This window comes from Dactylosporangium cerinum, from assembly GCF_042653625.1.
Lineage (GTDB): Bacteria > Actinomycetota > Actinomycetes > Mycobacteriales > Micromonosporaceae > Dactylosporangium > Dactylosporangium cerinum.
In genome coordinates, this window is the sequence record NZ_JBHSIU010000028.1 from 229,476 (window position 1) to 424,724 (window position 195,249).

The window sequence follows — 195,249 nt, forward strand, 5'->3', positions numbered from 1 at the left end:
CACCCGTTGAACCCGACGCGGATCGTCGACACCCGCGACGGGCTGGGCGCGAGCACGTTCACCGGCGCCGGCACCAGGACGGTCACCGCGCCGTCATCGGTCGCCGGTGACAACACGTACGCGCTGGTGACCAACGTGACCGGGGTCGACCCGGCGAACTCGACCTATCTGAGCCTGTGGGCGACGGGCAAGACCCAGCCGACGGTGAGCAACCTGAACCTGACCCCGCACGAGGTCCGGCCCAACGCTGCTTTCGTCAACGTCGGCCCAGGCAACAAGTTCAACGTGTTCAACGCGGCGTGGAAGGTCGACGTCGTCATCGACGTGGCAGGCACGTTCGAGTTCCTGCCCGGATCGGTCCCCTCAACCCAGGCGGCAACCCTCGACGGGCAAATGCCGCTGCACTCCAGTCCGACCGGCACGCCGCTGCGGCAGACACTGCGATAGCTGCGGCGCGCCGCTCAATGCACCGATGGACCAACAGGAGTCTCATGCGCTTCTTACGGACGGTTACGGCCGTGCTCGCAGCGCTCGCGCTGGGCGCGACCGCCCTACCGGCGCAGGCGATCGCGGACCCGGTCGCCCCGTACAACGCGTTCACCATCAACGGCTACCACAGCCTCGCCGTCGACCCCGGCTCTCCTGGCGCCTTCTTCTGGCTCGGCCCGCCCCAGGTGTACCAGGGTGCCGAGGTAGTCGTGTTCCACGCGGATTCGACCAGGTTCACCTCGTACGCCGCCATCATCAGCCTGCCGGGCCAGAAGATCGCACCCGGCACGTATCCGACCTCCCCGTACGGTGACACGCCCGGCACGTACGGCCTGCGTATCAACTTCTGGGGTGAGGAGTGCGGCGGGGATCAGGGGACGATCACAGTTCGGTCGGTAACCCACGACGACGAAGGCACCATCACCTCGCTTGCTGCGTCGTACCACACGTCGGGCTGCAATAGCCGGGGGATGGGTTCGTGGGGCGAGATCCGCTACAAATCGACAATTGGCTATGTAGATGCGGCGCAGGACTTGGTCCAAATGCCGGGCACCGGGACGGGTGTGGGGTTCGGCCAGCGGGGCATGACGCAGACGGTGACGTTCACCGGCATCGGCAGTGACCCACTGACGTTCGGCGCGGTCTCGTTCGAAGGCGTGGGGGCCGGCTCGTTCGGCACCGAAGCCAACACCTGCACCGGCCGGACGCTGACCTACAAGCAGACCTGCTCGGTCACCATCTACTCCAAGCCCACGCTGCTCGGGGACCAGCCGGCGCTGTTCAAGATCGCCGACAACGGCTTCATGGGGTTCCACGGGGTCGCGGTGAACGAGTACGGCCGCAAAACGTCGTTCGGCAACTACTACCCGAACGATCCGACCCGCATCCTCGACACGCGGCTCGGTATGGGGGCTCCGAAAGGCGCCCTCGGGGCGCAGAAGACACTGTCGCTGCAGATCCCAACCATCAACCGCGCCACCGAATCCGGCATCTCGGCGGTGGTGCTCAACATGACCGTCACCAACCCGACGTCCGCGTCGTATCTCACGGTGTACCCGTCAGGGACCACCCGTCCCACGGTGTCGAACCTGAACTTCACGGCCGGCTGGACCGGCGCGAACTCGGTGACGGTGCCGGTGGGCGCAAACGGCAAGATCGACATCTACAACGCCGGCGGCTCGGTGGACGTCATCGCCGACATGCTCGGCGTCTACCAGGGCCGGGACACCCCCGGTATCATCGACCCCGGCGGGCAGTACCAACCGCACCAGACGACCCGGGTGGTCGACACCCGTGACAAGGGCTGGGGCGGTCCGCTGCCCGGCAAGTGGTCCCTCTCGGCGCTCGTCGACTACGGCAAGACCATCAACCCGCACGTGCGGGCGTTGGCGATCAACATCACCGCCGTCACCCCGACCTCGTCCGGGCACCTGACGACGTGGAATGGCGGGGGTCCTCCACCGCTTGCCTCGACGTTGAACTACACGCCGAACTCGGTGGTGCCCAACTTCGCCGTGGTCCCGATCATGTACTGCGAACGGACCCCGAGCTGCGCCGGCATTCCCGAGATCAGCGTCTACAACGGTTCCTCGGGAACGACGCACGTGGTGATCGACGTCCTGGGGTTCTTCGACGACGCCCAGATGGGTCCGGGCTTCCGGTTCCAACCGCTCACCCCGACGCGGATCGCCGACACCCGCAGCAACCTGGGTGGGGCCGGGACATTGGGACCGGCCAGCACCGCCACGCTCATCGCGCCGGCACCGGCCGCGGTCGACGAGACGGGCGCGCTGGTCGCCAACATCACCGGCGTCAACAACGGCAACGGCGGGACGTACCTGACGGCATGGGCAGCCGGCACCGCACGGCCGACGGCCAGCAACCTGAACCTGGAGCCCCGCGAGGTCCGGCCGAACGCGGCATTCGTGCTGCTCGGGCCGGGCAACAAGTACAACGTGTACAACGCCGGGTCGAACGTCGATGTGATCGTCGACGTCGCCGGGCGGTTCGACTACTTCCCGTACCCGCTTTCGCCGGGCGTCACGGCCAGCAGCGCGCCGGCCGCGATCAAGCCCCCTGTCGCCCGGCCGTCGTACCAGTACAGCCAGCAGTAACGCGGTACCAGATCTGCGGCGAGGTCTCCGGCAGTTGCCTGCCGGAGACCTCGCCTGGCCATCCCGAGCATCGATACTCAGTCGGGTTGGGTACGCGTACCCATTCATCGGCGCCGCTGGCTCGGCAGGATTGGCGCATGCGGAAGATATTCGTGCTGATGGCGGCCGTTACGGTCGCGCTCGTGGCCAGCTCGTCGCCGGCGGTGGCCGCCTCGCGGCCACGGGGGATCGCCGACCATCTCATGTTGCAGGCCGAAGACCTCGGGGGCAGCGTCCCCGGGGCGGTCGAGGACGGGCTCGCGTGGCCGCTGCTGCCACAGCCGTGTGTCAAATCGCCGGTACCGCTTCCGGTGGTGAGTCGCCAGCAGGCCGCGGACTTCGGCGCAACGTTCCGTGTCTATGAGAACGTTGCGCGGTACCGCAACAGCAACGCGGCGCGTGGGTACGTCCGGGAGCTCAAAGCACAGCTCGCGCGGTGCGGTGTCGGGGGCGGCGACAACGGGTTCGACCCCGTCGCCGACGACGTGTACGGGCCCGACTCGACACTGTTCTTCGGCAACTACGACCTGGGCGACCGCTACGTCGTCTACGGGGTGGCGGCCACCGGCCGGTACGTCGTCGTGGTCATGATGTCCGACGCCCGCATCGGGGCCCCCGACCCCACGACGCTCAACGGACTCACCCATCAGGCGATCGCCCGCGTGCGGACCTAGAAAAACGGCCCCCGGCAACAACTGTCGCCGGGGGCCACCATCATGCGCCTCAGAGGATGCCGCGGGCCTGGAAGGCGGCGCGCACCTGGTCCGCTGCCGCCGCGCCGTAGAGGGCCTTCGCCGTGCGGACCGTCTCGCGCGCCGCGGCGGGCATCTTCGTGTTGGGGGCGAAACCGAACTGCGCCTCGAGAATCACCTTGTTGGCTTTGGTACGGCCGAGTGCCGCGTTGATGTCGAACAGGGCCCGCGACCAGATCTCGCCGTCGGCGTGGACCTCGCCCTCGAGGTCGGTCGGGTACAGCTTTGAGCCGTCGACGCGGCGCAGGCAGTGCGGCTCGTCGTCGGTGTACGAGGTCGCGTCCCAGTCGGCGATGCAGGCCAGCGGCGTACGCGCGGTGCCCTGGCTGGTGGCCTGCGACATGGTGAAGGCCCAGTAGTCGCCGAAGCCCTCGCCGATCGAGCCGGCCTCGAGCTTCTCGCCGAAGCCCGGCACCTGGTCGTCCTGGATCGCGTGGCCGTATTCGTGCCAGATGACCTCGTTGTCCTCGGCGTCGTCGACGCCGCCGGTGCCGAAGGTGATGCCGTCGGTGTCGGGATCGTAGAACGAGTTGTCGTCGGTCAGGCCCGTCGTGGCGTACTTCTGCGGCTCGTTGTTGACGTCGTTGAAGCCGAGCTGGTGGATGTACTCCTGGGCCGACGTGATGCCGTGGTAGCCCATCACCTGTTCGAAGCCGCGTTGCGCGCGGTTGTAGATGAAGATCCGCTGTGGCGAGACGACCGGGTTGGTGCTGATGTTGAAGGCGTAGGCGCCCTGCAGCGTGGTGGTCTGCTTGTTGAGGTGCGTCAACGTCACCGTCTTGTACGTCGCTTGCAGGGCCGGGTAGTCGGCGTCCTGGCGGTCCTTCAGCGTCTCGTTCTGCAGCGCGGCCACCGGGTTGGGATCGAAGACCCGGCCGGTGCCGTCGGCCTCCTTGACCAGCTTCTGCTCCTGCAGCGTGGCGCCGCTGCCGGCGTCGAGCACGGTGAGGACGCTGCCGCTGCCGGTGCGGGTCACGACCGCCCACGCGAGGGTCGCGGTCGCGCCGGGCACCACGACGAGTTCGGTGCGGGCCGCCGGCCCGGCGAGCCGTCCGGACACCGACGCCCGCGCGTGGTCGGCGGCGACCGCGGGCACCTCGGTCTTCAGCCCGGTCACCGCGAGCCGCCCGTCCTGCACGACGACCTCGCCGGTCCGGGCGTCGCTGTGCGTGGCGTAGAAGCCCCCGAGCACCGGTAGGCCGTGGTACAGCTGCTGGTACCACGTGTGCGTGCCCAGCAGTGACTGCCGGACCTGGATCTGCTTGAGCCCGTCCGGCACCGCCACCGGCGCCGGGTGTGCCGCGGTTCCCGCCGCCGCGGCCAGCAGTACCCCGCCGACCAGCGAAGCCATCCATCCGTGCGCCCGTCGATACATCACGACAGCGTATGACCGGGCCACGAAAGATCTACATGCCTCGATGTGTTGCGAGGGGCTCGGCAAGGGCCCGGCCCGGCGGTCGGTGACCGCTGGACCGGGCTCGTGCCGCTAGGTCAGCCCCGGACGATCTGGAACTTCCCCGGCTTTTGATCGTGGCCCGGGTAGCTGGCGCCCTTGTCGTCCTGCGCCGACGCGTAGACGCTGCTCTCGGTCAGCTCCGGCGCGGCCGGCGAGGTCACCTTGAAGGTGAAGACCTTGGTGCCGCCCGCCGGGATGCTGCCGCTGAGGCACGCCCCAGGCTGGTCCTCCGGCGCGATCGTGCAACCCGAGACCACCTGGACGGTCCACGCGAGGGGCAGCCCGAGCCCGACCCGCAGCTTGCCGGGCGTGGCGAACTGCGAGTTGTTGTGGACGGTCACCTTGACGGTGCCCTGCCAGGTGCCGGAGCCGGTCGCGGTCATTGTCAGCTTGTCCGCGGTGGAGGTCAGTTCGGTGACGTACGGGCTGGGTCCGAACGTGGTCGGGCCGCCGGTCTGGGTGAACGCGGTGCCGTTCCAGCCGTAGGTGCGCCACTGGTGCTGGGACGCCTGCGCGTTGTCGCAGCAGGGCCGGTACTCGCCCACGTCGACCCTGACCTGCCCGTTGTCGCCGGCCTGCACCTCCCAGATCGTCTCGATGTCGACGCCCTGCCTACCCTCGTTGCCGGCGCTGCCGACGACCTGGCCCAGGGTGACGATCTTGCCGCTGGCGTCGCGGTCGAAGGCGAGCACCTTGAAGTCGTCGCCCTGCGGGCTGCACGACAGGAGCATGACCGTCTCCTGCGCTCCGTCGTGGTCGACGTCGATGTACACCGGGTCGCCCTGCAGCTTGAGGCTGCCGGTGTCGCCCGCCTTGCCGCCGTTGAACTTCACCGAGCCGTGCGGGCAGCCCGCGGCGAAGCCCTTGGGCCACGAGGGGATGGAGAGGGTCGCCTTGCCGAGGTCGGTCTTGCTGATCCGCCCGTCCGGCGCCGAGGGGGTCGCGCTCGCCTCGGTCGTGGGCGAGGCCGGCGGCGTGGTGGTCTGGACCACGCTGGGGGAGTCGCCGGGCGTCGCCGGCGGCCCGTTGGACTCGCCGCCGCCGGCTGCGTAGGCCGCCACGGGCGTGGCGATGGCGAGTGCGGCGAGGGTGCTCGCGGCGATGGTCCGCACCTTCCGCCGGTGCTGCACCGTGGCGCGTGCGGCGGTGGTGCCGGCGGGCTTGACGTAGGTGGACGCCTCGTTGCTGAAGTCGGCGAAGGCGCTGGTGAGCAGGTCGTCGTCGGTGAAGTCAGGCACGGTGGGACTCCTTGTCGGTGAGCTGGGCGGCGAGCGCGGTGCGCCCGCGGTGGAGCCAGGACTTGACGGTGCCTTCGGCGACACCCTCCTGGCGGGCGATGTCGGTGATCGGCAGGTCCGCGAGGTAGTGCAGGATCACCGCGCGGCGCTGCTGCGCCGGCAGGGTCGACAGCGCCTGGGCGAGCGCGACCCGGTCGGGGCTGGGCGCCGCCACGTGCTCCTCGCGGTGCCGGCGGGCGAAGGCCATCGCGGTGCGGGTCCGCCGCCACCGGCTGGTGGCGAGGTTCCAGGCGACGTGGCGGACCCAGCTCGCGGGATCGTCCATGTCACCGATGCGCTTCCACCGCGCCAGCGCGCGGCAGAACGCCTCCTGGACCACGTCCTGGGCCGCGGCCATGTCGCCGGTGTACGCGAACAGCTGGACCGTCAGCGGCCGGAAACAGGCCGCGTAGAACTCGTCGAAACCGGTGGCGCCGGTGGGCGGTCCGGCGTCGGATTGGCTTTTCACTCTGCCCCCGTCAAGCAAGGTGCTCACATTGCCTTCCTCCCCGTCGGCGACCGGCTTTCCGGTCGTACGGCGGCAACACGCCGCAGCGAAGAAGAAGGTTGCAGTGGATCTTCTGTCGCCTGGGCGACAGTTTCCCGGCTCATCCGGCCGCCAGCGAGGTGGCCCGGGAGGGACCAGCCATGCCAAGACGAACACGCAGCCATCTGCTCGTGCTGTTGCTGACCCTCGCAGCCGCCGGTGTCATGCTCAGCGGACCGGCCGCCGCCTACCGGCCACCTTTGTGTCAACCCGGTCCGTGAAGGTGCGGCCGACCCGCACATCATGTACGCCAATGGCAGCTACTACCTAGTCTTCATCCAGGGTGACCACATCGGCATCGTCGCCGCGCCCACCTCGCTGGGGCTGCGTACCGCGCCCGAGCACCGGGTCTGGGCGGACGGGGATCCGTACCGCTGCTGCAACATCTGGGCGCCGGAGGCGGCGCGAACCCGCTCGATCCGTACACCTTCCGTGGTGAGCTTCGGGCTACCGACCATCGGCCCGGCATTGACGCCTCGACCTGGGCGACCACGACCACGAGGGACACCTGGGGTGGCGCATTGACGAGATCTCCGCGAATGTCGCTGGCTGGGTCGCCGGTACGGCGCCGCGCGCGGTGCTGTTGCATATCGGTACCAATGACGTCATTCAGAATTTCGATCTGGCCGGGGCGCCGGGGCGTCTGTCGGGGTTGATTGATCGGATCACGTCTGCCGCGCCGGGCGCTGATGTGTTTGTTGCCTCGATCACGCCGCTTGCTGATCCGGGCGGGAGGCGAATGTCAACGCGTACAACGCCACCATTCCTGGCATTGTGGCCGGCAAGGGTTCGTGTGTGCACTTTGTCGACATGCCCGCCGCGCTGAGCGTCCGCAGACCTTGCCGATGGGGTGCATCCCAATCGCGGTGGGTACGACCGGCTGGCTGCCGTTTGGGCGGTCGCGTTGGGCGCCGGTCTCGCCTCGCTGCGGGTTGCCACGCCGGGCTTCACCGATCGGTACCTGCGGCGCCAGAACGGGCTCGCGGTTTGGCACTGCATCGGGGGCGCGGCCCAGAGCTGGACCGTCCACAGTGACCACACGTTGCGGGCGATGGGCAAGTGCCTCGACGTGATCGCAACCGCCACCACCGACTGGGGCGTCCGCAACGGCACCGAGGTCCAGCTGTGGGACTGCTGGGGTGGCCCGATGCAGCAATGGGTCCAGCAACCCGACGGCAGCCTGCGCAACCCCAACTCCGGCCGCTGCCTGGGCGCCCCCAACGGCAACACAACCCCGGGCACCCGACTACGAATCTGGGACTGTAACGGCTCACCAGCCCAGCTCTTCCATACTCCGTAGGCCACGGGCGTTTCATCGAGCTGGCCCCGTCTCTCCCGACCGTCATGCTGCTCTCGTGATAGACGGGGTCGATAGTCCGTGCATTGCCCGCCCCACTGCGGCGCCGCACTGGTCCATCCCGTGTTCGGGGCGATCTCAGTAGCGTGCTGGAGCTCGAAGTAGTCACAGAAACGCCCCGGCCTGGGGAGCGGGCCCTCCTTGTAGGCTGAGGGTGCGAATCGCCCACCGACTTCTGTCGGTTCGCACAAGGAGCCCTCAGGTGAGAACTGCTCAAACGTACGTTGATCTTGGGTTAGCGGAGGCGCGCGCGCAGTGGCTTTCGATCGAGGCGCGCACTCTCGTCGCAGGTCGGCGGCAAGCCGTCTTCGAGCCAGTGGAGACGTTGCTCTGTCTTGCCGCCAGCCTGGTCGTCGACCACAGGCGCTACGGTGGTTCGTCGAACCATCGAGCCGAGGAGCCAGTACCAACTCTCGCACGGCTTTTTCGCCGGCCGAATAGCAGCATCCTTGCCAAGATGGCGAATCTTTATGGTACACGGTCGAACGGTGGGCGAGGCGAAATTGAGGCCGCGACTATCCTGCTATCCGACTCAGACCGTCTCGCAAATATCTATCGCATCATATTCGCGGCCGCTCGTGAAACCGGCATCAGTGAACTGCGCCTTCCGGACTTCATCGATGCGGAGGATGAGGCCGACGGCTTCACGCTCCTCGGGCAGGATGAACTGGATCAGACGGTCATGGAGAACGAAATCTCCGCCGCAACGGCAACCGCAGACCGATTCTCGCTAGATAGCCGATTGACTGAGCGTGTCCTCGCTGCCGTGATGCGTGTCGGTCAGCATCGTTTCGCGGCTGCGGTCTTGCGCAATCAGGGGCACAGATGCGCGTTCTGCGGCTTGGCCGTCAAGTCCAAGGAAACGCGTGCTCGCCGCATGCTAATAGCGAGTCATATCAAGCCGTGGAAGGATAGTGCACCAGGCGAGCGCCTGGATGTGAGTAATGGACTAGCAGCCTGTCCGACGCACGACGTTGGATTCGATACGGGGTTGCTCACTGTTGACTTGGACCTGAGAATTCACGTCGCTCCCGAGCTTCGCGATTTTGCTAAAGTTGATCCGGCGACGCGTGCTGCTTTTGGCTCGCCGCCCCTGTTCGATCGCCTACAACTTTCTGACAATGCCGCCCGACCTGGTCAAACGTACCTTACATGGCATCACAACTACGTCTATCAGGCAGACCTAGACGCCTAGGACGGTTGGGATGAGTTTTGTTGATGGCGCTCCGGAGCGCCGCAGCGGAGATTGCGGATGTCGACGGCGGCGAGGACCCTGGTCTCGCCCGTGGAAGGCGAGCAGCCGTCATTGTCGTTCTCGAATGGAGAGGCCAGCGTGGATGGCCCGGCTGCTTTCCCAGTGAGGCGAGTCGTTGAGCATGTCCGCCATGCGTTCGGCGTGCTCGATCGTCCGGCAGAACACGAGCGCGCGAGGCTGGGCGTGCGGTTCCAGACTGCGGCGAGCTCATCACGGTTGGCCTCGTCGCGTTCCGGTAAGAACAGGCACGCGTTGAGTATCCTTGATGCCGTACCCATGTTGCTGGCCGCGCCGACGACATCCCAGTCGATGTTTGTCGACCAAGAGCCGGTAGTCCACCTTGGCCAGGTAGCCGCGGCGCATGCTCTCTTCGATGCCGAGTGTGAAGTGGCTCTCCGAAGTGTCCAGTCAGGTCAGACCGATTGCTGCGCCACGGTGTGGCCGTGACGCCGAACTGCTGAGCATTCGACAGCCGGTCGAGGAGTTCGGCGAACTGACCGTTCTCGCCGATTTGTTGGGCCTCGTCAACCATGATGAGGTCGGGTTTGTGCCCGGCGCGGACCACGGCGAGAGCGATGGCCACCGTCGCTCAGGTCAGGCCGGTGAGATCGTCGGGGCGATCATCGCCGGTGAGGAGCCCGGTGTGGACATGTTTGGGCAGGTGCCGCCAGGGCGCTCGCTCGAACTGGGCCACCAGATGAACAGCTCGCCGTTGCCGAGGCCGGCCTAGCCCGAGGCGTCAACGCTGGCTGGCCAATACTCGCCGACAACGCCGGAGTAGATCAGCTCGATGCGCTCCGTTCCCAGCCGAAACGTTGTATTGGGAACGGGAGCGATTGCAGCGGCAGGACTTTATCCGCCGCGTCCGGGCTGGCCTCGACCATGGCGACATCCCTCGACCATGGCGACATTCGTGGCACGGTGCCGTTGTGGGTCGATCGAGAAATGCGGCCGTGTTTGATCAGATTAATCTGGTTAATTGGCATACTGTGTAGATGGACGCTGATATCTCGGTTCCAGAGGATGTGGACTCGGTACCTGCGGTCCCATCGGCTGCTGGTGTGGCTGCGTTGGCGGTCAATCCGCTGCCTGACGCGGATCCGCAGGCTGTCGCGATAGGCGGGCGATATTGGACCTTCGATGGCGTGGATGACACCGTCGATCCGCCCCGGCCGCGGTGGCGGGAGAAGTCGAGCGCGTTGAGCGTGGCTGCTGGCGTTGGCAACGGCCGGGTGTACTTGGTTGCAGCAGCCGGTGTCCGCGCCGTTGTGCCGACCCTCAACTGCCCCACCTGCGACGGTCCGCTCTCGCTGCGATCCCGGCTGAACTTCGAGAAGCTGCTGGCCGGCAAGCAGGCCGTGCCGTGCATCGACTGCGATGCTGGGGTCTTGGACGCGGTCAATCGGGAGGCGAACCCCGCGGCGATCGAACGCCGGCGGGCCGTGCAGGTCAAAGAGCGCCGCCGCGGTGCACTGGTTGACGCGCGGACGGCCTGGCAGGCGGCGCAGGTGGCGCACCTGTCGCAGGAGCTCGAGATCCGACTCGACCCGGAACCCGATTGGTCGAAGGTCACCGCCTCGGTGCGTACGGAGGTCGCGGCGCTGGCCGTCATCAGGCACGCCCCGAAGGTGACGCCGATTCCTCCGTTGAGCGGGTGGGCCGTACCGCTGGGACCGATGCCTGATCGGGGGAACGAATTGGTGCTCGACTGCTTCGATGAGGACCTGCTGCTGATTCACCCTGGCTCGCCGGTGTCGGCGTTCACCTGGAACACCACGTTCGAGGCCGCGGCTGCGGCTGAGGAACCGCCGACGCCGGTGTGGGAACAGTTCTATCCGGCGTCCGTCAGTTGGTACGTACCGACAGGGCCATCGCTCGGGACGGCCGCTGAGCAGCTCGACGCGCATCTGCTGCGTCGCCTGCGTCTGTCGACGGTCGGCCGCCGCCGGCGCGAGGAGTTCCTAGACCTGGTCGTCGAAGTGATTGCGGAGGAGACGCTTCGCTACTTCAGGTTCCAGTTGAACAGGCACAACTTGCCGGACGTGGCTGCGAATCACGATGCGCGGTTGTCCGACGCCGCGCGGCGGTTGGCGGGTGTGCGGTCGTTGGCGGAGACATACAACACCGCCTGGACGATGGTGCGCGCTGCGGCCGCTACGGCGCAGGCCAAGCCGAGCGTTCCGAAGGCCAACATGACCGCCCATGCGGTCAACCTGTTCGAGGCGAAGGCGCAGGAGTTGGCCGCCGACCCGGATCTGGTCGTCAAGCCGTTCAGCGAGGACTCCGCAGTGCCGCTGTCAGCAATGACGAGGACCGTGTTCCTCACGCTGCTCGACCGCAGCATGATGGGGACCAGCCGCGCCGCCGCCGAAGCGATCCTCGACGCGCAGGCGGCCGAGACTGAGCTCCAAGATGAGCTGGACGTCGGCTTCACCGAGATGATGCGTACGGTCCTCCGCACGGGAACCGAAGGCGATCCGCACGCGGTGTACGCCGTCCTCGGCCGCGAGAGTGCGAACAGTGACCCTGTCATCGCAGCTGCGGCGACGAGGCTGATCGACATGATCGAAGACCTCAGGATTGCCACGCGTGGCCTGCATGCGGCGTTGGCCGGTGCGGTGAGCGCCTGCCGCCTGCTGACCGTCCGGGTGACCGTGCCCGATCTTTGGTGGGGTGGGACCGCGCCGGTGAAGCAGCCCGTCGGGGTCTACCTTGCTGAGCTCATGCGCCAGGAGGCGGAGCGACAGCAGCCGGAGTAGTGCAGTACCCAATCGTCAGACGCCGACAAGATCAGCGAGGGCGCGGCGTACGGCGTCTGCTGTGGTGGTCGGCAGCAGCAACTCTCGGTTGGCTGTGGGCTCGGTCAGGTGCCACGGCTGGCCGTCGGACAGTTGCAGTATCGAGAGCTCGATGTGTTCATCGCTGCCGTCGGGGTCGGCGATCTTGGAGATGAAGAGGTTGATGGCTGGGTCGTCGGTCTTGACGACCAGCGGTTCGGAGCGGTGGTATTCGTCTCCGTCGGGCAGGTAGGCGGTGCATGCGGTACGTGCGCACCAGTCCGGATGGGGCTGAGTGTTCATGCTTTCTCCCTGGCTGTAACGGGTTGCCCCTGAGCCCGACCTCGTCGAGGTTGCCCTTCGGGCCTTGCTGGCCTACGCCTGAGCTGTCGGTTCGCGCAGGTCGTGCAGGAGTCCTGCGTACCGGTCGACGGCGGCGCTCAGCTTCGCGGTGGCGTTGATTGCCGCCAGAAGGGCGTGACCGCCGAGCCCGAACTCCAGGACGACGACGGTGTCTCCGTCGCGGAGTACCAGCACCGGGTCACCGTCCTCGTCGATCGCGAGGTACGGCTCCAGCGACCGCAGGTCCAGGTCGTAGTCCGCTTGCGGCGCGGGTGGCAGCGCACTGATCGTGGTCGGTGCCGTCATGACCATTTGCCTCCGTTCGCGCGCCAAACGCCGCCTCGAGTCAGGAGCGGGAGTTCTCGAAAGCGGTGCGTCGGGGCGTTCCAGCCGGGCGTCGGAACGGCTCGGTTGTGCAATTCGCCGGGCGGGGCGGCGTCGCAGCACGGCCAATCGCCGCCACACCAGCACCGAGCACGCAGCCACCACCAGCGCTTCATCCGGACATGCATGATCGCCTCCCGTACGGATTGGGAGCGCCGGCGTGCAACCTGGCGCTTCATTGCCGCTGATCTGGCAGGGCGCGATCAACGGTTGAGCCCTCAACGTTGCACCTGATGGAGGTCACGTAGGGCCACTGGATAGAGGCCTGGCCCAATCGGTGCCTTCAATGCAATACTTTGCTCCGGGAATCCCGCTGGTGGAGTCCGTCGTCCCGAATTGACACTGCAAGGTGTTTCAAACAGGACTGATGCGGCGTCCTAAATGAGACAAGGAGGTGGGTCGGTGACCGACTCGGCAGGCTCATCCGTGCCCCGCCGTCAGCTTGGCCGGCTCTTGAAGGAAGCCCGCGAGAAGGCCGGCATCACGGCGCCCGCAGCGGCAGCGGAGATCGAGGTGGGTCGGTCGAAGATCTACCGGATCGAGGGTGGCGAGTCGCCGCTGAAGAGGGTGGAAGTCCTCGCCCTCGCCGGGCTCTATGGTGTAGACGCGACGATGACCGATGTCCTGGTCGCTCTCGCCGCCGAGACCAAAGCTCAAGGCTGGTGGGCCTCGTTTGATGGTGCGATGCCCGACTGGTTCGAGCTGTACGTCAGCCTCGAGGCAGCGGCGAGCGAGCTCCGGCAATACGACCCCACGATTGTTCCCGGTCTCCTCCAGACAGAGGAGTACGCCGCCGCGGTCTTCAGAGCGAATCCGGATCACACCGACGAAAAGATTGCTCGCCTGGTCACGCTCCGGTTGGAGCGGCAACGACTACTCGCGCGACGTGCGCCTCGCCCGCCGGCGCTTGACGTCATCCTTGACGAGGCTGTCCTTCGGCGACCTATTGCCGACCGTGCAGGCATGCAGGGTCAGCTTCGGCGCCTCGCCGAGGCTTCTGATGCCAAGAACGTCCACGTGAGGGTGCTCCCGTTTGCGGCAGGTCCGCATCGCGCTTCGCAGAGCGGGCCGTTCGTGATCCTCGACTTTCGAGCGGAAGGACCGCGACCGGCAGAGCCGACCACTGTCTATGGCGAAGGCTTGACCGGTGCCGTCTACCTCGACAAACGGTCCGAGATTGAGACGTACGAGAACGCCTGGAACGCCTTGGACGACCTGGCCCTCAATGTGGAAGATTCGAGAGAACTGATGCGACGGCTCGCCAAGGAGTACGACGATGCATGATCTGACCGGCGCCGTGTGGCGCAAGAGCACTCGCAGCGGCAGTAACGGCGGCAACTGCGTCGAGGTGGCCGGCAACCTGCCTGGTGTCGTGGCCGTGAGGGACAGCAAGGACCCAAACGGGCCGGCGCTCGCCTTCGAGACCGTCGACTTCGTGGCGTTCATTGAGGGCTTGAAGGTCGACCGCATCTGACACGCTGACCGATCGCCAACGCGACCGCGTCGCGCTTGTATGCCCGCCGAAGGTGCAGCAGTGCCTGCTGGAGCAGCGGCACCTCGGCGGCGAGGTCCAGCGGGTTGGCGTCCCGCCGCCTGCAGAATCTGACGAAGACAACTCAAGACTTGGTCAATCCGCTGGCCGAAGCAGCCAGCACGTCGATGCTGATCGCTACCTTCATCGGTACGGGGGCTGAACCACGGCATGGCTGCGATGCCATGCCGTGGTGGTCCCCACATCATTCGGGGGCAAGACGGGGCGCTGCCGGATCTTGTCGAAGGGTGCGACACCGGCGCCCGTTGGCAGCGGTTCCTTCCTCCAACTGCGTCCTGAAACAGCGGAAGGACGGTTCCCGTTCCCGGTTGGACAACACTGTTGGTCAACCGGGAACGGGCGTCAGGTGTGTTGGGCAACTGGTCGCGGGGCGGGCGAGCGGGAACGGGCTCATTGCTGTGGCTGGACAGCGGGTTGGGCAACGCTGTTGGTCAACCGGGAACGGAACGGCAACGGTCGTCAGGTGTGTTGGGCAACTGGTCGCGGGGCGGACGAGCGGGAACGGGCTCGTTGCCGCGGGTTACCCAAACCGTTGGTCAACAGCAGGCGGGGCGCAGCAACCGGCGGCGTGGATGTTGGCCGGGACTGCCGAAGTTGGGCAACCGGAAACCGGAAGGCTGCCCCGTTGGACAACCGAGTTGGTCAACCCGTTCCGGGGTGCGTTCCCGTTCCGGGGTGCGTTCCCGTTCCGGGGTGCGTTCCCGTTCCGGGGTGCGTTCCCGTTCCGGGGTGCGTTCCCGTTCCGGGGTGCGTTCCCGTTCCGGGGTGCGTTCCCGTTTCGGGGTGCGTTCCCGTTCCGGGGTGCGTTCCCGTTCCGGGGTGCGTTCCCGTTCCGGGGTGCGTTCCCGTTCCGGGGTGCGTTCCCGTTCCGGGGTGCGTTTGTTCTGTCGTCGAATGCAGCAGTGTCGCTTGTCTCGTTCCCACAGCTCAGCGACCATCGACGCGCGGTACGGCGCATTCGGCGTACCCGTGGGGGAACGAGGAATCCTGCCAACAGCGTGCAGCGCCGGCCGTACCGACCTGCTCCTGAAGACGAACGCGCCGCCGAGCACAACTCATCCTGCGTACCGGCGCTGCTCGCTGGGGGCTAGGCAACTGATCAGACGGCGTTCGCCGCGGTGGCCGCCGGAGCTGGATCCCCGAGGTCTGCGAGGTCAACCATCCGTCGTGGAGCGTCGTTCCCACCGACGACCAGCCAAACCGCGTCCGCCGCGCACGCACCGGCGTCGAGCCCGTCACGGGCCGCGGTGGCCACCGGTACCGCCACGTCGACGTCGGCCAGCAGATCGTGCAGGTGCCGCTCGCGGGCAACGGACGGCAACCAGAACAGCACCGGCCACGCTGGGCCGCCCTGGGCTACATGCGCGGCGTACCGCTTCACCTTGGACAGCAGGACGGAGTGCTGCTCGAAGCCCGTATCGAACTCGACGAAGAACGCTGTCCGGCGCTCGCCCTCGGCGAAGACGCCGTGCCCGTCTGGGCGTACCGGAGAAATCAACGTCGTGCCGAACACGCCCGGTTCGGCGCACCGCTGTTCCGGCCACCACCGCTCCAGTCGCGCCTGCGGACGGGTCCGTGCCCATCCGGCCAGATCGGTGAAGAACTGGTTGACCCCCAACTGGTGCTCCAGCGTCCGGCTGGCCGCGATACGCCGCTTCCGTTCGGTCGTCTGTCCCGGACGCGGTGGCGCCTGCTCACGACTGGCGGCCACGAACTCCGCGCCGATCTGGTCAAGGACGTAGTGCCACGGGAACGAGCCGCCACCGGCGCGTAGTGGCCGGAACCGATCCACCAGCCCGAGCCGGTACAGGGCGAGCAGCCGCCGCTGGGCAAAATCCAGCGACCCGAACAGGGCGTGACAGATCTGGAACGTGGTCAGCACTTTGTGGTCGGCGAGCCAGTCCAGCAGCACCCGATCCCGACCGGTGAGCCGGGCCTGCAGCCGCAGCACTCGATCGCCGCCGCTACGCATGGTTTCCACCCCCGTAGAAGAGACCCCTGAAGGTCTTTCGCAGCAGCACGGTCAGCCACCGATACTGGCCCTGAGCTGCGACCCGGCGGTCGTCCCGCAGTCGGTCTGGGTGTCGGTCTCTACACCGACGCCGATACCGACCCCAAGCCCGACCACGACCCGCACGCCCAACCCGGCGCGCCGCCAAGCCCGTTGTCGGACAACTGAGACGTCGTGACAGGCCAGGACCCTCGAGCAGGTAAAGATCACGTTCAACGAACAACGCCTGGCTGAAGAGCGCGCCGTCGTGATTGCTGCGTGTCATAAGAACCTCCGGATGCATGCGCCGGCTCGGTGCCGTGCGCCTGCTTCTAAAGGGCCTGCGTTGGGCGACTGATGTGGCGGTCGAACGTCGACTGCAGCCCAACCGTCGCCCAACAGGGATGTTCACGCGCCAACTGGTTCTCGCTGTTGGGTACGGCGGCCACCATCGACCACTGCTGTTGGGTGGTGCCGCACTCAACACCACCCAACGCGAACGCGCCTGTTGGGTATGAAGCGAAGCTGTTGCGCCGGCCATCTCGCTGGCGAGCACATCCGACAAGTTTCGGACCCCGGCTAGGGCCGGAACGGGCGGCGGTCCAGCCGCATGAGCGCGGCGTCATCCGCTGGGTCGCCGAGTCCGCTGAGGTCGATCAGCCGCCGCGGCGGCTCAGGAGCCCCCGAGGCCCCGGTCGGCAGCCAGACCGCGTCCGCCACGCTCGCGTCGGGGCGGAGACGGTCACGGGCCATCGTCACGATCGGGATGGCGCGTGGCTGCCGGCCGAGCACTTTGTGCAGGAGCCGCTCACGGCCGCGGTCCGGCAATGAGAACAGCACCGGCCAGGCGGGGCCGCCCTCGGTGACCAGCTGTTCGTACCGCTGCGCCTTCTCGACCAACACAGGGACGGATTCGGTGCCGCGGTCGTGCTCGAGGAAGAACCCCACCCGGCGGTCGCCTTCCTCGTAGATGCCGTGGCCGTCGGCGCGGACCCGGTACATGCTCACCATGCCGAACCGCAGCGGGGCGGCGCACTGCCGCTCGGACCACCAGCGCACCAGGGTGGCGGCCGGATGGCGGCGGGCGTACGCGATGAGGTCGATGAAGAACTGGTTGACGCCCAGCAGGTGCGGCAGGTTCGGACTGGTCGCGATGCGGCGCCGCTGTGCGGTCATGTCTGCGACGCGTGGCACGGCGTCGCCGCGTAGGGCCGCGATCACCTCGACGCCGGTGCGGTCGAGGATGTGGTACCAGCCGGACCCAGGCAGGTTCGGGGAGCGGAACCGCTCCAGCAGCCGCAGCCGGTACAGCCGCAGCGTCCGCTCCTGCGCGGGCGGGTACCGGTTGAACAGCGCCGCCGCGATCTGCGCCGTGCTCAGGACCTGGTGGTCGTACAACCAGTCCAGCAGGCGGAGGTCGCGGTCGGTCAGGAGGGATTGTGCGTACAGGACCCGGTCGTGTCCGGCCTGCGTCATGAGTGCCTCCAAGGCAGCAAGCGCGCCGCTCCGTGCGGCGTCATCGCCCTTCTAAGGCCCTCAGTTGGGTGCTGATCCGGCGTCCGGCCGGGGGCGGCGAACCAACCGGTGCCCAACTGGTGACCGGGGCCTGCTCAGCTCGTGGGCAACCGGTTGTCCATCTCGCCCAACAGGTTGGGCAACGGTCATAGGCAGTCGGAGATCAGTTGGGTGCTGGTTGGGTCGCGGCGACGGCGCGGGTCACACGAACCAGGCCAACTGCGGGCCATATACAGATGGAGGAATCCATCGTCGGCGTTAAGCAGATCGGGCGAGGTGGCACAGATTTCAGGTCTTCATCGATGCGGCTTTGTACGGGTGGGCAAGCCGCTTCGCAGGTTCACAGCACCCGAGAGACCGTTGGAGCGTGAAGCCCGATGCCAATAGCGTCGCGGGTGGCATCAGCAGCGCAAACAGGCAGGCAAACATTCGTGAGCGTTTCAGACACGCACAGCCCGGAATCCCCAGACCTTGTGCCTCCAGCGCCGCCGCCGCTCCTTGAGCACGTGCCGGGCGCTCAGCCGTCGCGGCGTCGACGGTGGCTGTTCGTGGGCATCAGCGCCGCGGTCGTCGTGATCGTTGCCGCGGTGGCTGGCGCGACGTTGCTCTCCACAGACGGCCCGACCTTGGCCGACGCCCAGCGCGAATGCAAGACCGCTTTCGCACGGGAATTCCAAGCGCGAATCGATCGCGCGGACGCCGGCACCTCTCCCGTCGTTGCCTCGATGACCGGGGTTGACCTTGATGAGAGCCGCGAAGTGGACGGCGGGTTCGAGGTGAACGGCGCCGTCCAGTACACGCTGACCGCCTCGCTCGTCGGTACCGTGCCGAACACGTTGATGTTCACGTGCACCGCGAAGGTCACGAAGGACGGGCTGGCCACGACGGTGCGCAACCGGACCTGAATCCACAGCAGCGGCTACGGCTCGACGGAACCCAGCCAGAGTGAGTCGCGGGCGCGGGTCATTCCGACGAACAGCTGTCGCAGGGCGATGGAGTGCCGGTCCGCGTCGGAGAAACGGCCCTGTGCGGTGTCTCGCACGGCCTGGTCGTGTTGCGGTAGGAAGACGTGCTTGAACTCAAGGCCTTTCGCGCGGCGGAACGTGCCGATCTTCAGGTCGTCGCTGTGCTGGCCGTCGTAGTTCTCCAACCTCAACGTCGGCACGCCGGCCTTCTCGAGCATCGTGCGGTACCGATTCACTTCGTGCCGGCCGGCGCACAGCAACGCTGAATCGGCGAGCGGCGACGGCGACGGGTCGAGCTGGGCGGCGAGCTTCTGGACAGCCTCGACCAGCAGCCGGTCGTGCTCCTCCAGAGAAGGCACGTTCACCCGCGCAACGCCGCCGCCGAAGTACGTGAGTTCGACCGCCGGACGATCTGAGACGACAGTGCCGTCGAGGTCCTCGAACGGCTCACCGTCCATGACGGCAAGCGCGGCGTCCAGGATGTCCGCAGCGTTGCGGTAATTGACGTCGAGCCGCTCGGCGCGGCCGCCGGTGATGGTGATGCCGGCCTCGGCCAGCCGGAATCCGCCTGGGTACACCGACTGCTGGTTGTCGCCGATGAGCAGCAGGCCGTTCGGTTTGTCACCGATCAGTGCGTGCAGCAGTTGGATGCCGATCAGCGGCAGGTCCTGTACCTCGTCGACGATGACCGCCGCATACGGCGGGTTCACGGGCTCGGCCCGTACCTGCTCCAACGCCATCCGCAACACGTCCTGGAAGTCGTGCAGCCCACGCGTGTGCAGTAGGCGCTCGTACTCTTCGTACATCGCCCACACCGCGGGCGATGCGTGTTCGGCAGCGGCGTGCGTCGCCCGACCCGGGCGACCCGGAGGTACTCGCCGAACGTTTTGATCGCCCGGCCCTTGATGACGTAGCCGATCTCGTCTCTCCAGTAATCCGGGCTCGGCTCGATCTGCCTCAACGGCAGGCCGTTCCGGAATGCCCACAGCCATGCCCGGGAGAAACAGTCCTCGACCTGGTCCTTGTCCAACTGGTACGGCACGCCGCGCAACTGCAGCAATTCGAGCGCCCACCGGTGCAGGCTGACGCACTCGATCCGGCCGGCGACACTCGGAGCCATCTGTTCGAGCAGCTGGGTCGTCACGCGCGGCAGGTTCGTGGCGAACGTGGTGAACAGGACCTTGCCGGTGCTGCGCTGCGCCAGATAGACGGCGCGGTGCATGCCGACCACGCTCTTCCCAGTGCCTGCCGCGCCGCTGATGCGTGCCGGGCCGCCCCAGCTCCGCCCGACCAGCGGCACCTGAGCCGGATGGAGGAACGTCATCCAGCTCTCCATCGGTTTGGATCTCGCGGCGTGCAACTCCGCCTCCCGCAGCTGGTCGGCGTCGAACAGACCGTCGTCCAGTAGTTGGGGCGTTGAATGCTCCGCGGTATCAGCGGATGCAGGGTCCAGATTGTGTGCCTGGTACTGCGGGAACGTCTCGGCCAGGTACGTGGCGACCGCGCGGACCACCGCAGGCCGCATTCTGATTGCCGCGGTTGTCAATGCCGACGCGGCGTTACGGCGGCCCAGCAGCCGGACCCGGCCGAGGTGAGTGTCGAGCTCGTGGTCGGCGAAGATCAGCACAGGTGTCACCGCTACCGGTGACATCTGCATTGCCACCAGTGCCTCTTCCACCGGTCGGCTTGCCACTGCCAGCTGATGTACCTCGTTGTGGCGGGACTCGGTGCCTGCATGGAGCTGGTCCTCGAGCACAGTCGGCTGGTCGCGCCAGCTTGGGACGTCGATCACGTAGACCCCAGTCGGGCCGACCAGGACCATGTCGGCGCTTGCTGTCCGGCGTCTCGGCCAGTCCCGGTCCACGAGCAGGCGCCAGCCGGTTGCAGTCAGCGTCAGGAGGAGGACGACGACTCGCCGTTCGGCATCGTCTGCGGAGAACTGCGCCGCGTACCGCTCTGCTGCTTGTTGGTATCGCATCTGCTGCAGCGCATGTTCGCGCAGGCCGCGCGAATGGTCGAACCTGCCAGTCGTCATTGTCTCGACCCCCATCGATGACACTCGGTCATGATCCTAACCCGCAGCGTGGCCAGGTGATAGATGTCGTTCGTTATCTGAAGCGACCATCGCGGACGCCGGCGGTGTTTCGGGCGCAGACGCAGGCATTGATACGGCACACTGTCGGTCGTGAAGGCCTACGTGGGCGTGACCGACGGCAGCTGGTACAGGTTCCTCGCCGAACGCCCGCACCTGCAGGAGGTCAACTTCTGGCGGCCCAACAGCAGCAAGGCGTTCGGGGCCGTCCAGGTCGGTGAGCCGTTCTTCTTCAAGAGTCACCACCCGCACAACCGGCTCGTCGGCGGCGGCTTCTACAGCGGCTTCGCCCGGCTGCCGATCTCAGAGGCGTGGGAGCTTTTCGGCGAAGGCAACGGCGCCGCCAGCCTGCAGGAGATGCGCAGTGCCATTGGTGCGTACCGGCACCAGCCGATCCCAACCCGGGAAGACCCGGTCATCGGCTGCATCTTCGTCCGCGACACCCGCTTCTTCGCAGCCGATGCTGACGCCGGGCCGCCGCCGGACTTCGCCTCGAACATCGTGCAGGGCAAGGGGTACGACCTCGCCGACGGTGCGTACACCGGCTACTTCCAGGACGTCATCCACCGGCTCACCGGCCCGGCCGTCGAACTCGATCTCACTGCACCGTGGCACCGTGCCGGACCGGTCTATGGCGACCCGCGCCTGCAACCGCAGCGGCTCGGGCAGCAGGCGTTCAAGGGCGTGGTGCTCGACGCGTACCGGCACCGCTGCGCGATCACCGGCGCGAAGATCCGGCCGGTGCTCCAGGCGGCGCACATCCTGCCGCTGCCGAACGGCGGTGTGCACCGGCTCGACAATGGGCTGCTGCTGCGCTCCGACGTGCACATCATGTTCGACCGCGGGTACCTCAGCGTCGACCCGAAGCACCGGCTGCTGGTCAGCCCGCGGCTCCGCGAGGACTTCGGCAACGGCGAGGAGTTCTATTCCCACCACGGTCAGCCCATCGCCGTCCCCGAGCGTGCCGCCGATCGTCCGCACCGCGAATTCCTCGAATGGCACGTCGACACGGTCTTCAAAGCCGGGTGACGGTTGAGCCGCAGTTACAACTGGCGGACGGCGAGCGAGTTGAGCCTGGAGCCGATCGTCCGCTCGACCAGCATCGTGATCAGATCTGGCTTCGGGGTCTTGCTTACGCCACCGATGCCCAACTGGGCGGCGACGGCGCGCAGTTCCCCAACCAGCAACGGCTTGAGGTAGCGCTCGCCTTCGTCGCGAGTTTGCATGCGGTTGAGCTCGTCCACCGCCACGGACATGTCCTTCGCCGGCTTCGCGGCGGCGCGCTTGGCGGGAGCCCGCTTGACCGGCGCAGCCGGCGAGGCGGCGCCGAACGGGTGGTACGTCAGCGTGGCCCGGCCCTCGGCGATGTCGAGCAGCTGGTCCTCCGGCAGCGTCGCCAGGAACTCCGAGATCCGCTGCAGGACGGTCATGGAAAGCTTCGCGACGTCGCTCACGCGGCTGCCCCTTCGGCATGGAGGGTGTTGAGGAATTCGGAGGCCAGGGTGCGTAGCTCGATGTTGATCTGGGACGTGACCCGCTCCCGGAGCACCGCCGGCACGCCCCGCGGCACCGAGCTGGCGAACAGGGTGTTGTTCTCCCGCATGTACGTGCTGAACACCGGCACGCCGAGCGCGCGCACCGAGTCGATGTAGTACTGCAGCGCGGAGATCGGGCGGCCGCCGTGGAACTGGATCATCGTGAACACCACGCCGGCCATGTTCGGGTCGATGCGGCTGTGGCGCATCTTGGCGTGCTTCAGTGAGTGCTCGTTGTGCCGCTGCACAAGCTCCTCCACGTTGCCGTAGAGGTATTCGATGCCCAATGTGGACAGGTAGTCGGCTTTCGCCGGGATGACAATGTGGTCGCTGGCGACGATGGCCGCCTGGGTCACCACGTTGAAGTTCGGCGGGCAGTCGATCAGAATCCAGTCATATTCCTCGAACGACTGGTCATGCAGCGCGCTCGCCAGTGCGCAACGCACCCGATAGAGCGCTGGATCGAACTTCTGTTCGATTCCGCCGATGCTTCGGGCAAGCCGGAAATCGGCATCAATGAGCTGCAGGTGCGAGGCGATCAAACTGAGCCGCCCACCGCCGTCGGGCAGTGCTGCGTTGACGGGTCGGGGCTGAACGACCAGGTCAGCCAGGGCGACCTTGGGGATCCCGTCGTCGATGGAGTCGAACCAGCGCTTGATCGTCAGCTCTTCGCGGAGCTCCAAACGCCACTCGTCAGGCTGATAGAAGCAGAACGTCAAGCTGCTCTGCGGATCGAGATCAATCAACAGCACGTTCTGCCCGCGGCGGGCGAGTTCAGCGCCCAGGTTCGCGGTCAGCGTCGTCTTGCCGACCCCACCCTTGTAGTTGATCACTGAAACTACCTGCACCCGGGTAACGGTAGAGATGCATCCGGTAGGTCACCACCAACCGTTAAGACGACCTTTCGTCGACGCGAGACCTATGACTGGTCGATGCGATTTCGGGTTAGCTCGACATCATGCGGCTTGAAGACCTGGTGCCCGGATCGTCGGTTGTTGGCGTGGTGCCAGGTGGCCCGGTCGAAGTGATCGCCGTGGCGCCGATGGGGCCCGATTCCGTCCTGCTCGTCTACCGCACCGAGCAGGGCGCCCTCAGCGAGCAGATCCTCATGCGGGTCAACGAGCCAGCGCTCGAGGTCGTCGAGGTGCACCGAACGACCTTCGACGCCGACGCCACCGACTTCAAGCTCGCCGCCGAAGCCATGCGGATCCGCGCCGCGGCCCAGTCCGACCTCATGCTCGCCGTCACCACCAGCGACCTCGAGCCGCTGCCGCACCAGATCGAGGCTGTATACGGGCACCTGCTCGACAAGGTCCCGCTCCGCTTCCTGCTCGCCGACGACCCTGGTGCCGGCAAAACCATCATGGCTGGGCTGTACCTGAAAGAGCTGATGCTCCGGGGCGACCTGTCGCGCTGCCTGATCGTCGCGCCGGGCGGTCTGGTCAACCAGTGGCAGGAGGAGCTGAGCGAGAAGTTCGGGCTGCGCTTCGCGATCCTCACCGCCGACGTGGCCGCTGCGACACCACCCGGCGAGTCGGTGTTCGACGACAATCCGCGCCTGATCGCCCGGATGGACCACCTGTCGCGCAACGACACCCTGGTCGAGCAGATCAGCCACTCCGCCTTCGACGTCGTCGTGGTCGACGAGGCGCACCGGATGTCGGCGCACTACTTCGGCAAGAAACTGCAGAGCACCCGCCGGTACCGGCTGGGTCAGGCGCTCGGCAAGGCCGCACAGCACCTGCTGCTCATGACCGCGACACCACACGCCGGCAAGGAGGAGGACTTCCAGCTCTTCCTGGCGCTGCTCGACCCCGATCGGTTCGAGGGCAAGTACCGCAAAGAGGAGCACACCCTCGGCGCCGATGGACTCATGCTGCGCCGGGTCAAGGAAGAGCTGCTCACCTTCGCCGGCAAACCACTGTTTCCGCAGCGCATCGCGTACACCGTGCCCTATGAACTGTCAGAACTCGAAGTCGAGCTCTATGAGGCCGTCACCGAATACGTCCGTCAGGAGTGGGACCGCGTCGACCAGCTGCGCCGCGCCGGTGAGGTGGTGCGCGGCAACCGGGTCGGCTTCGCGCTCACCGTCCTGCAGCGCCGGCTCGCGTCCAGCCCCGAGGCGATCCTGCGCTCGCTGCAACGCCGCCAGGCCCGGCTCGAACAGCGCCTCACCGAACTGCTGACCAAACCGGCGGCCAAAGAGCGCCTGCCCGACGTCCAGCTCGACGACATCCTCGACGACGAGCTCACCGACACGATGGAGGACACCGAAGAGCAGCTGGTCGAGGCGGCCACCGCGGCGCAGTCCGCCGAGGAGCTGCGGTTCGAGATCTCGGTGCTGCAAGGACTCGTCGACCTCGCGGCGAAGGTCCGCGCGTCCGGCACCGACCGCAAATGGGCGGAGCTGAAAATCCTGCTGCAGCGGCACGCGCCGCAGAAGCTCATCATCTTCAGCGAGCACCGTGACACGCTGACCTACCTGGTCGAGGGCATCAGCGGCGTCCTGCGCACGAAGCACGCGGTGGTCTCGATCCACGGCGCCATGTCTCGTGAGGCGCGACGGGCCGTCCAGGAGCGCTTCACTGCCGATGCAGAGTGTTTGGTACTGGTAGCGACCGACGCGGCCGGCGAAGGCCTCAACCTGCAACGGGCCCACCTGATGGTCAACTACGACCTGCCGTGGAACCCGAACCGGATCGAACAGCGCTTCGGCCGCATTCACCGCATCGGCCAGCACGAGATGTGCCACCTGTGGAACCTCGTCGCGGTCAACACCCGCGAAGGTGCCGTCTTCGAGCGCCTGCTGGCCAAGATCGAGGAGCAGAACGCGGCGCTCGGCGGCAAGGTCTTCGACGTCCTGGGCGAGGCCTTCGAGGGCCAGCCGCTGCACGAACTCCTGCTCGACGCGATCCGCCGCGGCCGAGACCCCCAGGTAAGGGCGCACCTCGACCGGATCATCGACGAGCGGGTCGGCGACACGGCCGTGAAGCTCGTCCAGGAACGGGCACTCCACCACGAGCTGCGCTCCGTGTCCGACGTGGACTCCGCCCGCCGTGACCTGGAAGAGGCCCGGCTGCTGCGCCTGCAACCGCACTACATCGAGGGCTTCTTCCGCGACGCGTTCGACCGCGCCGGCGGGCGCCTCCGCGGGCGCGAACCCGGCCGCTGGGAGATCCCGAGCGTGCCCCAACCGGTCCGGGAACTGCGGACCGCGACAGCCCCGATCAACGTGCGCTACGAGCGGATCTGCTTCGACCGCTCCCAGATGCGCCTCGACGGCCTGCCTCCCGCGCAACTCCTGGCGCCCGGCCACCCACTGCTGGACGCGCTGGTCCAATGCATGATCGATCGGTACGGCGAAGCCCTCGACCGCGGCACCGTCATGGTCGACCGGCTCGACCCGACCGAAGAGCCGCGGCTCCTGATCGCCCTGCACGAGGAGATCATCGACGGGCACGAACGAACGGTCGCCAAGCGGTTCCAGTACGTCGAACTCTGGAACGACGGGCGGAGCCAGCCGAGCGTCGCGCCGTTCCTCGACTACGACGCGCCCACCGCGTATGAGCGCGAACTGACCACCGATCTTCTGCACGCCCCGTGGCTGACGGGGGCGCGGCGCACCGCGGAGCACTGGGCTGCGAGCACCGACCTGCCGGCCTGGTACGCACACGTCGGCGAGACCAGGCGGGAACAGGTCGGCCGTACCAGAGGGCTGGTCCGGGAACGGCTGTCGCAGGAGATCCAGCACTGGAAGGACGAAGCCGTCCGGCTCACCAACATCGTCATGCAGGGCGGCAAGCCGACCATGCAGCCGACGACCGCCGAGCAGCGGGCCCAAGACCTCCGCCGGCGCCTCAACCGCCGGATGATGGAGCTGGACCAGGATGCGCATACGCAGGTACGACCGCCGGCGGTTGCCGCTGTCGCGCTCGTCGTGCCGCAGGGACTGATCGACCGCCGGGCCGGCCGGCGGGAGGAACCGGTCGCCGAGTACATGGAGGACCTCGCCGCGATCGAGCGCCGCGCGATTCGTGCCGTGGTCGCGGCCGAACAGCGACTCGGCCGCGTGCCGCAGGTGATGGCGCACAACAATCCGGGGTACGACATCCGGTCCGCGGGGGAGGACGACCAGATCGTCCACATCGAGGTGAAAGGCCGAACGGCCGGGCACGACAGCTTCTTCGTCACGAACCGGGAGATCCGCGCCGGGCAGAACGCGGACAACTACCGGCTCGCCCTCGTCGAGGTCGACGAGCACGACCCCGCGGCCGACCGGGTGCACTACGTCCAGGACCCGTTCACGGATGTCCGGGTTTCCGCCCTCGTCAACGGCGTCCAGTTCAAATGGCCCCAGATGTGGTCGCGCGGCACCGATCCCTGCTGACACGACCACGGCTCATCAGGCCAACCGCGGGCCATGAAGTACTGGCGGGAGCGACAGAGTCCAGCCGTGAAAATGCCTGTGGCGCAGATCATCGGCTACTGCAAAGATCTCCCCGCGATGCAGCCGCTGTCGCCCCAGCGGTGCGTCGAATCTGCGCGCCGAGCCCGGCGCGTTGCAACGGGGAGGAACACATGAGGAGAGCCCGGCTGCTCCGGACCGTCGCGGTCGCCACCGCGCTGTTACTGGGGCAGGCCCTGATCACACCCACCGCCGCCGAGGCCACCACAGTCCCGCCGGCAGCGCCGACCGTCACCGCGATCAGCGCCCCCTACACCATCGGCGTCGCAGGGAAGTTCACGTTCGCTGAGCCGGCCGGCAGTCCGGTTCCGGCGGCGTTCGTGTACCAGCTCAATTCCGGCGCGCCCACGCAAGTCACCGCCGGCAAGCGGCAGGTGACCGCGTCGATCGTGCTGACGCGCTTCACCAACACGCTCGCGGTGTGGGCGGTCGAGCCGGACGGGACGTTCACCGACACCACCACGATGTTCGTCAACGCGGCGTACCCGCCACCGTTCGCCGACCAGGACCTCACCGGCGACGGCAAGCCGGACCTGCTGATCAGCGGGCCCGCGACCGGCCTGGCACAGGGGCTGTGGCTCACGGCCGGTAAGGCGCTCCGCGGCGGCCTGCACACGCCCGCGACGAACATCGCGTCGCTGACCAACTGGACCGCCCCGGACTTCGACGGCACGCAGGTCATCTCCGGGCACTTCACCGGCACGAGCTTCAACGATGTGCTCGTGTACTACCCGACCGGCAACAACGCGGGCATGGCCGTCATCGCCCCCAGCCTCGACAACGGCGGACCGGTGGACAGCATCGGCGGCGCTGTGCTGCCCTCCGGCACCATGACGGACATGAACGGGGACAACCCGATCGCGGTCGCCAACGCTTATGACAGCGCGGGCACCGGCAACGCGTACCCGGACCTGTTCGCCATCGTCGGCAACCCGTCGCTGGGGTACACCTTCGATTACTACCCCAACTACAACGGCACGGGCGCCTACTACATGGCCAACCCGACCCCGCTGGCCACGCCGGCCGGTGGCGCGGACTGGGACTCGTGGCGGATCGCCTCGAAGCTCCTGCCCAACGGGACGGCGCTGCTGCTCTGGAACCCGACGACCGGCGCCCTGCACCTGTGGGAATCGGTCACCTACGACGGCACGACGCTGCACTACACCGCGTACCAACTGGCGACGAACTGGCAGCCGGCGGCGGCTTCGGTGCAGCTGACTCAGGACGCGACCGGTAACCCGATCATCTGGACGGTCTCCTCGACCGGCGATGCCACCGCGTACCTGGTGAAGAACCTGTCCCCGACGGGCGTGGCCACCCTCAAGGCCCAGCCCGCCCAGTCCCTGCTGTCCTGATTGTCTGGCTGGGTGCGTCACCCGCACGTGACGCACCCAGCCCTCTCGACCTGCGGGCATGCTTCCGTACCAGGAAGCCGACAACGACGCGGTGCGGCAGCTCAACGCCACAACCTGGCCAGGCGCTTCTCTGACTCGACGGTGACGCTCACGCCGTACGCGCGGCCTGAACGGTGGAGCGGGGTAGCGGTGGGCCATACTTCGATGTCATGGCCCCTGGAGCGCGCGGAGTAACGATCCGCATCTTCTTGGTCGACGGCACGCCACAGGGTCTCCGCGTTGTCGAGCGCGCCGGCTGGACCGGGTCCTGCCTTGCATTCGCACGCGCTGACTACCCGGCCGCGCGTGCACGGCGGGAGGTGCAGGGGACCGGTGTCTACGTCCTTGTCGGACCCGACCCAGATGGCAGGCGCACCCAGCGCGTCTACGTCGGTGAGGCCGACGAGGTGCGAGTGCGTCTCGACAGCCACCAGCGAGAGAAGGATTTCTGGACCCACGGGTTCGTTTTGTCCACGAAGGACGATTCACTCAACAAGGCGCATGTGCGCTACCTCGAGGCTCGCCTCTTGGAGATTGCACGGGAGGCCGACAATGCCACGTTGGACAACGGCACCGCGCCGCCTCGCTCATATTTGAGCGAGTCGGAGACTGCTGACATGGAGTCGTACCTCGACGAGGCGTTGGTGTTGTTCCCGCTCGTCGGAGTGAATGTCTTCGACCGCCTGGACCGTGCCGACAGTGTCGACAGCGGCGTGCAGGCCGACGGGCCGAATGTCGGCAAGGACGAGGTCCCGGACGGTCACAGGCCGAGACTCTCCTTCAAGGCGCAACTGACGGCTGCGGAGGGGAGAGAAGACGCCAGAGGATTCCTCGTTTACGAGGGAGCGACCGGACCTGGAACTAGCAAGGTCATGTCGGAGGGCTACCAGCGGCTCCGAGAGCGTCTTCTTCAGGAAGGCATCCTTGTCGCCGTGGAGGGCGGCAGGATCCGCTTGACGAAGGACTACATCTTCGAGTCGCCGTCCGCGGCAGCCAGCGTTCTCAGCGGCGGCAGTAAGAACGGGCGCATCGAATGGCGGGACGGCACAGGCAGGACGCTGAAAGAGGTTCAGCGTCGATCGGCCCCTGAGACAGCGTGACGCTCGCGCCTTGAGTCCACCAATGCGGTGAACACGTCCCTCGCCTTGCTCGAATCCACCGGGTTCCAGGCCACCTGAGCTGGCCGGGCGGCGGGTGCGGCCCCCCGTTATCAGCCGCACCCGCCGAGCCCGTCAGGCACGCCGATCCCGGCGCGCACCAGATACACGCCGGTGGGTGCGGATGGTTGCATCGGTTCGGGGGAATTTTTTGCTGGGCCGGATGGCATAGGCTGCTGCGGTTCGCTCGACCCGGAGTGGTGCGCCTGATGACCGTCGCGCCGGACTTTGCCGAGTTCTACTCGGCGACGTACCCGCGCCTCCTCACGCAGCTGTACGCGTTCGCCGGTGACCGGGCGGACGCGCAGGACCTGGTGCAGGAGGCGTTCACGCGCGCCTTCGCGCAGTGGGCGACGGTGTCCACGTTCGACGATCCGGTCGGCTGGGTGCGCCGGGTCGCGTGGAACCTCGCGATCAGCCGGTGGCGGCGGGCCAAACGCCTGCTCCACGCGCGCCGCGAGCTCGTCGCCGATGACGTGCCGGGTCCCGACGAGCTCTCGTTGGACCTGGTGCGCGCGCTCCGGCAGCTGACGCCACCACTGCGGCAGGCAGTGGTGCTGCATTATCTCGCGGATCTGTCGGTACAGGAGATCGCAGCCTTCGTCGGCGCACCCGACGGGACCGTCAAGGCGAGGCTGCACCGGGCACGGACGACCCTGAGCCGGCTACTCAGCGTGGATGAGGAGTGGGTGAGCCATGACTGAGCGCGACCCACTGCGGACCCACTTCGACGCGTTCCAGGAGCGGTCCACCAGCACCGCCATTCCGCCGTCCGTCGAGGAGATCCCACGCCGGCTGCGCCGGACCCGCCGCCGGCGTACCGTCGCCGTGGTCCTGGCCGCCCTTGCCCTGATAGCGCTGGTCACGGTGCCGTCGTGGCGCAACTCCGGGCCGCCCCCGATTCCCACGAACTCGCCCACACCCACCCCGTCGGCCAGCCCGTCACCGTCGTCGTCAGCGGTGGTGGCCGCGCCTCCGCCGGTCTCACCGTCATCAACGAGTGCGTCCGGAGCATCGTCGTCGCGCGGTGCCACCTGTACCACATCCGCACGGGGAAACCCGATGGTGAACGGGGTGGAGGCCCAGCTGACGCAGGACTACGGAACCACGATGATTCCGAAACCGGCCAACCTGTTCGAGGTCTGCCCGGCCGCCCGCCTGGCGTTCGTCAAGGTCATCTACGACTGGAGCATCGACCGTCAGCAGTACGTCCTGGTCTCCAACGTTTCGTACGCACTCACCCAGAGCCAGCCGAGCATGACCCGCCCCAAGCCGAGCGTGGTGAGCAGCTGCGGCGGGATCGTTGTGCTCATCGTTCCCGGACGCTCGGTGCCGTCGTCGATTCCCCGCTCGGTCCAGGACAGCGCCCAACCGAACAGCGCCGCCTACACCTATCTCGGGAAAAGCGGCCAGGTCATCATGGACCTGATCGAGATCTACTCGTACAGCAACGTGACGTCCCGCAGCTACTGCGTGCCCGCCTCGCCGCCGGCCTGATCGGCGGATGAACGAAGCCCGCGATGACTGCCAGACTTGCTCTCAGGGCGTTGGCGACGGGCATTGTTGCGGCGTGCTCTGCCCGGCGTTAGAAGTGCACGTCAGGTCGCCGGGCACCAGCGGCGCCAGGAGAAAGCCTGCGCATCCGACGGCGAAGCAGCACAGCAAGAATGCCGCCAGGGCCATGCCGGCGACGACGATGAACGCTCGTTGCTGTGGCGTGCGGTTGGGTGGCGTGCGGGAGACGCCGGCCAGCGAGGGTGGGCGGAAGTCGTGCCATCGGGCTGGTGGGGGAGTGACGCCGGCGCTGGTTCGGTAGTGATCGCCGCGGCGGTGTGGGCGCACCCACCTGCCTTTGCGAAGGTGCCCGCGGACTGAGTGGCCGCGAACTCGAAATCGCATGTCGCTCCAAAGGTCGCTCGGCTAGCGATCTTGGTGGTGGGCGTCGCCGCTGTCAACGAGCGCACCGTAGTTGGTTGGCGACTATGCGGCACTCGGGGGAGCGTCTACGCTTTGCGGCGTGGTGGAGGGACCCGAGGAACTGGAGCGGCTCGAGGCGTACACCTACCTCACCGTCCCGGAGCGGGCCACCTACCTCGCCATGATGCGGCTGTTCAGCGCCTCCCTCATGACCGACCTGTCCGCCCAACAGGTCGTCGAAGCCCTCGACGGCATCTCCCTCGACACCGCCGTCAACCGCCTCAACCAGCTCGTCACCTGGGGAAACCTCCTCCCCAGCTCGCACTCCGTACGAGTGAAAAGCATCGAGGAGTACCAGCGAACCAGATCCCGCTACCAGCTCTCACCCCTCGGCGAGAAGGTCCAGCGACAGGTCGACGACGTGCTCGCCAGCGCCGAGACGGCACGGGAGATCAGCCGCGAGCTGCTCGGCCTGGTAGCCACCGGACTCGGCGCGCTGAGCGAGATCGTCGAAGACCCCGGCGGCATCGACATGATCCGGGCCCGGGACACCGTCGCCGCCGTGTTCGCGCAGTTCTGGCAGTTCCGGGACTCGGTGCGGGACTTCTACGCGTACCTCGGGCAGGTGCTCGCCCGGTACGACCTCGACGGCAGCGAATACAGCGGGTTCAAGAACCTGTTGCTCGACTACGTCGAGTCGATCACCGAGGAGGTGGTGCTGCTGTCGCCGCGGATTCAGCATCACCTGGAGCGGATCTGGCCGCACCTGGACGGGCTGTTGGAGCGGCTCGATGAGGGTGGCCTGGCCGAGGCGGCCAAGGACCTCGGCATAGCAGTGCAGCGGACCCGGGGGCACTCGCGGGACGACTGGCTGGCGTTGCGGGCCTGGTTCGAGGACACCGACGGGCGGCGCAGCGAGGTGAACCAGCTGCGCGACGCGACGCTGCGGGCGCTGCAGTCGTTGCTGGCCAACGCGAAGCGCATGATCCGCTCCTCCGGGCAGGCGACCTCGCGGCGGCGGGACCTGCTGCGGCTCGCGGCCTGGTTCGACGGCGCCGACGCCGGGACCGATGCTGACCTGTTCACCGCGGCGTTCGGGGTGTACGGCAGCCGGCACCTCGGACTGGCGGCCGATCCGGAGGACGTGGTGCCGGCAACCGACAGCTGGTGGATGAAGCCGGCGGTGACGGTGCCGGTGGCGCTCCGCGAACGTGGTGAGCGGGCCGCGCGTGGGCGGCCCGGCGGGATCGTGGACCGCAGCGCCCAGCAGCTGGTCCTGGTCGAGCAGGCCGCGGCGGCGCAGCACCTGCGGGCCCGGGCCGCCGCGGAGCTGCTGTCGGCGGCATCGGACCTCGCCGCGGTGCGGCTGTCCGGGCCGGCGATGCAGCTGCTGCTGGAGCTCATGGCGCAGGCCCTCGGCGCCGGGGAGCCCGCGGCCGGCACCGCGGTGACCGTGTCGATCGACCTCGGGCTGCGGTGCGAGCTCACCGCCAAGCCGGGCAACACGCTGACGCTGCGATCCGCGAACGGCGACTTCACCGCCGACGACCTCGCCATCATGATCGCAGGCGACCTTGGCTGAGCCGCACGAACACGACATCGCCCTGGCCGAGGAGCGGCGCCGGGCCGTCCGGGCGCTGCTCGCCCAGCCGCTGCTGCACCCCACCCACGACGAGTTCCCGCTGGTGAGAAGGCACGCCGACTGGCTCAAGAGCTGGTTCGGGCAGTTCCTCGGCTACCGGCTCGTCGTCGAGGCGGGCTTCGCGCGGCTGTTCAAGGCCGGCCTCCCACCGGGGCAGGGGCGGCCGCTGCTGCAGAAGAGCGGGACGCCGTTCGCGCCGCGGTCCTACGCATACCTGGCGCTGACCGTCGCGGTCCTGCTCACGGGACCGGAGCAGCTGCTGCTGTCGCAGCTCGTCGCCGACATCCGCAGCGCGGCGGTGGAGGCCGGGATCGACCTCGGGGACGTGGACCGGGCAGTGGAGCGGCGAGCGCTCACCACGGCGTTGCGGCAGCTCGTCCAGTGGCGAGTGCTGCTCGAGGAGCAGGGCACCGTCGACGGCGACCAGGCCGAGGCGCTGTTGAGCGTGGACCGGGACCTGGTCACGCACCTGCTCGCCGCCCCGATCGGCCGGGCCGCGAACCCCGAGGAGTTCATGGCCGCCGAGCAACGAACGACCCGGCATGCAGTGCGCCGGCGCCTCGTCGAATGCCCGGTGGTCTACGTCGACGACCTCACCGCCAGGGAACGGGCCTGGCTGCGCAAGGAACAACGCCGCGACGAGCGGGCGTTCGCCGAATACACCGGACTGCACGCCGAGCTGCGCGCCGAAGGGGCCGCCCTGCTGGACCCCGACGACGATCTGTCCGATGTGGACTTCCCCGGTACGGGCACCGTCGCGCAAGCCGCGTTGCTGACCGTCGAGGCGCTGGCCGGTGCCCTCGCGCCGGAGGTGTCGCGGACCGGGCCGCCGGTGGTCGGGGTCCCGGTGCCGGACGGGCTGATCGAGGAGACCCTCGCCGGGCTCGTGGAGCGGCACGCGAAGCGGTGGGCGGGGGCGTACACCGAAAACCCGGCGGCGCTCAAGGACGCCGTCGTCGACCTCTTGACCCAGCTGCAGCTGCTCGGCCGCGCCGGTCCGACGGTCGCCGACGCCGAGCACGACGAGGACATCGCCGCCGAGCGCGCCGTCGACGCCCGCAACGCCAGGGGCACCGCACCACCGGGCGCGCTGGTGCTGCTCGCGGCGGCCGGACGTTATGCCGTGACCGTCGAAGGAGCGCAGCGGGGATGACCCGGTTCCAGTTGCACCGGGCCGGCATCTGCAACGTCTGGCAGTACGGCGAGCAGGTCTTCCAGTTCGAGGACGGCCGGCTGCTGCTGCGCGGCAAGAACGGCGCCGGCAAGTCCAAGGCCCTGGAGTTGCTGCTGCCGTTCCTGCTCGACGGCGACGTGAAACGCCTCGACGCGACCGGCGCCGGCAAGACCACGTTCCGCTGGCTGATGAGCGAAGGCGCCACCGGCGTCAACCGGCAGGGGTTCCTGTGGCTGGAACTGCGGCGCCAGGCGGAGGACGGCACGGCGGAGGACGGCACCTGGCGGCACCTGACGCTCGGCGCGGTCGTGCGCTGGTCCGCGGCGACGACCGAGGCGCGGCTGCAGTACTTCATCACGCCGCTGCGCGTCGGGGTCGACGTCGCGCTCGTCGTCGACGGCCAGCCGCTTCCGTTGGACCGGTTGCGGGAACGGCTCGGGGACGGTGCCGTCATCGCCGGCGCGCGCGAATACCGGGCCCGCGTCGGCCGGGAACTCTTCGGCGTCAACGACGCCGGGCGCTACCAGAACCTGGTGCACCTGCTGTACCGGCTGCGCCGCCCGACGATCGGCGACCGGATCGAGGCCGGCCAGCTCGCCACCGAACTCGGCGAGGCACTGCCACCGCTGGACGACGACGTCCTGGACACGGTCGCGCACAACCTCGACGACCTCGAAACCGTCCGCGAGGACCTCGGCCGGCTCGAACGCACCCACGGCGCGCTCACCGACCTCATGACCGGCTACCGCGGCTACCTGCAGGGCGAGCTCCGCGCCCGGGTCGGCGCCGTCCAGCAGGCACTGCAGGAACTCCGCGACCGGCGGCGGCAGGCCGGACAGCGGGAACGCGCGGTCTCCGCCGCCATCGACGACGAACGCGCCGCCGAGGACACCGCCGCCGAGCTCGAGCACGCCGGGCGGGAGGCACGGGCGGAACTCACCGCCGTGCGGGACAGCGCCGCCTACCGGGCGGTGCGTGATCTGGCGCAGCGCCGCCAAGCAGTGCAGGCCCTCCACGCCGCGGCCCAGGCCACCGCCAGCCGGGCCGCCGCCGAGCAGCGCAACCTCGCCAACCTCGTCGCCCGGTTCAACGACGAGTCCACCCGCATCGCCACCGCGTCCGCGCGGCTGCGCGAGGACCACGGCCGGCTCCGCGACGTCGCCGGCGAGGCGGGACTCGACGTCGGTCACCTCGGCGCGGCGCCGGCACTGCGGTACACCACCGTCACCGGACCGCAGCTCCGCGCCGTCGACGCGGCCGCCGCCGAACAGGACCTGCACGCCCACCGGGACCAGAGCCGGCAGGCCGAGGCGGCCGTCGCGGCCCGCCGGCGCGCGGTCGCTGACCTCCAGGACCTGATCGGTAAGGCGAACCGGGCCGCGGAGCACGCCGCCCGCGCGGCCGGCGACGCCGAACTCCTCGACGGCCAGCTCGGCACCGCGAACGACCGCCTCGCCGACCGGACCGCTGCACTGCAGGCCGCAGCCGACGCGTACGCCGCCGACGTGCACCGGTGGACCGAGGACCCCGCGATCACGGCGGCCGGAATCGACGCCGCACCCGTGCTCCTGGCCGACACTCCGGAGTCGGTCCGCGAGGCCGCCGAAACCGCCGTAGCCCCGATCCGGGCCGACGCCGAACACCGCCGCGACACGCTCCTGCACGACCGTGCCCGCGCCGCGGACCACCTCGCCGCCGTCCGCCGCGAACACCAGGAATGGGCCGCGAAGACCGACCCGGAGCCGCCCAGGACCCGGTTCGCGCCGGCCGGCGGGGACCGCGCCGGTCGGCCGTTCTACCAGCTGGTCGACTTCGCCGACGGCCTCGACGACGCGCGGCGCGCCTCGATCGAAGCGGCGCTGGAGGCCAGCGGCCTCCTCGACGGCCGGGTGACCACCGACGGCGGCATCGTCGCGCCCGGCACCGGCGAGGTCCTGCTACGCCCCGGGCCACCGGTCCCGCACCCGCTGCTCGGCGCCGCGCTCGTGCCCGTCCCCGGCGCCGACGAGGTGACGGCCCTGCTCGCCGCAATCGCCTTTTCCGACGGTCCTTCCGATGGCGTCGGCAGTTGGATCGGTACGGATGGGAGCTGGCGGCTCGGCGTCGCCCACGGCACCTGGCGCAAACCCGCAGCCGAATACGTCGGAGCGACCAACCGAGCCGCGCTGCGCGCTCGCCGGCTCGCCGAACTCCAGACCCAGATCGACGAGGGCGCCGCCACCGTCGCCCGCCTCGACCAGGACCTGGCCGCGGTCGCCGCCCTGCGCCGCGACCTCGACCGGCTCCTCGGCGCGCTGCCCGACGCCGCCGGCCTGGGCACCGCACAGGCCCGGCGGGACGAGGCGGAGTCCGCCGTCACCGCGCTCACCGCCCAGGTCGCCGACGCCCGGCGGCGGGCCCGGGACCTCACCGCCCAAGCCGCCGAGCACCGCCGCAAGGTCACCGCGGCCGCCGACGCGCACCTGCTGCCGGCCGCCCCTGAGGACCTGACCCGCGTCGACGGCCGGCTCCGGCGGCTCGCCGACGACCTTCCCCGGCACCGCCGTGACGCCGACGGACTGGTAGCGCTGCTGCACCGGTACACCTCCCAACTCGACGACATCAACAGCGCCCAGGAGCGCGTCGCCGAGGCCGCCGAGGCCGCCGCCGCCACGGCCACCGAACACGCCGAAGCCGCCGCCGAACTCGCCGTGCTGCAGGAGTCGCTGCACGCCGACGCGGCCGGCGTCATGGCCCGCGAGGCCGCCGCCGAGGCGAGGCTCCGCGACGCCGAACTGCGCCTGCCGACCCTGCGCAGCCGCGCCCAGCAGGCACGGGACCAGCGGATCCGGGCCGAGAACGCCCGCGACGAAGCCCGGGACCGGCTGGCCGGGCAGGAACAGATCGCCCTGCAGGCCGGCACCGCGCTGCCCCGCATCATCACCCTGCCCGGCGTCGCCGCCGCGCTCGACCTCGGCGAGGACATCGCCGTCCCGCCCGACGTCGCGGAGACACCCCGCGAACGCATCACCCGCCTGGACGGCCTCGCCACGACACTCGCCGGCGCGCTCGGTCCCCAGCGCACCGACCTCGGCGAGAACGCGCTGCACCTCAGGTACATCGACGTCCGCGGCCGGCTCGCCGGCGGGTACGACCTCATCTGGGAAGACCGCGACGGCGTCAAGGTCGTCGAGATCGCCGACGACATCGGCCAGCACCCCGTCGCGCACGCCACCGCCCGCCTCGGCGCCGAACTCGACCTCAAACGCACCGCCGTCGCCGACCGGGAACGCCAGGCGTTCGAACGGTTCCTGCTCGGCGAGCTCGGCGACGCGCTGACCCGGCAGATCCTCGCCGCCGAGGCGCTCGTCAACGGCATGAACGCCACCCTCGCCCAGGTCCGCACCTCACACGGGCTCGGCGCCCGGCTCGTGTGGGCGCTGCGCGCCGACGCCGATGCCGACACCCGCGCTGCCGTCGGCCTGCTCAAGACCCCGCTCGCGCTGCGCACCCGGGACCAGAACGACCGGCTCCGCGAGGTTCTGGCCCGCCGCGTCGACGACGCCCGCCGCAGCGACCCGTCCGCCGGCTACGCCGTGCACCTGCGGGCCGCGCTGGACTACCGGCAGTGGTTCACGTTCACCGTCAAGGTCACCGACCAGGCCAACCCCGACCGGGAGCGGACCCTGTCGGCGCGCACCGCCATGTCCCAGGGCGAGCAACGGGTGGTGTCGTACCTGGTGCTGTTCGCCGCGGCGGCGGCCCACTTCTCCTCCGTCGGCGACGCCCACCCAACCGCGCCGCGGCTCATCCTGCTCGACGACGCGTTCGCCAAGGTCGACGAGCCGACCCACGGCCGCCTCCTCGGCCTGCTCGTCGAACTCGACCTCGACGCGATCCTCACCAGCGAACGGCTCTGGGGCTGCTTCCCGGAGGTCCCGTCGCTGGGCATCTACGAATGTCTGCGCGATCCGGCCCAGCCCGGCGTCGCGACCCTGCACTTCCGCTGGGACGGCCGCCGCCGGACGGTCCTGCCCGCATGATCGACCCGACCGCGCTGCAGTGGCTGCGTTCCCCGTCGCTTGCTCCACTGTGGACCGCCATGCACGGGCGGCTCACCCGCAACGGCGGTCAGGCCACCGGCCGGCTCACCGTCCACTGTGCCTCGCACGAGCACCGCGAATCGGTCGGTCAGCTGCTCGGCCGGGCCGTCGGAACCCAGGTGAGCGTCGACCTCGCCGCCCTCGATCGGCTGCTGCTTGCCAGCGCTGCCAGTGCCGGGCTCGTTGACGTCGTCGAGGCGGTCGCGGGCCCGATTCCCGACCGGCGCGGGGCAGCGGCCGCCGAACAGCAGCGCCGGGTGTCGCTGCGGGATCAGGCACTTGCCGCGGCCGCCGCGGTGGGCCTCGACGGCCAGTCCTGGTTTCCCGAGTGGCTCGACCGCGTCTGGCGCAGCGGCATCGTCGGCCGGCTCCCATCGGACGAGGCGCACCGCCTGCTCACCCACGCGATCACCACGCTCGGCCTGGTCCTGCACCCGTCCGCAGGCGTGCGATCCCGCGGTGAGCTCGCCGAACAGGTCACCGGCTCCGCACATGGCCTCGATGACGACACCCTGCTCAACCGCCTGGTTCTGCGCGGCATCGCCCTCGCCACCACCGGCGCCGAAGCGCCCGCGTCCGCCGTGGACCGCCGGGCCTTATGGGCATCCGTCGGGGTCGCCGGGGATACCGTGGCCACCACTGTGCTTACCTACGGACTCCGCCCGCTCGGCGACGGTTGGCAGGCCAGCCAGCTGCGTACCCGCGCCGACCACCACAGCGAAACCCACCTGACCCTGCGCGACCTGCGGCAGCTGCTGCCGATCCGGCTTGCGCCGCAGACCGTATCCGTGTGCGAGAACCCACGCGTCCTGGAAGCCGCGGCACAGGCCCAGGTCAGCGCCGCCGTTGTCTGCACGCTCGGCAACCCGACCGCGGTGACCCTGGCCCTCCTCGACGCGCTCGCCGCTGTTGACGGCGTTCGCCTGCGGTACCACGGCGACTTCGACTGGCCGGGCGTGGCCATCGCCGGCCGGGTCATGCAGCGCACCGGCGCGGCGCCTTGGCGCTTCACCGCCGCCGACTACTCGTCCGCGGTCCGTGCCACCCGCGACCCGAACACGCCGCCGCACCCACTCAGCGGCGCGCCCGTCGCCACTGCGTGGGACCCGGACCTCGCGGCGGCGATGCTCCGGGAGGGCGTCGCCGTCCACGAGGAACGCGTCACGGAAGTCCTGCTGGCAGACCTGCTTTAGTTTTGGAAATCGGCTCGGTGGTCCTCGACCCAGGTGGCGTACGTCCGCGCCGGCCGCCCGGTGATCTGCTCGACGACGTCGTTCACCGGGGCGGGCTTGCCCACGGCCTCGGCCATCAGGCTGAACAGCGCCGCCAGGAAGTCGGCGTCCATGAACCGGCGCATCTGCTGCTGGACCGGCTCAGGATCGAGATCCTCCACGGTCAGCGGGCGGCCCAGTCCCTGGCCGAGGATGTGCACCTGCTGCGCCTGCGTCAGTGACTGCGGCCCGGTCAGGTCGTACACCCGGCCGCCGTGCCCGCCGTCGACGAGCACCCGCGCCGCCACGGCCGCGACGTCGCGCTCGTGCACAGCGCTGAACGATGCCCTGGTGTACGGCGCCCGGATCACGCCACTTTGCAGTTGCATCGCAAAGGTCAGGGAGTTGATGGCCGGGAACAGGATTCGCAGGAAGGTCCACTCGATGCCGGTCGCTTCGACGGCCCGTTCGACGTCGCGGTGGTACTGCGCGATCACGTCGGGCTGCTGCTCGGCGTGGCCGGTGATCGCCCCGGACGACAGGAACACCAGTCGCCGCACGCCAGCGGCGTGGGCCGCGGCCAGCAGGGGCGCCACGTCCATGCCGTACGGCAGCACCAGGAACGCTGCCTCGACCCCGTCGAACGCCGGCGGCAGGGTCTCCGGGCTGGTCAGGTCCGCGGCGACGAGCTCGTCTGCGGCGGGCAGGTCGGCCTTCGACGGGGTACGGGTCAGCGCCCGCACCGGCACGCCCGCGGCCACGAGTTCCTCCACCGCCTGACGCCCGAAGTGAGCGGTGGCGCCGATGACGAGGTACATGAGGGGCTCCTTACGCTGGGGAACTGCCGCCATGGTGAGAACGCTACGAGCAATTCAGGCCAGGTTCTGTCCTGATCTTTCGATCATGGCGTGTCAACCGCGACTGCCCTATGGGCGTCTATGTCCCTGTGAACATCAAGCGAGCCGTCGTGCTCCTGGCCGTGCTCCTGGCCGGCTGCGGCGATCCGATCGAACAGTCGGACGCGACCCGCTGGACCCCGCCGACCGTGGCGCCGTCAGGTCCACTGTGGTCGGAGAAGATCGACGTGAACCGGGAAACCGGGGCCCTGGCCGCTCCTGGGTTCAACGCCCTCATCGACACTTCCGCTCCCGGCTGGGCGCAGTCGCCGGACGGTGCGGTCGCCGAGCTGCTGGACCTGACCCGGGGCTTCGACGGGCCGGTCGACATCTACCTGCTGCAGGAAGGGGTGGACGGCAAGGACCCCGTCCTCACCGTGACCCTCACCAAGCTCGGCGACGATTCGATCATGGCGATCCGGTACCGCATCGCCTTGCGCCGCAGCGACGACGGGCGGTTCCGATTCGTGGAGGGCAAACGCACGCAGCGCTGCCACACCGGCCGCGGCCACCAGGACTTCAGCACCGAGCGCTGCTCCTGAATGGGGGCGTTGGTGGCCTGCAAAACAGGCCACCAACGCCAAGCGAATACCTAGCCGATACGCCGCTGGCGGCGGCGGGCGGCGAACAGGATCACGGCGCCCAGAAGCAGCAGGCTGACGCCGAACACCGCGATCATGCTGATGTTGCTGCCCGTGCGGCCGAGTTGCGTCGGTACGGCGGCCGGAACCGGAGACGCCGAGGGCGACGGTGAGCCACCGGACGGTGCTGGGCTGGCCGTCGGTGTCGCCTCCGCTCGGGGCGGCACGGTGACGCGGACGGTGTCCGATGTGCCGTACGCGTTGCTCGCGGCCACGGCGAACGTCGCCGCCGTGTTCGGCACGTTCGTGACCGTGATGCTGGACTTGTTGCCGGCCGCCTGGCCGATGAGGGCGCCGGCGCCGTCGTAGATCCGCCAGGCCTTGACCGTCCCGGCGCCGGAGCCCGGCGTCCAGGTGAGGGTCGCCGTGCGGTTCGTCGCGTCGACCTCGGTGACCTTCGCGGTGAGGGTCTTCGGGGCCGCCGGGCCCAGCTTGGCCAGGCCGGTCGCGTTGATGTGCATCGTCGCGATCGCGTTCGCCACGCCGCCGTCGGCGGAATGGATCCGCACCTGCGCCAGGCCTTCGAAGGCGCTGGGGTACGTGTGTTTCGCGGTCGGCGTGGTCGTCGTCGTGTCGATGGTGCCGTCGCCGTCGAAGTCCCACTCGTACTTCGTCAGCGTCGAGTCCGGGTCGTAGGACCGGGACGCGTCGAAGGCGACCTCCGTGCCGGGGGCGGCCCAGAACTCGTCCACCGCGAGCAGCGCGGTCGGGCGGGCCTTGATCTGCGTGATCGCGCCGATCAGCGCGGCCTGGGTGTCGCCGGAGTTGACCACGACCTTGCCCGAGGTCTGCTGGGCGAGCAGGGCGTACTGCGCGCTGAGGAAGTCCGGGACGACCGGGTACACGTTGACCGGGTCGATCTCCAGGGCTCTGGTGGCGACCTGCCCCACGGTCCAGCCGTTGGCGACGTCGGGGTCGTGGTAGCCGGCGTCGGTCAGCACCACGACCGCCTTGGTGGCGCCGGGCTTCCAGGAGAGCTCGTTGAAGGTGGTCATCAGCGCGGTCAGCAGGGCCTCGGGGGTGTCGCCGCCGCCCGCGGCGACGAGCGGCGCGAGCGCGGTCTGGAACGCGGCGATGTCGTTGCTCAGCGGGCTGCGGACCGCGGCGACGAAGGAGTCGCCCGCGTCGCGGTACTCGGTGAGCGCGACCCGGCCGCGCAGGGAGGTGATGGTCGTGGCGAGGGTGCGGGCGGACAGCCGCGCGGCCTCGATGTCGTCGGCCATCGAGCCGGTCGTGTCGATGACGATCGCGACGTCGAGCCCGGTGGTGCCGACGCCGATGACGAAGATGGACAGGTCGAAGTCGTCGCGGTGGCCCGGCAGGCGACCCGCCAGGGCCTCGGCCACCTCCTGCGCGGCCTCGTCGATGCCGTTGCCCTCCTTGGCGTAGTTCTCGTGCGTGGAGCCGATCAGGTCGGCGAGGTTGTTGTTGCAGACCAGATCGTCCCGGTCGCACCAGGAGCCGACCCGGTTCTCGATGTCGGCCGGCACGTAGGGCACGCGCGCCTCGAGGGAGCCGTTGTCGGTGAAGCAGCCGACGTTGCCGCGCCGCCACGGCGAGCGGGCGCCGCCGCGGCAGGCGGTGGGGAAGACGCCGATGCCCTCGGGCAGGTACAGCTTCGGGTCGCCGAACAGGCCGACGTAGGCGATCCGGTCGCGCAGGCTCCGGTCGAGTTCGGCGAGGGTGTTGCCGATGACGTGGGCGCCCTGGGAGTACCCGCCGAGGACGAACTGCTCGTCCTTGCAGCGGGCGGCGCGTTCGGTCAGGTAGGTGCGGGTCTCGGTGACGCCGCCGGCCACGCTCGCGTTGTACCTGCCGCCGAGGAATCCGGTCCAGGAGGCGTCGGCCTCCAGCAGGTTCTTGTACGACTGCAGCGAGCCTTTGACGCCGACGGCCTCGTACTGCTTGCCGCCGTGCGCCTCGGTGCCCACCTCGTAGGCGTTGAGCTTCACGTCGTCGTTGGTGCGCTTGTCGATCTGGCCGAAGAAGCGTTGCGCCTCGTCTTTGTTGAGTGCCTGGCCGGAGCCTCGGGCGAAGACGACGGTGACGTCGCCGCACGGTTTCGTGTCGTGTTCCGCGTGCGCGACGCCGCTCGTCGAAATGAGCGTGCCGGCAACTGTCAACGCCGATAATGCGGCGATCAATCTTCGCATCCGCTTGCTCCACAAACGTAGTAGGGAGTCATTCCGAAACGAGGAGAACGACCGTGAATTGCCGGTCCGGTGGTCCGGACGGGCCGACCACGGAAAGTGCGATGTGCAGGCCGTGCGCGCTGGTCCTCGCGGTGCACAGCGGGATCGGGCCGGTGCGGTTGGGCTTCGCCCGGCAGTCGCCGTCGAAGCCGGCGCTGGGCCAGCCCGCCTGCCCCATCAGGCCCTGGAGCTCGCCGGCCGTGGGCGTGGACGGCAGCCCCCATTGCCGGGAGCCGCCCGGGCACGGGTTGTCACCGCAGAACGGGCTGCGGCCCTGAACGCTCGATTCGACCAGGATCCAGGTGGACGGGGCCGGGAAGCTGTCGAGCACAGCGGATACCTGCCGGGCGCCGGGTGCGCGGCCCCAGCCCAACCACCAAAGAATGATCAGGACCAGTGGAATTGCACACCACGTCAGAATCTTTCTCACGTCGTGAGCTCCTCGTGGTCGGCGATGACAATGCATCGTCGAGGCAATGCCAACCGGCCACAATGGCCTGATCATTTGTGCCGGATGCCGTTCACGGGCGCCACGAAATGAACGTTTCTCTGCCGCACTCAGCCGATCATTCGAGGGAATCCGGCGACACGGTAGGCGTAATCGGTACAAACCAGCGCCGGTGGCGGCGGGTGATCACGCCGAGCGTGGTCACTCGAACGTGGTCGGCCTTTCGGGTGGTGTGTCGTGGCAGGAAGGCTGCCACCGGCCCGCAGCGCGACGGCGAGCAGCAGGGCGACGCTCGCCAGCCACGTCAACGGCACCGCCACCGCGTCGGGCCAGTGCGGCAGCGGCAACGCCGGCAGGTCCTCGCCGAAGACCGGCAGGGCCCAGCCCGTCAGCCGCCACACCGCCAACGCCGTCACCAGGCCGGCCACGCCGCTCGACGCTTACGTCGTCGGTCACGATCAGGCCCTGGCGGGCCAGCAGCGTCAGCACATCAGCCGGGGCCGAGGCGTTCAGCCACACCTCCGACCGCTCGGCGGTGCCGGCCTGCGTGGCGACCCGGTTCGCGTACTCCAGGTCGACCAGCGCACCCGCCGTCCCGATCCGGGGCAACGCCTGCGACGCCCCGGCAGCGAGCACCGGCAACGGATACGGCGCGTCCACCGGCTGGATCCAGGCCCCGTCCGGCAGCCCGCCCGGCGCGTCCACCGCCAGCCGCAGCCCATCCCGGACCGCCGCCAATTGCCCACCGCTGACCCGCCACCGCGACCCGGCACCGAGGTCCACCGCACCGAGCCGGCGCACCGTCAGCGTGAAGTGGGTGCTGGTCGGCGAGGTGCTGCGCGCCCGCAGGTGCAGCCCGACCAAGCGGCTCCCCCATCGCCCGCCGTCGATCACGCTCGCCGAGCACATTACCGGCGGGAGTCTTCTGCTGGCGTCCCGTGACCGTGCTGTATTCGGGACCGGGAGAAAGGCGTTACGCGGGCAGGGTGAGGATCTCGGCGCCGTCGGGGGTGATGGCGATCGTGTGCTCGCTGTGGGCAGTCCGGCAGCCCGTGGCGCTGCGCAGCGTCCAGCCGTCGGCGTCGGTGACGAGCTTGTTGGTGTCCGCCATGATCCACGGCTCCAGGGCGAGCAGCAGGCCGGGGCGCAGCTTGTAGCCGCGGCCGGGCCGGCCCGTGTTCGCCACGTGCGGGTCCTGGTGCATGGTCGTGCCGACGCCGTGGCCGCCGAACTCGGTGTTGATCGAGTAGCCCGCGTCGCTGAGGACCGTGCCGATGGCGTGGGAGATGTCGCCGATGCGGGCGCCGGGGCCGGCCGCGGCGATCCCGGCGCTCAGCGCGCGCTCGGTCACGTCGATCATCGCGACGCTCTCCGCCGGCTTGGCGGCGCCCACGATGAAGCTGATGGCGGAGTCGGCGACCACGCCGGCCAGGGAGACCGCGAGGTCCAGCGACAGCAGGTCGCCGTCGACCAGGGTGTAGTCGTGCGGCAGCCCGTGCAGCACGGCGTCGTTGACCGACGTGCAGATGTAGTGGCCGAACGGCCCGCGGCCGAAGGAGGGGGCGTAGTCGACGTAGCAGGACTGCGCCCCGGCCTCGACGATCATCTCGTGGGTCCACCGGTCGATGTCCAGCAGGTTCGTGCCGACCGTGGTGCGCTGCTTCATGGCCTGCAGGATGCCGGCGACCAGGGCGCCGGTGTTCCTCGCCCGGGGCAGGTCGGTGGGGTTCAGGATCTCGATCATGCGGCGCCTCACTCCTCCGGCCAATAAGTATCCCGGCCATATTATCCCGGTACTAGAATAGGGTCATGGTCAGGTTGCCGCTCAGTCCCGACGAGGTCGAACGCGGACAGCGCCTCGGCGCCCTCCTGCGCCGCGCCAGGGGAGACAGGTCCATGCTGCACACCGCGCTGAACGCCGGGGTCTCGCCGGAGACCCTCCGGAAGATCGAGTCCGGGCGCGTGGCCACCCCCGCCTTCCCGACCATCGCCGCGATCGCCGACGTCCTCGGCCTCTCCCTCGACGCCGTGTGGTCGGAGATCAACCAGCCGGACGAGGAGCGACTGGCGTCGTAAACCAAAACGGCAAGAGGGTGTAGGTAGCCCCACCCCGGCCGGGTATTCAGGGTCAATCTGCTCGGCTCGATAGGTTCGTACCGTCGACGCATGCAGACAGCACTGGAGCTTCGGGGACTCACCAAGCGGTTCGGCGACAAGGTCGCCGTCGACGGGATCGACCTCACCGTCCCGCAGGGATCGTTCTACGGGCTCGTCGGGCAGAACGGCGCCGGCAAGACCACCACCCTCTCCATGGCGGTCGGGCTGCTGCGCCCCGACGGCGGCACCGCGCAGATCTTCGGCGCCGACGTCTGGGCCGCACCCAACACGGCGAAGGCCCTCGTCGGGGTCCTGCCCGACGGGCTCGCGATGCCGGAACGGCTCACCGGGCGGGAGGTGCTCACGTACCTCGGCCTCCTGCGCGGCATGCCCAAGGACGTCGTCGCCCAGCGGGCGGCTGAACTCCTCGACGTGCTCGAGCTCGACACCGCCGAGAAGGCGCTGGTCATCGAGTACTCCACCGGCATGCGCAAGAAGATCGGCCTCGCGACCGCGCTGCTGCACGCGCCGCGGCTGCTGGTGCTCGACGAGCCGTTCGAGGCGGTGGACCCCGTCTCCGCGGCCACCATCAAGACGATCCTGCGCGGGTTCGTCGCCGGCGGCGGCTCCATCGTGCTGTCCAGCCACGTGATGGCCCTCGTCGAGCAGCTCTGCGACCACGTCGCCGTCGTCGACGCCGGCACCGTCGTCGCGGCCGGGCCGCTCGATCAGGTGCGCGGCACCAACACGCTGGAAGACACGTTCGTCGGGCTCGTCGGTGGGCAGGACAAGGGGATCAAGGAGCTGTCGTGGCTGTCGAAGTGACCATGGCGCAGATGAAGTTCGCCATTCTGCGGCACGCCTTCCGTGGGCAGCGCGCGCAGACCGCCGGCACCGGCGCCGTCCTCGGCGGCCTGCTCGCCGCGGGCACCGTGTACCTCGCCTTCACCGGGACCTTCGAGGTCCTGGCCGCCACCTACGCGGTCTGGCTGCTGGGCTGGGTGCTCGGGCCGGTCTTCATGGGCGGCGGCGACGAGACCGTGCGGCCCGAGTACTTCGCGCTGCTCGGCCTGCCCGCCCGCCGGCTCGCCACCGGGCTGCTGACGGCCGCGTTCGTCGGCGTCGCCCCGCTGGTCAGCCTCACCGCGCTGCTCGGCCTGCTGATCGTCGGGGTGCGAAACGGCAACGTGCTGCTGGCCGTACCGGCGATGCTGTTGCAGTTGGCAGTTTTTGTGCTGCTGTCCAAAGTCTGTGTCGCGCTGGTCGGGCTGGCGTTGCGGTCGCGGCTCGGCGCGATCGGGTCGGGGCTGGTCAACGGGCTGATCCTGGCCGCGCTCGGGCAGATCTGGGTGTTCTTCGTCGCGTTCGGCCAGACCGGGATTCCCTCGGCGGTGCGCTACCTGCCGTCGTCGTGGGGGCTGCTCGCCGCCCGCGGCTCGTGGTGGGCCCTGGCCGCCCTCTTCGTGCTGGTGCTGGTGCTGCTCGCGGCATGGGCCGCGCTGCTCGGCAAGCGGGCGACCCGTGTGTCCGGGCGATTTGCAAAACGGCGCATCACGGCCGTTTCTGCCAGTGGCGCCGTCGTTGCCAAGGAGCTGCGCACCTGGTCCCGCGACCTGGTCCGCAACCACCAGGCCGCGTTCGCCCTCGCCTACGGCGTCTGCTTCGCCGCCAGCCCGCTGCTCATCGGCTGGAACGGCATGCTGCCCTACGCCGGCCCGATCTTCGTGGTGATGGCCGCCGCGATGGCCTCCAACCTGTACGGCACCGACGGCACCGCCCTGTGGCTCACGGTGATGACGCCCGGCGCGAGCGACGTCCGGGGCCGCCAGCTCGCCTGGCTGTCGGTGCAGGCGCCGATCGCGATCGTGCTGAGCGTCGCGTTCACGTTTCTCGCCGACGGCCCGTGGCCGCTGATCCTGGCCCTGCTTGCTGCACTGCTCGGCGGCGCGGCCGGACTGATCCCGCTGGTGTCGGTGTACGCCCTCGTCCCCGGCACCGACCCGCACCGCCGCGCCGGCAACCCCTTGCGCACCAGCGAGGACGACGGCGGGCTGACCGGGCTCGCCTACCTGATGCTCGCCTCGGTCCTGGTCACCGGTGTACCGGCGGGGCTGACCGCGATCTCCTTCGGCTGGGCCGGGGTGCCGGTGGGCCTGCTCACGGGCGTCCTGTGCTGGTGGGGTTTCGGCCTCCTCGCCGAGCGGCGGCTGCGCTCGCACGGCCCGGAGCTGCTGGACACGATGCGCACCGGCCGCAAGCCGCAGACCCGCACGTCGTTCCGGACCGATCACCTCAGCAAGACCCAGAAGGCGATCACCGGCTGGTGCTTCGGCCTCGGCGCCATCCCGCTCGTCCCCCAGGGCATCCTGGCCACGGTCTTCGTCGCCAACGGCACCCTGCGCCACAGCTGGTTCCTGGCCACGTACCTGCCGGCCGGATGGCGCTACCCGGTGGCGGCCGGCTTCATCGCCCTGGGCCTGGCGATGTACGGCACTGGCCTGTGGCTGGTCCGCCCGAACCGCCCCAAGCTGGCGCCGTCCTGCTGATCAGTGCTTGGCGGTGAGGTGTGCCTCGAACCCGATCCGGTCGCCGCGGTAGAGCGACCGGACGCGTTCGATCGGGGTGCCTGACGGGTCGCGGCTGATCCGCAGCATGAGCAGCATCGGCAGGGCGGGGTTCGTCTGCAGGAGCAGGGCCTCGCGCGGGCTGGCCAGCGCGGTTTCGATCCGTTCGGTGGCCTCGGACCAGACGACGCCGAGCTCGTCCTGCATGTAGCGGTACAGGGAGCCGCTCGGGTCGAGCCCGTCCAGGAGGGTCGGGAACCGCGCTGCCGGCAGGTGCGTGGATTCCAGCCCGAGTGGCTCGCCGTCGGCGCGCAGCACCCGCTCCAGGTGCACGACCGGTGCGCCCGGCTCGATCTCGAGGGCCGCGGCCAGGTCGTCGTCGGCGGGGACCTCCTCCGCCGTGATGACGAGGCGCGACGGCTCGTGGCCCATGGCCCGCAGGGCCTCCGTGTAGCTCGCGAGGGACAGCGGGTGGATGAGCTTGGGCTCGGCGACGAAGGTCCCGCGTCCGCGGTGCGCGGCCAGCCGGCCCTCGATGACGAGCTCCGAGATCGCCTGGCGGACCGTGGAGCGGGCGACGCCGTAGTGCGTGGCGAGGTCCCGCTCCGGCGGCAGCGACGCGCCGACTCCGAGCTGGGCGATCTCGCCGAGGATCAGCGCCTTGACCGCGTAGTACTTCGGGACCCGGCCGTGATCGGGGATGCCGGAGCGATGCGAGGGGACCGACACGGCGCCACCCTACGGCATCCCGGCCTGCTCACGGCGGCCAGGACAGCCATGGATAACGAATTCATAACAGGTCCGAACCTTAGGTGGTCGTTCCCGCCGAACTACTGCGCGTTCCCGGCCCGTTCACCAACCCTCCCTACCTTGGCGACCGCTGACACGGGGTTCGCCAAGAAGGGTTGACCATGAAGATCTCCGCTCGAGTCGTGCTCGGTGCGGTCGCTGCCGTTGCGCTGCTGGCCGGCACGGCGGCGTGCTCCTCCGACGACACCGCCACCCCCACCGCGGCGGGCGCCTCCGCCGCGGCCGGCAAGTTCGCCAAGGACTCCGGCACGCTCGTGTTCGGCGTGGTGCCGGACACCGCCTCCACGCAGCAGAACTATCAACCGTTGCAGGACTACATCGCCAAGGTCTCCGGGCTCAAGGTCGAGTACCGGGAGTCGTCCGACTACGCCGCCCTCGTCGAGGCCGCGGTGTCCGGCAAGGTCGACATCGCCAGCTTCTCCGGCTTCACCTACGTCACGGCGAAGAACAACGGCGCCAAGATCACGCCGTTCGCCTCCATCATCACCAAGCAGGGCCAGGAGCCCGGGTACTACTCCGAGGCGATCGCCCCGGCCAACTCCTCGATCAGCAAGATCGAGGACTTCAAGGGCAAGAAGGTCTGCTTCGTCAGCCAGACCTCGACCTCCGGCTACCTGTACCCCAGCTACAACCTGCTCAAGGCGGGCATCGACCCGACCAAGGACGTCACGCCGGTCTTCGCCGGCAAGCACGACGCGTCGGCCCTCAAGGTGTCGCAGGGCAAGGAGTGCGAGGCCGGGTTCGCCGAGGACGTCGCCGTCGAGGCTCAGTCCGGCCTCAAGGTCATCGCGAAGACCTTCGTCGTCGGCGCGCCGATGACCCTCGCCGACGGACTGCCGGCCGACCTGAAGCAGAAGCTCGTCTCCGGCCTGCAGAACGTCACGATCGACCAGATCAAGGCGGCCGGCATCACCGGCGCGGACTCCGACAACTTCAAGAAGACCTTCTACGCGCTCGCGCCGGTCGACGACGCGAAGTACGACATCATCCGGGATCTGTGCAAGCAGACCAAAGCCGCGGCCTGCGGAAAGTAACGACAATGACGGTCAGCGACGCGCCCGTGATCGAGGCACACGGGCTCAGCAAGACCTTCGGGCAGGTCGCCGCGCTGCGGGACGTGTCGCTGACGGTCAGCCCCGGAGAAATCGTCGTCCTGCTCGGGCTCTCCGGCTCGGGCAAGACGACCCTCCTGCGCCACCTGAACGGACTCGAGACCCCGACGACCGGCCGGCTGCGCGTCCTCGGCGAGGACATGGCCGCCCTCCGCGGCGGCGAACTACGCCGGTTGCGCGGCCGGATCGGGATGGTGTTCCAGCAGTTCCACCTGGTCGGCCGGCTGACCGTGCTGGAGAACGTGCTCACCGGAGCCCTCGCCGGCCTGCGCGGCCCGCGCCTGGGCATCGCGTCATACCCGCGGGAGCACCGGCGGCGCGCCCTCACCCAGCTCGACCGGGTCGGGCTGCTGGACAAGAGCTACCAGCGGGCCGACACCCTCTCCGGCGGCCAGCAGCAACGCGTCGCCATCGCCCGGGCCCTGATGCAGCAGCCGGAGATCCTGCTCGCCGACGAGCCCGTCGCGTCGCTCGACCCGGAGTCCAGCGACCAGGTGATGTCGCTGCTGCAGGAGATCGCCGCCGAGCGGCAGCTGACCGTGATCTGCAGCCTGCACCAGGTGGAGATCGCCCTGGCCTGGGGGCGGCGCATCGTCGGCATGCGCAGCGGCAGCATCGTGCTCGACACGCCCGCGGCCGCTCTCACCCGCGAGGCGGCCATGCGGATCTACGGCCGGATCGCCGCATCACTGGCGGAGGCCAAATGAGCACGGACGTCGACCTGGAGCGGCTCGTCAAGCGCCCCGGGCCGCCGGCCTCGACCGTGGTCGCGGGCGGCCTGCTGGTGGCGCTGCTGACGTTCGCGGTCTGGTCCCTGATCCAGGTCGGCTTCACCGTCGAAACGTTCACCGAGAGCGCCGGCAAGGTCGGCCCGTTCCTCGACCGCATGCTCCCGCTGGAGTTCCCACCGGCCGCCGAGCTCCTCCGCTCGATCGGCGTCACCCTCGGCGTGGTGCTGTGCGGCACCGTGCTCTCCGCCGTGCTGTCGGTGCCGATCGCCTACATCTCGGCCCGCAACACCAGCCCGCACCGCTGGCTGGTCCCGGTCGGCCGCTCGATCGGCGTCGTCGCCCGCGCCGTCCCGGACGTCGTGCTGGCCATGCTCTTCGTGCTGCTGTTCGCCCTGGGCTCACTGCCCGGCATCCTCGCGATCGCCCTGCACTCGATCGGCATGATCTCGAAGCTCTTCGCCGACGCCATCGAGCAGATCGACGAAGGGCCGCGCCACGCGATCCGCTCCACCGGCGCCTCGCCGGCCCAGGAATTCTGGTCCGGCGTCTTCCCGCAGGTGCTGCCCTCCTGGATCGCCACCACCCTGCACCGCGGCGACATCAACCTGCGCGGTTCCGTGCTGCTCGGGTACGCCGGCATCATCGGCCTCGGCTACGACCTGCGCCTGGCGTTGGAGTCGTTGAACTACCACCTTGCCATGGCACTGGCACTGGTCATCTTCGGGTTGTGCGTGCTGTTCGAGATCGCCTCCACCGTGATCCGGGCCCAGCTGCTGGGGGTCGCGCCGTCCGGCGGCAGCCTCGGGTCCCGGCTCGCGCGGCGGCTGCCACCCGGAACCGCATCGCCCATGGGTTCCTTCGAGGGCGGGGTGGACGCGGCCATGCGCCGCCCCTGGACCCCGGACCGGATCAAGTCCACGGCGGCGATCATCGTCGCGGCGATCGTCGTCGTGGCCGCGGTCATCGGCTCCGAGGCGAAGTGGCTCGACCTGTTCAGCTTCTGGTCCCAGATCCCCTTCCTCCTCGACCGGACCTGGCCGCCGTCGATCGAACCCCGCACCTGGACGAACGTCTTCGACGCCCTGCTGGTCACGCTGGAGATCGCGGCGGCGGCCACCCTGCTGAGCCTGGCCGTCTCGCTGCTCATCGGGCCCCTCGCCGCCCGCAACGCCGCCCCCAACCGGCCGGTGCGGCTGGCCGCCCGCCTGCTGCTGCTGGTGATCCGCTCGATCCCGGAACTCATCCTGGCCATCGTCCTGATCATCATCACCGGGCTGGGCCCGCAGGCCGGCACGCTCGCGCTCGCGGTCGTCGGGGTCGGGCTGCTCGGCAAGCTCATCGCCGACTCCCTCGAAGAGGCCCCGCCCGGTCCGCAGCTCGCCGTCCACTCCGTCGGCGGCACCCGGACCCAGGTGTTCTTCTCAGCGACCGCACGGCTCAGCGTGCCCGCCCTGGTCGGCCACACCCTGTACCTCTTCGACTCCAACATCCGCTCCGCGACGGTGCTGGGCATCGTCGCGGCCGGCGGCATCGGCTACTACCTGATCGACGCCACCCGGGTCTCGCGCTACGACCAGGTCACCGCGTTCGTCATCGTCCTGGTCACCGCCGTGGTGGTCGTCGAGGGCATCTCCGCCGTCGTCCGCCGGGCGCTGCGGTGACCGCCGGGTTCGACCTCGCCGTCGTCGGCGCCGGCATCGTCGGCCTCGGTCACGCCGCCGCCGCACGGGAGCGCGGGCTGCGGGTCGTCGTCGTCGACCGGGCCGCCGCGATCACCGGCGCCAGCGTGCGCAACTTCGGGCACATCTGCGTCACGGCCCAGACCGGTCAGGCCCGGCAGTACGCCGAACGGGCCCGCGAACTGTGGCTGCGATACGCCCAGCGGGCCGGCTTCTGGGCCGGCGAGTCCGGCACCGTGATCGTGGCCCGGGCCGCCGACGAGCTGGCCGTCATCGAGGAGTGGAGCCGGACCGAGCCGGGAATGACCCTGATCGGCGCCGACGAGGTGGCCGGCTGGGCGCCGGTGGCCGGTGCCACCGGCGGCGCCCTGCTGCCCCGGGACCTGCAGGTCGACCCGCGCCAGGCCGCCCCGGCGCTGGCCCGGCACCTGGCCGCCGCCGGGGTCGAGTTCCGCTGGCGGACCTCGGCGCTCGGGGTCGACGGCGGGATCCTGCACACCTCCCGCGGCCCGATCCGCGCCGACGCGGTCGTCGTCGCGGTCGGCCACGACGTCGACCAGCTCTACCCGGACGTCGCCGAGCAGGCCGGCGTCCTGCGGTGCGGGCTGGACATGCTCCTGATCGAGCCGGCGGCCCTCCCGGCGCCGCTGCGCGCCCCGGTCCTGACCGGCTGGTCCCTGCTGCGGTACTCAGCCAGCAACGCGACCACGGCCGCCGCGGCCCTGCGGGAACGGCTCGCCACCGACCACCCCGAGCTGTACGCGCTCGACCTCAACCAGATGTACACCCAGCGACCCGACGGCACCGTCATCGCCGGCGACACCCACTACCGCAGCCTCGCCGTGCCCCCGTTCCAGGCGGAGTCGTCCTTCACCGCGCTGGCCGACATCACCCGCGAGCTCTTCGGGCTGGAGCGGCTGCCGATCCGCGAACGGTGGCAGGGCACGTACGCGTCGGCGCCGGAGGAGTTCCTCATCGCGGCACCGGCCGACGGGCTGCGGGTCGTGTCGGTCACCACCGGCATCGGGATGACCACCGGCCTCGGCCTGGGCGAGGCAGTGGTCAACGACCTCTTCGGTTCTTTTGGGGCGCGGCCTGTCGGCCGCGCGCTCCGCACAGTGTGAAAGGGAACGACATGCGATTCGAGACTGTGGTGCTGGACCTCGCCGGGACGCTCGTGGTGGACGACGGCCTGGTCGAGGAGGGCTTCGCGCGGGCGTACGACCGGGTGCTGCCCGGCGACCCGGGCCGGTCGGCCGCCCTCGAGCACGTGCGGGTGACCATGGGCCAGTCCAAGATCGAGGTGTTCCGCGCCCTCGCCGACGAGACGACGGCGCAGCAACTCAACAGCGCCTTCGAGGCCGCGTACGCCGAACTCGTCGACGAGGGCCGGTGCGCGCCCATCCCCGGTGCCGAGAAGACCCTGCAGGAGCTGCGCGAGCGCGGGCTGGCCGTCGTCTTCACCACCGGCTTCGGCCGCGCCACCGCCGACGCGATCGTCGACACCCTCCACTGGCAGGAGCTCGCCGACGCGGTCCTCACCCCGGCCGACGCCGGCCGCGGCCGCCCGGCACCCGACCTGGCACTGACCGCGCTGCTGCGCACCCGGACCAGCTCCGTCGGCGCGCTCGTCGTGGTCGGCGACACCGAGTCCGACGCCGGCTGCGGTGTCGCCGCCGGCGCGGGGCTCGTCGTCGGCGTCCTGACCGGCGGCCGGCCCGAGTCGGCGCTGCGGGCCGCCGGCGCCCACGACGTGATCGCCAGCGTCGTCGAACTGCCCGCACTGCTCGACGCGCGGGGCTGACGTGGGCGGCGACGGAGTGCGGTACGCCCGCTGGGACGGCGCCGGCACGCCGTTCCGGATCGTCACCACGGACCGGCCCGCGGACCTCGCCGCCGGTGCGGTGCTGGTCGAGATCGAGCTGGCCACGATCTGCGGCAGCGACCTGCACACCGTCGCCGGTCACCGGCCCACCTCGACGCCGACCGTCCTCGGCCACGAACAGGTCGGCCGCGTTGTCGCGACCGGCGCCGGCGCTGTTGTGTGCCCGGGCGACCGGGTCGTCTGGTCAGTGACCGTCGCCTGCGGCGACTGCGCCCGCTGCACCCGCGGCCTGGAGCAGAAGTGCCTGCGGCTGCGCAAGTTCGGCCACGAACCGATCACCGCCGGCTGGACCCTCAGCGGCGGCTTCGCCACCCACGCGGTGCTGCCGCCCGGCACCACGATCGTCCCGGTCCCCGAGGACCTGCCCGACGTCGTGGCCGCGCCCGCCTCCTGCGCGACCGCCACCGTCGCCGCCGTGCTGGACGCCGCACCGGCGCTGGCGGGCCGGCGGGTCCTCATCACCGGGGCCGGGCTGCTCGGCGTCACCGCCACGGCGATGGCCGCCGCGGCGGGCGCCGAGGTCACCGTCTGCGACCCGGACCCGGCCCGCCGGCTCCAGGCCCGGAACTTCGGCGCTTCGCATCTGGTCACCCCGGACGAGCTGCCGACCGGCGTCGACGTCGCGGTCGAACTCTCCGGGTCCACCGCCGCCGTCGCGGGGTGCCTGGCCGCGCTCGACATCGGCGGCCATGCCGTCCTGGCCGGCACGGTCTCGCCCGGACCGGCGGTCGCCCTCGATCCGGAGCGACTCGTGCGGGGCCTGCTGACCGTGGCCGGCGTCCACAACTACCGGCCGGACCACCTGACCCGGGCGGTCGCCTTCCTGGCCGGTCACCACCACCGGTTCCCGTTCGCCGACCTCGTCGGGGAACGTTTCGGCCTGACCGACATCGAGCGCGCGATCGCAGCGGCCGGCCGCACCCCCGCCCTGCGCCAGGCAATCGACCCCCGCCGCTGACCACGTCGGTGTTCGAGCGAACTTCCAACCTCGCAGGCCCTTGGGGGCATGTACACCGGTAGGGCCGGTCGGGAAGGAGTCGCGTGGTCGACGAAGAGGGATTCCGGGAGTTCGTGCAGGCGCGGCTGCCGCGGCTGTCCCGGGCCGCGTACCTGCTCGCCGGTGGGCACGCGCAGGCCGAGGACCTCCTCCAGGCCGCGCTGATCAAGGCGGCCCTGCACTGGCCGAAGGTCTCCGCCGCCGGGGACCCCGAAGCGTACATCCGCAAGATCCTCTACCACGAGCACGTGCGGACCTGGCGGCGGCGCAGGCATCTCGAGCACACCACCGACGTCCTGCCTGAAAAGGCGAGCGGGGACGAGACGGACCGGGCGGTGCTGCGGCTCGTCCTCGAGCAGGCACTGGCGAAGCTGACCCCGAAACAGCGGGCGGTGGTCGTGCTGCGGTACTTCGAGGACCTGTCCGAAGCGGTGACGGCGCAGGTGATGGGTACCTCCGTCGGCACGGTCAAGAGCCAGACCAACCATGCGCTGTCCCGGCTGCGGACCCTCGCCCCGGAACTCGCCGAACTCGTGGAGATGGAGGTGCGGTCGTGAGGCGGCTGGCCGAGACGCTGGAAGACATCGCCGGGCAGGCGAAGCTGTACGACGTCACCTCCGCCGCCGTCCGCGGGGCGAACCGGCGCCGGCGGGCCCGCACCCTCGCGGCCTCCGCGTTGAGTGTGCTCGTGGTGAGCTGTGTGCTCGTGAACGTGGTGACGCTGCTGGGCCTCGACGGTGGGATCGGGCGGCCGGACCTCGGGCCCGGGCGGCAGAACGGTGAGCCGCCGGCGCTGGTGCGGCCGCTGCTCGACTCGCCGGCCCGCGGGTCCCTCGCCGGTGACATCAACCTGCAGAAGGACGTGCTGGACCGGATCATCGCGGATCCCGATGCGTACGGGCTGCCCGGCGACCGGGCCAAGCTGCGGGTGCTGTTCGCCGGGGACCTGTTCGGCAACCGGCGGCTCGTGGTCGTCGCCGGTGCCACGGGTGTGCCCCGGCTGGTCAACCTGACGGGCGGCGCCGGGGCGTCGGCGAAGAGCCTGAAGCTGACCGGGTGGTCCGACGTGGAGGGGCCGGTGGTCCGGGACGACTGGCGCAGCAACAACCGGGGTGACGACGGGTATGTGTTGGTGCTCGGGCCGGCCGGGTACGACGTGTCGGTGTCGGACTCGCCGCGGTACCTGGCCGACGGCACGATCAAGCGCGACTGGAAAGCCGAGCCGGCAGGATACGTGGCCCGCGACACCAAGGCGTTGCCGAACGGGCTGCGGGTGCGCATCAGCCGGGACGCGACCGTGCTCTACGAGGGTGCCGTCGCCTCGCCGGGCACGGCGCGGCGTGGGGCCGTCGACGTGAACCCCCTGCACGGGCGCGGCAAGCCCGCCCCACGGGCCGCGGAGGGTGCCGCCGACGCGCTCGCCTACAGCACCGGGCTGACCGGGCCCGACATCCGGTACGTGGTGCTGTGGAGCGACGACTTCTGGGTCGAGGACCCGAACAAGGTCGGCACCGGCATGGGCCAGATCGCGACCGTGATGGCGCTGACCCCGGATGGCGGCGGGCCGTACATCACGCTCGCCACCGACGCGAGCCCGGAGCCGAACTCGCGCACCCACCCGAACGCCGCGGGCGTGATCGGCGACCCGGAGAAGGCGCTCCTCGTCATGCGGTTGCCGCACTTCACCCAGGATCCGCTCGACACGCTGCAGATCGTCGCGCCACCGGCCGCGGTCCGCGTCGAGTTCGTCCGCCAAGGCGACGGCGCCGTCCTGGCGACCACGCCGCTGACCAACGGCGTCGGGCGGCTCGAGCTGCCCGCGCCGGTCGAGGGCACGGTCCGCGCGTTCGACGCGAAGGGCGCCGTCGTGGCCGAGCGCGCCTACACCGACGCTTTCACCTACGGCGACTCCAGCAACGTCGAACCCCAGGTGCGGGGCTGGTGATCGACGGCCTACCGTGCGGGGCATGGTGACGCACGAGGTCGAGCTGGACGCGGCGGGGTTCATCCGCACGCAGGTGGCGTGGGGCAAGCGTGACTGCGCGACGATCGTCGCGGACACCGTCGAGTTCCTGCACGGCTACGGCGATCCCGACGAGCTGCGGGCGCTCGCGTGGCGGCTGGTCGGGCCGCGCTTCGCCGAGCACCTGGAGGCGCAGGCGACCTGGCCGGAGCGCACCGACAGCGACCGGCTCACCGACGCGTTCCGGGCGCTCGACGCGGCGGGGATCGTGGCGCGGGAGGACTTCGCCTGCTGCCAGAACTGCGGCGCGAGCGAGATCGGCGCCGAGGTGATCGAGGCGGCGCCGGCCCGCGGCTACGTGTTCTACCACAACCAGGACGCCGAGCGAGCGGCCGAGGGCGGGAGCCTGTGGCTCGCCTATGGCCTCTTCGACCCGTCCGGTGACCCGGTCGCTGTCGGTGCGGAGGTGGTGGCCGCGGTACGGGCCCAGGGCCTGCACGTGGACTGGGACGGCACCGCCGGCCAGCGCATCCACGTCCGGCTCACCTGGGCGCGGCGCCGCATCGGGCGGCTGGCCGCGTACATGACCGGGCTCGCGGGCACCGACGTCGCCGTCGAGGTGACCAAGGGCCGGCTCCGACTCCCGCCGGCGATGGACGTCGCCGTGGTGACGCAACTCCTCCTGCCGTGGCTGCCCGAGGGAGTGAAGGTAAAAGTCGGCGCGCTGGTCGTACACCGGGAACACCACCGGCTCGTGAGCGACGACGGCAGGGCGGTCGGCCGCTTCGACGGGCTGCGGCTCATCCGGGGTGAGGAAGCAACGGCCGGTGAGGAGCCGGGGCTGCTCGACGTGACCTACGAGTACCTGCCGACCGGAGCCTCGGAGAGCGCGAGCCGCCCGATGGTGCTGCCCGAGCTGCTCGACGTGGTGCGGCGGCTGCCGACGCGCACCAACTCGTGGCTGTCGGCGATCAGCGGCACCGGCGGCATCGTGCAGATGCGGTGGGAGGACGGGCGGCTGTGGCTGGAGACCCCGCACCCGGACGACGGCACCGCGACCGGCAAGCACGCCGGCCTGGACGAGGCGGAGCGCATGCTCACGATCCTGGCCACCGAGGACCGGGTGGCGATCGCCGAGCTCGACGGGGTGACCACCCAACGCTGGCGGTGACGCCCGGTTCACCGCCCGCGTGTCGAGGTCATGACATCGGTGCTGGTGAACGGGGTCCCGGCGGCCGGCGTGCCCATGGGTGTCCGCAAAACACACATGGGAGGTCAGTGTCATGGGAATCGGTAGAGGTCTTGCCCTGCTGACGGTCGGTGCGGTCGCGGGGGCCGCGGCGATCGCCGGGTTCGGTGCCGTCAACGGGGACATCGCGTTCGACAAGGTCGGCGACTACACGTCCACCGGCAAGAAGGCCGAGGTCGTGAAGTTCAAGCTGGCGCCGAGTTCGGAGCAGCTCGCCAAGTGCCTGCCGAAGGTCAAGGTCGACGTCAGCGTGACCCTGGAGACCGACGTGAAGGGCTTCGACGTCGTCGACGTCCGCGTCACCGGCGGGCCGGCGAACACGGCGTTCACCGTGTTCCTGCTGGAGGTCCCGGCGGCGCCGTTCGGTGCGGCCGAGTACATCGGCGACGTCTTCACCGACAAGTACGGCAAGGGCCGCACCGAGCTGCGGGTCATCGCCGAGGAGGCGTTCTCCTCGACCCTCGTTGGCAAGGAACGGGTCCGCAAGGAGCTCGGCCACATGGGCATGTGGTTCGCCGAGCCGACCGGCGACGACTTCTGCCTCGGCGCCGGAAACGGCGCGGTCACCCCGTTCGACGGCGACAACGAGGCCGGCGTGCAGGTCTTCAACTCCGCGCCCAGCCTGCCGAAGGCACCCCTGCCGTAAAAAATCGGGAACTCCGGCGCCGTGGCGGACAGTACAAGGCGTGGAACTGCCAACACGGGGACAGCTGCGCGCCGGTGAGCCGGTGGCCTTCGGGCTGTTGTTCGACGCGTACGCCGGCGCGGTGTATCAGCACGCGGTCCGCCGGACCGGGGACTGGGTCGCGGCCGAGGAGGCCGTGTCGCTGACGTTCCTCGAGGCCTGGCGGTTACGGGAGCGGCTGCTGCCCGAGGGTGGCAGCTGCCTGCCGTGGCTGCTCGGGATCGCCACGAACGTGCTGCGCAACCTGTCGCGGGCGGCGCGCCGGCACCGGGAGGCGTTGCAGCGGCTGCCACCCCGGCCCAGCGTGCCGGACTTCGCGGACGACCTGGTCGCTCGGATGCACGACGCGTCCCGGCTGGCGGCCGCGCGCCGGGCGCTGGCGAAGCTGCGCAGCGCCGAGCGGGACGTGTTCATGCTGTGCGTCTGGAGCGGCCTGGACTACGCGGCGGCGGCCGAGGCGCTCGGGGTGCCGGTCGGCACCGTCCGGTCGCGGCTGTCCCGGTCGCGGGAGAAGCTCCGGAAACTCGTCGACGCCGACGTGGAACTCGGCGTCGGGGACGGACAGGTTCAGGACGACCGCATCACGTCTCTCAAGGAGCCGCGCCGATGAACGACCTCGACCTCTCCCGGTTGCTGCCCGCGCCGGCGACGCCCGACCTGCCGGCCGACCGGCAGCAGCTCCTGAAAGACCACCTGCTGCGGGAGATCCGTGCGGTCAAACCCGTGCGGCGGCGCCGGCTGGTCCTGGTGGCGGCGGCCGTGGCCGTCGTGGCGGTGGCAGCGGCGGTGGTCGCGTTCCGGGCCACGCCCGAGACCCGGCCCGCCCTGGTCGTGGCGGTCCAGGAGGGCGACGCCGGCGCGGTCCAGCAACTGCTGGACCGGATCGCGCTCGCCGCGGCGGCGCAGTCGCCGGTGAGCGTCGCGCCGGGGCAGTTCCTCTACATCAAGAGCACAGTGGCGTTCGCGGAGTTCGGCGGAAAGCACGTCCGGATGGAACCGCTGCACGACCGGCAGATCTGGCTGTCGCAGGACCCGAAGCAGCCCGGCCTGCTGAAGGAGCGCGGCAGGACGATCACGCTCGACGCCGGCGGCCGGACGAACGAGGAGCTCGTCGGCAACCTGCCGGCCGACCCGGCCGCGCTGCTGGCCAAGGCCTACGCGGACACGCAGGGCCAGGGCAACGGCCCGGACCAGGAGGCGTTCGTCTACGTCGGTGACCACCTGTTCGAGTCGCTGCCCAGCCCGGCGGTGAGCGCCGCGCTGTATCGGGCGGCCGCGCTGATCCCCGGCGTGGTGACGATCGACGACGCGGCCGACGCGATCGGCCGGCACGGGATCGCGGTGGCCCGGACCGACGAGGTGGACGGTATCCGGCACGAATGGATCTTCGATCGGGAGACGTTCGCCTATCTCGGGCAGCGGGAGTACGCGGTGCGCGACGGGAACGGCATGACGGCCGGCACGGTCATCGGCATCACCGCAGTGCTGCAGCGTGCCGTCGTCGACCGGGCCGGCCGGACCCCGTAGAGCGTCAGCCGGATGCCGTACCGCATCCGGCTGACCCCCTGAAGCGTCAGTCGGTGCCCGCCTCCATGGCGGCGTTGTCGAGCAGCTCGTCGCCGGTGGCGACCTGGCCGCGGGAGGCGATCGCCTCGGCGCCGCCCTCGGGCATCGTGCCGATCAGCTGGGTGGACTGCTCCGGGGCGGCGACGAGCTGCCGGTGCTGGCTGCTGCCGACGATGCCGATCCGCGCGTACTGCTCCAGCTTGGCGCGCGAGTCGGCGATGTCGAGGTTGCGCATGGTCAGCTGGCCGATCCGGTCGAGCGGGCCGAAGGCGGAGTCCTCGGTGCGCTCCATCGACAGCTTGTCCGGGTGGTAGCTCAGCGCGGGGCCGGACGTGTTGAGCACCGAGTAGTCCTCGCCGCGCCGCAGCCGCAGGGTCACCTCGCCGGTGATGGCCGAACCGACCCACCGCTGCAGCGACTCGCGCAGCATCAGGGCCTGCGGGTCCAGCCAGCGGCCCTCGTACAGCAGCCGACCCAGCCGGCGGCCCTCGTTGTGGTACGCGGCGACGGTGTCCTCGTTGTGGATCGCGTTGACGAGCCGCTCGTACGCGGTGTGCAGCAGCGCCATGCCCGGCGCCTCGTAGATGCCGCGGCTCTTCGCCTCGATGATCCGGTTCTCGATCTGGTCGGACATGCCCAGCCCGTGCCGGCCGCCGATGGCGTTGGCCTCCAGGACCAGGTCGACGGCGGAGCCGAACTCCTTGCCGTTGATCGTGACGGGGCGGCCCTGCTCGAACCCGACCGTGACGTCCTCGGTGGAGATCTCCACGGCGGGGTCCCAGAACCGCACACCCATGATCGGCTCGACGATCTCGATGCCGGTGTCCAGGCGCTCCAGGGTCTTCGCCTCGTGCGTGGCGCCCCAGATGTTGGCGTCGGTGGAATACGCCTTCTCGGTGCTGTCCCGGTAGGGCAGCCCGTGCGCGAGCAGCCACTCGGACATCTCCTTGCGGCCACCGAGCTCGGTGACGAAGGCCGAGTCCAGCCACGGCTTGTAGATGCGCAGCGACGGGTTGGCGAGCAGCCCGTAGCGGTAGAAGCGCTCGATGTCGTTGCCCTTGAAGGTGGAGCCGTCGCCCCAGACCTGCACGCCGTCCTCGAGCATCGCGTGCACCAGCAGGGTGCCGGTGACGGCCCGGCCGAGCGGCGTGGTGTTGAAGTAGCCGCGGCCGCCGGAGCGGATGTGGAACGCGCCGCAGGCCAGGGCCGCGAGCCCTTCCTCGACCAGCGCGGCCCGGCAGTCGACCAGGCGGGCGATCTCGGCGCCGTACGCGCCGGCGCGGCCGGGGACCGAGGCGATGTCGGGCTCGTCGTACTGCCCGATGTCAGCGGTGTAGGTGCAGGGCACCGCGCCCTTCTCGCGCATCCACGCGACAGCTACCGACGTGTCCAGGCCACCGGAGAAGGCGATTCCGACACGTTCACCGACGGGCAGGGAGGTGAGCACCTTGGACATGCCGAAAGTATATGCATCCCACTGCATGATGATGCAAGTTTACGTGATCGGCACCTCAGGGCGGTGACGGCCGTCACACCGTGTCACGTCCGGGGCTTCGGGCTCCGTCTCGCGGTGGTCACCTTCCAAGTCGCAAGGAGCAGGTCATGTCCATCGCCTTCACCATCGTCACCATCGCCGCCGCGCTCTGGGTCGGCTTCTCCGCCGTCTCGGTGTTCACCCGTGCGAAGTGGGTCGTCGAGCCCCTCGCCGCGTACGGCGTCCCCGCCTCCTGGTGGACCTGGCTCGGCGTGGCCAAGGCCGCCGGCGCGGCGGGCCTGCTGGTCGGCCTGTTCATCCCCGCCGTCGGGGTCGCGGCCACCGTTGGCCTGGTCCTCTATTTCACCGGCGCCGTCATCACGGTGCTGCGGGCCCGCTCGTTCTCGCACGTCCCGTTTCCGCTGATGTACCTGGCCCCGGTGGTCGCCGCGTACCTGCTCGGCCTGAGCGGGTAGAACTTGATCGTGACGACCGACGTGTTCGCAGCTCACCGGCGCCTGCTGTTCTCCGTGGCGTACCGCATCCTCGGCACCGCCGCCGACGCCGAGGACGCGGTGCAGGACGCCTGGGTGAAGTGGTCCGCCGCCGACCGGGCCGACGTCGCCGAGCCCAAGGCCTACCTGGTCCGGATCGTGTCGAACGTGGCGATGGACCGGCTGCGGACGGCCCGCTCCCGGCGCGAGGTGTACGTCGGACCGTGGCTGCCCGAGCCGATCCTGACCTCCGTTGAGGGAAAACCCGAGTCCGACACGGTGTCACTCGCGCTGCTGGTGGTGCTGGAGTCGCTGAGCCCCCTCGAACGCGCGGTGTTCGTGCTCAAGGAGGTCTTCGGGTTCACCCACGCCGAGATCGCCGACGCGGTCGAGCGGTCCGAGGACGCGGTGCGCCAGGCCGCGCACCGCGCCCGCGAACACGTCCAGGCCCGCCGGCCGCGCTTCCACGCCACCGCCGTCAAGCAGCGCGAGGTCACCGAGCGGTTCTTCGCCGCGGCGACCGGCGGCGACATCAACACCCTCATGCAACTGCTCGCCCCCGACGTCACCGTCTGGACCGACGGCGGCGGCAAGGTCCGCCAGGCCCTGCAGCCGGTCACCGGCGCGTCGCGGGTGGCGGCCTGGTTCGCGACGTTCGGCTCACAGCCGTACCAAGGGGTCTCCCTGGCCGACATGCGGGTGGAGTTCGTTGAGCTCAACGGCCGGAGCGGGATCGTGTTCACCGGGGCGGGACGCGTCATCGGTACCCTCGTGCTCGACGTCGACCTCGACGGTCGGGTCGTCGCGATCCACAACGTCGCCAACCCCGACAAGCTCCGCGCCGTCGCCACCGGTGAAGTCCACGATCTGCGTCAGTAGCCGTAGCGGTTCTCTCAGTAGCCGTAACGGTTCTTGAGGTGCCGCCACCAGTCGCGCAGCATCCAGGCGTCGAACTCGGTGATCTGCGCCGCCGAACCGGCCTTCATGAGGAAGCCGCCGACGCCGGTCGGGGTCCAGTCGTAGAAGTCGTCGAGGCCGAAACTATGGCCGATCTCGTGCAGCAGGATGTGGATGTTGTCGGCGTTGAGCGCCCCGACGAAGTACTCGCTGCCGACCCGCTGACCCCAGTCGCCGCCGGCGCCGCCGTTCATGCCCGCCGTCAGCCACAGCGACATGTCGTAGTGGTGCGACGCGCCGCCGGGGCAGTTCGGGTAGTTGCCGCTCTGGTTGAAGAACCGGCCGCACGGCTCCGAGCACTGCGGCGCGTTCTCGCGGATGTTGTTGACGTACACGTCGACCGAGCTGTCGCTCCACTGCAGCGTGGCCCGGTCACGGACGGCCCAGCCGACCACCTTCAACGGCACCGACTGATACGGCCAGCCGTTGTGCCCGGCCATCACGTCCATCCACTTCTTGAACTGCCGGGCCAGCGACGCGTGGATCTGGTCGCGCAGCGCCGCGCTCACCGGGGCGCTGGAATCCCACCGGACGCAGTAGTTGATGCTGCCCCGGTTGGCGAAGACCTGGTCCCAGCCGTAGTTGCGGAAGCCGTACGGGTTCGGATACGTCTGCTCCACGTGCTGCCAGACCTGGTTGAGCGGGGTGACGAGGTTCGCCGGTGGGTTCCAACCGGTGCTGGGGGTCCCGGTGCCGATCGCGGTGCTGTACGCCCGCACCTCCAGCACCCCGACCGACGCAGCCCCGCTCTGCAGCACGAGACGCAGCCGGCTGGTGCTGACGGCGGTGAAGTTCACCGCGTTGTACTGGTTGACCACGGCCGGATAGCCGGACGCCCCGGCGACGTCCACATAGGACGAACCGGTCCACGACTGCAGGCGCCACGACGCGGGAACACGGACCCCGCCGTTGTCGTCGAAGAAGTAGACGTCGGCGGAGCGCAGGCTCTGCGCGGCCGACCAGGTGAGCAGGACCCACTGCTCGCCGGTGTTGGGCCAGGTGCCCCACCGCCGGTTCACCGTGTCGTTGGACGTGGCGGGGTCGATGCCGTCGTTGACCGCGGCGACGCTCTCCCAGGGCGAGGTGTACGAGGCGGTCGCGGTGGCCGTGCGGGCGAGGTTGTCGCTCTGCCCGGGCGCGGCCTCGGCGACGGTGCTGCCGCCGGCGACGACGATCAGCACCGCCGCGGCCGCGACGAGTCTTCTGAGCATGGGCTGCTTCCCTTTCCTTCGCTCCGAAATCCTTTTCGAAACGTGGCAAGGGCGTTGTCACATGTCAATGCCTTATTCTGCTTTTGGCTTGGCGCTGCGCGCCGAAACCTTTTCGGCGCGAAACTTACTTCGCCGTGATCAGCTCTTCCAGGGTGTCCAGCGGCAATGGCCCGTGCGCGAGCACCTCGTGGTGGAACGCCCGCAGGTCGAACGCCGGCCCCAGCGCCTGCTGCTGCCGCTCCCGCAGCTGCTGGATCCGCAGCCGCCCGAGCATGTACGCCAGCGCCTGCCCCGGCATCGCGATGTACCGGTCGACCTCGTTGACGATGTTCGTCTCCGTCAGCGCGGTGTTGTCCAGCATGAACTGGACGGCACGCTCCCGCGACCAGCCGAAGTGATGCATGCCGGTGTCGACCACCAGCCGGCACGCCCGCCACGCGTCGAACGACACCATCCCGAGCCGGCCCAGCTCGGAGGTGTAGAGGCCCATCTCGTCGCTGAGGCGTTCCGTGTACAGCCCCCAGCCCTCGCCGTGCGCGTCGAAGTAGGTGAACCGGCGGAACTGCGGCAGGTCACCCCGCGACTGGGCCACGGCGATCTGCAGGTGGTGCCCGGGAACGCTCTCGTGGAAGGCGAGCACCTCGTATTCGAACCGGGCCCGTTGCTCCGGCCGGAACGTGTTGACCACGTGCGCCCCGGGCCGCGACCCGTCCGCCGCCGGGGCGACGTAATAGCCGAGCACTGAGTTCTCCGCCTCCGCCGGGTCCATCTCGCGGACCACGCACGGCGCGATGTCGTACCCCGCGAACCAGTCCGGCACCGCCTCCTCGGCCCGCCGCAGCGCCGTGGTCACGGTGTCGACGATCTCCCCGGCGGCACCGAACCGCAGCTCCCGGTCGTCCCGGAGCCGCCCGATGACCTCAGCCGTGCCGCGTGCGTTGAACGCCCGCCCGCCGCGCTCCGCGAACTCGTCTCGCAGCTGGGCCACCAGGTCCAGCCCGATCCGGTGGATCTCCTCGGGGTCGAGCGTGGTGGTGGTGTACGCCCCGATCAGCGCCCGGTATCCCTCCCCGCCCCCGGGTACGTGACACAGCCCGACCTTCCCGCTGTCGCGGGCCACCGGCAGGAGCTCCTCGGCGAGCGCGGTCCGGAAGCGGATCAGCGCCGGCCGCAGACCCGACGCGACCAGCTCGGCGGCGTCTGCATCACCTGGGAGGCGGCGCAGCAGCGGGTCCCGATCCAGGGGCGTGGCGAGATACGCGTCGACCTGCGCGATCGCCTGCCGCACGCCGAGCTCCGTCGGGAACCGCCCGTCGGCGGCGGCCTGCCGGTAGCGCTCCACGTGGCCGTCGAAGAACCCGCCGAGCTTCCCGAGCCGGGCGCGGTACGCCTCGTCGATGCCGGTCGCCGCCGGCACCGCGGACACCACCTGGGCGAGCGGACCGGAGATGCTCGCGGTCACCGCGACCTCGGCCAGCCCGTCCTGGGCGATCCGCTGCTCGTCGTGCAGCAGCCGGGTCAGGATCGTGTGGCTGATCCGGTCCTCGCCGTCCAGCGCGTCGCGGTCGACGGTGGCGAGCTTGGCCTCGACCCGGGCCAGCGCCGCCTGCTGGTCGGCGGCGGCGGCGCGGCTCGGGTCGGGGACCTCGGCGTCGTACCCCTCCACGCCGAACACACTGGCCGACAACGGATCGCCGGCGAAGTGCAGGCGGAAGTACTCGTCACCCAGCCGTGCCAGCGTGTCCATCGGTGTGCGGCTCCCGTCGTCAGACTGCTCGACGCCACCGTATCCGCTCCGGCGCCCGGCGCCGCGGGTTGGTGCCCGGCGCTGCGGGTTGGCGTTCAGCGCTGTCTCGGCGCCGTGTCCTGCCTCAGTGCTGTGCTTTGGCTCAGCGGTGTGCTTTGGCTCAGCGGTGTGCCTTGGCTACCGCGGTGCGGATCGTCTCGGCGTCGGCGGGCGTGCCGACGGGGTTGCCGTACTCGCCGTACGGCGGGCCGTAGACGGGCGTGTCCGGCTGGAAGCGCCAGCTGTCGGCGAGCGTGCCGACGTCGACGGCGTCATACCCGATCGCGTCCAGGAACTCCACCACGGTCCGCTTCGCCGCGGCGTCGTCACCCGCGATCGGCAGCGCGGTCCGGTCATCGGAACCCGACGGGCGGGGCAACGACTCCAGGTGCTTGGAGTAGATGTTGTTGAACACCTTGACCACCTGCGCGCCAGCCAGATGGCGCTGCAGTAGCTCGCTGCTGGTCGCCGACGCGTCGTCCAGCTCGGCGAACTGCCCGTCGCGCTGCGAGTAGTAGTTGTTGGTGTCGATGACCACCTTGCCGGCGAGGGGCTCGGCCGGCATCGCCTGATACGCCTTGAACGGCACGCTCACCACCACGACGTCCCCGGCCGCCGCAGCCTCGGCGGCGGTGGCCGCCCGGGCCTTCGGGCCGAGTTCGGCGACGAAGTCCTGCAGCGTCTCGGGGCCTCGGGAGTTGCTCACCACGACGTCGTATCCCGCCGCCACGGCGAGCCGCGCCACGGTCCCGCCGATGTTGCCGCTGCCGATAAGTCCGATTGTCGTCATACCCGCGGCAACCCGTGCCATCCGCTACCAATTCCCCGTCAGGCCGTTATCACCTCCTCGGTCATCGCGTCCCTCAGGCCAGGTCGAGGAGGTAGTTGCTCGGTCCCCAGTCGATCTTCCATTGCTCGTAGACGCCGAGGTGCCCGCAGGCCAGGCAGCCGAGCCCGACCACGATCCAGCGGATGTCGTCGCTGCCCTCGCACAGCGAATAGCCGACCGCCGCGGCGAACTCCTCCGCGCCGCACGTGCAGGCACAGGCGCACTGCACCTCGGTGTCGTCGTCCCAATACTCCACGCTGTCGGCGATGAGCTCGTGCCGCCCGCAGTCCAGGCAGGTGCGCCGGGCGGCGCTGGCCGTGTCCATCACCCGCACCGCGAACCGCCGCCCGCCGCACGACCGGCAGACGCACTCCTGCACCTCGTCGACCGGTAAGCCGCTCGGATGACCGCCCGGCCGCCGCAGGAACGCGGCAAGCTCCTCGAAGGACACACCCGTCATGCGGCACCTCCCGGCAGCGTCGATGTCGTTGCAGCCGAGCGTAGCGACGGGGTACGACAGTTTCAGGCTCCGGCGATCCGCCGCCAGAGCGCCGCGTAGCCGCGCAGGATCCAGGGGACGAGCAGCCAGAAAGCCAGCCCGCCGAGCGCGTGGACGGCCCACGCGCCGGCGAGGGACGGGCCACCCCACGCGTCGCGGTATTCGCCGTTCATGCCGAGCAGCGGGCGGATCGGGTACACCACGTTGAGCAGGACACCTGTCCAGCAGTAACCGGCCACGACCAGCGCGACCAGGTCGACCGGCACCGCGGCCAGCCCCCGCACCCGCGACAACACCGGCCGCCGCGACAGCAGCGCCCCCGCCACCCGCTGCTGCGCCGCGCCCCGGTCGACCAGCGACCAGACGGCGAGCGGGACGGACAGCAGCAGGAAGAGCGAGATTCGGTACGGCTCACCGGTGAACGGGAGCTTCCACCAACCCATCCGCTCACCATAACGATGCCCGGCAATGCGTTCAGGTCTGGCGGTAGCGCGTGGTACTTTGGTACCGAAGCGCTCGCTCGGGGAGGTTCGGATGGCTGCTGCGGCGAACCCGATCAAGGTCGATGCCCACACCGACCAGCTCATCTCGCATGCGGCCCACTTCCTCGGCCGGTCGAAGAAGGACATCGTCGACATCGCGGTCCGCGAATACATCGACAATCACCGGGCGGAGATCCAGGAGTCCGTCACCCGCGCACTGCACCAGCTCGACGGCACCGTTGCCGGCTCCGTCTCGCTCCTCACCGGCATGTCACGCGGCGAGCTCGACGACCTTGGCGGCTTCGCGGACAGGTAGAACCGGCGGATTTCCGTCCAAGGTGGTCATCCCGACCGAGTACCAGGCGAAAATCGTCGAGCAATACGGTGGCGACCCAGCGCGTTAGTTCGAGTCGATGACTTGCTGGTACAGACGCAGCTCAGCGGCCAGGGCCGCGGCCGAGTCGGCGGCGGCGTCCGGCAGCGGCAACAGTTCGTGCGGGGCGTCCCGAGCTCGCAGCGCCTCGGCCAAGGTCACCACGTCGGCCGCGGGAACCAGGCTGTCGTGGATGAGCAGGACCGGCGTGTGGATGGCCGCGGCCGTCACGGGGCCAGGAAGGCGAGCCGCGTACGGGCGCAGGAAGCGGGGCACCGTCGACGGGTCGACGACCGGGGACACCACCGTCGCCGCCGCGAACGGTCCAGGCTGCGACACCGCCCGCAGCGCCGTGTATCCGCCCACGCCCGTGCCGCGCACGAACACCTGGCCCGGCACCGCGCGGCCCGTGGCGATGAGCTGCTCCGCCATCGCCACGCACTCCGCGACGTCGAGGGGCTCCCGGCCGGAGGCGACGGCGAACCCGCGACTCGTGAAGTACCGCGCCGTCTCGTACGACGGGTGCACGCACACGATCACCGGTGCGCTCCAGTCGTCCGAGGCGCCCGCCGGCGGGTACACGACCGAACCGTCCAGCGCCACCGGCAGGAGCTCCGAAGCGCCGGCCACGACCTCCACCGACGGCGGCTCCGCGTCGAACCGCACCACCGCGACCTGCGACGACCCGATCAGCGCCACCGAGGATCCGGACGCCGCCAGGCAGGGCCTGATCGAGGGGTACGGCAGCGGCACGGCATCCGAGGTGCCGGCGACCAGCAGGCCGTTCCGCGTGGTCAGGACGATCCGGCCGTCGTCGAGGAAGCAGTACGACGCGTGCCCCAGCTGCCACGGCACCGCCGCGCAGTCCTCCGCCATGGGGGCAAGGGCCGTGCCGTCGTGGCGGTACAGGTTCCAGAAGCCGGTGCGGTCCGACATGAAGTACAGCATCCCGTCGGGGCCCCAGCGCGGCTCGATCGCGGACTCGTCGGGGCCGCCGGCGACGCGCATCGGGTCGCCGATCTGGCCGTCCTCGTAGGCGGCGACCCACACCTCGCACCCGCCCCACGGCATGTCCCGCGCGCTCCACCACGTCCAGGCGAGCATGCCGGCAACGAACCGGGGCGAGCCGAAGAACCCGGCCGCCTCGGCGAGGACCCGCACGTCGCCGCCGTCGAGGGGGATCGCGACCAGGGCGTCGCCGTGCTCGTCCTCCCTGACCGCGAGCAGTTCACCGTCCCCGGGGCAGAGGTCGCCGAACGCACCCGAGGCCACCAGCGTCGCGGTCCTGTCGCCGTTCAGCCGGTACAGGCCGTCGCTGCCCGCGCACCACACCGTGCCGTGGGTGAGGGTGAAGTCGCCGCCGCCGTACGCGTGCACCCCGCCGCCGACCCGGAACCCGGGCGGAGTCAGCTCGACCGGCTCCGCCCCGGGTCGATGGCGCACCAGGGCACGGTCGGAGTTCAGCCAGTACAGCGCGCCGTTGTCGTACCGCAGCCAGTCCACAGACACGCGGCCGATTGTCCAGGACCGCGCGTCACAGGTCGGCGAGGAGGGCGTCCAGGGTGTCCAGGTCCGCCCAGCCGTTCACCGCGACCCGGCCGTCCGGGTCCACCGTGACCTCCACGCGGTCCGGGGTGCCGGCGAGGTCGTCGAGGAGGTGCGGGAAGCGGCCGGTGAGCAGGATGAACTCCTGGTTCGTCGAGCCGACCCAGGGGCGCGCCGGGTCGAGGCGGTCGGCGAGGAACGGGCCCGCCACCAGCAGATCGGTGCCGGCCAGCAGGGCGGCGACGTCGGCGCGGCCGGTGGCGACGGCCCGGTCGAGCTGCGCGGTGGTGTATCCGGTGAACGTCATCACCGAGCGGCCGGCGGCCTGGACGGCGGCGGCGACCTTCGCGAGGGCGGCGGCCTGGTCGAACGGCTCGCCGCCGAGGAGGGTCAGGCCGGTGGTGTCCGTGGCCAGGACCCGGGCGGCCAGCTCGTCCGCGGGGGTGAGGTGACCGCCGCGGAAGGTCCACAGGTGCGGGTTGAAGCAGCCGGCGCAGTGGATGGTGCAGCCCTGGACCCACACGGCGGTGCGGTCGCCGGGGCCCTCGGCCGTGGTGGCGGCGAGGAACCGCGCGACCGCCACCCGGTCGGGATCGGCGGCCGGCCGTGGCAGGAGCGGGAGGTCAGACATCCAGGACCCGGCCCTGCGGGGCGTGTCCCGTCGGCGGGGTCGGCGGGCTGCACGTCATCTGGGTCCGCAGCGGTGCGAACTGGTGCGGGGCCAGGCCGGCGGCGAACGCGAACTCGTCCACGCTCGTGAACCCCGACCTGGCCTGGCGTTCGGCGACGAGCTGGTGCGCGCGGTCGAGGTCGAACCCGGGCAGCAGCCGGGCCAGCTCTTCGGCCGTGGCGGTGTTGACGTCCACGACCGGCGGCGCCGGCGCGTAGTACGTCCCAGGCTGCACCTGCATGGTCGGCGGCAGCGGGACCGACGTGGGTGGGAACGCCGGCGGTGCGAAGGCCGGTGGTGCGAAGGCTGATGGTGCGAACGGCGTCGCGGCCGGCCAGGTCGGCGGGGGCGCGGTCGGCTGGGCGTACCAGGGCACGTGGTGCGCCTGCCACTGCAACCACGACGAGTTGATCAGGCAGGCGTGCACGATGCCGGCGATCCAACCGGCGAAGACCACGCCGAAGGCCCAGTCGCTCGCGGCGCTGGTCGTCGAGACCTGACCGAAGATCGTGAAGCTGCCGCAGCCGAGCAGCAGGTAGCCGATGCCGGGGATCCACCACGACGGTCGCCTGGCGCGCAGGCCGATGTAGATGAACCCGATGCCGCCGAGGCAGCCGGAGCCGAGGATCGGCAGGAGCAGCCACCAGCTGTGCAGGACCCGCCAGCTCAGCTGCGCGCCCGGGTTCGGTGGGCGGTCAGGCGCGGTCAACATCGTGGTGCGTCTCGACGGCCCGCACGTCGGTGCGGACCCTGGTGTAGTCGGCGGTGAATGCGCTGTCCACGGTGCGGGCGTCGAGCAGATCCTCCAGCACGGCGATGTAGTCCAGGCACGCCTCGCCGAGGAGGCCCTCGGTCTCGGCGCTGATCTGCCCGTCACTGGAAACGGTGACGATGATCCTGGGGTTCACGACTTCCCCTCCACCGCGAAGGTGAGCCGGACGCTGCTGTCGGCGGCGACGCTCTCCGACTCGAGACGCAGCCCCGCCGCCGGTGCGCGCTCGCGCAGCCGTTGCAGTACCGCACGCTGCACCTGCAGTCCGTAGCCGGCGTCGATCGCGCGGACGATGTCGACCGCACGGGCCTCGTCGACGTCGCCGGTGAAGTGGGCGGCCCAGATCCCGTCCTCGGTGCGGGTGAAGCGGGCCTGCGCGCCCCGCCACCGCGCGACGATCTCCCCGTCGCCCTCGGTGACCTCGGCGTCCGTGCCGCGCAGCGCGGCGGCGAGCAGCGACGCGTCCCGCATGCGGGTCTGGACCTGGCAGACCACCTGGTTCTGGTGATCCCGGCCCGACCGCATCCCGTGCGCGGCGCTCACGGCCGCCACGGCGAGCGGGACCAGGATCAGTGACACACTCATCCGGCACCTCCTGTCGATGTCGCGGACCCCGTCGGGTCCCAGTCCTCGGCCGCGGTGGCGGCGACCGCGCGGGTCTCGGCCCAGCCGCGGATGGCGGCGACCCGCTCGGCCTGGGTGATGCTCAGCGGCACCATGTTGACCGCGGCGCGGATCAGGTCCTCCTGGCGCAGCGGGCGGCGCTCGGAGAACGCGTCGAACAGCCCGGCGATCACCACCTGCTCGATCTCCGCACCGGAGTACCCGGCGCTGAAGTCGCACAGCTCGCGCAGGACCCGGTCGTCCAGGGTCAGCTCGCCGGCGACCGCCTTGTGCCGCAACCGCCTGGCCAGATGCACCCGCCAGATCGAGGCGCGTTCGGCCCGGGTGGGCAGGTCGACGAAGAAGATCTCGTCGAAGCGGCCCTTGCGCAGCATCTCCGCCGGCAGCCGCTCGATGTCGTTGGCCGTGGCGATCACGAAGACGGCCTTGGTCTTCTCCTGCATCCAGGTGAGGAACGTGCCGAGGACCCTTGGCGTCGTACCGGAGTCGCCGCCGCCGTTCGCGAAGCCCTTCTCGATCTCGTCGACCCACAACACGCAGGGCGCGGTCGCCTCGGCGGTGCGGATCGCCGTGCGCATGTTCTGCTCGCTGGACCCGACGATGCCGGCGAAGACCCGGCCGACGTCCAGGCGCAGCAGCGGCAGCCCCCACGCCGCCGAGACCGCCTTCGCCGTCAGCGACTTGCCGCAGCCCGGCACCCCGGTGATCAGCACGCCGCGGGGCGCCGGCAGCCCGTACTGCGCCGCGGCGGCCAGCCAGGAGCTGTCCCGCTTGGCGAGCCACCGCTTCAGGTTCTCCAGGCCGCCGACGTCGGCGAGGTCGACGCCGACGTCGACGAACTCCAGCACCCCGGACTTGCGGACCGCCTGCCGCTTCTCCTCGTGCACGACGTCGAGGTCGTGGATGTCGAGCACGTCGTCGCTGACCATCGCGCGGGCGAACGCGTTCTCCGCCTCGTGCAGCGTGAGACCGGCCGCGGCCTTGGCGAACCGCTCCCGGTCCTCGCCGCTCAACCCGATCCGGATCCGCCCGCCGCCGGCGTTGTTGGCGATCATCCCGTCGAGCAGTCCCCGGATCTCGTCCTCGCCCGGCAACGGGAAGTCGACGATGGTGATGTCCTTCTCCAGCTCGACCGGGATGCGCAGCACCGGCGCCACGATCACCAGGACCCGCGGCACCTGACCGGCCTTGAACGCCGCCGCCACGTCCCGGACCCGCCGGATCGCCATCGGATCGGCCGGCCGATCGCCGCTGCTCAGCGCCGCGTGGAGGTCCTTGAAGATGAACACGCCCGGTATCTCGGTGCGCAGCACCGCCTCCAGGGCCGCCGCCGGCTCGGTGGTGCCCCGCCGCGGCGTCCCGTCGGGCTGGATCAGCCCCCCGGTCGCCGACCAGGTCCACACCGTCCGCGGGGTCCGCAGCAGCGCCGCGTCCCGGGCCACCGCCGACACCTCAGCGACGACCCGCTGCTCCTCGTACGACTCGATGTAGAGGACCGGGAACCGGGCCTTCAGCAGCTGGGCGAGGTCACCACGAAAGCCGCGCATGCCCCGTGACCTCCTCGAATCCCGGCGAGAGCGCCCGACGGTAGCAACGCCGCGCCACCATCAAAAATTCTTTGGCTCTGATGTCGAAACGGCGCGCTGTCGCGCGAAGGACGGGTGCGGGCCGGAAAAGCCGGCCCACCACCAGGAGGAACCCGATGCGACGCATCATCGCTTCGACCTACACCACTGTCGACGGCTTCATCGACAACCCCCACGAGTGGTCGCTGGCATACAACGACCCGGCGGCCATGCGGTACGCCCTGGACCTGACGCTCGGCGCCGACGCGCTGCTCCTGGGCCGCATCACCTACGAGGGCATGGCGCAGGCGTGGCCCAACATGGGTGGCAACCCGTACGCCGACCACGTCAACGCCATGCACAAGTACGTCGTGGCTTCCCAGCCGGTCGACACCAGCGCCTGGAACCCGACGACCGTCATCGCCGGCGCCGAGCTGCTGACCGCGGTCAAGGCACTCAAGGAGAACGATGGCACCGACATCCTGATCTGGGGCAACGGCCGGTTGACCGATGCACTCGCGACGGCCGGCCTCCTCGACGAGTACAAGATCTGGACCTACCCGGTCCTCAAGGGCAGTGGCGAGCCGCTGTTCCGCGCCGAGAGCCGAACCGGCCTCCAGCACTTCGAGACCACCACCTTCGAGTCCGGGGTCGTCGTGTCGACCTACCGCGTCACCACCGCCTGAACAGGAGCACCGAGATGAGCCAGGACGTCACCGATTACCTCGCCAAGACCAAGCCGTGGCAGCAGGACCTGTGCGCGACGCTGCGCCAGACCGTCCTCGACACCGTCCCCGGCGTCGAGGAGGTCATCCTGTACGGCAAGCCGCACTTCAACCTCGCCGGCCAGAACACCGCAGTGCTGCACGTGGCCGCGGCCAAGGTCTCGTTCATGGTGTTCGGTGCCGGTGGGGTCGACCCGGTGCCGGGCATGCTGCGGTCGATGGGCAACGGCGACCGCAAGGTCGTCGACCTCGCCGAGGGCGACACGGTCGACACCGACTTCATCGCCGGCCTGCTGCGCCGGACCACCGGCCTGGACTGAGACCAGATCAACCGAGAGGATCTTGCTCATGCGTGTGATGGTGATGACCAAGGGCGATGCCGCCGACGAAGGCAACAGTGAGCCGACGACCGAGATGTTCGAGAAGATGCGGGTCTTCAACGAGCAACTCGTCAACGCCGGCATCATGCTCGGCGGCGAGGGACTCCAGCCCAGCGCCGCCGGGGCGAAGGTCGCGTTCTCGACAGCGGGCACGACGGTGGTCGACGGCCCGTTCACCGAGTCCAAAGAGGTGATCGCGGGCTACTGGATCTGGGAGGTCAGCTCGCTCGCCGAGGCGATCGAGTGGGCGAAGAGGTGTCCGTTCGACCCGTCCTACGGCGACTCGCAGATCCTGGAGATCCGGCCGTTGTTCGACATGGCCGACTTCGCCCAGACGGTCGACGCTGACGTGCTCGCCAAGAGCGAGCAGTTGCTCGACCCGACGTCGGACTGAACCGGACCCGGCCATGGACCTGCACAAGTCGGTCGAGGCGCTGTGGCGGATCGAGGCGCCCCAGTTGATCGCGACACTCGCCCGCCGGATCGGGAGCCTCGACATCGCCGAGGATCTTGCGTCCGAGGCGTTCGTGTCGGCACTGGAGCAGTGGCCGGCTGACGGCATCCCGCCGAAGCCGGGTGCCTGGCTGATGAAGACCGCCTGGCACAAGGCGATCGACCGTGCCCGGCGCGAGGAGACGGCGCGCAAGAAGGCGCCGCTCCTCGTTGCCGGGCACGGGGGCGAACTGGCCGACGTCGCGGACGAGGCACTCGATCCGATCCCGGACGACCTGCTCACCATGGTGTTCACCACGTGCCATCCCGTGCTCTCAACCGAATCCCGGGTCGCGCTCACACTGAGGCTCTTCGGCGGACTGACGACCGACGAGGTCGCCCGTGCGTTCCTCGTGCCCACTGCGACGATCGGGCAGCGGATCTCACGCGCCAAGCGGACCCTGGCCGAGGCACGGGTGCCGATCGAGGCCCCGTCAGCCGAGGAACTCCCCGAACGCCTGCGCGCGGTGCTGGATGTGCTCTACGCGATCTTCAACGAGGGCTATTCGGCCTCGTCAGGCACGAACCTCGTCCGCGCCGACCTCGCCGTCGAGGCGATGCGGATGGGACGGGTCCTCGCAGGACTCTCCCCGACCGAGCCCGAAGTGTTCGGACTGGTCGCCCTGATGGAGCTGCAGGCCTCCCGCTTCCGGACCCGTGTCGACGCTGCCGGCATCCCGGTCCGGCTCGAGGACCAGGACCGCCGACGCTGGGACCGCACGCTGATCGAGCACGGCCTCAGCATGCTCGACCGCGCTTTCGACCTGGCCCGGCCCCTCGGCGTGTTTTCGCTGCAAGCCGCCATCTCCGCCTGCCACGCCCGCGCGGCGACGTTCGCAGTCACCGACTGGGTCGCCATCCTCGCGCTCTACGACGCCCTCACCCAGATCACCCGGTCACCCGTCGTGGAGCTCAACCGCGCGGTCGCCGTGCTCCACGTCGACGGACCCGAAGCCGCACTCGCCACGACCCGACCACTGCTCGCCGACCACCGGATGGCCGGCTACCACCTGCTGGGCGCGGTGCGCGGGGAAATCCTCACCCGGCTCGGCCGCCACGCCGAGGCCGCAGCCGAGCTGGAACGCGCGGCCGAACTCGCACCGACCAAACAGGAACGGCAACTCCTTCTCAGCCGCATGGCGCAGGCGCTCGCCACTGACAGATGACTCGTCAATCTGTTCATCGGCGGGTCAGGCTGCGGCGGTGCGCAGTGGGGCGAGCGCGGTGCTCCAGGCGACCACCTGATCGAGCATCGTGGTGAGGGCGGCGTCCTGGTAGGCGGCGGGCGCGAAGTCGGTGAGATCGCGGAAGTCGGTGGCCATGTTCAGGGCGACCTGCGCGGTGACGTCGGCGACCTGCAGCGAGCCCATGACCAGGCGCAGCTGCTCCGCGGCGCGGACGCCGCCGTTCCAGCCGTAGGAGACGAGGGCGGCGGCCTTGTTGTTCCACTCGGCGTAGACCCGGTCGAGGGCGTTCTTCAGCGGGCCGGGCAGGCTGTGGTTGTACTCGGGGGTGACGAAGACGTAGCCGTCGTACCGGGCGACGGTGGCCGCCCACGCCCTGGTGTGGTCGTGGGTGTAGTGGCCACGGGCCGGCGGGACGGGCTCGTCGATGTCGGGGAGCCGGTGCTGGGCGAGGTCGAGCAGTTCGAACCGGGCGTCGGTGCGCGCACGGGCCCGATCGAGGACCCAGTGGGCGACGGCCTCGCCTTTGCGGCCGGGGCGGGTGCTGCCGAGGATGACGGCGATCGTGGTCATTGGGGGCTTCCGGTTTCGTTGAGGGTTTCGTTGAGGAAGGTGTCGAGGGCGGCGAAGGTCTGGTCCGGGGCTTCGCGCATGGGCAGGTGCCCGCCGCCGGGGATGAGTTCGAAGCGGGCGTCGGGGAAGGCGGCCGCGTAGGCACGGCCGAAGTCGGGGCTGATCACCGGGTCGTGCTCGCCCCAGATGAGCAGGGCGGGGATGTCCAGCTTGCGGATCCGGTCCAGCAGGGTGGGGTCCTGCATGTCCGGTCCGGTGTACGCGGTCAGCGCGGCCAGGCCCGCACGCGGCGGCCCGCCTGCTCCGGCGGTTGCCGGCGGTGGTCCGCCCGGTGGTGGTCCGCTCGGCGGCCGGATCGTGTGTCCGGGGATGTGCGGGCCGATGGCGTCGATCAGGACCAGCCGGGTCACGCGCCGCTCGTGGCCGGCGGCGGTGGCGAGCTCGGCCGCGACCCAGCCGCCGAAGGAGACACCGACGACTGTCGCGCTGGTGACGTCGAGCCTGCCGAGCAGGTCAAGGTACAGCCGGGCGAGCTTGGCGACGCTGTCGAGGTCGTCGGGGCGCGTCGTGTCGCCGAAGCCGGGATGCACCGGAGCGATCACCCGGTGGCCGCCGGCCAGGTGCGTGAACAGGGTGTCCACGCTGGCCGGGCCGGCGGCGCCGTGCAGGAGCAGGATCGGGCTGCCGTGCCCGGCCTCGCGCACGTCGGGTGTCGTCACCGGGCGTCCGCGTCCGCGTAGGCGGCGAACTGCTCGAGCAGGCTGTGCGGGGCCCGCGCGTCGAAGCAGAGCTCCAGGTTGCGGGCGGCTTCCCCGGCGGCTTCGGCGCTGCGCGGGAACAGGGCCTGCTCGTACGCGGCGAGCGCGGCCTCGACATCACCGGGATGGGCGGCGATGGCCTGGCCGAGTTCGGCGCCGTCGAGCATGGCGAGGTTGGCGCCCTCGCCGGCGAACGGCGACATGAGATGGGCGGCGTCGCCGAGCAGCGTGACACCGGGGATCCGGTTCCAGCGGTGCTGGACGGGCAGGGCGTTGATGGTGCGCGGGACCAGGGCGCTGTCGGCCTCGGTGATCAGGTCGTGGCACTCGGGCGCCCAGTCGTGGAACTCGTCGAGCAGGACGGCCTTGCCCTTGTCGGTGTCGCTCCAGTCGACGGTGTCGATCCAGTCCGCCGGTTTGGTCAGCGCGACGTAGATGTGCAGGCTGCCGTCCGTCTCGCGGTGGGCGAGGAAGCCCTGGCCGGCGCCGAGCGCGAAGAGCATGCCGGCGCCGACCGTCTTCGCCGGGCCGGGATGCCGCTCGGCCGCGTCGTGGTGGTCGAGCTCGACGAACGACATCCCGGCGTAGGCGGGCACGGCGTCGGACAGCAGCGGCCGGATCCGCGACCAGGCGCCGTCGGCGCCGACGAGCAGGCCGGTGGTGACGGTGGACCCGTCGGCGAACGTGACCTCGTGCCGGCCGTCGCCGAGGCTCCGCACCCCGGTGACCTTGCTGCCCCAGCGGATCGTGCCCTCGGGCAGCGAGTCGAGCAGCATCCTGCGCAGGTCGCCGCGGTCGACCTCGGGCCGGGTGCCGTCACCGGCGTCGGTCTCGTCGGTGTGCACGGTGCCGTGCTGGTCGAGGATCCGGGTGGCCTCGCCGCCGGGGTGGATGATCGTGCGGAACTCGTCGAACAGGCCGGCGGCCTTGATGGCGACCTGCCCGTTGTAGTCGTGGATGTCGAGCATGCCGCCCTGCGTCCGTGCTTCCGGCGAAGCGTCCAGCTCGTAGATGGTCGACGGGATGCCGTGAACGTGCAGCACGCGGGCGAGCGTCAGGCCGCCCAGGCCGGCTCCGATGATCGTGACGGGTGTGGTCATGGTCCCTCCAGGGTCGTAGTGTCGAGATCAACGCTAAGAAACTTGTTCGTGACGAACATGTTCTTCACGGGTATTGCAACCTCCCGCCGGGAGCCGGCGGGAGGGGGTCAGGCCGCGGGCACCGCGACGGCGGAGATGCCGGTGATCAGGACGTCGAACATCCAGGACAGCCGCTGCTCGCCGGTGCCGGAGAACAGCTCGTCGCGGGCGCGGGCGATGTTCGGGCAGTCGTCGTCCCCGGCGTCGTGCAACGCCTCGACGAAGGCGTCCTGCTCGTCCTGCGCGTCCACCGCCTCGCTCCGCACGCCCTGCTCGGCGGCGGTGGCGGTGGCATGCTGCAGGAGCAGGTCCACGCCCCACGCCGCCTGCGCGACCGGCACGCCACCGGCGTGCAGCAGCCCGAGCAGGGTGTCGACCAGGTGCACGTAGTTCGGGCCCGACGGCCGCAATGCGAGGACCGACCGGGCCAGGCTCGGCTGGCCGAGCAGCACCCGCGTGTAGTCGGTGAGCAGCCCGATCAGCGTGCCGCGCCAGCTCTTGCCCGCGGGGTCGGGCCGGTGGACGTCGGCGAGGAGCTCGTCGAGGATCGCGCCGTGCAGCTCCGCCATGTTCTGCACGTAGACGTAGAGCGAGGCCGGGCCGGTGTCCAGCTCGGAGGCCAGGCGGCGCATCGTGACCCGCTCCAGGCCCTCCTCCTGCATGATCCGCACGGCGACGGCGACGGCACCCGCCCGGCTCAGCGGCGGCTTGGCCGGCCGGTCGCGGCGGCTGACGGGGACTCGGCGAGGACTCATAACACGATCGTAGCGAACATGTTCGTCAGCGCCAAGTTGCGACCCCCGGCCGGCCGGGTGCGATTAGGTTGGACGGGTGAGCTGGTGGTTGCTGCACGTCGACCTCGACCAGTTCATCGCGGCCGTCGAGATCCTGCGCCGGCCCGAACTGCGGGGCCGGCCGGTCGTCGTCGGCGGCGACGGCGACCCCACCAGGGCCCGGCAGGTGGTGGCGACCGCGTCCTACGAGGCCCGGGCGTTCGGCGTCCGGTCCGGCATACCGCTGCGGGTCGCGGCGCGCCGGTGCCCCGAGGCCGTCTTCCTGCCGTCCGACCCGCCCGCCTACCGGGCCGCATCCGCCGACGTCATGGCGACACTGGCCCGATTTCCCGTGCAGCTCCAGGTGTACGGGTGGGACGAGGCCTTCCTCGGCACCGAAACCGGGGACCCGATGGCGCTCGCGGTCGACGTACGCCGGGCCGTGCTGGACGGGACCGGCCTGAGCTGCGCCGTCGGCGTCGGCGACAACAAGCTGACGGCCAAGCACGCGGCGCGGTTCGCCAAGCCCGGCGGGATCCACCAGCTGACGGCAGCCACCTGGATGGCGGCGATGGGGGCGAAGCCGGCCGCCGAGCTGTGGGGCGTCGGGCCGAAGACCACGAAGAAGCTCACCGCGCTGGGCCTGCACACCATCGCCGACCTGGCCGGCGCGGACCTTGCCACGCTGACCGAACACTTCGGGGCCAACGCGGGCGGATGGCTGCAGCTCAGCGCGAGGGGTACCGGCGAAACCACCGTCGACACCACACCGTGGATCGCCCGGTCGCGCAGCCGCGAGACCACCTTCGCGGCAGACCTCACCGACCGCGCGTCGGTGGCCCAGCAGGTCGCGGCCCTCGCCAGGGCGTTGGGCGCCGACGTGATCGGCGACGGGCGGCGGGTCACGCACGTCGCGGTGAAGGTGCGGTTCTCGTCCTTCTACACGCCGACCCGGGTGATGAAGCTGCGCGCCGGCCCGACCACCGACCTCGACGAGATCGAGCGGGCCGCGCTGACCGTCCTCGACAAGTTCGACCTTGACGGCGGCCGGCCGGTGCGCCTGGTGGGCGTCCGCACCGACCTTGCCATGGAGGACCCTTAGACCAGGTCCCGGTAGTAGTAGAACATCGGCTCGGCCGCGCCCGGCTCGGTGTTGGTGAAACCGTGCGCCTCGTAGAACCGCCGCGCGTCCACGTCCTCACCGTCCACATTGATCTCGAACGTCTCCGCGCCGCGCTCCCTGGCCAGCTCGCACGCGGCGGTCAGCAGTGCGTGGCCGTAGCGCCGGCCGCGCAACCCCGGCCGCACGTAGAGCTCGTCCAGGTTGACGACGGGTCCGTCGTACCAGGCGCTGACCCGGAACGACAGCACGGCGAGGCCGGTCGCGGGCTCCCCGGTCAGCAGCGCCACCAGGTCGTCGCCGGCGAGCAGTCCCTTCAGGCGTCCCGCGAGCACCTCGGGCCCCGGAGACGGGGTCTCGAACTCCCCGTTGAACGCGTCCAGCATTTCGGCGACGAGCTCGGCGTCGGCGGGGGTCGCCCGCCGCACCGGATGCGTGTGCTCCATCCGGCCATCCTCCCGCCCGCCGAGCCGGCCGCAACCGCATTTCGCCGCCGGGCCGGCAGGCAACGCTGCCGGCCCGGCGGGCGGGGGGTCAGGCGGTGGTGCAGAGCGTGCCGTTGAGGCGGAAGGCGGTCGGCAGGACGTTCGGGCCGTTGTACGCGCCGACGAAGCCGGTGCTGGTCGCACCGCCCGAGGCGGCCAGGGCGCCGTTGGTGTCGGCGTTGGTGACCTTCACGTCGCGGCCGGTCTGGGTCCAGTTGCCGTTCCAGCTGCCGCTGATGCTCTGCCAGCCGGTGGGCCAGGTGAACGTGAGGGTCCAGCCGTTGATCGGCGCCGGGCCGGTGTTGGTGATGTCGATGTTGCCGACGTAGCCGTTGCCCCAGTCGGTGACGTCGGTGAAGCGGACGGTGCAGGTGCTGGTCGCCGGGGTGCCGGTGGTGAACGTCAGCGGCGGCGAGGACCACGAGACCCGGCCGGCGGCGTCGCGGGTGATGACGTTGACTGTGTAGCGGGTGCCAGGGTTCAGGTTGTGGACCTGCAGTGAGGTGCCCGGGGTCTCGCCGAGCTGCTCGCTGACGGTGCCGTTCTGGCGGTGCACCTCGTACTTGGCGATCGGGCTGCCGCCGGCGGACCCGGCCGGCCACGCGATGGTCGCCGTGGTCGCGGTGGCCGCGGTCAGCGTCGGCTGGCCCGGCGCGCCGGGTGCGCCCGTGGTGGTCGAGGACGGGTGCAGCACGAGCAGGGTCAGCGAGTACGGCGGCAGCGTCTGCGCGGCCGCGGTGCCCGCCGGTGCCGTGGACGGTGCGGGGTCGCCGTTGCGGAACGAGGTCACCACTGGCGCGCCGGCGGCGGGGGTGTAGCCGGAGTACTGGATCGCGACCGGCCGGGCGTTGTCCGGGTCCTTGTTGATCAGCAGGACGGCCAGGTCACCGTTGGGGCGCCGGGCGGCGTGCGCGCTGACCAGGGGGTCGGCGGTGCCGGCGCGGACCAGCTGGTCGCCGGTGCGGACGAAGGACTTCATGACGCTCAGGGCGTGGTACGGCGCGAACGGCGTGTTCATGGCCGGCTCGCAGACCGTCCCGCCCGACTGACAGCCACCGCTGGACAGCAGGCCGAAGTCGCCGTAGTCGGTCTGGCCGGCGACGGTGGACACGGTGCCGATGCCGTTGTGCACGTTCCACCACTGGACGGTGAAGACGCCGTTGTCGAGCAGGCTGCTGTACGCGTCGGCAAGGAACAGCGCGCCCGGCTGGGTGTTCTGGCCGACGCCGACGTTGAGCTCGGTGAAGCTCACCTTGATGCGGGCGGTGGCGCCGGCTCCCGCGTACCGCGCGATCTGCTGGCGCGTCAGGAACATGATGTCGTCGATCTGGTTGGTCTTGCTCAGCGACTCCGCGGCGGTGCCACCACCCGGGTACCAGTGCAGGTCGACGAAGTCGATCGACGGGCCGGCGACGGACAGCACGACCTGGTTCCACGTGCCGGCGTCACCGGAGCCGACGATGCCGTCCGGCCAGTTGCCCGGCGTGGTGAGGACCGCACCGATCTTGATGGTCGGGTCGACGGCCTTCATGGCCGCCGCGAACGCCACCACGCCCTCGGCGTAGGCGCGCGGGCTCTTGTCGGCGTGGTTGTCCGCCTCCCACTCGGAGCCGTAGTGGCCGTTGCCGTAGTTCTCGTTGCCGATCGTCCAGTACTTCGCGCCGTAGCCCTTGGTGACGTTCGCGTAGCGGACCCAGTCGGCGGCTTCCTCGGCGGTACCGGTGCCGTAGTTCGCGATGATCATCGGCTGGGCGCTGATCCGGCGTACCGAACCCATGAAGGTGTCGAAGTCGGTGTTCGGGGCGACGTATCCGCCGGGTGCGGTGTGGTCGCGCCAGTGGTAGATGTCGGCATACGAGCCGCCCGGATAGCGGATCATCTGCGCACCGGCCGCGCCGAGCAGGTCCGACACGGCCGTGGTGCCGAGTTCGGCGTCCCAGATCGCGTCGTTGACGCCTAACGCGGTGTCCGGGACGGTCGCCAGGCCCGCTCTGGCGTTCACGGTGACGGTGGTCGGGGCCGGGTCGGCGGCCGCGGCAGGTGCTGCGGCGACCGACATCCCGGCCGCGAGCAGCAGCGCCGCGCCCATCACGGCACGGCGGCGTGGTCCGAGCTGCATGGCGGTCCAATCGGAGAGCGTGGATGGAAGCGCTCCCATGCTGGGGACGTGGCAGACTCAGGTCAAGCGCTTCGACACGCTTTTTGCAGCGACCACGCTCGCGGCTTACCCGGCCCGTGAACGTTCCACGGTCGCCAGGTACTCGGCCACGGCCCACTGCTGGTTGTGCTCCGCCCAGCCACGCGGCGTGGCGTGGTACGACGGATCTGTGCGCAACGGGTCGGCGCCCAGCTCGATGAGCGCCCGGACCGTGTCGAGATGGCCGTGGAACGCCGCCTGGTGCAGCGCCATGCCGTGCACCTCGAACCCCAGCCGCGCCATCAGCCGCACCGCGTCGGTCCGGCCGTCGGCGGCCGCGGCGACGAGGTGGTGCGGCGGCGCGGCCGGAGTTCTGAGCCGTTCGGCCGCTGCCTCGTCGGCCCGCATGCAGGCCCCGAGGAACCGCAGCACCGGATCGTTCGCCTCGCCCAGCAGCTCGGCGTGGCCGTACATCGTGGCCACCTGCCGGGCGGTGTGCCCACCGAAGACGGGGTGCGCGGTGCCCACGCCGTCCGGGTCGGCGCCGTGGTCGAGCAGCAGCCGGACCCGCTCGCCCCGGCCGTGCCGCGCCGCCTTGACCAGCTCGTCGTCCAGCAACTGCCGCGGCGTCGGGTGGGTGTGCCCGAGCCTGCGGTGCCACACCCCACCGTCGCCCCCACCCAACCCATGCCCGAGCAGCAGCCGCAGGTGATCGTCCCCGTCCGGCTGAAGGCCGCAGTTGTACAGCGTCTGACTGTCATTCGGATCCGCACCGGCGCGCAGGAGCAGCTCGGCCAGCTCCAGCCGGAACTGGTGCGGCGGCGGCGCGCCCTCCCCACCGCCGAACGCCCCCGTCAGGACCGTGAACGGCGACGTGAGCCCGTCCCACAGGAACCCCGCGTCCGGGTCGGCCCCCCGCTCCAGCAGCAACCGGGCCACCTCCAACGTGGAGTGCCCCGGCGCCGTGCTGTCGATGCGGGAGTACGCCACGTACAGCAGCGGCTCCCACCGGTGCGGCCCACCCTGCCGGTTCACCAGCCCGGGATCCTCGTCGAGGAACCGGCGCGCCGCCGCGACATCCCCGACCGCCGCGGCCGTGTAGATCGACTGCCCGGCCAGCTCCGGCCGCTCGGCCAGCATCCGCCGCGCGCCCGCCCACCGGCCCGGGTCGTCATTGCTGTACGTCAAGCAGGCCAGCGCGAGGAACCCGGCCGGCTCCCGGTGCGGCGACCTGGTGAACCGCTCGATCACGTCGAGGGTGGCCCGCAACGCCGGCCAGCTCGCGAACCCGTAGGACCGCGCGACCACCAGCAACGCGTCGCTGCGGGCGAACGTCTCCGGCGGGTTCGGGTGGAACTCCCGCACCCACCCCAGCGCCTGCGCATCCTGGTCCCGGACCCGCCGCTGCAGCGTCTTGGCCTGGTTGCGGAGGTGCTCGACGTCGGGACGGTCGGGAAGACGGCGGGTCGGCACGGCATGCCTCCTTGTCCGGATGCCTGGCGTCCGCTTGCTCAGGCCGGAAAGGAGGTGAACACACCGGCAAGGCCACGATCTTCCAGGTGGGCTGAGCCCTTCGCGCGGACCGCCGGCGCCCCGGGCGCCACCCCCAGCCTAAGCGACCCACCGGACGGCGCGTCAAGAACGTGCCGCGAGCTGCGGCTACGGTGCGGCGATGGGAAGCGGGCTGCGGCGCACTGTGGTTCTGGTCGACGACTTGCGGTCGTTCGTGGACGGGCGGGCGGCGGAGGTGGCGCGGACCAGTGCGGCCGGCGTGGCGGTGCTGGAGCGGCACCGGGGGCGGCGGATCGACGAGTTGTGGCTGGATCACGACCTGGGCGGCGACGACACGATCTGGCCGGTGGTCGAGGTGCTCGAGCTGGCCGCGTTCGAGGGGCGGCCGTTCGACATCGGGGTCGTCTTCATCCACTCCGCGAACCCGCCCGGCGGCGCCAAGATGCTGCAGGCGTTGCGCCGCTGGGGCTACGAGGTCCGGCTGGCCGCCGGCTCTCCGCACGTCGGGTACCTGGGCGCGTAGCCGAGGGGGACAGTGTGGAATCCGGATCGATGGTTGACGAGTTGCGGAGAGTGCATTAGCTTCGCGGCTACTGCAAGTCGCTTCCGGAATCGGATCCGCCCGTAGCCGATTCCGGTAGGACGATTCCGGAGGCTCCTGTGACCCCGCATCGGCGTGACGTCCTCAAGCTCCTCGGTGCCGGCGCGGCCGGTGCCCTTCTGCCCATCCCGGCATTGGCGACCGCGGCCCAAGCGGCCGGGACCACCCAGACGCTCGACGGGGTGTGGCGGTTCGCGACCGACCCCGGCAACACCGGCGAGGCGGCCGGCTGGGCGCAGCCCGGGTTCGACGACTCCGGCTGGGCCACGCTGCAGATCCCCGGCAACTGGGACGTGCACGACGCCTGGGCCGGCTACCGCGGCTGGGGCTGGCACCGCCGCACGGTCGCGGCCCCGACGATCACCGCCGGGCAGGTCGTCCGGCTGCGGTTCGAGGCCGTGTATCACCGGGCCAGGGTCTGGTTCAACGGCGTGTACCTCGGCGAGCACGTCGGCGGCTACACGCCGTTTGAGTTCGACGTGACGAGCCGCCTGCAGGGCACCAACACGGTCGTGGTCGCGGCCAGCAACAGCTACTCCATCGGGGCCTGGTGGCCGTGGGGCGGGATCAGCCGGTCGGTCTCGCTCACCGTGGACGCCGCGGTGCGGATCGAGCGCCAGCACGTCATCGCCACGCCCGACCTGAGCACCGGTGCGGGCAGCGTCGTGAACTGGGTGACGCTGTCCAACACGGGCGCCGCCGCAAGGACCGTGACCGTTCGCAGCGCCTTTCCGTGGGGTACGCCCAGCGCGACCGTCACCGTCCCGGCCGGAGGCACCGCCGAGGCGCGGCTGGACAGCGGCGTCGCAGCGGGCGGGTTCGAGCTGTGGGGGTTGGACCGGCCCACCCTGTACACCTGCGACACCACCGTCTCGGAAGGGTCGACGGTGCTGCACGGCAAGGCCGACCGGTTCGGGTTCCGCAAGGTGGAGGTGCGGGGCACGGCCCTGTATCTCAACGGGGAGCAGATCCGGCTCAACGGCTACAACCGGGTCGGTGACGACCGGGTCGTCGGGGCGACCGAGCCGACCTACCTGGTGCGGCGCGACCTGGACCGGATGAAGGCGGCCGGCGCCGGCCTGATGCGCATCCACCACGTGCCGCAGACGCCGGAGCTGCTCGACTACGCCGACGAGATCGGGATGCTGCTCATCGAGGAGATCCCGGTCTGGGGCAGCGGGGCGAACCTCGACCCGGCCGACGAGACGACCCGCGCCGAGCTGCGCGACATGATCCGCCGCGACTACAACCACCCGTCGATCGTCGCGTGGTCGGTGGCGAACGAGATCCAGGGCACCAGCGAGGCGGGGCGCACGTTCGTCCGCGAGATGATCGCGTACATCAAGTCCACATTGGACAGCACCCGGCTGTGCACCTACGTCAGCAACACCTCCGGCAGCGCCGCGACCCCGGGCGCGGAGGCGTTGCAGTACACGGATTTCGCCTGCATCAACATGTACGGCGGCTTCGCCGGTGGCGCCGACCATGTGCACGGCCTGTACCCCGACAAACCCGTCTTCATCTCGGAGTACAGCTCCGACAGCTTCACGTTTCCCACCAGCCGTGAGGACGTCGACTTCCGCACCACCAGCGACGCCGCCGCAACCGTGTTCCCCGGGCGACCGTGGATCGTGGGCAGCTCGCACTGGACGTTCAACGACTACCGCAGCAGCTACGGCGGCACGTCGCCGAACCAGGTCCGCGGCTGGGGCATCCAGAACGTGTGGGGGCAGCGGAAGCGGGCATACGCGCAGCTGCAGGCCACCAACTCGGTCGTGCGGGGCCTCGGCATCACCACGTCCGCCGGGCTGAGCCTGCTGACCGTCGACCCGCGCACCTCCATGAGCGCCGACGCCCCGGCCCGGGTCCTGCGCGGGCACCGGCTCGCCTGGCAGGTCACCGACGCCCAGGGCGCCGTGATCGACGGGCGGATCGTGCCGCTGCCCGACATCGCCCCGGGCGCCGCCACCCTGCAGCGGGCCGTGCGCTGGACCGACCCCGGCACCGCCGTGCGGCAGCGGCTCACGCTGCTCGCGCCGTCCGGCCACGAGGTCGCTTCCGTCACGCTGGATTCACGGGTACCGGCTGCGCCGGTGATCCGGCAGGTGATCGCCGCGAACGGGTCGGCCCGGGTCGTCTTCGACCGGGTCGCCAACGCCGACAACTACCGGGTGCTCGGGGCCACGGGTGCGGACACGGTCAACGGGTTCGCCGACCTGACCGGCCTCACCAACGGCACCGCCGTCCAGCTGCGGGTCGTCGCGCTCAACGGCGCCGGCACCTCGGCCCCCTCCGCCCCGGTGACCGTCACGCCCGCCGGCACCCTCGCGCTGCCGCCGAAGATCCAGGACGTGGTGCCCGTCGCCGGCGGGTTCGTGCTGGGCTTCATCGTCGCCCCGGGCGCCACCGACCATCAGGTGCAGGCCTTCGCCGGCGCGAGCACCGTCCGCGACTTCACCACGGCGCTGAAGGGTTCGGTCCGGGTCGTCGCCGCCGCCGACACCGTGCGGATCAAGGGATCCAACACCGTGTGGAGCGAGGCGGCGCCCGTGCCGGTGCTCGGAATGACGGTGCACGGCGCCCTGGCCGGCGACGACCGGATCGCGGTGCGGATCACCCCGGACCCCACGGCGGAGCGCTACGAGGTGACCGCCACCGGCGGCGGCCGCACCGTGGTCCGGGTCGTGGAGTCCTCCGCCGTCGAACTGCTGACCGTGACCGGGCTCCTCGCCGACACCGCCCAGCAGGTCAGCGTCCGGTGCGGGACCGCCGCCGGCTGGTCCGCCCCGCAGACCCTGGCCACCCGCACCACGCCGACGCTGCCGACCGGCGCGCCGGGCACCCCGACCGGGCTCGGCAGCTCCACCAGCGGCGGCGTCACGACGCTGGTCTGGTCCGCGGCCGCCGGCGCGGCCGGATACCTCGTCGCGGCCGCCGACTGCGGCCCGGAGCGCACCGTCGCCGTCGTCGCCGGCGCGACCACCCTGGTCCTCGGCCCGCAGGGCACGGTCGCGGCGATCGCCTACCGCGTCACCGCCGTGGGTGAGGGCGGCACGAGCGCGCCGTCGGCCGGCTACGTCGTGCCCGGCACCCCGGGGCCACGGGAGGTCACCGTCACGCCCCTGGACACCACGGTGGACTGCGCCGGGTCCATCCGGTACCGCGAAACCGGCACCTGGCTCGCGAGCAGCCTGACCGGCGTCGACGGCACGCCGAGCCGGTACAGCAACACGAGCGGCTCCACCGCCACCTGGGCGCCGACGTTGCGGGCGGCCGCCACGTATCGCGTCGAGGCCTGGGTGCCGGCGAGCACCAGCAGCACGACCGCCGCCGCGTACCAGATCACCCACGCCGGCGGCACGGCCCAGGTCACCGTGGACCAGGTCGCCGCGGGCGGGGCCTGGCGCACCCTCGGCACGTGGGCGTTCGCGCAGGGCACCGCCGGCAAGGTCGTCCTGACCGCCGGCACCACCTTCGCCCGCGCGAACGCAATTCGGTTCACCCCCGTCTAAATGGGTGTCAGGATGGCGCGATGCAGTTCACGATCAGAGCGGTACGCGCCGAGGACTGGCCCCTGGCGAAGGAGCTGCGGCTCGCCGGGCTCCAGGATCCGGTCGCGTCGATCGCGTTCCTCGACACGTATGAGCGGTCGGTCGCGCTGCCCGACGAGCTCTGGCAGGGCCGCACGGCCGACGCCGCCGAGGGCAAAACCGTGCGGCAGTTCATCGGCGAGGACGGGGACGGGCGCTGGCTGGGCACCGTGACCGTCCTCGTCGAGCCGGCCGGCGTGCAGGACTACTTCGGTCAGACCTACGACATCGCGCAGACGCACGTCGTCGGCGTCTACGTCCGGCCCGAGGCGCGCGGCACCGGCCTCGCGCCAGCCCTGTTCGAGGCCGCGCTGGCCTGGTCGTGGGCGCTGCCCGACCCGAGCGTCGAGCGGGTCCGGCTCTACGTCCACGAGGACAACGCCCGGGCCCAGGCCCTGTACGAGAAGGCGGGCTTCACCCGGACCGGCGTAACCGTGGCCGCCCCGGCGGGCCGCGAGTTCGAATACGCCGTCGCGCGGGACTGAGGGGCAGGACAGGACCGGCCGGATTCGAACCGGCGTCCCTCGCCTTGTTAAGGCGGTGCGTCGACCTCTGCGCTACGGCCCTGCCGGTGGCAGCCTACCGCCGCTGGATCAGGTCGCGGAGGAAGGCGAGGTCCTGCCGGCCGGTCCAGATCGGGGCGCGGGCGTAGGGCCGCTGCGACGCGGCGTGCGGGTCGGCGCCGGCGTCGAGCAGCGCCCGCACCAGCTCCGGCGAGCCGTAGTCGACGGCCGGGTGCAGCGGCGTCTCGCCGTTCAGGTCGCGGGCGTGCACGTCGAGGCCGGCGTCGAGCAGCCGCGGCAGCAGGTCCTCCCCGGTCAGCCACGGCAGCAGGTGCAGCAGCGTCCGGCCGCGCTCGTCGCGCACCTGTGGGTCCAGCCCGCCGTCCAGGGCGGCGGCCACCGCCGCGGCGTCGCCGTGCAGGACCAGCGTCATGAGCTCGCGGCGCAGGCCCCGCATCGGGCCGGGCATCCGCACGGCCGGGTTGCGCCAGCCGTCGTGGGCGGCGACGCAGCCCTGCACCTGGCCGCCGAGCGCCTCGATCATGCGCTCCCGCCGGATCTCGGCCGGCGGGTGTGGCATGTGGACGGTGCCGTCACGCAGGAGCACCTCGTGCGTGGCGTGGTTGCACTGCACCCGGACCCGGTCCCGCAGCCCGGGCGGCGGCGCCGGTGCGGGAGCCGTCCCGGCCGGGAACAGCGCCGCGTGCACCAGCGGATGCAGCTGGTCCGGCCGCATCGTCCCCCGGAACAGGGCGGTCAGCTCGGCCGGCCGGCGGGCCAGCACGTGCGGCAGCCGCGGCACCCGGTCCAGTTCCAGCCCGAACTCGGCCACCTCGGCGCGCCGTCGTTCGTCGTCGACGCGGCCGTACGGCACACCGGCGACGAGCCGGGCCCGCGGCCGCTCGGTGTCGAGGCGGTCCAGCACGATGCAGCGCCCGCGCACGTCGATGCGCACCAGGCCGGCGTGCTCGTCGACGTGGAGCGGCAGCGCGTCCGGCCGCGGCTCCGGCACCACGTGGTCGACCTCGCGGCCCGACGGCGTGAACAAGAGCCGGTGCTCCGGCTCCTTGGGCACCGGCGCCGCCCGGCGGGCCGCTGCCACGTGAGCGCCGATCCGGCGGGCGGCCCCGGCCAGTGCCGCGTGCAGGGGCCGCAGCCAGGCGAGCGACTGCTCGACCACGTCCTGCCGTTTCCGGTCGCGGTCGTCGCCTGCCCGCCACGCGGCCGGGTCGATGCGGTCCCGGCTCCAGCCCGGCTCGAACAGCAGCACTTCGAGGGTGAACCCGGCGGCGGCCCACGCGTCGGCGTGCCGGCCCTCCTCGTCGAGCAGGATCGCCCGCTCGACGGCGCCCTCCGGCCCGTCGCCGCTCGTCCGTTGCCCGGCGGGGGTGAAGAACGGCAACCGGGTGACCCCGCCGCAACGGGCCAGGAGCTCAGCCGTACACCTGGAATCCCAGCGATCGCGAAGGTGCAGCACCGCATCGTCCCGCCGACCGGCCGTCGCGCTGTCCAGCCGCTCGAAGCGCAGCGTGATCCGCTGCGGCGGCAGGTCGAAGCGGTCCGGTGTCCGGGCGACCAGCGCGTGCATGTCCGGGAACAGCGCCAGCGGCAGGAGCAGCCCCGGGCGCAGCAGGCCGTCCGTGGGGCGCCGCGGCAGGTGCCAGCGCAGCAGGTCCGGCACGAGATGCCGCAGGTCGTCCTCGACCCGCGCGGCGGTCTCGGCGCCGTGGACGTCCCGGATCGCGGCCGGGTCGATGTCGACGTCGACCCCCGCGGCGGCGCACGCACCGCGCCAGTCGCCGGCCAGCCGGCGTGCTGTGGCCCGCTCGATCATGCCCGCCGGGACCGCGGACGGATGCAGTGGCAGTATCGGTCGCTCCTCACGTCGAGGGCAGTGCCGACCGGATTCGAACCGGCGTTCTTCCGTTCCGGAGACGGACGCGACCACCTCTGCGCTACGGCCCTGCCGCCGGCCACTCTATCGATCGTCGGGGGCAGTGCCGACCGGATTCGAACCGGCGTCTTTCCGATCATGAGTCGGACGCGACCACCTCTGCGCTACGGCGCTGCCGCCGCCGATCGTACCGACATCAGGTGCCGGCCGAGGTCGGTCAGCTCGACGGTCACGCCGGGCTCCGGCGCCATCGCCCAGGTGGTGGTGTCGGCCGCGGCCGCGGCGGCCTCGCGGTCCGGATCCGCGGTGAAGCCGGTGACCGCGACGGCGCCGTGGCGGGCCAGGGTCGCGAGGATGTTGCGGATCACGGTGGCGGCGATGCGCCGGTACACCTCGGGCTCGCGGCGCGGCAGGTGGCCGGCCTCCTCGTCCAGCAACCGATCGGTGAGTGCCTGCAGGTCGGCCGGGCCGGTGGTGGCGGAGAGCAGGTCGAGGAACATCGGCGCCCACGGGGCCAGCCAGCGGCGGAGGGGCTCGGTGCCCTTCTCCGCGTGCAGCGGCGTGACCGGATGGATGAGCACGTCGGCGAGGCCCGTCCACAGTTCGAGCGCGGCCGGCGCCGGGGCGGTCCCGTCCAGGACGGCGTCGACCAGGTCCGCACCCGGCCCCCGCTCCACCCGGCCACGGCGCAGCTGGACGACGTCGAACTCGAGCCCGGTCTGCCACAGTTTCGCCATGGCCGGCTCGCCGCCCGCCGGCAGGCCCAGCGCGGCGAGCAGGGCCGGCCGGTCGGCCTTGCGCACCTCGCCGCGGCCGTCGACGGCGCGCCCCTCGGGTCCGACCCAGCCGGCGAGCGTGGCGAGGTCCCGCAGCCGGGCGGCACCGTCGTGCGACACCGCCTTGGCGAGCGCCGCATCGTCGGTCGGCACGGGACCGGCTCTGTCCGGTGCCGGGCGGGTCCGGGCCGGGCGCCCCGGGGGCACCATCGTGACCTGGTCACCGGTGACGAGGACGGTGCCGGTGGCGTACCCCTCCTGCTCCATCAGCGTGCCGAGCACCTCCCGGCGCTCCTCCGGCTCGCGGGCGCTGAACCGCGCCGCCCAGGCGTCGACCTCGGCCGGGTCGCCGTCGGGCCGGACGCCGTCGCGGAGCATCGCGGTGAAGATCCGCTTGGTCAGGTCCCACCGGGTGGTGTCGGCCATCGCCGCCGGGAACTTCGCCGTCAACCGGTCCAGCTCCTTGAGCAGCGCGGCCGGGCGGGCACTCGCCGGGTGCAGCCGGCCGGTGTCGTCGAGGAACCGCAGGAAGTCGCGGACCGTGTCCAGCCCACGCTCGCTCAGCTGCCAGGCGTCCACCTGCCCGGGCGCGACGGAGTCCATGAACAGGGCATGCACCTCGCCGCTGCGCCACCGGGTCGGATCGGGCCGCCACCGGAGCAGGACCGAGATCCGGCCCCGCAGGCCGGCGTCGCCCGCAGGCGCCCAGGCGATGAAGTCGTCGACGATCCGCTGCCGCATCCGGGACATCGGTCGACCGTAGCTCCAGTCGGGTGATCAGGCGCTCCGATCGAGTGATCAGGCCGCTCCGGTCAGGTGATCAGGCTGCTGAAGAAGTCGCCGAAGCCCTTGCCGACCGAGCCGATGAGGCCGACGAGGCCCTTTCCGACACTCGCCGCGGCCTGCGGACGGAAGGCGATGAAATAGATGAGGAACGCCCAGGCGGCGTAGGTCAGCGTCTTCTTGACGGTCATCGGGTGCCCCGTGCGGTGTCGGTCGGTCAGGTGCCAGGCAGCCGACTACCCGGATGCCATCGCCCTAACCGCGACCTGCACAAACAAGAAAATCCAAAGGGGATGTAGCAGTTTCGCCCCGCCCGTTACGTTCTTCCACCGTGACCTTCGAGGAGTTCGTGGCCGTCCGGCTCGCGGCGCTGGTCAGGTATGCCACGGTCGTCACCTGGGACCCGCACCTGGCCGAGGACGTCGTGCAGGACGTCCTGGTCAGGGCGCAGGCGCGCTGGTCGCGGATCGGGTCGCTGGAGGAGCCGGAGCGCTACGTGCGGCGCATGGTCGTCAACGAGTTCCTCTCCTGGCGCCGCCGCCGGTCCGCCCGGCTCCTGCACCCCGGCGAGGCGCTCGACCTGCCGCCGCAGGCCGACCCGACCGGTGGCTACGACGAACGCGACGCCATGGTCCGCCTGATCGGCACGCTGCCACCCCGGCAGCGCGCGGTGATCGCGCTGCGGTTCTACGAGGACCTGGCCGTCGAGCAGATCGCCGACGTGCTCGGGTGCCGGGTCAGCACCGTGCGCACGCACCTCACCAGGGCGATGGAAGCGCTGCGAAGCCCGCTGATGACAGGGGAGAGGTCGTGAACGAAGGACTCGAAGCGCTGGTCCGCAGCGCGCAGGAGGAGCGGGCCCGGCAGGCTCCCGACCCGGACCGCGTGCTCCGCGCCCTGCCGGCCCTGGTCGCCCGGCGCCGCCGCCGTCGACGGACCGGGCTGGTCGCCCTCGCCGCCCTCGCCGTCCTGGCGGTGGTGGTGCCGGCGGTCCTGGTCGAGCGCACCACGCCGACGCCGCCGACCACCCCGCCCTCGGTCGAGGTCCCGGCGAAGCCGGCGGTGCCGACCCTCACGTTCCGGCCCACCTGGCTCCCGCCCGGCTTCAAGGAGACGATCCGCACCGGGCACATCACCGCGGACGAGGCGCACGCCACGCAGACCTGGAATGCCGGAGGGAAGCTCGGCGGCGGCGGGTACATGAACTCCGTCCCGGGCATGAGTCTCGACATCCGGCGGCAGGACCGGCAGGCCGCGCCGACCGACGGGACACCCGTCGCCGTCGACGTCAACGGCACCACCGGCACCTACCTCGAATCCAGAGTCGGGTCCTCGATCGTCTGGGCCGTCGACGCCACCCACCTCGCCACGCTCAGCGCCAGGGGGGTATCCCAGGCCGACCTGCTGCGTGTCGCCGCCTCGGTGCGCCACGACGAGGTGGCCGTCCCGCCGCCGCTCAAGCTCGACTGGCTGCCCAGCCCGCCGTCGACGATGGACTACTCACTCACGGGTGAAACGCCCGTCGACTGGACCGCCAAACTCTTCGCCGATGTCGCGGGCCTGGGCACCTTCGACGTGACGCTCGCCCTGACGACCAGCTTCCCAACGGGCGGCGAGGCCGTGCCGGTCGGCACGGTCATGGGTCGCGTCCTCGATATGCCGGACAAAGGCACCGGACCCGGCTGGATCGTCGTGGTCCAGCCGCCGTCGGACCGCTACATCCTGACCGTGTGGTTCGTGCCGGCGGCGGGCGTCACCCACGACCGCGACGCGCTGCTGCGCCTCGTCGGCAAGGCCGACACCACCCTGGCGGCCGACTCGGACTGGATCGGCACCTGAGCGTCAGGGGAGGCGGGCGACACCCGCGTACATGGCGGTCTCCGACGCGGTCGGGCGGGGCTGCGGCTCGGCCGAGTCGCGCCACTCCGCCAGGGGCACGACGCCCGGCTCGACGAGGTCCAGGCCGTCGAAGAACCGGGCGAACTCGGCCCTGGTCCGCAGGCGGCCCTGGCCGTGCCGGCCGGAGGAGATGTCGGCGACCAGCTCCGGCGGCAGGTAGTCGCTGGTGGCGTGGGACGCGACCAGGTAGCTGCCGGCCGGGAGCGCGGCGAGCAGCCGGCGCACCACCGCATACGGGTCGTCCTCCTCCGGCACGAAGTGCAGGATCGCGAGCAGCAGCAGCGCGACCGGCTGGGTGAGGTCCAGGGTCCGGCGCAGGTCCGGGTCGTCGAGGATCTTCGCGGGGTCGCGCAGGTCGGCGTCGACGTAGACGGTGGCGCCCTCGGGGGCGCTGGTGAGCAGGGCCCGGGCGTGCACGAGGACGAGGGGGTCGTTGTCGACGTACGCGATCCGCGACTCCGGGGCGATCGCCTGGGCGACCTCGTGGGTGTTGTTGGCCGTCGGCAGGCCGGTGCCGATGTCCAGGAACTGCCGGACGCCGACCTCCGAGGCCAGGAACGTCACCGCGCGGCGCAGGAAGCGCCGGTTCTCCACCACGGCGGTGCGGATCGCGGGGAACTTCGCGGCGATCGCGTCGCCGGACTCGCGGTCGGCGGCGAAGTTGTCCTTGCCGCCGAGCCAGTAGTCGTACCGCCGGGCCGGGTGGGCCACCGTCGTGTCGATCCGCGACTGCCAGTCCTGTGCACTCACCGCGAACCTCCAGGTTCGATGACGTCCCAACGGCGATCCTAGAATGCCGTCATGGTCACGTTCCGCCCCGCGCACACCGAAGACGTCCCGGCCGTGGTCACGCTGGTGCAGTCCGCGTACCGGGGGGACAGCAGCCGCGCGGGCTGGACGACCGAGGCGGACCTGCTCGAGGGGCAGCGGGCCGACCCGGCGATGGTCGAGGCCGCGATCACCGACACGCTGGTGCTGGTGGCGGAGCAGGACGGGGTCGTCGTCGGGTGCTGCCAGCTGGAGCGGCGCGACGGGTACGGCTACCTCGGCATGTTCGCGGTCGACCCGGCGCAGCAGGGCAACGGACTCGGCCGGGCGGTGCTCGGCGAGGCGGAGCGGATCGCCCGGGACGAGTGGGGCGCCGGGGAGCTGCGGATGACGGTGATCGTCCAGCGCGAGGACCTCATCGGCTGGTACGAGCGGCGCGGCTTCGCCCGGACCGGCGAGCTGACCCCGTTCCCCTACGGCGACGAGCGCTTCGGCCGGCCGCTACGGGACGACCTGGCCTTCGAGACGCTGACCAAAAAGATTGATGCTTAGGCTTGAGAACCTGAACACGAGTGCCCAGGCTCTCAAGCCTAAGAATCCAACCGCAGCCCACGGCCCAGGTACGCCTCGGCGACGAGGGTCGTCCACTGGTACACCGCGTCCTCGTTCGGGGCGAGCGGGCCGGGCACGAAGTGCGGGGAGCTCAGGCCCCGCTGGACCGACTCGCACGCGGCCCAGTCCTGGCGGTTCGTCAGGTCCCAGAAGTCGACCGCGTAGGCCGTCTCCGAGAAACCGGCCGGGAAGAACCAGCTGCACTCGATCGACGTCAGCCCCGGCTCCAGCGGCGTGAGCCGGTGCGTCATCACGTAGTCGGGGTGCGCGGACACCAGCAGGTTGGGGAACAGCCCCACGTACAGCACGGTGCGGCGCGGGGCGTCGGGGATGTAGACGCCCGGCCCGTTGCCGTCGAAGGACATCGTCGACGCGTGCGGGCGCAGGTCCATCGAGCCGCCGACCCACGCCCCGGGCAGCGACCAGTTGTCCCCCGACGTCGGCGGCGAGACCTTGCACAGCTCCGGGTGGATCAGCGGGCAGTGGTAGCACTCGTGATAGTTGTCGATCATCACCTTCCAGTTCGCGGCGACCCGGTATTCGTGCCGCGCGCCGAGTTCGAGGCTGCCCATCCGGTACGGCGCGAGCAACCCGTCCAGCGCCCCGAGGTGCTCGGCGAACGGGGCCGCCGGCGCGCCGGCGTTGACGAACAGCCACCCCTCCCACACCGCGGCGGGCAGCTCGATGAGCCCGAACTCGCTCGCGTCGAGCGCCCCCATCCCGGGCGCCGTGGCCAGGGCACCGTCGAGCCGGAACGCCCAGCCGTGATACGGGCACACCGCCGCCGGCCGCCCGTTCGACCCGCCGTCGGGCAGCAGCTCATGGGCCCGGTGCCGGCAGACGTTGGCGAAGGCCCGCACCGCGGCATCCGCTGGAAATGTCAGCAGCACCCCGACGTCGCCGACGGTGACGGCCCGCTGGGTGCAGCCGTCACTCAGCTCGCCGACCCGCCCAACACACGTCCACGCGTCGGCGAACAGGTGCCGCCGCTCCCACGCGAGGACCGCGGGGTCGGTGTACGCCTGCGCCGGCAGCATTCGCGACGACCCGAACGGCCGCAGCGCTGCCTCGACCGCGACCCGGTCCAGCGGAGCTTCCATACCCCCAATCATGACCGCTCAGCGGCGGTCGAGGTAGCTCAGGACGGCGAGGACGCGGCGGTGCTGGTCGGTGGACGGGGCCAGGCCGAGCTTCGCGAACAGCGAGTTGATGAGGTTGTTGACGGACTTCTCGGCGAGGACGAGCCGGGCCGCGATGGCCGCGTTGGAGTGGCCCTCGGCCATGAGGCGCAGCACCTCACCCTCCCGGGTGGTGAGGCTGTCCAGGGCGTCCGGGCGGTGCAGCAGCTGCGCGACGACCTCGGGGTCCATCACCGTGCCGCCGGCGGCGACGCGGTGGATCGCGTCGACGAACTCGCGGACCTCACCGACCCGGTCCTTGAGCAGGTAGCCGACCGCGCCGGCCCGGTCGGCGAGGAGGTCGCGGGCGTAGAGGCGCTCGACGTACTGCGAGAGCACCAGCACCGGCAGTCCGGGCCGGGCGCGGCGGGCGGCGACGGCGGCGCGCAGGCCCTCGTCGGTGAAGGTGGGCGGCAGCCGGACGTCGACCACCGCCACGTCCGGCCGCGCCGCGACGAGCCGCTCGGCCAGCCCGTCGCCGTCGGCCCCGGTGGTCGTGACGTCGAAGCCGTACGCGGTCAGCATCCGGGTCAGGCCGTCGCGCAGCAGCACCTGATCCTCGACGATCAGGACCCGCACGGCAGCTCCATCTCCAGCACCGTGGGCCCGCCGGCCGGGCTGCTGACGCGCAGGCCACCGTCGAACGCGGACAGCCGCCGCTGGATGCCGAGCAGGCCGGTGCCGCGGGACGGGTCGGCGCCGCCGTGGCCGTCGTCGCGCACGGTGATCCGCACCGCCGCACCCTCGTCGACGAGACTGACCTGGACCTGCCGGGCATCGCTGTGCCGGATGGCGTTGGTCAGCGCCTCGGCGGTGGCGAAGTAGGCGGCCGCCTCCACGGGCGCCGCGAGCCGCCGGTCCAGCCGCAGGTCCAGCTCGACCGTGACCGTGCTGCCCAGCACGAGCGCGTGCACGGCGGCGGCCAGGCCGCGGTCGGCCAGCACCGGCGGGTGGATGCCCCGGACCAGGTCGCGCAGCTCGGTCAGGGCGGCGCCGGCGCCGGCCCGCGCCTCGGTCAGCAGCGCCTTGGCCACCGCCGGGTCGGCGTCGATGACGTCCGAGGCCACCCCCAGGTTCATGGCGAGGACCACCAGCCGGGCCTGCGCGCCGTCGTGCAGGTCGCGTTCGATCCGGCGCAGCTCGGCGGCGGACGCGTCCACGGCGGCGGCCCGGGTGGTGGTCAACCGGTCGACCCTGGCGGTGAGGCGGGCTTTGGCCGTGGGTGCCAGCAGCGCCGCGGCGAGCCGGGTCTGCGCCTCGATCAGGTGCCGGGGCAGCCAATACGCGAGGACGGCCAGCCCGGCACCGACCGGCACGAGCACCCACGTCAGCGGCCCGGACCGGCCGGTCCACTCCAGGACCGCGGGATCGAAACCGGTCGGCTCGGGGAGCAGCGCCCGCAGCGCCGGGGCCGTCAGGCACTGCACGGCGGCCAGCCACAGCCCGACCGCGAGCACGAGACTGCCGACGCCGGCGCCGAACTGGCACGGCAGCCACAGCAGGTCGCGCCACGTGGCCGGATCCCGCACGACGGTGCGCAGCCGGGCCCACCCGGTGCCGGTCAGCGGCCGGTACGGCGGCGACGCGCCCACCCGTCGCCGCTGCGCACCGGCGAGCCGGCGGACCGCCCACATCGCGCCGGCGAAGAGCAGCACGCCCACGCCGACGAGGCCGGTCGGTCCTGACACGGCGACGACCGCCAGCAGCGCGGGCGCCGGCAGCCCGATCGCCGCACCCACCGCCAGCCAGCGCAGTTCCTGCAAACGACTACGAAACCGGTTCACGACCCCGACGGTAGGCCGCACCCACGGCGCTCGACAGGGTGCCCGCACCTGATTGCGCCGGGGTGCCGCTGCCCTGGGCCGCGACGCGGTCCGCGGCCAGGCTGAACGCCGAACCCACCCAGACAAGGAGTATCGATGCGACGACTCGTGATGGCCCTGGCCGTTGCCGCCGCGACGCTCATGCCGGCCGCCCCCGCGGTGGCCGCACCGGCCGACTTCACCGCCACCGAGGTCTCGTTCACCAGCAACGACGGCGTGGTCCTGCACGGCACCGTGCTCGCCCCGGCATCGGGCGGCGCCGCGCGGCGGCCGGGCATCGTGATGCTGGAGGGCGCCGGCAACCGCGGCCGGTCCTACCTGCGCCCCGAGGCGGAGGCGTACGCCCGGCACGGCGTCGTGACCCTGATCTACGACAAGCGGACCGAGGGGTACTCGGCCGTGCACCGCGACTTCTCGCTGCTCGCCGACGACGCGCTCGCCGGGCTGCGGCTGCTGCGCGACCGGCCCGACGTCGACCCTTCGCACCTCGGACTGTGGGCGCTGTCCGAGGGCGCGTGGGTCGCGCCGCTCGCCGCGAACCGCTCCGCCGACGTCAGGTTCCTGATCACCGTCGGCGCGGTCGGCATCACCCCGGCGGCGCAGACGGCCTGGGCGTACGGGACCTACCTGCGGCACGCCGGGGTCAGCGGCTCGCTGCCCCGCACGATGCGTGGCACCGTCGTGCAGACCACGATCGACCTGGGCATCTTCGCCGAGTCGGACTTCGACGCGCTGCCCGCCTGGCAACAGGTGCGCCAGCCGGTGCTCAACCAGTGGGGCCAGCTCGACCGGGACGCGCTGCCGGGACTCAGCAGCCGGCTGATCGGCGGGGCGCTGGACCGCGGCGGCAACACCAGCCACACGATCCGGATCGTCGACGGCACCAACCACAACCTGCACCGCACCGCCGCCGACGGTTTCGACCGGCTGCCCGACCTGCCGGCCGACTACGCGGACTTCGAGACCGCCTGGATCGCCGATCCGTCACTCACCGCCCCGAGCGCATCCCTGGCCGACGAACCCGCCCCGCCCGTGTTCGCGGCCGGCGACCATGCCTGGGTGTCCTCCGGTGTGGTGCTGGCCCTGCTGGTCGCCTTCGCCGGGTTCCTGGTCGTGGGCCGCCGGTCGAAGCTGGGCCGCCCCGCCCGGTGGCTGGCCGTGCTTACGCCGGTCACGCTCGTCGCCACGTACCTCTACCTGATGTTCCTGCTCGTCGTGGCGGCCAAGGTGACCGGCCCCGTGGTGCTGGGCCGGCCGCTGCCGTGGCTGCTCCTGCAGCTGCTCGCCCTGGCCACGGTCGCGGCGACGGTGGCGGTCGCCGCGACCTGGCGGCACCACCTGGACCTCACCACCCCCGGCCGGATCCGGCTCGCACTGCTCACCGCGACCGGAGCGCTGTTCGCCGTCTGGGCGGTCCAGTGGGGGCTGCTGCTCCCCTGAACGGGCGAGGCTGACGGGCGGGTCAGCAACTACGGCACGGTGGGCGGGTCGCCGAAGCCGAGCCAGGTGATCCGGTGGCCGAGCCCGTCGTGCACCACCTCCAGGCGCAGCCGCGACACCCCGTAGACCGTGTCCCACAACGACATCACGCTGACCCGGCGATATCCCTCGTCGGTGCTGATCAGGTCCGGCGGGATCCGCTGCGGAGGCAGCAGCAGCGGCACCGGGTAGCCGTCGACGATCTCCCGCAGCCGGTCACCCTGCCAGCCCTGGCCATCCGTGCGGGCGTCGATCGTCTGGTACCAGCCCCGCACCAGGTCCAGCACGATCGCCGCCAGCTCGAAGCGGACCGACGGCGGCAGCTCGCGAGCGGTCGGCGGTCCCCAGGCGACCGGCTTCAGCCCGGTCGCCGGCAGGGCGGCAGGCATCCCGTCGCGGATCTCCGGGTTGCCGCCGAGCTCCCGCAGCGGCCCGTTCAGGTGCTGGTCGAGTGCGGCCAGCACCTGCAGCGTGCCGAGCGCCATCGCGCGGACCGTCGGCGAGTGCTGGCGGTTCCAGTCGTTGAGGAGGAACACGAAGAACTCGCGCAGCTTCAACGGGTCGAAGTGCAGCTCGTCGCTCTCCGGTCCGAGGATGCCGCTGGAGCGTTGGATCCGGTCCTCCATCACCCGCACCTGCGCCGCGAACAGCTGCGCGGTGCTGCGGCCCGGCTCCCAGAACGGGACCCCGTCGACGTACCCGAACATGCCCATGCGGAAGACCCTGCCATGTCCCTCGAAAAAGGGCTCATGCCCCACCGCGCGGCGCCGATGTCAGTCCCGAGCGGGCCAAGGACGGCCCCGGAGCACGACCCGATTCAAGGAGGAAACATCATGGGTCTTCGTATCAACAACAACATCGCCGCTCAGAACGCGTACCGGAACCTGTCGGTGACCGACAGCCAGATGAGCAAGTCGCTGGAGAAGTTGTCGTCGGGTTTCCGGATCAACCGGGCGGCGGACGACGCGGCCGGCCTGTCGATCAGTGAGGGTCTGCGGTCGCAGATCGGTGGTCTGAAGGTTGCGGTGCGCAACGCGCAGGACGGTATCTCGGTCGTGCAGACCGCTGAAGGTGCGCTCACCGAGACGCACTCGATCCTGCAGCGTATGCGTGACCTGTCGGTGCAGGCGTCCTCGAGCGGTTCGCAGGACACCGACGCGCGGACCGCGGCGCAGACCGAGTTCACCCAGCTGAACGCGGAACTGGACCGCATCGCCACCACGACCAGCTTCGGCGGGCAGAAGCTGCTCGACCCCGCGGGTTCCTACACCGGCACGTTCCAGGTCGGCGCGAACACGTCCAGCGCGGACCAGATCGCGGTCAACCTCGGCACGGCGGCGTTCGGCAGCGTGACCGGTGTGACGGGCTTCGACTCGACCGGCCTCGGCGTGGTCTCGCTGAGCCTGGTGACCGGCGCCTCGGCGGCCATCACCGCGATCGACACCGCGATCAAGGGCATCTCGACCGCTCGGGCCACGCTCGGTGCGTACCAGAACCGCTTCGAGCACACGATCAACAACCTGAACACGGCGACGGAGAACCTGACCGCGTCGGAGTCCCGCATCCGGGACACCGACATGGCGCAGGAGATGGTCTCCTTCACCCGCTCGCAGATCCTGACCCAGGCCGGCACGAGCATGCTGGCCCAGGCCAACCAGGCGCCGCAGAACGTCCTGTCGCTGCTGCGCTGAGTAACCAACTTCGATGAGCGGAGCCCACGGACGTTGGGCTCCGCTCAACGAATTCTTAAGTTTCTATTCGGTCGTTGACAACGTTTACCGCCGGTACGAATGCTGCTGAGAGCGCTCTCACAAAGGAGTCTCTCGGTGCGTCTCAGGACAAAACTGCTCGGTGCGGCCGCCGCGCTGGCCGTGGCGGTGCCCGTGGGCATCGCCGCGATGCCGAACGCGTCGGCGGTCGGACCCAGCCTGCTGCCCTTCACGGTCACGAACACCACCGGCCGCGGCGACGCGGTCTACCTCTACGTGCTCGGGGTGAACCTGACCACCGGACGTCTCGGCTACGTCAACTCCGGCGGGACCTTCACCAACTGGGCCGCCGGGTCGAACCCGCCCTCCCCGGCTCCGGACGTCGCCATCGCCGGACCCGCCAACGGCGCCAGCACCACCATCCAGCTGCCGAAGAACCTGTCCGGCCGGGTGTACATGTCCCTGGGCCAGAAGCTGAAGTTCTTCCTCACCCCCGACGGGCTCGTCCAGCCGGCGCCGTGGTCCGCCAGCGACCCCAACCACGACATCCTGTTCGACTGGAGCGAGTTCACCTACAACGACGCCGGGCTGTGGCTCAACAGCTCACAGGTCGACATGTTCGCCGTCCCGCACGAGGTCACGGTGACCGGCAGCAACGGCGTCACGACCCGCACCGGCGCACCGGTCGCCAACGGCCGGCAGAACGTGATCAACCAGGTCAAGGCCCAGGCCGGCTGGGGCAACACCGTCGTCACCCGCGCCGACGGCACGGTCCTCCGCGTTCTTGCTCCCGGCAAAGCCGCCGATGCCGGGCTCTTCAGCGCGACGTACCTCGACCCGTACATCACCAACGCCTGGAACGCCTACACGTCCAAGACGCTGACCGTGGTGCCGTTCACCGACCAGCCGGGCATCAAGTACTTCGGCCGCACCAACGGCAACGTCATGACCTTCACCAACGGGTCCGGCCAGCAGGTCGCCTCGTTCAACAAGCCCAGCACCAGCAACGTCTGGGGCTGCGACGGCGCGCTCGGCGCCCCCAACGACCAGGTCATCGGCCCGATCGCCCGCACGCTCTGCGCGGCGCTGCACCGCGGCACGCTCGGCACCATCGACACCCAGCCCGGCGGCGGGGCGGCGGACTTCTACAAGAGCTCGCTGACCAACCACTACTCGCGGATCATCCACGCGAACATGGCCGACGGGAAGGCATACGGGTTCGCCTTCGACGACGTGCAGAACCAGGAGTCCCTGGTGCACTCCGGCGACCCGCGCTCGGCCGGGATCACCCTCAGCCCGTTCGTGGGCGGCACCACCCCGCCTCCTGGTGGCGGCGGCACCACGCCGCCGCCGACCGGAAACGGCAACGTGAGCGGGATCGCCAGCAACTGGCACGGCAAGTGCATCGACGTGCCGAACTGGAAGTTCAACGACGGCCAGCAGCTCATCGTGTGGAACTGCACCGGCGGCACCAACCAGCGCTGGACCTGGGTCGACGGCACCCTGCGCACCGAGAACAACAAGTGCATGGACGTCGCCTGGGGCTCCACCGCCAACGGCGCGGCCATCCAGCTCGCCACCTGCAGCGGCAACCCCGCGCAGCAGTTCGTCCTGTCCGCCGCCGGCGACCTGGTGAACCCCCAGGCCAACAAGTGCGTGGACATCGCCGGGTGGAACCCGAACAACGACGCCGTCCTGCACTTGTGGGAATGCACGGGCGGCGCCAACCAGAAGTGGCACCGCGTTTAGGCGGGCCACTCAGGAAGGCTCGAGTGGGAGCGCAGCGAGCATGGGGGGTGTGGGGTGGCGCAGCCCCCCACGGAACCGCGACCCGTGAGGGTCGGGGAGCTGGAGACAGGCCGGGTTCCCGCCAGGACCCGGCCCTTCACCCTGCCAGGTCGAGGCGGGCCAGTTGGGTGCGGCTGGCGACGCCGAGTTTCGGGAACGCGCGGTACAGGTGGTAGCTGATCGTCTTCGGCGACAGGAACAGCTGGGCGCCGATCTCCCGGTTCGTCAGGCCGGCCGCCACCAGGCGGACGATCTGCAGCTCCTGCGGTGACAGCACCGACGCCGTGGTCACCACCGGCTGGGAGGAGTCGGTTGCCCCCGCGGCGCGGAGCTCGGCGCGGGCCCGGGAGGCCCAGGGGCGGGCGTCCAGCCGGTCGAAGATCTCCGCCGCCGTCCGCAACTGGGTCCGCGCCTCGTTCTTGCGGCGTTCCCGGCGCAGCCGCTCGCCGAACGCCAGGTGGGTGCGGGCCGCCTCCCACGGGCGGTCGCTCGCGGCGTGCGCGGCGACCGCCGCCTCGAAGTGCCGGTTCGCGGCCGGCCATGCCGGCTCCACCTGGGCGTGGCACCGGTGCGCGACCGCGTCGGCCCAGTCGAGGCGGGCCGCGTCCGCCCACTCGGCGAAGCGGGTGCAGGCGGCCTCGGCCCGGTCGTACGCGCCGATCCGGGTCGCCGCCTCCACCTGGTCCGGGGCGCTGTAGACGGCCTGGATCTGGTGGCGGACCGGGCCGGCCAGGGCCGCGTCGAGCCGGTCGGACGCCTCCGCGGGCCGTCCCAGCCCCAGGTCGAGCAGCGCGAGGGCCCATTCGGCCCAGGCGAGCCCGTTGGCGATGCGGTTGCGGGTGTACCGGTCGTGACAGTTCCCGGCCAGCTCCACGCACTCGGCGCTGTCGCCGCGGACCGCCGCGATCCAGCCGAGGATCCCCTCCAGGTAGCCGGCCCGGTTCGGCTGCCCGGTGTCGGTGGCCAGCTGCAGCCCCTCGGTCGCGGTGGCGACCGCGTCCCGGAAGCGGCCCAGGTAGAGCTCCGCGGCGGCGAGGGTGACGTGCGCGAGGGGCAGCCAGCCGATCGCGCCCTCGGCCCGCGACTCGTCGGCGACCACCTGCGAGATCTCCCGGCCGGCCTCGAAGTCGCCGACCAGCCCCGCCACGAACGCCGCGTTGAGCCGCAGGTTCGGCGGGCCGGTGCGGGTGCGGGTGAGCGCACGCATGGCCGGCACACCCGCCGCCGGACCGTCGACGAGCAGCCGCGCCGCCGCGGTCACCGCCTCGACCGCCGGGCCGAGCCCGTCGTCCGGGGACAGGCCGAGCTCGTGCAGCCGGGCCGCGGCCTCCTGCACTCTCGGCGGATCGCTGAGCTGCCAGGCGTTGCGGGCGGCGTCGACGAGCAGCAGCCCGGCGGCCCGGCGGTCCACCGGCGCGAGCGCGAGCGCGCCGGCGACGAGCAGGTCGTGCGCGGACGCCGCCGAACCCTCGTCGAACGCGAGCCGGGCCCGCAGCTCGCACACCTGCGCGGTGAGCACCGGGTCGGCGTCGACCGGGTCGCAGGACGCGAGGAACCTGCGGGTCAGGTCGGGCTGGCCGGCGTCGTTGGCGGCGACCGCGGCCGCGACGAACCGGCGGGTCCGCCGCACCGGGTCCGCGGTCAGCTGGGCCGAGCGTTGCAGCGCCGCCGCCGATGCCGGGTAGCCCTTGCGGCCACGCGCCCGGTCCGCGGCGTGTTCCAGGGCGAGCGCCGCCTCCTCGTCCGGCCCCGTGGCCGCGGCGGCGAGGTGCCAGGCCCGGCGGTCGTCGTCGGCCGGCAGCAGGTCCGCCAGCGCCCGGTGCACGGCCAGCCGCCGGTCGAACGTCGTCTGCTGGTAGGCGGCGGCCCGCAGCAGCGGATGGGTGAAGCCGATCCGCCCGGCGGCGACCGTCACCAGGCCCGCCGCCTCGGCCGCGCCGAGCCCGCCGGGGTCGACGCCGAGCTCCTGCGCCGCGCGCAGCACGACGCCGAGATCAGCGTCGGCGGCGGCCGCGGCGATCAGCAGCATGGCCCGCCCGGCGGGTGGCAGCCGGTCGATCCGCGCCGCGAACGCGTCCTGGATCCGGCGCGGCAGGGCGGCCGGGACGAACGGCGGCGCCCCGCGCGGCAGCTCCCGCAGCGCGAGGGGGTTGCCGGCGCTGTCGCGCACCAGCCGGACCCGGATCCGCTGCGGCAGGTCCGGTCGCAGCTGCCGCAGCAGGGCGTCCGCGGTGTCGGGGTCCAGCCCGGCGAGCCGGTGCTCCGGCAGGCCTTCCAGGGCGAACTCGTCCCGCGCGCCGAGCAGCATCGCCACCGACTCGGCCTGCAGCCGCCGGGCCACGAAACGCAGCGCCTGCGCGGAGGAGCGGTCCAGCCAGTGCGCGTCGTCGATCAGGCACAGCACCGGCCGCTCCTCGGCGAGCTCGGCGAGGAGACTCAGCGCCGCCACCCCGACGAGCAGCTGGTCGCCGCCCGCCGCCGGACCGAGCCCGAGGGCGCCGCGCAGCGCGGCGTGCTGCACGTCCGGCAGGTTCGTGGCGCGGGCCAGTGCCGGCGCCAGCAACTGGTGCAGCGACGCGAACGGCACCTCCGCCTCGGTCTCCACCCCGGAGCAGCGCAGCACGGTCATCCCGGCCGCGGCGGCGGCCGCGTCGTCGAGCAGGGCGCTCTTGCCGATCCCCGGGTCGCCGCGCACGACCAGGACGGCGCTGTGTCCGGCGCGGGCCCGGTCGAGCACCGAACCCGCCGCGGCCCGATCGGCTTCCCGTCCCCACAGCATGATCATTCGAGGGTACTGGTCACCTGTCCGGTACCGGGCTCCCACCCGCCGTCCCTACCGTGCTGAGCATGGTTGAGCTCGATGCCGTCACCAGGCAGTTCCCCAACGGGGTCACCGCGTTGGACGCGGTCACCGTGGCGTTCGCGCCGGCCACGTTCACCGCCGTCATGGGCCCCTCGGGCTCCGGCAAGTCGACGCTGCTGCAGTGCGCCGCCGGGCTCGACCGGCCCACCTCGGGCCGGGTCACGATCGCCGGGCAGGACCTCACCGGGCTCAGCGAACGACGGCTCACGCTGCTGCGCCGGGAGCGGATCGGGTTCGTGTTCCAGGCGTTCAACCTGCTGCCCGCGCTCACCGCCCGGCAGAACGTCGGCCTGCCGCTGCGCCTCGCCGGCCGCCGCCCCGACCGTGGCGCGCTGGACCGGGCCCTCGCCGCGGTCGGCCTCGCCGACCGGGCCGGACACCGCCCGCACGAGCTGTCCGGCGGCCAGCAGCAGCGGGTCGCGATCGCCCGGGCCCTGGTCACCGGCCCGGCGGTCCTCTTCGCCGACGAGCCGACCGGCGCCCTGGACACCGCCACCGGCCGGGACGTGCTGCGGCTGCTGCGCACCCTGGTCGACGAGCACGGCCAGACGATCGTCATGGTCACCCACGACCCGGTCGCCGCCGCCCACGCGGACCGGGTGCTGTTCCTGACCGACGGCCGGTGCTCCGGATCCCTGGACGCGCCGACGGCCGGCGGCGTCGCCGCCCGGATGACGAAGCTGGGGGCAGCATCATGATCTTCATCGCGTTCGCGTCGCTGCGGCTGCGGTGGGTGTCGTTCGTCGGCACGTTCATCGCGCTCGCCCTGGGCAGCGCCCTCATCGCGGCGATGGGCCAGGTCCTCGCCACCACCGCCACCGCACCGGACCGCGCCCCGCAGCGCTACGCGGCCTTCCCCGTCGTGGTCGCGCCGCACGACACGCTGACCGTGCCGACCTGGCAGGGCGGGGACAGCGAGCCGCTCGCCGTGCCGCCCGGCCTGCCGGCGGACCTGGTCGCGGCGCTGCCCGGCGCCCGCGTCGACCGGCTCATCCCGGCGCAGCTCGCGGACGGCTCGCTGCGTGGCGGGGTCGGGCGGCCCTGGGCCGTGGCGCCCGCGCTGCTGGCCGGCCGGCCGCCGGTGGCCGACGACGAGATCGCCACCGCCGGGGCGGTGGGCAGCCGGACGAGCGTCGTGACCGGCGACGGGCCGCACGCCTACACCGTGGTCGGCACCGTCCGGGACGGGCTGTACTTCGCCGACACCACGGCGGCGAAGCTCCGGCCGCAGGTGGACGCGCTGCTGCCGGCCGCTGCCGACGTTGCGCAGGTCCGGGCCACCGTCGGCGACCGGGCCAGGGTGCTCACCGGCGACGACCGGGCCCGCCTGGATCCCGGCCGGGTCGCCGACGGCCGGGCCCGCAACAACGCCAACACGATCGTCGGCATCGCCCTCGGGTTTGCCGCCTTCGTTGCGATCTTCGTCGTGGCCTCGACGTTCGCGTTCGCCGTCGGTCAGCGGCGGCAGGAGTTCGCCCTGCTGCGGGCCGGCGGCGCGCTGCCCGGCCAGATCCGGCGGCTGGTGCACAGCGAAGCCCTGATCGTGGCCCTCGGCGCCGCCGCGATCGGTGCCCTGGCCGGGCCGTCGCTGGCGCCGGCAGTGCTGGACCTGCTCCGGGACCGGGGTATGGCACCGGACTGGGTGACCGCGGTCAGCGCGGCGCAGTGGCCCGCGTGGACCGCGTTCGGCACCGGCGTCACCGTCGCCCTGCTCGGCGCGGTCACGGCGGCGTGGCGGGCGGGCCTGGTCCGCCCCGGCGAGGCGCTGCGGGAGACGGTCGTCGAGGCCCGGACCATGCCCCTCGCCCGGTGGGTCGTCGGCGGCCTCACCCTGGCGACCGCCCTCGTCACCATGGTCGTGACCGCGGTCGGCGACCCCGAGTCGGCGACCAACCGCAAGAGCTACATGCCGGTGGTGATGCTGCTCATCGCCGCGACCGGACTCCTGGCACCCGCGCTCGTCGGCCTGGTCGCCCGCCGCCTCGGCGGTTCGGAGCCGGCCGGCACGGGGCTGCTGCTCGCGCTGCGCAACGTGACCGCGTCCGCGCGGCGCACGGCGGCGGTCGCGGCGCCGGTGCTGGTCACCGTCGGGCTGGCGGGGTCGCTGCTCATCGCGTCGGACCTCACCGACGCGGCCAAGGACGTCCTGCGCGCCAGGCCCGTGCGCGCCGACTTCCTGGTCCTGCCGGACGGGACGCTCGGCCTGGACCGGGAGCTCGTCGCCGCGCTGCGCACCGTCCCCGGGGTCGACGTCTCCGTCAGCACCGGCACCAGCGTGTACACCCTCGAAGGCGAGACGGCGCTGATCCGGCGCCCGGCCGAGGCGGTGGACGAGGTGCCCGACGGCGGGATCAAGGTCGCCGCCGACTGGAACCTGCGGGTCGGCGACACGGCCCGGGTCTGGCTCGCCGACGGCAGCCAGGCCAGCCTGCGGGTGCTCGAGGTGCTGCCGCCCGGCAGCCCGGCGGACGCCTACGTGGCGGCGTCCCGCACGTTCGGCGTGCTGCCGTCGGTCGCATACGTGCGCCTGCGTCCCGGCACCTCCGTCGAGGCGACCACCGCGGCGCTGCGGGCCGCCGTCGACGGGCACCGGGCGCGGGCGGTGTCACGCGGCGCCTGGCTGGCGGCGCAGCGGAGCGGCGCGGGGTCGGCGAGCCGGCTCGGGCTGCTCATCGTGCTGGGGATCGTGCTGGCGTACACCACCCTGGCCATGGTCAACACGCTGCTGATGGCGGCGCCGGACCGGGCCGGGGAGCGCCGCTCGCTGAGCCTGCTCGGCGCGACCAGAGCCCAGGTGCTCGCCTGGACGGCGGTGGAGGTGCTGGTCACCGTGGCGCTGGGGGTCGCGCTCGCGGCCGCGGCCACCGTGGTCGCCGTCGGCGGGCTGTGGACGATGCTGCTCCGCGTCACGGGTCCGGTGACGTTGAGTGTGCCGTGGACGACGCTGGGTGCGCTGATCGGCGGAACCGCGCTCATCGCGGTCGCTGCGGCGCTGGTGGGAGCCAGGTCCGGAAAATAGTGAGACCGGCACCCACGGGGGAAGGCGCCGGTCTACTGCCTCCAAGGATAGGCCGCGCGCCGCACATCCGCCAGTGCCAACCGTAGGACGTCCAAGGTGGACGATCGGTGATCCGCGGGACGCGATGTCGTCTCACGTTCATCGGGCGTTCAGATGAGGCCTCGTCGTACACATGTGCTATCCACAGCCTGTGGATAGCACATGTGTACGAAGAAGTATTGCCTGGTCAGTCCCTGTGGATAAGTCCTGCCGGACAGCAGGAACCCCCGGCCACCGGCCGGGGGTTCCTGGACGACTCGGGTCAGAGGGCTCGGCGGCCACGGCCGGCGAAGCCGGCGACCAGCGCAACACCCAGGGCGGCCACGATGACCTGGACCACCAGCTCGCCCCAGTCCACGCCGGGGGTGTCGGTCGCGATGCCGACGGCGTTGGCGATGAAGGTGCCGATCAGTGCGGCCACCACGCCGATGACCATCGTGAGCCAGATCGGGATGTTCTGGCGGCCGGGGACCACCAGCCTGCCGAGCGCGCCCACGATCAGACCGACGATCAGCGCGGTGATGATTCCGGTGACGGTCACTGTTCCTCCTTGGGTCCCAGGTAGCGGCGTCGATGTGCCGCTGTCCAAGGGGTGCCCGATCCGGGCCGCCGCCAAACACCGTCAGTCCTCTTTGGACTCCGCTGCGGGTGGGCGCAGCACGCCGGCCAGGAAGAACGCGACGGTGAGCAGGACCCCGATCGCGATGAGTGCCCTGAGGACGGAGATGCGGTCGCCGAGCAGGCCGATCAGCGGCGGGCCGCCCAGGAAGGCGCAGTAGCCGACCGAGGCCACGACGCTGACCCGGCCGGCGGCCTTGGCCGGCTCGTCGGAGGCGGCGCTCATCCCGACGGGGAAGCCCAGGGACGCGCCGGTGCCCCAGAGGAGCGCGCCGGCGAAGGCGGTCGGGGTGTTGGGGCCGAAGATGAACAGCAGCAGGCCGGCCAGGGCGATGACGGCGAGCGTGCGCAGGACCGGGACACGCCCGAACCGGTCGAGCAGCCCGGGGCCGAACCAGCGGCCGACGGTCATCGCGGTCAGGAAGACCGTGAAGGCGAGGGTGCCGACCACGGCCGGTGCGTCGTACCCGTCGATGAAGGCGACGGCGATCCAGTCGATGCCGGCGCCCTCGGTGAAGGCGAACGCCAGCACGAACACGCCGATGAGCAGGGTCCGTGGCTCGGTCCAGAACTGCAGGAACCTGGTCTTGCCGCCGTTGCCGCCGGCCGGCACCTCGGCGCCGGCGTCGGTGTCGGTGTCCGGCAGGAACGCGCGGACCATGACGAAGGTGATCGCGCCGACCAGGACCGCGACCGCGCTCAGGTGGATCGTCACGGGGACCTTCAGCGCCACCATCGCCGTGCCGAGCAGCGCGCCGATGACGGTGCCGACGCTGTAGCCGGCGTGGAAGCGCGGCATGATCGCCCGGCCGAGGCGGCGCTCCACCATGGCGCCCTGCACGTTCATCGCGACGTCCCACGCCCCGTTGGCGAACCCGAACCCGAAGAGGCCCAGGACGACCGGCGGCACGCCGAGGTGATACCCACCGGCGACGATGATCAGGCTGATGGTCAGCAGGACCGCCATCGCCGCGACCGTGGAGCGCGAGCCGAGGCGCGCGGTGATCTGGCCGGAGAGCACCAGCGAGATGATCGAGCCCGCGGCGATGGCGACGAGCACCAGGCCGAGCTCGGACGGGCCGAGGCGCAGCTCGTCCCGGATCCCCGGGATCCGGGTGGCCCAGCTCGCCATCGCGACGCCGGCACCGATGAACGCGGCGTAGACGGCGCGGGTGGCGGCGCGCAGTGGCTGGTCGGTCGTGGACGTCGGCCCGGCGGTGACGATCATCGTGGCTCTCCGAGGGTTCTTTCGACGATTACGCGGATCTGTTCACGCGACACCGGCGCCGTCGACAGTGTCTTGTGCATGACCAGGCCCTCGATCAGGGCGTCGACGCCCCGCGCGGTGGTCGGGTCGACGAAGCGTTCGAGGACCGCGCGGCTGGTGCGCATCCACGTCTCGGTGATGGTGCGCAGCGCGGGGTCCCGCAGCGCGGCCAGGTACAGCTCATACGCGATCGCCCAGTCGGCGGTGTCGGCACCGGCGTCACCGTGGATGAGATCGGTGATCGCCTCGACCAGGGCCTCGTGGGTGTGCACCTGCAGGAAGTGCGACTCGTAGACCACCGACATCCGCTCGGCGTGCCGTTGGAACGCCTGGGCGCGCAGATCTTCCAGGCTGCTGAAGTGATACGTCAGCGACCCGAGCGGCACGTCCGCAGCCGCCGCGATCAGCCGGTGGGTCGTGCCGGCCACGCCGTGCTCGGCGATGACCCCGATCGCGGCGTCGACGATGCGGTCCTTGCGGTTCGGATCGTGCCGCCGCGTCACCGCCGGCTTCACTCCTGTGCTGCCGGGCCGTCGACCGCTGCCGGGCCGTCGACTGCTGCCGGGCCGTCGACCAGGTGCCGCACGATCCGGGCCGGGTTGCCGACCGCGAGCACGCCCGCGGGCAGGTCCCGGACCACGACCGAGCCGGCCCCGACGACGGTGTCGGCGCCGATCGTGACGCCGGGGCAGACGATGACGCCGCCGCCGAGCCAGACGTTGTCGCCGATCACGATCGGCTTCGCCGCCTCCCACTTGTCGCGGCGCGGGCCCGGCTCCAGCGGATGGGTCGAGGTGAGCAGCTGCACCCCGGGACCGATCTGCACGTCGTCGCCGACCGTGATCGTCGCGACGTCGTTGCAGACCAGGCCCCAGTTGGCGAACGACCGGGCACCGAACGTGGTCTGGTAGCCGTAGTCGCACCGCAGCGGCGGCCGGATGTAGGCGTGCTCGCCGAACCCGCCGAGCAGCTCGGTCATCAGGGCCCGGATCGCCACCCCGTCGGTCGGATCCGTGGTGTTGATCTGGTACGCGAGCCGCTGCGCGCGAGCGTCGTCGGCGGCCAGCTGCGGATCTTCGGCGAGGTACAGCTCCCCGGCCAGCATCCGCTCGCGCATGCTCTTCCCAGTCATGTGTACAACCGTACACTAGTTGTGTACAGCTGTACACTAGCGCCGGCGTCGGCTGATCGCGGCGGCGACCAGGGCGGCCGGGATCCACAGGTACACCGCGATGAACCCGGCGAACTTCAGCGCCGCGGCGGTCGAGTAGAGCACCGCGACGACCGGATTGATCGAGCCCGGGTCCGGCAGCATGGCGAAGGAGAACAGGTTTTCCACCACGTCGCACAGCGGGCCGAACGCTCCGAGGGCGACCATGGCGGTGGCGACCCGCCGGCCCCTGGTGCCGGCCGGGAAGGCGCGGGCGACGAGCGCGAGCGCGGCCATGAACGCCAGTGCTGTGGCGGCGATGAAGGCGAAGTCCACGAACTGGGTCTGCCAGTAGATGCCGAGCGTGCCGGCCTGGCGCATCTGGGTGTACCAGCCGGACAGCCGGTCCGCGCTGAACGACAGCTGCCCCACGTAGTAGGGCACCGGGTAGCCGGACCGGGCGTAGAACCCGTCGAGGATCGCCTGGCTGACCCGCTGTGCCGCGAACCCGGCCACGGTGGCGCCGATGAGGACGGGGAGCTTCGCGCGCTGGATGAATCCGAATTCAAATTCCATGGAATGTATTTTGCGGACGGGGTACCCGTGCCGTCAAGCGTTCCTTGGAATATATTTGCCGGATGGACCCTCAGAAGCGGGCCGAGCTGCAGGGGCGGGCGATGCGCGAGCTGTCGATCGCGCACCAGCTCGCCGAGACCCGGCTCAACCGGGCGCTCCGGCCGCTCGGCCTCACCATGACCCACACCGCGGTGCTGCTGCACCTCGCCAACGCCGGCCCCTGCTCCGTCGGCGACATCGCCGCCGCGATGGAGGTCAACCAGCCGGCCGTGTCCAAGACCCTCAAGACCCTGGCCGAGCGCGGCGCCGTGACGATGGCCGCCGCCGCGGACGACGCCCGCCGCCGCGAGGTCGCCCTCACCCCGCTCGGCGGCGACCTGATCGGCCAGGCGATGCAGGCGATGCACCCCGACGCGACCGTCGCCTTCGCCGGCCTCGACGACGCCCGCCTGCTCCACCTGGTCGAGCTGCTCGCCGAGGTCAGGGCCACCCTCGACGGCGCACGGGGATGACGGACCTCAGGGGTGCGACGGCTTGACCGGATGGGTGCGGCTCGGCCCGCCACCCGGATCGGCGTTGCCGGGCTTGATGGTGCGCGGCTTGCCGTTCGTCGAGGTCGCCGCGGACGACGTCGCCGCGGACGGGGTCGCCGCGGTCGAGGTCGCCGCGGACGGGGTGCCCAGCACGCCACGGCAGTAGTCGTTGATGCCGGTCTCGCCGTTCGCCGCGTGGGCCAGCTCCCGCCGGTCCTCGCCGGTCACCTGCGCGGCGTGCGGGTCGGCGCGGGCGGCCTCCCACGCGCGGCACAGCGCCTCGACGCGACTGGGCGGGCCTTCCGACGGCGACGGCGACGGCGATGGCGATGGCGATGGCGACGGTGCCGCAGTCGGCCGGCCACCGGCACCGGGCGCCGTGGACGGTGCCGCGTCCTGGACGCCGAACAGCGAATCCACCGTGTGCTGCACGGGCGCCGGCAGGTGATCGCCGGCGGCCGCGTACGCGGTGCCGCCCAGCGACGCGACCAGCATGGCCGCGCACGCCATCAACCAGGCGCGTCGCCGGCGCCGGGCGCGGTAGGCCAGCCGGAACGCGCGCAGCGCGGACTCCTCCCCGGCCAGCTCGGCGGGCCGGGCCGGTCCGGCGGCCGCGGCCAGCAGCGCGGCGACGGCGTGCCGATCACCATCCGGCTCGCACAGGTCGAGCAGCTGCTCGGCGACGTCAGGGGCGATGGAATCGGGCATGATCAGCTGCCTTCCGGCGGATCCGTGCCGCGGTGTGCCTGGACCTCGGGGTGTTCGGCCAGCCGGCGCAACCCCCGCATCGTCGCGACACGCACCGCGCCGGGGCGTTTACGCAGGACCTGGGCGGTGCCGGCGACGTCGAGGCCGGCCACGACCCGCAACATGACCGCCTCCGCCTGATCGGCCGGCAGGGTGCGGATCATCCGCAGCGCCCACTCGGTGCCGGACCGGTCGCCGGCGTCGAGCGCCGCGTCGCGGGCCACCGGGCCGTCGGCCTCACCGACGTCGTACACCGCCTCGTGCGGCTCCTCGCGGCGGCGCCAGGCCCGCCGGTTCTCGTCGATGCCGCGGTTGCGGGCGATCCGGAACAGCCACACCCGGAACGCCGTCGTGTCGCCGCTGAACCGGGACAGGTCCCGCGACGCCTGCAACCAGGTCTCCGACGCCACGTCCTCGGCCGCGTCGCCGCAGACCACCCGCAGGTATCGCAGGACCAGCGGCTGCAGGGCACGCCACAGCTCGGTGAAGGCCGCGGCGTTGCCGGCGATCGCGCCGCTGAGGGCGGCCCCGAGCCGGTCGTCCAGCGCCGCCGCCTCGGCCGCCCGCCGGGCGGCGCCGTGGGCGAACGGCGTCGGAAAGGTTCCCGCCAACGCTGTCACAGCCGACCCGGCCGGTCCGACGCCGGCCCCCGCCCAGGTGCGACCCCGGCCGGTCCATGGTCCGGCGTGACCCCGGCCGGTCCAGGGCCCGCTGCGGCCCCCGACGGTCCGCGGCCCGGCGGGACGGCCGCCGCGGCCAGGCCGGTGCGCGCCATGACCTGCCAGCGCTGCCGCCCGCCGAGCAGGGCGGCGACCGTCGACTGCACGACGACCAGGTACAGCAGCTGCCGGTACACCACCTGCTGCAGCGGCACGGTCCACAGCGGCCCCAGCCGCTCCCGGTCGAGCCGCAACGCGTATCCGGCGGCGAGGACCTGCAGGGCGGTGAAGCCGCACCACACCGCCGCCACCTGCGCCACCGGCAGGAAGAACAGGCTGTAGACGGCGTAGACGTCGACCAGCGGCGCGGTCAGCGGCAGCAGCATCTGGAACACCGCCAGGTAGACCAGCCCGCGCCGGCCGAGCTGCCCGTGCTCGCGCAGCGCCCGGCGGTGCTTCCAGGCCGCCTGCATCGTGCCGTAGCACCACCGGTACCGCTGCCGCCACAGCTGCCGCAGCGTCGCCGGCGCCTCCGTCCAGGCGACGGCACGCTCCGCGTACACGGCGCGCCACCCGGCCCGCAGCACCGCCATCGTCAGGTCGGTGTCCTCGGCGAGGGTGTCGCCCGGCACGCCGTCGACGTCCAGCAGCGCGGCCCGCCGGAACGCGCCGATCGCGCCCGGGATCGTCGGCATGCATTCGCCGAGGTCGAACATGCGCCGGTCGAGGTTGAAGCCGACCACGTACTCCAGGTGCTGCCAGCGGCCGAGCAGCCCGCCCCGGTTGGCGACCTTCGTGTTGCCGCTGACCGCGCCGACGGACGGGTCGGCGAACGGCTGGACGAGCCGGCCGACGGCATCGGGCTCGAAGACGGTGTCGCCGTCGACCAGGACCAGCAACTGGCCGCGGGCGGCCGCGACCCCCGTGTTCAGCGCGGCCGGCTTCCCCGCGTTCGCCTGGCGGATCAGCCGCACCCCGGGCAGGCCGAGGCGCGCCACCACCTCGGCGGTGGCGTCGGTGGAGCCGTCGTCGACGACGATGACCTCGAGCTGCGGATAGTCGTTGCCGACCAGCGACCGGACCGTCGCGGCGATGTTCGCCGCCTCGTTGTAGGCCGGGACGACGACCGACACCAGGCCGAAGCTCCGCAACGGCCGGCGGTCCGCCGCCGCGGCCCGGCGCGCGTGCCGGCGCGCCGCGATCACCTGGACGACCAGCCGGAGCAGGGCGAGGGCGGTGCCGGCGACGATCAGCCACCACATCGCCGCGCTGACCCAGCCGGCACCCGCCTGCGCCCAGCGCAGCGCGTGCCCGCGGGCGACCATCCCGGCGCCGGCCGGCTCGTCGGGCGGCAGGCCGATCCCTTCGGAGACGGTCACGAACCGCGGGCCGCCCGCCCCGGACACGATCCGCTCGACCGCCGCCACTGTCTGCGAGCGGTCGCCGCCGCCGTCGTGCAGCATCACCACGGCACCGGGCCCGGCGGGGGTGGGCAGCGCCGCCGCCACGATCGCGTCCACCCCCGGCCGGCGCCAGTCCTCGGTGTCACGGTCGGTCAGGACGGTGAGGAACCCGGACGCGGCGCGGACCGTCTCGAGGTTGGGCAGCGCCGCCGGCGTCGAGGAGTACGGCGGCCGCATCAGCCGCACGGTCCGGCCCGTGGCGGCGGCGATCGCGTTGCGGGTGAGGTCCAGCTCGAGCCGCTGCCGCCAGGCCGGCAGGGCGGCGAGGTCGGCGTGGGTGAAGGTGTGGACGCCGAGTTCGTGCCCCTCGGCGACGATGCGCCGCACCAGCTCCGGGTACTGGTTGACCCGCGCGCCGACGACGAAGAACGTCGCCCGGGCGTGGTGGCGGCGCAGCGCGTCCAGGATCAGCGGCGTCCACTTGGGGTCGGGGCCGTCGTCGAACGTGAGCGCGACCGCCCCCGCCGGGATCGCCGCGGAGCGCACCGCGCCGCCGGCGTCGACCTGCAGCACCGGGCCGGTCCCGGCGGGCAGCACCGACTCGGCCGCCACCGGCGCCGGGCCCTGCTCGCCGCCGACCCCGTTCACCCAGCCGTTGAGGCACAGCTCGGCGAGCAGCACGGCCATCCCGAGCAGCAGCAGGAGCCAGTGCGCGCGGGGCGCCCGGCGGGAGACGTGTCTGGCCACAGCTACTTCGTCCGGCTCGGCTTCGGATTGCCCGGGTGCGACGTCTTGCGGTTGTCGTGCGGCTCGCTCGCCGTCGGCGACCCGGCGGCGCCGCCCGGGCCGGCCGGACCGGTGGTCGCGCTGCCGGCGCTCCTCGCCGGCGACGGGCGGACCGGTGCGCCGGTCCGCCCGGGGGCCGGGCTGGCGCCGGGTTCCGCGCCGTCGCGGTGGACGCCGCCCTGACCGCTCTGCGGGAGCCCGGGCAGCGGCACCGGCGAGGTGCCCAGCAGCCCGGCGACCAGCAGCAGCGAGCCGGCCGCGAGCAGCACCCCGAGGCCGGCACCGAGGCTGGTGAACAGCCTGCGACGCCGGCCGCTGCGGTCAACGAAGACCGGGTCGACCTGGTTCACGGAAGAAGGAGCGGCGCTGCCCCCTTCCGCGTTACGCGGTACGCGCCGACGACACCGTGGTCCGCCTCGGCGGCGACGAGTTCGCGATCGTGATCGCCGGCGGCGACGCCAGCATCGCGGTCCGGGTCGCCGATCGGATCGTCGCCGCGGTCGGCGAGTCGTTCGAGGTCGCCGGCACCGAGGTCCGGGTCGGCGCCAGCGTCGGGGTCGCGATCAGCGGCGGCGGCGGCCGCGACGGCAACCAGCTCCTGCGCGACGCCGACATGGCCATGTACCAGGTCAAGCAGGGCAGCAGGGGCGGTTTCGCGGTGTACCGCGAGCCCGACGTCCGGCTGATCCACCAGGCCGTCCGGTAACGCACCGGCGGGCTATGGCGCTCCTTTCGCTCGACGGCGAGAGGAAAGGAGCAGTGCATGCGGCGAGCGCTCGCACTGACGATGGTGGTGACGGCGGCCGTGTCCGCCGGGGCGGCGGGTCCGGCGTACGCCACGCCGGCCGGCTCGGCGACCGCGACCGTGTTCTTCCCCAACCCGGTCCAGTCGCTCGGACTGCAGCAACTGACGGACGGCAAGGACGCCGACAGCCCGGCGTTCGCACCCGCCTACCGCCAGGTCACGCTGACCGGGCTGGACGGATCGGGCGGCCTGTCCGGCCGGTACGTGATCGTGAAGAGCTCCACCGGCAAGGCGGCACAGGCGGTCGGCGGCGCGTTTCCCGCCTGGCACCGCGACGCCGATCAGTTCGAGCAGGTGATGGGCTACTACTGGGTGACGACCGCGCAGTTGTACCTCCAGCACCTGGGCTTCGGTTCGACGCTGCGTCCTGTCAACCAGCGCCGGATCGAACTGCGGATCGACCAGTACGGCGGCGACAACTCGTTCTTCCGCGACGACAAGGCCAACATCACCCTCGGCAAGGGCGGGGTCGACGACGCGGAGGACGCCGAGGTCATCGTGCACGAGTACGGTCACTCGGTGCAGGACGGCCAGGTGCCGGGCTTCGGCACGACGCTGGAGTCGGGTGCGATCGGTGAGGCGTTCGGCGACTACCTCGCCGTGGCCGTCAGCAGCTGGGCGGCCGGCGCGCCGACCGCCACGCCCGAGGCGTGCGTCGCGGACTGGGACGCCGTCTCCTACACCAGCACCGTGCCGCACTGCCTGCGCCGGCTCGACGGCGCCAAGCACTACCCGCAGGACGTCGTCGGCGAGGTCCACGCCGACGGCGAGATCTGGTCCCGCGCGCTGTGGGACATCCGGGCGGCGCTCGGCGACACCAGGGCCAGCACCCTGATCGTGGAGGCACAGTTCGCCTTCGCGGTCGACACCACGTTTGCGGCGGCGGCCCAGGCCACCGTGGACGCGGCCGCCCGGCTCTACGGCCCGACGGCCGCGCAGGCCACCCGGGCCGCCTTCGTGGCCCGCGGGTTGCTGTAGTGGGATCTTGCTCCGGATCGCCGTGCCGTCCCGGCGGTCCGGAGCAAGATTGAGGTCATGAAGCTGGGTCTGCACTACTGGAACTTCTCGACGCCGGCCGATCCGGCGGCCATCGCACCGACGCTCAAGGAGACCGCGCTCATCGCCGAGCAGTCGGGGGTGCACTCCTTCACCGTCATGGACCACTACTTCCAGATGGAGGCCATGGCCCCGGCCGGCGAGCCGATGCTGGAGGGCTACACCACCCTGGGCTACCTCGCGGCGCTCACCGAGCGCATGACCCTGGGCCTGCTGGTCACCGGGGTGATGTACCGTCACCCGGGCCTGCTCGCGAAGATCGTCACCACGCTGGACGTGCTGTCCGCCGGGCGCGCCCGCCTCGGCATCGGCGCCTCCTGGTACGAGCGGGAGCAGCGCGGCCTCGGCGTGCCGGTCGTGCCGATGGGGGAGCGCTTCGAACGCCTCGAGGAGACGCTGCAGATCTGCCTGCAGATGTGGAGCGACGACAACGGCCCCTACCAGGGCACCCACTACCAGCTGGCGGAGACGCTCAACTTCCCGCCGCCGCTGGGCCGTCCCCGTCCGCTGATCATGGTCGGCGGCGGTGGCGAGAAGAAGACGCTGCGGCTGGTCGCGAAGTACGCCGACGCCTGCAACATCTTCGCCAACAACCCGGACGAGGTCACCGCGAAGCTCGACGTGCTGCGCGGGCACTGCGCCACCGAGGGCCGCGACTACGACACGATCCTGAAGACCGCGGTCGTCACCCGGCCCGCCCTGACCGACCCGGACGCCTGGCTGCGTGACGTCGAGGCGTACGGCCGGCTCGGCATCACCGAGGTCATGACGATGCCCGACCGCCACCCGGTCGAGTTCGCCAACGGCCTGGCGAAGGAGATCATCCCCAGGCTGCCGTGATCAGTTCGATGTCGTTGAGGTAGTGGTCGAGATCGCCGCGGGCGATGTGGGCGGCGAACGCCGCATCGCCGGCGGCGGCCGCGGTGCGCATGTGCTCCGTCAGGTCGAGCAGGCGCGGCACCACCGCGGCGCGGGCCGCTCTGCGCAGCGGCTCGTCGGCGCCGTACGCGTCGAAGAACAGCGCCAGCCGCTCCTCCGCCCGCGGTCCGGCGGCCGAGCCGAGCGGCACGAACCGGTAGATCGCGTAACCCAGGTCCCACGATCGCGGCCCGGGCGCGGCCGTGTCGAAGTCGATCAGGCCGACCGCCCGCCCGCCCTCGTAGACGCAGTTGTACGGCGCCGGATCGTTGTGGCAGATCACCTCGACCGGCTCCACGGCCGGCTTCTGCCAGCCGCCGGGCCAGCTCGCGGCGACGTCGGCGGTCGCGTCGTGGTAGGCCCGCAGCAGCCGGGCGGCGCTGGTCAGCGCGGTGTCGCCGGCCACGTCCGGCGTCCACGGGTCGTGCCCGACCTCGCCGGGCAGGTAGCCGAACACGTCCCGCCCGGCCGGGTCGGTGCCGAACGACCGGGGCGCGCCGGTGAAGCCGCGGGTCTGCAGGTGCTCGAAGAGCTGGTGGACGCGGGGACTCCAGGCCTGCGCCGGCCGACGGACCGTCGCCCCGACCCGCACGACCCGGTTGATCCCGCCGCCCGCGAGGACCTCTTCCTGCGACTGCATGGAGCCCAACCTTTCACGGATCTTCCCGATCCGCTGTCCTCGATGCCACCGGAAGCAGTGTCCGAAAGGATTGGTTCATCCGCAAAAGCGGCGACCTCGTGCGTGGCAACGTCGCCGGGGTGACCGTCGTCGACCTGACCCCGGCCGAACTGGCCGCCGCCGACGCCGTCGTGCTGCTCACCGACCACGACGACTTCGACTACGACATGGTCGAACGGCACGCCGGCTACATCTTCGACACCCGGGCCCGCTGCCACGGCGAGGCCGTCGAGCGCCTGTAACCGTTCGACATGCAGCGGCATCGCGGCCGTCGGGTAGCTTGGCCCGGTGATCGTGGTGCCGCTGCTCACCTTCCTGGCCGTCGCGCGCCTGTGCCTGCCCCGCGAGGGCGGCATCCGGCTCGCGCTGCTGCGCGCCGCGGTCCTCGTCGGCGGCGCCGCCTGCATCTGCGTCGAGGCACTGTCCGCGGTGCACGCGCTGCACCGGCCCGTGATCATCACCGGCTGGGTCCTCGCCCTGCTGGTCACCGGCGGTTTCGCGATCCGCTCGTCCCGCCCTTTCCGTCCTGGCGGGCTCTTTCAGGTGCGGGCGCGCTGGGCGGGTCTCTCGCGCGCGGAGCGGCTCATGGTGGTCGCGCTCGGCGGGATCTTCCTGCTCGACCTCGTCGTCGCCGTCATCGCCCCGCCCAACAACTTCGACTCGCAGACCTACCACCTGCCGAAGATCGAACACTGGGTCCAGCAGGGCGACGTCAGCTTCTACCCGACCGTCATCGACCGGCAGCTGGCGATGGCGCCGGGCGCGGAGTACCTGCTGCTGCACCTGCGCCTGCTCACCGGCGGCGACGGCGGCTACAACCTGGTCCAGCTCGCCGCCGGCGTCGGCGCGGTCCTCGCCGCGTCCCGCATCGCCCGGCAGCTCGGCGGCGGCACCAGGGCGCAGCTCGTCACCGCGCTCATCGTCGGCACCACCCCGATGGTCGTGCTCGAGGCGACCAGCACCCAGACCGACCTCGTCGTCGCGCTGTGGGTCGCCTGCGTCGCCACCTTCACCCTCGACGGCCTGCGCGCCCGGTCGGGGCCCTTCGACGTCCTGCTGATCGGCACCGCCGCCGGCCTGACGCTGCTGACGAAGGCGACCGGGCTGCTCGCCGCCGGGCTGCTGCTCGCGGTCTGGGCCGTCGCGCAGCTGCGGCTGGCCAGGTGGCGCGGGCTGCCCGGCGCGGTCGCGGTCGGCGCGCTCATGCTGCTGCTCGCCGGGCCCAGCCTGCTGCGCGTCCAGCAGACCTACGACAACCCGCTCGGGCCGGCGCACCTGCGCGAGTCGATCTCCATGCAACGGCACGACCCGGCGTCGGTGCTGGTCAACGCGCTGCGCGTGGCGGAGACGGCGCTGCAGACGCCGGCCGGACCGGTCAACGACGCCATCGCCGCCGGGATCATCGGCGTGGCCGGCGTCCTCGGCGTGGACCCGCAGGGGCGGGACATCACGTACTGGAACGAGCAGTTCCCCTACCAGTCCTGGCCGCCGGACGAGGACCGGGTGTCGTTCCCCGCGCAGGGCGTGCTGATCCTGCTCGGCGCGCTGGTCCTCGTCTTCCGCAGGGACACCAGGCTCTACGCCGCCGTGTTCTGGCTGGCGATCCTGGCCTACGTGGTCACGGTGAAGTGGCAGCCGTGGGGCAACCGGCTCATCGTCTTCCTGCTGGTCCTCGGCGCGCCCCTGGCGGGGCTCTGGATCGCCGGGCTCACCGGGCGGCGCGTCGCCACCTGGGTCACCGCCGGCGTGCTCGTCGCCGGGGTCGCCGCCGGTGGCCTCGCCGTCGCGTACGGCTGGCCGCGCCGCCTCGTCGGAGCCGGCAACGTGTTCACGACCTCGCAGCTCGACCAGCGGTTCATCCGGGAGCCGACCTGGCAACGCGACTACGTGTGGGCGGCGGACGCGATCCGGGCGGCGGGGGCGAAGAAGGTCGGGCTGATCCAGGGGTACAACACGTGGGAGTACCCCTGGTGGATCCTGCTGCCGGGCACGCAGATCGTGCCGCTGCAGTCGCTGCAGCCGGACCTGCCCCCGCCGGGGACCGCCGGCCTGGACGCGGCGGTGTGCATGCAGCCGCCGAAGGTCTGCGAGTTCTACCTGCCGCCGACCTGGAAGGTGATCCGCCAGGGCGAGATGGCGTACGCCCTGGCGCCCTGACCTCTTCTACGTGCTGGCGTTCTGACGGCTTTTACGTGCTGGCGTTCTGACGGCCCTCGGCCGGCTCGGTCGACGGGCTCTGCCCCGGCACGACCGCGGCCGGCTCCGCCTGCTGCCGGGACCGGACCTCGCCGGCCAGCAGCACCAGCCAGATCGCGCCGTTGGTGCCGCCGATGACCCAGTCCTCGGTCATGATCGTCGGTACCGCGGCGACGGCACCGACGGTGAACCAGATCGCCGGTTGCGCCGTTTCCGGGCGGCGGAGGATCAGCGCGTACCAGAGGCCGCGCAGCGCGTGCCACAGCAGCAGTGCGACACCGATCAGGAAGCCGATCGCGCCGAGCACACCGCCGCGGCGGAACGCTCCGACGGCGGCGTTGTCCGTGTTCAGGTCGCGGCGCGGCCCCTCCTTCGGGGCGCCGTCGTTGTCGCGGTGCACCACGGCCCGCGAGGTGCGCGCGTCGCCGAACGCCTTCTCCGCCCAGCCGGCGTGCTCCCAGTCGACCCAGACCTGCCGCCACGTGTCGGTGCGGCCGCTGGTGACGTCGCCGCCGTCCGGGGTGAACCGGTCGCGGAAGAGGAAGTCGTTGCCGCCGCCGATGGTGAACACGGTCGCGAGGACCACGAACGGCATCGCGACCGCGACCCACCGGGCCCGCCCGCGATCCACGTCCTCGGCCTCACCGCGCCGCAGCAGGACCACGACGGCATACGCGCAGGCGGCCGCGGTGGCGAACACGAACCCGGTCCGCGAGTCGCTGATCGACAGCACCAGCGCGGCGGTCGCGGCGACGCCGAGGCGCTGCCACGCGGCGAACGCCCGGTCGAACCCGACCCGCACCGCGGCGATCACGACCAGCCCGGCCAGGGAGTTCGGGTGGTAGAACAGGCCCGTGCCGCCCCAGAACCGGTTGCGCATCATCCGGGCCGACGCGCTGTCCGGGATCGCGTGGAACTGGTCGAAGAGGCTGCCGGCGCCGAAGTACAGCAGCGCGCCGATGCCGATCAGGATCGCCGCGGCCATGCCGATGCTGAGGTCCCGGCGCCGGTCCTTCGCGGTGATCGCGACGACCGCGAGCACGGCGAGGGTGAACACGCCGAGATACGCCAGGCGCTGCGCGGCCACGGTGAGGTGACCGGACCGCTGCACGAGCAGCGCGCCGAGCACGCCGAACACCCAGTAGGACAGGCCGAGCCAGGCCCCGCCGAGTTTCGGCAACTCGCGCAGATTGCGCAGCCAGGGGCGGCTCCACACCGCGAACACGACCACCTCGACGAACAGCACCGCCCAGATGACGATCGGGCGCTGGGTCGAGGTCCAGGTGAGGATGCCGGCGGTGGTGAAGAGCCCGCCGACGACCACGCCGCGCACCGTGCTGCCGCGCAGGCTCAACGCCAGGCCGACGACGCCGGCGGCGATGACCGCGGCCGCGAACGCCTCGCCCGACTCGCTGAGGCTGCCGGTCCGGCCGTGCTCCAGGATCGCGGCGAGGACCGCCAGGATCGCCGCGGCGGCCGCGCCCGCGGTGATCGCGGTGCGCCGGGTCATCGGGCGCTGGCCTGCAGCGGCTTCTTGCCCTTGCGCCGGCTGCGGCCCAGGAAGAAGTCGCGCACCACCCGTCGCGGACCGGCCGGGACGAGCCACACCTGCAGGAACGTCACGTAGTCCGTCACGCTCGGCTTGCCGTGCCGGCGGGCCTCGCCGAGCAGGTCGAAGAAGACCCGGGGGCTGCGGCTGGCGGCGGCCATCGAGCCGACCACGCTCATCGCGAGCGCGGCGTAGGCCCGGGGCGTCACCCGCGGACGGGTCTCGCGCAGCCAGTCGAGGGACTGCTTCCACGGCGCGTCGAAGCTGATCCGGGGCCGGTTCTCATCCGCATACCAGATGACCAGGGGCTCCTCGGCGTAGATCAGGTCGACGCCGTCCTCCTGCAGGCTGCGCAGCGTCCAGTCGAGCTCCTGCAGGCGGCGCAGCCCGTCGGCGAACGGCACCTTCCGCAGCAGCGCCGTCGGCGCCATGATCGTGGAGGTCTGGATGAAGCCGTCGCCGTGGAACAGCCCGTGCCGCACGGCCAGGTATTCGCTGATCGGCTCGCCGGGCGCCGGCACGCGGCGCGGCATGATCAGCTCGGCCCGCGGGGTGCGCATGTAGAGGCGGCTGCCCACGATCGGCAGCGGCACCCCGGACGCCTTGGCGCGGGCCAGCTGGGTCTCGAGCTTCTCCGGCAACCACTCGTCGTCGTCGTCGAGGAACGCGACCCACTCGGCGAGCGCGACGTCGACGCCGTGGTTGCGGGCCGTGGGGGCACCGCCGGACGTCTCTCGCTCGACCCAGCGGACCCGCTCGTCGCCGATCTCGCCGAGAGCGGCAACCGTCGCGGCGTCGGGTCCGTCAATGATGACGACGACCTCGAGCTCCGCGAGGGTCTGCGCAAGTGCGCTGCGGACGGCGCGCACCACCAGCTCGGGCCGGTTGCGCGTCGGGATGACGACGCTCACCTCGGGTCTTTGCACGATGACCAATCCGTCTCGGCGATCCTTACGGGTTCGCTGGCGTAGCGTACACGAGCTGCACTTTTGCCGGATACTTCGCGGCCAGCAGGCGGGCCGCCTCGATATTCGACGGTGCAGCGGGATCACCGAAGGCTACCGGCAGCGGCTGTCCGGCGCGCACGGCGGGGCGGCTCGGGTGATCTGTATCCACAACGAGCAGGCTGGCGGCCGGGTCGTGCAGGAAGAAGCGCACGGTCACGGGACTGTTCGCAACCAAACGATCCAGGTCAGCCATCGTGCCGCCCTTGCCACCCGGGTACAGCAGCGCGGACCAGCCGGGGAACTGGCGGTACTGGCCCTGTAGGGCGCCGGCACCGAGCGTGCCGGACCAGTTACGCCACGGGCTGCCCATCAGGTTGACGTTGACCGCGTTGCCGCCGTCGGGGAACATCCGGGCGATCAGCAGCGCGTCGCGGGCCGCCTCCGGAGAGCCACGGTCCCGGCCGAGGGCGAGCTTCACCCCGGGCGCGACCGGTGTCGTGTGCCACTCGCCGCCGGCGACGAGCATGAACAGGACGACCGGCACCGCGACGACGGCGGCGCGGCGCCACGTCCGCAGGAGCGGCGCCAGGCCGCCGAGGGCGCACAGGGCGACCACGATCAGCAGGTGCAGCAGCTTGTCGAAGTAGTAGACGAACCGGCCGAGGGTGGCGAGCTGATACGCGCCGAGCCCGACCGCCATGACGCCCGCCGTGGCCAGCGCGAAGGCCGCCGCCTTCCGCCGGTGGAACACCGCGACGGCGGCCAGGGCCACCAGCAGCGCCGTCGCCGGGCGGTCCACCACCCTCGCGGTGCCGTTGAGCAGCAGCTGGTCGCCGCTGGAGGCCTGGGCCGCGGTCAGCGGGCCGATCGCGGCCAGGCCGCCGACGACCACCGCGACCACCCACGCCCACCAGTGCCGCCACAGCCGGGCGCGGACCGCCCACAGTGCGGCGACGATCCCCGCGTAGGGCAGGAACAGCGCATACGTGAACGAGATGCCGACCAGGAGCAGGGCAACCGTCGCCGTCTGCTCGCCCAGCCTGGTCAGCGGGCGGGCCACCAGCGCGGTCAGTACCGCAGCGCAGGCGAGACCGGCGAGCTCGTTGGGGTAGCCGCGGGACAGCACCGTCACCGGGTCGCCGAGGACCAGCCAGGCGGCCACCAGCGCCAGCACCGGCAGCAGGCCGGCAGTCGTGGCGCCCGGCCCGGCGATGCGACGGGCCGCCCACAGGATCGCGAGGGCGAGCAGCAGGTACGTCCCGACGAGCAGCCACATCATCACGTCGACGGTGGTCGCGGGGGCGCCGTTGTGCGCGCTCGATCGCACGAACCGGTCCAGGACCGCGTAGCTGAAGTGCGCGCCCTGGGGGTAGTTGGCGATGCCGGTCAGCTCGGCGTCCGGCACGAACGGGCGCAGCGCCTCCGGTCGCATGAAGAGGTAGCCGCCGGTGCGCCCGATCACGTCGAAGAGCAGGTAGTGCCGGGCGATGTCCTCACCCGCGAGGGGCAGGCCGAGCCGTCCGCCGAGGTCGCGGGCGGCGTAGGGGACCAGGGCCACCAGTGAGACGCCGGCGACCGCCACCGCGAGGAGCACGTCTTTCCGCATTCCGGGCAATTCCGGCGTTCTGCGCGTCACTACGGCGATCAGGATCAGCGTGGTGAAGGCGACACCGGCGATCAAGGTCGGATGCAGGTGCCCGGGCCACAGCGTGATCGCGAGGCCGAACACGCAGGCCGCGCCGAACAGCTGCGCGCAGGCCACCACCACCCGGTCCATCAGGGTGACGCCACCCCGCTGGATGGCCACCGTGCCCGCGAGGACCAGCACCGGCAGGACGAAGTCCAACCCCAGCGGATGCGTCGCCAACGGGACCAGCCAGGCCAGGGCGAGCGCCACCGCCGTTTTCCGGATCACCAACACGCTCCGTATTCATCGGGGCCACCGGCGATGCACGTCGCCGCCGGGACGTGACGATATCGCGTTGTCCAGGTACCGTGCAGAAGGCTTCCGGGGCCGGCCTTCATGACGGAAGGTGATTGCCGAATACGGGGAGTGGCGGGGAGTTGGCGAAGGGCGTGGCGCGACGAAAGGGTCGCGGCCGGCGGGATCCACTGTGGGCGCGGATGCTCGTGATCGCGGGTGCACTCCTGATGATCGGTGCCGGCACCACATTCGTGCTCAAGGACGTGGTCTTCGGCTACGCGACCCGCAGCGTCACCAAGGAGGACCTGCTCCCCGCGGACGGCGGCCAGCACGCCTCGGTCAGCGGCGCGAAGAACATCCTGCTCATCGGCATCGACCCGCGCCCGAACCAGGACCCGACCGAGGCCATCCGCTCCGACTCCATCCTGATCCTGCACATCCCCGCCAGCCACGACATGGCCTTCCTGATCTCGATCCCGCGTGACACCTGGGTCTCGATCCCGAAGTACAGCAACGGCAAGCGCACCTACGGCGGCGGCAAGAGCAAGATCAACGGCGCGTTCGCCGAGGGTGGCTACGGCCTGACCGGCAAGGACCAGCGCAAGCACGGCACCACGTTGCTCGCCGCCACCATCAAGCAGAACTGGGGCATCACCTTCGACGCGGCCGCGATCGTCGACTTCGTCGGCTTCCAGGACGTGGTGAAGGTCCTCGGCGGCGTCGACATGTATGTCGACCAGCGCACCGTCTCGGTCCACATCGGCCACGACGCCAAGGGCAACACGAAGGTCCCCTTCGAGCAGAAGGACGACCCCAACGGCGGCACGATCCTGATCCCGATCAAGGGGGTCACGCCCAAGGTGTATGAGGTCGGCCAGCAGCACCTGGCCGCCTGGGAGGCGCTCGACTTCGTCCGCCAGCGCGAGACCCTGCCGAAGAGCGACTACGACCGCCAGCGGCACCAGCAGCAGTTCATCAAGGCCCTGCTGAAGAAGATCGCCAGCAAAGAGGTCCTGGGCAGCCCCGGCACCCTGAACAAGGTCCTCGAGGTCATCGGCCGCGCCATGACCATCGACACGGGCAAGATCGGCCTGGACGACTGGATCTTCGCGATGCGCAACATCGACAGCGACCGGATGCTGACCCTCAAGACCAACGACGGCGGCTTCCACGCGTCCCCGGAGAACCCCGGCGCCGAGGCCCTCGATCAGACGACCCTGGACCTGTTGAGCGCCGTGCGGACGAAGACGGTGCCGACGTTCGTCGCCTCCAACCCGGGCATCGTCAGCTCCAGCGGCTGAGGGCTTCTTGTTCGCGCACCTTTCGGCGCCGGTTCGTGGTCGAGGGAATGGTGGCGCGAGTCCGGACACACGTCGTTGATCCGGCGAATCGGGCACATGGTGCATTGACCGGCATCTGTTCAATACGCAACAACCCGAAGGGTCGGCTCGCGCCATTCCTTCGGGTTGTCGGCAATGCGTGCGGCGGTGGCTACTCGACGACGTTGGAGAGCTCGTCGCGCAGCGTCTTCAGGGCGCCGGCGAGCAGCCGGGACACGTGCATCTGGGAGATGCCGAGCTGCACGGCGATCTGCGACTGGGTCAGGTTGCCGTGGAACCGCATTGCGATGATCTTCTGCTCGCGCTCGGGCAGCTTGGCCAGGACCGGGCGGAGGGACTCGCGGTTCTCGACGTTGACCATGTCGGGGTCCTCGCCACCGAGCAGGTCACCCAGCCCGGCCGCGCCCGGCTCGGCGCTGTCACCAGCGGGAGCGTCCAGCGAGAGGGCCCGGTAGGCCTGACCGCAGTCGAGGCCCTCGATGATCTCCTCCTCGCTGACGCCGAGGCGGGCGGCGAGGTCAGCGACGGTCGGGGAGCGGCCGAGGTCCTGGGCGAGGTCGCCGGAGATCTTGGAGATCTCCAGGCGGAGCTCCTGCAGGCGGCGGGGCACGCGCACGTCCCAGCCCTTGTCCCGGAAGTGCCGCTTGAGCTCGCCGACGATCATCGGGATGGCGTAGCTGGTGAACGCGGCGCCGCGGGTCGGGTCGTAGCCGTCGACCGACTTGATCAGGCCCAGGTTCGCGACCTGCACGAGGTCGTCGAACTGCTCGCCGCGGTTGCGGAAGCGCCGGGCGAGGTACTCGGCGAGGGGGATGTACAGCTCGATGAGCCGGGACCGGACGCGGTCCCGGTCGGCACCGGCGGGCAGGTCGGCGAGCAGCGACAGCAGGGCCTTGGCCTGGGCGTCGTTGGCCCTGGTGGTGCTGCTGTCGGTCGGGGTCTCGTGGCTCCTGGCGATGGCGCGGCTGACGTCGAGGGACGTGTCGACTGACGTGTTGGACGTGTTGGCGGACGTGTCGACGGACGTTTCGCGGGACGCGGAGACAGAGATCGTCATGGGAAAGTGACCCTTCTTGGTGCGTTGACCGGATCAGCGGTGACGGCACGGGTCTGAAGGCCGTGCGGAAGGGTTTACGTCACCGTGCCAGGCGGGCGCATCGCGCACTGTGCCGGCGCCGGTCGGGAATCGCTCTCGACACCCGTTGTTTGAGTGCCGGTGCAAGACCTGCGAGGTCAGCCAGGGGGCCGGTCCGCCGCTGCTGGACGGGGGCCTGAAATCGTCCGTTCGGACGAGGTGACCGAGGCCGACTGTACTAGATCGATGCGCCATGCGCGAGATGAGCGCTCCCACGAAAGTTGAAGAGGCTCGTTCTATCACTGCCTGTAGAGCAAGCCGCTACGCCGTGTGTGCATAAGGAATGGTTGTGCATTTCGATTCGGTAGTCGATCGGGTCCGTATGCCGATACCGGGGCTGCGTTTTTGCAGCGCGCAAGCTACCGTCTCACCCGTGGCGTGCACCTGATTCAACATTGATCCGTGAGGTGCGGATCGGGGTGTCGTCGCTAAGGAGTTACACGTGGCATCAGGCACGGTGAAGTGGTTCAACTCGGAGAAGGGCTACGGCTTCATCTCGCAGGACAACGGTGGTCCCGATGTGTTCGCGCACTACTCGGCGATCCAGGCCACCGGCTACCGCGAGCTGACCGAGGGTCAGAAGGTCGAGTTCGAGATCACTCAGGGCCAGAAGGGTCCTCAGGCCGACAACATCCGTCCGGTCTGACACACCCTTAGTCGTAGGCCGAGACCCGCTTCACGGCCGAAGGAGTAGCAAGCCCCCGTCCGGAGCTTCCGGCGGGGGCTTTGCGGTTCTGCGGGGCTTTGCGGGTCGCGGGCCTCCGGGGTTCGGCGTTCGGGTTCGGCGTTGGCGCTTGGCGTCCCGCTCGTGGGCCTCCGGGGGTTCGGGGTTGGGCGTTCGCCGTTCGGGCGTTCGCCGTTCGGGCGTTCGCCGTTCGGCTTCGGCTTCGGCTTCGGCTTCGGCTTCGGCTTCGCCGTTCGGCTTCAGGTGAGCGCGGCCCGGCGGGCGAAGACCTCGGGCGTGCACGACTGGGTGTAGGCGTGCCGGATCATCCGCAGCGCCCAGTTCATCCGCATCGACGCCGTCTCCGGGTGGTCGCCGAACTCGGTCGCGACCCGCGCGACGCAGCCCTGGACGCCCATCCGCCGCAGCGTGGTCGTCACCGCGGCACGTACGTCGGCGTCCTCGGCGCCCTGCGACATCTGCAACGTGGAGGCGAAGAGTGCTTCGGCGCGGACCGCCTCGAATGTTGACTCCATGGTGTTACCTCCTGCTCGTTGCTCCCTGCTGTGTGCCAGCTAACTCCTGGCCGGGTGCCGAGGTGATGACTGTTCGGTTGCTAAACGGTTAGCCCGAACGTTTCGAGCAGGCCGGTGAGTTGCAGCAGCCGGTGCACGGCCGGGCTGGTGCCGGTGATGCGCAGGTCGCCGCCCACGTCCGCCTGGGCGGCGACGAGTACCTGAATGCCGGTCGAGTCCATGAAGGGCACGCCGGAGAGGTCGAGATCGACCCGGGACGGCGCGTACGCATGGATGGCGTCGCGCAGGGACTCGATGAGGGTGGGAGCGCTCGTCATGTCGAGTTCGCCGGTGGCGGTCACGGTCACCGTGCCGTCCGCGGCGGGGGAGGCCATCGCGGCGAATGCGGTCACAGGTGCTTCACCACTCTCAGCAGCAAGCCGTCGCCGCCGACATCGATCGTGTCGGCAAGTGACGAGACAACCTGAAGGGAGGGTTCCGAGGGCAGGAGTGCGTCCGGCGCATCCTGCGGCGACGTGACTTCGATCACGCAGGCCTTCTCATCGACCGTAGCGCGGACCTGATAAGCGACGCCCACCCGAACGTGGGTGATCACGTTGGCCCACGTCTCCGAGACGATCAGGCCGATGTCGGTGCGTATCTGCTCGTCGACGCCGAGGCCGGCGAGCGCGCCGTCCAGGACGTGCCTGAGAGTGTTCATGCGATCGAGATCGCGTGGCAGGTCGACGGTCAGGCGCAGGTCCACATCTGCTGTTTTACCGGCGCCGCGAGATCGAAACGCTTCGCAGGTCAGCCCGCGTACGCGAACTCGCGGGTGGCGAGCTCCTGGTAGGCCGCGTTGATCATGGTAAGCGCCCAGTTCATGCGGGCGGCGGCCGGCTCCGGGTACTCACCGAACTCGCCGGCGACCCGCGCCGCGCAGCCCTTGATGCCGAAGCGGCGCAGCGTCGAGGTGACGGCGGCGCGGACCTGCACCGGCGACGGCGCCTGCGAGGCCTGCAGTGCGGAGGCGAAGAGGGCTTCGGCGCGTACCGTGTCGAACGAGCTGTTCATGTCAGCCCCCGAGCTGGTGTGCTTCCTGACACCAATCAGAGTTCCGCCGGGTTGGTGCGGGTTGGTCCGCCACCTGGTTGCCGGAAGGTAGCGTGTCGACTACGGACAGATACTTGCCCTGGACGGCTGGACGAGCTACGGTCAAGCCAGTCCCGCGGAAGTCGGCGGTCTGTCGCCCGGGGACCACCTTTCTCAAACGCGTGTCACGCCCTCTCGCAGGAAGCCAAAGTCACACGCGTTTCGGCCCAGTGTCCTCAGGGACACTAGCCATCTCACACGCCAGTCCTGAGGAGGACGCCCATGGCCCCAACCGAAGTGTTGGATCGAAACGCCAAGCAGAATCACCCGGCGAAACCTCGCCGCACCAGATCTCCGCAGCGCAACCGGGACCACAGCCGCCCCGGTAACCAGCCTCAGCCCCCAGAGTCGGGCGAGGCCCGGGACGTCTCCGGCATCGCCGACGTCTTCCGCGACAAGATGGTCCTCCGGGTCGACAGCTACAGCCCAGGCCCCGACGACGTCGCGATCCCCGCCGCCATGGTCCGGCGCTACGGGCTCCGCCACGGCGACGCCGTCACCGGCAGCGCCAACGGTGCGACGCTCACCCGCCTGGACACCGTGCACGGCAACGACCCCGATTGGGCCCGCAGCCGGCCCGAGTTCAGCAAGCTGACCGCCCTGTTCCCGCAGGAGCGACTGCGCCTGGAGACCGGCCCGCGGCAGCTCACCAACCGCCTCATCGACCTGGTCATGCCGATCGGCAAGGGCCAGCGCGCGCTCATCGTGTCGCCGCCGAAGGCCGGCAAGACGATGGTGCTGCAGTCGATCGCCAACGCGATCGCGCAGAACAACCCCGAGGTCCACATCATGGTCCTGCTGATCGACGAGCGGCCCGAAGAGGTCACCGAGATGCAGCGGTCCATCCAGGGCGAGGTCATCGCCTCGACGTTCGACCGGCCGCCGTCGGAGCACACCGGCATCGCGGAGCTCGCCATCGAGCGGGCCAAGCGGCTCGTCGAGCTGGGCCACGACGTGGTCCTGCTGCTCGACTCGATCACCCGGCTCGGCCGGGCGTACAACAACTCGGCGCCCGCCTCCGGCCGCATCCTGACCGGCGGCATCGACGCCAACGCGCTCTACCCGCCGAAGCGCCTGCTCGGCGCCGCCCGCAACATCGAGAACGGCGGCTCGCTCACCATCATCGCCTCGGCGCTGGTGGAGACCGGATCGACCGGTGACACGGTCATCTTCGAGGAGTTCAAGGGCACCGGCAACGCCGAGCTCAAGCTCGACCGCAAGCTCGCCGACCGGCGGGTCTTCCCTGCGATCGACATCGACGCCTCCAGCACCCGCCGCGACGACGTCATCCTGCACCCGGACGAGCTGCTCGCCGTCTCCCGCCTCCGCAAGGCGCTGTCGGCCAGCAACCAGTCGGCGACCGAGCAACTGCTGGACCGGCTGTCAAAGACCCAGTCCAACGCCGAGTTCCTGACCCTCCTCCTGCGCGGCAACGCGGGCTGAGCCTCCGCCATTGCCACCACCACGGAACGTGATGGCGCGCCTACGATTTGGAGATCAATTTTTCCTCGTAGAGTACGGTGCTATTAGCGGCGGCCGTTCACCGGTCAACGCCAATAGGGCCGGTCAACGCCGATAGGGCCGCGCGACGCTGACGGGTTGTTCGACGTCGACAGGTCACTCGAGGTTGGGTCGACAGGTCACTCGCGGGTTGGTGGGCCGTCGACTCCGACAGGTCGCTTGAGGTTGGTGGGCCGCTCGACCTCGACAGGTCACTCGACCTCAACAGGTCACTCGACGCGGGTGGGCCGCGCGATGTCGACGGGTCGCTCAACGTCGGCAGGCCGCTTGAGGTCGACAGGTCACTCGAGGTTGGTGGGCCGTCGACTCCGACAGGTCGCTTGAGGTTGGTGGGCCGCCCGACCTCGACAGGTCACTCGACGCGGGTGGGTCGCGCGATGTCGACGGGTCGCTCGACGTCGGCAGGCCGCTTGAGGTCGACAGGGTCGCTCACGTCGACAGGTTGCTTGAGGGCGACAGGATCGCTCACGTCGGCAGGGTTGCTCGACCTCGGCAGGCCGCTTGAGCTCAGCAGGGTCGCTCGACGTCGGTAGGTCGCTCGACGCGGGTGGCCGGTTCGATGCCGACGGGCAGCTCGACGCTGGTGTGGCGCTCAGCGGCTCAGCGGGGCTCAGCGGGAACGGACCCTGGGCGTCAGGGTGGCTCAGCGGGTGTGGGTTACGGGTATCAGGGCTGCTCAGCGGGAGCGGGCTCCGGGCGTCAGGCGTACCAAGGCCTCGTCCGCCGAAAGGACGCCGAGGGCTGAGGCGTACGCCATTTCCCGGCCCCACGACGCGACATCCGCGGGGGCGAGATCGGCCACGCCCTCGAGCGTCGTCAGGTGCTCGCGCAGCGCCAGCCAGCTCTCCGTCGCGGCCACGCCTTCCTGGGTGGTCTGGTCGGCCCAGCCGAAGTCGACCACGAAGTACTGCGCCAGGTAGATCGCGCCGGTGCCGATGAGCGCGCCGGTGACCTGGTCCGGGACCTTGGCGCTGAGTTCGCTGTCGACCCACCACCACGTTACGAACATCAGCAACGACGGCACGATCGCACCGAGCAGCAGGGCGCGCCGCGTCGTCGAGGACAGGCGGGGCAGGGAGAGGCCGCGGGTGCGTGCCTCCTCCACGACGGCCCGGTAGAACGTGCGCCGCCATCTGCGTGCCTCGGTCCAGCTGTCGAAGGCAAGCCGGTTCAGCGAGGTCTCCCCGTTGATCGACAGGCGGTGCACCCGGTCCAGGATCTGCTGCTCGTACGGCGTCAGGCTGCGGCCGTCGCCCTTGCGCAGGCGGGCCGTCGTCTGTGCCGGCTCCTCGCCGGTCTCCCGCAGCTCCAGGAACCCGCGCGCGGCCAGGTCCAGCAGGGTGCTGTCGATCGCGTCCTCGTCGGAGCGCCACCGGTTGACCATGAGGCTGACCACCGCCGGCGGCTCCTGGCCGGGCAGGTCGCTGCGGGTCGGCCCGGGCTCGGGTAGGCGGGGACGGGAGCGCCACAGGCTCACCGCCACCGCGACGACCCAGGCAGTCAGCGTGATCGGCACGCTGAACTCAAGGTACGGAGGCCAGTCCACGACGGTCCTTCCCACGGGGGATGGGGAGACTTCGAGGAATCACTCTAGCGGCTCCGCCACGACCACCTTGCCAACCATATGTCCGCCTTCAACCATTTCATGAGCTCGAGTGAGGGTTGCGGCGTCGATAGGCGACAGTCGGGTCGTGAGCGTCGAACGGATCGCGCCGGCATCGACGAGGTCGGCGACCCGGTCCAGCAGGTCGTGCTGGACGATCATGTCCGGGGTCTGGAACAGCGACCGGGTGAACATCAGCTCCCAGTGGAAGCTGATGCTCTTCGCCTTGAGCGGCAACAGGTCCAGCCCTTCGGGTTCGTCGATCGCGGTGATCGCGCCACCGGGGCGGAGGATCTCGGCGAACCGTTCGATGCGGCCCGCCGTGCTCGGCGAGAAGATGTAGTCCACCCCTTCGGGGAGGTCGTGATGGTCCACGACGTCGTGCGCGCCGAGGTCCAGGGCCCACTTGCGAGACTCGTCACGTGACGCGGAGCCGATCACGGTCAACCCGGTCAGCGCCCTCGCCAGCTGGATCACCATCGAGCCGACCCCACCGGCGGCGCCGAGCACCAGCAGCGTGCCGGTCGAGCCGGCGTCCAGCCGGAACCGGTCGAACAGCGTCTCCCAGGCGGTGATCGTGGTCAGCGGCAGCGCCGCCGCGGCGGCGAAGTCCAGCGACCGCGGCTTGCGCCCCACGATCCGTTCGTCGACCAGGTGCAACCGTGAGTTGGCGCCCGGGCGATCGATGCTGCCGGCGTAGTACACCTCGTCGCCGGGGGCGAACAGGCTCACCTCGCTGCCCACCGCGACGACCTCCCCGGCGGCGTCCCAGCCGAGCACTTTGTCGCCACCGCCCCGGCGAACCTTGTGGTCCACCGGATTCACCGACACGGCCCGCACCCGGACCTGCAGATCCCGCGGTCCCGGTGCGGGGACCGGCAACTCGACGTCCTCAAGGCCGCGCGATGTGCTGATCACGGCCGGCATGTTCGTACCCATACGACCGACGCTATCCACGACGCCCTAGTTACCCGCAAGGGTGATGACTTTCCATTGGGTACCGTTGGCCCGTGCCCGACGACGTCTACGCGGCCTGTTGCCCGTGCCGCGACATGCTCGACCTGCTCGCCAACAAGTGGAGCGCGCTCGCCCTCGGCGCCCTGGAGGACGGACCGCGGCGCTTCGGCAGCCTGCGCACCCGCCTGCAGGGCATCAGCCCGAAGGTGCTGACCGTGACCTTGCGCAAACTCGAGGAGCACGGGCTGGTCACCCGCGAGGTCTTCGCCGAGGTGCCGCTGCGGGTGGAGTACGAGCTGACTCCCCTCGGCCGTGACGCCTGCGCACCGCTCGCGCACCTCCGCACCTGGGTCGAGTCCAACATCCACCGCTTCCCGGCCGCAGCATGATCATCCCGTTGCTTCCGGAACTCACCCTGGACCTCGCCGACGAGGAGGCCGGCCTGTTCGACGCGACCGGCGGGGAGTACCGCAGCGACGCGCCGCCGCCCTTCTGGTCCTTCGCCTGGCCGGGCGGCATGGCCCTGGGCCGGTTCCTGCTCGACCAGCCGCTGTTCGTGGCCGGTCGCAGCGTCATGGACCTGGGTGCGGGATCCGGGCTCGTCGGGATCGCGGCCGCCCGCGCCGGCGCGTGCACGGTCACCGCCGTCGACACCGACCCGGAAGCCCTCGCTGCCTGTGCCCGCAACGCGCGGGCCAACGGCGTGGACATCGTGACCTCGACGGTCCCGGTCCCGGCCGAGGTCATCGTCGCCGGCGACGTCTTCTACAGCGGCCCGGTCGCCGAGCGGGTGCTGGGCTTCCTGCGCCGCAGCGGTGCCGAGGTCCTCGTCGGCGACCCGGGCCGTGGTTACCTGCCGACCCGGCTGTTCGAGGCGTTGGCGACGTACGAGGTGCCGGTCCGCGTGAAACTCGAGGACCAGTGCACGATGCGTACGACGATCTGGCGCCTGCGCTGACCCTCGCCACCACCGCGATCCAGGACATCCCGCAAAGGGTGATCGAAGGGCGCCAGGCGTTGGTTCGATCTTTGGGCGGCGTGATCGAAGCACGGTTCTGGTCGGTCCGGCGGCCGGTGCGCGACTTCGATCAACCGCTGAAGAGAGACGGCGGTGAGCGGATCCGCGAAAGGGAGCGCTGCACTGACCCGGAGCGAGCCCAGGGGATCAACGGCGGGATCTGGTCGCCTGGACAGCCACCCAGCGACTTCGATCAAGGCCGCAAGTCGGCAGGGCCGCAAGTTGGCACCGAGCCAAAGGCCAAGTGGCATACCGACGAATGTGGGCCGTGGGGGAAGGCCGGCGAGCAGGACTGAACCGGCGCCGTGATCCGGAAGGTCCGGATCACGGCGACCCGGTCGCTACTTCTTGTTCAGCCCGTCCAGGCCCTTGTCCAGACCCGCCCGGCGGAGCGCGTCGGCGAGGGCGCTGTTCTGCAGGCTCCCGCTGTCCCGCTGCCGCCCGCCGCCACGCGAGTCGCCGCCGCGGCCGCCCTGACCACCGCCGCCTCCGGACCCGCCCCGCTGACCACCGCCGCCCTGGCCGCCGCCACCGCCCTGACCACGCTGGCCGCCACCCTGACCCCCGGCGCCACCCTGGCCGCCGCGCCCACCCGGGCCGCGCTGACCACCGCCGCCGGATCCGCCCGAGCCGCCTGCGCCCCGCTGGCCGCCGCCGCGCTGGCCGCCGGCGCCACCGCCGCTGCCGGCCGGGGCGCCGGACTGCTGGGCCTCGTCGTCCAGGCGCAGGGTCAGCGAGATCCGCTTGCGCGGGATGTCGACGTCGAGGACCTTCACCCGCACGATGTCGCCGGGCTTGACGACCTCGCGCGGGTCTTTCACGAACGTGTACGACAGTGCCGACACGTGCACCAGGCCGTCCTGGTGGACGCCGACGTCGACGAACGCCCCGAACGCGGCCACGTTGGTGACCACGCCCTCCAGCAGCATGCCGGGCGTGAGGTCGGAGATCTTCTCGACGCCGTCGGCGAAGGTTGCCGTCTTGAAGGCGGGGCGCGGGTCGCGGCCCGGCTTCTCCAGCTCCTTGAGGATGTCGGTGACGGTCGGCAGGCCGAAGGTGTCGTCGACGAAGTCGGCCGGTTTCAACCGGGCCAGGACCGTGCCGTTGCCGATCAGCGACTTCATGTCGGTGCCGGTCGCCGACAGGATGCGCCGGACCACCGGATACGCCTCGGGGTGGACGCTGGAGGAGTCGAGGGGGTCGTCGCCGTCGGGGATGCGCAGGAAGCCCGCGCACTGCTCGAACGCCTTCGGGCCGAGCCGGGCCACGTCCTTCAGCGACTTGCGGGAGCGGAACGGCCCGTGTGCGTCGCGGTGCGCGACGATCGCGTCGGCGAGGCTGCCGCCGATGCCCGAGACGCGGGTCAGCAGCGGCGCCGAGGCGGTGTTGACGTCGACGCCGACGCCGTTGACGCAGTCCTCGACGACCGCGTCGAGGGAGCGCGAGAGCTTCGACTCGGACAGGTCGTGCTGATACTGCCCGACGCCGATCGACTTCGGGTCGATCTTCACCAGCTCCGCGAGGGGGTCCTGCAGGCGGCGGGCGATGGAGACGGCGCCGCGCAGCGACACGTCCATGCCGGGCAGCTCCTGCGAGGCGAAGGCGGAGGCGGAATACACCGACGCGCCGGCCTCGGACACCATGACCTTGGTGACGTTGAGCGCCGGGAACTGCTTGACCAGGTCGGCGGCGAGCTTGTCGGTCTCCCGGGAGGCGGTGCCGTTGCCGATCGAGATCAGCTCGACGTTGTGCTTCTGGCACAGCGCGGCGAGCACGGCCAGGGACTCGTTCCACTTGTTCTGCGGCACGTGCGGGTAGATCGTGTGGGTGTCGACGACCTTGCCGGTGGCGTCGACGACGGCGACCTTCACGCCGGTGCGGAAGCCCGGGTCGAGGCCCATCGTGGCACGGGTGCCGGCCGGCGCGGCGAGCAGCAGGTCGCGCAGGTTGAAGGCGAAGACCCGCACGGCCTCCTCCTCGGCCGCCTGCCACAGCCGCATCCGCAGGTCGATCCCGAGGTGGACGAGGATCCGGGTGCGCCAGGCCCACCGGACCGTGTCGTTGAGCCACTTGTCGCCGGGGCGGCCCTCATCGCGGATGCCGAACTTCGAGGCGATCGTCGGCTCGTACAGCGACGGGGCGTCGGGGTCCTGGGTGGGCTCCAGCACCAGGTCGAGCATCTCCTCCTTCTCGCCGCGGAACATCGCGAGGATCCGGTGGGAGGGCAGCTTGGTGAACGGCTCGCTGAAGTCGAAGTAGTCGGAGAACTTCGCCCCGTCGGACTCCTTGCCGTCCCGCATGCGGGACACGAGCCGGCCCTGCGACCACATCGTCTCGCGCAACGAGCCGATGAGGTCGGCGTCCTCGGAGAAGCGCTCGACCAGGATCGCCCGCGCGCCGTCGAGGGCCGCGGCGGCGTCGGCGACGCCCTTGTCGGCGTCCACGAAGACCGCGGCGGCGGCCAGCGGCTCGACCGAAGGGTCGGCGAGCAGCCCGTCGGCGAGCGGCTCGAGACCCGCCTCGCGGGCGATCATCGCCTTGGTGCGGCGCTTCGGCTTGTAGGGCAGGTAGATGTCCTCGAGCCGGGCCTTGGAGTCGGCGGCCATGATCTGCGCCTGGAGGGCGTCGTCGAGCTTGCCCTGGCTGCGGATCGACTCGAGGATCGCGGCCCGGCGCTCCTCCATCTCCCGCAGGTAGCGCAGCCGCTCCTCCAGGGTGCGCAGCTGGGTGTCGTCGAGCATCTCGGTCGCTTCTTTGCGATACCGGGCGATGAAGGGCACGGTCGCGCCGCCGTCGAGCAGCTCGACCGCCGCGGTCACCTGCCGCTCCTTGACGCCGAGCTCTTCGGCGATCCGCTGCTGAATGGAGGTCGTCACGATCCTGCATTCTGCCCCACCCGCCTCACCCGCCGCGAAGGCAGCGCGCAGGTGGAGCCGAACGTGATGAGACCATCAGCCCAACGTGACCGGAGAAAAAGTCGTGGGAAAGCGTTATTGACCCTGAGCTGCTCCGTCTCCTGAATAGTTCGACAGGAGGTGCGGATGGGCACGGCCACGGTGATCGCGGCACGGGACGGGGACCAGCGGGCGCTGGACGCCCTGGTCGCCGAGTACCTGCCGCTGATCTACAACATCGTCGGGCGGGCGTTACAGGGGCACGCGGACGTCGACGACGTGGTGCAGGAGACCATGCTCCGCATCGTCGACGGGCTGCCCCGGCTGCGGGAGCCCGACAGCTTCCGGTCGTGGGCCGTCGCCATCGCGATGCACCAGGTCAGGGACCGGCACCGGCGGCAGACCCAGGCGCCGCTGGTCGGCGACTGGGCCGACCCGACCGACACCGCCGACCCCGGCGCCGACTTCGCCGACCTCGCGATCACCCGGCTGCGGCTGTCCGGGCAGCGTCAGGAGGTCGCCGAGGCGACCCGCTGGCTGGACCACGACGACCGGGAGCTGCTGTCGCTGTGGTGGCTGGAGGCCGCCGGGCAGCTGGAGCGCGAAGAGGTCGTCGACGCGCTGCGGATCAGCAAGCAGCACGCCGCGGTGCGGATCCAGCGGATGAAGGCGCAGCTCGACGCGGCCCGTGCGGTGGTGCGGGCCCTGGCGGTGCGCCCCCGCTGCCCGGAGCTGCACGCGATCGTGACCAGCTGGGACGGCCGCCCGAGCGCGTTGTGGCGCAAGCGCCTGGCCCGCCACACGCGGGAGTGCCAGCGGTGTGACCGGGCGTGGATGGACATGGTCGCCGCGGAGCGCCTGCTGGCCGGGATCTCGCTGGTGCCGGTGCCGTTCGTCTTCAGCGCGGCCGCCGCCAAGACCGGAGCGCTGGCGACCACGGCGGTGACCGCAAAAGGGCTGAAGGGGCTGATCATCGGCTGGTTCGGCGCGGCGAAACCCGCCCTCGCCGGCGTTGCCGCGACCGTCGCGATCGCCGGGGCCGCCGGGGCCGTCTACGTGGCCACGAACGGCGAGCAGAAGCCGGCGGTGGTGTCCCAGCCGGGCGGATCGCCGTCCGCGACGCAAAGTACAAGTGCCCAGGCGCCCAGCAGCGCCCCACCGTCCAGCGCGGCACCAAGCAGGTCGACAAGCGCACCGGTGGCCCTGCCGCCGGCAGTGAAGAGCCCGAAGAAGGGCGTCAGCACCAACGGCAAGGTGAACTTCAACCAGGCCGCGGTCAAGGACATGAAGGCCGGTTGGTACTACAACTGGTCGCCGAGCCCGAGTTTCGGTGCCACCAGCGGGGTCGAGTTCGTGCCGATGGTCTGGGGCACCGCCAACGTCGACGCGGACGTGGCCAAGGCCAAGCAGAACGGCAGCGTGCTGCTCGGGTTCAACGAGCCGGACCTCAAAGAGCAGTCGAACATGAGCCCCGAGCAGGTCCTGGACCTGTGGCCGAAGCTGCAGGCCTCCGGGCTGCGGCTGGGCAGCCCGTCGGTCGCGTACGGCGGCGACACCGCCGGGGGCTGGCTCGACCGGTTCATGACCGGGGCGCGGCAGCGCGGCTACAAGGTCGACTTCATCACGCTGCACTGGTACGGCGGCGACTTCGGACCGGACGCGCCGAACCAGCTCAAGCGCTACCTGCAGAACGTCTACAACAAGTACAAACTGCCGATCTGGCTGACCGAGTACGCATTGATGCGGTTCGAGAACGGCACCGTCTACCCGACCATGGACCAGCAGGTCAGCTTCGTGAAGAGCTCCACGGCGATGCTCGAAGGGCTGTCGTTCGTCGAGCGGTATGCCTGGTTCATCCTGTACAGCTCGAAAGCGGGCGACACCGGTCTCTACAGCAACGGCACCACCCCGACCGGGGTGGGTGCCGCCTATCGCGCAGCAGGAGGATGATCATGGACGCGAGGTCGGGTGGGGCCGCCACACTGCTCGGAGCCCTCAATGACGCCTGTGAGGATTTCCAGCGGTACGGGCAGCAGATCGCCGCCACGCACGGCCCCATGCACTGGGAGCTGATCGGGCGGATCGGGCCGGGCGAGGCACCGTTCGCGCTCGTCGGGGTGGTGCTGCGGTATGACCGGACCACCGTCGACCTCGGCGTCGACCTGTGGGTGCGGGAGGGCGCGTTCGAGGTCAGCGGCTACGGCACCGTCGACGGCAGGCGCCTGCTCGTGGACCTGCCCGACGTGCTGACCGACGACCTGGACGAGGCGATCGACGTGCTCAGGGAGTACACCCGCCGCCTTTGCTCTTATCGCAACGTGCTGGACGAGGTCGCCTGAAGCCCGGTGCGCTGCCGGGCCCGGGTCCGAATCCGCAGGTGGACGGCGAGCGCGACCAGGCCCACGCCCGCGGTCGCCGCGCCGCAGATGACGAAGGTGGCCGATGCCCCGGCCGCCTGGACCAGCGGCGCGCCCAGCAGCGTGCCCAGCGGGGTCGACACGACGAGCACCGCGCCGCGGGCGGCGAGCACCGGCGGCAGCTGCCCGGCCGCGACCCTGCGCTGGAACAGCGACATGCTGGTCGCCGGGTACGGCGCCCACGCGAGCCCGGCGAGCACCAGCGTGACCATGTGCGCCCAGAGGGGCAGCGCCAGGCCGAGCGGCATGAGCAGCAGCCCGAAGCCGATCACCACCCCGATCGTGGTCGGCCACAGTGGTAACCGGCGCAGGTGCCCGGTGACGACCGCGCCGGTGACCGCGCCCACGCCGAAGGCGGTGTACAGCAGCCCGACCTCGCCCGCGCTCGACACGAACAGCGGCACGGCCACCGGTACCGGACCGAACAGCAGGAAGAACCAGAACGTCATGATCATCAGTCCGAGCAGGTGCGGGTCCCGGCCGATCACGGCGAAGCCCTCGCCACGGTCGCCGGTCGGCGGCTGGGCCGGCGTCAGCGACCTGATCTGCAGGAACGACACCGCGAGGACGGCGAAGGTGGCGGCGTCGACCGCGAGGACGGCGGGCGCGCCGAGGACCGCGATCAGCATTCCCGCGATCACCGGCCCGGCCACCGTCGAGGCCTCGGCGATGACCGTGAGCAGCGCGTTGGCCGGCAGGTGCAGGGTGGTCGGCAGGACCTGCGCGATGACGGTGTACCGCCCGGCCGAGCCCCACGCCGACAGCAGGGCGGACATGGCGAGCAGCACGACGTACCGGCCGATCGACAGGCCACCGCAGGCGTACAGCAGCGCGACGGCGCCGAGGAGCGCCGCCCGCAGGCCGGCGTCCCACGCGGCGAGCTGCGCGGCGCCGTGGTTGCGCAGCAACGGCCCCAGCGTGATCGCGCCGACGGCGCCGGGCAGCGCGTACGCGGCCACGGCCAGCCCGACCCACAGGCCCCGCGCGTGCTGCGGCGCCAGCTGCAGCGCCAGCCACCCGACGGCGACCGCGCTCATGCCGTCGCCCAGGGCGGAGAGCGCCAGCCCCGGCAGGACCCGGTTGAACACCGGATGCCGGATCACCGGTAGATAGGGAGACATCGATTGATTCTCGCCTACGTGCTGGGCATTCTCCAAGGATGATCGTCAAGCGCGTAACGGCCCGCGCACGGGGTACCCAGGGGCCATGGCGAACTTCGGTTACACACTGATGTGTGAGCAGACCGCGCCCTGTGACCTCGTCGACGACGCGGTGCGCGCGGAAGAGGCCGGATACGACTTCGCGGCGATCTCCGACCACTACAACCCGTGGCTGGTCGAGCAGGGACACTCGCCGTTCGCATGGTCGGTGCTCGGCGCGGTCGCGTACGCCACCCAGAACCTCGAACTCATGACCATGGTGACCTGCCCGATCCGCCGCTATCACCCGGCGGTCGTGGCCCAGCAGGCGGCGACCATCGGTGCCATGTCGCAGGGCCGGTTCACCCTCGGCCTCGGCGCGGGCGAGAACCTCAACGAGCACATCGCCGGCGCCTGGCCGCACCGCACCCAGCGGCACGAGATGCTCGCCGAAGCCCTCGAGATCATCCGTCCGCTCCTCGCCGGGGAGACGGTCCACCACGGCGGCACGTACTTCGACGTGCCCGAGGCGCGGCTGTGGGACCGGCCCGACGACGGCGTGCCGGTGGTTCTCGCCGTGTCCGGCGAAGACTCCCTGGCGCTGTCGAAGAAGCTGGACGGCACGGTCGCCGTCGCGCCCGACGCGTCGCTGCGGCTGCCGGGCAAGCCGGCGTACGGGCAGGTCGCGCTCTGCTACGGCCCCGACGAGTCGGAGTGCCGCAAGCGCGCCCTCGACCAGTGGCGCTGGTTCGGCCTGCAGTGGCCGGTCCTCGCCGAGCTGCCCGACCCTCGCGCCTTCGACGCCGCGTCCGCGTTCGTCACCGAGGACGACGTCGCCGCGGCCGTGCCGTGCGGGCCCGACCTGGACCGGCACGTCGCGGCGGTCCGTAAGTACGTCGACGCCGGGTTCACCCACGTCGCGCTGGTCCAGATCGGCGGCGGGCACCAGGAGGAGTTCCTCGCCTGGTCCCAGTCGGAACTGCTGCCCGCCCTGCGCGCCGACGGCGCGTAGGGCGGTCTCCTACACGCCGCCTGGGCGTAGGCGGGGCAGGCGCGAGTCGACGTCCGGCACCGAGTAGCCCAACGCCCGCAACCGGCTCGACACGTCCTCGATCGGCTTGCGGATCTTCTGCGCCGCGGCCAGGAGGTGGTTGAGCGGCACCGGCTGGCTCGCGTCCAGCCACGGCCGCGACCCGTCCAGGTCGGTGCTGGCGAGGAGGAGGTCGTTGGGCTTCACCGAGTCGACCTGGATGCTGCTGAGGTCGACGTCGACGGTGTACCCCAGCGTCTCCAGCCGGGCCGCGACCTCGTGCACCGGCCGGCGCACCCGCCGCGCCGCCTGCAGCAGGTGCGGCAGCGGCACCTGCTCGTCCAGGTCCAGCCACGGCTGCGACCCGTCCAGGTCCCGGCTGGTGATCAGCAGGTCGTCGGGCTCCACCTGGTCCAGCGACGGACCCGAGCCCTGCAGGCTCACCGCGTAACCGAGGAACGTCAGCCGGGCCGCGATGTCGTGCACGCTGCGCCGGGTCCGCTGCGCAGCGCGCAGGATGCGGATCGTCGGGACCGCCTTCATCGGGTCCAGCCACGGGTCCGAGCCGTCGAGGTCCTCGCTGGTGATGGTCAGGTCGTCGGGCTCCAGGTGATCGATGAGGATCGCGTCGGGGTCGACGTCGACCCGGTACCCGACCGCCGCGAGCCGGGTGGCCACGTCGGCGACGTCCCGCCCGGTCGCCTCCGCCGCCCGGAGCAGATGGATCAGCGGCACCGGCCGCGACGAGTCCAGCCACGGCTGCGAGCTGTCCAGGTCGCGGCTCGCCAGCTGCAGGTCCTCCGGCTCCAGCTTCACCGTGTCCAGCACCTCGAGATTGCCCCCGAGGGTGAACCCGAAGCTGCGCAGCCGCGTCACCACCTCCGCCACCGGCCGGCCGGTCCGCTCGGCGGCGCGCAGCACGTGCACCGGCGCCACCTCCTCCAGCAGGTCCAGCCACGGTGACGTGCTGTCCAGGTCGCGGGAGATGAGCACCAGGTCGTCGGACTCGACCGTCAGCGACTCCCAGCCGGGCTCGAGGGGGTACCCCAGCAGCGCCAGCCGCGCCGCGGTCTCGTCGGCCGGCAGGTCCACCTTGTGCGCGGCGCGCAGCACGTGCAGCCGGGTCACCGGCTCCCGCGGGTCCAGCCACGGGTGCGAGCCGTCCAGGTCCCGGCTGGCGATGGTCAGGTCCTTCGGGCCGAACTGCTCGATCGGCAGCATGTCCACGTCGACGTCCACGTCGAAGCCCAGCTGCCGCAGGCGGGCGACGATCTGCTGGATCGGCCGGCCGGTCTTGTGCGTCGCCCGCAGCAGGTGCACGAGATGCACCGGCTGATCGGGGTGCATCCACGGCCGGGTGCCGTCCACGTCCCGGCTGGTGAAGACCAGGTCGTCGGGGTCGACGCCGACGTGCGCGGCACCCACCGACGGTTCGTAGCCGAGCTGGTCGAGCCGGGCCGCGATCTCCAGGGCGCTGCGGCCGGTCTTGCGCGCGGCCCGCACCAGATGCACCAGCGGCACGATGTCGACCGGATCGAGCCACGGCCCGGTGCCGTCGACGTCGACGCTGAGCAGCAGCGCGTCCGACGGCCGGGAGCGCAGCGCCCGCTTCCAGTCCGCGCCGGGCTTGAGCACCTTGCGGTAGCGCCCGCCCGCGGCCAGTGCCGTCAGCCGCCACTCGACCAGCTCGTCCGGCCCGCCGACCGGCCCGTCGTTGGCCACGAAACAGCCGGTGACCGCGGCGTCGACGGTCTCGCCGTCCATGTCCCACTTGCCGTGGCCGCGCTCGATCGCCTGCTCGAAGACGAGGTCCGCGACCAGTGGCCGGATCGGCGCCAGGCGGCACAGCCACTCGTAGCCGAGCAGCGTGGTGCCGGGCGCGGTGAGCGCCGGCACCGCCTCCCACAGCAGCCGGTCGACGTCGTCCTCGCGGTACGCCAGGATCTTGGTCCGGTCGACCGACAGCCGCGGCGCGAGGTCCCGGTTGAGGTTGACCACCGCGCCGAAGATCTCCTTGCCGGCGTAGAGCCCGTCGGCGAGCAGCGCGCCGGTGCCCTTGCACCACCACACCCGCGACCCCTCGGCCGGGACCACCCCGGCGCCGACGCCTTCGTCGTCCTCGTCGTCCTCGTCGACCGCCGTCGCCGCCTCCGACAGCTGCCCGGGCGCCCACTGCTGGGTCTCCACGCCGTCGGTCGCGTCGGTGCCGAACTCGGCCACCCACAGCAGTTTGCGCAGCTCCTCGACCGACGCGACGGTCACGCCCTCCCGCAGGTGCAGCCGCACCGTCGTGCCCGAGTCGGTGCCCGGGCCCAGCACCTGGATCCGGAACAGGCTGCCCGGCCCGGCGATCGACACCCGCAGCCGCTCGCCGGCCTGCCCGTCGCGGCCCATCCGGCACGTCTCGACGGTCAGCTCGTCGGCGAGCATGAAGTAGCTGAGCACGCCGATGCCGAACCGGCTGTTGGGGAACAGCTGCACCGGCGGGTCGAGCCGGGCCCACTCGGCCTGCTCCTCGAGGAACTCCGGCAGGTCCGCCAGGCGCACCCCGGCCTGCGAGAACACCTCGCTCAGCTCGCGGACCCCCATGCCGATGCCGTTGTCGACGCAGTCCAGGTATCCCCGGCCGGCGTCGTCGACGCCCTGCTCGAACCGGATCCGGCCGTCCCAGGGCTGCTGTTCGGGGCCGGTCCGGTTCAGGAACTCCGTGCGAGCCTCGCGGTACCGGCAAGCATCGAGGGCGTTCTGGTAGAGCTCACGGATGGCGAGGGCGGGGTCGCCGTAGAGCTGCTCGCCCATCAGCAGCTCGCGCACCCGGTCCTCGGCCAGCCGGAACCGCACACCAGCGGACTGGTAGGCCGGCGCTCCGTCGATGACCGCCGGGCGCACCTCGTCGGTCGCGGCCCGGTTCGGCAGATGCTGCAGCGCTTTGAGGGTCTCGTCCCTCGCGGCCGCCCGCTGTGCCTCAGCGAGCAGCTGATTCAGCGTTTCGATGTGTACCCGCAGCGCAACCTCGATCGACGGGTGCGCACAGTCGGCGTTGAGCACCAGGGTCGCCCCGCGCAGATCCCACCGCGCCGCGTGCACCGTGTCGATCACCTGACGCGGCGTGACCGGATCACCGATGCCGAGGTGCTCGCCGATGACCTCCGGCAGCACCGTCGCCTCGATCGCCAGCCACCGCGCGATCGTCAGCAGGAACGCGACCAGGCGCTCCCGCGTGCCGTGCCGGTCCTCCGACACCAGCGACTCCGGCCGGTCGTGCCGGTTCAGGAACGCCGGGTCCGCGCGGATCGCCCGCAGCAGCTCCGCCAGGCGCTTCTGCGGCTCGTCGTCCAGCGCGGTCGCGAGGTCCTGCGTCTGCCCCTCCGGGCCCCGGATCAGCGCCTCGATCGTGGCCGGCTGATATACGGCCGGCCGCCGGCCGATCCACCGGTGCAGCAGCCACCAGCCGATCTCCGTGGCCGCCTCCCGCCGGCCGGCCCGGATCGCGGCGAGCGCGCGGCGGTGCGGCTGGGCGTACGTCTGGGAGAACCGCTCGAACGCGGCCCGATCGCTGGAGGCGTCCTGCGACGGCTCGAGGTCGCCCGGCTGCACCCCGCGCTCGGCGGCGGCGATGCCCGCCCACAGCGCGTCGTGCAGGAACGGCGTCGTCACCAGCAGCGCCGCCTCGGCCCCGCTGAACCGCACGTCCTGCGGCAGGAACCCGATCAGACTCGCCACCTGCGCCGACATCCGTCGCGCGAAGTCACCGTCCTGCCACGGATCGTCGTTCAGGTCGGCCGCCGATCGTCTGCGTGCCGCAGCGAGCTGGCGCACGAGCGCCACCGCCCGGTCACGATGTGACGCACCGTCGGTCACCCGGCCCCACACCGTGTGCTGTGCCGCGAACGTTTCCCAGCCGTCAGGAGCCATGCGGGAAAACTTACCGGCCAATGGCAACGGACCGCTCCTGTTGGGGCCGAACGGCCGGTCGCGCGTTGTTGCGTGCGCAGGCTACGGTGCAGCGGGCAATGATGGCCGCTGGAAGGAGCACGTCGGGTATGTCCGTCGCTGAAGACGGCAACGAGCAGGAGCAGCCGGGCGAAACGCCGCGGCGTGCGGACCGCGCGGCTCGGCATCGCGTCCCGCCGACGGCCTCCGCCACCGCGAAGGTCCCCGTCCTGCCGGAGCCGTTCAACCCGGCGAAGCCGACGTTCCCGGCAGGCGCGGCGATTCCCCGCCAGCGCCGCGGCGGCCCCACAGCGATCGCGACCGCCTCGATTCCGCTCGTTCCCGTCACCGACGAGCCGGACACTTTCTACATCGGCGAGCCCGACGCCTCTTCCGACGCCGATCTCTCTTCCGAAGCGGACCTCGCTTCCGACTCGGACCTGCCTTCCGGCGCGGACCTCTCGTCCGGCGCGGACCTCTCGTCCGGCGCGGACCTCTCGTCCGGCGCGGACCTCTCGTCCGGCGCGGACCTCTCGTCCGGCGCGGACCTTTCATCCGGCGCGGACCTCTCGTCCGGCGCGGACCTCGCTTCCGACACGGACCTGCTTCCCGCCGGCGGCTTCGTGGGTGCTGCTGCTGACGGTCCTAGCGACGGTGCTGCCGGCGGTGGCGCTGACCGCTTTGCTGGCGATGCCGGCGGCATTGCCGGTGGTGCCAGCGGCTTTGCTGCAGGTGCTGCCGGCGGCTTTGCCGGTGGTGCTGACCTCTTTGCTGGTGGTGTTGGCGGCTTTGGTGGCGGTCCTGCTGGTGGCTTTGCCGGCGGTGTCGGCGGCTCTGCTGGTGGCTTTGCCGGCGGTGTCGGCGGCTCTGCTGGTGGCTTTGCCGGCGGTGTCGGCGGCTCTGCTGGTGGCTTTGCCGACGGCGGTGCTGGCGGCTTCGCGGTCGACGGTGCCGACGGCTTTGCGGGCGGTGCCGCTGGCGGCTTCGCGAGCGACAGTGCTTCCGGCGACGTGGCCGACCCGGCGACGGTCGGCACGCTGGCCGGCGAGATCCGGGCCAGCTCGGCCGAAACGCCGTTCGAAGCCCCGCCCGTCGTCGAAGCCCCGCCCGCCGTCGAGCCGACGGCGCTCGTCGAGTCCCCGGCGCTCGTGGACCCGGCCGTGTTCGCCACCGCCGGGGACCCGGCCGCCGAGGTCACCGCGCCGGACCCGCAGCCCGTCGGGGTGGCGCCGGTCGTGGTGATGGCCGACGACTCGCCGACCGTCGCCGACTACGTGCCACCGGCCTTCGAGATCGTCACCGACGAGGTCGAGGAGGACGGCCCCGACTACCGGGGCGCCCGCCGGCGGGCCGCGCCCTGGCGCCGGTACCCGGTCGGCGCGGTCGCCGTCGCCGTCCTGATCCTCCTGGTCACCGCCGCCGTGGTCCTGCAGCTGGTCCGCGACACCGGCGGCAGCCCGGTCCCGGCCGCCGCGGACGCCAGCCCGCGCTTTCCGGGCGTCGGCGGCCTGCCCGAGCTGACCAAGGGAGCCACGTCGCCGTCACCGTCGACCGCCCCGTCCTCAGCCAGCCCGTCACCGAGCCGCTCGAAGTCTTCCGCACCGGCCGCCCCGCCGGCGAGCGCCTCGGCGTCCCCGTCGAAGTCCGTCACCACCTCCGCGGCACCGCCGCCGCTGCTCACCGGCCAGCTGCGCGGCACCGGCTCCGGCAAGTGCCTGGAATACCGCTCCGGCGAGAACAACCGCGCCGTCATCGACAACTGCGACGCCCGCCAGTCCGGCCGCACCAACCAGCGCTGGACCTTCCAGGGCGACGGCACCGTCCGCGCCGACGGCGCCTGCCTCGACGTCCAGAACGCCGGCACCGGCAACGGCAACGCCGTGCAGCTCTACGCCTGCAACGGCACCCCCGCCCAGAAGTGGACGCTGCGCGGCGACGGCACCATCCTCAACCCCCGCTCGGGCCGCTGCCTGGACGTCGCCAACGGCGGCACCAGCGCCGGCAACCCGGTCATCATCTGGGACTGCTCCGGCGCCCCCAACCAGAAGTGGACCGTCCAGGCCTACTGACCCCCGCGCCCGACCAGGGCCGGAATTGCCCGCGGCCCATCACGCTGGTCGTGGCGGGCGTTCAGGTTGGGCGGCGGGTGAGGAGCAGGGCGGTGGCGGTGGCGGTGGCGAGCAGGCCCGCGGCGCACAGGGTGGCGTCGGTGATCGCGGCCGCCGACGGGGACGGGACGAGGGACAGGTAGATCGTGCCGAAGGTGGCCACGCCCAGGACGGCGGCGAGCTGGGTGACGGTGGCGACCACGCCGCTGGCGTCGGCCGCCACCGACGGGGGGACGTGAGCCAGGGCGACGCCGATCAGCGGGCTGAACGACGCACCCAGGGCGAGACCGTAGATCGTGCTGGCGGTGAGGTACGCCGGGCCCAGCGGATGGCCGGCCCGGATCGTCCACGCCATGAGCGCGTAGCTGACCGTGACGACGAGCAGCGCCACCGGGATGATCCGTCGGTGCCAGGGCGGAGGGAGCCGGCGCCAGGTGAGGCTGCTCACGGCGAAGCCGGCGGCGGCGGGCACCAGTACCAAACCTGCTTTGAAAGGGGAGTAACCGAGGTCGCCCTGGGTGTGCAGGCCGAGGGTGAACAGGAAGCCGGCGTAGGAGGCCATCACCGCCAGGATCGCGGCCGATGCGGGCACCAGACCCGGTGAGCGCAGCACCAGCGCCGAGATGAGCGGGGCCGCGCTGCGCCGCTGCACCATCGTGAATCCGGCGAAGAGGGCGGCGCTCGCGGCGAGGCTTGTCCAGGTCCACCACGGCCAGCCGGACTCGTGGCCGAGGACCAGCGGCAGGACCAGGGTGAACACGGCGGACGCGAGGGTCAGCACGCCGAGCGGGTCGAGGCGGCGGGGGTCCGGGCTGCGGTCGCGGGGCAGGTGCCGGCGGCCGAGCAGGAGCAGGGCCAGCCCGACCGGGACGTTGACCAGAAACACCGGGCGCCAGCCGGTGCCGAGCAGGTCCGCGCCGGTGAGGAAGCCGCCGAACGCCTGGCCGGCGACGGCCGCGCCGGCGAGGACGGCGCCGTAGAAGCCGAGGGCGCGGGTGCGGGCCGGGCCGGTGAACGTGCGCTGGATGATGCTGAACACCTGCGGCACCATCAGCGCCGCCGCGGCGCCCTGCAGGAGGCGGCAGGCGATCAGCGTGCCGGTCGACGGGGCCAGGCCGCACAGCAGCGATGCGACCGTGAAGCCGGCCAGCCCGGCCTGGAACGCACGGCCGTGGCCGTGCCGGTCGCCGAGGCGGGCGCCGGTGACGAGGAGGACCGCGTAGGCGATGGCGTACCCGGCGACGACGAGCTGGAGGCCGGCTCCCGACGCGGCGAGGTCGGCGCGGATCGACGGCACCGCGACGTTGACGATCGAGACGTCCAGGACGGCCATGAACTGCCCGCCGAGCACGGTCGCGAGCAGCGCCCCGCCGGTCCTGACTTCCAGGGTCGTGGTCATGACGTCGAGCCTCGGGCGCTGCGGACACTGGTAACGAGAGCCCGCTCATCCTGGTATCAGCACCACCTGGCAGCCGCCACCGGAAGCGACGACAATCAGCACAGTGACCGTGTCGACGTCCCGGGCCGAGCTGGCCGCGTTCCTGCGGTCCCGGCGCGCCAGGATCAGTCCCGCCGACGTCGGCCTGCCGCCGGGGTTCCGGCGCCGGACGCCGGGGCTGCGGCGGGAGGAGCTGGCGCAGCTCGCCGGGGTCGGGGTCACCTGGTACACCTGGCTGGAGCAGGGCCGCGCGATCAACGCCAGTGTGCAGGTGCTGGACGCGATCGCCCGCACGCTGCGGCTGGACGAGGCCGAGCGCGAGCACCTGTACCGGCTGGCCGACGTCCCCGCGTTCACGCCGCAGCCGGCCGCCTGCCCCCTCGAGCCGCAGATCCAGCTGATCCTCGACGGCATGTCGTTGCCGGCCTGCGTGTACAACGGCCGCTACGACCTGCTCGCGTGGAATGCCCCGTACGCCCAGCTCTTCACCGATCTGGTCCGGCGCAGGGGCCGCGAACGCAATGCGCTGTGGCACCTGTTCGTCACCCCGGAGTGCTGCATGCCGTTCGTGAATCTCGCGGAGGAGCTGCCGCTGATGGTGGCCACGATGCGGGCCACGTTCGCCCGGCATCTGGGCGAGCCGGCGTGGGAGGGCTTCGTCCGCGACCTGTCCGCGGCCAGTCCGGAGTTCGCCGCGGCGTGGCAGTCGCACGACGTGGCCGTGCCCGGCAGCCGGTTGAAGATCTTCCGGCACGCCGGCCTCGGCGACCTGCGGCTGGCCACGCAGAGCATGCAGCTGGCCGGCACCCCGGAGCTGCGGATGATCGTCTACACTCCGGCCGACGCGGCGACGGCGACGGCCCTGGCCACCCTCGACACGCCGCTGACCGGCTGCGAAAAGCACCGCGAACCCGCCTGACGCCGGCCGCGAACCATCTGAAGCCAGCTGGCGAAAAGCCACCATGCAATCAGCTGACCGGCACAAACCGCCGCGGAACCGGCTGGCCGGTTTCGAAAACCACGCGAAACCGACTGGTCGGTAGACGACTCTTCCGCCCGGCCGTCCTCGCGGCTAGTTTGTTAGGTAACACAACGAACCACCGCGAAGGCCGGTCGACTCCTCGGCGGGAGAACCCCGGTCTTTATCCGCACACCGGTTTCGGCGAACCGTTGCGCGCAGCGACCTGTGTCCACCCCGCACAAGGAGCTCCGTGTTTACCACCCGCCAGCGCGCGTCACGCGCGCTACTCAGCCTTGCCTCCATATCCCTCATCACCACCGCGGCCGTCGCCCTCCCGGCCGTCGCCGCTCAAGCCGCCCCGGTCCAGGCCCCCGTTCAGGCCCCGGTGCAGAACCAGGCCGTCGACCCGTTCGACGTCCTGGTGTTCTCCAAGACGGCGGGCTTCCGCCACGACGCCATCCCCGCCGGAATCGCCGCCATCCAGCAACTCGGCGCCGCCAACGGCTTCACCGTCGACACCACCGAGGACGCCGGCGCCTTCACCGACGCCAACCTCGCCAAATACGAAGTTGTCGTCTGGCTGTCCACCACCGGCGACGTGCTCGATGCCAACCAGCAGGGCGCGTTCGAGCGGTACATCAAGGCCGGCGGCGGCTACGCCGGTGTGCACGCCGCGAGCGACACCGAATACGACTGGCCGTGGTACGGCGAGCTCGTCGGCGCCTACTTCAGCGCCCACCCCGCGCAGCAGCAGGCCACCATCAAGGTCGAGGACCCGGCGCATCCGTCCACGAAGGACCTGCCGGACCGGTGGAGCCGCTACGACGAGTGGTACAACTTCCGCGCCAACCCCCGCAGCAAGGTGCACGTCCTGGCCAGCCTGGACGAGAGCAGCTACACGCCCGGGACCGGCGCGATGGGCGCCGACCACCCGTTCGCGTGGTGCCGCGACTACGACGGCGGGCGCTCCTGGTACACGGGCGCCGGCCACACCCAGGAGTCCTACACCGACCCGCTGTTCCTCGGGCACCTGCTCGGCGGCATCGAGACCGCCGCGGGCGTGCTCAAGTCCGACTGCAGCGCCACGCTGACCAGCGGCTTCGAGAAGACCACGCTGGACAGCAACACCAACAACCCGATGGAGCTCGCGGTCGCGCCCGACGGGCGGGTCTTCTACATCGAGCGTGACGGGCGGGTCCAGATCGTCAAGCCGGACACGCACACCACCGTCACCGCCGCGACCGTCCCGGTCTTCACCGGCAACGAGGACGGGCTTCTCGGCATCACGCTCGACCCGGGATTCGCCCAGAACCACTGGGTGTACCTGTATTACGCACCCAACGGCGGCGGACCCCGCAACGTCCTGAGCCGGTTCACGGCGGTCGGTGACACGATTGACCTGAGCAGCGAGAAGCAGGTCCTGCAGGTCGACACCCAGCGCAACACCTGCTGCCACGCCGGCGGCACGATGACGTTCGACAGCGCCGGCAACCTGTACCTCGCCACCGGTGACAACACCAACCCGTTCGAGTCCGACGGTTACGCGCCGATCGACGAGCGGGCCGGGCGGCAGGACTACGACGCGCAGCGCAGCGCCGGCAACACCAACGACCTGCGCGGCAAGGTGATCCGGATCAAGCCGCAGGCCGACGGCACGTACACGATCCCGTCGGGCAACCTGTTCCCGGTCGGCACCGCGAAGACCCGTCCCGAGATCTTCGCGATGGGCTTCCGCAACCCGTTCCGCATCGGCGTCGACCCGAAGACCAACACGCTCTACGTCGGTGACTACGGCCCGGACGCCGCGCAGGCGAACCCGAACCGTGGCCCCGGCAACACCGTCGAGTGGAACATCGTCGGGCAGCCCGGCAACTACGGCTGGCCCTACTGCACCGGCGCGAACGTGCCCTACCGCGACTGGACGTTCCCGTCCGGCCCGGCCGGACCGGCGTTCGACTGCGCCGCACCGGTCAACAACTCGCCCAACAACACCGGCCTGACGAACCTGCCGCCGGTCATCGCGGCGACCGTCGACTACGACTACGACGGCAACCCCCGCTTCCCCGAGATCGGCGGCGGCGGCGCGCCCATGGGTGGTCCCGTCTACCGGTACAACGCGGACTCCACCTCGGAGAGGAAGTGGCCGCAGTACTACGACGGCAAGGCCATCTTCGGCGAGTGGAACCAGAACAAGCTCTACACGATGCAGGTCAGCGCCGACGGCAAGTCCCTTGTGGACATCAACCAGGCGCTGGTCGGCATGAGCACGATCCGGCCGATGGACATGGAGTTCGGCCCCGACGGCGCGCTCTACCTCATCGAGTGGGGCACCGGCTTCGGCGGCAACAACGACGACTCCGGCGTCTACCGCATCGACTACATCGCCGGTGACCGGGCCCCGATCGCGCAGGCCGCGGCCAACCCGACCAGCGGCCCCGCCCCGCTCGCCGTGCAGTTCTCGAGCGCGGGCTCCCGCGACCCCGACGGGCAGACGATCACCTTTGCCTGGTCGTTCGGCGACGGGGGTACGTCCAGCGAACCGAACCCGACGCACACGTACACCAGCAACGGCAACTTCACCGCCCAGCTGACCGTCACCGACAGCGAGGGGCGCAGCGCCACGGCGAACGTGCCCGTCACGGTCGGCAACACCGCGCCGAAGGTCACCATCACGCTGCCGCCCGACGGTGGCTTCTACCAGTGGGGCGACCAGGTCGCGTTCACGGTGACCGTGACCGACCCCGAGGACGGCCCGGTCGACTGCTCGAAGGTCCAGGTCCAGTACCTGCTGGGCCACGACGAGCACGCCCACCCGCTCAACCAGTACACCGGCTGCAGCGGCACGGTCCAGACCTCCCTGGCCAGCGGGCACGGCGCCGACGCCGACGTCTTCGCCGTCATCGAGGCGTCCTACGTGGACGGTGGTGGCGCCGGTGGTGCCGGGCCGCTCACCGGGCGGTCGCTGGTCCAGCTGCAGCCCAAGCGCAAGCAGGCCGAGTACTTCGCGGCCACCGGGCGGGTGCCGGGCTCGACCGCCGGCGGCGACCCGGGCGTGCGGACGGAGACGACCGGGGACCCGCAGGGTGGGTTCCAGAACATCGGCTTCGTCGAGGAGGGTGACTGGTTCTCCTTCGCACCGGCCAACCTCACCGGCATCAGCCAGCTGAAGATCCGCGCCGCCAGCAACAACGCCACCGGCGGCACGATCCAGATCCGCACCGGCGCGCTGGACGGCCCGATCGTCGGATCCGTCGCGGTGCCGGGCACGGGCGGCTGGCAGACCTATGTGGACCTGACGGTGGACGTCGCCGCCAGCACCAGTTCCGGCCCGCTGTACTTCATCGCCACCGGTTCCGGAGCCGGCTACAACGTCAACTGGGTCGACTTCATCGGCAAGGGCGTGACGGACAACGCGCCGCCGGTGGTCACCGCGACCGCCACCCCGCCGACCGGGACGACGCCGTTCAACGTGGCGTTCACCGGCTCGGCGACCGACGCCGAGGGCGACACGCCGCTGACCTACGCGTGGGACTTCGGCGACGGCGGCACGGCCACGACGGCCAACGCCAGCCACACCTACACCGCCGCGGGGAACTTCACCGCGACGCTGACCGTCACCGACGCCCGCGGGGCGAAGGGGTACAGCACGGTCGCCGTGCGGGCTGAGGCGCCGAACACGTCGTGCTTCGGTGCGAAGTCCGACGACTTCCTCGGGTCCACGTTGGACCGTGCGAAGTGGACGGTCGTCCGGGAGAACCAGACGTTCTCCGTCGCGGGCGGCTCGCTGATCCTGCCGACCGCCGCCGGTGACCTCTACGGCGGCCGCAACGACGCGACCAACCTGGTGCTGCAGCCGGCACCCGGCGGAGCGTGGCAGGCGACCACGAAGATCACGCTCACCGCGGCGGCGAACTACCAGCAGGCCGGTCTGATCGTCTACGGCGACGACGACAACTACGCCAAGGTCGACCTGCTGTACGGCGACTCCCGCAAGATCGAGTTCATCCGTGAGACCGCCGGTACCCCCCGCAACGAGGGCGCCGACGCGATCCCGGCCCAGCCGGGCGACACGTACTACGTGCGGATCGCCTCCGACGGCACCAACCTGACCGCGTCCTACTCGGCGGACGGCACCACGTTCGTCCCGGTCGGCCGGTCGGCGGCGCTCGCCGGCATCGCCAACCCGAAGGTCGGTCTGTTCGCGCTGAACGGCGGCACCACCGCGCCGGTCGTCAACGCGAGCTTCGACTACTTCCAGCTGGTCCCGGACGAGCCCGCCACGGTGGCCTCGCCGAACGACGAGTTCACCGGGTCCACGCTGGACCACTGCCGGTGGAACGCGATCGTGCGGGAGGACTCCACGAAGTACCGGGTCTCCGGTGGTGTCCTGCAGGTCGACGTCCCCAACGGCGACATCTACGGCACCGGCAACAGCGGACCGTCCAACTTCATCCTGCAGAAGGCGCCCTCGGGTGACTTCACGCTCGACACGAAGGTCGACGGGTCGCTGTTCAACGAGCAGTACCAGCAGGGCGGTCTGATCGTCTACGGCGACGACGACAACTACGTCAAGCTGGACTTCATCGTCGACAACCAGCCGGCGCAGCCGGTCACGCGGCGGATCGAGTTCCGCAGCGAGATCGGCGGAGCGGTGCAGAACCCGCAGCCCGAGGCGGGCAACCTGACCTCCTCGGTCTGGTACCTGCGCCTGGCCAAGGTGGGTGACGCCTACACCGCCTCGTACTCGGCGGACGGCGTGACCTTCGCGCCGATCGGCACCCTCACCAACGCCGCCGTGGCGGCCAACACCAAGGTCGGCCTCTACACCCTCGGCAACGCGCAGACCGCGTCGAAGCCGGCGTCGTTCGACTACTTCCGCCTCAGCACGGCCGTGGTGGACACGACGGCACCGGTCGCGACGTCCACCGTCTCGTCGGACGTTCCGCCGACTGCGGGCTGGTACACCGGCCCGGTCACCGTGACCCTCGCGGCGACCGACAACGCGGGCGGTTCCGGCGTCGACAAGCTCGAATACCAGCTCGACGCCGACAGCACCTGGACCGCCTACAGCGCTCCCGTTGCCATCAGCGGCGACGGTACGCACACGGTGAAGTACCGTGCGTCGGACAAGGCGGGCAACGTCGCGGCCGTCCAGACGGCGACCGTGAAGATCGACGCGACCGCGCCGGTCACCACGGCGGCGTTCGCGCCGGCCACCGACGCCGGCTGGCACAACGGCGCCACCCCGGTGACGCTCGCCGCCACCGACGCCGGCGCCGGTGTCGCCAAGGTGGAATGGTCGCTGGACGGCGGCCCGTGGACGGCGTACACGACGCCGGTCAACGTGACCGGCAACGGCCAGCACGAGCTGCTCTACAAGGCCACCGACGCGGCCGGCAACGCCGAGACGCTCAAGTCGGCCATCCTGAAGATCGACGGCACCGCGCCGACGGTCATCGTCGCCGGCCTCGCCGACGGCCAGCTCTACGGCGACAGCCAGGACGTCCGCGTCACCTGGCAGGCCATCGACCCGGTCTCCGGCATCCGGTCGGTCACCGGATCGCTGGACGGCGGCGCGTACCAGACCGGCACCCTGCAGGCCATGTACGAGCTCGACCTGGGCATGCACGAGCTGGTCGTCGTCGGCACCGACAACGCCGGCAACGCCACCACCAGCACCGTCCGGTTCTTCGTCACCACCTCGTTCCGGGACATGCAGAACCTGCTGGACCGGTTCAAGGCGACGAGCCGGCTGACGAACAAGGCGTACACCCAGCTGTCCGACCAGCTCGCCAAGGCCCGCAAGGCCGAGGCGAACGGCAACGACACCAAGGCCCTGAAGGAGCTCGCCGCCTTCCGGACCCTGCTGACCGCCAAGCTCGTGCCCGAGGCCGAGGTCCGCGACACGTTGATCCGTGACGCGGACGCGATGACGGTGCGGCTCGGCGGCACGCCTCCCAACAACGCCGGGGTGCAAGCCAACGCCGGCAAGTCACTGAAGGGCACCGGCCGGCTCGACGAGGACCCGAACCGGTTGAAGAAGAACGGCAAACTGTGATCGCTCGTGTTCTTGCAGTCCTGGCCGGACTGATGATGGTGTTCGTTGGTCCGGCCACTGCGTTCGGCGCTCCCGGCGACCTCACTCTTGAGGTCGCCGGGGACGGCGCCGAGGGGGTGACCGTCCGCGCGTTCAGCGCGGACGGCCGCCCGGCCGAGGGCGACCTCCGGCTGGTGCTGACCGCGTCCGCGGCCGGCGGCCGGACGGTCGGCCCCCTGCAGCTCAACGCCGCGGCGGAGGGCCGCGGCTTCTACACCTCGGGTCCGGTGCTCTCGCCGGGCACGTGGACCGTCGTGGTCACCGGGCCGGGCGCGAGCCCGGTCAAGGCCACGTCGGTGGTGGAGTCGCGTCCCGCCCAGACACCGCCGCCCGCTGCCGCGGCGCGGCCGGTGTCGCCGGCTCCCTCCTCCTCCCGTTGGTGGTGGTGGGGGCTCGCCGCGGCCGTCGCGGCGGGCGCGTTCGCGGTCACCGCCGTGGTGCGGCTGCGCCGTGCTGCCTGACCCTCGGCCTGGCCTTCGGTCAGGCTGAGGGTTGCGACCGCAGACAGCAACAACCCTGCACCGGCCGCTGACCACCCGGTCAGCGGCTCGTGCAGGACCAGAACGCCGAGCGCCACCGCGGCGAGCGGCTCGACCAGGGCCACGACCGATGCGGTCGTGGCCCTGACCACGCTCAGGCCCGCGAAGAACAGCGCGTAGGCCAGGGCGGTCGGCACCGCGCCGAGGAACGCCAGCAGCCCGGCCGTCGCCCCGATCCCGCCGCGCGTGGGCAGCAGGCCCTCCAGCAGCGCGAGCGGCAGCAGCACCACGGCGCCGACCACGAAACCGCCGAGCGCCGAGTCGTACGGGTCGTCCTTCGCCGCCCGGTTGAGCAGCGTGACGGCGGCGTATCCGGCCGCGGACACCAGTGCCACCGCGAGGCCCAGGATCGGATGTTCCCCACCGCCGTCCTGGTTGACGTCGCCGGTCAGCAGCACCAGGCCGGCGAGGGAGACGGCCACGGTCGCGGCGCCGGTCCGGCCGAGCCGCTCGCCGAGGAACACCCGTGCGCCGAGGGTGACCAGCACCGGCCCGGAGCCGAGGACGACGACGGTGGCGACGGCGACGCCGGCGAGGTCGATCGCCACGTAGTACGCCGTCTGGTAGAGCGCCATCCCGAGCCCGTTGACGACCATCCACTTCATGGTCGGCCTGCTGGGGCGGGTCGTGCCGGTGCGGGCATTTCTGAGTGGCCGCATTGCGGTGAGCAGCAGGAGGCCGCCGAGGTATCGCCAGAAGGTGACCGCGATCGGGCCGAGCCCGCTGTGGTCGTACAGGACGGCGGCGACGAACCCGCCGACGCCCCACGAGGCGGCCGCGAACGCGATGAAGAACAGTCCCCGCCCTGTGGACAGAGAATGGTTATGTACCATTTGTACTTGACTCCCGAATTGTCGTGAGAATGCCGACCTTCACGAAACGCGGGCAGCCTTCACCGGCACCGGACCCTTTCGCCGGCGCAGTTTCCGGGGTCGTTCGCCTGCCCGCTAGCGGATGGGCGGCGAGAGCACGACACGCAAGCACATGTGGCGCACGCTAGCGATCACCCGCCGGCGGGACACCTGAATTACCGTTCACGATCACGTTCTGGTGACAAGTCTCCGACAGCAACCTGATGATCATCACCGTCCGCCACCACGTCACCCCTGCTGACCGGCACTTTTCCAGGTAGCCGTGACAATTTGTGTCCGGCTTTTCATCGAATTGTCACCCTTCGATGGGTCGACCCGCCCAGCTCATGACCATTACGCTGTAGTGACACGCACAGCCGGAGGTCGCCCCGTGGCTCTTTCCGCACCCGCCACCCACGGGTCATCCACAGGCGAGGGCCTGCCCTGGACGCTCGACGGCGGCAGGGGCATCCTCGGCCTCGACCCGATCACCGGCGCTCTCGTCGTGTGGGCCGCGCTGATGGGCGTCATCATCCTGTTCATCCTCTTCGCCGCGATCCTGTCCCGGTGGAGCCTGCACCGCATCAACCGGGCCGAGCGCCGCGCCGAGGTCGCCGAGGCCGACGCCAGCCTCAGCCCCGCCGAGCGCGCCCGCCTGCGCGTCGAGGCCGGCGAGCTGATCCGTCAGGCCGCCGCGACCGCCGCCGCCGCCAAGCGCGCCCAGCTCGAGGTCGTCGAGGCTCAGGCCCGCGCCCTCGCCGCGCAGCAGGCCCGCGAGATCGCCTGGACCACGTTCGACGTCGCTCAGAAGGCCTACGAGGAGGCCCTGCGCATCGCCGCGGCCGTCGACCCTTCGGAGCCGACCGACGCGGAGGAGGAAGGCAAGCGCGAGGTGTCCCGGGCCGCCCTCGCCGCCTTCAAGCGCGGCGACATCACCGTCGACGCCCTCGAGTCGGTCTTCAAGGGCGCCTCCGGCTGGGACCAGCTGCATGAGCTGCAGGCCCGCGAGATCGAGCTGCGCCGCTCCGCGGAGAGCCGGGCCCGCCGCCTCTACGACGCCGCCGCCGCGGCCGAGCGCACCGCCGTCAAGGCCGCCGACGTGGCGGTCGTCGCCGCCCACGCTCTCGCCGAGGAGGCCGCCGGGGTCGCCGAGGAGGCCGCCGAGCTGCGCGACACGCTCGACGCCGCCCGCCAGTCGGCCATCGTCGCCTCCACGATCACCAACAAGAAGCGTCGCGTCCCGCAGCAGCGCGCGAAGAACACCCGCGCCGTCGAGACGAACCGCCCCGGCCTCGACATCACGGTCACCCCCGTCGACGCCGACCGCACCCAGGACATCCGCGCCGTCCTCGACTCCATCCCGGCCAAGGGCAAGACCCCGCTCACCGAAGCCGCCTGACCCGCCCCGGGGCGAAGCGCCGCACCGCGGCGTCCGTGGTCGTGGTGTGGGCCGGGGGTCACGCATGATCCGAAGACTTCTTGCCGCCTGCGCGACCAGAAGTCTTCCGGATCACGGTGCAGCGACACTGATCTATGCAGTGAGGGCGGCGGGGTGGCGGACGGCCGCGCGGATGAGTGCGTGGGGGAGAAGGGAGCGGAAGGGTTGAAGAACGAGCGTTCAGTACCGCAGCATGGGGTGTATGGGTGAGCTTGTGGCGCTGCCCAAGTCGGGCGACGTGTTCGAAGACGTGCGGGGCGACGACCGCACCATGCGGGTGACCTGTCACCCGATGCGCGGCACTGTGGTCGTCTCGCTGTGGGTGGACAAGATCTGCCGGGCGTCGTTCCAGCTGGCCGAGGGCGACCTGCCCAGGCTGCGGGCCGCCCTCGACGCGATGGAGTTCAACGCTGCACCGATGGTGGTGCAGGAGGAGAGTGCCTGACCTGCTCAGGGCAGGTGCAGGACCATGCTCGGGGACGGGTGCTCCAGGACGACCCGGCCGGGCTGGGGCACGCCGGTGCCCGGGTCGAGCTCCAGCAGCGTGACGGTGTCGGAGTGCTGGTTGGCCACGACGAGGGCACCGTCGATCAGGGCGAAGTGGCGCGGCCAGGTGCCGCCCGTCGACACCTCGTCCAGGGGCGACAGGCCTGCGGAGGTCACCGCGAACGTGGCGATGGTGTCGTTGCCGCGGTTGGCGACGTAGAGCCGCGTGCCGTCCGGGGAGATGAGCAGCTCGCTGGGGAAGTTGTCGCCCGCGGGCGGGACCAGCACGGACGGCTGGACGTCGAGGACGTCGAAGTCCGGGCTCAGGGTGGCGACGGCCGAGGAGAGCTCGTTGGCGACGAGGACCCGGCCGTCCGGGTGCAGCGCGAGGTGCCGCGGGCCGCTGCCCAGCGGGGTCGTGCTCGTGGCGCGCAAGCGTTCGAGGGTGCCGCCGGGCGTCAACCGGTAGTGGATGATCTCGTCCAGGCCGAGGTCGACCACGTGCACGGTGGCATCGCGGACCGTCACCTGGTGGGCATGCGGAGCGGATTGCCGGACCGGGTGGACGCTGTGGCCGGCGTGTTGCACCAGGTCGGTGCGGGACGCCAGGCGGCCGTCGGGGTCGAGGGCGAACACGGAGACGCTGCCGCCCTGGTAGTTGGCGGACAGGACGAACCTGTCGGTGACGGCCAGGTGGCACGGGGAGGCGCCGCCGGTCGGCAGCGAACCCATCGGGGTGCCGTCGGGCCGGAACGCGGCGACGTGGCCCTCGTCGAGCTCGGCGACCGTGTAGATCACACCGGTCGGGCCCGCGGCGAGGTAGGACGGCGAGGACGTGCGGATCGGTGGACCCGCGGGCTTGAAATCGTCGTCGAAGATCGAGATCTGGTCGGCGTACGAGCCGATGAGCACTGGCACCCCACCCACCCTAACGGTCCCCGATGGTAGGGCCAGCCCTACCACAAACAGCGGGGCTGCCCGGCTCGATGGATCGGCCCAAGGCCGAGACGCTGGACACATGACGATCCTGGCCGACCGCACGTCCGACTTCACGACGTTGTCCAAACACATCCGTGCGGCCGGTCTGCTCGACCGCAGGCCCGGGTACTACGCCATCCGCTTCACCCTGGTTGCGGCCCTGTACGTCGGCGGGTGGGCCGCCCTGGCGCTCACCGGATCGTCGTGGTGGGCGCTGCTGGTCGGGGCGGTCCTCGCGGTCGCGTACGCCCAGGTCGCACTGGTGGCGCACGACCTCGCACACAAGCAGGTGTTCCGTGGGCGGCGCGCCTCGGAGATCATCGGCATGCTGGTGGGCAACCTCGGCATCGGGATGAGCTACGGCTGGTGGATGAACAAGCACACCCGCCACCACGCCAACCCCAACCACGAGGAGCACGACCCGGACGTGGCGCCGGACATCCTGGTCTGGTCGACGCGGCAGGCGAGCGAGGCCAAGGGCGTGGCCCGGCTCATCGGCGGCTGGCAGGCGCTGCTGTTCTTCCCCCTGCTGCTGCTGGAGGGGTTCAACCTGCACGTGGCCAGCGCCCGGGCGATCGGCAAGATCAAGCGTTCCAAGCTCGAAGGCTTCCTGTTGTACGGGCACTTCGTGCTCTACCTGGTTGCCGTGTTCGCGCTGTTGTCGCCCGGCGTGGCGGTCGCGTTCATCGCCGTGCACCAGGGGCTCTTCGGCCTGTACCTGGGCATGACGTTCGCGCCGAACCACAAGGGCATGCCCACCCTCACCGGTGAGGACGAGCTGGACTACCTGCGCAAGCAGGTCCTGACCTCCCGCAACGTGCGCGGCGGGGTGTGGGTCGACGTGCTGCTGGGCGGCCTGAACTACCAGATCGAGCACCACCTGTTCCCCAACATGCCGACCCCGAACCTGCGCAAGGCCCAGCCGATCGTGGAGAAGTACTGCGCGGAGATCGGCGTCTCCTACCTGTCGGCGTCGTTCGTCGACTCCTACTCGCAGGCGCTGCGGCACCTGCACGCCGCGGGGGCACCGCTGCGCAAGTAGTGATGCTCCTGGTGACCCTCGCCTGCTGCCGCCTCTGGTGGGGCATGCGAAAAGGCCGGCCCCGCGAACGCGGGGCCGGCCTTTTCCAGAAACGTTCAGCGACCGCCGAGCAGCCCACCGACGAGCGGGAGGTTGCCGCCCGCGATACCGTTGAGCAGGGGAAGCCCGCCGACGACCGGCAGCGCCTCCTCCGTGGCGGAGTGCCGCGGGCGGTACCCCGTGGAGTGCTTCGGCGCGTAGGTCTTCTCGGTCACCAGTGGCAGCTGGCTCGCCGCCTGCGGCAGGGCGCCCGTGGTCGGCACGAAGCGGTTCGCGACCGCGGTGGTGCTGACGCCGGGGGTCGGGCCGACGCCGCCGATCACCGGGACGCCGGTGACCGAGTCGTTCTTCAGCACGTCGCTGCCGCCGAGCGGGAGGTCACCCACGATCGGCAGGCCACCGGCCGCCTCGGTGCCCTGGATCCGCTGCACCCGCTGGTTGCCCGAGCGCTGGCCCTTGGCGCCGACCGGGATGGCGAGGTCGTCGACCGGCTTGAGCGTGCCCTGCACGGGCAGGCCCTGGACCAGCCCACCGACCACCGGCAGCCCGCCGGCCGCGCCGCCGACGAGCGGCAGGCCGCCGCCGGCGCCGTTGCCCACGGGAAGGCCGGTGGCCTCGCCCCCCACGGCCGGGAACGCGGTGCGGGTGTCGGCGATCGACGTGCCCCGCAGCGTGTCGCCGGCGTCGACCGGCATGCCGACGGCGTCGATCGGCCTCCCGGCCATGCCCGGCAGGCCGAACTGCTGCAACGAGCCGACCAGCGGCAGCGCCGCGACGGAGTCCTCGGTCGGCAGGGCGTTGCGCGGCGCCGCCGAGATGTTGGAGACCTTGCTCGACGTGGTGCGGGGCAGGCCCAGCATCTCCGTCGGGATCATGTCCAGCACGTTGGGAAGCTGTCCGGAGCTGCCGGAAGGGCGTGACAGTTGGTTGCCCAGCTGCGTCGTGGTGGTGCGGCGACCCGCCTGCGAGCTGCTGGCCGCACTCGTGTCGATGCGCGAGCCGTGTGCCTCGAGCTGCAACGACTGGTTGTTGGGACCCCCGGCGGGCGAGAAGAGATCGTCCAGCTGGCCGGGTACCAGCGAGGCGTCATCGGCATGTGCGGCACCGGCACCGAGCAGCAACATGCCACCGGCCAAACCGACGGTACCGACCGCCCGGCGAAACCACGTGTTCATCCTCGTAAACCAATCTGGTCGACAAATCCGATCGTCAGTTCAACGACCAACCCGGACAAAGTGACGCGGCAGTTGTCGATCGGCGGGGACACCGGGCGTTGGTGATCATCGTTAGGATCGGGCCGTGGAGTCCGAATCATGGTTGATGCGTCGGCTCCGGAGTGGGCTTCCCCGCGCTCAGGCGATCACCCGTCCGTGGTCGCTCGGGCCCGCCGGAGATCCGAGCCGGCCGCCCCGGACGGCCGCCACGAAACAGATCGTCGTCTGGGGTGACGACCCCCTGGCGTATCGCCTGATCGAGGAGCTGATCAACCAGTACGGGGTGCACGTCACCGCGATCCTGCCCAGCGTCAACCGCCGGCACGGGCCCGAGATCGCCCGCCTGGTGCGCAACAGTGGCGGGCGGATCGTCGAGGCGGAGCACGCCGACGGGGACGCCTTCCAGCGGGCCGACCTCGCCGGCGCTGACGCGCTCGCGCTGGTCAAGCAGGACGACATCGGCAACCTCGACGCCGCGCTGCAGGCCCAGGAGATCAATCCCGGGCTACGGCTCGTCATCCGGATGTTCAACCTGCGCCTGGGCTACAGCCTCCGCCGTCACTTCGCCGACGCCCGGGTGCTGTCCGACGCGCAGATGGCGGCGCCCGCGTTCGTGTCGGAGGCGCTCGGTGAGGTCGCGCCGGTCCACGTCCGGGTCGCGCGCCGCACCCTCTTCGTCGCCCGCCGGTCCGAGGTGCGCGCCGAGGACGTGATCTGCGGTCTCGCGGTGACCGCCGAGGACTGCGAGCCCACGCTGCTGCCCGCCGACCAGGGCGCGGCCAACCTCGTGCTCGCCGTCGCGACCGGCGAGCGGGTCAGCACCGTCGTGCCCCGCGAGGACGGTCCGGACACCGGGCCGGTGCGCCGCCGGCACCGCCGCTGGCGCTGGCTGCGCAACCCGTTGCGGGCCTACCGGGGGCTCGTCGGCCGCCGGTTGTGGACCACAGCGATGATCATGCTTGGTCTGCTTGCCATCGGCACCGCCGTCATCGCGCACTACAAACAGATCTCCTGGTGGGACGCGGCCTACGTGACGCTGCTGTCCGAACTCGTCGGCGCCGGGCCCGACCTGCAGGCGCGCTGGCCCGAGAAGCTGGTCACGGTGCTGCTCAGCCTGGTCAGCATCGCGCTGATCCCCGTCATCACCGCCGCGGTCGTCGAGGCGGTCGTGAACGCGAAACTGGCGATCGCGCTCGGCCGGCTGCGTGAGCCGCTGTCGGACCACGTGGTGCTCGTCGGCCTCGGCAACGTCGGCACCCGGGTCATGCACGCGTTCGTCGACCTGGGCGTGCCGGTGGTCGTCATCGACCGCAACGAGAACGCCCGCGGCGCCCAGTCCGCCCGGGACCGCGGCGTGCCGTTCATCGTCGGCGACGCCAGCCGGATCGCCACGCTGCGGGCCGCGTCCGTCGACACCAGCCGGGCCCTCGTCGTGGTCTCCACCGACGACCAGGCCAACCTGGAGGCGGCCCTCGAAAGCCGCGAGCTCAAGCCGGACCTGCGGGTCGTGCTGCGGCTCTTCGACGGCGCCTTCGCCGACCGGGTGCAGCGGGCGTTCGGCATCACCGCGTCGCGCAGCGTCTCGTACCTCGCCGCACCGGCCTTCGCGGCCGCACTGCTGGAACGCGAGGTGATCGGCACGATCCCGGTCGACCGCCGGGTGCTGCTGCTGGCCGAGGTGCCGGTCGTCGCGGCGTCCGATCTCGACGGCGGCCTGATCGCCGCGGCGGAGGACGTCGGCGAGGTCCGGGTCCTCGCGGTCACCACCGACGGCGGGCGGCAGACCGTCTGGGGACCGCCGGCCAGCTACGTGCTGTGCGAAGGCGACCTGCTCATCGTGGTAGCGACCCGGCTGGGCCTGGGCAACCTTTTGGCTCAGACCGGCGGCACGGTCGACCCAACTCCCTGAGTTCCCGCCTCCTCACCCCGGGATCCGTCGTTGAATGGGGCGGATCGCCCGATTTACCCCTAACAGTCCGGGCGGTCCCTTCATGTGGACCGTCGGGAGGAATGCGCTCATGCGCCGTAGGGTTTTGCTGGTGACCGGGGTGTGCGCCGTCGTCGCACTCGCCGGGGCAGGTGTCGCAGCGGCGACGTCGTTCGTCCCCGCGCGCCCGCCGGCGACCGCGTTCGCGGCGCCCGCGCACGAGGAGCCCGCACCCGAGCCGTCCGGGGTCCTCGAGGCGATCACGGGCGGCGCCGTCGAACGCGCCTCGACGTTCCGCTACCCCGGCGCCGACTACGTGAAGGTGCACTTCTCCCGGCTCCAGCTCGACCCCGGCGACACGGTCAAGGTCGCCGACGCGACCGGCGCCGAGATCCACCGGTACAGCGGCGACCAGCTGCGTGACGCGGACAACTGGACGATGTCGGTCTCCGGCGAATCGGCCACGGTCACCGTCGAGCGGGCCGAGACCGACCCGCTGGGCATCCGCTCGAAGCTCGCCGGCCTCGGGGTCACCGTCGACCGGGTCGCCCGCGGCCAGACCCCCACGGAACGCGCCGACGCTGAGGCCAAACGCAAGGCAGCCGCGGCCGCCGCCCGGCACGAGGAGAGCATCTGCGGCCGCGACGAGAAGCAGGACGCCGTCTGTTACAAGTCGAGCGATCCGGTCGCGTACGCCAACGCCAGGCCCGTCGCCCGCATCCTCATCAACGGCGTCGAGCTGTGCACCGCCTGGCGCCTGGGCGTGAACAACCGCATGATGACCAACGCCCACTGCTTCACCAGCACCCGCGAGGCCCGCAACACCGAGGTCTGGTTCAACTACGAGTGCGCCCAGTGCGGCGGCGGCGCCACCCTGCGCCCGGTCAAGGTCATGGCCGACCAGGTCCTCTCCACCGACGACGTCCTCGACTACACCCTGTTCACGGTCCGCAACTTCGACGCGATCTCCCGCTTCGGCTACCTGCAGCTGGACGACCGCACCCCGGTCCGCGGCGAGGAGCTGTACATCCCGCAGCACCCCCGCGGCATGCCGACCGTCATCACCACCCACGACACCAGCGAGCGCAGCGGCAACTGCGCGGTCGCGAACCCCGCGTACGACGGCTACGACGTCGACACCGACATGTCGTACTACTGCGACACCGACGGCGGCTCCTCCGGCTCGCCCGTCATCTCCCGCCGTACCAACAAGGTCATCGCCCTGCACCACTTCGGCGGCTGCCCCAACTCCGGCGTCCGGATGGACCGCATCGCCGCGGACATCAGGAATCTTCTGTAGAGGTCTTGTGTTCAGGGCCGGGTCCGTTTCGCGGCGTCGGGTAGGTTTTCCGGCATGCGGAACGTGCGCCCGGCCCTGTGGTTCGATCTGGTGCTCCTGGCGCTCTTCGTCGCGATCACCGTCGCCCTCGCGCTGCGCACCCCGCTGCTGTCCGTCGACCTCGCCGTCCGCGACTTCGTCGACGCGCACCGCCCCACCTGGGCATACTGGACCGCCCGCGTCTTCAACTACCTCGGCCAGGGCGGCCAGGTCCTCACCCCGCTCGCGGTGCTGACCGCCGTGTTCGTCGGCTGGCGCACCCACTCCGTGCGCCCCGCGCTGCCGGTCATCGGCGGGACCGTCATCACGTACGTGACGATCGGCCCGCTGAAGGTGTGGACCGACCGCACCGCGGCCAGCGACGACGATGTCGTCCACCCCGAATACCTGTTCCACGTGCCGACCGGGATGTCGTACCCCTCGGGCCACGTGGTCAACGCGATCGTCTGGTATGGCGTGCTCGCCATCCTCCTCGGCGGCCTCCTGCCCCCCGGCCAGCTGCGCGTCATCCGCTACGGCGCCCCGGCCGTGGTGCTGTTCACCACGACGTACCTGAGCTTCCACTGGGTCACCGACGGTCTCGCCGCCATCTGCCTCGGCATCGTCCTGGACCGCATCCTGCAACGCGTCCCCTGGAACACCATCCCGCTCCCGTCCTGGTTCACGGCCCGCGGCTGGTCCGGCCCGATCGACACCGCGGAGTTTGCCAAGTCTACGAGTTTGCGGTAGCAGCAAACTCGCTGATCTGGCAAAATTGAGGGGTGCTGGCGGCGGACATCCGGGATCGGGCGCGGCGGCAGTTGGACGATCTGCTGCCGTCGTATCTCCGTCCCGCCGGCGACGACGTCTGGACCTTCCCGGGCGGTGGCCGGCTGCGGGTCGCGGTCCGCAGTGCTCTCACGCCGCGAGACGTCGACGGTCTCGACGACGATCCGGCGACCCTGGTGCTGGCCCCCTGGCTCAGCCCCCGGTCCCGCGAACTGCTCGACCGGCGTGGGTATTCATATGTCGACCTGACCGGCAACGTCTGCCTGCGCATCGAGCGCCCGCCGGTGTACGTGAAGCTGCAGGGCGCCGACCGGGACCCCGCACCCGCGGCCCGGCCGCCCGCCCGCCTCAACGGCCCGCGGGCCCGGCGACTCATCCGCTGGCTCGTGGACGTCGCACCGCCGTACCGGCTGACCGACCTGTCGCGGGCGAGTGGCCTGAGCAAGGGCTACGTGTCAACGCTGCTCGAAGCGATGGTCGACACCGCGCTGATCGAACGTGACCGTCGCGGCAGCGTCCGTGACGTGGACTGGCCTGCGCTGCTCGCCGCCGGTGCGGAGGGCTATCAGCTGCAGCGGAACAACGCCGTCGGCACCTACGTCGCCCCTGGTGGGCCGGGCGCGCTGTATCGGCGTCTCGCCGATCCTGATGCGCCGCGTGCCGTCGTGACCGGCTCGTTCGCGGCGGCGGCGGTCGCTCCGATCGCCGTGCCGGCGCAGCTTGTCGTCTATGCCCCGGACCCCGCGGCCATGCAGCGCTTCGGCCGCCTGCTACCGGCCGAGCGCGGAGCCGACGTCCTGATCCTGCAGGCCGAGGACGAGCTCTCGCAGCTGGCGGGCACTCGCACCCTCGACGGCATCGAGCACGTCGCGGTGAGTCAGCTGGTCATGGACTGCCTCGGCGGCAACGGACGTCTCCCCGAGGAGGCTGCGGCGCTCTTCGATTGGATGCGCGCCGATCCACCGGCGTGGCGGCGGCAACGGCTCCCGGCGCCATAGCTAGATTGTGGCCCTATGGCCATCGAATCCGCACCGTTGTACGTCGCTGCGCGCAGGGTCCTCCTGAACGCGCTGGATGCACTCGCCGAGCACGCCTCGGCGGTCGTCCTCGCCGGAGCGCAGGCTGTCTACGTGCGCACCGGCTTCGCCGAACTTGACGCCAGCATCGCACCGTTCACCTCCGACGCCGACCTCGCGCTGGACCCTCGAATCCTCGGGCCCGATCCGCGAATCGACGAGGCGATGGCCGCGGCAGGCTTCCGTCTCACCGCGGAGCCAGGCATCTGGACGGCGCGGACCCTGGTGGGCGACGAAGCTGTCGAGATACCCGTGGACCTGCTGGTGCCGGCATCGCTGGCCGGCTCAGGGCGGCGAGCCGCCAGGCTGTCCGGGCACGGCCGGAACGCGGCCCGGCGGACGCCAGGACTGGAGGCAGGCGTGGTGGACCGTAGCGTCCTGCGGATCGCCAGCCTCGAGCCGGATGTCGATCAACGCGTCCGGGCGGTGCCGGTCGTCGGCGTGCCCGCGCTCTTCGTCGCCAAGGCCCACAAGATTTCCGAGCGGCTCGTGGACGCACAGCACGGCCGGCCGGGTCGGCTGCAGCCGAAGGACGCCAGTGACGCGATCCGGCTGATGCAGGCGATCTCGCCGGACGAGGTCGGCCGCAGGCTCGCGGCGATCGCCGGTGACCCCGATGGCCGGCCCGAGTGTCCGGGAAGGGGTTCAGCACCTGCGCCGGCTGTTCGGCGGCCGCAGGTCGCCCGGTGTCGAGCTGGCTGTGACCGCCCTTGCCGGGGCGATCCCGGAGCGTTCGATCCGAGAGCTCGCCGTTTCGTACGTGACGGTGCTGGTCGAGACCTACGAGAGCCAGGTGCCGGAGCGCATCACCCGGGTGACGTGAAGGGACTCGTCAAGCAGGACGAGGTCGGCGCGCAGGCCGGGGCGCAGGGTGCCGAGCTCGTCGCCGAGGCCGATCGCGGCGGCGGGGGTGGTCGAGGCCATCCGGGCGGCGTCCACGAGGGACAGGCCGGCGCCGGCCGCGCGGCGGAAGGCGGCGTCCATGGTGAGGGTGCTGCCGGCGATCGAGCCGTCGCGGGTCAGGCGGGCCACGCCCTCGGCGACGGCGACGCCCTGGCCGCCGAGGTCGTACTCGCCGTCGGGCATGCCGGCGGCGGCCATCGCGTCGGTGATGAGGGCGGCGCGGGCCGGGCCGGTGACGGAGACCGCGAAGGCGAGGGTGCCGTCGTGCAGGTGCACGCCGTCCGCGACGAACTCGCAGGTGACCGGGGCGGCGCCGAGCAGGGCGAAGACGGGGCCGGGCTGGCGGTGGTGCGGCGGGCGCATGCCGTTGAAGACGTGGGTGCCGACCGTCGCGCCGGCGTCGACGCCCGCGAGGGTCTCCTCCCAGGTGGCGTCGGTGTGGCCGATGGCGGCCACGACGCCGCGGGAGACGAGCAGCTTGATCGCGTCGAGCGCACCGGGGAGCTCCGGGGCGACGGTGACCATGCGCACGGCGCCGTCGCCGGCGTCGATGAGGGCGGTGAGCTCGTCGAGGGACGGGTGGCGCAGGAACGCGGGGTTCTGCGCGCCGCAGCGGGCCTGCGACAGGTACGGGCCCTCGAAGTGCACGCCGGCCAGCACCCCCTCGGTGACCAGTGGCGCGAAGGCCTTCGTGGCCGACAGCATCAGGTCCGGGGGCGAGGTGACGAGACTCGCCAGCAGCGTGGTCGTGCCGTGTCGGAGGTGGTACGCGGCCGCGGTGCGGGCGGCTTCCGGATCGCCGGTCGTGAAGGTGGCGCCACCGCCGCCGTGGACGTGGATGTCGACGAACCCGGGCACGACGGTGGACCGGTCGGCACCCGGCTCGGCCGGGCCGACCTCGGCGATGCGGTCGCCCTCGATCCGCACGAAGCCGTCCTCGATCACGCGGTCGCCCGCGATCACCCGTACGCCGGACACCACCGTCATCGCGTTCCTCCTGTGCTGTCTGTGCTGTTGCTGTGCAGGCTGTCCAGTGCGAGCAGGGCGGCGCCGAGGCAGCCGGCCTCGTCGCCGAGCGCGGCGCGGGTGATGGTCGGCTCGCGGTGGAACGTCACGCGGGCGTGGACCCCTGCCCGCAGCGGGGCGAGCAATGCCTCGCCGGCCTCGGCGAGCCCGCCGCCGATGACGATGACCGCCGGGTCGAACAGCGCGATGCCGGTCATCAGGCCGTCGGCGAGGGCGTCGACCGTCTCCTGCCACACGGCGACCGCTGTTTCGTCGCCGAGCGCGGCGAGCCGGGCGACCTCTTCGGCGGTGGCGGGGCGGCCGGCCTGCTCGCCGTAGCGGCGGCCGACCGCCGACGCGGAGGCGATCGACTCGAGGCAGCCGCGCTGGCCGCAGCCGCACATCGGTCCGTCGGGGCGCACCACGATGTGGCCGATCTCGCCCGCGGCACCGTGCGCGCCGGTGTAGACCTGCCCGTTGACCACGTTGGCCGCGGCGATGCCGGTGCCGACGGGAATGAACAGCACATACGGGTGGTCCCGGCCGGCGCCCAGCCGTGCCTCGGCGAGCCCGCCGGCGCGCACGTCGTGGCCCAGCGCGGCGGGCAGGCCGAGGCGCTCCTCCAGCAGGGCCTTGAGCGGCACGTCACGGAAGCCGACGTTCGCGGCCCAGACGGCGATCCCGTTGCGCTCGTCGATCACGCCGGGGACGACCAGGCCGGCGGCTCGCGGCTCGAGGCCCTTCGCGCGCGCGGTGGTGGCGAGGCCTTCGGCGATGTCCAGGATCGTCGCGATCACCGCCTCGGGTCCGCGCTCCCGGCCGGTGGCGTGCCGCTCGGCGTGCAGCACCGTCGTGTCGCCTTCGGCGCCGACCAGCGCACACTTGATCCCGGTGCCCCCGACATCGAGGGCGATCACGGTCTGCGTCATGTGTAGCTCGTCCTCGCGCTGATCGATAGGGCATGAATCCGGGCGGGTTCGCGCATCATTGCGCACGATCGGGCAGGCTGGCAACCGTACCCCTCGGGTTAGTTCGAGCAGTTGCCTTTGCGTTTACCCGTAGTTTCGCGCATTATTGTGCACACATCTCGCACCGTACGCGCAGGGGAGGGGCCAGTGGACCGCTATGCGCGCTGGAACGCGCTCCTCGAGATCCTCACCGACAGTGGGCGGATCAGCGTCGAGGACGCGGCCGAGCGCCTCGACGTCTCGCAGGCGACGATCCGCCGCGACTTCGACCAGCTCGCGCAGCAGCAGATGATCACCCGCACCCGCGGCGGTGCGGTCGCCAACGGCGTCTCCTATGACCTGCCGCTGCGATACAAGACGGCCAAGCACGCCCCCGAGAAGCAGCGTATCGGCGCCGCGGCGGCCGCGCTGGTCTCCCCGGGCATGGTCGTCGCCCTCAACGGCGGCACGACGACCACCGAGGTCGCCCGCGCCCTGGCCGTGCGCCCGGAGCTGACCGGCGGGGTCGACGACGCCCAGCTCACCGTGGTCACCAACGCGCTCAACATCGCCAACGAACTGCTCGTGCGCTCCCGCATGAAGATCGTGGTGACCGGCGGTGTGGTCCGCCCGCAGTCCTTCGAGCTCGTCGGCCCGCTCGGCGGCAACATCCTGCGCGACGTCACCCTGGACATCGCCCTGCTCGGCGTCGACGCGCTGGACGTCACCCTCGGCGCAGCCGCCCACCACGAGGGCGAGGCGGCGATGAACAGCCTCATGGTCGCCCGGGCCCGCCGGGTCGTCATCATCGCCGACAGCTCCAAGCTCGGCGGTCACGCGTTCGCCCGCATCTGCCCGATCGACCGCATCGACACGCTGGTCACGGACTTCAACGCCACCGCCGAGACCCTGGCCGCCTTCACCGCCGCCGGCGTCAAGATCGTGACGGCGTAGCCCTCCGCGGGTGCGGGCGATCACCGTGGTGCGCCGGTAGGCTGGGCGGACCCCTTCCGGCCTTTCGGCCCCCCGGACCGCAGCCTTGGAGCGACGATGAAGCGCGACGATCTCGCCGCCGCTCGTGTCCCGACGCAGCCGTCCCCGCCGCCGGCCCAGGACCCCGACGACTTCGTCGACACCGACCTGGCCGCGGACCCGGGAGACGCGGACCCGGGCGACGCGGACCTAGGCGACGGCGAGGCGCCGGACGTCGCGGCGGCCGAGGAGCCGCCGGACCTGGACGACCGGAGCAAGCGGATCCTGGACTTCGAGCGGCAGTGGTGGCGCCAGGCGGGCGCCAAGGAGCAGGCCGTCCGGGACACGTTCAACCTGTCCGCCACCCGCTACTACCAGCTGCTCAACGCCTTGCTGGACGACCCCCTCGCACTGGCACACGACCCGGTCGTCGTCCAGCGCCTGCGCCGCCTGCGCGCCTCCAGGTCCCGCCGCCGCTAGCGACGGCGGGTTCCCGTGATCCGGAAGAGGCTGTGCACTCCTGGGTGCACAAGGTCTTCCGGATCATGAGGAACGGCGGTCAGCGGGACTGTTGCTGCTCGGCGTAGGCGGCGAGCCAGGCGACCTGGGTCGGGTCCAGGGAGGGGCGGACGCGTTCGCGGGCGAGGGCCACGTGGGCGGCGGTGACCTCGGTGGCCTCCAGGGACTCGCGCATCGCGGCCAGGGCCGATTCGCGGATCAGGGCCGTGCAGTCCGCGGCCGAGAAGCGGTCCAGGCTCGCCGCCAGGGCCTTCAGGTCGACGTCGGCGGCGAGGGGGACGGACTTCGACGCGGCGCGGAGGATCTCGGCGCGGGCGTCGGCGTCCGGCGGCGGGACGAAGACGAGGCGTTCGAGCCGGCCGGGGCGCAGCAGCGCCGGGTCGACCAGGTCGGGGCGGTTGGTGGCGCCGATGACGACGACGTTGCGCAGGGACTCGACGCCGTCGAGCTCGGTCAGCAGGGCGGCCACGACCCGGTCGGTGGTGCCGCCGTCGGTGGACTGGCCGCGGGTCGGGGCGAGGGCGTCGACCTCGTCGAGGAAGACGAGGGTGGGTGCCGCCTCGCGGGCGCGGCGGAACAGTTCGCGGACGGCGCGCTCGCTCTCGCCGACCCACTTCGACAGCAGCTCGGCGCCCTTGACCGACAGGACGTTGGCCTTGCCGGTGCCGGCGATCGCCTTGACCAGGAAGGTCTTGCCGCAGCCCGGCGGGCCGTAGAGCAGGACGCCACGCGGCGGCTCGACGCCGAGGCGGGAGAAGGCGTCCGGGTAGGACAGCGGCCACAGGACGGACTCGGTGAGGGTCTGCTTCACCTCGACCATGTCGCCGACGTCGTCGAGGGTCACCTTGGCCAGCTCCAGGGAGGACTCGGCCATCGAGGTGGGACGCACGACCTCCAGCGCGGCTTCGAAGTCGGCCATCAGCACGCGGGGTGGCTCGGCCTCGCGGCGGTGGCGCAGCGCTGCCCGCACCCCGGCCTCGCGGGACAACGCGGCCAGGTCCGCGGCGACGAACCCGGGGGTGCGGGCGGCGACCTCGTCGAGCTGGACGCCGTCGTCGAGGGGCATGCCGCGGGTCAGGACGGTGAGCTGTTCGCGGCGCCTGGCGGCGTCGGGGAGCGGGACCGCGATCTCGTGCGCCAGCAGGCCGGGGGAGTGCAGGGCGGGGTCGACGGACTCGGGGCGGCTGCTGGTGCACACGACGGCCGCGCCGTCGCGGACGAGCTCGCCGATCAGCTGGCGGAACACGGTCGACAGGGGGCCGGGCTGGTCCCGCGGGGCGAGGGCCTCGACGTCGGCGACCAGCAGGATCGCCGGGCCGGGTGCGCGCACCTCGCCGGCGGCCTTGCGCAGCCGGGCGGCGGCGTCGTTGTTGGTGAGCGCCGCGAGCTCCGGCGCCCACAGCGGCACGACCCGGGCCTGCACGCTGGTGGCGACGACGTGGACGAGGTCGGACTTGCCGGAGCCGGCCGGGCCGGTCACCAGGACCCCCAGCGACACCGTGGTGCCGAGCTTCGCCAGGACGTCGCCGTGGTGGAAGCCGAGGTCGAGCAGCTCGATCAGCTGCTCCGCCTGCGCGCGCAGCCCGGGCAGGTCGTCCAGCGACGGCGCGCTCTCCTCGCCGGCGGGCGCGGTGATCACGCTGCCCGGCGTGTGCGTGGCGGGCCCGTGCTGCCAGCCGGCCGCCGTGATCACACTGCCCGGGGCGTGGGTGGCGTGCCCGTGCTGCCAGCCGACCGCGGTGTCCATGGTGACCAGCGCACCCGGGTCGGGGTCGGCGGCCACGACCGTGAGCAGGGCGCTGGTCCAGGCGTATCCGACGGTGTTGGACAGGCTGCGCCGGGCCGCCTCGAAGACGCCGGGGTCCAGCGAGGTCAGCGACACGTCCTGCGGCAGCAGCGACACGTTGTCGCCGATGGTGACGACCTTGCCGAGCAGCGCCAGCCGCAGCATCTCCGGGGACACGACCGCGGCGATCTGCGCCGGTCCGGCCAGGGTCACCGTCGCCGCCGCCCGCAGCGGTGCCGCGGACACCGTCACCTGGCCGCCGTCGCGCAGGCCCAGGTTGCCCAGCAGCAGGTCATCGGCATACAGCAGGGCGCGGCTGGCGGTGGCCTCGGCGACCGCGGCGATCCCGGCCGACCCGCGCCGGCCGGTGAGCAGGATCGGGTCCCCGGCGCGCAGCCCCAGCGCGGTGAGCACCTCGGGGTGGAGCCGGACCACGCCCCGGCGGGCGTCCAGCGCGGCCGGGCGCAGACTTGCGGTGAGCGTCAAGGTCGCGGACACGAAACCGAGCGTATAACTCGGCAGCTTGCCGCGACCGCTTGCTGAGAGGGTGCTGAGGAATTCGTCAGGCAGCAACATCGGTTGCGTACGTTTGGCCGATGCGTCTCTTACCGCGTCTCAACCGGCGCAGGGTCATCGCCGGGTCGGTGGTCACCCTGCTGCTGGTCGGCCTGGTCGGCTGGGCGGTCATCCCCTCGCCCGCCACGTTCCGCACCGAGGAGCAGCGCATCACCGTGCGCACCGGCCCGGACGACGCGACCGAGGTGACCCTCGACACAACGCTGTACCTGCCCAAGAAGAGCGGCCGGAAACCAGCGATCCTGCTCGCGCACGGCTTCGGCGGCACCAAGCAGAGCGTGAAGTCCGACGCCGAGGACTTCGCCGATCTCGGGTACGCGGTGCTCACCTGGACCGCGCAGGGCTTCGGCCGCTCCACCGGCGAGATCCACGTCGACAGCCCCGACTGGGAGGTCAAGGACGCGGCCCGGCTGCTCGACTGGCTCGCCGCCCGTCCGGACATCCAGACCGACGCGGCCGGCGACCCGCGCGTCGCCGCGGTCGGCGGCTCCTACGGCGGCGCGCTGGCCCTCCTGCTCGCCGCGCAGGACAAACGGGTCGACGCGATCGTCCCCATGATCACGTGGAACGACCTGTCCCGCGTCTTCCTGCCCGAGTCCACCGGCCAGGGCCCCGCCGCCGGGGTGTTCAAGAAGCAGTGGGCCGGCCTGTTCTTCGGCTCCGGCAGCGCGACGACCGACCTGCTCAACGCCGCGCCGCAGCGGACATCTACCGGCGACGCCCAGTGTGGACGGTTCGCCCGGGACATCTGCAACGCCTACCTCGACATCGCCACCACCGGCAAGGCCGACGAGGACGCGATCGCCCTGCTGCGGCGGTCCAGCCCGGCGCCGGTCCTGGACCGGATCAAGGCACCGACGCTGCTCATCCAGGGGCAGGTCGACACGCTGTTCCCGCTGAGCGAGGGCGACGCCAACGCCCGTGGCATCGCCGCCGCCGGCACGCCGGTGCGGGTCGCCTGGTTCACCGGCGGCCACGACGGCGGCACCGGCCCGCAGTCCGAGGTCGACCGGCTGCGGTACCTGACGGCGCAGTGGCTCGACCACTACGTCAAGGGCAACGGCAAGGCGCCGGAGAACAGCTTCACCTACTCGCGGGTGTCCGGCCTCAACGCCCAGGGGCGCGGGCTCATCACGGCGGCCTCGTCGCTGGACACGTACCCGGGCGTCGCCGGCACGTCCACCGCCAGTGTGGCGCTCACCGGCGGGCCGCAGGACATCGCCAACCCGCCCAACGGCAACCCGGCGGCGATCTCCTCGCTGCCGATCGCCAACATCGCGAGCCTGCTCGGCACCGGCGTCTCCGCCGAGATCGACGGGCAGCACGCCGACTACACCTCCGAGCCGCTGCCCGCGACGCTGGACGTGGCGGGCGCCCCGACCGTCCGCATCCGGGCCGCGTCGCCGACCGGTGAGGCGGTGCTCTTCGTCAAGCTCTACGACGTGCCCGCGAAGGGCGCCCCGTCGATCCCGGACGGGCTGATCGCGCCGGTGCGGCTGACCGGGCTGCCCACGAGCATCGCGGACGCGCGGCCGGTCACCGTGACCCTGCCCGCCGTCGTGCACCGGTTCGAGGCGGGCAGCCGGGTGCGGATCACGATCGCCTCGGCCGACACCGCCTACTCCTCGCCGGTGGACCCGGTCGTCTACCAGGTCGCCGCCGACGGGGCGCTGACGCTGCCGAACGTCGCCGGCACGCCGCTCGCCAACCCGGACGTCATCTGGCGGTATGTCCTCGCCGGGCTCGTCGCGCTCATCGCGATCGGGCTCACCGTCACGATCCTGATCGCCCGGGCCCGGGGCCGGCGCATCGAACGCCGCGTCGACGCCGACCTCGCCGACACGCCCCTCGTCGTGCGGGGGCTGCGCAAGACGTACGGGGATTTCGTCGCCGTCGCGAAGGTCGACTTCACCGTCCAGCGCGGCCAGGTCGTCGGCCTCCTCGGACCCAACGGCGCCGGCAAGACGACGTCGCTGCGGGTCCTGATGGGGCTGACCCGGCCGACCCAGGGCGAGATCCTCGTCTTCGGCCACCAGCTCCTGCCAGGCGCGCCGGTGCTGTCCAGGGTCGGCGCGCTGGTCGAGGGGCCGGGCTTCCTGCCACACCTGACCGGTCTGCAGAACCTGCACCTGTACTGGGCCGCGACCGGCCGTCCCACCGGGGACGCCCACTTCGACGAGGCGTTCGAGATCGCGGGCCTCGGCACGGCGGTGAACCGGCGGGTGAAGACCTACAGCCACGGCATGCGCCAGCGCCTGGCCATCGCGCAGGCCATGCTCGGCCTGCCGGAACTGCTCGTCCTCGACGAACCCACCGACGGCCTCGACCCGCCGCAGATCGCCGAGATGCGCAAGGTGCTGCGCCGCTACGCGACCGGCGGCCGGGCCGTCCTGGTCTCCAGCCACCTCCTCGCCGAGGTCGAGCAGACGTGCACCGACGTCGTGGTCATGCACCGGGGTGAGGTCGTCGCGGCCGGCAAGGTCGACGACATCGTCGGCGACTCCCCGACCGTCCAGCTCGACGTGTCCGATGTGGACGCCGCCGAGAAGGTCCTCGAGGAGCTCGAAGGGGTCCGCTCGGTCGCCTGGTCCGGCGGCAGCGGCCTGGTCGTCGACATCGACGGCGTGCCCAGGTCCGAGGTCGTCGCCGCGCTCGTGCGGGCCGGCGTCGGGATCGACCGGGTGACACCGCGGCGGCGGCTCGAAGACGCGTTCCTGTCGCTGGTCGGCGGCGACACCAAGGCCAGCGGGGAGCGGTCATGACAACGTCCGTAGATGTCGTCGGCGGGGCGCCGGGTTACAAGCCGGGCGCGACCCTCTCGCTGTGGACGGAGATCCGCCGCCAGGCGGCCCGCCGCCGCACGCAGATGGCACTGGCCTTCATGGTCCTGCTGCCGCTGATCATTCTGGTCGCCTTCCAGCTCGACAACGGCGGCGACGACGAGGGCGGCAACGGCGGCGAGTTCTCCCGCCTCGCCGACCTCGCCACCGCCGGCGGCGCCAACTTCACCCTCTTCACCCTCCTGGTCTCCTCGGGCTTCCTGCTGGTGGTCGTCATCGCACTCTTCTGCGGTGACACGGTGGCCAGCGAGGCGTCCTGGGGCAGCCTGCGGTACCTGCTGGCGATGCCCGTCCCGCGGGCCCGGCTGCTCGGCGTCAAGGTGACCGCCGCGCTGCTCTACTGCCTGCTCGCGATGCTGATCCTGGTCGGGACCGCCATGCTCGCCGGGACGCTGCGATACGGCTGGGCGCCGCTCAACGCCCCCATCGGCGGTGAGATCGCGGCCGGCACCAGCGTCGTGCGGTTGCTGGAGATCGTCGGCTACCTGTGCGTGTCGCTGCTGGTGGTCGCCTCGCTCGCGTTCCTGCTGTCCGTGTCGACGGACGCCCCGCTCGGCGCGGTCGGCGGCGCGGTGCTGCTGCAGATCCTGTCCAACATCCTCGACCAGATCACCGCGCTCGGCACGATCCGCAACTTCCTGCCGACCCACTACGGCGACGCGTGGCTCGGCCTGCTCTCCACCCCGCTGCAGACCGACGACATCGTCAAGGGCTGCATCGCCTCCCTCGCGTACGCGACGGTCTTCTTCTCCCTGGCGTGGTGGCGGTTCCTGCGAAAAGACGTGGTCAGCTGAACCGGTTTCACGTACTGACCGGTAGGGTGCCGGTCCATGCGAACCTCGGCGCTTCGTGGCGCGTGGCTGCTCGTGCTCGGCCTCGCCGTGCTGTCCGGCACCCTCTACTACGACCAGTCCAACATCGCCGGTTGGACCAGGTACGAGGCCTCGTCCAACATGATGAACGGCCCGGCCGAGGCGCTCACCGCGCAGATCTTCACCCTGATCGGCGCGTTCGCCGCCGCCGCGGTCGCGTCCCTGGTGTTGGTCTGTGCCCTGCTGTTCGCCACCGGCAGGAGGCTCGGCCACTGGGCGCTGCGGCTGACCGCGGTGCTGGCGTTCGTGCTGATCGCCCTGGTCGCGGCGGTGGTCACGGTCGGGTCGCTCACCGGTGAGCCGCCGACCGCGGTGATCGACACGCCGGTGTGGCTGCTGCTCGCGGAGTGGGCCGCCGTCGCGGTCGCGCTGCTGGGCGCCGGCATCACCACCGCGACGCTGTGGCAGTTCACCCCCGAGGCTTCCGCGACCGCCTGGCGCTGACCCCGCCGTGCGCGTAGCTGCGGCCGTAGGTCGCGTCGGGTGCGCGTAGCGGACGGCCGGGCCGCGGAGGCGGCCGGTCGTGGTCACGACCGCAGGTCGTGTCCGCGCAACTGTCCGCGGAGGTGGCAGGGAAGGCCGTCCAGGCCTGACCGGTGGCTGACGGGAGCGACGGTCGTGCCCACGGCGGACCGGAGCAGGAAAGGTCAGGACGGGCGGTAGCCGGGGACCGTGAGCATCGGCGGGCGGTCCGGGTGGGCGATGGTGTGATCTGCCGGGGTGACGGTGACGTCGTGGCGCTCGAACTGGGTGAGCGTCGGCCACGAGGACCGGCCCGGGAAGACGCGCGTGTGGATGGTGTGCAGGATCGTCGCGGCCATCCGGCCGAGCGCCGCGGTGTCCTGGTGGCCGTGGGTGCGCTGACCGAGGTCGACCTGGGCGACCGCGTCGAGGCCGGCGCTGCGGAACGTGTCGATGAGCAGTCCCGTCTCGACGCCGTAGCCGGCCGCGAACGGCAGGGACTCCAGCAGGGTGCGCCGGGCCGCGTATTCGCCGGCCAGGGGCTGCACGACGCCGGCCAGCTCGGGGAAGTAGGCGTTGAGCAGGGGGCGGGCGGCGAGCTCGGTGACCCGGCCGCCGCCGGCCGCGGAGACGTCGAGCAGCGGGCGGTCGTAGAAGGCCTTCACCATCAGGGTGGCGGGGTCCTCCAGCAGCGGCCCGAGCAGGCCGGTGACGAAGTGCGGGCGGAAGTCGGTGAGGTCGGCGTCGACGTAGACGAGGATGTCGCCGGTGGCCACGGCGAGGGCCTTCCACAGCACCTCGCCCTTGCCGGGGCGGGAGCCGGTCGCGGGGAGGATGTCGTCGCGGTGGTGGACGGCGGCGCCGGCCCGGGCGGCGACCTCGGCGGTGCGGTCGACGGAGCCGGAGTCGACCACGATCACCTCGTCGACCAGGGGGATGAGGGTGCGCACGCCGGCGACGATCTCGGCGACGGTCGGCTCCTCGTCCAGCGCGGGCAGCACGACGCTGACCCGGGTGTCGCCCTTGCGCCTCTGGAGGTCGGCGATGGGCCAGTCACGCCAGGTCGAGGTGCGCTTGGCGAACCAGGCCGCCGCGTCGGGATGCATGAGTGAAACCGTAGTCAGGTCCATCTCGTGAGATGACTCATACAACCGCGGCCGTGTCGGCCCTTACAATCGGAAACACGCACGTCACAACTGAATACCTCATCCAGAGGGGCAGAGGGATACGGCCCGATGAAGCCCCGGCAACCCCTGCGACGCGTCTCGACGTTGAGGCCGGTCGCGGTAGGTGCCAAATCCGTCCCGGTGCGCAAGGCCATGCACCTGGGGAAGATGAGAGGAAGGCCTCCATGACCTCGACGCTCAGCGTCTTCACCGACTCCCCCGCCCGCCACCTGGTGTGCCGTGGCTGTGGCGCCCAGTTCCCGCTCGCTGCGCAGCACGCCTGTTACGAGTGTTTCGGTCCCCTCGAGGTGGGCTATGACGCCGAGGCGCTCGCCCGGGTGACCCGGGAGCAGATCGAGGCGGGCCCGCAGAACATCTGGCGCTATGCGCCGCTGCTGCCCGTCGGCACCGACCCCGCCAGCCGCGTCACCCTCGACCCGGGGCTGACCCCGCTGGTCAAGGCTGATCTGCTGGCCAAGGAGCTCGGCATCACCGGGCAGCTGTGGGTGAAGGACGACTCGGCCAACCCGACCCACTCGTTCAAGGACCGGGTCGTCTCGGTGGCGTTGACCGCGGCGAAGGCGCTGGGCTTCACCCGCTATTCGTGCGCCTCCACCGGCAACCTGGCCAACTCGGTCGCCGCGCACGCGGCGCGGGCCGGGGTGCCGTCGACCGTGTTCATCCCGGCCGACCTGGAGCCCGGCAAGGTCGTCATGAGCGCCGTCTACGGTGGCGACGTCGTGGCGATCGAGGGGTCCTACGACGACGTCAACCGGCTGTGCTCGGAGCTGACGGAGACCGACGAGTTCGAGGACACCGCGTTCGTCAACGTCAACGTCCGGCCGTTCTACGCCGAGGGGTCCAAGACCCTGGGCTATGAGGTCGCCGAGCAGCTCGGCTGGCGGATCCCGGCGCAGGTGGTCATCCCGATGGCCAGCGGCGAGCTGCTCACCAAGATCGACAAGGCGTTCAGCGAGCTGGTCGAGATCGGCCTGGTGCCCGACACGGAGTGGGCCGTGTTCGGCGCACAGTCCGCGGGCTGCAACCCGATCGCGGTGGCGCTGCACAAGGGCACCGACGAGATCGTCCCGGTCAAGCCGACGGGCATCGCCAAGTCGCTCAACATCGGCGACCCGGCCGCGGGGGTCTACGCGCTGGAGTCGGTGCGGCGCACCGGCGGCTGGATGGAATACGTGGACGACGAGGAGATCCGCGCCGGCATCGAACTGCTCGCCCGCACCACCGGCGTCTTCGCCGAGACCGCCGGCGGGGTCACCGCCGCGGTGCTGAAGAAGCTGGTCGAGTCCGGCAAGCTCGACCCGGCGAAGGAGACGGTCATCTTCAACACCGGCGACGGGCTGAAGACCCTCGACGCGGTCGCCGGCACGGTCGGTCCGTCGCACCGGGTGAAGCCGTCCCTGAAGTCCGTGCGCGAGGCTGGGCTTTTGAGCTGATGGCTGATTTTTTCGCGCAACCGGCCGGCATCGGTAACGCTCGGTGTCGGTCCGGCTGCGTTTGAGAGAGCGCTTCCACGCTCGGACGAGGGCGGACTCAGCCGATTGACGGACCTGACCGCGACGGATAGTGATTGCGGTCGAGCCGAGCGTTTCGAAGCCACCCTGTGAGGGACTTGACGACCTCAGGACCGCGCGCCAGGATGCTCGATGCGGGAGGACGTGTCGCCGCGAGGCCCGGACCCTGGTCCAGGCCCGCGACCACAGCACCGGAGGTGCTGGCGAGCGTCCTCTCGACCAATTTCCGGGCCGGCATATATCTGTTGTCGGGCCGCGCGCCGGTGGGCCACGCTGGCGGCATGACCCAGGACCTGCGCATCGTAGAGCTGGACGTCGATGACCCGACGGCAGTCGAAGCGGCCTTCACCGTCGGCAACGAGGCGATCCTCGCGGACCTGCCGGACCTCCCGCCGAACTGTCGCGCGGAGCACGAGGTGCGGGTCCGCCTGCCGATGCCGGGCGCCGAGCGGCACATCTTCCTGGCCTGGCGCGGCGATGAGCCCGTCGGGCTGGTCCAGGCCGACCTGCCGGTCTACGACAATCTCGGCAAGTCGTTCCTCGACATCCTGGTCCTCAAGGAGCATCGCCGGCAGGGTGTCGGGCGCGCGCTCTACCGGCACGCCGTCGACTTCGGCCTGGCCAGGGGCCGCACCTCGGTGATGGGCTTCAGCGTGATCACCGACCTGGGCGGCGCGCCGATCGGCTCGTCCGCGCCGTTCGCCGCGGCGACGGGTCTGGAGAACAAGCTCATCGACGTCCGCCGCCGGCTCGACCTGTCGACCGCAGACGATGCCGAGCTGGACCGTCTCCTCGCCGGGAGCTGGCCGAAGGCGGCCGGCTACTCCACGGTCCAGTGGGGCAACCGGCCACCCGAGGAGCTGCTCGAGGACCTGGCCCTGCTGGACAGCTCGTTCCTGGACGAGGCGCCGAAGGGTGATCTCGACTTCGAGGCGGAGAAGGTCGACGTCGATCGCCTGCGCCGCACGTACGAGACGCGGGCGCACTACGGTGCCCGCGCGTACGAGACCGGTGTCATCCACGACGCGTCCGGCAGGCTCGTCGCCTGGAGCGCGCTGCGGGTCGCGAAGTCCGTCGACTGGCACGCGTGGCAGCTCGTCACGCTGGTCGACCCCGCGCACCGCGGGCACCGGCTCGGCATGATCAGCAAGGTGGTGAACCTGCGGACGATGCGCGCGCAGGAGCCGGCGGTGCGGATCGTCGACACCTTCAACGCCGAGGTCAACACGCACATGATCGCGATCAACGAGGCGATGGGGTTCCGCGCCATGGACCGCTGGGCGAACTGGCAGGCCTCAGTCGCGTGAGCGGTCCTCGTACATGGCCAGGAAGATCGAGTAGGGCCGGCCGTGGGTGCGGTCGCGTTGGGCGTACTCGTCGAGCAGCGTCTCGAAGCGGTCCTGCAGCTCCTGCCATTCCTCCGGGGTGAGCCGCAGGCCGAGGCGCGCGAAGTTGACCGCGTCGACCTGGTTGCCCAGCAGCGCGAGCTCCTGCTCGAACGCGTCGAGCATGGCCCGGTTGGTGTTCGCCTCCTGGTCGCCGAGGCTGAGGTTCCACGACTTGGTCGTCGACAGGTAGGGCACCTCGCGGACGCCGCGCGGCCCGCGGCGCTCCTCCTGTGGCACCAGGAACCCCGTCGCGACCAGCGTCCGGACGTGGTGCAGCACGGTGGCCGGGTTGGCGTCGAGGCGCCCGGCGATCTCCTTGTTGGTGAGCGCCCGGTCCAGGCAGAGCCGGATGATGCGCAGGCGGACACCGGAGGCGAGTGCCTTGGCCTCCGCGTCGGTAGCTGGTCGCTGCATCGTTCGATTCTACCGATTGACTTTTCCCAATCGGTCATTGACAGTGGGCTGGTGAGACTCGGACTGCTCCGCGATCGCGACTTCCGGTTGCTGTTCACCGCCGACACCATCAGCCAGGTCGGCACGCAGGTGACGCTGCTGGCGCTGCCGTTGGTCGCGGTGATCACGCTGGACGCCACCGCCCTGGAGGTCGGGGTCCTCGCCGCTTGTGAGACCGCCGCCTTCCTGCTGGTCGGCCTGCCCGCCGGCGCACTGGTCGACCGGCTCCGCCGCCGCGGGACGATGATCATGGCCGATGTGCTGCGGGCCGTCCTGCTCGCGTCCGTGCCACTGGCCTGGTGGATGGACCAGCTCCACATGCCGCAGCTGTACGTGGTGGGCCTGCTCTGTGGCGTGTGCACGGTCTTCTTCGACGTCGCGTATCAGAGCTACCTGCCGTTCCTGGTCGGCAAGGAACACCTGGTCGAGGGCAACGCGCGGCTCGAACTGGTCCGCTCCACCTCGCAGATCGGCGGCCCGACCGTCGCCGGCGGCCTGATCAAGCTGCTCGGCGGCCCGCTCGCGATCGCCGCCGACGCGGCCAGCTACCTCGTCTCCGCGCTGGCCCTGTGGCGGATCCGCAGGATCGAGGAGCGCCCGGTCCGCAAGGCCGACGCGCACCTCGGCCGCGAGATCATGGAGGGCCTGAAGTTCGTCCTGAGCAACCGCCTGCTGCGGGCGATTGCGATGTGCACGAGCACCGGCAACTTCTTCGGATCGATCATCAACGCGATGCTCATCATCTATCTGGCCCGCAACCTCGCCCTGTCGCCGGCGGTCATCGGCCTGTGGTTCAGCGTCACGGGCCTGGGCGCGCTCGCCGGCGCGTTCCTGGTGAACCCGTTCGTGCGCTGGTTCGGCCAGGGGCCGGCAATGTGGATCTCGATGCTCGGCGCCGGGCTCGGCCTGCTGCTCGTGCCGCTCGCGCAGGCCGACTGGCGGCTGTGGCTGGCCGCGTCCGGATATGTCGTGTTCGGGATCGGGGTCGTCGTCTACAACGTGACCCAGGTCAGCTTCCGGCAGGGCATCACCCCTGACGACCTGCTCGGCCGGATGAACGCCACGATGCGGTTCATCGTCTGGGGCACCATGCCGATCGGCGGGCTCGTCGGCGGCGCGCTCGGCCACTGGCTCGGGGTTCCCGAGACGCTGTGGATCGGTTGCGCCGGATCACTGCTATCCGTATTGCCCCTCGTTCTGTCACCCTTGCGGAAGCTCCGCGAGTTGACGTCCGCACCCTCCGCGGGCACGGAGGTGGTGCGGAAGTAGGCCGATCTTGCGGTTGTGACGGGTTGCGTGGTTCCAGTCGCGGCTTCCGGTCACAACCGCAAGATCGGCGCTTCCCGAATGGCAGGATGGCGACATGGAGAACCCACACCCCATGTTCACCACCCACACCGACACCCTCGAGCGGGCGCTGACCGCGATCGCCGAGCGTGCGTACTGGTCGGCGTACCCGGAGTCGCCCAGCCCCCGCGTCTACGGCGAGCACGCCGCGGCCGACGGTGAGGCAGCCTTCCGCGCGTACCTCGGCGCCGACTTCCCGCTCAAGGACCAGCCGTCGATCACGGACTGGGTCGCGACCGAGTCCTCGCCCTTCGGCATCCCGCTCGACGTGCGGTATCCGCACCTCGACGTCGACGGCCTGCTCGCCGCCGCCGCTGCGGGCCTGCCCGCCTGGCGCGACGCCGGACCACAGACCCGCGCCGGCGTCTGCGTGGAGATCCTCGCCCGGCTGCACTCGAGGGCGTTCGAGCTGGCCAACGCCGTCCACGCGACCACCGGCCAGGCGTTCGTCATGGCGTTCCAGGCCGGTGCCCCGCACGCCTTCGACCGGGCGCTCGAGGCGATCGCCTACGCCTACCGCGAGATGATCCGCACCCCGGCGACCGCCACCTGGGAGAAGCCGGCCGGCAAGGGCGAGCCGCTGCGGATGAGCAAGACCTTCCACATCGTGCCCCGCGGCGTCGCCCTGGTGATCGGCTGCAACACGTTCCCGACCTGGAACTCGTTCCCCGGCCTGTTCGCGTCCCTCGCCACCGGCAACCCCGTCGTGGTCAAGCCGCACCCGGGTGCGGTGCTGCCGCTCGCGATCACCGTCAGGATCGCCCGCGAGGTGCTGGCCGACGCCGGCTTCGACCCCAACCTGGTGCTCCTCGCGCCCGAGGCGCCGGGGGAGGGCCTCGCCAAGACCCTCGCGCTGCGCCCCGAGGTGCGCATCATCGACTTCACCGGCTCGACCGAGTTCGGCGACTGGCTGGAGGACAACGCCCGCCAGGCCGTCGTGTACACCGAGAAGGCCGGCGTCAACACGATCGTCGTCGACTCGACCGGCGATTTCGCCGGGATGTGCCGCAACATCGGCTTCTCGCTGCTGCTGTATTCCGGCCAGATGTGCACGACGCCACAGAACGTCCTGGTGCCCTCGGGCGGCATCGACACCGAGGACGGTCATCGCTCGTTCGACGACGTCGCCGCCGGGATCACCGCCGCGGTCGCCGCACTGACCCGCGACCCGGCCAAGGGTGTGGAGCTTTCCGGCGCCATCGTCAATGAAGGCGTCCTGCACCGGTTGGAGAAAGCCCGCACGGTCGGCACCGTGCTGTTGGAATCGTCAGACGTTACGCATCCGGCATATCAAGACGCGACCGTCCGCACGCCTCTCATCGTGCGACTCGACGCGGCTGCCGAGGCAACCTACGGCACTGAGTGGTTCGGTCCTATTTCGTTCGTTGTCGCAACCGATTCGACCGCCGGCAGTTTGCGGATCTTCGCCGACACGGTCGGCAAGAAGGGCGCATTGACGGCTTCGGTGTATTCGACGTCAACCGATGTGCTGGACGCGATGGAAGAGGCCGCCCTCCAGGCCGGCGTTCATCTGTCAGTCAACCTTACCGGCGGCGTCTTCGTGAACCAGTCGGCCGCGTTTTCCGACTTCCACGCCAGCGGCGCTAATCCCGCCGCCAATGCCGCGCTCACTGACGGTGCCTACGTGGCCAGTCGCTTCCGCGTGGTGCAGTCGCGCAGGCACGCCTAGTCGGGGCCCTGCCGGCGCGCGGCCGCGGCCCGGTCCCGGGCTTAGTCGGGGCTTAGTCGACTGGCGATGTCTGCGCCGGCAGGAAACCGTCAAGAAGGCGACTCGAAAAGGTCCCATCGGGAACCTTTTGCGTGCGCATGATTCGTGACCTTGCTGTCCGATTTGGGGCTGTCGGGCCTCGGGTTATCTCGTGTACCGTCCGTTTCGGTCGTCGATCCTCGCGCCGGTGCCACCCCAAGGCCCGGCGTGCCCGGCCGAGGACCTCAAGGCTGGTCCCCACAGCCAGCCGGATTGAGCAAGAGGGACCGAAGTAGAGGAAGTGCACCGTGGCACAGGGCACCGTGAAGTGGTTCAACAGCGAAAAGGGCTATGGCTTCATCGCGGTCGACGGGGGACAGGACGTCTTCGTCCACTTCTCCGCGATTGAGATGGATGGCTACAAATCGCTGGAAGACGGACAGCGCGTCGAGTTCGAGATCGCGCAGGGCCAGAAGGGCCCGCAGGCGGAGAAGGTCCGTCATCTCGCCTGAGACATCGTCTGGATCCACCCCGCCGGGGCACCGTTCTCATTTCTGAGAAACGGTGCCCTGCGTCTATTCCGGCATTGTTCGTGCCATTCATGCCTGGTTTGTAGCTGTTTAGGGCGCTTCGACCACCCGGGCCGTCACCTCGGGTTTGCTTGCACTCGCACGGTCAGAGTGCTAAACAGGAGTTGGCACTCGCGTCAGGTGAGTGCCAACGGTCGGGGCGGTGCAGCGCCTGGGCGCGCGAGCGTCGAGGAGCTGGTCGTCGCGGGCTCATCCGGCCCGACCACCGGGGATCCCACTGGGTCCTTGAAGGTGCGAAAGCAGGCGGTGAGCCGCCGGCCCCACGTGGGTCGAGGCGTAACCGGAGTGTCCAGGAGGACAACGCCGAATGGCCAAGATTATCGCGTTCGACGAGGAAGCGCGCCGCGGCCTCGAGCGGGGCATGAACACCCTCGCCGACGCCGTCAAGGTGACGCTGGGCCCCAAGGGCCGCAACGTCGTCCTCGAGAAGAAGTGGGGCGCGCCCACCATCACCAACGATGGTGTGAGCATCGCCAAGGAGATCGAGCTCGAGGACCCCTACGAGAAGATCGGCGCCGAGCTGGTCAAGGAGGTCGCGAAGAAGACGGACGACGTCGCCGGTGACGGCACGACGACCGCGACCGTCCTCGCCCAGGCGCTGGTTCGTGAAGGTCTGCGCAACGTCGCCGCGGGTGCGAACCCGATGGCGCTGAAGCGCGGCATCGAGGCCGCCGTCGCGTCTGTCGCGTCGGAGCTGGCCAACCTTGCCAAGGACGTCGAGACCAAGGAGCAGATCGCTTCCACGGCCTCGATCTCCGCCGGTGACTCCACGGTCGGCGAGATCATCGCCGAGGCGATGGACAAGGTCGGCAAGGAAGGCGTCATCACGGTCGAGGAGAGCAACACCTTCGGGCTCGAGCTGGAGCTCACCGAGGGCATGCGCTTCGACAAGGGCTACATCTCGCCGTACTTCGTGACCGACACCGAGCGGATGGAGACGGTCCTCGACGACCCCTACATCCTCATCGTCGAGTCGAAGATCTCCGCGGTGAAGGACCTCCTCCCGGTGCTGGAGAAGGTCATGCAGTCCGGCAAGCCCCTCGCGATCATCTCCGAGGACGTCGAGGGCGAGGCCCTCGCGACTCTGATCGTGAACAAGATCCGTGGCACGTTCAAGTCCGTCGCCGTCAAGGCCCCGGGCTTCGGTGACCGCCGCAAGGCGATGCTCACTGACATCGCGATCCTGACCGGTGGCCAGGTCATCTCCGAGACCGTCGGTCTCAAGCTGGAGAACGCGACCGTCGACCTGCTGGGCAAGGCCCGCAAGGTCGTCATCACCAAGGACGAGACCACGATCGTTGAGGGCTCCGGCGACGCCGACGGCATCAACGGCCGGGTGGCGCAGATCCGGGCCGAGATCGAGAAGTCGGACTCGGACTACGACCGGGAGAAGCTGCAGGAGCGGCTGGCGAAGCTCGCCGGCGGCGTCGCGGTCATCAAGGTCGGCGCGGCCACCGAGGTCGAGCTCAAGGAGCGCAAGCACCGCATCGAGGACGCCGTTCGCAACGCGAAGGCGGCCGTCGAAGAGGGCATCGTCCCCGGCGGTGGCGTCGCGCTCGTGCAGGCCGGCAAGTCGGCGTTCGACAAGCTGGACCTCGTCGGCGACGAGGCCACCGGCGCGAACATCGTCAAGGTCGCCCTTGACGCGCCGCTGCGCCAGATCGCCGTCAACGCCGGCCTCGAAGGCGGCGTCGTGGTGGAGAAGGTCCGCAACCTCGAAGCCGGCTGGGGCCTCAACGCCGCCACCGGCGACTACGTGAACCTCCTGGCCGAGGGCATCATCGACCCGGCCAAGGTCACCCGCTCGGCCCTGCAGAACGCCGCCTCCATCGCGGCGCTCTTCCTCACCACCGAGGCAGTGGTCGCGGACAAGCCGGAGAAGACCCCGGCGCCGGCGGGTGCGCCCGGCGGCGGCGACATGGACTTCTGAGTCCAGGTTTCTCGTCGAGAAGGGCAGGCCCGGTCGGGTCTGCCCTTCTTGCTGTCTCTTGCTGTCCATGGGGTGTCCGCGTCTTGTCATCCGCAGGTGTCGCGCAGGACTCGCAGGGTGTTGTCCCAGCCGAGTCGTCGCAGGTCCGGGTCGGACCAGCCGCGGGCGCGCAACTCGTCGAACAGCACCGGATACGCCGAGACGTCCGCCAGGCCGTCGGGCAGCACCTCCGTGCCGTCGAAGTCACCGCCGATGCCGACCGCCTCGACGCCCGCGACGTCGCGGACGTGCTCCACGTGATCGGCGACGTCCCGCACACTCGACGGCGGGCACGGGTTGGCGGCGATCCACTCCCGCTGGAGGCGCTCGAACTCCGGTGAGCCGTACTCGGCCGGGATGGCGTCCTCCACCCGGTACAACTCGTCGCCCCACCGCCGGCAGGCCTCGTTGAGGAAGAACGGCACGAACGTCACCATCACCACCCCGCCGGTGTCGCGGACGCGGGCCAGGACGTCGTCGGGGACGTTGCGCGGATGGTCGCACAGCGCCCGGGCGGAGGAGTGCGAGAAGAACGCCGGCGCGGTGGAGACGTCCAGCGCCGCGTGCATCGTGCTCGTCGCGACGTGGGACAGGTCGGCCATCATGCCGAGCCGGTTGAGCTCGCGGACCACCTCCACGCCGAACGCCGACAGCCCGCCGACCCCGGGTGCGTCGGTGGCGCTGTCGGCCCAGTTCGTGTTCCTGCCGTGGGTGAGGGTGAGGTACCGCACGCCCAGCCGGTGCAGGCTGCGCAGCACGCCGAGCGAGTCGTCCAGGCAGTGCCCGCCCTCGGCGCCCAGCAGCGACGCGATCCGTCCACCGGCGGCGATCCGTTCGACCTCGTCGGCGTTCGTCGCGATCGCCAGGTCCTCGGGGTGCGCCTCGACCAGCCGCCGGACCAGGTCGACCTGCTCCAGCACCTTGACGGTCGCGGCGGACTCGGGGCCGCCGCACGGGACGTACACCGACCAGAACTGCGCCCGCACGCCGCCCTTTCTGAGCCGGGGGATGTCGGTGTGCAGGCCCGTGGCGCTCATCTCGGCCGGCAGCCCTTGCATCCGCAGGCGCCAGGCCAGGTCGTTGTGGCCGTCGATGACGGGTATCGCACCGCTCATCCCAACGACTCTAAGGGTGAAATGCCGATTTTGCCCGCATCACGTGAAGGGTCCTCATATGGTGGGAGCGGCCTACACGAGGGGGAAGCCATGGGTAAGTCAAAGAAGAACAGCAACTTCGACAGCCGCGGCATGCACCGCAGCGAGGACGACCTCGGCTACATGGACCCGGACCGCTCCGACGACATGACCATCACTCCGGACACGGACATCGCGGGCCAGTCGGCGGCGACCGCGAGCACGGCCACGATGCAGGCGAAGAAGCTTCAGCAGGAGCAGACCAGCCTGCAGGACAAGCGCGCCAACCAGCCCGACCGCTGAGTTTGTGGCTGCTGCTGGTCCGGTCGATCTGCTTGGTCGTTCGGCTGTTGAGACGGCATCGGCCGCCCGTGGCACGACGGGGGATCACGGGGCGCCGATGCGACGTGTGCGGGGCAGGACTGTGGCGAACCCATGGCCTGCCCTTCATGCGTTCCTACAGCTGTTTCGTGTAGATCCAGAAGATCCGTTCGAGTCGCGCGCCGACCGTCTTGGCGTAGAACGCGACCGGCCCCGCCCAGCCGATCTGCGCCGTGCTGTGCCCGTCGGCCCGCTGGTCCGCGAGGCAGCGCCGCAGCAGCACGCGGCCGACCCCGAGCCCCTCCGCCGCCGGGGCGGTGCCCATCGGGCCGAACCAGCTGGGGCGGTTGGCGCCGTACGCCGCGAACCCCAGGATCTCACCGTCCCGCACCGCCACCCAGCAGCCGGCGCCGTCCCGATCCAGTGACTGCGCGACCTCCCAGGCCCAGC

At 71.1% G+C, this 195,249-nt stretch carries 172 protein-coding genes, 3 tRNA genes, 1 pseudogene and 1 riboswitch (1 of these 177 cut by a window edge); of the genes and pseudogenes, 94 read left to right on the forward strand and 82 right to left on the reverse strand.

What is annotated here, in order from left to right; all coding sequences use genetic code 11:
- From ACFPIJ_RS23810 to ACFPIJ_RS23820, 3 genes are all read left to right on the forward strand, one after another.
- A protein-coding gene (locus ACFPIJ_RS23810) for a hypothetical protein (protein WP_380117383.1) crosses the window boundary here: on the forward strand, positions 1–447 show its 3' end. Its footprint begins 1,617 nt before the window's first position; only the last 447 of its 2,064 coding nucleotides appear in the window; its start codon lies beyond the left edge, outside the window; the stop codon is at positions 445–447.
- 71 nt (positions 448–518) lie between these two features.
- Positions 519–2,603: a hypothetical protein gene (locus ACFPIJ_RS23815; protein WP_380117384.1), complete on the forward strand. Its 2,085-nt coding sequence runs from the start codon at positions 519–521 to the stop codon at positions 2,601–2,603.
- A gap of 137 nt (positions 2,604–2,740) precedes the next feature.
- On the forward strand, positions 2,741–3,316 hold the full coding sequence (locus tag ACFPIJ_RS23820; protein WP_380117385.1) for a hypothetical protein: 576 nt from the start codon (positions 2,741–2,743) through the stop codon (positions 3,314–3,316).
- Positions 3,317–3,365: 49 nt separating this feature from the next.
- Here ACFPIJ_RS23820 and ACFPIJ_RS23825 read toward each other — a convergent pair whose 3' ends face one another.
- From ACFPIJ_RS23825 to ACFPIJ_RS23835, 3 genes are all read right to left on the reverse strand, one after another.
- Positions 3,366–4,769, reverse strand: a complete 1,404-nt coding sequence (locus ACFPIJ_RS23825) for a M36 family metallopeptidase (protein WP_380117386.1) — start codon at positions 4,767–4,769, stop codon at positions 3,366–3,368.
- Between the two features lie 116 nt (positions 4,770–4,885).
- Positions 4,886–6,088 (reverse strand): hypothetical protein, encoded by a 1,203-nt coding sequence (locus ACFPIJ_RS23830; protein ID WP_380117387.1) that lies wholly within the window; start codon positions 6,086–6,088, stop codon positions 4,886–4,888.
- On the reverse strand, positions 6,081–6,596 hold the full coding sequence (locus ACFPIJ_RS23835; RefSeq protein WP_380117388.1) for a SigE family RNA polymerase sigma factor: 516 nt from the start codon (positions 6,594–6,596) through the stop codon (positions 6,081–6,083). The genes ACFPIJ_RS23830 and ACFPIJ_RS23835 overlap by 8 nt, the downstream gene beginning before the upstream one ends.
- A gap of 586 nt (positions 6,597–7,182) precedes the next feature.
- On the opposite strand from ACFPIJ_RS23835, the gene ACFPIJ_RS23840 reads away from it, so the two are divergent.
- The 5 genes from ACFPIJ_RS23840 to ACFPIJ_RS23860 all read left to right on the forward strand — a co-directional run bounded on the left by ACFPIJ_RS23840 (position 7,183) and on the right by ACFPIJ_RS23860 (position 12,045).
- Complete coding sequence (locus ACFPIJ_RS23840) at positions 7,183–7,500, forward strand: GDSL-type esterase/lipase family protein (RefSeq protein WP_380117620.1); 318 nt, start codon at positions 7,183–7,185, stop codon at positions 7,498–7,500.
- Between the two features lie 24 nt (positions 7,501–7,524).
- Positions 7,525–7,974 (forward strand): ricin-type beta-trefoil lectin domain protein, encoded by a 450-nt coding sequence (locus tag ACFPIJ_RS23845; protein ID WP_380117389.1) that lies wholly within the window; start codon positions 7,525–7,527, stop codon positions 7,972–7,974.
- A gap of 259 nt (positions 7,975–8,233) precedes the next feature.
- Positions 8,234–9,226 carry an HNH endonuclease gene (locus ACFPIJ_RS23850; RefSeq protein ID WP_380117390.1) on the forward strand — a complete coding sequence of 331 codons (993 nt, stop codon included), beginning with the start codon at positions 8,234–8,236 and terminating at the stop codon, positions 9,224–9,226.
- A 433-nt stretch (positions 9,227–9,659) separates the two neighbouring features.
- Entirely contained in the window at positions 9,660–10,016 is a 357-nt protein-coding gene (locus ACFPIJ_RS23855; protein ID WP_380117391.1) for a hypothetical protein, read from the forward strand.
- Positions 10,017–10,281: 265 nt separating this feature from the next.
- Positions 10,282–12,045, forward strand: a complete 1,764-nt coding sequence (locus ACFPIJ_RS23860; protein ID WP_380117392.1) for a hypothetical protein — start codon at positions 10,282–10,284, stop codon at positions 12,043–12,045.
- A gap of 15 nt (positions 12,046–12,060) precedes the next feature.
- Here ACFPIJ_RS23860 and ACFPIJ_RS23865 read toward each other — a convergent pair whose 3' ends face one another.
- Both ACFPIJ_RS23865 and ACFPIJ_RS23870 read right to left on the reverse strand, forming a co-directional pair.
- Positions 12,061–12,366: a hypothetical protein gene (locus ACFPIJ_RS23865; RefSeq protein ID WP_380117393.1), complete on the reverse strand. Its 306-nt coding sequence runs from the start codon at positions 12,364–12,366 to the stop codon at positions 12,061–12,063.
- Positions 12,367–12,438: 72 nt separating this feature from the next.
- Positions 12,439–12,711: a hypothetical protein gene (locus ACFPIJ_RS23870; RefSeq protein WP_380117394.1), complete on the reverse strand. Its 273-nt coding sequence runs from the start codon at positions 12,709–12,711 to the stop codon at positions 12,439–12,441.
- 480 nt (positions 12,712–13,191) lie between these two features.
- Here ACFPIJ_RS23870 and ACFPIJ_RS23875 point away from each other — a divergent pair, with 480 nt between their 5' ends.
- On the forward strand, positions 13,192–14,073 hold the full coding sequence (locus ACFPIJ_RS23875) for a helix-turn-helix domain-containing protein (RefSeq protein ID WP_380117395.1): 882 nt from the start codon (positions 13,192–13,194) through the stop codon (positions 14,071–14,073).
- Positions 14,066–14,263 carry a DUF397 domain-containing protein gene (locus tag ACFPIJ_RS23880; RefSeq protein ID WP_380117396.1) on the forward strand — a complete coding sequence of 66 codons (198 nt, stop codon included), beginning with the start codon at positions 14,066–14,068 and terminating at the stop codon, positions 14,261–14,263. The genes ACFPIJ_RS23875 and ACFPIJ_RS23880 overlap by 8 nt, the downstream gene beginning before the upstream one ends.
- A 1,177-nt stretch (positions 14,264–15,440) precedes the next feature.
- Here ACFPIJ_RS23880 and ACFPIJ_RS23885 read toward each other — a convergent pair.
- Together ACFPIJ_RS23885 and ACFPIJ_RS23890 are read right to left on the reverse strand one after the other, a co-directional pair.
- The gene (locus ACFPIJ_RS23885; protein ID WP_380117397.1) at positions 15,441–16,313 is read right to left on the reverse strand and encodes a replication-relaxation family protein; all 873 of its coding nucleotides are present in this window, start codon (positions 16,311–16,313) and stop codon (positions 15,441–15,443) included.
- A gap of 597 nt (positions 16,314–16,910) precedes the next feature.
- Positions 16,911–17,807, reverse strand: a complete 897-nt coding sequence (locus tag ACFPIJ_RS23890) for a replication-relaxation family protein (RefSeq protein ID WP_380117398.1) — start codon at positions 17,805–17,807, stop codon at positions 16,911–16,913.
- 587 nt (positions 17,808–18,394) lie between these two features.
- On the opposite strand from ACFPIJ_RS23890, the gene ACFPIJ_RS23895 reads away from it, so the two are divergent.
- Positions 18,395–18,751, forward strand: coding sequence for a hypothetical protein (locus ACFPIJ_RS23895; RefSeq protein WP_380117399.1), 357 nt, complete (start codon positions 18,395–18,397; stop codon positions 18,749–18,751).
- Between the two features lie 14 nt (positions 18,752–18,765).
- Here ACFPIJ_RS23895 and ACFPIJ_RS23900 read toward each other — a convergent pair whose 3' ends face one another.
- Positions 18,766–19,617 (reverse strand): UvrD-helicase domain-containing protein, encoded by an 852-nt coding sequence (locus tag ACFPIJ_RS23900; RefSeq protein WP_380117400.1) that lies wholly within the window; start codon positions 19,615–19,617, stop codon positions 18,766–18,768.
- Positions 19,518–20,861 (reverse strand): nuclease-related domain-containing protein, encoded by a 1,344-nt coding sequence (locus tag ACFPIJ_RS23905; protein WP_380117622.1) that lies wholly within the window; start codon positions 20,859–20,861, stop codon positions 19,518–19,520. The genes ACFPIJ_RS23900 and ACFPIJ_RS23905 overlap by 100 nt, the downstream gene beginning before the upstream one ends.
- A 135-nt stretch (positions 20,862–20,996) precedes the next feature.
- Between ACFPIJ_RS23905 and ACFPIJ_RS23910 the strand changes: the two genes are divergently transcribed.
- A complete protein-coding gene (locus tag ACFPIJ_RS23910; RefSeq protein ID WP_380117401.1) occupies positions 20,997–21,932 on the forward strand; it encodes an HNH endonuclease in 936 nt (311 codons plus the stop codon).
- A gap of 14 nt (positions 21,933–21,946) precedes the next feature.
- Here ACFPIJ_RS23910 and ACFPIJ_RS23915 read toward each other — a convergent pair whose 3' ends face one another.
- The gene (locus tag ACFPIJ_RS23915; RefSeq protein WP_380117402.1) at positions 21,947–22,357 is read right to left on the reverse strand and encodes a hypothetical protein; all 411 of its coding nucleotides are present in this window, start codon (positions 22,355–22,357) and stop codon (positions 21,947–21,949) included.
- The gene (locus ACFPIJ_RS23920; protein WP_203848529.1) at positions 22,354–23,271 is read right to left on the reverse strand and encodes a ParA family protein; all 918 of its coding nucleotides are present in this window, start codon (positions 23,269–23,271) and stop codon (positions 22,354–22,356) included. The genes ACFPIJ_RS23915 and ACFPIJ_RS23920 overlap by 4 nt, the downstream gene beginning before the upstream one ends.
- Before the next feature lie 209 nt (positions 23,272–23,480).
- On the opposite strand from ACFPIJ_RS23920, the gene ACFPIJ_RS23925 reads away from it, so the two are divergent.
- The 9 genes from ACFPIJ_RS23925 (at position 23,481) to ACFPIJ_RS23965 (ending at position 39,462) form a co-directional block, all read left to right on the forward strand.
- Positions 23,481–26,825 carry a helicase-related protein gene (locus ACFPIJ_RS23925; RefSeq protein WP_380117403.1) on the forward strand — a complete coding sequence of 1,115 codons (3,345 nt, stop codon included), beginning with the start codon at positions 23,481–23,483 and terminating at the stop codon, positions 26,823–26,825.
- Positions 26,826–27,016: 191 nt separating this feature from the next.
- Positions 27,017–28,258, forward strand: a complete 1,242-nt coding sequence (locus ACFPIJ_RS23930) for a hypothetical protein (protein WP_380117404.1) — start codon at positions 27,017–27,019, stop codon at positions 28,256–28,258.
- Between the two features lie 248 nt (positions 28,259–28,506).
- On the forward strand, positions 28,507–29,397 hold the full coding sequence (locus tag ACFPIJ_RS23935; protein ID WP_380117405.1) for a GIY-YIG nuclease family protein: 891 nt from the start codon (positions 28,507–28,509) through the stop codon (positions 29,395–29,397).
- A 266-nt stretch (positions 29,398–29,663) separates the two neighbouring features.
- Positions 29,664–30,158: a SigE family RNA polymerase sigma factor gene (locus tag ACFPIJ_RS23940; RefSeq protein WP_380117406.1), complete on the forward strand. Its 495-nt coding sequence runs from the start codon at positions 29,664–29,666 to the stop codon at positions 30,156–30,158.
- Complete coding sequence (locus tag ACFPIJ_RS23945; RefSeq protein WP_380117407.1) at positions 30,151–30,951, forward strand: hypothetical protein; 801 nt, start codon at positions 30,151–30,153, stop codon at positions 30,949–30,951. The genes ACFPIJ_RS23940 and ACFPIJ_RS23945 overlap by 8 nt, the downstream gene beginning before the upstream one ends.
- A 520-nt stretch (positions 30,952–31,471) precedes the next feature.
- Positions 31,472–32,953, forward strand: a complete 1,482-nt coding sequence (locus tag ACFPIJ_RS23950) for a TIGR02677 family protein (protein ID WP_380117408.1) — start codon at positions 31,472–31,474, stop codon at positions 32,951–32,953.
- Positions 32,946–34,166, forward strand: a complete 1,221-nt coding sequence (locus ACFPIJ_RS23955) for a TIGR02678 family protein (protein ID WP_380117409.1) — start codon at positions 32,946–32,948, stop codon at positions 34,164–34,166. Before ACFPIJ_RS23950 ends, ACFPIJ_RS23955 begins: the two co-directional genes overlap by 8 nt.
- Complete coding sequence (locus ACFPIJ_RS23960) at positions 34,163–38,209, forward strand: TIGR02680 family protein (protein WP_380117410.1); 4,047 nt, start codon at positions 34,163–34,165, stop codon at positions 38,207–38,209. Before ACFPIJ_RS23955 ends, ACFPIJ_RS23960 begins: the two co-directional genes overlap by 4 nt.
- A complete protein-coding gene (locus tag ACFPIJ_RS23965) occupies positions 38,206–39,462 on the forward strand; it encodes a TIGR02679 family protein (protein WP_380117411.1) in 1,257 nt (418 codons plus the stop codon). Before ACFPIJ_RS23960 ends, ACFPIJ_RS23965 begins: the two co-directional genes overlap by 4 nt.
- Here the strand turns inward: ACFPIJ_RS23965 and ACFPIJ_RS23970 are convergent.
- Positions 39,459–40,298 carry an NAD(P)H-binding protein gene (locus ACFPIJ_RS23970; protein WP_380117412.1) on the reverse strand — a complete coding sequence of 280 codons (840 nt, stop codon included), beginning with the start codon at positions 40,296–40,298 and terminating at the stop codon, positions 39,459–39,461. The two genes, ACFPIJ_RS23965 and ACFPIJ_RS23970, sit on opposite strands and share 4 nt — an antisense overlap.
- 128 nt (positions 40,299–40,426) lie before the next feature.
- Between ACFPIJ_RS23970 and ACFPIJ_RS23975 the strand changes: the two genes are divergently transcribed.
- Positions 40,427–40,918, forward strand: coding sequence for a hypothetical protein (locus ACFPIJ_RS23975; RefSeq protein WP_380117413.1), 492 nt, complete (start codon positions 40,427–40,429; stop codon positions 40,916–40,918).
- A gap of 50 nt (positions 40,919–40,968) precedes the next feature.
- On the opposite strand, the gene ACFPIJ_RS23980 is transcribed toward ACFPIJ_RS23975, so the two are convergent.
- The 4 genes from ACFPIJ_RS23980 to map form a co-directional block, all read right to left on the reverse strand.
- Positions 40,969–43,170 (reverse strand): cutinase family protein, encoded by a 2,202-nt coding sequence (locus tag ACFPIJ_RS23980; RefSeq protein WP_380117414.1) that lies wholly within the window; start codon positions 43,168–43,170, stop codon positions 40,969–40,971.
- Between the two features lie 28 nt (positions 43,171–43,198).
- Positions 43,199–43,540: a hypothetical protein gene (locus tag ACFPIJ_RS23985; RefSeq protein WP_380117415.1), complete on the reverse strand. Its 342-nt coding sequence runs from the start codon at positions 43,538–43,540 to the stop codon at positions 43,199–43,201.
- Positions 43,541–43,858: 318 nt separating this feature from the next.
- On the reverse strand, positions 43,859–44,521 hold the full coding sequence (locus ACFPIJ_RS23990; RefSeq protein ID WP_380117416.1) for a hypothetical protein: 663 nt from the start codon (positions 44,519–44,521) through the stop codon (positions 43,859–43,861).
- Positions 44,522–44,630: 109 nt separating this feature from the next.
- Positions 44,631–45,401: a type I methionyl aminopeptidase gene (map, locus tag ACFPIJ_RS23995; RefSeq protein WP_380117417.1), complete on the reverse strand. Its 771-nt coding sequence runs from the start codon at positions 45,399–45,401 to the stop codon at positions 44,631–44,633.
- Between the two features lie 65 nt (positions 45,402–45,466).
- Between map and ACFPIJ_RS24000 the strand changes: the two genes are divergently transcribed.
- From ACFPIJ_RS24000 to ACFPIJ_RS24010, 3 genes are all read left to right on the forward strand, one after another.
- Entirely contained in the window at positions 45,467–45,733 is a 267-nt protein-coding gene (locus tag ACFPIJ_RS24000) for a helix-turn-helix domain-containing protein (RefSeq protein ID WP_203848538.1), read from the forward strand.
- A gap of 90 nt (positions 45,734–45,823) precedes the next feature.
- Complete coding sequence (locus ACFPIJ_RS24005) at positions 45,824–46,579, forward strand: ABC transporter ATP-binding protein (protein WP_380117418.1); 756 nt, start codon at positions 45,824–45,826, stop codon at positions 46,577–46,579.
- A complete protein-coding gene (locus ACFPIJ_RS24010; protein WP_380117419.1) occupies positions 46,564–48,300 on the forward strand; it encodes a hypothetical protein in 1,737 nt (578 codons plus the stop codon). Before ACFPIJ_RS24005 ends, ACFPIJ_RS24010 begins: the two co-directional genes overlap by 16 nt.
- On the opposite strand, the gene ACFPIJ_RS24015 is transcribed toward ACFPIJ_RS24010, so the two are convergent.
- Positions 48,301–49,047: a GntR family transcriptional regulator gene (locus ACFPIJ_RS24015; protein WP_380117420.1), complete on the reverse strand. Its 747-nt coding sequence runs from the start codon at positions 49,045–49,047 to the stop codon at positions 48,301–48,303. It abuts the gene before it with no gap.
- Between the two features lie 182 nt (positions 49,048–49,229).
- On the opposite strand from ACFPIJ_RS24015, the gene ACFPIJ_RS24020 reads away from it, so the two are divergent.
- The 12 genes from ACFPIJ_RS24020 (at position 49,230) to ACFPIJ_RS24075 (ending at position 60,956) form a co-directional block, all read left to right on the forward strand.
- Complete coding sequence (locus ACFPIJ_RS24020) at positions 49,230–50,162, forward strand: phosphate/phosphite/phosphonate ABC transporter substrate-binding protein (protein ID WP_380117421.1); 933 nt, start codon at positions 49,230–49,232, stop codon at positions 50,160–50,162.
- 5 nt (positions 50,163–50,167) lie between these two features.
- Positions 50,168–50,947 carry a phosphonate ABC transporter ATP-binding protein gene (gene phnC, locus ACFPIJ_RS24025; RefSeq protein WP_380117422.1) on the forward strand — a complete coding sequence of 260 codons (780 nt, stop codon included), beginning with the start codon at positions 50,168–50,170 and terminating at the stop codon, positions 50,945–50,947.
- On the forward strand, positions 50,944–52,632 hold the full coding sequence (phnE, locus tag ACFPIJ_RS24030; RefSeq protein ID WP_380117423.1) for a phosphonate ABC transporter, permease protein PhnE: 1,689 nt from the start codon (positions 50,944–50,946) through the stop codon (positions 52,630–52,632). The genes phnC and phnE overlap by 4 nt, the downstream gene beginning before the upstream one ends.
- Positions 52,629–53,774 carry a TIGR03364 family FAD-dependent oxidoreductase gene (locus tag ACFPIJ_RS24035; RefSeq protein WP_380117424.1) on the forward strand — a complete coding sequence of 382 codons (1,146 nt, stop codon included), beginning with the start codon at positions 52,629–52,631 and terminating at the stop codon, positions 53,772–53,774. The genes phnE and ACFPIJ_RS24035 overlap by 4 nt, the downstream gene beginning before the upstream one ends.
- An 11-nt stretch (positions 53,775–53,785) precedes the next feature.
- Positions 53,786–54,454 carry an HAD family hydrolase gene (locus ACFPIJ_RS24040; protein ID WP_380117425.1) on the forward strand — a complete coding sequence of 223 codons (669 nt, stop codon included), beginning with the start codon at positions 53,786–53,788 and terminating at the stop codon, positions 54,452–54,454.
- 1 nt (position 54,455) lies between these two features.
- Positions 54,456–55,493, forward strand: a complete 1,038-nt coding sequence (locus tag ACFPIJ_RS24045) for a zinc-binding dehydrogenase (protein ID WP_380117426.1) — start codon at positions 54,456–54,458, stop codon at positions 55,491–55,493.
- A gap of 83 nt (positions 55,494–55,576) precedes the next feature.
- Positions 55,577–56,089, forward strand: a complete 513-nt coding sequence (locus tag ACFPIJ_RS24050; protein ID WP_380117427.1) for a SigE family RNA polymerase sigma factor — start codon at positions 55,577–55,579, stop codon at positions 56,087–56,089.
- Positions 56,086–57,477, forward strand: coding sequence for a hypothetical protein (locus tag ACFPIJ_RS24055; protein ID WP_380117428.1), 1,392 nt, complete (start codon positions 56,086–56,088; stop codon positions 57,475–57,477). Before ACFPIJ_RS24050 ends, ACFPIJ_RS24055 begins: the two co-directional genes overlap by 4 nt.
- A 22-nt stretch (positions 57,478–57,499) precedes the next feature.
- A complete protein-coding gene (locus ACFPIJ_RS24060) occupies positions 57,500–58,666 on the forward strand; it encodes a DUF6891 domain-containing protein (RefSeq protein ID WP_380117429.1) in 1,167 nt (388 codons plus the stop codon).
- Positions 58,667–58,778: 112 nt separating this feature from the next.
- Positions 58,779–59,390, forward strand: coding sequence for a hypothetical protein (locus ACFPIJ_RS24065; protein ID WP_380117430.1), 612 nt, complete (start codon positions 58,779–58,781; stop codon positions 59,388–59,390).
- Between the two features lie 40 nt (positions 59,391–59,430).
- The gene (locus ACFPIJ_RS24070) at positions 59,431–60,039 is read left to right on the forward strand and encodes an RNA polymerase sigma factor (RefSeq protein WP_380117431.1); all 609 of its coding nucleotides are present in this window, start codon (positions 59,431–59,433) and stop codon (positions 60,037–60,039) included.
- Positions 60,036–60,956: a CU044_5270 family protein gene (locus tag ACFPIJ_RS24075; protein ID WP_380117432.1), complete on the forward strand. Its 921-nt coding sequence runs from the start codon at positions 60,036–60,038 to the stop codon at positions 60,954–60,956. The genes ACFPIJ_RS24070 and ACFPIJ_RS24075 overlap by 4 nt, the downstream gene beginning before the upstream one ends.
- A 46-nt stretch (positions 60,957–61,002) precedes the next feature.
- On the opposite strand, the gene argG is transcribed toward ACFPIJ_RS24075, so the two are convergent.
- The gene (argG, locus tag ACFPIJ_RS24080) at positions 61,003–62,451 is read right to left on the reverse strand and encodes an argininosuccinate synthase (RefSeq protein WP_380117433.1); all 1,449 of its coding nucleotides are present in this window, start codon (positions 62,449–62,451) and stop codon (positions 61,003–61,005) included.
- Positions 62,452–62,597: 146 nt separating this feature from the next.
- Between argG and ACFPIJ_RS24085 the strand changes: the two genes are divergently transcribed.
- Both ACFPIJ_RS24085 and ACFPIJ_RS24090 read left to right on the forward strand, forming a co-directional pair.
- Positions 62,598–62,945, forward strand: a complete 348-nt coding sequence (locus tag ACFPIJ_RS24085) for a DoxX family protein (protein ID WP_380117434.1) — start codon at positions 62,598–62,600, stop codon at positions 62,943–62,945.
- 9 nt (positions 62,946–62,954) lie between these two features.
- Complete coding sequence (locus tag ACFPIJ_RS24090) at positions 62,955–63,842, forward strand: RNA polymerase sigma-70 factor (RefSeq protein WP_380117435.1); 888 nt, start codon at positions 62,955–62,957, stop codon at positions 63,840–63,842.
- A 14-nt stretch (positions 63,843–63,856) separates the two neighbouring features.
- Here the strand turns inward: ACFPIJ_RS24090 and ACFPIJ_RS24095 are convergent, their stop codons facing one another.
- The 5 genes from ACFPIJ_RS24095 to ACFPIJ_RS24115 all read right to left on the reverse strand — a co-directional run bounded on the left by ACFPIJ_RS24095 (position 63,857) and on the right by ACFPIJ_RS24115 (position 68,688).
- The gene (locus ACFPIJ_RS24095; protein ID WP_380117436.1) at positions 63,857–65,131 is read right to left on the reverse strand and encodes a BAR domain-containing protein; all 1,275 of its coding nucleotides are present in this window, start codon (positions 65,129–65,131) and stop codon (positions 63,857–63,859) included.
- Positions 65,132–65,255: 124 nt separating this feature from the next.
- A complete protein-coding gene (locus ACFPIJ_RS24100; protein WP_380117437.1) occupies positions 65,256–66,878 on the reverse strand; it encodes a DUF885 domain-containing protein in 1,623 nt (540 codons plus the stop codon).
- A gap of 160 nt (positions 66,879–67,038) precedes the next feature.
- Positions 67,039–67,707 (reverse strand): NADPH-dependent F420 reductase, encoded by a 669-nt coding sequence (locus tag ACFPIJ_RS24105; RefSeq protein ID WP_380117438.1) that lies wholly within the window; start codon positions 67,705–67,707, stop codon positions 67,039–67,041.
- A gap of 73 nt (positions 67,708–67,780) precedes the next feature.
- A complete protein-coding gene (locus ACFPIJ_RS24110; RefSeq protein ID WP_380117439.1) occupies positions 67,781–68,206 on the reverse strand; it encodes an SIR2 family protein in 426 nt (141 codons plus the stop codon).
- Positions 68,207–68,268: 62 nt separating this feature from the next.
- Complete coding sequence (locus ACFPIJ_RS24115; RefSeq protein ID WP_380117440.1) at positions 68,269–68,688, reverse strand: hypothetical protein; 420 nt, start codon at positions 68,686–68,688, stop codon at positions 68,269–68,271.
- Positions 68,689–68,779: 91 nt separating this feature from the next.
- Here ACFPIJ_RS24115 and ACFPIJ_RS24120 point away from each other — a divergent pair, with 91 nt between their 5' ends.
- Positions 68,780–69,043, forward strand: a complete 264-nt coding sequence (locus ACFPIJ_RS24120; RefSeq protein ID WP_380117441.1) for a hypothetical protein — start codon at positions 68,780–68,782, stop codon at positions 69,041–69,043.
- Between the two features lie 84 nt (positions 69,044–69,127).
- Here the strand turns inward: ACFPIJ_RS24120 and ACFPIJ_RS24125 are convergent, their stop codons facing one another.
- The 6 genes from ACFPIJ_RS24125 to ACFPIJ_RS24150 are packed head-to-tail and all read right to left on the reverse strand — an operon-like array spanning position 69,128 to position 74,258.
- The gene (locus tag ACFPIJ_RS24125; protein ID WP_380117442.1) at positions 69,128–70,609 is read right to left on the reverse strand and encodes a S9 family peptidase; all 1,482 of its coding nucleotides are present in this window, start codon (positions 70,607–70,609) and stop codon (positions 69,128–69,130) included.
- A gap of 25 nt (positions 70,610–70,634) precedes the next feature.
- Positions 70,635–71,276, reverse strand: a complete 642-nt coding sequence (locus tag ACFPIJ_RS24130; protein ID WP_380117443.1) for a 4Fe-4S single cluster domain-containing protein — start codon at positions 71,274–71,276, stop codon at positions 70,635–70,637.
- Positions 71,269–72,027 (reverse strand): ComEA family DNA-binding protein, encoded by a 759-nt coding sequence (locus ACFPIJ_RS24135; protein WP_380117444.1) that lies wholly within the window; start codon positions 72,025–72,027, stop codon positions 71,269–71,271. The genes ACFPIJ_RS24130 and ACFPIJ_RS24135 overlap by 8 nt, the downstream gene beginning before the upstream one ends.
- Entirely contained in the window at positions 72,011–72,223 is a 213-nt protein-coding gene (locus ACFPIJ_RS24140) for a DUF2997 domain-containing protein (RefSeq protein ID WP_380117445.1), read from the reverse strand. Before ACFPIJ_RS24140 ends, ACFPIJ_RS24135 begins: the two co-directional genes overlap by 17 nt.
- On the reverse strand, positions 72,220–72,672 hold the full coding sequence (locus ACFPIJ_RS24145; protein WP_380117446.1) for a hypothetical protein: 453 nt from the start codon (positions 72,670–72,672) through the stop codon (positions 72,220–72,222). Before ACFPIJ_RS24145 ends, ACFPIJ_RS24140 begins: the two co-directional genes overlap by 4 nt.
- The gene (locus ACFPIJ_RS24150; RefSeq protein WP_380117447.1) at positions 72,669–74,258 is read right to left on the reverse strand and encodes an AAA family ATPase; all 1,590 of its coding nucleotides are present in this window, start codon (positions 74,256–74,258) and stop codon (positions 72,669–72,671) included. The genes ACFPIJ_RS24145 and ACFPIJ_RS24150 overlap by 4 nt, the downstream gene beginning before the upstream one ends.
- Before the next feature lie 155 nt (positions 74,259–74,413).
- Here ACFPIJ_RS24150 and ACFPIJ_RS24155 point away from each other — a divergent pair, with 155 nt between their 5' ends.
- Genes ACFPIJ_RS24155 through ACFPIJ_RS24170 form a run of 4 tightly spaced genes read left to right on the forward strand, consistent with a single transcriptional unit; the run spans position 74,414 to position 77,039 of the window.
- Positions 74,414–74,962 carry a dihydrofolate reductase family protein gene (locus ACFPIJ_RS24155; RefSeq protein ID WP_380117448.1) on the forward strand — a complete coding sequence of 183 codons (549 nt, stop codon included), beginning with the start codon at positions 74,414–74,416 and terminating at the stop codon, positions 74,960–74,962.
- Between the two features lie 14 nt (positions 74,963–74,976).
- Positions 74,977–75,321, forward strand: coding sequence for a DUF1801 domain-containing protein (locus tag ACFPIJ_RS24160; RefSeq protein ID WP_380117449.1), 345 nt, complete (start codon positions 74,977–74,979; stop codon positions 75,319–75,321).
- A gap of 28 nt (positions 75,322–75,349) precedes the next feature.
- Positions 75,350–75,775: a YciI family protein gene (locus ACFPIJ_RS24165; protein ID WP_380117450.1), complete on the forward strand. Its 426-nt coding sequence runs from the start codon at positions 75,350–75,352 to the stop codon at positions 75,773–75,775.
- Between the two features lie 13 nt (positions 75,776–75,788).
- On the forward strand, positions 75,789–77,039 hold the full coding sequence (locus ACFPIJ_RS24170) for an RNA polymerase sigma factor (protein ID WP_380117451.1): 1,251 nt from the start codon (positions 75,789–75,791) through the stop codon (positions 77,037–77,039).
- Positions 77,040–77,063: 24 nt separating this feature from the next.
- On the opposite strand, the gene ACFPIJ_RS24175 is transcribed toward ACFPIJ_RS24170, so the two are convergent.
- The 4 genes from ACFPIJ_RS24175 to ACFPIJ_RS24190 form a co-directional block, all read right to left on the reverse strand.
- Positions 77,064–77,630 carry an NADPH-dependent FMN reductase gene (locus tag ACFPIJ_RS24175; protein WP_380117452.1) on the reverse strand — a complete coding sequence of 189 codons (567 nt, stop codon included), beginning with the start codon at positions 77,628–77,630 and terminating at the stop codon, positions 77,064–77,066.
- Complete coding sequence (locus ACFPIJ_RS24180) at positions 77,627–78,349, reverse strand: alpha/beta fold hydrolase (protein ID WP_380117453.1); 723 nt, start codon at positions 78,347–78,349, stop codon at positions 77,627–77,629. Before ACFPIJ_RS24180 ends, ACFPIJ_RS24175 begins: the two co-directional genes overlap by 4 nt.
- Positions 78,346–79,488: an FAD-dependent oxidoreductase gene (locus tag ACFPIJ_RS24185; RefSeq protein ID WP_380117454.1), complete on the reverse strand. Its 1,143-nt coding sequence runs from the start codon at positions 79,486–79,488 to the stop codon at positions 78,346–78,348. The genes ACFPIJ_RS24180 and ACFPIJ_RS24185 overlap by 4 nt, the downstream gene beginning before the upstream one ends.
- 107 nt (positions 79,489–79,595) lie before the next feature.
- Entirely contained in the window at positions 79,596–80,282 is a 687-nt protein-coding gene (locus tag ACFPIJ_RS24190; RefSeq protein ID WP_380117455.1) for a TetR/AcrR family transcriptional regulator, read from the reverse strand.
- Positions 80,283–80,358: 76 nt separating this feature from the next.
- Between ACFPIJ_RS24190 and ACFPIJ_RS24195 the strand changes: the two genes are divergently transcribed.
- Positions 80,359–81,402, forward strand: a complete 1,044-nt coding sequence (locus tag ACFPIJ_RS24195) for a DNA polymerase IV (protein WP_380117456.1) — start codon at positions 80,359–80,361, stop codon at positions 81,400–81,402.
- On the opposite strand, the gene ACFPIJ_RS24200 is transcribed toward ACFPIJ_RS24195, so the two are convergent.
- The 3 genes from ACFPIJ_RS24200 to ACFPIJ_RS24210 form a co-directional block, all read right to left on the reverse strand.
- Positions 81,399–81,866, reverse strand: a complete 468-nt coding sequence (locus ACFPIJ_RS24200; RefSeq protein ID WP_380117457.1) for a GNAT family N-acetyltransferase — start codon at positions 81,864–81,866, stop codon at positions 81,399–81,401. The genes ACFPIJ_RS24195 and ACFPIJ_RS24200 overlap by 4 nt on opposite strands.
- A gap of 88 nt (positions 81,867–81,954) precedes the next feature.
- Positions 81,955–84,024: a cellulose binding domain-containing protein gene (locus tag ACFPIJ_RS24205; protein ID WP_380117458.1), complete on the reverse strand. Its 2,070-nt coding sequence runs from the start codon at positions 84,022–84,024 to the stop codon at positions 81,955–81,957.
- Positions 84,025–84,129: 105 nt separating this feature from the next.
- Complete coding sequence (locus ACFPIJ_RS24210) at positions 84,130–85,515, reverse strand: ankyrin repeat domain-containing protein (protein WP_380117459.1); 1,386 nt, start codon at positions 85,513–85,515, stop codon at positions 84,130–84,132.
- A 199-nt stretch (positions 85,516–85,714) separates the two neighbouring features.
- Between ACFPIJ_RS24210 and ACFPIJ_RS24215 the strand changes: the two genes are divergently transcribed.
- From ACFPIJ_RS24215 to ACFPIJ_RS24225, 3 genes are all read left to right on the forward strand, one after another.
- A complete protein-coding gene (locus ACFPIJ_RS24215) occupies positions 85,715–86,077 on the forward strand; it encodes a cyclic-phosphate processing receiver domain-containing protein (protein WP_380117460.1) in 363 nt (120 codons plus the stop codon).
- Between the two features lie 137 nt (positions 86,078–86,214).
- A complete protein-coding gene (locus tag ACFPIJ_RS24220; RefSeq protein ID WP_380117461.1) occupies positions 86,215–89,667 on the forward strand; it encodes a glycoside hydrolase family 2 TIM barrel-domain containing protein in 3,453 nt (1,150 codons plus the stop codon).
- Between the two features lie 20 nt (positions 89,668–89,687).
- Positions 89,688–90,230, forward strand: a complete 543-nt coding sequence (locus tag ACFPIJ_RS24225) for a GNAT family N-acetyltransferase (RefSeq protein WP_380117462.1) — start codon at positions 89,688–89,690, stop codon at positions 90,228–90,230.
- A gap of 9 nt (positions 90,231–90,239) precedes the next feature.
- On the opposite strand, the gene ACFPIJ_RS24230 is transcribed toward ACFPIJ_RS24225, so the two are convergent.
- The 6 genes from ACFPIJ_RS24230 to ACFPIJ_RS24255 form a co-directional block, all read right to left on the reverse strand.
- Positions 90,240–90,312, reverse strand: a tRNA-Val gene (locus ACFPIJ_RS24230).
- Between the two features lie 12 nt (positions 90,313–90,324).
- The gene (locus ACFPIJ_RS24235; RefSeq protein WP_380117463.1) at positions 90,325–92,082 is read right to left on the reverse strand and encodes an ankyrin repeat domain-containing protein; all 1,758 of its coding nucleotides are present in this window, start codon (positions 92,080–92,082) and stop codon (positions 90,325–90,327) included.
- A 58-nt stretch (positions 92,083–92,140) separates the two neighbouring features.
- Positions 92,141–92,213, reverse strand: a tRNA-Arg gene (locus ACFPIJ_RS24240).
- 30 nt (positions 92,214–92,243) lie between these two features.
- Positions 92,244–92,316: transfer RNA gene (locus ACFPIJ_RS24245), tRNA-Met, on the reverse strand.
- Positions 92,307–93,668 carry a hypothetical protein gene (locus tag ACFPIJ_RS24250; protein ID WP_380117464.1) on the reverse strand — a complete coding sequence of 454 codons (1,362 nt, stop codon included), beginning with the start codon at positions 93,666–93,668 and terminating at the stop codon, positions 92,307–92,309. Before ACFPIJ_RS24250 ends, ACFPIJ_RS24245 begins: the two co-directional genes overlap by 10 nt.
- A 62-nt stretch (positions 93,669–93,730) precedes the next feature.
- Entirely contained in the window at positions 93,731–93,892 is a 162-nt protein-coding gene (locus tag ACFPIJ_RS24255; protein ID WP_203848589.1) for a hypothetical protein, read from the reverse strand.
- Between the two features lie 140 nt (positions 93,893–94,032).
- Here ACFPIJ_RS24255 and ACFPIJ_RS24260 point away from each other — a divergent pair, with 140 nt between their 5' ends.
- Both ACFPIJ_RS24260 and ACFPIJ_RS24265 read left to right on the forward strand, forming a co-directional pair.
- Positions 94,033–94,515 carry a SigE family RNA polymerase sigma factor gene (locus ACFPIJ_RS24260; RefSeq protein WP_380117465.1) on the forward strand — a complete coding sequence of 161 codons (483 nt, stop codon included), beginning with the start codon at positions 94,033–94,035 and terminating at the stop codon, positions 94,513–94,515.
- Positions 94,512–95,540 carry a hypothetical protein gene (locus tag ACFPIJ_RS24265; RefSeq protein ID WP_380117466.1) on the forward strand — a complete coding sequence of 343 codons (1,029 nt, stop codon included), beginning with the start codon at positions 94,512–94,514 and terminating at the stop codon, positions 95,538–95,540. The genes ACFPIJ_RS24260 and ACFPIJ_RS24265 overlap by 4 nt, the downstream gene beginning before the upstream one ends.
- 3 nt (positions 95,541–95,543) lie before the next feature.
- Here the strand turns inward: ACFPIJ_RS24265 and ACFPIJ_RS24270 are convergent, their stop codons facing one another.
- On the reverse strand, positions 95,544–96,350 hold the full coding sequence (locus ACFPIJ_RS24270; protein ID WP_380117467.1) for an SAM-dependent methyltransferase: 807 nt from the start codon (positions 96,348–96,350) through the stop codon (positions 95,544–95,546).
- A 51-nt stretch (positions 96,351–96,401) separates the two neighbouring features.
- Here ACFPIJ_RS24270 and ACFPIJ_RS24275 point away from each other — a divergent pair, with 51 nt between their 5' ends.
- Entirely contained in the window at positions 96,402–96,920 is a 519-nt protein-coding gene (locus tag ACFPIJ_RS24275) for a GNAT family N-acetyltransferase (protein ID WP_380117468.1), read from the forward strand.
- 38 nt (positions 96,921–96,958) lie between these two features.
- Here the strand turns inward: ACFPIJ_RS24275 and ACFPIJ_RS24280 are convergent, their stop codons facing one another.
- From ACFPIJ_RS24280 to ACFPIJ_RS24290, 3 genes are read right to left on the reverse strand one after another with little or no spacing between them, the layout of a single operon-like run.
- Positions 96,959–98,080, reverse strand: coding sequence for an aromatic ring-hydroxylating oxygenase subunit alpha (locus tag ACFPIJ_RS24280; protein WP_380117469.1), 1,122 nt, complete (start codon positions 98,078–98,080; stop codon positions 96,959–96,961).
- An 18-nt stretch (positions 98,081–98,098) separates the two neighbouring features.
- On the reverse strand, positions 98,099–98,737 hold the full coding sequence (locus ACFPIJ_RS24285; RefSeq protein WP_380117470.1) for a response regulator transcription factor: 639 nt from the start codon (positions 98,735–98,737) through the stop codon (positions 98,099–98,101).
- On the reverse strand, positions 98,725–99,942 hold the full coding sequence (locus tag ACFPIJ_RS24290; protein ID WP_380117471.1) for a sensor histidine kinase: 1,218 nt from the start codon (positions 99,940–99,942) through the stop codon (positions 98,725–98,727). Before ACFPIJ_RS24290 ends, ACFPIJ_RS24285 begins: the two co-directional genes overlap by 13 nt.
- Positions 99,943–100,077: 135 nt before the next feature.
- Between ACFPIJ_RS24290 and ACFPIJ_RS24295 the strand changes: the two genes are divergently transcribed.
- Positions 100,078–101,421: an alpha/beta hydrolase family protein gene (locus tag ACFPIJ_RS24295; RefSeq protein ID WP_380117472.1), complete on the forward strand. Its 1,344-nt coding sequence runs from the start codon at positions 100,078–100,080 to the stop codon at positions 101,419–101,421.
- Positions 101,422–101,450: 29 nt separating this feature from the next.
- Here ACFPIJ_RS24295 and ACFPIJ_RS24300 read toward each other — a convergent pair whose 3' ends face one another.
- Positions 101,451–102,173 carry a DUF6086 family protein gene (locus tag ACFPIJ_RS24300; protein WP_380117473.1) on the reverse strand — a complete coding sequence of 241 codons (723 nt, stop codon included), beginning with the start codon at positions 102,171–102,173 and terminating at the stop codon, positions 101,451–101,453.
- A 120-nt stretch (positions 102,174–102,293) separates the two neighbouring features.
- On the opposite strand from ACFPIJ_RS24300, the gene ACFPIJ_RS24305 reads away from it, so the two are divergent.
- Both ACFPIJ_RS24305 and ACFPIJ_RS24310 read left to right on the forward strand, forming a co-directional pair.
- Positions 102,294–103,151, forward strand: coding sequence for a flagellin N-terminal helical domain-containing protein (locus ACFPIJ_RS24305; RefSeq protein ID WP_380117474.1), 858 nt, complete (start codon positions 102,294–102,296; stop codon positions 103,149–103,151).
- A gap of 135 nt (positions 103,152–103,286) precedes the next feature.
- Positions 103,287–104,918, forward strand: coding sequence for a beta-1,3-glucanase family protein (locus ACFPIJ_RS24310; RefSeq protein ID WP_380117475.1), 1,632 nt, complete (start codon positions 103,287–103,289; stop codon positions 104,916–104,918).
- A 136-nt stretch (positions 104,919–105,054) separates the two neighbouring features.
- On the opposite strand, the gene ACFPIJ_RS24315 is transcribed toward ACFPIJ_RS24310, so the two are convergent.
- Complete coding sequence (locus tag ACFPIJ_RS24315; RefSeq protein WP_380117476.1) at positions 105,055–107,736, reverse strand: helix-turn-helix transcriptional regulator; 2,682 nt, start codon at positions 107,734–107,736, stop codon at positions 105,055–105,057.
- Between the two features lie 68 nt (positions 107,737–107,804).
- On the opposite strand from ACFPIJ_RS24315, the gene ACFPIJ_RS24320 reads away from it, so the two are divergent.
- The gene (locus tag ACFPIJ_RS24320) at positions 107,805–108,518 is read left to right on the forward strand and encodes an ABC transporter ATP-binding protein (protein ID WP_380117477.1); all 714 of its coding nucleotides are present in this window, start codon (positions 107,805–107,807) and stop codon (positions 108,516–108,518) included.
- Complete coding sequence (locus tag ACFPIJ_RS24325; protein WP_380117478.1) at positions 108,515–110,839, forward strand: FtsX-like permease family protein; 2,325 nt, start codon at positions 108,515–108,517, stop codon at positions 110,837–110,839. The genes ACFPIJ_RS24320 and ACFPIJ_RS24325 overlap by 4 nt, the downstream gene beginning before the upstream one ends.
- 301 nt (positions 110,840–111,140) lie before the next feature.
- Here ACFPIJ_RS24325 and ACFPIJ_RS24330 read toward each other — a convergent pair whose 3' ends face one another.
- From ACFPIJ_RS24330 to ACFPIJ_RS24350, 5 genes are all read right to left on the reverse strand, one after another.
- On the reverse strand, positions 111,141–111,419 hold the full coding sequence (locus ACFPIJ_RS24330; RefSeq protein ID WP_203848608.1) for a GlsB/YeaQ/YmgE family stress response membrane protein: 279 nt from the start codon (positions 111,417–111,419) through the stop codon (positions 111,141–111,143).
- A gap of 81 nt (positions 111,420–111,500) precedes the next feature.
- A complete protein-coding gene (locus tag ACFPIJ_RS24335; protein ID WP_380117479.1) occupies positions 111,501–112,724 on the reverse strand; it encodes an MFS transporter in 1,224 nt (407 codons plus the stop codon).
- Positions 112,721–113,266 (reverse strand): TetR/AcrR family transcriptional regulator, encoded by a 546-nt coding sequence (locus tag ACFPIJ_RS24340; RefSeq protein ID WP_380117480.1) that lies wholly within the window; start codon positions 113,264–113,266, stop codon positions 112,721–112,723. The genes ACFPIJ_RS24335 and ACFPIJ_RS24340 overlap by 4 nt, the downstream gene beginning before the upstream one ends.
- A gap of 8 nt (positions 113,267–113,274) precedes the next feature.
- Complete coding sequence (locus ACFPIJ_RS24345) at positions 113,275–113,895, reverse strand: sugar O-acetyltransferase (RefSeq protein ID WP_380117481.1); 621 nt, start codon at positions 113,893–113,895, stop codon at positions 113,275–113,277.
- A 36-nt stretch (positions 113,896–113,931) separates the two neighbouring features.
- Positions 113,932–114,489, reverse strand: a complete 558-nt coding sequence (locus ACFPIJ_RS24350; protein ID WP_380117482.1) for a hypothetical protein — start codon at positions 114,487–114,489, stop codon at positions 113,932–113,934.
- A gap of 62 nt (positions 114,490–114,551) precedes the next feature.
- Between ACFPIJ_RS24350 and ACFPIJ_RS24355 the strand changes: the two genes are divergently transcribed.
- On the forward strand, positions 114,552–115,001 hold the full coding sequence (locus ACFPIJ_RS24355; protein ID WP_380117483.1) for a MarR family winged helix-turn-helix transcriptional regulator: 450 nt from the start codon (positions 114,552–114,554) through the stop codon (positions 114,999–115,001).
- A gap of 6 nt (positions 115,002–115,007) precedes the next feature.
- Here the strand turns inward: ACFPIJ_RS24355 and ACFPIJ_RS24360 are convergent, their stop codons facing one another.
- From ACFPIJ_RS24360 to ACFPIJ_RS24375, 4 genes are read right to left on the reverse strand one after another with little or no spacing between them, the layout of a single operon-like run.
- Positions 115,008–115,730 carry a hypothetical protein gene (locus ACFPIJ_RS24360; RefSeq protein WP_380117484.1) on the reverse strand — a complete coding sequence of 241 codons (723 nt, stop codon included), beginning with the start codon at positions 115,728–115,730 and terminating at the stop codon, positions 115,008–115,010.
- Positions 115,731–115,732: 2 nt separating this feature from the next.
- The gene (locus ACFPIJ_RS24365) at positions 115,733–116,380 is read right to left on the reverse strand and encodes an RNA polymerase sigma factor (protein ID WP_380117485.1); all 648 of its coding nucleotides are present in this window, start codon (positions 116,378–116,380) and stop codon (positions 115,733–115,735) included.
- 5 nt (positions 116,381–116,385) lie between these two features.
- On the reverse strand, positions 116,386–118,578 hold the full coding sequence (locus tag ACFPIJ_RS24370; protein WP_380117486.1) for a bifunctional polysaccharide deacetylase/glycosyltransferase family 2 protein: 2,193 nt from the start codon (positions 118,576–118,578) through the stop codon (positions 116,386–116,388).
- Positions 118,579–118,580: 2 nt separating this feature from the next.
- Positions 118,581–118,967, reverse strand: coding sequence for a hypothetical protein (locus ACFPIJ_RS24375; protein WP_380117488.1), 387 nt, complete (start codon positions 118,965–118,967; stop codon positions 118,581–118,583).
- A 47-nt stretch (positions 118,968–119,014) separates the two neighbouring features.
- Here ACFPIJ_RS24375 and ACFPIJ_RS24380 point away from each other — a divergent pair.
- The 3 genes and pseudogenes from ACFPIJ_RS24380 to ACFPIJ_RS24390 form a co-directional block, all read left to right on the forward strand.
- Positions 119,015–119,323 (forward strand): annotated as a pseudogene (locus ACFPIJ_RS24380) (diguanylate cyclase domain-containing protein); the annotation flags it as partial.
- 57 nt (positions 119,324–119,380) lie between these two features.
- On the forward strand, positions 119,381–120,400 hold the full coding sequence (locus ACFPIJ_RS24385; protein WP_380117490.1) for a M4 family metallopeptidase: 1,020 nt from the start codon (positions 119,381–119,383) through the stop codon (positions 120,398–120,400).
- A gap of 57 nt (positions 120,401–120,457) precedes the next feature.
- Positions 120,458–121,318, forward strand: a complete 861-nt coding sequence (locus ACFPIJ_RS24390) for an LLM class F420-dependent oxidoreductase (protein WP_380117492.1) — start codon at positions 120,458–120,460, stop codon at positions 121,316–121,318.
- Here ACFPIJ_RS24390 and ACFPIJ_RS24395 read toward each other — a convergent pair.
- Positions 121,299–122,036 (reverse strand): phosphotransferase, encoded by a 738-nt coding sequence (locus tag ACFPIJ_RS24395; protein WP_380117494.1) that lies wholly within the window; start codon positions 122,034–122,036, stop codon positions 121,299–121,301. The two genes, ACFPIJ_RS24390 and ACFPIJ_RS24395, sit on opposite strands and share 20 nt — an antisense overlap.
- A 98-nt stretch (positions 122,037–122,134) precedes the next feature.
- Here ACFPIJ_RS24395 and ACFPIJ_RS24400 point away from each other — a divergent pair, with 98 nt between their 5' ends.
- Positions 122,135–122,317, forward strand: a complete 183-nt coding sequence (locus ACFPIJ_RS24400; protein WP_380117496.1) for a hypothetical protein — start codon at positions 122,135–122,137, stop codon at positions 122,315–122,317.
- A gap of 46 nt (positions 122,318–122,363) precedes the next feature.
- Complete coding sequence (locus ACFPIJ_RS24405; RefSeq protein ID WP_380117498.1) at positions 122,364–124,232, forward strand: glycosyltransferase family 39 protein; 1,869 nt, start codon at positions 122,364–122,366, stop codon at positions 124,230–124,232.
- Positions 124,233–124,263: 31 nt separating this feature from the next.
- On the opposite strand, the gene ACFPIJ_RS24410 is transcribed toward ACFPIJ_RS24405, so the two are convergent.
- Genes ACFPIJ_RS24410 through ACFPIJ_RS24420 form a run of 3 tightly spaced genes read right to left on the reverse strand, consistent with a single transcriptional unit; the run spans position 124,264 to position 128,682 of the window.
- Positions 124,264–125,781 carry an O-antigen ligase family protein gene (locus tag ACFPIJ_RS24410; protein ID WP_380117499.1) on the reverse strand — a complete coding sequence of 506 codons (1,518 nt, stop codon included), beginning with the start codon at positions 125,779–125,781 and terminating at the stop codon, positions 124,264–124,266.
- Entirely contained in the window at positions 125,778–126,731 is a 954-nt protein-coding gene (locus ACFPIJ_RS24415) for a glycosyltransferase family 2 protein (RefSeq protein WP_380117501.1), read from the reverse strand. The genes ACFPIJ_RS24410 and ACFPIJ_RS24415 overlap by 4 nt, the downstream gene beginning before the upstream one ends.
- A gap of 40 nt (positions 126,732–126,771) precedes the next feature.
- Positions 126,772–128,682, reverse strand: a complete 1,911-nt coding sequence (locus ACFPIJ_RS24420) for a hypothetical protein (RefSeq protein WP_380117503.1) — start codon at positions 128,680–128,682, stop codon at positions 126,772–126,774.
- Between the two features lie 209 nt (positions 128,683–128,891).
- Here ACFPIJ_RS24420 and ACFPIJ_RS24425 point away from each other — a divergent pair, with 209 nt between their 5' ends.
- Positions 128,892–129,992, forward strand: coding sequence for an LCP family protein (locus tag ACFPIJ_RS24425; RefSeq protein ID WP_380117505.1), 1,101 nt, complete (start codon positions 128,892–128,894; stop codon positions 129,990–129,992).
- 190 nt (positions 129,993–130,182) lie between these two features.
- Here ACFPIJ_RS24425 and ACFPIJ_RS24430 read toward each other — a convergent pair whose 3' ends face one another.
- Positions 130,183–131,088, reverse strand: coding sequence for an RNA polymerase sigma factor SigF (locus tag ACFPIJ_RS24430; protein WP_380117507.1), 906 nt, complete (start codon positions 131,086–131,088; stop codon positions 130,183–130,185).
- 520 nt (positions 131,089–131,608) lie between these two features.
- Here ACFPIJ_RS24430 and ACFPIJ_RS24435 point away from each other — a divergent pair.
- Positions 131,609–131,812 (forward strand): cold-shock protein, encoded by a 204-nt coding sequence (locus tag ACFPIJ_RS24435; RefSeq protein ID WP_033363591.1) that lies wholly within the window; start codon positions 131,609–131,611, stop codon positions 131,810–131,812.
- 278 nt (positions 131,813–132,090) lie between these two features.
- Here the strand turns inward: ACFPIJ_RS24435 and ACFPIJ_RS24440 are convergent, their stop codons facing one another.
- From ACFPIJ_RS24440 to ACFPIJ_RS24455, 4 genes are all read right to left on the reverse strand, one after another.
- Positions 132,091–132,366 carry a hypothetical protein gene (locus ACFPIJ_RS24440; RefSeq protein WP_380117509.1) on the reverse strand — a complete coding sequence of 92 codons (276 nt, stop codon included), beginning with the start codon at positions 132,364–132,366 and terminating at the stop codon, positions 132,091–132,093.
- A gap of 80 nt (positions 132,367–132,446) precedes the next feature.
- Positions 132,447–132,758 carry an STAS domain-containing protein gene (locus ACFPIJ_RS24445; RefSeq protein WP_380117511.1) on the reverse strand — a complete coding sequence of 104 codons (312 nt, stop codon included), beginning with the start codon at positions 132,756–132,758 and terminating at the stop codon, positions 132,447–132,449.
- On the reverse strand, positions 132,755–133,111 hold the full coding sequence (locus ACFPIJ_RS24450) for an ATP-binding protein (RefSeq protein WP_380117513.1): 357 nt from the start codon (positions 133,109–133,111) through the stop codon (positions 132,755–132,757). The genes ACFPIJ_RS24445 and ACFPIJ_RS24450 overlap by 4 nt, the downstream gene beginning before the upstream one ends.
- 44 nt (positions 133,112–133,155) lie before the next feature.
- Positions 133,156–133,419: a hypothetical protein gene (locus ACFPIJ_RS24455; RefSeq protein WP_380117515.1), complete on the reverse strand. Its 264-nt coding sequence runs from the start codon at positions 133,417–133,419 to the stop codon at positions 133,156–133,158.
- Positions 133,420–133,719: 300 nt separating this feature from the next.
- Between ACFPIJ_RS24455 and rho the strand changes: the two genes are divergently transcribed.
- Positions 133,720–134,940 carry a transcription termination factor Rho gene (rho, locus tag ACFPIJ_RS24460; RefSeq protein ID WP_380117517.1) on the forward strand — a complete coding sequence of 407 codons (1,221 nt, stop codon included), beginning with the start codon at positions 133,720–133,722 and terminating at the stop codon, positions 134,938–134,940.
- A 754-nt stretch (positions 134,941–135,694) separates the two neighbouring features.
- Here rho and ACFPIJ_RS24465 read toward each other — a convergent pair.
- Both ACFPIJ_RS24465 and ACFPIJ_RS24470 read right to left on the reverse strand, forming a co-directional pair.
- The gene (locus tag ACFPIJ_RS24465; protein ID WP_380117519.1) at positions 135,695–136,564 is read right to left on the reverse strand and encodes a DUF2207 family protein; all 870 of its coding nucleotides are present in this window, start codon (positions 136,562–136,564) and stop codon (positions 135,695–135,697) included.
- Between the two features lie 39 nt (positions 136,565–136,603).
- Entirely contained in the window at positions 136,604–137,560 is a 957-nt protein-coding gene (locus ACFPIJ_RS24470) for a zinc-binding alcohol dehydrogenase family protein (RefSeq protein ID WP_380117521.1), read from the reverse strand.
- A gap of 71 nt (positions 137,561–137,631) precedes the next feature.
- Here ACFPIJ_RS24470 and ACFPIJ_RS24475 point away from each other — a divergent pair, with 71 nt between their 5' ends.
- From ACFPIJ_RS24475 to ACFPIJ_RS24485, 3 genes are read left to right on the forward strand one after another with little or no spacing between them, the layout of a single operon-like run.
- Positions 137,632–137,967: a winged helix-turn-helix transcriptional regulator gene (locus ACFPIJ_RS24475; protein WP_380117523.1), complete on the forward strand. Its 336-nt coding sequence runs from the start codon at positions 137,632–137,634 to the stop codon at positions 137,965–137,967.
- Complete coding sequence (locus ACFPIJ_RS24480) at positions 137,964–138,536, forward strand: class I SAM-dependent methyltransferase (RefSeq protein ID WP_380117525.1); 573 nt, start codon at positions 137,964–137,966, stop codon at positions 138,534–138,536. Before ACFPIJ_RS24475 ends, ACFPIJ_RS24480 begins: the two co-directional genes overlap by 4 nt.
- Positions 138,500–138,892 carry a hypothetical protein gene (locus tag ACFPIJ_RS24485; RefSeq protein WP_380117527.1) on the forward strand — a complete coding sequence of 131 codons (393 nt, stop codon included), beginning with the start codon at positions 138,500–138,502 and terminating at the stop codon, positions 138,890–138,892. The genes ACFPIJ_RS24480 and ACFPIJ_RS24485 overlap by 37 nt, the downstream gene beginning before the upstream one ends.
- Positions 138,893–138,937: 45 nt before the next feature.
- Here ACFPIJ_RS24485 and ACFPIJ_RS24490 read toward each other — a convergent pair whose 3' ends face one another.
- The gene (locus tag ACFPIJ_RS24490; RefSeq protein ID WP_380117529.1) at positions 138,938–141,472 is read right to left on the reverse strand and encodes a Tex family protein; all 2,535 of its coding nucleotides are present in this window, start codon (positions 141,470–141,472) and stop codon (positions 138,938–138,940) included.
- A gap of 165 nt (positions 141,473–141,637) precedes the next feature.
- Here ACFPIJ_RS24490 and ACFPIJ_RS24495 point away from each other — a divergent pair, with 165 nt between their 5' ends.
- Together ACFPIJ_RS24495 and ACFPIJ_RS24500 are read left to right on the forward strand one after the other, a co-directional pair.
- A complete protein-coding gene (locus tag ACFPIJ_RS24495) occupies positions 141,638–143,440 on the forward strand; it encodes a sigma-70 family RNA polymerase sigma factor (RefSeq protein WP_380117531.1) in 1,803 nt (600 codons plus the stop codon).
- A gap of 2 nt (positions 143,441–143,442) precedes the next feature.
- Positions 143,443–143,829, forward strand: a complete 387-nt coding sequence (locus tag ACFPIJ_RS24500; RefSeq protein WP_327006738.1) for a hypothetical protein — start codon at positions 143,443–143,445, stop codon at positions 143,827–143,829.
- Here ACFPIJ_RS24500 and ACFPIJ_RS24505 read toward each other — a convergent pair.
- Positions 143,799–145,028: an MFS transporter gene (locus ACFPIJ_RS24505; protein WP_380117533.1), complete on the reverse strand. Its 1,230-nt coding sequence runs from the start codon at positions 145,026–145,028 to the stop codon at positions 143,799–143,801. The genes ACFPIJ_RS24500 and ACFPIJ_RS24505 overlap by 31 nt on opposite strands.
- 85 nt (positions 145,029–145,113) lie before the next feature.
- Here ACFPIJ_RS24505 and ACFPIJ_RS24510 point away from each other — a divergent pair, with 85 nt between their 5' ends.
- Positions 145,114–146,058, forward strand: coding sequence for a TIGR03557 family F420-dependent LLM class oxidoreductase (locus tag ACFPIJ_RS24510; protein WP_380117535.1), 945 nt, complete (start codon positions 145,114–145,116; stop codon positions 146,056–146,058).
- A gap of 9 nt (positions 146,059–146,067) precedes the next feature.
- On the opposite strand, the gene ACFPIJ_RS24515 is transcribed toward ACFPIJ_RS24510, so the two are convergent.
- Entirely contained in the window at positions 146,068–149,991 is a 3,924-nt protein-coding gene (locus ACFPIJ_RS24515; RefSeq protein WP_380117537.1) for a wHTH domain-containing protein, read from the reverse strand.
- 128 nt (positions 149,992–150,119) lie between these two features.
- Here ACFPIJ_RS24515 and ACFPIJ_RS24520 point away from each other — a divergent pair, with 128 nt between their 5' ends.
- A complete protein-coding gene (locus ACFPIJ_RS24520; RefSeq protein ID WP_380117539.1) occupies positions 150,120–152,078 on the forward strand; it encodes an RICIN domain-containing protein in 1,959 nt (652 codons plus the stop codon).
- A gap of 61 nt (positions 152,079–152,139) precedes the next feature.
- Here the strand turns inward: ACFPIJ_RS24520 and ACFPIJ_RS24525 are convergent, their stop codons facing one another.
- A complete protein-coding gene (locus ACFPIJ_RS24525) occupies positions 152,140–153,516 on the reverse strand; it encodes an MFS transporter (protein WP_380117541.1) in 1,377 nt (458 codons plus the stop codon).
- Positions 153,517–153,619: 103 nt separating this feature from the next.
- Here ACFPIJ_RS24525 and ACFPIJ_RS24530 point away from each other — a divergent pair, with 103 nt between their 5' ends.
- The gene (locus ACFPIJ_RS24530) at positions 153,620–154,474 is read left to right on the forward strand and encodes a helix-turn-helix transcriptional regulator (RefSeq protein ID WP_380117543.1); all 855 of its coding nucleotides are present in this window, start codon (positions 153,620–153,622) and stop codon (positions 154,472–154,474) included.
- Positions 154,475–154,766: 292 nt separating this feature from the next.
- Positions 154,767–160,574 carry a ThuA domain-containing protein gene (locus ACFPIJ_RS24535; RefSeq protein WP_380117545.1) on the forward strand — a complete coding sequence of 1,936 codons (5,808 nt, stop codon included), beginning with the start codon at positions 154,767–154,769 and terminating at the stop codon, positions 160,572–160,574.
- A 250-nt stretch (positions 160,575–160,824) separates the two neighbouring features.
- On the opposite strand, the gene ACFPIJ_RS24540 is transcribed toward ACFPIJ_RS24535, so the two are convergent.
- On the reverse strand, positions 160,825–161,985 hold the full coding sequence (locus tag ACFPIJ_RS24540; RefSeq protein ID WP_380117547.1) for a DMT family transporter: 1,161 nt from the start codon (positions 161,983–161,985) through the stop codon (positions 160,825–160,827).
- Positions 161,986–162,394: 409 nt separating this feature from the next.
- Here ACFPIJ_RS24540 and ACFPIJ_RS24545 point away from each other — a divergent pair, with 409 nt between their 5' ends.
- Both ACFPIJ_RS24545 and ACFPIJ_RS24550 read left to right on the forward strand, forming a co-directional pair.
- On the forward strand, positions 162,395–163,402 hold the full coding sequence (locus ACFPIJ_RS24545; protein ID WP_380117549.1) for a hypothetical protein: 1,008 nt from the start codon (positions 162,395–162,397) through the stop codon (positions 163,400–163,402).
- A 241-nt stretch (positions 163,403–163,643) separates the two neighbouring features.
- Positions 163,644–163,886 carry a hypothetical protein gene (locus ACFPIJ_RS24550; protein ID WP_380117551.1) on the forward strand — a complete coding sequence of 81 codons (243 nt, stop codon included), beginning with the start codon at positions 163,644–163,646 and terminating at the stop codon, positions 163,884–163,886.
- A gap of 5 nt (positions 163,887–163,891) precedes the next feature.
- Here the strand turns inward: ACFPIJ_RS24550 and ACFPIJ_RS24555 are convergent, their stop codons facing one another.
- Positions 163,892–164,845 (reverse strand): lactonase family protein, encoded by a 954-nt coding sequence (locus ACFPIJ_RS24555; protein ID WP_380117553.1) that lies wholly within the window; start codon positions 164,843–164,845, stop codon positions 163,892–163,894.
- Positions 164,846–164,945: 100 nt separating this feature from the next.
- Between ACFPIJ_RS24555 and ACFPIJ_RS24560 the strand changes: the two genes are divergently transcribed.
- A complete protein-coding gene (locus tag ACFPIJ_RS24560) occupies positions 164,946–165,947 on the forward strand; it encodes a fatty acid desaturase family protein (RefSeq protein WP_380117555.1) in 1,002 nt (333 codons plus the stop codon).
- 95 nt (positions 165,948–166,042) lie between these two features.
- On the opposite strand, the gene ACFPIJ_RS24565 is transcribed toward ACFPIJ_RS24560, so the two are convergent.
- Positions 166,043–167,161, reverse strand: a complete 1,119-nt coding sequence (locus ACFPIJ_RS24565) for a hypothetical protein (RefSeq protein ID WP_380117557.1) — start codon at positions 167,159–167,161, stop codon at positions 166,043–166,045.
- 145 nt (positions 167,162–167,306) lie between these two features.
- Here ACFPIJ_RS24565 and ACFPIJ_RS24570 point away from each other — a divergent pair, with 145 nt between their 5' ends.
- The 5 genes from ACFPIJ_RS24570 to ACFPIJ_RS24590 all read left to right on the forward strand — a co-directional run bounded on the left by ACFPIJ_RS24570 (position 167,307) and on the right by ACFPIJ_RS24590 (position 173,133).
- Positions 167,307–169,109 carry a potassium channel family protein gene (locus ACFPIJ_RS24570; protein ID WP_380117559.1) on the forward strand — a complete coding sequence of 601 codons (1,803 nt, stop codon included), beginning with the start codon at positions 167,307–167,309 and terminating at the stop codon, positions 169,107–169,109.
- 130 nt (positions 169,110–169,239) lie between these two features.
- The gene (locus ACFPIJ_RS24575; RefSeq protein WP_380117561.1) at positions 169,240–170,427 is read left to right on the forward strand and encodes a trypsin-like serine peptidase; all 1,188 of its coding nucleotides are present in this window, start codon (positions 169,240–169,242) and stop codon (positions 170,425–170,427) included.
- Between the two features lie 54 nt (positions 170,428–170,481).
- Positions 170,482–171,195, forward strand: coding sequence for a phosphatase PAP2 family protein (locus tag ACFPIJ_RS24580; protein ID WP_380117563.1), 714 nt, complete (start codon positions 170,482–170,484; stop codon positions 171,193–171,195).
- A 32-nt stretch (positions 171,196–171,227) separates the two neighbouring features.
- Positions 171,228–172,232 (forward strand): hypothetical protein, encoded by a 1,005-nt coding sequence (locus ACFPIJ_RS24585; protein ID WP_380117565.1) that lies wholly within the window; start codon positions 171,228–171,230, stop codon positions 172,230–172,232.
- Between the two features lie 694 nt (positions 172,233–172,926).
- Complete coding sequence (locus tag ACFPIJ_RS24590) at positions 172,927–173,133, forward strand: hypothetical protein (protein WP_380117567.1); 207 nt, start codon at positions 172,927–172,929, stop codon at positions 173,131–173,133.
- Here the strand turns inward: ACFPIJ_RS24590 and nagA are convergent.
- Both nagA and ACFPIJ_RS24600 read right to left on the reverse strand, forming a co-directional pair.
- Positions 173,091–174,200 carry an N-acetylglucosamine-6-phosphate deacetylase gene (gene nagA, locus ACFPIJ_RS24595; RefSeq protein WP_380117569.1) on the reverse strand — a complete coding sequence of 370 codons (1,110 nt, stop codon included), beginning with the start codon at positions 174,198–174,200 and terminating at the stop codon, positions 173,091–173,093. The two genes, ACFPIJ_RS24590 and nagA, sit on opposite strands and share 43 nt — an antisense overlap.
- Entirely contained in the window at positions 174,197–175,147 is a 951-nt protein-coding gene (locus ACFPIJ_RS24600) for an ROK family protein (protein WP_380117571.1), read from the reverse strand. The genes nagA and ACFPIJ_RS24600 overlap by 4 nt, the downstream gene beginning before the upstream one ends.
- Positions 175,148–175,333: 186 nt before the next feature.
- On the opposite strand from ACFPIJ_RS24600, the gene ACFPIJ_RS24605 reads away from it, so the two are divergent.
- Positions 175,334–176,119: a DeoR/GlpR family DNA-binding transcription regulator gene (locus ACFPIJ_RS24605; RefSeq protein WP_380117573.1), complete on the forward strand. Its 786-nt coding sequence runs from the start codon at positions 175,334–175,336 to the stop codon at positions 176,117–176,119.
- Between the two features lie 96 nt (positions 176,120–176,215).
- On the forward strand, positions 176,216–176,617 hold the full coding sequence (locus ACFPIJ_RS24610) for a DUF3263 domain-containing protein (protein ID WP_380117575.1): 402 nt from the start codon (positions 176,216–176,218) through the stop codon (positions 176,615–176,617).
- Positions 176,618–176,696: 79 nt separating this feature from the next.
- Here ACFPIJ_RS24610 and ACFPIJ_RS24615 read toward each other — a convergent pair whose 3' ends face one another.
- Positions 176,697–178,940: an AAA family ATPase gene (locus ACFPIJ_RS24615; RefSeq protein WP_380117577.1), complete on the reverse strand. Its 2,244-nt coding sequence runs from the start codon at positions 178,938–178,940 to the stop codon at positions 176,697–176,699.
- A 98-nt stretch (positions 178,941–179,038) separates the two neighbouring features.
- Between ACFPIJ_RS24615 and ACFPIJ_RS24620 the strand changes: the two genes are divergently transcribed.
- The 3 genes from ACFPIJ_RS24620 to ACFPIJ_RS24630 are packed head-to-tail and all read left to right on the forward strand — an operon-like array spanning position 179,039 to position 183,174.
- Complete coding sequence (locus ACFPIJ_RS24620) at positions 179,039–181,780, forward strand: alpha/beta fold hydrolase (protein WP_380117579.1); 2,742 nt, start codon at positions 179,039–179,041, stop codon at positions 181,778–181,780.
- Positions 181,777–182,652, forward strand: a complete 876-nt coding sequence (locus ACFPIJ_RS24625; protein WP_380117581.1) for an ABC transporter permease — start codon at positions 181,777–181,779, stop codon at positions 182,650–182,652. The genes ACFPIJ_RS24620 and ACFPIJ_RS24625 overlap by 4 nt, the downstream gene beginning before the upstream one ends.
- 36 nt (positions 182,653–182,688) lie before the next feature.
- A complete protein-coding gene (locus ACFPIJ_RS24630; RefSeq protein WP_380117583.1) occupies positions 182,689–183,174 on the forward strand; it encodes a hypothetical protein in 486 nt (161 codons plus the stop codon).
- A gap of 203 nt (positions 183,175–183,377) precedes the next feature.
- On the opposite strand, the gene ACFPIJ_RS24635 is transcribed toward ACFPIJ_RS24630, so the two are convergent.
- The gene (locus ACFPIJ_RS24635) at positions 183,378–184,298 is read right to left on the reverse strand and encodes a glucosyl-3-phosphoglycerate synthase (protein WP_380117585.1); all 921 of its coding nucleotides are present in this window, start codon (positions 184,296–184,298) and stop codon (positions 183,378–183,380) included.
- A gap of 96 nt (positions 184,299–184,394) precedes the next feature.
- A riboswitch (SAM riboswitch) is annotated at positions 184,395–184,533 on the forward strand.
- 10 nt (positions 184,534–184,543) lie between these two features.
- Between ACFPIJ_RS24635 and thrC the strand changes: the two genes are divergently transcribed.
- Positions 184,544–185,812, forward strand: coding sequence for a threonine synthase (gene thrC / locus ACFPIJ_RS24640; protein WP_380117587.1), 1,269 nt, complete (start codon positions 184,544–184,546; stop codon positions 185,810–185,812).
- A gap of 275 nt (positions 185,813–186,087) precedes the next feature.
- Positions 186,088–187,197, forward strand: a complete 1,110-nt coding sequence (locus ACFPIJ_RS24645; RefSeq protein WP_380117589.1) for a GNAT family N-acetyltransferase — start codon at positions 186,088–186,090, stop codon at positions 187,195–187,197.
- Here ACFPIJ_RS24645 and ACFPIJ_RS24650 read toward each other — a convergent pair.
- The gene (locus ACFPIJ_RS24650) at positions 187,186–187,692 is read right to left on the reverse strand and encodes a helix-turn-helix domain-containing protein (protein WP_380117591.1); all 507 of its coding nucleotides are present in this window, start codon (positions 187,690–187,692) and stop codon (positions 187,186–187,188) included. The genes ACFPIJ_RS24645 and ACFPIJ_RS24650 overlap by 12 nt on opposite strands.
- Before the next feature lie 51 nt (positions 187,693–187,743).
- On the opposite strand from ACFPIJ_RS24650, the gene ACFPIJ_RS24655 reads away from it, so the two are divergent.
- From ACFPIJ_RS24655 to groL, 4 genes are all read left to right on the forward strand, one after another.
- The gene (locus ACFPIJ_RS24655) at positions 187,744–189,000 is read left to right on the forward strand and encodes an MFS transporter (protein ID WP_380117593.1); all 1,257 of its coding nucleotides are present in this window, start codon (positions 187,744–187,746) and stop codon (positions 188,998–189,000) included.
- Between the two features lie 94 nt (positions 189,001–189,094).
- Complete coding sequence (paaN, locus tag ACFPIJ_RS24660) at positions 189,095–190,768, forward strand: phenylacetic acid degradation protein PaaN (RefSeq protein ID WP_380117595.1); 1,674 nt, start codon at positions 189,095–189,097, stop codon at positions 190,766–190,768.
- 326 nt (positions 190,769–191,094) lie between these two features.
- Entirely contained in the window at positions 191,095–191,298 is a 204-nt protein-coding gene (locus ACFPIJ_RS24665) for a cold-shock protein (protein WP_203848689.1), read from the forward strand.
- A 385-nt stretch (positions 191,299–191,683) separates the two neighbouring features.
- Positions 191,684–193,306 (forward strand): chaperonin GroEL, encoded by a 1,623-nt coding sequence (gene groL, locus ACFPIJ_RS24670; protein WP_327006705.1) that lies wholly within the window; start codon positions 191,684–191,686, stop codon positions 193,304–193,306.
- Positions 193,307–193,392: 86 nt separating this feature from the next.
- On the opposite strand, the gene ACFPIJ_RS24675 is transcribed toward groL, so the two are convergent.
- Entirely contained in the window at positions 193,393–194,460 is a 1,068-nt protein-coding gene (locus ACFPIJ_RS24675) for a dipeptidase (RefSeq protein WP_380117598.1), read from the reverse strand.
- A gap of 90 nt (positions 194,461–194,550) precedes the next feature.
- On the opposite strand from ACFPIJ_RS24675, the gene ACFPIJ_RS24680 reads away from it, so the two are divergent.
- A complete protein-coding gene (locus ACFPIJ_RS24680) occupies positions 194,551–194,781 on the forward strand; it encodes a hypothetical protein (RefSeq protein WP_380117600.1) in 231 nt (76 codons plus the stop codon).
- Positions 194,782–194,935: 154 nt separating this feature from the next.
- Here ACFPIJ_RS24680 and ACFPIJ_RS24685 read toward each other — a convergent pair.
- The coding region (locus tag ACFPIJ_RS24685; RefSeq protein WP_380117602.1) for a GNAT family N-acetyltransferase at positions 194,936–195,249 on the reverse strand (314 nt) is incomplete at its 5' end.

Excerpts from the sequence above, each read along its gene's own strand:
- ACFPIJ_RS23820 (WP_380117385.1), top strand. The coding sequence starts at position 2,741 with ATGCGGAAGATATTCGTGCTGATGGCGGCCGTTACGGTCGCGCTCGTG.
- ACFPIJ_RS23825 (WP_380117386.1), bottom strand. The coding sequence starts at position 4,769 with ATGTATCGACGGGCGCACGGATGGATGGCTTCGCTGGTCGGCGGGGTA.
- ACFPIJ_RS23855 (WP_380117391.1), top strand. The coding sequence starts at position 9,660 with ATGCCGAGTGTGAAGTGGCTCTCCGAAGTGTCCAGTCAGGTCAGACCG.
- ACFPIJ_RS23860 (WP_380117392.1), top strand. The coding sequence starts at position 10,282 with ATGGACGCTGATATCTCGGTTCCAGAGGATGTGGACTCGGTACCTGCG.
- ACFPIJ_RS23865 (WP_380117393.1), bottom strand. The coding sequence starts at position 12,366 with ATGAACACTCAGCCCCATCCGGACTGGTGCGCACGTACCGCATGCACC.
- ACFPIJ_RS23870 (WP_380117394.1), bottom strand. The coding sequence starts at position 12,711 with ATGACGGCACCGACCACGATCAGTGCGCTGCCACCCGCGCCGCAAGCG.
- ACFPIJ_RS23880 (WP_380117396.1), top strand. The coding sequence starts at position 14,066 with ATGCATGATCTGACCGGCGCCGTGTGGCGCAAGAGCACTCGCAGCGGC.
- ACFPIJ_RS23885 (WP_380117397.1), bottom strand. The coding sequence starts at position 16,313 with ATGCGTAGCGGCGGCGATCGAGTGCTGCGGCTGCAGGCCCGGCTCACC.
- ACFPIJ_RS23890 (WP_380117398.1), bottom strand. The coding sequence starts at position 17,807 with ATGACGCAGGCCGGACACGACCGGGTCCTGTACGCACAATCCCTCCTG.
- ACFPIJ_RS23900 (WP_380117400.1), bottom strand. The coding sequence starts at position 19,617 with ATGTACGAAGAGTACGAGCGCCTACTGCACACGCGTGGGCTGCACGAC.
- ACFPIJ_RS23905 (WP_380117622.1), bottom strand. The coding sequence starts at position 20,861 with ATGGGGGTCGAGACAATGACGACTGGCAGGTTCGACCATTCGCGCGGC.
- ACFPIJ_RS23925 (WP_380117403.1), top strand. The coding sequence starts at position 23,481 with ATGGGGCCCGATTCCGTCCTGCTCGTCTACCGCACCGAGCAGGGCGCC.
- ACFPIJ_RS23930 (WP_380117404.1), top strand. The coding sequence starts at position 27,017 with ATGAGGAGAGCCCGGCTGCTCCGGACCGTCGCGGTCGCCACCGCGCTG.
- ACFPIJ_RS23940 (WP_380117406.1), top strand. The coding sequence starts at position 29,664 with ATGACCGTCGCGCCGGACTTTGCCGAGTTCTACTCGGCGACGTACCCG.
- ACFPIJ_RS23945 (WP_380117407.1), top strand. The coding sequence starts at position 30,151 with ATGACTGAGCGCGACCCACTGCGGACCCACTTCGACGCGTTCCAGGAG.
- ACFPIJ_RS23960 (WP_380117410.1), top strand. The coding sequence starts at position 34,163 with ATGACCCGGTTCCAGTTGCACCGGGCCGGCATCTGCAACGTCTGGCAG.
- ACFPIJ_RS23965 (WP_380117411.1), top strand. The coding sequence starts at position 38,206 with ATGATCGACCCGACCGCGCTGCAGTGGCTGCGTTCCCCGTCGCTTGCT.
- ACFPIJ_RS23970 (WP_380117412.1), bottom strand. The coding sequence starts at position 40,298 with ATGTACCTCGTCATCGGCGCCACCGCTCACTTCGGGCGTCAGGCGGTG.
- ACFPIJ_RS23980 (WP_380117414.1), bottom strand. The coding sequence starts at position 43,170 with ATGCGAAGATTGATCGCCGCATTATCGGCGTTGACAGTTGCCGGCACG.
- map (WP_380117417.1), bottom strand. The coding sequence starts at position 45,401 with ATGATCGAGATCCTGAACCCCACCGACCTGCCCCGGGCGAGGAACACC.
- ACFPIJ_RS24000 (WP_203848538.1), top strand. The coding sequence starts at position 45,467 with ATGGTCAGGTTGCCGCTCAGTCCCGACGAGGTCGAACGCGGACAGCGC.
- ACFPIJ_RS24005 (WP_380117418.1), top strand. The coding sequence starts at position 45,824 with ATGCAGACAGCACTGGAGCTTCGGGGACTCACCAAGCGGTTCGGCGAC.
- ACFPIJ_RS24020 (WP_380117421.1), top strand. The coding sequence starts at position 49,230 with ATGAAGATCTCCGCTCGAGTCGTGCTCGGTGCGGTCGCTGCCGTTGCG.
- phnC (WP_380117422.1), top strand. The coding sequence starts at position 50,168 with ATGACGGTCAGCGACGCGCCCGTGATCGAGGCACACGGGCTCAGCAAG.
- phnE (WP_380117423.1), top strand. The coding sequence starts at position 50,944 with ATGAGCACGGACGTCGACCTGGAGCGGCTCGTCAAGCGCCCCGGGCCG.
- ACFPIJ_RS24040 (WP_380117425.1), top strand. The coding sequence starts at position 53,786 with ATGCGATTCGAGACTGTGGTGCTGGACCTCGCCGGGACGCTCGTGGTG.
- ACFPIJ_RS24060 (WP_380117429.1), top strand. The coding sequence starts at position 57,500 with ATGGTGACGCACGAGGTCGAGCTGGACGCGGCGGGGTTCATCCGCACG.
- ACFPIJ_RS24065 (WP_380117430.1), top strand. The coding sequence starts at position 58,779 with ATGGGAATCGGTAGAGGTCTTGCCCTGCTGACGGTCGGTGCGGTCGCG.
- ACFPIJ_RS24075 (WP_380117432.1), top strand. The coding sequence starts at position 60,036 with ATGAACGACCTCGACCTCTCCCGGTTGCTGCCCGCGCCGGCGACGCCC.
- argG (WP_380117433.1), bottom strand. The coding sequence starts at position 62,451 with ATGTCCAAGGTGCTCACCTCCCTGCCCGTCGGTGAACGTGTCGGAATC.
- ACFPIJ_RS24085 (WP_380117434.1), top strand. The coding sequence starts at position 62,598 with ATGTCCATCGCCTTCACCATCGTCACCATCGCCGCCGCGCTCTGGGTC.
- ACFPIJ_RS24095 (WP_380117436.1), bottom strand. The coding sequence starts at position 65,131 with ATGCTCAGAAGACTCGTCGCGGCCGCGGCGGTGCTGATCGTCGTCGCC.
- ACFPIJ_RS24100 (WP_380117437.1), bottom strand. The coding sequence starts at position 66,878 with ATGGACACGCTGGCACGGCTGGGTGACGAGTACTTCCGCCTGCACTTC.
- ACFPIJ_RS24105 (WP_380117438.1), bottom strand. The coding sequence starts at position 67,707 with ATGACGACAATCGGACTTATCGGCAGCGGCAACATCGGCGGGACCGTG.
- ACFPIJ_RS24110 (WP_380117439.1), bottom strand. The coding sequence starts at position 68,206 with ATGACGGGTGTGTCCTTCGAGGAGCTTGCCGCGTTCCTGCGGCGGCCG.
- ACFPIJ_RS24115 (WP_380117440.1), bottom strand. The coding sequence starts at position 68,688 with ATGGGTTGGTGGAAGCTCCCGTTCACCGGTGAGCCGTACCGAATCTCG.
- ACFPIJ_RS24120 (WP_380117441.1), top strand. The coding sequence starts at position 68,780 with ATGGCTGCTGCGGCGAACCCGATCAAGGTCGATGCCCACACCGACCAG.
- ACFPIJ_RS24130 (WP_380117443.1), bottom strand. The coding sequence starts at position 71,276 with ATGTCTGACCTCCCGCTCCTGCCACGGCCGGCCGCCGATCCCGACCGG.
- ACFPIJ_RS24135 (WP_380117444.1), bottom strand. The coding sequence starts at position 72,027 with ATGTTGACCGCGCCTGACCGCCCACCGAACCCGGGCGCGCAGCTGAGC.
- ACFPIJ_RS24145 (WP_380117446.1), bottom strand. The coding sequence starts at position 72,672 with ATGAGTGTGTCACTGATCCTGGTCCCGCTCGCCGTGGCGGCCGTGAGC.
- ACFPIJ_RS24150 (WP_380117447.1), bottom strand. The coding sequence starts at position 74,258 with ATGCGCGGCTTTCGTGGTGACCTCGCCCAGCTGCTGAAGGCCCGGTTC.
- ACFPIJ_RS24155 (WP_380117448.1), top strand. The coding sequence starts at position 74,414 with ATGCGACGCATCATCGCTTCGACCTACACCACTGTCGACGGCTTCATC.
- ACFPIJ_RS24160 (WP_380117449.1), top strand. The coding sequence starts at position 74,977 with ATGAGCCAGGACGTCACCGATTACCTCGCCAAGACCAAGCCGTGGCAG.
- ACFPIJ_RS24165 (WP_380117450.1), top strand. The coding sequence starts at position 75,350 with ATGCGTGTGATGGTGATGACCAAGGGCGATGCCGCCGACGAAGGCAAC.
- ACFPIJ_RS24170 (WP_380117451.1), top strand. The coding sequence starts at position 75,789 with ATGGACCTGCACAAGTCGGTCGAGGCGCTGTGGCGGATCGAGGCGCCC.
- ACFPIJ_RS24175 (WP_380117452.1), bottom strand. The coding sequence starts at position 77,630 with ATGACCACGATCGCCGTCATCCTCGGCAGCACCCGCCCCGGCCGCAAA.
- ACFPIJ_RS24185 (WP_380117454.1), bottom strand. The coding sequence starts at position 79,488 with ATGACCACACCCGTCACGATCATCGGAGCCGGCCTGGGCGGCCTGACG.
- ACFPIJ_RS24190 (WP_380117455.1), bottom strand. The coding sequence starts at position 80,282 with ATGAGTCCTCGCCGAGTCCCCGTCAGCCGCCGCGACCGGCCGGCCAAG.
- ACFPIJ_RS24200 (WP_380117457.1), bottom strand. The coding sequence starts at position 81,866 with ATGGAGCACACGCATCCGGTGCGGCGGGCGACCCCCGCCGACGCCGAG.
- ACFPIJ_RS24205 (WP_380117458.1), bottom strand. The coding sequence starts at position 84,024 with ATGCAGCTCGGACCACGCCGCCGTGCCGTGATGGGCGCGGCGCTGCTG.
- ACFPIJ_RS24215 (WP_380117460.1), top strand. The coding sequence starts at position 85,715 with ATGGGAAGCGGGCTGCGGCGCACTGTGGTTCTGGTCGACGACTTGCGG.
- ACFPIJ_RS24225 (WP_380117462.1), top strand. The coding sequence starts at position 89,688 with ATGCAGTTCACGATCAGAGCGGTACGCGCCGAGGACTGGCCCCTGGCG.
- ACFPIJ_RS24235 (WP_380117463.1), bottom strand. The coding sequence starts at position 92,082 with ATGATCGAGCGGGCCACAGCACGCCGGCTGGCCGGCGACTGGCGCGGT.
- ACFPIJ_RS24250 (WP_380117464.1), bottom strand. The coding sequence starts at position 93,668 with ATGTCCCGGATGCGGCAGCGGATCGTCGACGACTTCATCGCCTGGGCG.
- ACFPIJ_RS24255 (WP_203848589.1), bottom strand. The coding sequence starts at position 93,892 with ATGACCGTCAAGAAGACGCTGACCTACGCCGCCTGGGCGTTCCTCATC.
- ACFPIJ_RS24275 (WP_380117468.1), top strand. The coding sequence starts at position 96,402 with ATGGTCACGTTCCGCCCCGCGCACACCGAAGACGTCCCGGCCGTGGTC.
- ACFPIJ_RS24280 (WP_380117469.1), bottom strand. The coding sequence starts at position 98,080 with ATGGAAGCTCCGCTGGACCGGGTCGCGGTCGAGGCAGCGCTGCGGCCG.
- ACFPIJ_RS24295 (WP_380117472.1), top strand. The coding sequence starts at position 100,078 with ATGCGACGACTCGTGATGGCCCTGGCCGTTGCCGCCGCGACGCTCATG.
- ACFPIJ_RS24300 (WP_380117473.1), bottom strand. The coding sequence starts at position 102,173 with ATGGGCATGTTCGGGTACGTCGACGGGGTCCCGTTCTGGGAGCCGGGC.
- ACFPIJ_RS24305 (WP_380117474.1), top strand. The coding sequence starts at position 102,294 with ATGGGTCTTCGTATCAACAACAACATCGCCGCTCAGAACGCGTACCGG.
- ACFPIJ_RS24315 (WP_380117476.1), bottom strand. The coding sequence starts at position 107,736 with ATGCTGTGGGGACGGGAAGCCGATCGGGCCGCGGCGGGTTCGGTGCTC.
- ACFPIJ_RS24320 (WP_380117477.1), top strand. The coding sequence starts at position 107,805 with ATGGTTGAGCTCGATGCCGTCACCAGGCAGTTCCCCAACGGGGTCACC.
- ACFPIJ_RS24325 (WP_380117478.1), top strand. The coding sequence starts at position 108,515 with ATGATCTTCATCGCGTTCGCGTCGCTGCGGCTGCGGTGGGTGTCGTTC.
- ACFPIJ_RS24335 (WP_380117479.1), bottom strand. The coding sequence starts at position 112,724 with ATGATCGTCACCGCCGGGCCGACGTCCACGACCGACCAGCCACTGCGC.
- ACFPIJ_RS24345 (WP_380117481.1), bottom strand. The coding sequence starts at position 113,895 with ATGACTGGGAAGAGCATGCGCGAGCGGATGCTGGCCGGGGAGCTGTAC.
- ACFPIJ_RS24350 (WP_380117482.1), bottom strand. The coding sequence starts at position 114,489 with ATGGAATTTGAATTCGGATTCATCCAGCGCGCGAAGCTCCCCGTCCTC.
- ACFPIJ_RS24355 (WP_380117483.1), top strand. The coding sequence starts at position 114,552 with ATGGACCCTCAGAAGCGGGCCGAGCTGCAGGGGCGGGCGATGCGCGAG.
- ACFPIJ_RS24360 (WP_380117484.1), bottom strand. The coding sequence starts at position 115,730 with ATGCCCGATTCCATCGCCCCTGACGTCGCCGAGCAGCTGCTCGACCTG.
- ACFPIJ_RS24385 (WP_380117490.1), top strand. The coding sequence starts at position 119,381 with ATGCGGCGAGCGCTCGCACTGACGATGGTGGTGACGGCGGCCGTGTCC.
- ACFPIJ_RS24390 (WP_380117492.1), top strand. The coding sequence starts at position 120,458 with ATGAAGCTGGGTCTGCACTACTGGAACTTCTCGACGCCGGCCGATCCG.
- ACFPIJ_RS24395 (WP_380117494.1), bottom strand. The coding sequence starts at position 122,036 with ATGCAGTCGCAGGAAGAGGTCCTCGCGGGCGGCGGGATCAACCGGGTC.
- ACFPIJ_RS24410 (WP_380117499.1), bottom strand. The coding sequence starts at position 125,781 with ATGACCCGGCGCACCGCGATCACCGCGGGCGCGGCCGCCGCGGCGATC.
- ACFPIJ_RS24425 (WP_380117505.1), top strand. The coding sequence starts at position 128,892 with ATGCTCGTGATCGCGGGTGCACTCCTGATGATCGGTGCCGGCACCACA.
- ACFPIJ_RS24430 (WP_380117507.1), bottom strand. The coding sequence starts at position 131,088 with ATGACGATCTCTGTCTCCGCGTCCCGCGAAACGTCCGTCGACACGTCC.
- ACFPIJ_RS24440 (WP_380117509.1), bottom strand. The coding sequence starts at position 132,366 with ATGGAGTCAACATTCGAGGCGGTCCGCGCCGAAGCACTCTTCGCCTCC.
- ACFPIJ_RS24455 (WP_380117515.1), bottom strand. The coding sequence starts at position 133,419 with ATGAACAGCTCGTTCGACACGGTACGCGCCGAAGCCCTCTTCGCCTCC.
- rho (WP_380117517.1), top strand. The coding sequence starts at position 133,720 with ATGGCCCCAACCGAAGTGTTGGATCGAAACGCCAAGCAGAATCACCCG.
- ACFPIJ_RS24470 (WP_380117521.1), bottom strand. The coding sequence starts at position 137,560 with ATGGGTACGAACATGCCGGCCGTGATCAGCACATCGCGCGGCCTTGAG.
- ACFPIJ_RS24480 (WP_380117525.1), top strand. The coding sequence starts at position 137,964 with ATGATCATCCCGTTGCTTCCGGAACTCACCCTGGACCTCGCCGACGAG.
- ACFPIJ_RS24495 (WP_380117531.1), top strand. The coding sequence starts at position 141,638 with ATGGGCACGGCCACGGTGATCGCGGCACGGGACGGGGACCAGCGGGCG.
- ACFPIJ_RS24500 (WP_327006738.1), top strand. The coding sequence starts at position 143,443 with ATGGACGCGAGGTCGGGTGGGGCCGCCACACTGCTCGGAGCCCTCAAT.
- ACFPIJ_RS24505 (WP_380117533.1), bottom strand. The coding sequence starts at position 145,028 with ATGTCTCCCTATCTACCGGTGATCCGGCATCCGGTGTTCAACCGGGTC.
- ACFPIJ_RS24510 (WP_380117535.1), top strand. The coding sequence starts at position 145,114 with ATGGCGAACTTCGGTTACACACTGATGTGTGAGCAGACCGCGCCCTGT.
- ACFPIJ_RS24515 (WP_380117537.1), bottom strand. The coding sequence starts at position 149,991 with ATGGCTCCTGACGGCTGGGAAACGTTCGCGGCACAGCACACGGTGTGG.
- ACFPIJ_RS24520 (WP_380117539.1), top strand. The coding sequence starts at position 150,120 with ATGTCCGTCGCTGAAGACGGCAACGAGCAGGAGCAGCCGGGCGAAACG.
- ACFPIJ_RS24525 (WP_380117541.1), bottom strand. The coding sequence starts at position 153,516 with ATGACCACGACCCTGGAAGTCAGGACCGGCGGGGCGCTGCTCGCGACC.
- ACFPIJ_RS24540 (WP_380117547.1), bottom strand. The coding sequence starts at position 161,985 with ATGGTACATAACCATTCTCTGTCCACAGGGCGGGGACTGTTCTTCATC.
- ACFPIJ_RS24550 (WP_380117551.1), top strand. The coding sequence starts at position 163,644 with ATGGGTGAGCTTGTGGCGCTGCCCAAGTCGGGCGACGTGTTCGAAGAC.
- ACFPIJ_RS24560 (WP_380117555.1), top strand. The coding sequence starts at position 164,946 with ATGACGATCCTGGCCGACCGCACGTCCGACTTCACGACGTTGTCCAAA.
- ACFPIJ_RS24565 (WP_380117557.1), bottom strand. The coding sequence starts at position 167,161 with ATGAACACGTGGTTTCGCCGGGCGGTCGGTACCGTCGGTTTGGCCGGT.
- ACFPIJ_RS24570 (WP_380117559.1), top strand. The coding sequence starts at position 167,307 with ATGCGTCGGCTCCGGAGTGGGCTTCCCCGCGCTCAGGCGATCACCCGT.
- ACFPIJ_RS24580 (WP_380117563.1), top strand. The coding sequence starts at position 170,482 with ATGCGGAACGTGCGCCCGGCCCTGTGGTTCGATCTGGTGCTCCTGGCG.
- ACFPIJ_RS24590 (WP_380117567.1), top strand. The coding sequence starts at position 172,927 with ATGGCCGGCCCGAGTGTCCGGGAAGGGGTTCAGCACCTGCGCCGGCTG.
- nagA (WP_380117569.1), bottom strand. The coding sequence starts at position 174,200 with ATGACGGTGGTGTCCGGCGTACGGGTGATCGCGGGCGACCGCGTGATC.
- ACFPIJ_RS24600 (WP_380117571.1), bottom strand. The coding sequence starts at position 175,147 with ATGACGCAGACCGTGATCGCCCTCGATGTCGGGGGCACCGGGATCAAG.
- ACFPIJ_RS24610 (WP_380117575.1), top strand. The coding sequence starts at position 176,216 with ATGAAGCGCGACGATCTCGCCGCCGCTCGTGTCCCGACGCAGCCGTCC.
- ACFPIJ_RS24620 (WP_380117579.1), top strand. The coding sequence starts at position 179,039 with ATGCGTCTCTTACCGCGTCTCAACCGGCGCAGGGTCATCGCCGGGTCG.
- ACFPIJ_RS24625 (WP_380117581.1), top strand. The coding sequence starts at position 181,777 with ATGACAACGTCCGTAGATGTCGTCGGCGGGGCGCCGGGTTACAAGCCG.
- ACFPIJ_RS24630 (WP_380117583.1), top strand. The coding sequence starts at position 182,689 with ATGCGAACCTCGGCGCTTCGTGGCGCGTGGCTGCTCGTGCTCGGCCTC.
- ACFPIJ_RS24635 (WP_380117585.1), bottom strand. The coding sequence starts at position 184,298 with ATGCATCCCGACGCGGCGGCCTGGTTCGCCAAGCGCACCTCGACCTGG.
- thrC (WP_380117587.1), top strand. The coding sequence starts at position 184,544 with ATGACCTCGACGCTCAGCGTCTTCACCGACTCCCCCGCCCGCCACCTG.
- ACFPIJ_RS24650 (WP_380117591.1), bottom strand. The coding sequence starts at position 187,692 with ATGCAGCGACCAGCTACCGACGCGGAGGCCAAGGCACTCGCCTCCGGT.
- paaN (WP_380117595.1), top strand. The coding sequence starts at position 189,095 with ATGGAGAACCCACACCCCATGTTCACCACCCACACCGACACCCTCGAG.
- groL (WP_327006705.1), top strand. The coding sequence starts at position 191,684 with ATGGCCAAGATTATCGCGTTCGACGAGGAAGCGCGCCGCGGCCTCGAG.
- ACFPIJ_RS24675 (WP_380117598.1), bottom strand. The coding sequence starts at position 194,460 with ATGAGCGGTGCGATACCCGTCATCGACGGCCACAACGACCTGGCCTGG.
- ACFPIJ_RS24680 (WP_380117600.1), top strand. The coding sequence starts at position 194,551 with ATGGGTAAGTCAAAGAAGAACAGCAACTTCGACAGCCGCGGCATGCAC.